The sequence below is a fragment of the Psychrobacter sp. M4 genome (assembly GCF_055699795.1).
Genome location: NZ_CM146740.1, coordinates 1,730,148 through 1,960,833, shown reverse-complemented (window position 1 = coordinate 1,960,833; position 230,686 = coordinate 1,730,148). Strand labels below are relative to the sequence as shown.

Sequence of the window (230,686 nt, the reverse complement as noted above, 5' to 3'; positions counted from 1 at the left end):
AATGCTAAGCCTATATCAACAATAAACGTTAATAAAAAAACAGTCATCAAGGAGTGATGAGATGAGCACCACGAACGACAATACCAGCTCGGCTAATAAACCCAATATTGCTTTTATTGGTCTTGGTAATATGGGCGCACCGATGGCAGAGAACTTGCTAAAAGCCGGTTATAAGCTATCGGTCTATGATTTATCAGCTGAGGCAACTAAACGTCTACAAGATGCTGGCGCAAGCGTCGCTGATAGTCCGCAATCTGCAGCGGCCAATGCACAAGTAGTTATCAGCATGTTACCTGCTGGCAAGCATGTCCATGCAGTCTATTTAGGTAGCGATGGTTCGGGTAACGACGAGTCAAAAGGTCTGCTATCAGCCCTACCCAAGGGCACGCTAGTCATTGATAGCAGTACCATTGCAGCAAGCGATGCTCGCATGGTTGCGGATGCTGCTGCCAAGCTTGATATAGAGTTTTTGGATGCACCAGTCTCAGGCGGTACCGGCGGTGCCATTGCAGGTAGCCTGACCTTTATTGTTGGCGGCAGCACAGCAGCTTTTGAAAAAGCTGAACCAATACTGGCGGTAATGGGTAAAAATATATTTCACGCCGGCGATCACGGCGCCGGACAAGTGGCGAAAATCTGCAACAATATGCTGCTTGGTATTTTGATGGCAGGAACGGCAGAGGCGATCAATTTAGGGGTCAAAAACGGCCTTGATCCCAAAGTGCTGTCCGATATTATGCTACAAAGCTCTGGTCGCAACTGGACGCTGGAGGTTTATAATCCCTATCCGCAAGTGATGGAGAATGTACCTTCGAGTAAAAACTATGAGGGTGGCTTTATGAGTAAGCTGATGCAAAAGGACCTTAATCTTGCTTTGCAAACTGCTAAAGACAGTCATGTCGAAACCCCAATGGGGAGCAAAGCTACTGAGCTTTATGAGGAGCATACTACAAAGCACGGCGATAAAGACTTTTCTAGCATTATGGCACGTCACGATAAATCAGTGCTTTCCTAATACTATCTGTGCTTCAACATCATTTATACAAGATGGTTTATAAAGAATGGTTTATAAATAGCAAGCTGCTTTAGCTTTGCAGCTCGTAAACCAGCGTTTGAATATCATGTGCCGCTGCTCGTAGCCGCGGTACATGGGTCAGTAGCTGATCTAAAGATACGCGTATGGTCGGCGCATGCACGTACAAAGACGCCAAATAACGCGACTGCTTATCCAGTACAGGTACCGATACTGCTACCATCTCAGAGATAAACTCCTCATTATCGACACCGATACCCGTTTTAGCGATCTTATCTAACTCTTTATTTAAAAGATCGATATCCACAAGCGTGTTTTTAGTAAATTTATCTAAGGGTAAGCTTTTGAGTATCTTTAAACGGCTTTGAGCAGATAATTGGCTCAAGTACAGTTTACCCGTTGCTGTACACCACATAGGTGATTTTGCGCCTACAGGTAAATAGATTTGTATAGGTAGGGTGGTTTTTACCCGATTGGTATAGATCATCTGGTTATGATAAGGCACGCCAAGTCCGCAGGTTTCCTTGATGTCATTGACCAGTCTTTGCAAAATCATCTGTCTTTCATTAAAGAACTGGCGCTGCTGCCAAAGCTCGACACTCAAATTACGTACACGTTTACCAGCGATAACACCGCCGCCTATGTCAATAGTAATAAATCCTTCATCGACTAAAGTTTGTAGTAATCGATGAATGGTAGGTTTAGGAATGTCTAGTTCTTGAGACAATTCCAGCGGAGACATAGGCTTGGAAGCATAAGAAACAGCCTCAATAATTTCTAGTACACGGGTAATCGAGGATACTTTGGGCATAAAAATAGCTTAATGATGAATAGGAATTCGTAATATCAATTACCACGAAAACAAAGAATGATAGTATCAGACACATGAGAGATAAATAAAATAAATTATAGAATAAAATGCTTAGTCAATGTTGTAAACTCATAAATCGATTTTTAGAACAGAGATTGTCACATCAATTCACAAAATACAACAAATGGTAGTAATAAGTCATATAATCATGCTTGAGTTACTCTGAAAAATACGACATCATAGATACACATTTTGAAATACTATTACACGTACCTTTCAAATGCAGATGTTCAATAGTACTTTTGCTTAACTATTTCAACAGTACTATAATGCTCCCGCTACTTTAAGAGTACAATGTGATCGTAGAGCAGTTATTCGCGATTTCATGTAGCAATTATTACAATATCTATGCAATCTTTACACAACGGCAAATAAAAACCCCGTATTTAGGGGTGACTTTTCAAGCCAAAATTGTTTTAATCTGCTCAACAAAACGATTGTTTAAAATAAAAGCTAAATAATCACTTTTTGTGGGCTAGTTATTTCATACTTTAGGAGAACAACTATGAAACTCATTAAATTAACTGCAATCTCTGCCGCTGTCCTAGCGTCAACTGCTGCTTTAGCAGCTGATCCTATCGTTGTCGTTGACAACGCTGATGCTATGGCTTATCAAGCGCAGCCTGTCGCTGTTGCACAGCCTGTTATGGCTGATCCAGTAGCCGTAGCTTATGAAGCTGAACCTGTAGCCTACGAAACAGAAGCCGCTCCTGTTAATAACAGTAATCGAGGTATCATTGGTAGCACTACTAATGCTATCAGTAACACGACTGGTGCTATCTTTGGTGGTACTAAGACGCTATTTAACACAGCTATCAACCCAGCCGCTGTTAGTGCTGAGATTGGTACATTAGGTTATGGTGCTAACGTTGCTTGGAGCATCAATGAAACGACTGAGCTACAAGCCGGTTGGGCAGGTGGTGATGTATCTGATTTGAAAGATAACTTTGATGTTGATGACATTGAATACGATATCGATGATGCAGATTTTAGTAACCCATATATCGGTGTACAACTACGTCCTGCTGCTAACTGGTTCACGGTTGGTGCTGGTATCATTGTACCTGATAACGATTTTGATGTAACTGCCAAGGCCGATGGTAATGTTTTCGAGATTGATGATATCAGCTACACTGCTGCTGATGTTGGTAACTTATCGGGAACTTTAGAACATCGTAATAAGCTAGCGCCTTATTTAACTGTTGGTTTCCGTCCTAATATCTCTAATAACTGGGGTGTGTTTGGTGAAATCGGTGCCGCTTATATGGGTAGAACCGATGCCACAGTAAACGCAGTTGGTGATGACAACGATTTTGTTGGATATATAGATGGAACAACTGATGTCGATAGAGCTAATAGTGATGTCACACGTCAAGAAGTTGCCCAACGTGCTGAACAAGAGCTTGAAGATAAAGATTGGTTAGAGTGGTTCCCAATTGTTAAAGTCGGTGCAACTTACCGCTTCTAATTAGTACTTATTAGCTAGTTTAAGATAAAAAGAAAAACGACCTTTGGGTCGTTTTTTTTTGTGCTTATTTTTGCTTTATACTTGTGATTGTATATTCCTTTAATAGACAACAACGGTTTGCTGGTAGGGCAAAAGAGCCACTTGATAGTAACGGTCAAGATCAAAACCAGTATTGGTATCAATCTCAATATCATCAATGATAATAGGGTTTCTGGCGTTAATAGTTGTGTCATAAAGGATAGAATCCATCGACGTTATTGTCTCTACCAATGCAGGCAAGATAGCAGCGTAATTCATACCAAGACCCTGCGCTAGAGTATATTGTTGTACTTTGATGACGCTTTCTTTGATTTGCCATAACCATCTAGCAACAATGCTTTGCTGCTCTATAGTCAGTTTTGTTAAGAGCTTAATCTCGTCAACATGATAAAAGCGCTTGGCCACGCGCCAGTTGATATCTTGAGTTTCGATGTCGATACCTGTTGCACGGCGCGCACTGGTAGTTACCGCTACTTTGTCAGCTGAATGACTAAAACAGGTATAATATCGGCTATGATTGAGCTGATACGGGAACTGCATGTCATCAAGGCTGTCTTTGATATTAAGGGCAAGCAGCTGCTGCTGTAATAATAGCCGCACGCCCGCACGCTGCCATTGACGTTTATTATGTATTGTTTCCAACGGCGGCAACTGCGCTGTCGCGCACCAGATTGTAGTGTCAAGCTGCGTATGCTGGATATGCTGTAAAGTTAAATTTTGCATAACGATGTCAATAGGAGCAGAAAATAGAAGATAAGGGCAGAGCAATAAGAGGTCAATAACTTAAGATATAAACCAGTTTAAACTAAAACCCCCAACAATAACAATATTGCTGGGGGTTTCATTATGTACATCTAAGTATTGTAGATATTAGTAAGACAATTCGGCGCGGCGGTTTTGGGCGTAAGCTTCTTCAGTAGTACCACTAACAGCAGGGCGCTCTTCGCCGTAACTGATCACTTGGATATTGTTTACATTAACGCCTTGAGCAGCAAGATAGTTACGTGCTGCTTGCGCACGGCGCTCACCTAAGGCGATGTTATATTCACGGCTACCGCGCTCATCAGTATGACCGGCAATCACTACGCCAGCTGCTGGGTTTGAATTTAACAGACTGGCATGCTGATTCAATAAACTGGCAGATTGTGAGGTAATCTCGCTGCTATCAAAAGGGAAATATACCACAGCTTGCAAACTCTCAGCGCCAGTAATGATGGCATTAGGATTGTCTACCACAACTGCACCTGTATAGCCTACTTGACCACCTGGAATCCCTAGCGGGGCGACAACGACTTCAGAGGTAGCGCGTTTAGTAGCACAACCTGTCGTGACTACCATAGCTGCTGATAATACGGCAAGCGCAGCTATTTTGGTAAAACGGCCATGGTTAACACTGTTAGATAAAGTAAGACTAGTTGACATAATAAACTCCTAAATTTTGTATTAGATTTTTTTAAACTGCTTATAGTAAATCCTAGGCAATTACCGACTATAGTAGAATGGATGTTACGTTATGTAAATAGCATTACTGTAAATGATGTCAAAGTCTATGCACTATTACAGTATGTATTTAGCAAACTGAAATTAGCTACAGTACTGTAGAGGAGAATAATTCTTGTTAAAAAACAAATAACTACCAGCGATGTTTGTCCCAGTTTTCAGGATTGGCCCAATAATCACTATTAAGCCAGTTCGGTAGTTGTTTGTAATCATATAAATTAAATTGCCATAGCGTGACCCGGGACGACAACTCCGTAGTAGTTTGAGCCAATATTTCATTGTCTACTAGACTCAGCGGCGTAAAACCATAAGCGCGCAAATCTAAAGCGTCATCAAGAGCAATGATTATGTGCGCGGCATATAAGTCGCGATAGCGCATTAGCAAAGGGATATATTGCCCAAGCAGATCTATAGATAGAGCAGGTAGCCAAAAGCATGCCAACTGATAGCGCTGCAGTTTTGGCTGCATAGCTAGCTTGTGTAGCGTAGACACAGTATTGTCTTTACTGCTGATTTTCAACGTCGGCTCTAACGCTGTCAGAGAGTGTTGATCTTGCAGCACCCATAATAAAGACGCATTTTTATTTTTTTTATTAGAGGCTTTTGATATCTCTATTGGGTCTGTCGACATAGACGTTGAATCAGTCTTGTTATCACTAAGTATAGGTAAAAGGGTGTCGATATAGTGGCATAGAATCTTTAGGGTAGCTGCAGTAGTATCAGTAGCGTTTGCCGATGAGTCAGTCATAAAATACAGCTCCTAATAAGTAAATATTCTGTCATTATAAAGTATAAGCCACCATATATAAGTAGAAATATAAGTAGGGAGTCAGACGATTGAACTTGAAATCTGCTAGTCTGTGCCAATGTATCTAAATAACATCTAATAATAGGAAGTCTTATGTCAAGCGCCGAAACCACTGCTCAAATTGTCGATCCTGAAATGGCGGATGTCCCGCTCCACGAGCCACAGGCTCCTACCAAAGTTAATCTAAAAGACTATAAAAAACCAAGCTTTGATGTGGATACGGTAGATCTAGATATAAAGCTCTTCGATGACCATGCGATTGTCGATAGCAAGCTTATTATGAATCGTCAGGCAGCAGGCGACTTGGTGTTATATGGTGAAGATGTTGAGCTGCTATCTATTACGCTTAATGATAAAGCGCTGAGTACTGAACAGTATGAGGTTGGTGATGGCAAACTCATTGTCTCTGCTGCGCCAGATGAGGTCACGCTTGAGTTGCAAGTGCGTATCCATCCGCAAACCAATACCGCACTTGAAGGCTTATATATAGCAGGCAGCGGTAAGGAAACCATGTTTGTTACTCAGTGCGAGCCTGAAGGTTTTCGTAAAATTACCTTTTATCCTGACCGACCTGATGTGTTGGCGGTATTTACGACGCGCTTAGAGGCTGATAAGCGTTTCCCGACGCTATTAGCCAATGGTAATTTAATTGAAGCAGGCGAGGTGGCAGATGAACCAGATCGTCATTATGCGATTTGGCACGATCCCACCAAAAAGCCTAGCTACTTGTTTGCTAGCGTCATCGCCGATCTAGATGTACTCACTGATCACTACACTACTAGTGAGGGTCGCAGGGTCACCCTTGAGCTGTACGCCAAAGCTGATGACATCGATAAATGTCATGTCGGCATGCAAGCGCTTAAAGATGCTATGAAGTGGGATGAGGTCAATTACGGCCGCGCTTATGATTTAGATCGCTATATGATTGTGGCTGTCAGCCAGTTTAATATGGGTGCTATGGAGAATAAAGGTCTTAATATCTTTAATACCGCTTGCGTATTATCCAGTCCCGAGACTACTACCGATACCCGTAGCTTCAATGTCAAAGCGGTCATCGCTCATGAGTATTTTCATAACTGGACCGGTAACCGCATCACTTGCCGTGATTGGTTTCAGCTGTGTTTGAAAGAAGGCTTTACCGTATTTCGCGATCAGTCGTTTTCCGCCGATCAGCAGTCAAGTGCGGTGCAGCGTATCGATGATGTGGCGATGTTACGCGCGCATCAGTTTAGCGAGGATGCAGGGCCACTTGCGCATCCGGTGCGTCCTGAGAGTTTTGTGGAGATCAATAATTTTTATACTACGACTATTTATGAAAAAGGCGCTGAGATCGTACGCATGATTGCCAATACGCTAGGGCCCAATGATTTTCGTAAAGGGACAGATGAATACTTTCGTCGTTATGATGGTCAGGCGGTCACCGTTGAGGATTTTTTGTCAGCGCTTAGTATTACTGACCGCAAAATTGAAGCGTTTATTGATTGGTATCGTCAGCCCGGTACGCCCGTCGTCTCTGGTCATCAAAATTATGATAGCGCAGCACAAACGCTGACCATTACTTTGAGTCAAAAGACTCGACATGTCGCTGGATTTGATGCACCAAAACCATTGCCGATTCCGGTAGCGACGGCGCTGTTCGATAAAGCATCAGGTGACATCGTTGCCGATCGTATGTTACTGCTAGAGCAAGCTGAGCAAACCTTTGTCTTTGAAGACATTGCAAGTGAGCCTGTCGTGTCTTTACTGCGTGATTTTAGTGCGCCGGTACAATTGAGCTATGATTATCAAGACGAAGATTTAGCGTTTTTGCTTGAGCACGAGACTAATGGCTTTAATCGCTGGCAGGTAACACAAATGCTGGTGAACCGTATTTTATTACAAGAACATGATGCAGCGGTATACTTGCAGGCTCTAGCACAAACGCTTCCTAAGCTTGCGGCTACTGATTCGATGCTAGCCGCGCGTCTATTAGATATCCCTTCACCGCAGGAGCTAGCCTCTGCTATTCATAAAGACTATGATCCAAAGCAGATTAAGGCAAAGCGCGAAGGGCTCTACAGCCAAGTTGCCAATACTTTAAAAGAGCAATGGTCAGCCCTATACGAGCAATTACCATTACAGGCGTATTCAGATACGCCTGCAGCAATGGGCGCGCGGGCACTGCGTAATGTCGTACTAGATATGGCACTAACGGCAAAAGTCACAGGCGCAGATTTGTGGGCGCAGCAGCAATACGATAATGCTAGCTGTATGACTGAACGCTTTGGCGCTCTCAAAGCCATGGTTAATCATCAAGTGGCTGAAGCGGATGAGTATTTAGCAGACTTCTATGAGCGCTTCCAAGACAATGATTTGGTCATTGATTTATGGTTTAGCGTGCAGGCATCTAGTAATTACGTAACTACTGATGACATCAAAGCGTTGCTTAGCCGTGATGATTTTGACTGGAACACACCAAACCGCATACGCTCAGTTATTAGCGCCTTTACTGCGCAGCCTACAGTGCTTTGGACAGCTGAGGGTTTGGATATTTATATTGAGGTCATTAAAAGGTTGGATGAGTCCAATCCTGTAGTCGCCTCGCGCCTCCTTCAAGTACTGGCGCGCTGGTATACACTAGTTCAGCCGCAGCGCGACATGGCGCATAATAAACTACTTGATCTGCAGAAAAAAGCCACTTCTAAGCACGTACTTGAGAGCTTGGATAGTGTGCTTGGCGCGGCATTATAATAAGTTTTGATAATGAAAGCTTCACTTTTAGTCAGCAACAACGAAAAGCCTATCTATAAAAGTGAACTGACCCCCTAAACTTGGACGGTTAATTAAAGAAAGGACTGAGTTCTGTACTTTACAGGACTCAGTCCTTTTAGTTTAAGTTGAATTCTCTCATGATTATAGTAGTGGATATACTCATGAATCTGTTGCTCTAAATCCTCAATGGTATTCGGTTTCTCAATATAAATCGTCTCACATTTGAGCGTACCAAAGAACCCTTCCATCAATGCATTGTCTAAGCAATTACCCTTACGGCTCATACTTTGATTAATATGATTCGCTCTAAGCGTACTTGCAAACGGTTTCATTTGATAGTGCCAGCCTTGATCTGAATGCAGGGTGAGCTCCTCTTTGCGCTTTGCAGGTATGTTTTTAACGGCACGCTCAAGCATCTGTTTGACTAAGTTATAGACGGGTCGTCTTGAAAGCTCGTAGCTGATGATCTCATTGTTGTAGCCATCGAGTATGGGTGATAGATACAACTTATCACTACCAACCTTAAATTCAGTGATGTCAGTAAACCATCTGCGATTAGGCGCACCTGCTCTGAACTTACGCTTGACCCTGTTCTTAGCTATAACGCCGCACTGTCCTTTGTAGGATCGATACCTTTGTCGTCTGATTCTGGCAGTCAGCTTAAGCTGTCCCATAAGCCTTGCAACCCGCTTATGGTTGACCTTTAGTCCTTCATTCTTAAGTGTCTGAGTGATTCGACGATAACCATATCGACCTTTATGCTGGTGGTAGATATCACGGATGCGCTGTTTCAAGGGAGCGTATTTGTCTTTATCCCAAAGACTCGCTCTATGATAGTAGAAACTACTCCTTGCAAGCTTTGCTATGGTGAGTAAGTCAGATAACACGTGCTGTTGTCTTAGTCCTTCGATGAGCCTTGCTTTTTGTCTGCTTGTTCCTCCGCTCTGAGCAAGGCATCGAGCTTTTTTAAATACGCATTCTCCGCTCGTAGATACTCGTTCTCACGTTTGAGCTCTGCTAGGGTCTTGTCCTCATCAGGTTTGTCTGTGATAGGAGAGGTCATAGGATTACTACCTTTATATTTAGAGGTGAGTCCAGACATACCGTAGTGTCGATAAGCGTTGTGCCAGTGGCTAATAAGCGCAGGTGAGCTGATAGTAAACCTAAGGGCAGTTTCAGACTGACTTAGTCCTTCTGATAACATCACAGCGAGCACTTTATACTTAAAGTCGCTACTGTATTTAGTCCTATCGACCTTAGGCTTGATAGCGTCTATGCCACCATGTTGATATTGCTCGACCCATTTGCTGACAAACCGCGGATTTACAGAAAACTTCTCACTGGTAGCATGTCCGCTATGTCCTTGCTTGTAGTATGCTATGACTTTGATCTTAAAGTCTAGATCGTAACGCATAAAATAACCCCCATAAATTGTGTCCAACTTATGGGGGGCAGTTCAAAGATAGGCTTTTTAGTGCTGGATATTATTTTATAAAGCTATATCAAAACAGGATTGCTGTTTTTGTTAGCGATTAGGCAACACATCTTTTATCATGTCACGCAGGTTATGCAGCGCAGTAACCGTGCTTTCCCAATCAAGGCAACCATCAGTAATGGATTTGCCATATTCAAGCTGGCTTAAATCAGCGGTAAGCTTTTGATTGCCGCCTTTTAGATGACTCTCAACCATCATACCAATGATAGATTTGTTACCGTTCTGAATTTGCTCAGCGACGTTATTGATAACCATCGGCTGCAAATAAGGATCTTTACCCGAGTTGGCATGGCTTGAGTCGATCATAATCTTAGTGCTGGTTTTACCTTGAGCAAGCTGGTTTTCAGCCTCGCTAACAGCTGTCTCATCATAGTTTGGTTTACCATTACCACCGCGCAGTACCACGTGTGCATAAGGGTTGCCTTTAGACTTGATAATAGAAACCTGCCCATCCGCTGATAGACCTAAGAAGCTATGACCTGCTTTGACCGCTTGCATAGCATTAACAGCAACCGTCATACCGCCATCCGTGCCGTTTTTAAAACCGACAGGACACGACAAACCTGAACTCATCTCTCTGTGAGTTTGGCTTTCAGTGGTACGCGCGCCAATAGCAGACCAGCTGATCAAGTCCTGCATATACTGCGGCGTATTGGGATCAAGAGCTTCGGTCGCACAAGGCAAACCTTTTTCGTTTAAATCAATCAATAGTTTACGCGCGGTACGTAGACCTTTTTCGATATCGAAGCTATCGTTCATATCAGGATCATTGATCATACCCTTCCAGCCCACAGTGGTACGCGGCTTTTCAAAATAAACTCGCATCACAATAAATATAGTGTCTTCAAGCTCTTTGGCTAATTTTGCCAAACGATCGGCATATTCATGTGCCGCTTTTATATCGTGAATAGAGCAGGGGCCAATAACGATAAACAAACGCTTGTCTTTACCATCCAAGATATCTTGAATAGTACGGCGACCGTTTGAGACCGTCTGATAAGCGGACTCTGAAAGTGGTAGCTCGGCTTTTAGTGCAGCTGGCGTGATTAAAGGGATAAATTTTTCAATATTCACATCATCAATGTCTGCATTGTAAGTAACTGTTGTAGTCATGATCGTATCGTCTAACTAATAAGTAGGAATACTTATTATGGAGCGAAAAGTGTCCGTTGACAAGGGCAGCCTTATAGTTAATTGATTGATAACAGAGATGGTAAAACCAAAAATTTGTTATACTTGCTTGTCATTTTGGTATACAAAGTGATTTTGTGATGATGATAACTTAGCTATTGGCTTTAGCGTCACGTATGATAGAGCCACAAATCTTTAAAATAATCCGGTAAAGTATGGGTTTTAAAGTTGCTGTTTTTTGAGTTTGGAATTACTAAGTTTTAAAGTCATTTTTTAAATCACTGTATAAAATATTAACATCAAAGCACTACTATTTTGTCATTATCGAGAGCTTGCTATGCCTGTTTCTACTGTGCCTTCTAAAGCTACTGAAGCGTCTACCAAGGTTTCTAACGGTTTAAAAGACAGTCATCAGTCACCAAAAAATACGCTGGTCATCGGTATCGTTGCCGGTGAAGTATCGGGCGATAGTTTGGGCGCTGACTTTATGGCTCAGATGAATAATTTGCGCGACGATATCGTTTGGGTAGGGGTGGGCGGTAGTCAAATGCAAGCGCAAGGTCTGCAGAGTATTTTTCCGCTGTCGCGCCTTGCCGTGATGGGTTTGGTTGAAGTGCTCTCCCAGCTTCCGGATCTGTTTAAAGCGCGACGAGAGTTATTAACTGCTTTTGCTGCGACCAATATTGATTGGTTCGTTGGTATTGATGCCCCTGATTTTAATCTACGTGTTGCCAAAAAGCTTAAACCTAAAGGTGTGTTTTGTGTCCAGTATGTCAGCCCCTCTATTTGGGCATGGCGCGAGTCACGTATTCACGGTATTAAAGCGGCGACCCATTTAGTATTGTGCCTGTTTCCCTTTGAGCTGCCGGTGTATGAGCGCCACGATCATCCAGCGATATGCGTGGGACATCCGCTACTGCATACCATGGATCAGACGCTAATAGAAACTCCGATCAATCAGCTGCGCAGTGAGTTGGTGTGGCATAACGACGGTTTACAGCAGTTTTTTATTGAACGCTTCGACAATGTAAGTCAGCTCATTTGTGTCATGCCAGGTTCACGGCGCGGGGAGATTACCGCGATTTTACCATTGATGCTTGACGGTATTCAAAGGTTATTATTATTAGATCCCAAGCTTTGTTTTATTATTCCGACAGTGGATCAAAACCATCAATATATCGTGCAAGACGTGATCGATCAGCGTACTGAACAGCTGCGTAGTGCTATTGCGGTGATTTATGATGAGAGTCAACCTGCCTTTAGCCAACAAGCGATGGCAGCCTCTGATATGGTGATGCTAGCTTCGGGCACAGCAACGCTTGAGGCGATGCTGCTTGAACGCCCCATGGTAATTGTTTATCAGCTCAATAAACTTACCTTTGAGCTTGCTAAGCGTCTGGTAAAGGTGCCTTACGTGGGGCTACCTAACATTTTGGCAGGTGATGCTATTGTGCCCGAGCTTATCCAAGAGCAGGCAACGGGCGATAATATTTGCCGTACTGTGCTGCGCGTATTGCAGCCGCGCGCTTATGCCGAACAATTGCAAGATTTAGTTACCACTAAGCAGATTTTACAACAGCAAAGCAATCATGACTCTGCCCACAGCGTCGTTGAGCAGTGGTATATGCAAACTAAAGGTTAGCTTTAACGATCATAAGAACCCCAATCATATGAATAATAGCTTTTTTGTAGATAGCACCTTTGAGAATCAAACCATCGAAATAAAAACTGATATTGAACATATCGATATTAAAGGTCAGTATATTAATTTAGCCGCGCCTATACGTTTATTTGGTCAATTAAATCTTGTCAAACTAGCTGCTGAGTATAAGACACTTGAACGCTCAATCATATCTCAAGATTCAAAAGCCCTAAAGCTACAAATAGGCGTTGATGAAGCAGGGCGCGGACCACTTTTGGGCAGCGTGAATGTGGCGGCGGCAATCTTACCGTCGTTATGGTCAGATCTTATTGAGAGGCAGCCGCTGCAAGAAACACCGCTATCGATATTGACAGATTCTAAGCAGTTAAGTGAAAAAAAACGTGAGATTTTATATCCGCTAATCCAGCAGCAGGCTATCGGATATATTATCGCTGATATTTCGCCAGCAGTCATTGACCAGATCAACATTTTACAAGCCACTATACTAGGTATGCGTTTATGCACCGAAGCATTATTAGAGGTTGTAGCGGATCAAACTGCGAAAGCAGCAGGATTGGCATCTGGTAGTCTGCAAGCTCAAATACTCTATGATGGTAATCGCTGTCCAGAGCTCAATTATCCAAAACTTGCTAAGATAGGCTTAGACAAAACGAGTCTTGACTGTCAAGCGTGGATAAAGGGAGACGCGCGTCATACCAGTATTGCGGCAGCTAGTATTTTAGCAAAAGTGAGCCGCGACCAAACTATGTATGTGCTTGATTCTAAGTATCCGCAATATGGTATCGCTCGGCACAAAGGCTATCCAACTCGTCTGCATAGGGAAGCTATCGATACTCATGGGGTGTTACCTGAACATCGGCGCAGCTTTGCTCCTATAAGACTGGCGCTTGAAAACAATAGTGATTTGAAAATAAGGCAAAACCCCTCAGCTCCCCCCAAAAAGAATGTATAAGAATTTATCTTTTAAAAAAATAGCCTAAGCAAAAAAATTAAGGAGAAATCAATTCTTAAATCAGTTTTAAACTATTACTAAAATTAATCTCAGAGCCTGTATTTTTTGGACCGTCCCCTATGGACGGTTTTTTTATGGCTACAAACGGTAATTTTTCTATCGTTTGGCATAATTATTGCTCATTTTGACTATGGTCGCCCAATATACTCACTTGACTACCCTAGGATAAATGATGACTTTTAATGCAGCAGAGAAAAGCATTGCTATTGCCCTTTTTTCAACACTGTTTTTAACAGCTTGCGGTGGCGGTGGTTCAGATGATAGCTCAAATAATGCAAGTCCACCCACTACTATCAAACCATCAGCAGCTGATGAACCAACCGAACCTGTCAATACACCTGAGCTAACAAAACCTACCGATACGGTTAAACCACCAACTCAGTCTTCAAACGCTACCGATAGCACAAAACCGCCTAAACCTACCGACTCATCTGATGTCAATAAACCTACCGACAATCCTGCAAACAGCGTAGCCATATTACCGACTGGAGCAGCTGAAATGACTATCACAGATGTCAAAAGTAAAAGCTATGACGTCTCAGCAAAAGTAGGGTCAAGTTTGCTTAGCTTACAAAGACAGAGCTGCGGACTTAGCGCAGTAACCGAAAACAAAGAGCTGACCAAAATTGCTACCCAACATGCACAGTACATACAGCACGTGTTTTCTAATAGTAGACCAACCACATTTAATGCCCATTATGAAAATAAAATTACAGACATCAAAGATTGGACTGGAAGTAATAATCCATTTTTTACGGGTGTTAGTTTTAAAGACCGCTTAGTTAAAGCAAATTATTCAAACCTAGCTTATGGCGTCGCTGAAAACATCTCACAAATTACCTATTTTAGCTCAGCAGGTAGAGTTACCTCCCCTGATTACGCAGCACAGGGCATGACAAAGTCTTTGTTAGCTGCTCCTTATCATATGCGTCTGCTCATGACCCCTAATCTTAGCCAGACAGGCTCAGGCATGGTGGCTTATACTCCGCATAATAAGGATGCCGATAAATCTCAGGGTTACGTCTTGGTGAATGCTTCTTCAGCCGATAAAAAGACAGTGGATAAAACCGTAAAAGGGCTATTTACTTATCCTTGTGCTGATGTGACCAATACCAATACTGCTTTATATAATGAATTTCCAAGCCCGGTCGCAGGAACAGGACGGGACTTGGGTATAGATCCTATTGGTCAGCCTATCTATATTAGTATGCCTACTGCCAAAAGTATTAAAGTCAGCAATGTTAGGTTTCGCGATGTCCAGCGCAATATAAACGTGCCTATTGATCTACTTGATTATAGTAATGATCCTTATAAAGGTACTGAGTATGAGCTGCCAAATAATGAGGCGTTTATTTTACCCCTTACCGATAGTTTAAAAAGCTGCGAGATAGGTCGCAAAAAAGGTCAGAACTGCGGTCTCTACGGCAATAGTGACTACCGCGTAAGCTTCGATGTGTTAGTAGACAATAAGACACTTGAGACCAAAGCATTTACCTTTAGCACTGGTGAGGTTAATTATTAAACTTACTCGCTACTTTTATCCATTCTTAAAATGAGGATGGTCTTAAAATGAAGAGTTCGGTTGCTGCAAAAAAGCTTCTTCTTCGTCAGTCGACTCTCGATCCAAGGCATCATTACGATGCGGATAGCGTCCAAATTGTTTGATAATATCTAAATGACGATGTTCAAAATCTAAGGTTTGAGCATCGTTTAACTGTTCAAACAAGGGTAGATAGCGCTCATGAATCATCAATGATTCAGAATGCATGAACGGCATGATGGTAAAGCGACGCCATTCCATTGGCAGATTGTCAAATTGGGGCTGTTTGATAGCTTCTTGTGCCAGCACCAGTGCCATACCATCTTGAGCGAAAGCTTGAGCTTGATCACGGCACAAGTTACGCGAGAATTGGTCCAAAACGATGATCTCAGCCAAGCGTCCTGCTGAGTTTACAACTGAATCGACAAAATCTGCCTGTCTGTCATTATAGCGCCAAACTACGCATTCGCCGCGCTTCGCTGCTCGCCATATCTTGCCAAACTTATCATAGATTTGCTGATCGAAGTTATCATTTTTTTCAAACCAATAGGGTTCATTATCTTTGTCGAACCAAAAGTCTAATACGGCGCGAGCATCAGGATGTAGTGCATCCAAATTAATATCTGTTGTCTCAAGCGGGTGTGCAGCACGAGTCTTTGAGCTACTGGTATAATCAGTTGAAAGTGACATAATGTATTCTAATTGTGATGAATTTAGCCTACTATAGCGTAATTATTTTGGTCTGTCATGACGCTATCAGTAGCTACTAGGTTATCTCTTATGAATTCGACAAAAACAGTATTATCTACTCCTTTATCTGCGCTCCCAACGCCTTATTATCTGCTCGATGAAGCCTCTATCGTCGCCAATATGCAGATTATTGAGCGTTTATGTCAATTATCTGGCGCTAAGGCTTTGCTTGCTCTTAAATGCTTTGCAACATGGGGCGTGTTTGAGGTCATGCAGCCCTTCTTACATGGCACCACCTCATCATCTTTGAATGAAGTACGTTTAGGCTACGAAACTTTTGGCAATAATAGTGCTGCCAACAACAAAGAAAAGAAAGAAACCCATGCTTATAGCGTGGCCTATAGTGCGGATGAGATAGACGAAGTATTAAACTATGCCGACAAGATTATTTTTAATTCTATCTCGCAGCTCACTGCCTTCAAAGATAAGGCACAAGCAAAAAATATCCCAGTAGGACTACGCCTGAACCCTAAGACCAGCAATTCATCGTTTATTATTGCTGATCCGGCGCGCCCTTTTAGCAGGCTTGGTGAACATGATAAAAATAAAATCGTCGCTGTATTGGATGATATTACTGGGGTAATGATTCATAACAATTGCGAAAATGATAGCTTTGAAGCGTTTAGCGAGAGCTTGGCCGACATCGAAGCAAGATTTGGTGACGTTTTAGCGAAGCTTGAGTGGGTAAGCTTGGGCGGTGGTATTCATTTCATAGCGTCTGATTATCCGCTAGAAAAGCTTGCAGACAGATTAAAAGGCTTTAGCGAAAAGTATGGCGTACAAGTCTATTTGGAACCAGGGGAGGCGAGCATTCATGGGTCAGGGTCACTGGTAACAACGGTGCTCGATACCATGCATAACGAAAAAAACCTAGCCGTCGTCGATGCGTCTATTGAGGCGCACATGCTAGATTTACTGATCTATCAAGAATCAGCATCCATTACTTCTATCAACGATAAATCAGTTGATATTGTGCCTGCTAATGCTGAGCAAAAAAATGACGCTCCTAACAATACGATTATTTATGGTCGTTCTTGTTTGGCGGGCGATATCTTCGGTGAATATGACTTGGTAGATGCTACCCAAAAACCGCTAGAAATAGGCGATAAAATAGCCTTTGGTAATGCCGCAGGTTACACCATGGTCAAGAAAAACTGGTTTAACGGTGTTGACATGCCAGCGATTGTTATTCGTCGTTTAGATGGTAGCATTGATATCCAGCGTAAGTTTGATTATCAAGACTACAAAGCAAGTTTGTCTTAATTTTTAATCATTAAATAGTGCTAAAAAGACTATAAAAATTGTTATAATTGCGCCGGGCAGAGTGGCTATTATTTAAGAGTAGCTATTATTCAAATAATAGTCTTTGCTCGACGGGTGCGTGGGTTTTCCTCGGTCTTCCTTTTTAATTCACGCATATCATTCACTCGTTTCTGTTTTGCATAGCCATTATCGATGGTATCAACAGAGACACAAAGGAGGATTGTTCATTGAACACAAACCAACAAGCTAAGCCTAGCAAAAAAGACGTACTCATCATCGGCGCAGGCGGTGTCGCTCAAGTGGTCGCGCATAAGTGTGCGATGCATAATGATGTGCTCGGCGAGATTCATATTGCCTCACGTACCGAGGATAAATGCGCTGCTATCGCTCAAAGTGTACAGGATAAAGACAGTTTTAAGATTCCTGCAACCTTGTATACCCATCAAGTCGATGCGATGGACAGTCAAGCGCTTATCAAACTTATCAACGATACGGGCATTAAAATCCTTATTAATGTCGGCTCATCTTTTATCAATATGAGTGTACTAGAAGCTTGTATTGAGACAGGTATAGCTTATATCGATACCGCCATTCATGAAGATCCACGCAAGATTTGTGAGACGCCGCCATGGTATGACAACTATGAATGGCAACGCAAACAGCGCTGTGCGGACCATAATGTCACAGCGATTTTGGGTGTAGGATTCGATCCCGGTGTGGTCAACGCTTATGCGCGTATCGGCTATGACATGATGGATAAAGGCACGGTGACCGATATTGACATTATTGATATTAATGCAGGCAGTCATGGCAAGTACTTCGCCACCAACTTCGACCCTGAGATTAATTTCCGTGAATTCACCGGTACGGTCTACTCTTGGCAAGATAGCCAGTGGCAATCTAACAAGATGTTTGAGGTCAAACGCAGCGATGATTTGCCAGTCGTTGGCATGCAAAACAGTTACTTAAGTGGTCATGACGAGATTCATTCGTTATCGGCCAATTTAGACGTGCCCAATATACGCTTTTGGATGGGCTTCGGTGAGCATTACATCAACGTCTTTACTGTACTACAGAGCTTAGGATTGTTATCTGAGCAGCCAGTCGTGACCGCCGAAGGGCAAGAGGTTATTCCTTTAAAAGTAGTCAAAGCGGTATTGCCAGACCCAAGTTCCCTTGCGCCAAACTATACAGGCAAGACCTGCATCGGTGATAAAGTCAAAGGACAAATAAACGGCGTTGATAGCGAGGTGTTTATCTATAATATCTCCGATCATAAGGATGCCTACAACGAGGTCGGTAATCAAGGTATCTCCTATACTGCAGGTGTACCGCCCGTTGCGGCTGCTATACTAGTCGCTACAGGTACATGGGATGCAGGCAAAATGGTGAATGTCGAAGAGCTTGATCCTAAACCCTTTATTAACTTACTAAATAACATTGGTTTGCCGACGCGTATTCAAGATGCAGATGGGGATAGAGCACTTGAGTTTGATATTTGATTTATTTTAATTACCCAAAAAGCTTATCTGTCATAGATAAGCTTTTTTTTTGCGTATGAAATTTTTACGTATAAATAAGGGAGTTATTGATTCATTTTCGATTCATCGGATTGATGGGTAAAAACACTAGTCATAACATCTCTAAAATGTCTGAACTATACTCAAAGAAAAAAGTTTGCTGTTTACACTCATATATGAATATTTTGATAAGTGTTACATGATAATCACATTAATATTTACATGCTGTTATATATTTTAAAAAGTGTGTTTAATAACCACTTGTCACAGATTGGAGCCATTCATCAGAATGTAGTCCCAATTGTAATCTCAAACTTAGTACTGATAATAAAGAGTGAGTCGTGCATATGGGAAGTTTTGGGCTACTTAATTGGACTATATTGATTGTGTATCTTATCGGTAATTTGCTAATGGGTTTGATGTTTAGCAAAAATGTTAACAGTGCTGAAGATTATTATCTAGGTAGTAAAAAAATTCCTTGGTGGGCTATTGGTTTTTCGATATTAGCGACCTACGTTAGTGCCATGTCGTTTTTGGGTGGACCTGCTTGGTCATACGCAAGTGGCCTTGGGGTCATGATGATTCACATCAACTACCCTATAGTGATATTTATAGTCATCACGCTATTCTTACCTTTTTTCTATAATAGTGGTGTCGCCTCCATTTATGACTATCAAGAGCAGCGTTTTGGTAAAAAAGCTCGTAGTGTAATGTCGATCATTTTTATGATGACCCAAACGTTATCCTCAGCAGCGGTACTGTATGCGACAGCACTAGTGCTCAGCTTTATTACCGGTATAGAGATCAATCTTGCCATTGTAGTCATTACCATCGTGGCGCTGGCTTATACCTTGATGGGAGGTATCAGCGCGGTCATATGGACTGATGTCATCCAGTCGGTTATTTTGATGATAGGGGCGGGCATCATCTTTTATTTCTTATTAACCGATCTACCGCAGCCATTGATGACGACTCTCTCAGAGCTAAAAGCTAATGGCAAGATGAACATCCTAGATTTTACTTTGGATTCTAAAGTAGAAGCTACCGTGTGGACCGGTGTGATAGCGATGGTGATGTTTCATACGACCGTTTATGGTGCCAATCAGATGGTGGTACAGCGCGCGCTTACTGCTAAAAGTATTGGTGATGCCAAAAAGTCCTTTTTATTCATGGGGTTTGCCGCCTTTTTCGTCTATTTTGTATTCTTATTATTAGGCGTGCTGTTTTATAGCTACTACAATGGTCAAGACTTCGACAATAACAATACTATTGTGTTGCAGTTTGCAGCAGATACGGGCCTGCCGGGTCTTTTAGGTATTATTACTGCGGCAGTATTAGCAGCGTCACTTTCGAGTCTTGATTCAGCGCTTAACTCTTTATCTACAGTAACTACGCTTGATTTTTATGAAAAGTACTTTAAAAAGAACGCGTCATCTACTCATTACTTAAAGGCATCGCGCTGGTTTACCGTGATATGGGCAGGTCTAATTATCATACCGGCTATTTTGTTCTCTCAAAGTGAGGGCTCGGTATTGGAGCTGCTAACCAAAGTAGGCTCTTATTTCGTTGGTGCTAAGCTTAGTATGTATCTGCTTGGATTCTACTCACAGCATACGACAGAGCGCGGATTATTAATCGGCGTTGCCGCAGGGTTTTTGGCAGTGTGGGTAGCCGCTACGCAAACCGATGTTGCCTGGCCTTGGTACTGCGCCATTGGCTTTATAGTGAACGTACCTATTTCTATCGGAGTGAGTTTGTTGTTAGACGGGCGTCAAAATGAGATCTCCGTCTACACTATTAAAGGTCAAAAACAGATGTATCGCGAACAGAATCTACCGGTCAAGCAGGATGGCTGGTATGTGATTCCTGGTAAAGTGGACACTGTTAGTTGGTTATTGGTTGTGTTCTTTATCGCAACTTTAGTGGCTTTATATGTGCTAACCGTCTTTATCTAAATAGTTATCCTTATCTGGATAAAAAGCTGAGTATCATGCTCAGTTTTTTTATGTCTACTCATTTAATTGTGTCCCTGAATCAGCCTTGTCTAACATTTAATAATCTAATATTTAAAAACAAACCTTAAACAATAACTCGCTTTTAATCAAAACCTGTAATTTATACTGACCTAATTTTATAGCCGTCATGCAAATATAGCGCTTATCCCTACTATCAAATTATTCAGCATATGACATAATCCTATTCTTAAATACAGCGTTAATTAAAGCGTCACTTAAATGACACCTAAAATCGTGCTCGCTTTGATATGCCAAGCTAAATACAGGGAGGAAAAATGGCCAATGAACCCAATGATAATGACCTAAATGAAGCAGGACAACCAAACCCTTCAACAATTGAGTCAAATCAAAGCACACGTACGCCGTTTGAGCGCAAACAGTTTGGCGGTACCGAACGTCAATCCAAACCTTTTGATGAAGACGTACCGATATCGCGCAACGATCTCCAAAAAGGGGCGCAAGAGCTCACAGAAAACAGCGTGCCTCATATTAATTGGAGCGTGCTCATTATCTCATCACTAGTGATTGTGGCCTTTTCGATATGGGCCATCTTTTTACCTACTGGTGCCAGTACTACGATGAAAACCGTTGTCGACTGGATTGCCACCAATCTTGGCTGGTATTACGTGATTACGATGGTGATTGTTATTGGTTTTGTGCTTTGGGTAGCGCTATCTAAAGCGGGGAGTATACGTCTTGGCCCTGACGATTCGCGTCCACAGTACAAGCTTGGGACTTGGGCGGCGATGCTCTTTGCTGCTGGGGTTGGCATCGATATGCTGTTCTTTTCTGTCACAGGTCCCGTGGTACAATATCTGACCCCGCCTTCTGGTGAGGGTTCAAGCGCCGCTGCCATGCAAGATGCTGTGGTCTGGACGATGTTTCATTATGGTATTGCAGGCTGGTCGATATATGCACTGCTTGGCATGGCTATGGGCTACTTTGCCTATCGTTGGGGGATGCCGTTATCGATTCGAGCGGCGCTTTATCCACTGCTAGGTAAGCGCGTCATGGGGCCTATCGGTCATGGTATCAGTACTATAGCGCTGGTTGGTACGGTGTTCGGTGTCGCAACGACCATGGGAATTGGCGTGGTACTGCTAAACGTCGGCTTCTCAAAGTTATTTGGTTTAGAAGAAGGATTGACGCTACAGATTGCGCTGGTGGTTGGCGCTGTTGTTTTGACAATTTTGGCAACCACCTCAGGGGTTGATCGCGGTATCCGCTGGATATCGGAGCTGAACCTATGGAGTGCGGTGGCGATGATGGCGTTTATCTTGATCGCAGGCGAGACCGCCTTTTTGTTAAATGCATTGGTTGAAAACTTGGGTCAATTCTTTGTTACTCTACCCGCACGGATGTTCAAAACTTTTGCTTATGTGCCAGGTAGTAGCGTTTGGATGGGCAGTTGGACGCTGTTCTTTTGGGCGTTTTGGTTGGCATGGGGACCGTTCGTTGGGGTGTTTTTGGCGCGAATATCACGCGGCCGTACTCTACGCGAGTTCGTTATTGCCGCCATTACCGTACCGGTATTGTGCGACTTTATTATCGTCTCTTTCTTTGGCAATTCAGCACTTTATGAGGTCTTACAAGGTAATACCGCTTTTGCTGAGCTTGCAGTTGAAAGCCCTGAACGTGGTTGGTATGCACTGCTTGAGTTATTCCCAGGCGCAACTATATTGATCGCTTTAGCTACACTTTCAGGATTTTTATTTTATATTACCAGTGCCAACTCAGGGGCGATGGTCATGTCAAACTTCTCGACCTCAATTCCTGATCCAAGCGAGGACGGTCCTAAGTGGCTACGTATCTTTTGGGCGCTACTGACAGCGATACTGACCATCTCCATGTTGATAGCGGGCGGTGTTATTACTATGGAGTATGCGACTCTTATCTTCGCTCTTCCTGTAACTATTATTGTTTATTTAGTGATGTTTTCTTTCTCCAAAGCCTTAAGAATTGAACGTGCTGAGAACGAAGGTAAAGTACTGCGCCGTCCTTCTATAACGCCAAGTGGCGGTCATCTACCTGAACGTTCATGGAAGCAGCGCTTGGGACAAATGCTCGCTTATCCCTCTAAGCGTGAAGCGGTACAATTTCTTGATCGTATCGTACGCCCAGCGCTCAATGACGTGGCTGGTGAGTTTGAACGCCAAGGTTACAAGATTGAGCGTGATAGTATTCCGCATATAGATAATGATATTGATATCGGCGGCCCTTTATTAAAAGTCGCCTCCGATGCGCAAAATAACTTTTATTATCAAGTTTCTATGGTTGAAACGCCGTCGCCTACCTTTAGTGGCAAAATGGCACCCGTCAGTGATGTTTACTACCGATTGGAGGTGACCACGCAAACAGGTTCTGGTGGCTATGATTTGATGGGACTCACTAAGCAGCAAGTCATTAACGATGTCCTTGAGCAATACGAAGCGTATTTAACCTTTATTAGCACGCCTGTAGACTCTGATGATAATCTGCATAGAGCGGAATTAGCGACAGGTAAGCGTTGAACGCTGATTAATAAATAAGCCAGATACTTAAAGTATTTGGCTTATTATTTATCATACTAGGTCAGCTAGTAGACTCAAAATTATAACTTTGAGAAAAAGTTATGAGTGGGTACTACTAAAGCTGCCGCTAGTACTGCTTTGATAATGCCACCAATAATAAAGGGGTACAACCCAAACTGTAATACCGTGCCTTTGGGTACAAAAAAGGAGAGATGGATAAGACCAAATACAAAGACAGCAGCAGTGGCTATCAGCGCCACTAAGGTGCTCATAACATAGCTTTTTAAAATGCCTTTATCACTGAAGTAACCTAAGATGGCGACAGAGGCGATAAATCCATATAGATAACCGCCAGTAGGACCAAAGAACGCAGCAAGTCCAGCTGAGCCCGTAGCAAAGACAGGTAGACCAATAGCACCTTGAAACAGATATAGAAGTACCGCTGCGATACCAGCTTTCCTGCCTAATGCTAATCCCACCACCGTAACAGCTAGGGTTTGTCCCGTAATGGGCACCGGATACATGGGGACAGAGATCTGCGCGAATATTGCAATCATTATCGATCCAAGAATAGCTTTTATAAAAAAAGTACTCTGCTCATGAGACATAAACCAGCGTTTCGTTGATGCTAATACGGTTGTCATAGCTACTCCTTGCTTATTAATATATAGTGTACAACTGTGTACCTGGATTTAAAGTATACTATTGCTCACTGAGTTTCAACTTTTATTTTACTGACAATAAATCAGCGCTTGGATAGTAGGTTTTATGGTAGATAAGGAAGTCACAATCTGGGTTTATAGCGATGCAGGCAGCAGTGAGCTCAGTGTCAAATCTGCTTTGGCAGCCGTGGCAAAAAAACTAAAAATAGATTCTATTGCCACTGTACAAACCATCTCTAGCGCAGACATTCTTGATAATAAGCTTAGTAATGAATCAAAAGGTAAAAATATCTTAATTATGCCAGGCGGCGCTGACCTACCTTATTGCCAAAAGCTCAATGGGCGAGGTAATGATATTATCCGCAAGTTTATTAGTAAAGGTAATATTTATATCGGTATTTGTGCCGGCGGTTATTATGGCGCACGTGAAATTCAATTCTCAGGGCAATCTTCAGAACAAGGCTATGAGATCAATGGCGATCGTGAGTTGGCCTTTTTTTCAGGAACCGCTATTGGCAGTATAAAAGCATTTACTAATGGGCAGCTGTATGATGAAAAAACGTCGTCCAAAGCTATGGTCACTCTAAACTATGCTAATGCTCAGCAAGACCACGTTTATTATCATGGCGGTGCGTATTTTTCAGCCGATGCAGATGCTAGTTTTGATATTGTAGCGACCTATATTGATGGCAAAAATGCTGTGGTTAGTGGCGATTTTGGAGCAGGAAAATATCTGCTTTCAGGTGTGCATTTTGAGCTGTGTCCGATTATCTATGAGAAATACGTAGTCGCTCAAGCCAGTAACGTTGATATAAAAAAAGAGAGGGATTTATTGTTAGCTATTAGTCACGAGCACTATGGCGCACTGATTTATAAAGAGATTGAGAAGATAATGGTAGAGATGTTTGTTTGAAGGAATAAACCTCTTGAATGAAATAAGTGAACCAAGTAAACAACGAGAAAAAATGCAAATTGTAAAAGTTACCATAGCAGACATAAGCCTAGTTGCCCCTTTATTCGATCAATACCGAGTATTTTATGACAAGCCTAGCGACTTAGATTTGGCGCACTCTTTTATAGAAGCACGAATTAAGCATAGGGAATCAGTTATATTTCTAGCCATAAACGCGGAAGGTGAAGCGGTTGGCTTTACCCAACTTTATCCAAACTTCTCCTCAGTGTCTGCAGTGCGAACTTGGATATTAAATGATTTGTATGTGATCGACAAATTACGCGGGCAAGGCACTAGTAAACAGTTACTTAATACGGCTCGAGATTATGCCATTAGCACTGGAGCTAAAGGCATAAGCTTAGAGACAGCGCCAGACAATATTGGCGCACAAAAACTGTATGAATCTTTAGGCTACAAGCGTGAGATGGATTACCATCACTATTCTTTAAGTTTGTAGATTAGGCTTGTTGAGGTTCTTTAGATATCTAACAACATGCAAGACAAGTAGTGGCTATAGTGCAAAAGTAGTTTTTAGTTATTAAGTAATAAATTTTAAATAAGGAGCCTACCTTGCCAGATGATCTAAATGCCATTACAGAGTATTTGCTGGAGCTTGATGCACTAAAGCTTGTCAATCGCCGTACTTACATCGACGGTGGATTGCGTGTTGAAAATTCAGCGGAGCATTCATGGCATTTAGCTATGGCTTGCTGGACAATTTCAAGAAGTTTTAATCTGGCTATCTCTGAAGAGAAGCTATTAAAGCTGGCACTAATCCATGACTTAGGTGAGATTGATGCGGGCGACACTTTTTTATATGACGTCAATAGAACCAGCGCTCACAACGCTGAGCGATAAGGGGTAAAGCGTTTAGAGAAACATAATGGCAATGCAGTTACTGAACTATCTAAACTTTGGGAAGAGCAAGAGACAGGTAATAGCTTAGAGACTAAGCTATTAAAAGTGGTCGATAGGTTATTACCATTTTTGCATAACATAAATAGTGAAGGCAAAACTTGGCGGGAGTCAAGCGTCAAGTACTCGCAAGTTGCCAGTGCTCATGCTTTTATCGCTGACGATTTCCCTGAGATTCACGCTTGGATGACCCATTATCTAAATGCAGCGTTAGAGGCAGGCTGGTTGCAGGATTGTTAATAAGTATTAATAGGGTGATACTATGAAATTTTTAGAGCTTAAAGTTCCGCCTGTGTTACAAGTTTTCGTTGTAGGTGCTGCGATGTATGGCGTCTCCAAATCACTTCCCGAATTACAGTTCTCTCTCCCTGGCTCAAAATGGCTAGGCGGTAGAGTACTTATCTTTAGAAATGCCGTGCAATATTTGACAGGTTTTATTAATGTTTAATGCAGTTACGTTAATAAGCGCTTACTTACGGATACATAGTGATTTGCTATAATAAGCGCTTCGCTGATTATTATGTTTGGTACCTTATTAGCCTAATCGCCTTGGTAATGTTATCTAGCAAAATAATACTCACAACTTGGGTCAACTTATTCTTATGCGTATTCGTAAACTCTTCAAATTTGAAAATGCTCATATTGTGCGCAACTGTAGCTCTGAGCGCTGCAAACATTCTATCCATGGGCACAGCTATCAGATCGAATTGATTTTAGAAGCTCACCGTCTCGACCATGGACAAATGGTTTATGATTTTGGTCTATTGAAGTCCTCTATCAAGGATATTATAGACAGCTTCGATCACGCCATTTGTTTTTGGAACCAAGACGATCCTGAATATATTGCTGCTTGCAAAAAGTTTAGCGCACGCTGGATAAGCTTGCCTGTATCGCCATCGGCAGAGCAGTTCTCGCGGGTGATATTTTTTTGGGCAAAAGAGATTCTAGCGCAGACGCAAATGCAAAATGGTGAAGCGGATGTCAGCGTTTACTCGGTTATTGCGCATGAGACAGCAACGGGTTATGCACAGTGTTTCGCCGATGATGTGGCAAACGAGCAGATGGGTAAGCTGACACTCAAAGACTTTGAATTTAGCGAGCAAGTGCGTAGTGAGTGGCATGATGCCGATATGTATGAGAAGCTAATTTGTGGTGAGCGTTTTGTCAATCCGTCAGTTACCATGCAGGTGCATTCAAAAGAGCAAGTTCATACAAAACAAGAGGCAGGTAAAGTCTGATGTCTAACGTTAACGATACCTCCATCAACAATAAACATTTTCAAATATTAACTCTGTATTCAGAGGCTCATACCGAACGTTTGGCTCAGCAGCTAGCCGCCTTGGTATCGTCAGGAAGTGTCTGGCTGTCAGGTGACTTGGGCGCTGGCAAAACGACTTTGACACGTTATTGGCTACAAGCCATCGGTCATAAAGGTGCAGTAAAAAGCCCAACTTATACTTTGATTGAACCTTATAGTATTGAGCAAGATAATAAGCCCAATAAGCTGGTCTATCATACGGATTTATACCGCATAGAAGATCCTGAGGAATTGTCGCTCATAGGTTTTGATGAGTACCTCGATGATCCAAATGCGCTGGTTATTATAGAGTGGCCAAGCCGAGCAGACAGTTATTTACCGCCGCCAACTTTATTTATTGATATCACCCAAGGCGTTGATGATTCACGCCAAGTAGAGCTGCAGCTCTCAAAAGTAGGCCAGGCTCAGGGTCTAGATTTATCGCTAATAAAAGTGTAGTTGCGACCCAAAAACTTACCTAGATTTTCTCTAACATATAGACTTGATCTACTATCTACAAAATATACAAGAGTATGCAACATATAAAACCCATTAATGTCAGATGATTATCTTAAGACTCGCATCAAAAAGTTATCGCCGCTGCTGATCAATCAATTAGCAGCAGGTGAGGTAGTGACGCGCCCTGCTGCAGTAGTGAAAGAATTGCTTGAGAACGCTATTGATGCTGGTGCTACCCGTGTTGAAGTGCGTATTACGCAAGGTGGTATGGGTATGATTGAAGTGACTGATAATGGTAGCGGTATTCATCCTGATGATATGGTAATGGCGATTACCCGCCATGCGACCAGCAAAGTTGCCGACGTGGCTAACTTGCATGGTATTGAAACTTTGGGGTTTCGCGGTGAAGCATTGGCTGCGACGGCTGCAGTCTCTCGGTTGACACTGACTAGCAGTCACGATGATAGCGGTATTGGTCGCCAGTTACAGGTTGCAGGCATTCTGGCTCAGACGCCGACTTTGGTGCCTGTCGTCCATAAGCGCGGAACAACGGTGACAGTAAAGGACTTATACTTCAACGTGCCAGCTCGACGCGGCAATCTTAAGTCTATTGCTACCGAATTCGGTCACATTGAAACTATCGTTTGTGAGGTCGCTTTAGCGCGCGCTGATGTAGCGCTAAGCCTTTATCATGATAATAAAAAGCGTTTATCTTTATCGGGTACGCTGACTCATGCTACTAATAACTTAAATACGGCCAGTAGTTTAGATGGTAGTGATAGTCATTTGCCACTTTTACCTTTGGCACGTCTTGAGCAGGCGCTAGGTGTAGTACTAAATGATCGCGCTATAGCGGTGACAGTAGATTTATCCAGCCTTTTGCAGCACTCTACCAAAGCTGCCACTGAACAAAGTCTAGGCAATAAAGCTAGTATTAGCGGTTGGCTGTGGCCAATAAATGATCAGCAAGACGCGCTACCAAAACTGCTTTATATTAATGGGCGTCTGATAAAAGAACCCATTGTTAGTAATCAGCTGCGCCAGCTGGCACAAAGCGCTAATTTTAAAGGTCTCGGTTACGCGTTGTACTTCAATCTACCTTCTCACTGGCTCAATATCAACGTCCATCCTACCAAACAGCGCATTAAGATTAGTCCGCTGAACAACATCATAGCGCATCTAAGTCATAGTATTCGCCTTAAACTTAAAGCGCTAGATAAGCCCGACTCTTCAAACAAAGAAGTCTTTGTGCCGCGAAAATTAAATCATAATATTAAAGTTGATGCTTCCAATAGTTTTTTGAAAACGTCGTCTTTATTGCCGCAAGTGCAAGCGCCAAAGCACGACTATCAATACTCGAAGACGATTACTCGGGAGGATTTAGAGCAGTCACTACAAGCTGATTTAAATTTTAGCGATAAGCAAGTAGCCACAAATAAAGGTAGTACTAATCGTACAGGTTTAACCAATACTATTGAGGCGTCTGAGACAGATGATCTTCTAGCTCTACCTTATTGTTTAGACGTTATTAGTCAGCTACCAGTCAGGAGTTTGCCTGAACATAGCCATTCTGAACATACCTCTTTTAAAAATAATTTGGCAAGCAACCAGTCCTCAAATAGCCACGAGTTAGGTGTAAGACCCGAAAGTGAGACGGACTCATTGCCATGGCTGTTGCTTTATTATGGAAATAAATTACTACTTGTGAGCGCAAAGGCTTGGCAGTTGAATCTAGACTCATTGTTTGAGTCAAATACCTTTAACAACGAAATACCAGCTGATGCCAGACAGTTTAATGAGCAGTTAAGTCGCTATGCCGCGCAGATGTCGACGCAGGATTTGCTAGCGTTCACAACTGATATTGGGGCGCTAGTAACTAAGCAAGCAATAGGGACTGTAGATACGCCAGCTTTAGTGGTATCAATATTGTCGTCTCAAACTAGCTAATCTATTTATATAATCTGCTAATTATATGACTTACCAAGGTAATCGTATGTCCTCTCATGTTTTATCAAAAAAATTGTCTCAAAAGCTGCCTGATAACAGTGTGGTATGCTTGATGGCGCCAACGGCCAGTGGTAAGACTGCACTTGCCTATGAGCTATATGATACGGGGCGCTATGAGCTGATATCAGTAGACTCGGCACTAATATACCGCGATATGAATATCGGGACAGCCAAACCGTCAGCTGCTGAGCTTGAGCGTTATCCCCATCATTTAGTTAATATTATTGATCCTACTCAAACTTATAGTGTAGCTCAGTTCGTCAACGACGTAGCCCTGCTCATCGATCGCTGTCACCAAAGCCATAAAATACCGTTACTGGTTGGCGGTACGATGATGTATTACATGGCGCTACTCGATGGATTATCCCCTGTTCCTGATAGTGATGAGAGCGTACGTAAACAAGTAGAGCAGTGGCGACAAAACGACGGTATTGAAGCGTTGTACCAGTATCTAGCCGGAGTTGATCCTATTAGTCATAAACGTCTAAAGCCTACTGACACTCAGCGTATCACGCGTGCTATTGAAGTTTATTTGCAAACTAAAATACCGATAAGTGATTGGCAACAGCAACCTAAGCAAGCTTTAGCTAACAATCCAGACCAGCAGTGGCATGCACTGGCAGTGATACCTGAGCGCACTTGGCTGCATAAGCGTATTGCTCAGCGTTTGGATATCATGTGGGAGGAGGGGCTGGTTACAGAGGTTATTTATTTACTCAATAACTATGCTTTAACGCCTAGTATGCCATCAATGCGCTGCGTCGGTTATCGGCAAGTATTAGAGTATTTGGTGCAAACCAATCATCCTGTTTTCGATCAACCGCATCTGGATAAAGAACTATTTTATAATACTTTTGATTGTGCTAATCCAGAGGTAACGAGTAGTATGGCTTGTCAAGAAATGCAAAACAAAGCTTTATATGCCACAAGACAACTTGCAAAAAGACAGTACACTTGGCTACGTAAATTAGTTCAATTACAAAATCTAAATAGCGACCCCGCTGAAGATGAAAAGAGTAACAAAATTGTAATATCATCATTGACAACAATGAGGCAAGCTGGTAATTATCTGCGCTAACGTTCAGGTAATAAGAGATAACAAAGGTATGGCAAGCTATTGTTCAATAATAAATGGTAATAATATCTAAGCTACAAGCAAAATAACTGTTATAATTTAATATCAATTTTGATACTAAATGGTAAGAAAGCAAACATCGGTTATCTTTGTTACTATTAGGTAGTATTTATTAAAAGCACTGTACAAACAAGTAGTTACTGAAATATTTACAAGAAAACCGTACTTTTTCAGAGTCACATAACTCAAGAAACCATCAGTGCTTATTTAAATACATTTTATGAATAAAATTTATTATTGTATCTTTTTTTAACCATTATAATTAAATAAGCACTTATAATAACTAACATTCAAAATATAATAATTAGGAGAGTTTTTATGTCAAAGGGACAAACATTACAAGATCCGTTCTTAAACTCACTGCGCAAAGATCGCATTCCTGTTTCTATTTTTTTGGTCAACGGTATCAAACTCCAAGGCCAGATTGAGTCATTTGATCAATATGTTGTTTTACTTAAAAATACAGTCAGTCAGATGGTTTATAAACATGCTATCTCAACAGTAGTACCAGCGCGCAATCCACGGGGTACGACAACTACAGCAGCTTCAGGCAGCGCTATACAGAACCCAGGGGCAGCTGGTTATCAAGGCGCAAACCCTAGTTTTGAGCGCGGTAGTAATACGGGTAGTGGCTTTGAAGAACGCGGTTTTGCCTCCAATCGTAGCGGTTTCAATCGTGGCGGTTTTGGTCAGGGTCAAGACCGGGGTTTTGAGCGTGGAAGCTTAGGTCAGGATCGTGGTTTTGAGCGTGGAGGCTTAGGTCAAGATCGTGGTCTTGAGACCCCAGCAGAGAATGACGTATCCAGTGCCAAATCAGATGAAGACTTTGGTAATGACGACAACAGCTAATTAAGACGGTTATAAAAGCTAATTATCTACGTATTTGCCAACGAAAAGACCTGCTTTTAAGTGGGTTTTTTTTGTATAAGTTAAGAAGATTTTGCTATGTTTTTATCAACATTGTTTTTAGCTGCATTTCTAATATTGATCACAATATAGTAAAATACGCCATTGTTAAATTACTAGTAACGGGTTAGACCATGAATAACTGCGCAAGCAAGCAAACTTACGATCAACATATAAGCCATGCTATCGATGCTATTAATACTGAAAAGGCGGCATTAGCACTGCTAACCGAACAAATAGATGATCGATTTGCTAAGGCTTGCGATATTATTTTGGCGTGTAAGGGACGAGTGGTCGTGACAGGTATGGGTAAGTCAGGGCTGATCGGTCGTAAGATAGCAGCTACTTTTGCCTCCACTGGCACCCCTGCATTTTTTATGCATCCAGGAGAGGCAGGTCATGGTGATCTAGGCATGTTAGTCAAAGGTGATGTGCTGCTAGCTATTTCAAACTCTGGCGAATCAGATGAGATTAAGACTCTCTTGCCAGTAGTAAAGCGGTTAGGCATTCCGCTGATTAGCATCAGTCGTGACCAACGCGGCATGTTGCCTCGCGCCGCCGATATCATACTGACACTAGGTAAGTCAAAGGAGGCTTGTCCATTGAACCTTGCCCCCACCTCTAGTACTACCGCTACTTTAGCGCTGGGGGATGCATTAGCCGTTGCCTTGGTACATGCTCGTAATTTTACCTCAGAAGATTTTGCTTTATCCCATCCTGCCGGCGCGCTTGGTCGTCAGCTACTAACGCGGGTTGAGGATCTTATGCATAGCGAATCTGAGAGCTTGCCTATTATTGATCAACGAGCGCCGCTACAAGAGGCCCTATTTATTATGTCTGCGGGACGATTGGGTATGACGGTGGTGGTTGACGATGAACAAAAGGTTGTAGGAGTGTTTACTGATGGCGACTTACGCCGTGGGTTAGAAAGAGGAATCGATCTTGCAACACCCATGCATGAGGTAATGACCAGCAACCCACGTCAAGTCAGCAAAACCATGCGTGCCTCAGATGCCCTTAGCGTCATGAATGAAAATGCGATCAGTCAGTTATTGGTAATAGACGAACAAGAGCGCTTAGATGCTATCATTACGGTACATGACTTGCTGCAAGCAGGCGTAAAATAAACACTTAACTTTACGTTATACGCGCTTCATGCTTTAATAAAAGACTTTATAAGAGATACATTATGCAAGACTTAATCAAAAAAGCTGGTCAAGTTAAAATGCTTATTTTAGATGTTGATGGTATTTTATCCAACGGTCAGATTATCTATGATGCTACTGGTACTGAGACCAAAGCCTTTTCAGTACAAGACGGTATAGGGATTAAGTCCTTGGCGCGTTATGGTATCCTGACGGCTATTATTACTGGCCGTAGTAGTCCTATGGTGGACAAACGTGCGGTTGAGATAGGCATTGATTATGTCGTACAAGGCCGTGATGATAAGTTGATCGCTTTAAATGAGCTGCTGTTAACACTTGATCCAAAGCTAAATATCAGCGCGGCTGACTGTGCTTATATGGGTGATGATCTACCGGATATTAAGGCCATGCAAACGGTTGGTTTTGCTGCTACTGTACCCAACGCTCATACAGAGGTTATCAATCGCAGTGATATGGTGACGACTCGTAGCGGGGGCATGGGCGCGGTACGTGAGGTATGTGATCTTATCTTAAAAGGTCACGGTCATTATCAGGATTTTATTGCTCGCTATACGCTTGATGAATCATCTCAGGATAACTTGTCGTGAATACTCGGATACTAATCGTCTTGGCTTTAATTATTGCCGGTATTGCAGGGTGGTTCTTTCAGCAACAAGGTAAGATATCGCCACCTGTCAATATAGAGGCTTCAGAAGTTGATTACGAGGCTACAGATATTCAGGCGGTACAGACCAATGAGCAAGGTGAAACAGAGTACGAGCTTAACGCCGAATCACTAACTCATAATCCTGAAACCAATCTAGATGAGATGTCTGGTATTACTATGAACTGGGAGCCATCCGCTGAGCTGCGTTATCGAATCCAAGCTGGTAGTGCTACCATTAATCAGCAGACGGGCGAGCTGAGCTTATCAGGAGGTTTTACTCTTGTTAGCGAGGATACCGTGGACGCAGAGGAGAGCGGTACAAATAGTACTAGTAATTCAGATAAAGAACCTATTCAAGTGACTGGTCAGACCTTAAAGGGTAACACTAAATCTAGACAAGTCTATAGTGATGAAGCTGTCAAGGTGGTACAAGGTATGAACCGTTTTGAGGCCTCAAACATGATAGCCAATCTTGAAACGGGGGAATATGAGTTTGGGCAAGTTGCCGTTTCATTCACACCAGCTGAGCGTCAAGATCAAGCTTTGTTTTAATCTTTTGTGTGGATACTACCTGATAGTTTAAAAGTTTGTGGTACCTATTAATAATCAACTATAAAAAGAGTAACGGCGTATGAAATCTAAATTGTTGTCTGCCAAGCATTTTAAAGCGCAGCGCTACCTAAGTAAACGGCGTGCGTTACCGATCGCTGTGCTATTCATGCTGCCTTTATATAGCCAAGCATTACCCTCAGATGCCAATCAAGAGATCAAACTTTTAGCAGATAAGGCTACCTATAGCGAGCGTACTGGGGTTACCAGTTACTCCGGCAATGTCATTATTACGCAGGGTACGCTCAAGCTTACCGCTGATAATATAACCGTTAATTTGTCACCGCAGCGCAGTATTAATTCTGCTGTTGCAACAGGACGTCCTGCGACTATGCAGCAAGTGGTTACTCAAGAAAAAGGCTTAGCGAAAGGACAAGCTAACGAGATTGAGTACAACGCAGTAAATGGCATTATTACGCTAAAAGGTAATGCTAAATTGACCCAAAATGGCGCTAGCTTTGCTGGTAATGTCATACGTTATAGTCTAAAGGCAGGTGATGTTGAGGCAACTGCGGGAAGCAGCCAGCGGGTTGAGCTGATACTGCCGCCTAGCAGTAATACCAATCAAAGTGGTATACGCTAACTGAGCGTTTATTTATCTAAGTTCTAAATGTGTCAAGATTCATCAAACTTGTCTTTAAAGCTGGTACCTGTCTTCATGTTATATAATAGTCTGAGTAAGTTATGAGCGAGTATAGAAACACTGATCAGCGGTCGCCAGTGAGCCCTGCTGTGCGCCTAGTTATGCAAAATCTAGGTAAACGTTATGGCAAGCGCTGGGTAGTAAAAGATGTCTCATTTTCTGTTGAGCAAGGTCAAGTCGTAGGCTTATTAGGACCTAACGGCGCTGGTAAAACAACCAGTTTTTACATGGTAGTTGGTCTGGTTAATATGGATAAAGGCCGGGTTACTTTAGGTAAAATGGACTTATCAAAATATGCTATGCATGAGCGTGCCCGCGCTGGTATCGGATATTTGCCGCAAGAAGCGTCTATCTTTCGTAAGCTATCCATTGAAGATAATATTTTAGCTATTTTACAAACCCGTAAAGAATTAACGAGCACTGAACAAGGCCAGGAGCTTGAAAAACTGATCGGTGAGTTCCATCTAGAACATGTGCGAAAATCGCTAGGCATGAGTGTCTCAGGCGGCGAGCGTCGCCGCTGTGAGATTGCACGCGCTTTAGCGGCTGATCCTAAGTTTATATTGTTAGACGAGCCTTTTGCTGGCGTAGATCCTATCTCGGTAAGCGATATAAAAGAGGTCATTATGACCCTCAAGAATCGTGGTATCGGAGTGTTAATTACTGATCATAACGTTCGAGATACGCTAGCCATTTGCGAGAAAGCTTATATCGTCTCAGAGGGCGCTATTATCGCTGATGGCACGGCACAAGATATTCTAAACAATGATTTAGTAAAATCTGTCTATTTGGGTAAGGATTTTCAAGCTTAAACACCTTCTTATAGCTCTATTCTTATCTGTATCAATCAAAACAACTGGTTTAACAAAATACTTTACCTATCCTAATCATTTTATGAGCTGACCGTGTCAACGGTAGCTCGTTATTCTTTGTAACTCTAATTATTTTTTCTTTATCTGCTACTCAAAGAAGGCCTATACACGATGGCAAAAAATAAAAGCAGCTATGTCTGCCAGCACTGCGCTGCTCACTTTGGTAAATGGTCGGGACAATGTTCTGATTGTGGCGAATGGAATAGCTTGGTTGAAGCTCCTAATGTCAGCATGCCCCATCATAATAAAAGCACCTCTAAGCCCACAGCCAATCGCGGCGGTACACCGCGCAGCGTAAGCGCTAATGCACCAGCCGGGAACTATTCAGGGACACATAGTGCAGTTATGCCGCTAAATGCGGTCAGTGTGACTTTAGATGCGCGTATGCCAACCGGAATCAGCGAGTTTGATCGCGTGTTGGGCGGCGGTTTGGTAGCAGGTTCTGTAGTGCTTATCGGCGGCGATCCAGGTATTGGTAAGTCCACTATTCTTTTGCAAACAGCGACCAATATGGCGCGCGCAGATTCGCTAGCAGGCAGCGCGCTATATGTGACAGGTGAGGAGTCGCTCGCGCAAGTAGCGATGCGTGCCAAACGCTTAGATTTACCCGCTGATCGCTTGCGAGTACTGGCCGAAACCAATGTTGAAACTATTTGCGCCGCCCTTACTCAAGAGCAGCCAGCTATAGCGATCATTGACTCTATCCAAACTATTTATACCGATGCCATAAATTCAGCACCGGGCGGGGTCAGTCAAATTCGCGAGTCGGCTGCTATTTTAACCCGCTATGCCAAACAGACAGGTACCGCGCTATTTTTAGTGGGTCATGTGACCAAAGAAGGTACATTGGCAGGTCCAAGAGTACTTGAGCATATGGTTGATACCGTGCTCTACTTTGAGGGTCAGTCTGACTCGCGCTTTCGTATGATTCGCGCGGTAAAAAACCGTTTTGGCGCGGTCAATGAGCTAGGTATCTTTGGTATGACAGATATGGGTCTTAAAGAAGTTGCCAATCCCTCAGCTATTTTTTTGAGCCGCTATGATAAGCCCGTTGCCGGTTCAGTAGTTATGGTCAGCCGAGAAGGCACACGTCCACTTCTGGTTGAAGTACAAGCGCTCGTAGATGATTCTCAAGGGCAGCCAAGGCGGATGGCCTTAGGGCTTGATTTTCAGCGATTATCGATGCTGCTAGCCGTTATGCATCGGCATGGCGGCATCCATACTAGCGGGCAGGATGTTTATGTCAATGTGGTGGGCGGCGTAAAAGTAATAGAGACAGGTTCTGATCTGGCAGTGCTACTGGCCTGCGCCTCTAGTATCAAAGAAAAAGCGCTGCCTTCATCATTAGCTGTGTTTGGTGAAGTAGGGTTGTCAGGGGAGATACGTCCTGTCCCTAACGGGCAAGAGCGGCTAAAAGAGGCTATGAAGCATGGATTTACTCATGCCATCATCCCCAAAGCGAACGCTCCTGCTAGTACCTCAGCACAGTTTAAAGGTATTAGCGTAATAGCTGTAGAGCGCCTAGACGATGCCATCGAAAAAGCATTTGAGATATAGTTTTAAATACTTACTAAAATAGATATTCACTAAAAAAGGTGCCAAACTTATATGAGTCTGACACCTTTTTATATTGAAGCTATCATGTTTAACACTGAGAATATTATTTTTAATGCAGCGTCTAGAATTATGGCCCTGAAACACGTTCAATAGAAACGTTACCAACGCCTTTGTTAGTAATACCTAACTGTTTGGCAGCGCCATAGGATAAGTCTAATACTCGGTTGCCATGAAAGGGGCCACGATCATTGACTTTTACCACCACACTTTTACCATTGGTTTTATTGGTGACTTTTACATAACAATTCAGTGGCAATGAGCGATGAGCAGCGGTTAGAGCGTTCATGTCAAAAGTATCACCGCTAGCGGTCTTGCGGCCATGAAATTTACGACCATACCACGAAGCCAAACCACTCTGTTTAAACTTACTAACAGAATTAGAGGCGACTGCTGTTAGACGTTCTAACACATCTTCATCGTTAGTCACTTCGCTGCTATCATCGGTACTCGTAAGCAACGAGCTATTTAATGCTAATGATGTAGGTTGGCGGGCAGATTTGACTAAGTTTGAAGCGTTGTCGTGTTGTCGGGTAAGCTCACCAAGTACACGATCAATATGGGAGGCATTATCTTGGGAGAAAGTAGTAAGAGAGGTTTGAGCATCGACTGCATTTGCTTGAGTTGCTACTGTAGAACCAGCAAACACACACATTGACAGAGTAAGTAAACCAGATAAACGCTTATTCATAAATACCTCTATAGCTTATATTAAAACCTAGTCACAAGTCTTTGTTTACATGCATGCCAGTCAATTCATATTTAAGTTTAAACTAGTTACTATTATCAAAGGACTATATAATATTAGAAAGGTAGTACAGGACTTAAAATATAATTGATTTCTCATTTAATAATTAATACGCATAAAATAGTAGTTTGCCATCTAAAAGGTTGACTACTGAAAAACAAGCTACAAATATTAAAGCCGTCTTTTAATTAAACCTATAAAATCTTAAACGCCTACTATACGGATTAGCTACAACTAAAATATAACCAAGTGAAAAGTTTATTAGTAGCTCTGTACACTTTGTGTATCAAAAACCAGTAGAAAGTAGAGTAGCGCAAAATTTTATAAAAAACAAGTCCTAAAATATGAGCGTAATAGTTAACAATAGTTGCTAGTATAATAAGTTAATTAAGAAAGTATCTACATATTATAGTAACAATAACAACAGTTTAGAAAGATAAACATAGCCTTTCATTGTTTTCGCAGTAATACTGGTGAGGTAAAAAGATAAAAATTATTTTTGTATTTTTATTAAATTTACGGTAAAAATAATAGAATCTCTCTATATATTCGATATACCAAATATATAAATTTACTGGAAAATATAGCGAAAAACTTATACACCATTAAAACAATTTAATCTAGAAATTTTTAACGTAAGAGTATTAAAGTATTTTTTATCAGAGTAATACGCTTATTTATTTTTTATAGTTTTTCTCTAAATATAGTTTATCTTTTATAAAAACGCTACAGGATTAATAGTATGAATTTTGGTCACGCTAAAACTACGTAGATACAGTAGATGAGCGTAGGTACAGTAGATAAGCAAAAACCATACCAGTAATGTCCTAATACTAATTTGTAGCCTAAGTTTGACATCAGCTATAGTAGGCTATGGCTTGACCATAAACGAGCGACAAGACCGCACGTCTATGCGTTTACTTTATGCGTATGAATAGACATTAAAAGTCCAAATCCTGCCATTAACGTTACAATGGCAGTACCGCCGTAACTGATGAAAGGCAAAGGGACACCGACGACAGGCAGAATACCACCTACCATACCGACGTTGACAAAGATGTATACAAAGAACGACATAGCTATAGCGCCTGCTAATAAACGACTATAAATGTCAGGATTAGTGAAGGCAATATATAGTGCTCGGACTAATAGACAAGCATATATTGACATGAGAAGTATTACCCCGAGTAAACCAAACTCCTCTGAAAAAGCAGCAATGATAAAGTCAGTATGACCTTCAGGCAAAAAATGTAGATGGGATTGGGTACCATCAAGATAGCCTTTACCCGATAAACCACCAGAACCAATCGCTGTTTTGGACTGGATAATGTTCCAGCCTGCTCCTTGAGCATCGCCTTCAGGGTTGAAAAGCGTTAGTACCCTTGTCCTTTGATAGTCATGTAATAAAAAATGCCAAGCAAAGGTCACAAAAGGTACTGCTAAAGCTATGGCACCGAAGATCATCCACCATGATAATCCAGCTAAAAACAATACGAAGAGCCCACTGGCAGCTACAAGTAGAGACGTACCAAGATCCGGCTCTTTAGCAATTAATAATACTGGTACTACGATAATACCTAGTGTTATTAATACACTTGAAAATGAAGGGGGCAGATCACGTTTAGATAAAAACCAGGCGCACATCATGGGCATGCCAAGCTTCATAAACTCCGATGGTTGCACACTACCAAATCCTGGTAAATTGATCCAGCGCTGCGCGCCCATGCGTACTTCGCCAATAATATCGACTAGTACCAATAGTATTAATCCCAACACATAAAATACAGGGGTAAACGTACGATATATATTAGGCGGTACTTGCGCCATAATAAACATGGCAGTAAAGGCGACCCCATAACTAACTACTTGCCGCACAACCATGCTAACGTCTTGGGTTGAAGCACTATATAAAATCGTCAAACCAATGCAACAGATAGTTAATAGAAGGACAGTCAACCAAGGGTCTATATGAATACGCTGCCATAGTGTGCGTTCATACTGCTGACTGAAATGATGACTTTGACGAGAGAATCGGTACTGAGGATTAAAAGACATAGGCGATGGGACTATAATAGGATACTGTAATCAAACATGAAAAAGTTCAAGCAAAATACCGTTGATCATTAATAAAATTAAAAACTATATAAGGTTTGCTATAGAAAAACTAAGTATCATTAAATAGTCTTAGAACATTGATGAATTGAACTAATTAAGATACAATAATACAACTAAAATTCAATAAAAAGAAACAAATTGATGTAATAGTAATAATGTAACTCTATAATTGAATACAGTGATGATAAATGTTAATAATAAAATTATCAGTCGATACAGGTAGTAATAGTTTAGCTTGACTACCTAAAATTTGGTAGTATCGTTAAATATTTTTAGTGGTAATAATACCTATGGCTCATGTAAACAATAGAAGTCAAAGCTTTCAACATAGTTTATCCATTGAACAAGATAATACATCCAGCCACCAAAAAAACTATTGCCATTCTACAATGTTATCGTACTATATGATATCAATGATAAAACCTACATTTGCTCTTGTTATTTTTGCCAGTACTAGCGCCAGCTATGCCGCCATTTTGAATGATAGTAGCGAGAGACGTATTCAAGTTCGTCATAGCAATGCCTACATCAGCCCTTCTATCAGAACAAATGACAATAGCAGTAATAGTTTGGGCGGTGATAGTATACAAGGTTTAATCGAACAAAAGCAGCGCGAGTACAATTTTGATGCCAAACTATCGATAGAAGAGAATAAAAGCGTTAGCGTGCGTCGCCCAAATCAAAATACTCCTTCCTATAATAGTCCTACTTACTCCTCTAGATATAGTACAGTCGATAACACCTATAATCAGTTTGCGAATATGGACTTTAATTCGTGGGCCAACAGCAGCAGTTACCGAGCACAAGAGATTGCTAATTATCAACGTTACTTGAACTCACAAGTTGGTGTTCAAAACGTTCCACCACTCGAAGAGCTTTTGTCTACCGCCCGTAGCTGGAATCAATGTGGCTATGAGCCCTATCAGTTACCACCGCAGGAGCTATGGTCAAATATCGTCCCTACTTTACGACTTTATAGCCAGTTAAAGAGTCAAGGTATCTTGCCTGCAAGCAGCCAAATACGCTCTGTATATCGTAGTCCTAGCCTTAATGCCTGTGCGGGGGGTGCAAGAAACAGTAAGCATATGACCGCCAGTGCTATAGATATCTGGGTCCCAGAGTATAGTAATAATTTATGGATGCTCAGTAATCTACAAGATAGTCTGTGCCAGTTTTGGCAGTATCAAGGTCAATCTTATAATTTTGGATTGGGGCTGTATTCAACGGGAGCTATACATTTAGATACGCAAGGTTACCGCAAATGGGGCTTTAACCACGCTAGCAGTAGCTCATCTTGTCGTTACTGATATCAAATTTAGGGTTAGAGCTAAAGTTGTACTGAATAAAAGATAAAAAATAAAATGGTAATATTACATACAAATAGATTTACAAAGGATTTTGGTTTGATAATAGTGTGTATAAGTTTAAGTCTCACCATATGACTGCTCGAAGGTTAAAACTCACTTTAATGATGCCACTAATATTCCTTGTATATCTTGTCTCTTTTTTAAGTATCAGCGCTTGTAGTTCTGAAAATTCTACGTCAGTAGCGACAGATACAGCGTCCCCATCTGCTAAGCAGGAAGCTGATGACATTGAATGCAATATCAAAAACACCTACGCAAGATTGGCAGCTGAGCGTAAAGATATTTGTCCTAAACTTGTGCAAAAAGATATTGGCAGTAGTACCATTAAACGTAAGAATGAGGTCATGGTTGATAATTACTGCGATTATTTTTTATATCCCGACGCCGGACAACAGATCACTGTCGATCTCGATAGCTCTCAAATAGAAGCTTTATTAATTGTCCCTACTATCCATAACTTTGCTAACGGTAAATACCGAGTTGCCTCTTATGATAAGCACGTGATTCGCTTGACCTATGATGGCGTCGCGTATAAACCTAAGCGTTTAAACTACGACGTGTCAATAACAATCATAGATTAAACGTCGATTATAAAAAGCTAGTTAGCCTTAGAAGCTGGTGTTTGCCAAGGGTTGTCTTGCCCAACGGTTACAATCAAAAACTTATCTGGATCAAGCGTATCGCGCAGCGTTTGGTTGACCGCAGGTAAAGACACATCGTCGATACGGCTCATATAATTGGTTAAATAGTCATCTGGTAATTTATAAAAATTCATCATTCCAAGTAGACCATTGATGCCAGCATTGCTAGCGAAACTCATTGGAAAACTATTCTTCATGTTGTCAGTCGTAAGCGCCATCTCATCTTTAGTGATGCCGTTATCTAAAGTATCGTCAATTACAGCCAAACTTGCATCGATAGCCATACGAGCTTTATCATTACGTGTTGAGAAGCCGATTTGATAAGGGCCTCGGGTGAGCATTGGATTCATTGCACCTGAGATGCCGTAAGTGTAACCTAGATTTTGTCGAATTTCAGTCATCAAGCGAGCATTGAAATCTCCGCCTGCCAATACCTCGTTACCAACAGCAAAGTTGGTTTGCTGTTGCTGCTCTTTGGGATCGGTAGCTCGCTTACTACCCAGTTGTCCCATCAAGACTGTGGTTTGCGTACTTGGAAAAGGGATATGAATATGCTCGGTTTGGGTAAGCGGTTTGGGCTCAGGTAAAGTAGCTGCAGCAGAGCCTTTAGGTAAATCGCTAGTGATGCCCTCAGCCAGCGCTTTTGCTTGCGCTAAAGTCAGATTACCTGTCATTGCAAGGGTGGCATTGTCTGCGACTAGGTAGCGCTTTTGAAAAGCAGTTAAGTCTTTTTGCTCAATACTGGGGACGCTCTCAAGCGTACCTGAAGAGGGGTGTGCATAAGGGTGAGAGCCGTATAAAGCTTTATCAAAAGCGAGACTGGCAAGGCTACTTGGGTCCTGCTTTTGCTGCTGTAAGCCCACCAATAGACGCGCTTTATTACGGGCAAGAATTTGAGGATCAAAGGTAGCTTCAGTGAGCATCTGCGTCATTAGATCAATAGCAGGTAGCAGATGCTCATCATCAGATAAACTACGCAGAGAGACGATAAACATATCTTTATAGGCGCTGCTATTAAGATTAATTCCCAAGGTCTCCACCGCACGAGTAAAGTCGTCTTCAGCTAAGCTTTCAGTGCCTTGGGTAAGCATGGTGGCGGTCATACTGGCGATACCAAAACCTTGCGTACGTATGTTGCCATCGCGGGCGCTACCAGCATTAAAACGCAGATCAATATCGACAATAGGCAGGGTGCTCGCTTGCACAAAAGACACTGGCACACCAGCTGCAGTGGTAAAATGTTCAATAGTAGGTACTGTCACCTTCAAGGGTTTGGCATTATCGATGCTAGTTAGCTTTGATAATGCTTTGATTGGAGCACTAGTATCGATAGCCGCTGTAGAGTCACGGTAGTCCTCCGCGCCCGCCAATTCTGCATAAACAGGGGAGACAAGTACTGCCAACCCTAATAGTACGCCAACTCTTAGATTAATTGTTGATTTTTTAGGAGTCATATGTTTCTTCTTAACGTAAATGGTCTTTGACAAAAGAATCGGTTATTTTAAAAACTTAGCTTACAAATATAGTTAACACACTTTAAAATAGGTACAGTGCGGCTGATATTAATTTCCCTTGCGTGCTGTGCCTACGCAGACAGAGGCTGCGCGAAATTAATATTAGCCGCACACGACATAGAGTGTGCCAGTTTTATTCAGGATTAACTATAACTCTATTTTAAATGCTATATAGTCTACCAAAAGTTGGCTATTAAGGCCTCTCTTCAGAGTTTACTGTAGTATCAGCTTCAGACTTATCTTTGGGCGGTACGATATACATAGCAGTTAGATTATCTTTTACCAAATATTTTTTGCTTGCGTTTTGAATGTCAGCCGCGCTTATGTCATCAAGCTTGGATGGCAAGGCTGCTAGCAATCTATCATCAAGGCCGATAGATTGTAGGGAGCCAATAATGCGAGCCTGACCTGCCATACTGTCTTGAGCGTAGACTAGACCTGTCACGGTGTTGGTTTTGGCACGGCTGATTTCATCGGGATTGATAGGTTCAGCTGCTAGCTTGTCAATCTCAGCTATAATCGCTTGCTGCGCGGCCGCCAAGCTTACGCCTTCACGCGGGGTTGCCTGAATTAAGAACAGCCCATCGCCGCGATCTAGCAGGTCATAAGAGGTGCCAACAGCGGTCAGTAAACCTTGCTCGCGTACCAGTCTGCGCTCTAGGCGCGCGGATAAGCCCCCATCTAAGACATCTTGGGCCAGCGATAAGGCATAAGCTTGATTTTCATTGCTATCGGCAACCGTCAGTAAGCTTGGCACATTATATCCCATCAGCAGTACGGGCACCTCTACTGCTTGCTCTGACTCAACTTGCTGATAACCGCGAAACCCTGCTTGATTGACGGCAGGCCGTTTGGGCAAGGTAGTGCTAGGCTTTAGATCGCCAAAGTAGCGTTTAACTTGTGCCAAGGCTTCTTGTGGTTCAACGTCACCGACAATAACAAGCGTTGCGTTGTTGGGTGCATACCAAGTCCTATACCAGTCCTTTAATTCCTCTAATTCGATAGACTCAAGCTCCTGCATAGGGCCTATAACTGATTCGCCTTTGGGGCTATCGGGCAAAGCTAATAGCCGAAACGACTCATAAGCTTTTGCTAATGGATTATCATCAGTGCGTTGACGACGCTCCTCCATAACCACTTGATGTTCTTTGGCAAATTCTGACTCATCGAATATCAAATTGGTCATGCGATCCGCTTCAAGCTCAAGCGCCAATGCCAGACGATTGGCAGGGAATAGCTCATAATAACCGGTATAATCGTAACTGGTAAAAGCATTATTGACGCCACCAAATTTAGCAATCAAGCGCTCATAATCATCGCTTGAGACGTTAGTGGTACCTTTAAACATCATATGCTCAAGCAGGTGCGAGATACCGCCTTTGTTCACAGGTTCATCCGCTGAGCCAACACGATACCAAATCTGAGTCATGACGACTGGCGCTCGGTGGTCTTCTTTGACGATAATTTTCAGACCATTTTGCAACTGATATTCATGACGATTTGATAAATCTATCGCTAGCGTCGATGATTCATTGTCTGAATCTGAGGGTTTTACGATTGACGCTATATTAGAAGAGGTAATAGCAGGTGCGGTTTGGTTTGTAGGCGTACTTTGACAAGCGGCAAGAGTAGCTGCCAAAGCGACGGCGCATGCTATACGTAGTATCGGTTGTTTTAGATAGTATGACGAGCTAGCTGGTATAGCAATGGCAGGCAAGGATAAAAACGAAGGCATAGACTTTCTACTTATAAGATAGGGAGTGATAGATAATAGCGCGTGTTAGATTGATTTGTGTCCACCAACGATGACACTAGCGGTTGGCTTAAATTCTTGCGTCGTACTACAGCCTACGCTTGCTAACGCTAGTATGGCTATAGCCATAATGATTCCGATGCTCCAGGCAAAGGAAAGCGTAGAGGCGTTTGTTATAGATGCTTTGTTGACACAAGTTGATGGTATTGATGACATAAACATTCCTAATTTATAGTAATGAGCGCAGTTATTTGAACCATAACTATTATAAAATATCTTTTATATCGGAAATCAGTACAGCCGTTGGTTCAAGCGCCTGCAAAGTAGCGCAGCCTCCCACTGAAAATGACAAAATCCCTAAAACAAAAAATAATTTTAGCACTTTGGCTTTTTGGGAGATAAATGAGTGCTTAAAGCTTAACTGATTGCTCAGTTCGCTACTGCTTGATGGACTCTTTGGCTTTATTGAACTCATATTATTTAGTAGATTCAATAGTACTTGAGATGGCATGGTTATTCCTAGATAGTGACTAAAAAATGCAAATAGTCAAATAATTGCTTAAAGCAGACAAGCATCGGTAAGTATGAATAAGCAGTAGCTAAATTTGCGCCTAGCAGAGTCAGTTTTTTGTGTCTAAATCTTAAGCTTAACTTTCTTGCAGCTTGGCCATGCTTTACTATTTCCTATTATAGACAACACTGAGCAGTAGCTGAACTATGCTAAACTAACCTATTATTTATATTTCATTCTAATATTTTCTTTGATTCTAATAATAGTGGAGCATGATTACTATATAACTATGTAGTCGACTCTGACTCTAATCTTGATAATTTTTGGGGCAAACGTATGAACAATCCAAACAATGCCAACCGCGTCGTCATCAATCTTGATGGTAGCCTTGATGACTTAGATGACGATGATATTACCTTACCCAGTCTACCAGTGCAATCAGTCACTATCGCTGATGAGCCTGAGGCTAAACCTGACTCTAGTGTCAAGCTTGCTGATGAGCATACCGCTTTAGGCGCGCCAATTGTAACGCCTGAGACGCAAAAAACATCAACAGTACCTATTAGTGATCATAACGTAAAACCAGCTTCTACGCTTGTGCCTACTATGCCTTTGCAAGAGCAGTTGGGCAAGAGTAGCGGTGCTAAAAGTGCAGAGCTACCTAAGGATTTAGATCAGCAAGATCAGGATTTAGAACCAAAAGGTCGCCAAAAAGGCAGTTGGTTCAACCGCATGAAGAGCGGACTGAGTAAATCACGAAAAAACCTAGCTGAGGGCATGGTAAGCATCCTTATCGGTGGTAAAGAGATCGACGATGAGTTATTAGAAGAGGTTGAAGATCAATTATTGGTGGCTGACATCGGCGTCAATGCGACCAATCGTATCATCAAAAGTTTGACTGAACAGACGGCGCGCGGTGATCTTATTTATGCTCATGCACTATACAAAGCGCTACAAAGTGAGCTGGTAGATATTTTGACCCCAAAAGTTGCACCACTGGTAATCGATACCAGCAAAAAGCCGTTTGTAATTTTAGTCGTTGGGGTCAATGGCGTCGGCAAAACAACTACCATTGGTAAGCTTGCCAAACGTCTACAAGGGGAAGGCAAGTCAGTCATGTTAGCAGCTGGCGATACGTTTCGCGCCGCTGCCACCGAACAGCTACAAATTTGGGGTGAGCGCAATAACATACCCGTTGTTGCCCAAGGACATGGCTCAGATAGTGCTTCGGTGATCTTTGATGCCATGCAGTCAGCTAAAGCCAAAAATATCGATGTATTGATCGCTGATACCGCAGGACGCTTGCAGAATAAAGCCTATCTTATGGCAGAGCTTGAAAAGGTGGTGCGCGTGATGCGTAAGGCTGACCCAAGTGCGCCCCATGAAGGTATGATTGTGCTTGATGCTGGCACCGGCCAAAATGCGATAAATCAGGTTGAGCTGTTTAACAAAGTGGTACCCTTAACCGGTATTACGATCACTAAACTCGATGGTACGGCAAAGGGTGGGGTAGTCTTTAATATTGCTGAAACCACTGATGTACCTATTCGCTATATCGGCGTTGGCGAGACGATTGATGATTTGCGTGCCTTTAGTCCCAAGCAGTTTGTGGCGGCATTGTTTGAGACTGATGATAAAGAATAGGGTTTTGTACATTTGACACATTCTTATTTGAAACTAAGGAGTAATAATGATGCTAGTGACCATGACGAACTTACAAACTTACATCTTAGTTTTGATGGCTAAGCAAACCGATACTGGTAACACTATTGAAGATGAGCCCAAGCTTGCTGAGGTAAGTTGGCTATCTAAAGATCAATGGTGGACGGACTCAAAATCATTTGCCAAGCTTAAAAAACGTTATAAATTAGATAATAGTGATTTTAAATTTATTGACAAAAATAGCCTAAGCATAAATGACCCTGCTCAGGCTGTATTAATAGAGACGATCAATCAGATCAATGAGTACGCGCAAGAGCAGCGCAAAGATTTTGACTTGCCGTTAGATTTATCACTAGGAACTGAGTTTCAGCAAAAGGTATGGCGAGCATTGCAAGATATCAACCACGGCGAGACGATAAGCTATGCTGATTTAGCTCGCCGCATCGACAATCCTAAAGGCTTTCGCGCGGTAGCGAACGCTAATGGTAAAAACCCATTTAGCCTCATTATTCCTTGCCACCGTGTAATCGCTAGTGATGGTAAGCTTGGCGGTTATACTGGCGGGCTTGATAAAAAAGAGTACTTGTTAGCGCTTGAAGGGGGTAAATGTAGGGTATGAAGGTAGTGTCTAGTTATATAAAAAAGCCAAACGCTACAATTAACGTTTGGCTTTTTTGCAGTTAAATTTAATTAAAGACCGAGCTACTCCTCGAGCTGAGCTATAACTTCATCCGAAAAATGTACATTGCTATAAACCTCTTGTACGTCATCTATATCCTCTAACATATCGATCATTTTCATCACTTTTTGGGCATCATCAATATTATTAATCTCAGCGATAGTGGAGGGCGCCATAGTGACCTCAGCGTTGTCAGAGCTCAAACCCGCTTTATTTAAAGCATCTTGAACTTGACCAAAATTATCCACCTCAGTAATCACAACTAGCGTCTCGCCATCGTTTTCAATGTCTACAGCGCCAGCATCCAATGCTGCCAGCATAACCTCATCTTCTAAGCTGACATCGTTGAAGCTGATCTCGCCGCGTTTATTAAAGAGATAGGCGACTGATCCTGATGTCCCTAAATTACCATCATGTTTGGTAAAAGCGTGACGTACCTCACTGACGGTACGATTGACATTATCAGTCATTGTCTGGACCAATACGGCGACACCGCCAATACCATAGCCTTCATAGCTGATCTCTTCCATATTGTCATTGTCACCGCCACCAGCCCCGCGATCGACTGCCCGATTAATCGTGTCTTTAGTCATGTTGACTGACAAGGCCTTTTCGATAGCTGCACGCAGACGCGGATTCTTATCGGGATCAGGATCTCCTTGCTTGGTTGCTGAGACGATCTCACGGATAATTTTAGTGAATACCTTGCCTTTTACGGCATCTTGACGGGCTTTACGATGTTTAATATTGGCCCATTTTGAATGACCTGCCATATTATATCCTTAGCAATTTATATGTTGTTAGAAGTCTTTTTTTGCTACACTGTGGCAACTACTATGTCATGATAACCGTTTTGAGTGGACCACATTATAAACCACCTTTATATATTTTGACTAATCAATCCTATTTACACCACTTTAGATTGTAGGGCGCTACCAAGCTCTTGATTTTGTGAAGCCACTGATTCTATGAAGCAACCAACTACTGAAGCTATTACTCACCTACGTAACCGCATTCATGTCATTATTGAAGGCACAGACACGCGCTTAGGTAAGCTCTTTGATATTGTATTATTGATTGCAATCTTGACCAGCGTGGCCGTTGTAATGCTTGATAGCGTGCTCTATATGCGCTTGCAATATGGCACTTTGTTTTTTTATGCTGAGTGGTTTTTTACTCTTTTATTTACTATCGAGTACGCTTTAAGACTATTTTCAGCGCCCAATCGTCTACGTTACGCTTTTAGTTTTTTTGGTATAGTCGACTTACTATCCGTATTGCCAAGCTATATAAGTTTGTTCTTCGGCGGGGTACAGTATCTACTGGTGATACGTATTCTACGTATCTTGCGTGTGTTTCGTGTACTCAAGCTCAAAGCCTACATGCAGCAAGCGGGTTTTTTGGCCTCTGCGCTTAAAACCAGTCAACAAAAAATTACTGTCTTCTTCTTATCGCTGGTGCTACTAGTCACTATTTTTGGTTCGATTATTTATGTAGTTGAAGGACCAGAGAACGGTTTTACTAGCATTCCGGTGTCTATTTATTGGGCGGTAGTAACAGTAACTACAACCGGTTATGGCGATATGTCACCAAAAACGCCAATCGGACAAGCGATTGCATCCATGGTGATGATAACGGGTTACTCCATTATTGCGGTGCCAACAGGTATTTTTACTGCTGAGCTTGCGCGTAACATGCGCCCGCAACTAAACCCTATAGCCTGTCCCAACTGCGGTAAATTTGGCCACGCTGTCGGGGCGACGTTCTGTGATCGCTGTGGACATGCTCTACATATATAGTAATTTTTTAATGTTTTGATACGGTTATATACTCATCAACCAGTGGCGACAAATCTATCTCAACGCCTAGATTTACCAAATTCCAATACTGTCCTGATACGGTACGATCGAGCATCATCGTGGTGGCAGAGGGCTGAAACTGTCCAAAATATTTTAACGAGGTGCGCATCTGTGCGATGGCTTCATGGTGCACCTGACTACTAGCAAAGTCAAAATCACCTTCGTGATATGGAGAAACCGATAAGGGTTTTAGGCCAATCTCTAACCATTTCTCATAAAACTCTCCAGGTACCTGTTTATCGTCTTCACGGCGAATGTCGAGGGCAATTAAGTCTTGCTCAAGCGCAGTTACGTCACTCTTTAGCGCGTGCTGAGCAAACCTACGAAACAACTGCACTTCGCTATCGCTATAACTACGAATACCGCCAAAATCATAGGCAACTACGCTACCATCAGTGCGAAAGGCAAAGTTACCGGGGTGCGGATCACAATGCATACGGTATAAGCCAAACAGCTGACCTGCGGTGAAATGAAACAGGCGCTCAGCAATTTTTTGCTTAACCTCATTGTCCCAAGTAGCAGCAACGGTTAAGGTTTCCCCCATCTCCTCAGTCAAAGTCAAGACGCGTTTGGAGGTATGACTACCAATAACTTTAGGGATGATAAGGCCTTCATCGTTAGCATGAAATGACCCAAATACTCTTAGGTTATTGGCCTCTTTAATATAATCAAGCTCATCTTGTAAGCTTTGACGAATCTCATTAAATAGCTTGTCCTGCAGCTCACGACTCATATTGAGTACACCAGCAATTTTGAGTGCCATCCGAACTTGTTTTAAATCGCTATCACAGTTTTCATCGACATCAGGGTATTGCACTTTCACTACTACTTTTTGACCAGAGGGTAGCGTGGCTTTGTGCACCTGTCCGATGGAAGCGGCAGCAAACGGTGTTTCCTCAAATGCTGTAAATAGCTCTTCAATCGGTGCTTTGAGTTCACGCTCCACTTGCGTTTTTATCTGCGAGTAGGGCATCGGCGGCGCATCTTTTTGTAGCTTCTCAAGTGCGGCTGCGACCTCTGGCGGAAACACATCTTTGTACTGTGAGGCGATTTGTCCCACTTTCATAACCGCGCCTTTCATCTCACCAAGTGTTTCAGCGATTTGCACCCCAACGTCTTGCATCATCTCTGAGCGTGCTTGCAAACGTTTTTCCTCGTCACTAGAGAGATGCTTTAGTGAATTTTTAGCAGCTTTGCCTGCGATGCTTGCAGTCATACCAGCAAGTTTCATAAAGCGTTTTCCGGACGATTTTGCCATTCATATCACCGTAGATCGAATTGGTTTTTAGCTGCTATTTTAACTAAACACTATTTTAGTTAAAATACGACTATTTAACCAGCTTAAGTTAACAATATTGAACGATACATTCTATTGGTTTTTTAGGTTCATTTGGTACTTATTAACCAACCAGTAATCAAGTGCCATCTGATACCCTAAATGACCCAAACCAGATATCACGCCAACTGCTACATCGCTTAGATAAGAGTGTTGCCGAAAGGTTTCGCGAGCATGGACATTTGATAAATGCACTTCAATAAAGGGCTTTTGGGTCGCCAGCAAGGCGTCGCGTAAGGCTACTGAGGTATGAGTAAAAGCTGCTGGATTAATAATAATAGCATCTACTTGTGATTGAGCATCAGCCAGTAGACCATAATATTGAATGCTATCAATTAGCGAGCCTTCATGATTAGATTGTACGCAGATAAGCTCAATATCATAGTTGGCAGCGCGTTCTTTTAAACGTGCCTCTATATCGTCCAGTGTCGTATAACCATAAATATTAGGCTCGCGCTTTCCTAAAAGGTTAAGATTTACACCATTGATTAATAATAGCTTGTGGGTTAGCAAAGCAGACGTTCTTGAAGCTTTGTTCTCTGCGCTAGTATCGTTTCTTGTGTTATCTTTGCCCATATCGTTAAATATTATGGGCTCTGATGATGACTGAGAAGATAGTCTCATAAGTTTCCTAGTAATGTCAGGGCGGTACTTTACCTAAAAGTAATATGTTTAAATCTTAATAAATTGGCTTCATGCGCCTCTTTATAAGCATAGTAAAACTGTATCATAACTTTTTTTTAGAAGCGTAGTAAAAAATTACATAGAAAAGCTCTTTAAATAGTAAAAATCATGTCAAATAACTTTATGTTACTAAAAACCCGTGCTATGATATTTTTAAGTAGAGACTATTGCAACCTTATTGCTATGGCAAATAAATCTTTTTTCGCTAAGATCAATGATTTAAATGCTAACTTTAAAATCTTAGACCTTACTTATATGCAATGTTGTCAAGGAAGCTGGGTCTAAGCGTACTTTCTAGGAAGAATATTATGTCAGATCGTGAGCAAGGTATTGTTAAGTGGTTTAATGACTCAAAGGGCTTTGGTTTCATTCAACGTAATAGTGGCGAAGATATCTTTGTCCACTTCCGTGCGATTCAAGGCGATGGGTATCGATCTTTAAAAGATGGAGAAAAAGTTGAATTCAGCGTAGTTGAAGGTCAAAAAGGTTTACAAGCTGAAGAAGTTAGAAAGGTAGAAGAGTAATAAAACCATTTACTATCATTATGATAATCTAGCTACTGCTAACTATTGATATATTTTAAGCCAAGCTTATCTAAGGTAACCCGCGTTAGATTTATCGCAACGTTTTGGGTAAACCAAGGATAAGCTTGGCTTTTTGCTTTAAAAACTATAATTTAAAGAACATAATTTAAAGCCTAAAAATTTAAAAGTTTTGTTATATCTTATAGTTATTAGTATTTATCTCTTCTACTTGTATATATTACTTTTATGTACCAATTTGTGTAATCATCAAACCCATTAAAATAAGCTAATACTTTATAACTAGCCAATCTACAAGGATAATTTTTTGAGTAACTTTACCATATTCGCTGACTTGCCCCTCTCAAAACCCACGTTGCAGGCTATTAGTGATCTAGGTTTTACTGAACTAACCCCTATTCAAGCGCAAATATTACCGTATACCCTTGCCAATCAAGATGCTATCGGACAAGCTCAAACAGGTACTGGGAAGACTGCGACTTTTTTAATTACTATTATGGAGGCTCTACTTAAACGACCTTTTGATGCTGATGAAGAGCGCTATTTGAGCGAGCCTCGCGCTGTAGTCATGGCGCCAACCCGCGAGCTTGCTCAGCAGATCTTTGATGATTGTATAGCACTGACTAAGTATACTTCATTGCATAGTGTCTGCATTATGGGTGGTACTAGTTATGATACTCAGCTGCATGAGCTTGAACGTCACTATGTCGATATTTTGATTGCCACACCGGGACGTTTAATTGATCTTATGCAAAAGGGTAAAGTTTATCTCGATCGGGTGGAGGTGTTAGTACTCGATGAAGCAGATCGTATGCTTGATATGGGTTTTATCCCTGATATCAAACGCCTAGTGGGACGTATGCCGCCCAATACTGATCGCCAAAGTTTATTGTTTTCTGCCACTTTTAATCAAGATGTTATGAATCTAGCTTACCGCTGGCTGCATGAGCCGCAGTTTGTTGAGATTGAACCTGAACACAAGACCAGCGATTTGGTGGATCAGCATTTTTACCTGCTGACAGAGGAGCAAAAACTAGCAGCGCTTAAGCGTATCATTGCTGATACTGAAGCTGAAAAGGTGATCGTCTTTGCCAATCGTAAAGATCAGGTTAAACGCCTTTATCATAAGCTGCGTCAAAACCACAAGGTCGTTATGTTGTCGGGTGATGTGATTCAGCAAAAACGTGAAAAATACTTGCAACGTTTTAAAGACGGTCAAGCTTCAGTATTGGTGGCAACTGACGTCGCAGGCCGCGGTATTCACGTTGATGATGTCAGCCATGTGGTCAATTATACTTTGCCTGATCAGCCCGATGACTATGTGCATCGTATTGGTCGCACGGGACGGGCCGGACAAACTGGCATTAGTATCAGCTTTGTGAGCGAAGATGATGCGTTTAATATACCGGCATTAGAGAAACACTTGGATACTAAATTTAGTCTTGAGCAGTGGCAGGAGTAGAGGTTAAATCAAATAGACCTAGATCGTAAAAGAATGAGCCATAAGCTATTTGTAATGTTATAGGTAATATTTAGGACTCTTTACACTGCTGCTATATCGTTAGCGCTGGCTTATGACTAAGCGCTATTTTTAATAGGCCTTATTGAGCTTCATCAGACATCGTCGCCATATCATGTCCGAGGTGTTCACTCGTTTCAGCTGGCATTGCAGTATGACTACTATGATCCATCTGGGCATCGCCATTATGATCACTATGCATATTAGCCATAACTATAGGGACGGCAATAACGGCCAGCCCTGATATCATCATGATAGCACCATTCATCTGTCGTAGACGCAAACGCCCAATCTGATTGCGAAGCCAGCTTACAGTATTATGGGTGGCAACCAACATCGGGATAGTGCCTAAACCGAAAACGAACATCAGCGCAGCACCACTTAAAGGATCATGGGCAACAATAGCAATGAGCAGCGCGCCATAAACCAAGCCGCAGGGTAAAAACCCCCACAATAGACCTGCCGCTAATGCACGCGGATAAGTATTTAGGGGAAATACTTTTTTGCGCAGGGGCGCCAAAGCTTGCCAAAAGCGCATACCTACACGTTCAAGCTTATTCAAAAAAGGTAGTCCCAGCATGGCCATACCGACAAACACCAGTACTAAGCCTAGCAATATACGCGGCAGACTATTGCCTACCATAAAGGGCGCTAACACCGTGGTGCCGATTAGACCTGCAATTAATCCTAGCGAAGCGTAGCTGAGTAGACGACCAACATGATAAGTTGCAATCAGGCCACGACGTTTGGCAGGACTGACGTCTTGCATAGACAAACCAAAGGCTGCAACTAAGCCGCCACACATACCTAAGCAGTGCGGTGAACCAAAAAAACCCATTAATAATGCGGCAACGAGTAAGGCTACGGTCATAGAAAAAGAGCTCCTAATAATCTGTAAAATTCGCTAGCGCTTATTATCATCTCTACGGCTTACTTTCTGATCTTCATCTCTTCTAATGTCATCTATCGATGCATCATCTGTTATTGCTTGGTCAGTAGCTATCTTATCAGCCTCAATATCAGAGTTTGCGTGCTCATGAGCTTGCAGTACCTGCCGACGCTCTTGTCTGTCATCTAAGATAATGCGCTGGGAGGCGTTGTCTAAGTCTTCAAACTGATTAGATTTGACAGCGTAACGCACCGCCCATATAGCCACCACAAACAGCATCAAACTTAATGGAATGAGTAAAAATATACTGAGCATGGCAGACCTCTGTACTAACGTTTCTTAAGAGTATTATACGCTCATTATGAGGACAATAAATGACCTCTATAGGTGAAAGTGTGTGGCTTTACTATCATAAATTTAACCAAACAAATCAGAGATAGGCAAACGGTAGCATATGTAGTTAGATGATGTTTTCTAATTAGAGGAGGTGTTAATGGCCTTGCCCCGCGGCGTTAGCAACTGCTCGGTGCTCATATCTTCTGCCCGGCGACAGTCTTTTTGTGGACGTAGTACATCACGCAGATACGCGGCTATCTCATATACCGCTCGCCTTGAATGGATTAAGTTTTGTGCAGGCTCTGTCCAATCCCTATTGACTGGCAAAGGCGCCCTAATAGGGGTGCTGTTAATGCCGTTTAAAGCAAATTGGCGCCGAGCACGTGCCATATGGTAGCCGTCTGTAATCAGATAAACATGGGACAAAGCCACCCGTTTGGCGGTAAATCGTGCATTCTCACAAGTGTTCATACTAGCGTTTTCGCTAATAGGTTCATCGATACCATGTTCAATAAGCCACTGACCAAGCCAAGGTGCTTCAGCACCGCTTAAGATAATGGGTAGAGGATGATCATGATAAGCTGTTGCCGCAGTACGAATGCGCTTGAGGCTATAGTCGTTGAGAATAATGTGGTTATTATTATCATTGGTCAGGCCGCCGCCAAGTACCACATATGCAGATGGTGGCAAACTCACAGCATCCTCTGGTAGTACGGGTAGGGGCAAATGCTGCATAATGTAGATGACACTACGAGAAAAGAGCGGCGTAAATAGACTTAAGAGAACTAAAATAACGACTGTTGCGCCGAGTAAAAAGGTAATATTAATAATACGAAATACTTTAAGGGTACGCTCAGCTGAACGCAAATAGTACTTCCATAAGCGTTTTGACCACAGCTGCTTCGATAACCGCCGTTTAGACTTCATACTCGCCGTGTCCGATCTTACCACTAGCATTCACCCAAACAGGCTCTCGTACTAAGGTGATAGCAAATTTTTCATAAATACAGCTTATAATATAATCTTGCGCCGCTGCTACGTCAGCTTGAGTTGCCAGATAAGGACGATGATTAGTCAGTACCAGAGCTTGCTTTTGATGAGTAATGATAGGCTCGACCCCGCCGCCTTTTAGTCCGGCTTGCTCTATCAGCCAGCCTGCCGCCACTTTAACCGTTGACTCCGGCATAGGGTAGCCAACGATATTAGGATAGCTGGCTTGCAATAATATAAACTGGTTTCGACTGATAATAGGATTTTGAAAAAAGCTACCGCAATTAGGCAGCCTTTTGGGATCAGGAAGCTTTTGCTGACGGATATCAATAATTGCTTGCATCACATCAGCAGGCGTAATTTGTGTGCGTTCTTGCTGCTTAGCATAAGTATGAGCTACCGTTTGTACATCGCCGTAACTGGCTAAAACATGGGTTGCATCGGTATGTAGACGCAAACCTACGCGGCTAATAAGCCAAGTATTGGGCGTACGCTTAAAAATACTATCTCGATAGCCAAACTGACAATCAGCAGCATCTAAATGGTGCCAAGTCTGACTGGGCAGGTGATAAGCGCGAACATACTGCAAACGATCCTCTAGTTGTACTCCATAAGCGCCAATATTTTGTACGGGAGCCGCTCCCGTCAATCCTGGAATTAGTGCTAAGTTCTCGAGGCCATACCAGCCTTGATCGACCGTATATACCACTAAATCATGCCAATCTTCACCTGCCATAACTTCGATATCAACATAATCTGGTGTCTGTGCAGTGACAGTAATGCCGAGCATTTTTGGCCGTAGTACCGTAGCATGTAGCTGGTCTGGCAGCAGTACATTACTACCACCTGATAAAACAAATAACGGCTGCGACTCCTGCGTAGTTGCCATAAAAGCCTCAAGCTGTGCTTCATTGGTTAAAGTAACTACGCTATCAGCTGTACAAGCAAGCGCCATAGTGTTGGCGGCAGATAAATTGTGTGAGTGCTGATATTGAGTACCACAAGTAGAGGATAACGCTGCAGTCATAAGACAACCTTTAAAATAATAAATACTATCAAAACTAATCTTTAGTATTTAATTGGTTTTCCAGCTTTCAATCCAAGCTTGTGCGCTTGATTCAATGCGCTTGATGACCTCTTCAAAATCATCTTCATCCCCTTGATACGGATCTGGTACATCATCACCGCCGTAGGTTGGATCTTCTTCACTAAATAATGCCAGCGCAGCTAGGCTCTGATCTGAGTCAGTAATACTATCTTTTATGCGCTGTAGATCTGCTAGGTTTTGCGTGTCCATTGCCAGTATCAGATCAAAATTACGAAAATCATCGGCGTTCACTTGGCGGGCAACCAACTTACTAATGTTATAGCCATGAGATTTGGCATGACGCTGCGAGCGCTTATCGGGAGTATTACCTATATTCCAATCGCCAGTGCCTGCAGAATCTATCTTAATATCAAGACCAGCAATGGCAGCTTGTTGACGAAAAATCTCCTCAGCAGTCGGTGATCTGCAAATATTGCCTAAACATACTATTAATACAGAGGAGGGAGTAGAATCTTTAATCAGCATAATATGACCTTTTTATGACCACTTATTATAAAACAGATGCTATAAATTATCGCCTCGTTAGGGCAGTTTATAAGCACATGACAAGGTAAATTAATCAGCGTCCAGCCTAACCGTTAATACGATAAATGGCAAGAGCGAGCGTATGTAAGCAAATGAGTAGCAATCAATAGAATCAGTAATGATTCGTGACTATATTTAGTTCAAAATAATTTAGTTCAAAGTAAAGTTGATACGCTGATATCGCAATTGTATCGATTTTAAAGTAGACTGATTATAACTATCTAGTCTTGATTGTCTTTGAAACGTTGTAAATCGCGGCGCTGTTTCTTATTGGGTTTGTTGTCGGGACGCGCCAGATTAGCCAATTTGCGCTGCTCTGCATAGTAAGCCCGGCGACTCAGGCTCTCCTTAGTTTCTGAGTACAAGACTTGCGCTGCTGTTGCATTGCCACGCTGGGCGGTTAATGATTCTACAATGACAGTCTTTTCAGTCATCGCCGTCGCAGAACCCTGACGAATTTGTAGCTCGTCCCCCACAGTAACCTCTTTACTGGTCTTTACACGGCTACCAGCATAGTGCACACGGCCACTCTCTATAGCTTCTTTAGCAAGGGTACGCGTTCGATAGAATCGCGCCGCCCACAGCCATTTATCGATACGCATACGCTCAGCATCAGGTTGACTGTGGCTCGGCTGGTTATGGTTCTTATTGTGTTTGCTCATTAAAACCTCTTTGATTAATCTTCAAAAATACTTTAACAACAATGAGATAACACATAAATGGTGATTTATTTGCCAATTAAAAGCCAATCATTCCAAAAACAACTACTTTAAAAATAGCTGATAACCGATATTGTCATTAAGCATGGTGCACTCATAACCGATATCAAGCAGAGCATCTTGCAATAAACGTGAATTATTCTCAGAGGCTTGCAGGCCAACAAGCACACGACCTTCAGCGGCGCCGTGGTTGCGATAATGGAATAAAGTGATATTAAAATCATTGCCCAGTTTTTCTAAAAAGGTTAAAAGCGCACCAGGGCGCTCAGGAAAAGCTACTTTTAATAGTTGTTCGTTTTTGACATTTGCATGCCCGCCAATCAGATGCCGGATATGAGATTTAGCAATATCATCATCAGTTAAATCATAAGCCACGTAGCCATCACTCTGTAGCTGTTTGCTGATGGTTTGCCGCTCTTTATCGCCTTCTTTTAGACCAATGCCTACAAATATAGAAGCAGGTTCCATAGAGTCCGGCGATAATTGATTATCCGCCCGGTAGTTAAATTCAGTGATATTGCGGCCATGCAAACTACGGCAAAAGTTTAAAAATGCGCCGGTTTGCTCAGGAATAGTGACGGCAAAGATAGCTTCTTTTTTCTCACCAATCTCAGTTCGCTCAGCGATATAACGCAGACGATCAAAGTTCATGTTAGCGCCGCAGATAATACCCACGCAGTTTTTGCCTTGTAAGTTATTAGCATCGATATACTTTTTCATGCCAGCAACCGATAGCGCGCCTGCAGGCTCAACGATGCTACGGTTTTCTTCAAAGATATCCTTCACTGCAGCGCAGACCTCATCATTAGTACAAGTGACTACCTCAGGCTCAACCACAGGACCTGAACCGTCACTCTTTTGGGTGCGTACCACCTCAAACGGCAGCTCACCTATCTGCGCTACAGCGACCCCATCAACGAACAGGCCGACTTGCTCAAGTTTGACGCGCTCGCCAGCTGCAAGCGCCGCTTTTAGGCAAGCTGATTCTACTGGCTCTACCGCAATGACTTTGATATGCGGGGCGACTTCTCCTAAAAAGGCAGCAATGCCTGAGATCAGACCGCCACCGCCTACCGCTACAAACACGTAATCTACGCTGCGCCACTGCTGGCTGATTTCAAGCCCAATAGTGCCCTGACCAGCGATAACCAGCTCGTCGTCATAGGGCGGTATAAAGGTCAAGCCTTCACGCGCGGCGCGATCAATGGCGTAGCGATTAGCCTCATCGAAGCTGTCACCATACAAGTCAACATTACCACCAAGCGCTTTGACCGCATTAACTTTGATGTCAGGCGTAGTGGTCGGCATGACAATAATGTTGTTCAGCATCAATTCACGAGCAGAGTAGGCAACGCCTTGAGCATGATTACCCGCTGAGGCGCAAATAACGCCGCGCGCCTTTTGCTCAGTACTTAATTGGCTGATACGGTTATAAGCGCCACGCAGTTTAAAGGAAAAAACCGGTTGTAAGTCTTCGCGTTTTAGACGGATGTCATTAGCAAAACGCTGGGTCAGCTTGGGTGCAGGCTCAAGTGGGGTTTGGATGGCAACGTCATAAACGGTGGCTTGCAAAATGGCGCGTACCCAATGTGACAGCATAATGACTCCTAAATAAGGTAAAAAAAGAAATAGATTAGACTATGCTGTTTTTGTTCATCGTGCAAGATACAATTGCATTTTTTGCACTATTTTCGGCATTATTGAGTTGACATCAGTTATAATAACCGCGCATTTTATCCTTATCTTGTCAAAATCAACTCTGCCGAGGACTTACTATGAGCGATCAGCACGCCCAAAAGCAAGCCGCTGCCAAAGCAGCGCTCCAGTACATTGAAGACGATATGATACTTGGAGTAGGGACGGGCAGTACCGTCAATTGTTTGATTGAGCTACTGCCTAAATTTCGTCTTGCTGGCGCGGTTGCCAGCTCGCAAGTGACCGAAGATAAGCTCAAGGCTTTGGGGATTGATATTGTCGATCTTAATTTTGCAGGTACGCTAGATATCTATATTGATGGCGCGGATGAAGTCAATCAGCATCTACAGCTGATCAAAGGCGGCGGCGGCGCGTTAACTCGTGAAAAAATCGTTGCAGCGGCGTCCAATACTTTTATCTGTATGGTTGATGCTAGCAAAAGCGTAGAGATATTAGGCCGCAATTTTCCTGTACCGATCGAGGTGCTACCACAAGCGCGATCTTATGTGGCACGGCAATTAGCGCAGCTGGGAGGAGAGCCTATATACCGTGAAGGCTTTGTGACCGATTATGGCAACGTGATCCTAGATACTTATGATTTGGATGTCAGTAATCCTATCGCACTTGAAAAAGAGCTTAATAATATCGTTGGGGTCGTATGCAATGGTATTTTTGCCGCCAATCAAGCCGATATTTTATTAAAGGCAGGACATGATGGAGTTGAGACTCTAAAGCGTTAGCGTCTGAATGAGAAGTAGGGTGCCTGAAACGCACCCTAAAGACTTTTTACAAACCTCTAAATCTATAGTTAGACTTTACGCTGATAATTTAATTTTATCTTTTAGTAAAAACTCCATCAGTGCTTTTTGTGCATGTAAGCGGTTTTCAGCTTCATCCCAAACTACGGAACGCGGATCATCAAGCATATCATAAGAGATCTCTTCACCGCGATGAGCCGGCAGGCAGTGCATAAAAACAACTTCAGGATCCGCTCTATCAAGCAATGAAGGCGTGACCTGATAAGGCGCAAAGCGGCGCGCGCGGGTGTTTTGTTCAGACTCTTGTCCCATACTTGCCCAAACATCGGTGACAATTAAGCTGGCATCTTTAGCCGCGTCGACGACATTTTCGACCAAACTGACACAGTGCGAGAAACGCTCTAATAGTTTGGGATCAGGCTCAAAACCATAAGGAGCAGCGACCCGCAGCTCAAAACCAAACTGGTTGGCTGCCTGCATAAAGGAGGCGCACATATTATTGCCGTCGCCGACCCAAGTGACGATTTTATTTTCAATACTACCGCGATGCTCATAGAAGGTTTGCATGTCAGCGAGCAGCTGGCAGGGATGAAAGTCATCGGTTAGAGCATTAATGATAGGGACGCTTGAATACTGGGCAAAGGTCTCAACTTTTTCGTGCTCAAAGGTACGAATCATAATGATATCGACCATGCTGGAGATGACGCGAGCTGAATCCTCTAATGGCTCACCGCGCCCAAGCTGGGTATCACTGGGCGATAAAAAGATAGCACTACCGCCAAACTGCCCCATACCAGTCTCAAAAGAGATGCGTGTACGGGTAGATGATTTTTCAAAAATCATGCCTAGTGTACGCCCTATAAAAGGCTGATAAACCTCGCCGGCATGCTGCATCCGGCGTAGCTCGCTTGCACGTTTAATAAGATTCTCTAGCTCTAGCTTGGTTAAATCAGATAAGGTCAAAAAATGGCGCACACTCATAGCAATCCTAGCGTTTGAATACGGTCAATAAAACAGTGAAATAATGGCAAACTTTTAGTATAGCGTAATTACCTTTAATGTAAACGCCAAATTACAGGAGTGCTCCTCATCTATTAGGCATAGTAGAAGGTTTAAGCAAGCACTCGTAGCGGACGAGCACTCAAGCGGCATAATAGCTCATAACCAATGGTACCGGCATAAGCTGCCACCTCATCTACATGCGGCACCGTGCCCCATAGCATCACTTCACTATCAAGTGCGATATCTTCAGGGACGCCGCTGAGATCAATGACTAGCATATCCATCGCCACGCGTCCGCGAATAGGACAGTGGTAATTTTGCTCGTCGCGGCTATCTACGACGCTAACATAAGCCTCGTCACTGACGACGCGGGGATAACCGTCACCATAGCCAATACTAACCAGTGCCACTTTGGTGTCTTGTAGCGCTGTCCAGCGGCTGCCATAACCCACCGCATCACCAGCTTTTATAGTTTGTAGCGCCATAATTTGCGCGCTAAAGTCCATGGCAGAGCGTAGATTTAATTCATCAGCGCGTTTATGATTCACAGGCGAGCTGCCATAAAGCATAATGCCGGGACGCACCCAATCATAAGCGTGTTCTGGAAAGTTTATAATGGCAGCTGAGTTACATAAAGAACCTTTGATGTCAGAGCTTACATGCTCCCGTAAGTACTCTAGCATACTACTAAAGCGCTGGATTTGGACTGTATTTAGAGGATGATTGCGGTCATCGGCATTGGCAAAATGGGTGGTCAAAACAAGCTGGTAACCTGCATCATACAGAAGCTTTGCAGCTTGAATAACACTCTCATCATCAAAACCTAAGCGGTTCATACCAGTATTGTATTTTAGCCATACCGTACGCGCCGGGCTAGTAGCGTCAGGTACATTGGCCAGCGCCCAGTCCAGCTGCGGGGTATGATGGATTACGCAGCTACAATCATAATCGATAGCCTGTTGCCACTCGCTGGCATTAAACACTCCCTCAATTAATCCTAGAGTTTTATTCCAACCAAGATTGCGTGCCTCCAAAGCTTCGGTAAAACTAGCAACGCCAATACCATCAGCTTGTTTTAACGCTGGCAGAACGGCTTTAATACCATGCCCATAAGCATTGGCTTTTACCATTGCTAATACTTTGGCATGCGGCGTACGTTTTTTGACCTGCATAAGATTGTGAGTGAGTGCAGCAGGTTTAATAGTGACAGTGGCTTTACGCATAGAAGCTTCTTAATTGGTAATAAAATAGTTAACGGTAGATAATTATTTCTATGAAGAAAAATTTAAGATAAAATAATGAATGGCGGCAAACTATTATTTATCTATTCATCATCAAAAGTAACCCCTTGATAGTATTCAGGCGTTAAATTGGTAAAGCGGGTGAATTGACCCTCAAAAGCCAGTCGGATCGTACCAATAGGACCGTTACGCTGCTTCCCAATAATCACCTCAGCCACGCCTTTATGGTCTGAATTCTCGTTATAAACTTCATCACGGTAGATAAACATAATCAAATCGGCATCCTGCTCAATAGCGCCTGACTCGCGCAAGTCAGACATAATAGGGCGCTTATTAGGCCGATTCTCAAGGCTTCGGTTTAGCTGCGATAAAGCGATAACCGGACATTCAAGCTCACGTGCCAAAGCTTTTAAACTTCGGGAGATCTCAGATATCTCTCCAACACGGTTGCCGTCAAGGTTAGGAACTTTCATTAATTGCAAGTAATCAACGATGATCGCGCCAAGTTTACCATCGTGATTTTTGGCGATACGGCGACAGCGTGAGCGCAGCTCTGATGGCGGCAGCGCCGTGCTATCATCAATATACAGATGTTTGGATTGTAGATGCTGAATGGCATTCATCATTTTTGCCCACTCATCTTCATTCATCTGTCCTGAGCGCAAGTGAGTCTGATTAATCGCGCCCCATGAGGACAGCAGACGCATGACGATAGATTCCGCTGGCATCTCCATCGAGAAAACAACTACTGGCAAGTCCTCATTAAATAACACGCCTTCTGCTAAATTCATCGCAAAAGTGGTCTTGCCCATAGAGGGCCGCGCCGCAACGATGACCAAATCCCCTGCTTGTAACCCCTGAGTCTTATTATTGAGCTCAGCGAAAGGGGTTTGCAGGCCAATCATGCCATCAGGATTGGATTTAAGCTCTTGGATCTTATCTATCACATTGGTCAATACCGAAGTAATACCAACAGGGCCACGCTGCTCAGCGCGCTTATTATGCTGCTCGTTGATGCTAAATATTTTGGCCTCAACGTTGTCTAAGATGTCGCTTACGGTCTGGTCTTTTGGATTATAAGCCAATGTCAGCATATCATTGCCAGTGGTAATGAGCTGGCGCAAAGTTGACAACTCACGGACGCGCTGAGCATAGGCGGTTAAGTTAAATAACGTAGCTGGGCTTTGGCTTAGAATATCCGCCAAATAACTATCACCGCCTGCGCTTTTGAGCAGCTTTTGCGCTTCAAGCCAATCGTGAACCATAACCGTATCGTAAGGCTCATTTACCGCGGCTAAATGGGCAATAGCGGCGAAGATATGCTGATGGCGTCCAGCGTAAAAATCATCTTTGGTGACGATATCGGCAATCTTGTCATAAGCCTCCTCAATACTCATCAAAGAAGCCAGCAGCGCCTTTTCAATATCAATATTGTGCGGTGGCTGTTGATTGAGTAAGTTATCGGTTTTGTCAGTATCTGCCATGAGTGCCTAGTTTTTTGTCCAAAAGCTAAAGTTTAAAATCAATATCTCAGTTGCCACTCGCTACCATAAAGACACTTAAACATGCCTTAATTGTGAGGGGATTGATGCTACAATCAAAAGCGAAAGTTTAACACATTATGTGCTTTTTTAGACTGGATTCGATGACTACCTGTGCATTTATCGGTCTTGGTATAAACAAAAGTATTAGATCAAGTAAGCTATCGAAAAATTATAATTCAATTAAAAAATTAATAAAGACTGCTACTTAAAATAATACAAGGATGATAATAATATGCAAAGATTACCCCTTTTAATAACTACAGGTGAGCCTGCTGGCATCGGTATGGATATAGTGTTACTGCTGGCAAGCGCGGGCAAATTGCAAGATTTCAAACGTCCTGTTTGGGTGACAGCCGAGAGCGAAGCCATGCAGAAGCGAGCAGATAAGCTAGTCGCTACTGGAGTAATGTCGTCTTCCCCTGCATGGCAAACGATTACAATAGTGCCTGATGATAATGATAGTTTTGTAGAACAGCTTTCGCATTATCTTCTCGATAATGACGATACCGATCACTACCAAACTAGCTCTGATACCTTTATTTTGTTAGATATTCCTTGCGGTGCGCCAGTAACTGCTGGTCAAATTGACATCAATAATGCCGTAATGGTAGCGCAGCAACTACAGATAGCTCATCAGTTGGCAATAAACAAAAAGGTTGCGGCTATTGTCACCGGACCTTTGCAAAAATCAGCCCTTATTGATGCCAACATAAAGCTATTGGATGGCAGCAAGTTTAGCGGTCATACTGAATTTTTTATGCAGCAAAGTGACCGCGACAAAGTAGTGATGATGCTAGCCAACCAAGCTATGAAGGTCGCTTTGGTGACCACTCATTTGGCGCTCAAAGACGTGCCTGCTGCTATCACTCAAAAAAATGTGCGGCAAACGGTACAAATTGTCTTGGATGATATGCACGAAAAATTTGGTTTAACGAGGCCGCGTGTCTTGGTATGTGGTCTTAATCCGCATGCTGGTGAAGGCGGGCATTTAGGAGTAGAGGAGATTGAAGTTATTAATCCTGTATTACAAGAATTTATCGCTGCAGGGGTCGATATCTCAGAGGCGATGCCTGCCGATACACTATTTACTCCTAGGCACCTAAATACCTGCGATGCGGTAATTGCTATGTATCACGATCAAGGATTACCGGTACTCAAATCGCATGGTTTTGGCGATACGGTAAATCTAACCTTAGGACTGCCTTATATTCGCACCTCTGTTGATCATGGTACAGCGCTTGATTTGGCAGGTCATGGCAGCGCTAGTGCGACCAGTCTTTATCAAGCGTTAGTCATGGCAAACGAGATGGCGGACAAAGCGCTGAGTGTTTAGCCAATGAATGCATAATGAGGCTATCGCTAAACTACACCTATTATAAGCTGTGTTATAATTTGCACCAATAACAAAACATTAGAAGTCAAAACTAAAGGCAGTGAAAATAATAAAGTAACTTACTCTTGCTACTCTTATTTGCATTTTATACCATTTTTTATTTTAATTAACTAAGAATTACTTATGTCAAAAAGCTCTTTTAACGCCCAAGCTCTGACGGCCAGTCTGCAATCTGTCAAACATCAACCGCGTAAACGCTTCGGTCAAAACTTCTTGCATGACGACAGTATCATTCGTCAGATAGTCGATAGTATTCATTTAGAACGTGATGATAACTTGGTAGAGATTGGCCCTGGTATGGGCGCGCTTACAGAGCCTTTGCTAGCCGAAGTAGAGGCGATGACGGTAATTGAGCTGGATCGCGATTTAGCAGATAGTCTACGTATTCGTATCGGCGCCAATAGCCATCCTAACTTTACGATTATCAAAGCCAACGCAATGGATATCGATTATCGTGACCTCTATAGCGCGGAGCGTGGCAAGCTACGCGTAGTCGGCAACCTACCTTACAATATATCAACGCCGATACTTTTTCATCTGCTAAGCTTTGCTGACGTCATTCAAGATATGCATTTTATGCTACAAAAAGAAGTTGTAGAGCGCATCACAGCTGATGTCGGTAGTAAAACTTACGGCCGTCTGTCGGTTATCATACAGTATCATTGCGAGACCGATTATCTATTAACGGTACCGCGCGGTGCCTTTAACCCGCCGCCGAAAGTGACCAGTGCTGTTTTTCGTTTGACGCCATATGTTGATAAACCAATCATAGCAGACGATGAGCCCTATTTTGCCATCGTGGTACGGGAGACGTTTAATCATCGCCGCAAAACCCTACGCGCTATCTTTAAAAAGTCAACGCTATTGCCAACCTTGAGTGAGGATGATTTTGCAGTTTGTAACATAGACCCGCAAGCTCGTCCAGAAACTTTGAGTGTCAGCGATTTTGTCGCCTTAAGTAATCAGGCTAAGCGTTTAGAGGTCTAAGCTATTTTCTATTAGTAAGCATTTATAACTATTTATATTAACCACTTCATGAAATAATTTTTGAGGAACTATGAGTTTTCGTCATCAATACGTCATCGGTGACCTGCAAGGTTGCCATGCTGCTTTTCAACAATTGCTTAAAACCCTAGATTTTGATTCTACTCAAGACAAACTGTGGTTTGCCGGAGACTTGGTTGCGCGCGGAGAAGATTCATTAAATACTCTGCGTGATGTCAAAGCACTGTGTGAACAAGGTGCCGCGGCAACGGTTTTGGGTAATCACGATCTTAATTTATTGGCAGTATGGCGCGGGGCTACTAAAATCAGGAAAAAAGATAAGACCGCGCCGATTTTTGCTGCAGAGGATAAGGAAGAGCTACTCGAATGGTTACGACAACAACCCATTTTAGCTTATCCTGATGAACATACGGTTTTGGTACATGCAGGCATTCCACCGCACTGGTCGATCGATGCTGCTGCTCAGTATGCTCAGCAATTAGAAACCCAGTTGAAGGGTAGTTTGTACCAGCTTGATCGGGTCTTACCGCATCTATATAGTAAAAAGGCTGATGATTGGCATAAAGGTATCAATGGTTTTACTAAAATACGCGCCATTGCAAACTATTTCACGCGTATGCGGCTTTGTAAACAAGATGGCACATTAGAATTCAGTTTTACCTCAAGTCTTGATGATGCGATGCCAGATGATTTTCTACCTTGGTTTGAATGGCAAGTACCGCGTGAGCGTAAGATATTGTTTGGCCATTGGGCGGCTTTAAAAGGTAAGGTTAATCTACCCCATGCACGCGCGCTCGATGGGGGCTGCGTCTGGGGCAATTATTTATTGGCTTATCGGCTGGGTGATGGCGAGGTCATGACCTCAAGTGCGCATTGTGCTACGCCTTAGATTTGATTCTCAATATTTACGGTAGTTTAGGGGGTTTATTAGGTTTGGGTAGTGGGTTTTTCGCCTCTATATCCGCTTTGCCGGCGGAATTTGTATCGTTATCAACCTTGTTAGCAGTAGAAGTGTCGTTTTCTGCTAATATTTTAGCGACCTTATCGTATTGAATGTCTTGAGTATGTGAAGCGTTGTTAAAGTTTTTATTTTTCGATTTGCTTTCTAAGTTATGGTCGGTATGAACAACTTTCTTCGGCGCAGTTTTTCGAGTCGCACGTTTTTCTTGACTACTTGTGCCTTCACTGGTCTCAAAGTTAGAAGAGTCATGATTTTGTTTATTGTCATAGTGAATATCAGTGCTCGCTTCCTTACGCTTCGCGTGTGCTTGTTTTGATTCTAATGATATTTTGACATCTGCTAGTCGCCGCACCACGTAATTGTTGGGTAGCAGCTCGCTACCTTTTTGTGCTGAGTAGTCTTCAAAAATCATATGGCCTTGACTATCGATGCGAGCATATTTCATCGGTTTTTCCCGCGGCCAAAAAAAATCAGAGGGATGACTAATAATATGGCTAAAAATAAGCCTAGTCAGTCGACCCCATTCAAAGAACCGCACTTCTTTGGAGCGCAAAGCTACGAATAAGGCCAGTGAAAAGCTAACCATCAAGTTAACCATACCAATCAGTGCTACACCAAGAATAGAGACTAAAACCAGACTCCAACTGATCTCCAGTGCTGGCAGATTAAACAGTCCATGAGCTAGGTTTGCTGAGGCAAAAGCGATGTGACGAATATCTAGGGGTAGTCCAAATATATAACCGACAGTAGCCGTGCTACCCAAAAATACTCCAAATAAGAAGTTGCCCATAATAGCGCCAAGGTTGGCTTCAATGAAGCCGCCTAGTTTTAATAGCCATGCCTTTGGCAACAAGTAATTGAGTAGCTTATGACGACAAATACGCGCGCCAATATGATTATAAACCGCCAAATTATCGTAATAACCAGCGATAAGACCAGCCAAAAACAGATACACGCCAGCGATAGCAGCATGAGGCAAAGCAAGCGAGCGAAAAGGGTCGAGGTCATGTAATAGGCTTGCCGCTTTAGCAGCATCAACCATGTGCGTACCGGTGTATTGTAGCCAAATAAAGGAGATAAATAGCGCAACTGGAATGGCTACCATGACATTACCTACGATAGCGATAAATTGGGTACGTAAAATATCCACCACTAGCTCTGATAACTTGGTTAATTGATGTGATTTTTTGCCATGCCCCTCTGATATCGTTGAGGCAATGGCGGCTGCGGTCATGGCTGGCTGTTTGGTCGCTACTGTACCGCGAATGATATGAATAAATACAAAACCCAATCCATAGATCATACTGTTTACAAAGGCTTTGCCCATGGGCGCCAAAGCTAAATGGTAAGCGGATACCTTGAGAGTCGCCATAAAGGCAATGACAAACCCACCGATAGAAGCCTTTTTAAACATTTTCAAATAGCCGTCTTTGTCGGTGCTGATGTAGTGTGCGCCGACACGTCCTGCGTTTTCAGTTACTTTGCGTGAGAGGAGCTTGGTATTGATATCGATTAAATAACCGATGCTATAGCGATGACTGGCGGTAGTGATCAAAGCTTGTGTCAGCTCAATAATGGCATAATCACGCTTTTGATTATCATCAGCAACCAGCTCAGTTAAGACGCGCATACGCTGCAAGCTTTGATCGAGGCGCAGCATCATGTTAGTCAAACGAATAGAGATACCGGTTTTATAAATACGCTTGCGCACAGTAGCTACGATGTTTTCACACTGATCAAGCATGACTAACAGTGGTGCTGGATTTACCTCAAAATCAGGCGTAACATCGGTTAACATATCAAGCTCATGGGCTTGTCGGTACTGATTAACGAACAAAACCGCTTCTTGATTTTGAGCGACAAACGACGCTGAATAGTTCAGTATTTGCGGATAAGATTCTATCAAGTCGGGATGTAGTCCAATGCCACTGATCCGATAAGATAAGATGACAATAGCGTTTAATATATTGTTCTTCGCTGTCGCTACCAAATCCAAGCGGTTATCCGTTACTTTCAACAAACCAACTAAGGTTACCCAGTTATCTTTGCTAATCATTGCCAGCCAGCGCTCATCTTGCGGTTGATCAAACAAACAGCTGACCAGCTCAATCATTGAATCTTCTTGGGGTAATAAAGGTAGGAATCGATGACCAATTAAGCGGCGTAGGCCACTAAAAAAACCTTCATCTGACATGATTCCGGTATCAGTATAAAGTACGATTTGGCGAGATTGCGTGATAAGTTTTAATATAAAGTGAGCAAGTCCCTGACCATACTCAGGATACTGACGTAATAGATTGATAAGCTCTTGTATCTTATTATTAGCAAGGTTAGGTGCGTTGTCTGTTACCCGCAGCTCATTAATCAAGCGCTTGAGTACTGAAGAATCCGGTACATCGCTCAAGGCGGTAATCTGCTGTAAAATGCGTTTTATGTCTGACACATCGTACCCTTTATGGTAGTTATACTGATCTGATAATAATAACGGTTGAGTGGTACTATGGTGTTAATGCTGCTATTATTTTAACGGTGCTACTGTTTGAGTTATATTAATCATAATGCAAGATAAATGGTTGATTATTTTGTTAGCAGTTATTTTAAAATAAAGCTTGCAAGCAAAAATAGCTCAGGCAAAAAAAGAACAGCCTTGAGACTGTTCTTTTTATCATGTTTTACAAATATTGAAATTTAGTGATGAGCGTTTAGCTCACATCTACATTGAAATAATCAAGATCAAAGTTCATCATAGGATCGCTACCAGCTTTAACCATCTGCGCGTGAGCATCAATACGCGGTAGGATACGACCAACGAAGTAGTCAGCAAGTTTGGCTTTGTTGGTATAAAAATCACCTTCTTTACCATCAGCAGCTTCTACCATCATGGCAAACATATACGAGTAGCACAAATAGCCAACCGCGTGCATATAGTCAACCGCGCAGCCATTGATCTCACTTTTACGTTTCTCAATATTAGCCAGAACAGTATCTGTTAATTCTTCAACTGTAGCAGCTGCGTCAAGGGTTGCTTGCTTAATACCATGATCCGCTTGCATGCTACCAATGAAATTGCGAATCTCATCTAAAAAGTTAGCGATGTACTTGCCGTTATTGCGGGCAACTTTACGGCCTAATAAGTCAAGGGCTTGAATACCGTTGGCTCCTTCATAAATCTGACCAATACGGGTGTCACGAACGATCTGCTCCATACCCCATTCACGTACGTAACCATGACCGCCGAATACTTGCTGACAATCAATAGTTGCCTCAAGCGCTTTGTCAGTCAAAAATGCTTTAGCAATTGGGGTCAATAGAGCGACGCGAGCAGCAGCAATTTGTGCCGCTTCAGGATCAGTGCTGAATTTTTCTATATCAAGTTGCTGGGCAACATACATCGCAAAGCAGCGTGATGCCTCAGAATTGGCTTTCGCATTCAACAGCATACGGCGAACATCAGCATGATGAATGATAGCATCAGCTGGTTTTTCTGGACTTTGCAGCTGGGTATCACTACGACCTTGGGTACGATCAAGCGCATATAGCGCCGCGTTTTGATAAGCAAGCTCGCTACCACCAAGACCTTGGAGGCCCATAGTGACACGCTCGTAGTTCATCATAATAAACATAGATGACAGGCCTGTGTTTTCAGCGCCTATCATCCAGCCTTTAGCATCATCAAAGTTCATAACACAAGTAGCTGACGCTTTAATACCCATTTTGTGTTCAATAGAGCCGACGGCTAAACTATTGCGCGCGCCAATACTACCATCTTCATTGATCAAAAATTTGGGTACCACAAACAATGAAATACCTTTGGAGCCCGCTGGTGCGTCTGGAGTTTTGGCAAGTACCAGATGAACAATGTTCTCAGTTAAGTCATGTTCGCCGCCAGTAATAAAAATTTTGGTGCCGGAGATATTGTAGCTGCCATCATCGTTTGGTACTGCCTTAGTTTTGATAATACCTAAATCAGTACCGGCATGGGGTTCGGTCAAACACATAGTACCTGACCAGTCGCCTGCATACATCTTTTCTAGATAGGTTTGCTTAATCTCTTCTGAGGCAGCAGCATTTAGACATAAAGTAGCGCCAACGGTAAGGTTTGGGTAGAGGGCAAAGGATTGGTTGGTAGTAAAGATCATCTCCTCGGTCAGCATGGTCACCATCTTTGGAAAGCCTTGACCACCATACTCAGGGTTGCCACCAAGACCCACCCAGCCGGATTCTGCGTACTGCTGATAGGCGTCTTTAAAGCCTTCGGGCGTGGTAACTACTCCATCACCGTGGAAAGTTGCGCCTTCTTCATCACCGCTACGGTTGATGGGCAATAAAACATTTTTGGACAGCTTTGCCATCTCTTCTAATATCATATCGACGGTTTCCATATCGACATGAGATAGATTTTCATTGTTTTGCCAAAATTCATCGGCATTAAAAACGTCTTTTAAGATAAAACGCATATCATTGAGAGGAGCATTGTAGACAGACATAGACATTCCTTTGATTTAGATAGGGTTTATACAAAACTTTTGGCTTATTGTTTCTACGCTAAGTTGCATTTATTTAGCACGACCGGATTTGGCACAATTGAAGAAGATTAGGCATTATAGCTGATTATTGAGGTACGTTCAGTCTTGAAAGTTTAGCAAATTAGTACTCAAGCTTGTGTGTTTCTTCGTGAATTGTGCGTACACAAAAGGTTGATGGGAGCGCTTGAATACTGAAATTAAAATCAGCGACATCTTTAAGTATGTCGCCGATGGTAAAGATTTTATACTACCAATGCCAATGACTGGATTATAATTTATGCTTTAAAAAAAACCGCAGCATCTCTTTTGAAGCATCAGGTCCTTTAGGATCTGTATAAGACCCGGCGCTACTGCCACCGGCCCAGCTATGTCCAGCACCATGAATCTTCCAATACTCTAACTGACTAACTCCTTTACTATTTCGAATCTCCAGCTGAGTACTACGACGGTTTTGCTCGGAGTCTGGCTTGTGCTGCTGGGTGCTTAGATCTGTTTGCTGCGTTTGTAAGCGCTCTTTTGCCTGCTCAAAGACCTGGCTGCCATTACGAATACTCACCGTATGATCTTGATCACCATGAAACACAATCGTTGGTACAAACTTACTGCTTTTTGTGGATTTTGCAGCTGCGCCGCCTTGACGCATAGCCATCATTGCAGAGGGCAAATCAGTGGCACTGCGATAAGCCAATCCTGAATGCACGCCAACTGCGGCATATAGATCCGGATAAGCCTCCGCCATAATTACTGCCATAGCAGCCCCCGCTGAAAGACCTGCAATATAGACCCGTGAGGCGTCCACAGCGTAGTCTTTAATAATAGAGCGGGTCATCTCTGCAAGCCATGCAGGCTCACCTTGACCTTGCTGTTGATCGCTAGGTTGAAACCAGTTCCAACAGCGATTTTGATTAGCAGAAGCGGGCTGTGAGGGATAAACGATCAAGCATTGCTGCTCTTCTGCAAGCTCGTTCATACGCGTACCTGTAGCAAAATCTTCTGGCGATTGCGTGCAGCCATGTAGCATAACTATCAGCGGCAATTGCGCGCCTTTCTCTAATGCCTGCTCGTAGTTTGAAGGAATATACAACCGGTAGTTATGACTACCTTGAGAGGACTTAATGTTACCTTTGAGAAACTGTGCATTCTCGGGAATAGATGGCTCGCTATGCGTATTAAGTCCGCCACTGAGTCCATCTATATTCAGAGCTGATGGTAAGTCCAGCTTAAAATTTTTCATTTTATCCGTAAATTCTTGCAATTTATGAGGCAGTTTGCTTGATAGATTATCGGTGCTGGTAGTCTTTTCCGTTCTTGCAGAGTTATCTGTTTTGCTTGAGTTGTTTTGTATCGTTTGGGTGGTAGGCGTCACATCCTTCATAGTGTTGCTATCAGTACGATCGTTTGATGTAGCGCCACTCAGATTATTTTGAATGACGCTAGTAGCCTCTTTTAAGCGCCCTGATTTCATCAGCTCCATTGCTTCTTTGAGATGCGCTGGTGTCGTGCTAAATTTTGGAAGATTCATGGGTTATGTCCTGTAGTGTGTTTATCTAAGTAGTTTATGTATTTAAGTAATAGATATAAGTTTAAAAAGTAGTAAGCGCGAACATTTAGACCATTTTGTTAACCAGTACCGCTTTTATCTCTGGGCTGGCTTGCAATACGCCCAATACCGTAATGCTCTCAATAGTAGCTTCCACAAGCTCTGGGGTTACATCAGCGGCGATGGTAGCCAGACCTACTACTTGAATGTGTAGTTTCTCATTGCGCTTTTGCACAGCTTCAAGATCTGCGCGGGTATAGTGACGCAGTCCTAACTCTAAGGTTTTACGAGCAACAGTTTGACTGACCACATCAGCATGAATGGTTAGCTGATTGCGTATTGCTGTGCGGATAAAATCAGTGCGGTTAGAATAAAAACCTTCTTGTACCATCAAATCGATCTGTCCCAGATCTACGTAGCCCAAATTAATAGTGACCTTTTCTGTCTCACCAGCTCTGGTGCGAATAGGCGTTATATTATTACTTGCCATCATATTCTCCTTTTAATAAAAGCGGCTAACAGGACTATAGTACTCCATTTGTAATCCAATTGGAATCCATATGGAGTATAATTTGTATATTTTACTAAAATAAGTTATAGAACCTTTTCAACTGTGATTAAATTAAATCAAAAAAAACAGCGACACACTTAAGTATGTCGCTGCTAGTTGTAGCTGTAGCATAGTTAGATGACCAGCCCATCAAAAAGCTAAACGCTAGAGCAAGTCTTTAAATAGTTAATTAAAAAGCAAATTGTTCAATATTCATAGTCATGTAGGGCTCAACGCCTGTATTAATACGCTGGGCATGAGTGGCCGTACGCGGTAATAACTTGGCAAAGTAGAACTGGGCGGTTTTGACTTTAGCATCGTAAAAGGCTTTCTCACTATTGCCGTTAGAGATCTCAGTCTGAGCAATAAGTGCCATACGTGCCCATAGATAAGCCAAAGTGACGTAGCCACTAAAATACATATAGTCGACAGCAGCGCCGCCTACCGCTTCAGGGTTATCAGTAGCTTGTTTGCCAATATCAGTAGTTAACTCATTCCACTCGTCTACTAGTTTGAGTAGCGGCCCAGTAAAAGCTTGCATCTCATTATTGTCTTGGTTCTCTTTACAGAAATCTTGGATAACCTTAGTAAAGTTAGCTAGCAGCTTGCCTTTTGAGCCTAGTACTTTACGGCCAATTAAGTCAAGCGCTTGAATCTGCGTGGTGCCTTCATAAATACAAGAGATGGTAGTATCACGCACGTTTTGCTCTAAACCATACTCTGTACAAAAACCGCTACCACCTAGGGCTTGGACACCGTGATGAGCAGCTTCGAGCCCAGTTTCAGTTAAGAATGCTTTACCGATAGGGGTTAGCAGTGACAACATTTGATCCGCATATTCGCGCGACTCTCCCTCACCTTTAGCGACAATATCTGCAAACTGTGACATATAACCGATCAACGCACGGCCACCTTCAGCAAACGCTTTAGTCGTAAGTAACATATCACGAACCGCGGGATGGACAATGATAGGGTCGGCAGGTTTTTCAGGAAATTTGGCACCATCTAAAGAGCGAAAAGCTAGACGCTCTTTTGCAAAATCTAAAGCACCTTGAAAAGCGAACTGAGCTGCAGTAACCCCTTGAATAGCCGTACCAATACGGGCTACGTTCATAAAGGTAAACATGGTGTTTAGACCACGGTTTTCTTCACCGATCAAAAACCCTGTCGCGCCGTCATAGTTAATCACGCAAGTGGCTGAAGCTTTAATGCCCATTTTGTGTTCAATGGAACCACAGGAGACAGCGTTACGCTCTCCTAAACTGCCATCGTCATTAACCATAAATTTAGGTACGACAAATAACGACAAGCCTTTGGTTCCTGCCGGCGCGTCTGGCAGGCGGGCCAAAACAATATGGATAATATTCTCAGACATGTCGTGCTCGCCTGCTGAGATCCAGATTTTGTTACCTTTAATACTATAGGTACCATCGTCTTGCGGCTCTGCTTTGCTGCGAACCAAGTTTAGGTCTGAGCCGCATTGAGGTTCGGTCAAACACATGACACCTGTCCATACCCCTGCGACTAAATTGGGCAAGTATTTTTGTTTTTGCTCATCAGTACCGTGATGCTCAAGGGTGGATACGCACCCCTCAGATAAGCCAGGATACATACCAAATGACCAGTTAGCTGTGCCCATGAACTCAGAGATAGCTGAGTTTAATGACATCGGCATATTTTGACCACCAAACTCTTCTTCAGCAGTTAGTGAGGTAAACCCAAGCTCACAATACTGTTTGTAAGCCTCTTTAAAGCCTTTAGGAGTGGTGACTACGCCATCATTGAAATGACAGCCTTCAGCATCACCACTCATATTTAATGGTGATAACTCGTTTTCAGCAAAACTTGCTGCTGTCTCTAAATAACTATCGACAATATCTGCTTCAATATGTGCATAATCAGCTATATTTTGATAATGTTTGGTGCTGCCTAAAAGCTCATGCATGACGAATTTCATATCACGAATTGGGGCTTTATACTGCATAAATTCCTATCCTTTAATTATAAATGTTTTTGTAAAATCACTATGGAAAGATAGGCGTTCAGGGGAAATTATACAAGTTTGGTCATAATACTGCTTAGTCATGAACCTGTCTTGCGTCAGCTTTTGAATAAATTCTAATAAACAATAGTTAGTTATATATGCTTATCGAATAAAGCTATTGAGTGAGTATTTTGGTAGCTTTGTCAGCAGATACTGGCCGATTGAACCAATAACCTTGACCGTATTGACAGCCCATTTGTAGCAGTAGATCACGCTGCTCCTCAGTCTCAATACCTTCAGCCACACCTACCATATTTAAAGCAACTGACAAATCCAGAATAGTTTTTACAATGGCACGCTGGGTGGGGTTACTGGTGATATCGGAGATAAAACTTTTATCAATTTTGATAAAGTCAAAAGGATATTCTTGTAAGTAACTTAAAGAGGCATAACCGGTACCAAAATCGTCAAGTGCTAAGGAAACCCCTAGCTCTTTTAACGACACTATTTGCTGCTTTACGCTAGCATGACGTAGCATCAATGAAGACTCTGTGACTTCGATATTGAGCTTGTGAGGCTCAATATCATATTGATCAAATAGCTGACTTACAAAGCTTAAAAAGTTGGGATGACTAAACTCAGCTGCATCAGCATTAACACAGACATACTGAGAAAATCCAAGTTGTCGCCAATGCAGCAGCTGTTTGGCAATTTGAATCGCCATTTGACAAAAAAGATCAAAGGACAGTTTATACTTAATAATAGCGTCCATAAAATACTTAGGATCTAATAGACCGCGAGTAGGGTGACGCCAGCGTACTAGCGCCTCAAACCCGACAACGTCCCCGGTCTCTAAAGCTACTTTAGATTGATAATAAGGTTCAAACTGATGGGTTTTTATTGCTTCTCGCAGCTCAGACTCTAGCTGTAAATTGTCCAATGTAATGTTATTTAAATCGTCACTATACCAGCAGATATCGTCACCGCCTTGTTGCTTGACGTAGTGCAGCGCTTTTTCAGCTTTGTTTAATAGATGATTGAGTTGTTTGCCGTTTGTGGGATAATAACTAACGCCGACGGAGATATGCAAAAATACACTATGGGTATCTACGGTAAAAGGTAGCTCACACATTTGCATCAAACTATCGAGTTGGTGACGAACCAAATGGGCATCACAAAATTCAAACAAAAGAGCAAAATCATCACCGCCAAAATGTGAAAAGCACTGAAGGTTTTTAAGATCTAAAGTATCCACTCGTTCGACGAACTCTTTGATAAGAGTATCGACTTTGTCTTGTCCAAAGTTACTAATAAGAATACGGTAACGGTCTATATTGGCTCGAATGATCACGACTTCTTGGAAGCTTTCCATAATCAGATCGCTACTTTGGCTCAAAAACACTTTACGGTTGGGTAAGCCTGTTAATTGATCGTAATTTAAAAGATTGGTCACTCGCTGTCGGTCTTTGGTCGCTGATGAGATATCACAAATTATGCCAATATAGAACGTCTCGTTATCCACACTTATTCTTTGAAAAGTAACTTTACAGTTGATTATCTGAGCATAACGACTAGTCATAGCAAAATTATTTTCATAAAAGCCATCGTCGTCTAGATGCTTAGAGATATCTTGTAAAATAGTACGTTCGTCTTCTAATAGGAACTCAGCTGCATATATTCCTAGTGGGCGACCGATTAAAAACTTCTTGTCATAACCAATCATGGTCTCATAGGCGGAGTTGACCGATATATAATGTAGGTTTGCATCTAAAATAAATATAGCATCTTCCAGCTGCTCATAAATATGAACAAGTAGCTGCTGTTTAACATCGTTTGAAAGGGCTAGAGAGGTAATCATAATTTGTGCTCATAGGCATTTAAAGTAAGTAATAAGTGCATCACACTTAAAAATGACTGCAAGTTAAAATGGTTATACCAGTCACTTTAATTTTTAACTATTCGTTATAGTAATAATGAATGATTATCAATATTAATAAGTAATATTTATGTATTTAAATCATTTTTCATAGGGTTATCAAAGACATCACCCATCGCCTAAAGCGTATAGAGTTGCAAGCGCTACCACTGGCGCAGTCTCGGTACGCAGTACTCTGTTGCCAATTTGCCAAGCTAGAAAACCATAGTTTTCAGCCAATTGACGCTCATCATGACTTAATCCGCCCTCAGGGCCGATCAATAACTCAATGTAGGGGTTATCTTGTGCCAATACTTCGGTTAGCATCTTAGGTCTAATAGGCTGGTCAGCAGCAGGAACACTCATTTGTATGCGTAAATCTGCTTGCATATTTAATATCTGATAGTAAGGATCAAAACTCAGCGGTGCCACGATAGAGCTAATGGCTTTGTTAAGCTCTATAGACTCAGATACTTCCTGCTGTAACCAAGCTTCAATAGATAGAGGTGAGAGAATAAGCGGCGGCCTATTTAATCCACATTGTTCACAAGCACTAAGCGCTACTTGTTGCCAATGGAGTAGTTTTTTATCGATTTGCGCAGGTTTAAGATTGACCTCACCATGGTGGCTGCTGAGTAATTGAATAGCCGTTACGCCAAGTTCGGTCGCCTTTTGAATCGCATAATCCATGCGCTCGCCGCGACTCATCACTAAACCAATCTTTGTTCTAATAGAAGGGGTACGATCGTCACTGTCATGAGCTAGTAGAACTGCTGTAGCATGTTTTTTACCAATAGTTTGTAGCTGTACTTGATATTCACCACCAAAGCCATCGAATAGGAGACCATAATCACCGATGTTTGCGCGAAGTACGCGGCACCAGTGATGAGCGATACTAGTCGTCAGATCAATACTGCTACCAATAGATAGTTTGTGCAAAGCGAGACGTTCGAGCGCATCGTCATTACTGTCAATTTGACTATTTACAGCGTAAAAAAAACGTCTCACTATTTGTTATTCCTATCGTTACTAGCAAACTTTAATATAAAACAACCAATTGTTTGGTCAATTACATAATTGCGTGCATTGTAACGCATATTGGCTAGGAAACAAAAGTAAGGTGGCCTTAAATAACATTATGAAACGAAGTTTTAAAAGTATTGCAAATTAAGGTATTAAGAAAAACTGCATGAGATATCTAAAAAAACTGGTGCTCCTAAGAACACCAGTTAATTAAATAGTGAGAGTATTGTATATAAGTAACGATCTAAACCGTTTCAGCAGCCAATCCCAATGATTGAACCAATCGTTTATTAGGCTCAACCTTATTCATGCTATAAAAGTGCATGGCAGGCACGCCCTCACTGATTAAGCGCTCGCAAAGGCGATGCACCACCTCGAAGCCAAAATCGCGAATGGCACGGCGATCATCACCAAAGTCTGCTAACTGCTTACGTACATAGCGAGGGATGTCAGCACCGCAGCTATCAGCAAAGCGCACTAGATTGCTAGAATTAGTGATCGGCATAATACCAGCTACTAATGGCTGCGCTGTGGTATCTATACCGCGCTGCTCTAAGGTATCCCGCAGATATAAATAGCTGTCCGCGTTATAAAAGAACTGCGTAATTGACGCATTCGCGCCCGCTTGATATTTGTTAACTAAGTTGTCGACATCAAATTGGAAGCTACGTGCTTGTGGATGCATCTCAGGATAAGCGGCAACTTCGATGTGAAAATGATCTCCTGAGTGCTCGCGAATAAACTTAACCAAATCAAGTGCAAATGGTAGCTCGCCCATGCCAACTTGCCCTGAGGGCAAATCGCCACGTAGCGCTACTAAGCGATTGATTCCCAAGTTTTTGTAGAGCTCTAACAATTCAGCAATCTTACTTTTATCGTCGCCAATACAAGAAATATGCGGGGCAATCGGCGTATCGCTGCGCTCCAGCAACGCCTGTACGATACTTAAGGTGCGATCCCGGGTTGAGCCGCCCGCACCATAGGTTACCGAAAAATACGTGGGCGCTAGTTTGTTCAGCTCATCAAAAGTGCTTAGTAGCTTCTCGTGCCCCAGCTCTGTTTTAGCAGGAAAGAATTCAAAAGAAACAGCAGGCTTATTCATAGTTGCGCCCCTTGTTATTAGTACTTGTACTCATCAGGCTTAAACGGCCCCTCAACAGGTACCCCTAAATACTCAGCTTGTTTTTCAGTCAGCTTAGTGAGCGTACCGTTAAACCCAGCTACCATTGCCGCTGCGACTTCTTCATCAAGCTTCTTCGGTAATACTCTGACATACAAGTTATCAAAACGATCATCAACAGGAAGATCGGCGAACTTCTCTTCAAACAAATACATCTGCGCCAAGACTTGGTTAGCAAACGAGCCGTCCATGACGCGTGAGGGATGACCGGTGGCATTACCTAGGTTTACCAAACGACCTTCAGCTAGCAAGATCAGATAGTCGTTGTCATCATCTGAGCGGAAAATCTGATGCACTTGTGGTTTGATCTCAACCCAGCGCCAGTTATCACGCATAAATTGAGTATCAATTTCAGTATCAAAGTGACCGATATTACAGACCACTGCGCCCGGCTTTAATGCCGCTAACATATGCTTATCACAAACGTGATAGTTGCCTGTTGTAGTGACAATCATGTCCGTATCTTCAAGCAGGCGAGTATTGATATTATCCGCGCCGCCCGTGTTGTCGCCATTAATGTAGGGAGATAAGACTTCATAACCATCCATACAAGCCTGCATAGCGCAAATTGGGTCGACTTCTGAGATACGTACGATCATGCCTTCTTGACGTAAGCTTTGGGCGGAACCTTTACCGACATCGCCATAACCAATGACTAAAGCGCGGCGACCGGCAAGGAACATATCGGTAGCGCGTTTGATAGCATCGTTCAAGCTATGACGACAGCCGTATTTGTTATCGTTTTTGGACTTGGTGACTGCATCGTTGACATTGATAGCCGGCACCTTTAGCGTACCTTTTTTAAGCATATCGATTAAACGATGCACGCCCGTAGTGGTCTCTTCTGAGACACCATGAATGTTATCGAGCATTTGCGGATATTCATTATGAATAAGCGCGGTTAAATCACCGCCATCATCTAAGATTAAATTGGCGTCCCAAAGCTCGCCGGACTCTTCGCCGCCAACATGGACTTGTTGACGCAGGCACCACTCGTACTCCACTTCGGTTTCGCCCTTCCAAGCATAGACTGGCGTACCTGCTGCCGCTATAGCCGCCGCTGCATGATCTTGGGTCGAGAAGATATTGCATGAAGTCCAGCGCACTTCAGCACCAAGCGCGATTAGCGTCTCGATAAGGACGGCGGTTTGAATGGTCATGTGAATACAGCCGACGATTTTAGCGCCTTTAAGCGGTTGATCCGCTTGGTAGCGACGACGCAGACCCATAAGGGCTGGCATCTCAGCTTCGGCAAGGGTGATCTCGCGGCGACCGTAATCAGCGAGACTGATATCAGCAACTTTATAGTCGGTGAAAGTGGGGTCGATGGTATGGACAGATGGTATATTAGACACTGCGTCCATCATATGCTCCTATTATTAATAGATTTATGATAAAAATAAAACGCAGGTGCCGTTGTTCATGCTTTTGATTAAAAGCTACCGAGCCTAACACGGCTTAATAAAAGCTGTGGTGCAACACCTCTCGGAGTGGGTTATTGTAAAGGATGAGACATGACTTGTCATCTATTAGTACACTGCAAATAAAGAAACTATAAAGTCAATTAAAATTAGAACCAGTTATAAGTTAATGAGGTAAAAAAGTTGATGCCATCCTGATTATAGCGCGTACCAAAACTCTCGTTAGTCGTATAATCTTCGTTAGTTAGGTTTTCAACTCGGCTGGTTACGGTTAGGTTTGGATTAACATAATAATTGCCACTAATATTGAAAAGCAGATAGTCATCCATAAAGGTACTGTTATCTGCAGAGTTATAAGTCTTGCCAACATATTCTGCCTCAGCACGAATATCAAAATCAATGGCCTGATAACCAATGTATGCCAGTCCAGTGTGCTTAGGGCGATAGACCAGTTGCCTACCTTTATTTGCTCCGGACCGCTCTTCGGCATCAGTCCGAGTATACTGACCACCGAACAAGATATTGTTAAGTTGCCAATCTGAGGTGAAGCTATAACCTAGTAATCGCGCGGAATCAATGTTGACGGCTTGGTATTTTTCAGTTGCTGGATCATAAGCATTATTAATGAGATTATTGACATGACTATTAAAACCAGTGAGACGAGTCGTTTGTAGGGTACTATTTGATTCTATAAATACCTCTAAGTTTTTACTCTCCTCAACCTCTAAATCTTCGTTTGGAATATAAAATGAGCTCTCAACATATAAATCGTTCAAAGAAGGCGCTCTATAACCACTAGCAAAACTGGTACCAAGACGTATATTAGGTGCCAGCTTTACAGCGTAGCCAAGGCTATAAACAGTTTCACTATCAAATTGAGAGTTATCATCGAGGCGAACGTTGGCTTGGACGTCGTAAGCTTCTTTATTGAGCTGATAACCTAAAAAGCCACTTTTAATAGTACGATCATTTATTTTATAACTGTCAATACCGTTTTCAGGCGTATTATCATTGATATCAACTTCTTGCTTGAGCCATTCTGCGCCAGCTTGTAGTTGTCCTGTAGGCAGTCGATAAATGCTTAACAGGTTGACTTGTCTTTGCTTGGTTTCAAATTTATCACCAACCTTATTATCAAGATTATCTAAGCTTTCGCCTCCAGATAAACGTAAAGTTAAATTATCTTTTTCATATTGTGAAAAAGCAGTTACTGCGCCATTTTTTTGATCAATCTCTGCGTTAGGCTCATTAGTATAAGCGTCAAATTCAGTGGTTGATTTTGCAAAAAGACCAGTTACACCAACGTTGATATTTTCCGTTAAAGGCATACTTGTATTTAGCGCAAAATTATTACTCTTAAAACCATCGTCATCTTTGTTATTGCCAGTTTGATTCTCAATAGCGCTAATTCCGTCAGTTTGATTGCGGCTAGCAGATAAGCTCAGCTTAGCGCCTTTAGGGTTAACAAACTGCGCAGTGGCACCGTAAAGATAATGATCGTGCGTACCGACACCACCGGTCACAGAAAAGTTGATTTGGTCAACGTCCGTCCCTTTGGTAAAAATCTGAATGACACCCCCCATCGCATCGGAACCATAAATACTAGAGCCAGATGCACCGTATAAGATCTCAATGCGTTCAATTTGGTCGGCTGGTAGCATAGCTAGAGCAGGTTGACCTGTTGACATTGAACCGTAGCGGACTCCATCAATCAATAGCAGCACCCGTTTGCTATCATAACCACGTATGTAGAAATTACTGTTGCTACCTAAATCGCCATCTTGTTTGATACTAAAACCAGGCTGATGCCTAAGCGCTTCTAGTACCGTTTGACCCTGATAACGTTTTAATGCCTCACTATCAATCACTCTGGTCTGAGCGATAGTATTGCTAATCTTGGTCGGTGTACGCGTTGCGGTGACGACGATTTCATCAAGCTCAGTCTGCGGCAGCTCACGCCCATCAATAGAGCTGATATTAGGTACTGCTGCTAGTGCTGTATTAATAGACATTACGCCAAGTGAGCTTAAGATACACCAGCGCAGATAGGCGCTTGTGGTTGAACGTGATAAAATCATAGCCGATTCCAAGTAAAAAGTATAAAAACTATCAAGCGCTTTAAATAGTACTTATTATCTATAAAACCTTTCTCTTTATAAACACTTTTAACCTAACGTTTCCTCACGATAAGCTGAATGGTTCTCATGATGTCATGTTATTAGCTACTTTGATGTCAATCCAACGACATCTAATACCTGTTTTGTACCTCAATTTGTCTATTATAGAACGATGTTAAAGTAACCAAAGATTTTTCGCGATAAAAGCAAATAATCAAAGACACTATAGCTGATAATAATTGCTATTATAGCGGCAGATTTTTTTAATTCTCATCTGTGTTATCTACCACCTTAAGAGGTTTGTTTTGTCTATCAAGCGTCATTATCTGCATCCGGCCATCACATCATCAATCAAAATGTCAACACCACCACCGACGTTACCACTGTCATTAAAAGCACTGTTAATAGTGTTGACAATGCTGCTTACCCTATTATTTGGTCTACTGTCTTCGAGTAGCTCGTTTGCAGCTGAGAGCGGCTTACTGGGTATTGACGGTGGTAGCGAGGAGAGTACGAGTAACACTTTACCAGATGCTTTTGGCCGCGATACGCCGCGTCAAACCGTGCAAAGGTTTATTAGTGCCCTTGGAGAAAATGATTATCTATTAGCCAGTAACTATCTAAACCTATCTAAATCTGATAATCCAACCACTATTGTTCGTCAGTTTAAACAAGCACTTGATACCGGCGGGCGCTTCCAGCCCGACTTGCAAATCAGTAATGTTCCTGAAGGTAACTTGACAGATCAGCTGCCGCCTAACCAAGAAAGAGTTGGCAGTATCAGCATTGATGATAAGAATGTACCTCTTATACTAGAGCGGGTGGTGTCTGATAGAGGTGAGCAGTATTGGCAGTTTTCTAGTGAAACAATCGACTCGATACCGGATGTCATAGAGAACACTAACCCCACCTTAGTAGCGCGTTATACTGTAGAGTCTCTAGAAGACAAAAGTATATTCGGTTATCAGCTCTCAGATTTGGTTGCCGCGGTAGTACTGATTGTTAGTAGTTTTGTACTAACTTATTTATTCGTCTGGCTTTGCTATCATCTTTTAAGAATTGTTTATCCACGTGTACGCGGTGTACCGCTGCCTTTGCCCAATAAGGTAGTTGTACCACTGACTCTAGTTATTATGTCAGTGTTTTTGACAGAGATTATGGTATATGCAGGCGTGTCCGTAACCCTACGTGAACCGATCAATCGTTTTACCCAGATCGCTTCATGGGTTGCGATAACATGGCTACTCATGCGTATGGTTGATGCGGTGTCGACGCGCGCAGTCAACTTAAGTTATAAAAAGAATTATATTGAGCGCGTTTCTATCTTAGGGTTACTACGAAAAGTAGTCAAAGCGCTACTGATAATATTTGCCGTAATTGTAATCTTTGGTAATTTAGGTTTTGATTTAACGACAGGTATTGCAGCACTAGGGGTAGGTGGTTTAGCGTTAGCACTTGGTGCGCAAAAAACGATTGAGAACTTGGTAGGTAGTGTAGTGGTAGTTGCAGATACACCAGTGCGCATAGGAGACTATTGTAAGTTTGGTGATCAAGAAGGGACCGTCATTGACATTGGTATTCGCTCATCACGAGTACGTACCTTGAACCGCACCATTGTCACTGTGCCTAATGGTGGTTTCTCATCCATGCATATTGAGAACTTTACCTCGCGTGATATGTTTCATTTTTTGCACAGTTTATATATAAAACGCAGCGCTGATATCGAAGAGATATTTAGAATGGTAAAAGATTTGGATAAGCTTTTAAATGAGCATGAGCTGACCAATCAGGAGTGGAATCAGGCCAATATCTTAGAGCTGCGCCAAGATTGTTATGTGATTCAGCTACGTGCCTATGTTAACTGTGTTGATGTGATAGAGTTTTATGGCAAACAAGACACGCTGCTGGTTGATATATTAACAAAAGTAAAAAAGTACAAGGTCGAACATGCGCTGCCCACTCAGCAATTGATTGTCAATCAGGGCGAGCTTGAACATGAACTGGACAACATCAGTGAAGGTGAAGGTAGTGATTTTAATGATAGTGAAGTGATTGATAATGACAACGACGAACAAAACAATGAGAGTATTGAGTTAAACAAAAATGTCGATGTTACTGATACTATTGAAGAAGATAAAGAGTCAGATTTTAAAGACAAAAAAGCTAAATTAAGCTTGAAGAAAAATCATAAGAAAAGAAGCCGTGCTTTAGCAAGACGAAAGTTTAAACGCGCTACCAAAGGTTTTGGTCTTTCGATATGGAACCCGCCTTGGGACCATTTTCCAAAAAGGTAATTATGATTTTGGGACTTTAAAAGCCTTAAAAGTTGCCAGTGCAGCCTGTAAAGTTTAATCATCGTTATGACTATCTATTTAACCACTCACCATCTCTAAGTTTTTCGAAAGCTTAGAGATGGTTTTTTTAGCACCTGTAAGTTTTTTATTAGCTTATAAACTAAGCTTTAGCGTTGCTCCATTTTGAGCACGCGAACAACAAGCCATCATACGTGTATTTGCTGCACGTTCTGCACGGGTCAACACCGCATCGCGATGCTCAATATTGCCATCAGCGACCAGAACTTCACAGCTGCCGCATAGCCCCTCGCGGCAATCGCTGGCAATATCAATACCGGCAGATTCAAGAGCGTCGAGTAAAGTTTGTGTATGATTTACCGTAAGCTGCAATCCTGAATCCATTAGCTCCACATCAAACGCTTGCTCTTTTTCTGGATCTAATAACGTATCTGTACCCGAAAAGTACTCGTAAAATAAGCTATCCTCAGGCAAATCTTCGGTCAACATAACTAGCTCTTCTATCATTCGCTCTGGACCGCAGGCATATATTTGCGCGTCTTGAGGTAGGTTCTCAATCAAATGGGCTAAATCAGCGCGTTGTCCTGTACTCTTTACATACAAGGTAAATTGCTCTTGATGATCAGTCTCTAAGCGCTTGACAAAAGCCATTTTAGAGAAAGCTTTGCCAGCATAGTGGATATGATAAGGTTTACCTATATCCTTTAAATAATCAGCCATAGCAAGAATGGGAGTAATGCCGATACCCCCTGCAATAAGCATATAGTGAGCAGCTGTTTTATCTAAATGAAAGCGATTGCTGGGACCACGCAGTTTAAGCGTCATACCTTCACGCAGATGATCATGAAAATATTGTGAACCGCCTTTACCGTTTTTCTCTTTTAAGATCGCTAGTTTATAATGGCTGGTATTATCATTAGTATGGTCACTACTATTATGGTCACTACTAGTGCGACTAGTACTGCTTTTACCGCATAATGAATATTTGCGATTAAAGCCACCACTGACAATCTCAACATGAGCACCTGCACTCCAATTTGGTAATGCTCTACCACGCGCATCAGATAATACTACACTCAAAATATTATCGGCTTCTTTCTCAATAGCAACGACTTTAACGCGTCTGGCTACATCCTGGGTTTGCGGGGCACCGACTGCAAAGTGCACAACTTGCTCTTTAATCTGACTATTTGTACGTTCTGGGTTCTGAGCAGGATCCCATTCTACCCAAACCGCTTCTGGTCCGCGAAATGAAGTACTGGGAGTATAAATAAAGTCTTGTTCTGCTAACTGCAAATGCGGAATACGGCGCGAGATCTCCTCCAAAAAAATACGCATCTCCATTCTGGCTATGTTTTTCCCCATGCACTGATGCGCCCCATAACCAAAAGTTAAATGCTCAGCGGTATTATCGCGATAAATATCAAAATCATCGCCGTTTTCAAAATGACGTTCATCACGATTACCAGAAGCTTGCACGATAAGTAGTTTTGCTCCTTTAGGTAATTGCACACCGTTCAGCGTCGTTGGCGCTGTAGTTTCACGCCGCCATGCTACGATTGATCCTGCATAGCGTAAACACTCTTCAACTGCATTAGGAATAAGACTAGGATCAGCGCAAATATCTTCCCACGCTTCACGGTGGGTTAACAAAGTGCGAAACATATTAGCAGAGGCCAGCGAAGTGGTTTCATGAGCGGCAACGATAATTGCCATCATCATCGAATGTACATAGCTATCTGGCACTACATCCGGTAGTTCCTTGTTTTTCCTAATCGTGTGGTGCATCCAACCTTTACCGTTAGGTTCAGCGCGCATTTTTTCAATAATTTTGCTAGCGTATTGCCAAAACTGGCCGACATCATGAGCAATATCGATTTGCTGCTCTTTAATTGGCTTGCCCCAAGTATTTATAGAATGCGCCACTGAAAACGTACGTAGTTTGGCAATCTCATCTTCAGGCACCCCTAAAAAGTGCAGCGCTACTAATAAAGGCACTTCGTAAAGTAGACCCTCGATCAAATCAACACGTCCTGAGTCAATAAACTGATCAACTTTTTCTTGGGTCAAACGGCGGATCATGGCTTCTTTACCTGCTAAATTCTCGGGCAAAAAATGATCCATTAGTACTCGGCGCCGCTCCATATGGGCAGGCTCATCTTCGTTGACTAGGGTACGATCCATACCATAATCATAGCCTTTTAATACTTGTATCGCCTCAGGAGTTGCTGGCGTGATTTTCTCTAGTACGTTGCGAGCAGAAAACAAAATAGGATCACGAAAGACAGTTTTGATATCATCGTAACGACTCACGATCCAGTAACCCATCTCTTCACTATAAAAAACCGGCAGATTGTCTCTTGACCATCTTAAGGCTGAGGCAGGGTCAAGCTGATAAGAAGTATCAAAGGCATTAAAATGCTTTGGATCAAATGATCCATTGTCATTTGTAATGGGACACTTAAAAGCTTGACCACTAAATGGACATTGTGAGGTGTCATCCATAACATATCTCCTATGAGAGCAGTTGAATTCGCTATAGCTAATATCTTATATAATACTACTCAAAAATTGTAGCAAAGGTCAAAATCTATACAAAAAAAGCGAGCGTAGCAACAGTTATACTGGCACAGCTACCTTATTACGCTGTAGACCATAATACGCCCATAATAATAAACTTGCCGCGCTACGGTGTGGTGACCACTGCTCGGTAAGTAGGTGCAACTGTTTTGGGGTGGGGCGCTCATCAAGTCGCAGCACATTCATCGCTGCAACTTTAAGCGCTAAATCATCAACAGCGAGTACATCAGCGCGTCCTAAAGAAAACAGTAAATACATCTCAGCGGTCCAGCGTCCAATTCCGGTCACGACAGTCAGCTCTTTGATCACTTGCTCATCGGTCATGGTTTCTAAAGCCATAAAGTCTATATCGTGAGCCGCTAATGAGCGAACATAACGAAGCTTTTGCTTCGATAACCCTTGCGTACGTAGATGCTCATCGCTCACCTCAATGATGGCTTGCGGCGATGTTAAACCTGCATTTTGTAAGCGCTGCCAAATACTAGCCGCTGCTGCAACAGAGAGTTGTTGTCCTACGATCGCGCGCATTAACTGCTCAAAACCGCCCGTATTTCGTCTTAGGCTTGGCACGCCAACTTGCTCATAGACAGGCGCAAACTTAGGTTCAATTGCAGTGAGCGCGTTGATGTGCTGCTCTAAATCGTCTTGATCTTTTATGGTTTGGATAGTCATAGTGACCCTTATGTCAGCTATAAAAAAGACTGCGCTTGGCAGTCTTTTTATGTTTAATAAGAAGCTTACTCGCCGTCCATTTTAGGTCTTTTTAACAGAACCAACACCGCACCATTACCGCCATCTTTGGGCGGCGCTGAGCAAAAAGCCAATACTTCTGGTAGCTGACGCAACCAGCCATTAATACAGGTCTTCAATATAGCCTCACTACCTTTACCATGGACGATTTTGACCATCGTTTCATTGTTTTGCTTAGCTTGGCTTAGCAGCTGCATCACTGCGGTACGCGCCTCTTCAATGGTACTGCCATGAATATCGACCGCGTCATACCAGCGCAGCTTGCCTTGCTTTAATTGAGTGAATATTTTGTTTTGTAGCGTTGGCTGCTTATAAGACAAATAAGCTTCGCTAGCGACTGGGTTGAGTAGCGCTTGCATATCTGATAAGCCTGCCCCCAAATCTACACCATCGCCGCCCTGAGCAGCTGCACGTTTGGATAGGGTAGTTGCATCAGGTTTGGCCGCTTTTAAAGACCCATCGGTGTCGGCAGGCGAGCGCACGTTCTTATCTTCGAGCGGATTGACACCATGCATGGCTTGCATAAATAACACTTTATCGTCATCGATGTGCTCGCTATCTAACTGCTTGACGGTCTTGTTGACCTGCTTTTGAGTAGGTAGGGATACCGGTTCCGTTGGCTTCTGGTTTTCGCCATCAGGAGCGTTGGTATCGCGGCCTTTACTAAGCTGGCCTTTAAGCTCTTTGAGCTGGTCTTGCATTTCTTTAGAAAATAGAGAATTTGACATAGTAATTAGTGTATCTTTTTGATTGATAATGGATTAGTTTTTAACGATTTAGGCCGTAGCCCATAAGCTATCAGCATTATGGACAACACTTTACGCTTGTGTATTGACGCTCGCAAGTAAGGATTGTAACGCCTGCCCAGGATGATCGGTTTTCATAAACTGCTCGCCAATCAAGAAATGCGAGATATTATGATCCAGCATCAAACGTATGTCGGCGATGCTATGAATACCGCTTTCGGTAACTACTAGCGGTCTTGATAAAATATCATTAGCATTGGCTCTTAGAGCATCATCAACAGCCAGTTCTTGTAACAAAGCATTTTTTAGCTTCAAGGTATTTTGTAAATCAACTTTAAAAGTATTAAGATCACGGTTATTGATACCGTAAATATTATGAGCTGAGCGGGGTAGTTTAAGCGCGCGTTCAAGCTCTTGTTCGGTGTGAATCTCTATCAATACATCCATACCAAGATGGGCACTAAGCGCATGTAGCTCATGCACCCTAGTATCATCAAGGCAGGCCATAATGAGTAGTATACAGTCTGCACCTAGCAAATAAGACTGATAAATTTGATAAGGATCAATCATAAAATCTTTACGTAGTACTGGTAAACTTGAGGCATTATACGCTTGCAGCAGGTACTTATCATCACCTTGAAAGTAATCACGATCCGTGAGTACCGATAGACAGCTAGCTCCCGCTTGCTCATATTGCTGAGCAAATAAGGCGGGCGAGAAATTATGATTGATAATACCTTTAGAGGGTGAGGCTTTTTTGATCTCGGCAATAATACCGATACCGCTTTTTTTAGTATTGGCGGCTCGTAGCGCTTTAGCAAAACCGCGCCTTGGCTGGTTGTCAGCCTCCGCTTGCGCTTGTAGGCTCTCAAGCGAATGCTCACTACGCGCGGCTGCGACTTCTTCATGTTTGGTAGCAATAATACGCTGCAACACGGAAGGTATGTCAGCATGGCTTTTTATATCTGTACTTTTTATATTTGTATTGGGGCTTGTCGTCATGAAAGTGTCCAAATGGCAGTCCATTTAAATGGGTTGTTTATATCGTTTTTTTTAAAGGCTAAGCATCCGCTGCCAGCTTTTGCGTATACTCAGCCAAAGATTCAAGTTTGCTCAAAGCAATGCCTTCTTGAATGACTTTTTGGGCGCGACTAACCCCATTAGGGTAGTTGCTAGCAAGCCCTGCTGTATATATCGCCGCGCCTGCATTAAGCGCGATCATATCACGGGCTTTGAGTACCGCACGGTCAAAGGTTTCCTCTCCTGATAAGGCGGCGCGTATAAGCGCTAAGCTTTGCTCTGGCGAGTCTACATCAAGACCGATCAAGGTTTGCGAGTCGATACCAGCATCTTCTGGCATCAATTCATAAACAGATATCTCGCCGTCCTTTAGTTCAGCGACGGTGGTTGAGGTGGCAAGGCTGATCTCATCGAGTCCGTCTCTTGCGCCGACGACCATTACGTGATTGGCACCTAAGTTTTTCATCACTTTGGCTATCGGCTCACACAGCTGCGCGGTAAACACGCCGATGACTAAATTAGGCACGCCAGCTGGGTTAGTCAAAGGCCCTAAGATATTAAAAATAGTACGCGCTTTAAGCTCACGGCGTACCGGATTGGCATAACGCATGGCACTGTGATGATTAGGCGCAAATAAAAAGCCGATGCCTTGGTTTTCAATACATTCTTTTGCTTGATTAGATGTGAGTGCTAGACTGATACCAGCTTGCTCAAGCAAATCTGAGCTACCAGAACTAGTAGATACCCCGCGGTTGCCATGTTTTGCTACTTGCGCGCCAGCAGCAGCAGCCACTAGAGCTGAGGCAGTGGAGACGTTAAATAAATTAGCGCCATCACCGCCGGTACCGACGATATCGACTAGGTAGTTGCAGCCTTTTGGTTCAATATTATCTGCCAAATCACGCATAGCTTTCGCTGCTGCGGTAATCTCGTCAATAGATTCACCTTTCATGCGCAGACCCGCCAATATCGCGCCCATCATGGCACTGCTACAGCGACCTTGCATAATAATGAGCATGACTTGATGCATCTCATCAAAGGTTAAGTCAATACGTTGGAAAATTCGATCTAAAGCAGTAGCCAGTAGCTTATGAATATGCTCATCTGAGAGCTTTTCAATATCTTCAGCAGTGCTGGCAGCTAATAAGGTTGACGTATTGGCACCTTGTACACGGTTAGTCATTATGATCTCGCCCATTATTGTCTTTTAAGTTTTACTATTGAATTAATTTTAGACTAAAAATCAACTTATTAGCCTACTTGCGGCAACTCGTCGGTATTTAATACTGCCAGATTATGAGCTTTTAAGAAATTATTCAGTAGCTGATAACCTGCTTCACTCAAGATAGATTCAGGATGAAATTGTACCCCTTCTATCGCAAAAGTTTCATGACGAAAGCCCATGATCTCCTCAATACTACCGTCAGAATTTTGTGTCCATGCTGTGACTTCTAAGCAGTCAGGTAGGCTGTTTTTGTCAACGACTAAGGAATGATAGCGCGTAGCTTGAGTAGGGTTAGGCAGATCGGTAAATACGCCTTGATTATTATGCTGAACGGCAGATAAACGGCCATGCATAACCTCGCCAGCTTTGACAACTTGACCACCAAAGGCTTGTCCGATCGCTTGATGACCCAAACAAATGCCTAATATTGGAATGACGCCTTTGAAGGTATCAATAACCTCAAGCGAAATACCAGCGCGGTCCGGATCACAAGGCCCTGGGCCAATGACGATGATATCAGGAGCTAGAATTTTAATCTGCTCAATAGTGGCCTGATCATTACGCCAGACGGTGATGTCCTGCTGCAACTCACCAAAGTACTGTACAATGTTATAGGTAAAGCTGTCGTAATTATCGATCATTAGAATCATTGTGGTTTCAACTTTTTATCGTAATGTTTTATAAATCTTTAGCGGCTACGGCTGTTTTTAGCACGATTGCTTTTATTAAAGCTTGATATCTTACCATTATTTCGTTATCTATCAAACGCAGCACGGTTTATCTACAACTAGCTTAACTATTTATTTCGATCCATGAAAATCTGGGGTTAAACGATTACAAACTTATAGTAAGATTAGTTTTCTTTATAATGCACCATGTTGAGGCATGATAAAAATAATGCACTTATATGATGAATAAAGGGATCTATAATAAACTAATATTATACACTTATCGACAGTGTCTATCAGCTATGCTAAGTAATTTTTATTACTACATCCCTTAACAATAAAGGCTTTAACAGGTTTTTTATAGTTATAAACCAGTAAACCTACAGTGGTTTGGCATAACGTTTGCACTAGCTGATTAGTCCTAAATTACGTTTATAAATAATATATAGGTTGACGAGAGTTTTATAACAGTTAACTATTATGGGTCAGATATTGCTAAAATAGCCCCAATATTTAAATCAGTAGTACTATAAACAGCAGTACTAAAAGTGTAATGGCAACTATAAATTACAACAGTAGCAACCACAACGGAGATATTCATGTCGAATAAATTACTGGACCTTATCAAATCATCTGATGCCAAATGGGTTGATTTTCGCTTTACCGATACTCGCGGTAAAGAGCAACACATTAGCTTTCCGGCATCCACTATTGACGAAGAGGTGATGGAAGATGGCAAAATGTTTGACGGCTCATCCATTGCAGGCTGGAAAGGCATTGAAGCCTCTGATATGATCTTGCGTCCTGATCCAGAAACCGCCTTCTTAGACCCTTTCTTTGATGCAGTCACTGTCGTTGTTACCTGCGATATCATTGAACCATCTACGTTACAAGGCTACGATCGCGATCCACGCTCTATCGCTCGCCGTGCTGAGGAGTACCTAAAATCAACAGGTATTGGTGATACGGCTTATTTTGGTCCTGAGCCTGAATTTTTCATCTTTGATGATGTGAAATGGTCGATTGAGATGTCAGGAGTCAGCCACAAAATCACTGCCGAAGAAGCCGCGTGGTCAACCAACGAGAGTTATGAGTGGGGCAACATGGGCCATCGTCCACGTGTTAAAGGCGCTTATTTTCCAGTACCACCGATTGATAGCTCGCAAGATATGCGTTCAGTTATGTGTGAGCGTCTAGAAGAAATTATTGGCGAGGGCTGTATTGAGGTGCATCATCATGAAGTTGCGCCGTGCCAGTCGGAGATTGGGGTTGCCTTTAATACTTTAGTACGTAAAGCAGATGAAGTACAGCAGCTAAAATACGTTGTACATAACGTCGCCCATCAATTTGGTAAAACTGCGACCTTTATGCCAAAGCCTATCGTTGGTGATAACGGTTCAGGTATGCATGTACACATGTCTATCTCAAAAGACGGCGTCAATACCTTTTCAGGTGATGAGTATGCAGGCTTGTCTGAGACCGCACTATATTTCATTGGTGGTATCATCAAACATGCGCGCGCGTTGAATGCCATTACCAATCCTTCAACCAACAGTTACAGACGCTTAGTTCCGCATTATGAAGCGCCAATTAAGCTTGCTTATTCAGCTTCTAACCGCTCAGCGTCTATTCGTATTCCGCATGTTAGCAGTCCAAAAGCGGTTCGTGTTGAAGCGCGATTCCCTGATCCTGCGGCTAACCCTTATCTGACTTTTGCTGCACTATTAATGGCAGGTCTTGATGGCATTCAAAACAAGATGCATCCAGGTGAAGCTGCTGACAAAAACTTATATGACTTGCCACCAGAAGAAGAAGCTCAAATTCCAACCGTCGCTGAAAACTTGGAAATTGCTTTGCAAGCACTGCGAGACGATCATGAATTCTTGCTAAAGGGTGATGTGTTCACTAAAGAGATGTTAGAGGCATTTATTACGCTAAAAGAAGAAGAAGTACAGCGTGTTAATGTCACTGTACATCCTGTGGAGTTTGACTTGTACTATAGCTGCTAGTTTTTTATTAAACAGTTTGCTTATTAAACAACAAGTTAGCATCGTTCAAAATTCAAAACCAGTTAAGTGAGTCTTAGCTGGTTTTTTAGTCTTTGCGTTTTAAGTAATTGTGATAAAATGTTGACTAATAATAAATAATTAAGTTGACTGACTATGATCTCATCAATAAAAACGATTCGTTTAGATAAAGTTAATAACAAGCTAGTAGGGCTGTTGACTGGTCTGACTATAACCATAGCTAGTTTTTATGCACCTATGCTAAAGGCAGCGTCAATCTATAAAGTGGTTGATGAGCAAACTGGTCAAGTCACCTTTACCGACCGTCCACAAAGCTATGAGCAAGAGGCCGATAAGCAAGTGGTTCAAACCAATATTATGACAGGAAGTAACTCTATTGGTTCGAGTAATAATACCAGTAATCAATCTAGTAATGATCAACAAACCAACGTAAAAGCTACTACTGACAGCACTGAGAAAAACGGCCAAGTCAGCTATCAACTAACTATACTTGAACCAAGTGACTCGCGCGCCTATCACCGCCCTGCTCAAAGCATTGATGTTAATTTGCAACTACAGCCGGAACTGCAAGCGGGTGATAGTGTTAGTATTTATCTCAACGGCAATGAGATTGCCCGAGGGTTAAGTGCTTCTATTGCGACTGTAGATCTAGTTCCCGGGCAATATACCATTCAGGCAATAGTCAAAGATGAGAAAGGACAAGCTGTGCAGCAAGTCCAGCGCAAGGTATTTGTGATTCAGAACACTGTGTCAATGCGAAATAAAAGAAAAGCGGCTGCGCAGCTGCAAGCTTATCAAAACCTGCCATGGCATCAAAAGGTATTACTAAAACTGCGTCAAAATGATATAGCTAAGCCATAAAAACCCTATATAAGAAGAAAACCCACGATTTTTTGATCATGGGTTTTCCTTTGTCAATTAGAGACCATCATTGATTAAAGATTGTTAAAATGGATCGAGGTAGGAGGTTTAGTTACCGCCTGTGGTCATTTTGATAAGTGTCCGATCCTTTTTCACATAATGGTGATAGAGAGCCGCTAATATATGACCAACTACTAGCATCCAAGCCAACCATTTACCAAATACTTGCTTATGAAGAAAATCTAGCGGCGCTTCAAATTCCTCATAAGTGATACCCATGCCATCGCGAATGACAGACTGAAATAGAGTAGTAGATTCAAATTTTGGAATTACAAAGAGACTGAAAAATTCAGTATCCACACTAGCACCAAGATAACCTGTCAATGGCATAATAATTAGTACAGCATACAAAGCAATATGTCCGGCATGCGCTGCTAAATGCTCCATTTTAGTACCTGGTTCTTCATCAGGCTGAATGTTTCTCAAACGCCAAATGATACGCAGTATCACTAATACGCCTACTGATACCCCAAAAGATAAATGTAGCTGCAATGCTGTCCAATTAATTGGAGTATCATCTACTGTGAACCAGTGGCGAAAATAAACGCTGGCATAAGCCCCTAAAAACAATAACGCTACCCCCCAATATAACCACTTCGCTATAGTACCGTAGTTTGCACGGGTGTTCTTTAAACTCATTAAACCTCTCCAAAACTAATATAGGACCTAATCGATAGATAAATTACGAATGCCTAATAAAATTTCGGCAATATTATAGCATGTCTAATCTATAAGGGGTTTTGGTGAAGAAATATTTAACTATAAAATCTATTCTTATTAGCGATAAACTTATCTCAGTTTTTTATTTCAAAGTCTTAAGTAAAGACAAGTTAGTCTAGAGGTACCTATTTACAAGCGCTTGTCGTAGGCTTTTAGATTGGACATCCTAAACGCTATCGTCAATGGCACAGCGAAAACCAATATGGCGATGCCCACGTCCTGGGGCATTAGAGAAACCATTACGGTGGGTAGCAGTTAACGTGTCGGCGTCAGCATCGTAAATATAATCGCCGCCTCTAGTAACGCGCTCGCCCGTATGTTCAAATACCTCGCGTCCATCATCGGCATCATAAGGGTAGGGACGCTTGAGACTCGACGTCCACTCAGCCAGTGAGCCACTCATATCAAGCACGCTATAGGGAGAGGCTCCGTCTGATCGATTACCGACCGCGCTGGTTACCCCAGTACGTCCTGAGGTAAAAGCGCGGCTAGCATCGGGCGCAGTATTACCCCAAGGATACAGACGAGCGTCACGGCCACGGGCAGCAGCCTCCCATTCAGCCTCAGTAGGCAAGCGCGCGCCGCGCCACCTGCAGTAAGCTTGCGCTCCCGCCCAGGTGCTTTCGGTCACAGGATGATCTTCATAACCTTGACTAACGGTGAACGCACCATCGTGATAGCCGATACGAGCTTGCGGATCATCAAGGGCGATGATCGGATACAAACCACTACTGCGGTCTTCCTCCATCAGCAAAATAACGCTATCTGTAGGTAAATCTGCCCGCGTGGCCCTGCCAGCAGCAAAGGGTTTGGATACGTCTATATCTAGCGCATTTAGGTACTCACTAAAAGCGGCGTTAGTGACTTCGGTGCGATCTATTTTAAATGCAGGTAGTTGGACTGCATGCTCAGGCTGCTCATCTCTTGGCCCGTCGTCTCTACCAAGGGTATAAGTGTCCGCTGGGATAGCAATCATCTCATCCATAGCATAGGTGGATTGCGGGGCAAGTTCAGGCGTAAAGGGCGTGCTTTTAACTTGGTCAAAGGTGGGCGGCTGAGCACTGATTTCATTTGACAGGTTAGCTTGAGCCGAGCTATCAGGGGCGGTGCAAGCGCTAAGACTTATAAAAGCAATAAGCGAGAGTTTGCTGAGCGTTACAGGTTTATATCTCATTTTCTACTCCTAAATAAACGCTAACAGAGGCCCTAATAAGGCCACGGCTATATTTAGCATAGAATAAAATAGCTGAAATAAAAACACTAAAACAAAAATAATAAACTTGTTGATAGAAGAGTAAGTTTTACTAGGTTACTGTAGTGGTTAGAAAAGTCTGATCTTAATAGATCTGTATTTAGATCAGAATGAACATAACCAAAAGGCTGAACCAATAACTGCCAATTCAGCCTTTTTTTAAGCCAAGAAAAACCATTCAATCAGCCTTCGGATAAACCATATTCTCAGGTAATAGCAGGTTATCTAAAGTCGCTTTATCCATTAGTTTTTCTGCCAAAATAATATCATACACACTACCGCCAGTTTCTTGCGCTTTTTTTGCCACATAACTTGAGGACTCATAACCCAAATGCGGATTTAACGCTGTCACCAGACCAATATTGTTAAGAACTTGACCATTGCAGTAATCATCATTCATCTTGATACCATCGATACAGCGGGTGGCAAATATCTCACAAATATTGGTAAGCATGTTTATGCCAGTAAATAAATTAAAGGCGATCACCGGCTCAAACACATTAAGTTGCAGCTGTCCACTCTCAGCAGCCATGATAATGGTATGGTCGATACCCATAACATGAAAGCAAGCTTGGTTCACAACCTCTGGAATAACAGGATTCACTTTACCGGGCATAATGGAGCTACCCGGCTGCATCTCTGGCAAACAGTACTGAGCTAGACCTGCACGCGGGCCAGAGGATTCCAAGCGCAGATCATGAGCGATTTTGGATAAGCGCGCCGCTAGTAAACGCAAGTTACCAGACAAAACTACATAAGCACTGGTATCTTGGGAGGATTGAACCAAGTCCTCCGCGATGTAATAAGGTCTGCCAGTAAGCTTGTGTAAAGTTTGCGCGCAGAGCTGTGAATAGCCCGCTGGCGCATTCAAACCGGTACCAATCGCTGTACCTCCCATATTAATTTCATAAAATAGGTCGCGAGTAGCTTCGATACGATCCATCTCTTTTTTTATCATCGTCGCAAAGGCGTTGAATTCTTGCCCTGCGGTCATAGGCACCGCGTCTTGTAGATGAGTACGTCCCATTTTTAATTGATCAGCCAGCTCAATACTTTTATTGATAAAACTTTTATGTAGAATCTGCATTTTACTTAGCAGTAGAGCGCAGTACTCATCTAAGGCGACCTTCAATGCGGTTGGATAGGTATCATTGGTAGACTGTGATAGGTTGACATGATTGTTTGGATGCAGCTGCTCATAGTCACCTTTCTCATAGCCTAGAATCTCTAACGCTCGATTGGCAATGACCTCATTGACATTCATATTAGTTGAAGTACCAGCGCCGCCTTGAAACATATCGAGGATAAATTGCTCATGATGTTTGTCAGCGATTAATTCATCACAGGCAGCCACAATGACCCCTTTGATAGAGTCACTTAGCACACCCAGTTTATTATTGGTAATGGCTGCTGCTTTTTTAACGGTCGCAAACGCTCGAATAAAAGTAGAAAATTGACATAAGCGTACGCCGCTTACCGTAAAGTTCTCAGAAGCACGCAAGGTTTGGATGCCATAGTAAGCATCTATAGGAACATCTCGATAGCCAATCAAGTCATGTTCTTGACGAGGAGCGTTTTGTGGGTTATTGACGGTAGTCATGGCCAAAATCCTTTTATAAGACCTTGATTAAATACAATACATATACGCTGTAGTTTTTATAAAAAAAATGGTTAGTCATTACACCACAATCAATAACTAATGCGATATAGTTATAGTATATGCTGTTAACACTAGGCTTAATAGCATTTATAACCATATTTGGAGCGTTACAAAAGCAGTCAGATGATTGATTTATAGTGATGGCGTTGTATGATTTATCATATTTGTTTGTGCGATCTCGATAAGTAAAGCCTCAACCAAACCATAAGGAATACAAAATGTGGAACGAACGCTACAGCACAGTAGAATATATTTTTGGTACCGAGCCTAATGACTTTTTGAAAGAACAGTATCAGCATATACCCGTAGGCGGCCGTGTATTATGCTTGGCCGAAGGGGAGGGCAGGAACGCGGTATTTTTAGCTGAGCAAGGTTATGATGTGACGGCGATGGATTTATCTGAGGTGGGATTAAATAAAGCAGTGAAACTTGCTGGTGAGAGAGGTGTCAAGATTAAAACTCAAGTGGCAGATTTAGCGGACTATCAATTTGGTGCGCAAAAGTGGGACGCTATCATCTCTATTTGGGCGCATATGCCTGAAACTGTTCGTCAGTACGTTCATGCGCAGATTGGCCTAGCACTAAAACCAAATAGCGTATTTATTGTCGAGGCTTATACCGAACAGCAGCTTGCAATGGACGCTGTTGGCGGGCCACCTGCTACGCAAAAACAGCGCTTTAATTCACTAGTAAATTTGCGAGCAGAGCTATCCGAGCTTGAGGAGATTATTGGTGTTGAAAAACAACGTATGATTTCGGAGGGTACAGATCATCAAGGACTTAGCGCTGTGGTGCAGTTTGTTGGTCGTAAAAATTAAAATTTATAAAATTGTATTCGATGAACAGCTAAGCTTATAAAACTTAAAGAGCAAAGACAACCTAAGCTACCTTTGCTTTTTTATTCATTTAAGCCTAAGCACTTTGTGTTTAAGTAAAAAAAAAGCCAATCATTCAAACGACTGGCTCTTCAATTATTGTTGATTAACAATCCTAGCTTATTATATCAGTGCGGTGTTCTACAGCTGACAATTAACACTATATTCTTGACCATTTGCCATACGTACACTCATGATGCCGTAATCTGCTTTGGTTTGCCACTCATAGCTCATTTTAGGATCAGTCGTATTGGCGTAACGAGCGCCAGAACCTGATACCACTTGGGTAAGGATCATTTGCTGATTATTTAAACCAATTTTAGGAAGCGTAACATTCAAATCAGCAGCACTACCGTCAGGTGCATATCTAGCGGTAACTTTACCATTGTCGTTACAAGTAAAGTTACTAACCTGTTGATTAGTAGCCATCTGATTGCTGTTATTGTTGTTCATAAATGGATTGTTTGCACAAGCTGCTAGTAGTAAAAAAACAGGTGCAGTTGCTAATAATTTTTTCATAATGTTCCTCAATTATTTTTAATAAATAGATGGTTTGAAGCTTAAAAGCGTATCTTACAAGGATAACTATAAATCATCGTTGTAGATTAACATTAGTTTAGTAGCTAAAATGTTTCAAGGTATTATTTATAAACTGTATTATTTAGACAGCTTTTTAATAACTTTTAATCTGTTTAGTTGACGATTTTGACTTGAGTAGGAGATTTAGGGATATGCTTGTTTAAAACGAACACCAATACTGCGCCTAAAATTACCGTACTTGCTATGATAAAACGTAGTGTCAGCGCTTCAGATAAAAATAGCACGCCTGCAATAGCGGCCAATATTGGCACGCAAAATTGTACCACTGCAGCTTGAGTACTTTTTAGGAGCGGCATGGCGACGTACCAAATACTATAGCCGATGCCAGAGGTGATTGCGCCTGACACGCCAGCTAGTAGTATACCTTGTATATTGATATCTGCTAAGTAAGTTATTCCTGCTAGCAAAAGTAAGGGGAGAGCGACTAGGCTTCTGATGAAATTAAAACCTGTAGCTCGTAGCGGCGATACACAAGCTTTGCCGCGCACACTATAAATACCCCAAGCAATGCCACTTGTCATCATGATTATTGCTCCGAATAACGAGGGCACTGTCGCCGAAGGCAGCATCAGATAAATAAAACCTGCAAAGGCTACAACAAGAGCGGCCCATTGTATTAAGCTTAATTGCTCTTTTTGATAAATACCCCAACCAATCATTGTAAACTGTACCGCTGCGAACAGGATAAGTGCGCCTGTTCCGGTATCCAGCTCGACATAGGCAAGCGAGAAGCAAAGCGCATAAGCCACCAAGCTGAAACTACTAAGCCAACTGCCTTTATCACTTAAAATCTGCTCATTTGAAATTCGTTTGCTTAAGACAACAGGGACATCAGCATTGTTATTATTTTCGTCATCTTTGTTTTGGTTTTTTATGCGCTGTTCATGCAGAAACATAATAATAACTAAGCAGATAGCACCGCCAAGTAGACGAATGATAGTAAAATTCCAAGGATCAATATAGTTCTCGGACAATGCCATTCTACAAAGTAGGGAATTAGCGGCAAAGGCTATAAGAGCAATAATCGTGTAGATAGAGGCTTTCAAAAGTTATTCCTAGTAAGGCTTTAGCAATCGGTAGTACGATAGATAATAGCAGCTATATAATATAACTAAATAGCCTAAGCAAAGATATTATTCAATTTAGTGATTCTAGAATTTCAATTACTTGCCAGACTCTCTCTTGTCTAGTACCACCAATCTGCTTAAATTTTTTATTATGAACACTTAATTGACTCTCAAAATACGCACTTATCTCCCCACGTTGGTGCGGGCTATCCCGCAAGTCATCAGCAACCCATGGAATATCAACTTCGGTGAGTAAGATCAAATCATAATGATGCGCCAGCGCCGCTTCTTTTAAAGTATTAGGACAATCACCGTAATACCAGTTGGCATAAACCATCAACTCAAACAGGCTGGTATCACAGAATAGATATTTTTGTTGGTTAGAGTTTTGCAAGACTTGTGCTGTCTGTTTGGCTAAACGGTTTTCAAGCTTTATTTGACCTTCAGCAATAGGCAGTAAATCCTCCCATGTACAGGTTAGTTGCTTGTTATCCCACTTGGCTTGCAAATAAGTACGCATGTATTCTGGTACCCACAAACTGTCAAAATGTGCGGCCAAATCACGGCATAAAGTAGTTTTGCCTGTACTTTCTGCTCCTAGAATCGCAACTTTAAAAACGGATTTAGGCGTATGCTGCGTCAAATTGAATGCGGTAGCGTCGTTGCCATTCATAATAAGCCCATATTGCGATAAGAGTGAACACAACGTACTGTAGTGCAGTGAAGGTAAAACCTTTATAAAAATATAACGGTACTGAGATCGCATCAGCAACTATCCAAAGCAGCCAGTGTTCTATCTTGCGGCTTGCCATCAACCACATGGCTATCAAAAACAGCGCAGTAGTTAGCATATCGGTATAATCGACCCAAGTAAACAAATGCAGCCCAAGCACTACGCCATCAAAGCTAAAGTTATTGTTGATAACTGGACGGAAATAGTAAACCAAGGCTACAAAACCAACAGTAGCGATAGACAACAACGCCATCACTGGTATATCGTTTGCTGAGATGTGCTCAATACTAATCTCATCTTGCAGGCTAGTTTCGTTACTACTATCTTGCCCTTTATGTTTGTTTTTTGACCAATTAAACCAGCCATATAAACCCATCGCTGTATAATAAGCATTGATAAACATATCGCCAAACAGCTGCCACTTCCATAATAGATAAACGAAGATCGCTGTACTCACCAGTCCCACAGGGAATACCAGCACACTAAGCTTGCGGGCAAGCAATACACTGGCCACACCAAATATCACGGCAATAAGTTCAAGTCCGATAAATAGCATAGAGTAATCGGCATATTGTCCAAATAGCCAGTTAAAAGTCTCTGTCATTAGTATTCCTAACTGTTATTTTCGACGGTAACTAAAGAGGTTAAATTTTACTGATTATAGCGCAGGTAACATAAAAATAGTTTAGTCTCTATCAGTCAGTGACTCAGAGCGAATTATTTGTAACAAACTATTAGAAAAATAATAATATTCAGGCATAATAAAGGCATTGGTTTTAAGTTTACAGATATTCACTGAATTTAGATCCCTATTTAATTCTTATCCATCCTCCCTTATGCTTATTCATAAGCGCAACAGTAGTAGACAAGGAAGCTTATCATGACGACTTGTATTACCGGCACTGGCCTGTATATTCCCCCTTATAGTATTAGTAACGAAGAGCTGGTTGAATCCTTTAACCAGTATGTTGACAATTACAATGAAAAGCATGCCGACGAGATAGCTGGCGGTACTATCCCTGCACTTGAGCATTCATCGGCTGAATTCATCGAAAAAGTCTCCGGTATCAAATCACGTTATGTGATGGAAAAAGACGGCATCTTAGATCCGGAGATTATGGCTCCCGTCATCGCTTATCGTAATTTGGGCGAGGAGCTATCCGTCATGGCGGAGATGGGAGCTGCAGCGCTTAAAGACGCTCTAAAAGATGCTGGACTTGAAGCTAATGATTTGGACGGTATTATCCTTGCTTGTTCAAATTTTCAGCGCACTTATCCTGCCGTCGCTATTGAGATTCAAAAAGAGATCGGTATGGTCGGCGGTTATGCTTATGATATGAACGTCGCTTGTAGCGCGGCGACTTTTGGGCTATCACAAGCACATGGCTCTATCGTAACTGGCCTTGCTAAGCGCATTGCTGTGGTTAACGTTGAGATTACCTCGGCGCATCTGAACTGGCGTAATCGTGATAGCCACTTTATCTTCGGTGACGTGGCGACTGCCTGTATCGTTGAAGAATTGGATGAACCTAAAGGTTACGAGATTATAAATTCTAAGCTCTTTACTGAATTCTCAACCAATATCAAAAACGAATACGGCTTTATGGATCGCTCAGAGTTTTTGGCAGCCAATACCAAAATGTATCCCGATATCAAAGAGCCAGTAACCGACAAGCTGTTTTTGCAAAATGGCCGTAAAGTCTTTCGTGAGGTCTGCCCTAAGGTGTCCGAAATCATTATTGAGCACTTAAAAGAAAATGATTTGGAGACGAGTGAGGTCAAAATGATGTGGCTCCACCAAGCCAATGCCAATATGCTTGATCTCATCTTGCGTACGGTAATGGGTAAAGAGGCAGACAAAGCTATTGTACCAAGCGTTATTGACGAGTTTGCCAATACCAGCTCATCGAGTCCGATGGTGGTTTTTCATCGCTACAAAGATCAGCTTGAATCAGGTGATTTAGGTGTGATTTGCTCATTTGGTGCTGGTTATTCAATTGGATCGGTGCTGGTACGTAAAGTTTAAAAGTATTTATAAGTAACCAGTTAATCAAAAACTCAGTTAATTCAAAAAATAGCTAAGAGCAATCTTGGCTATTTTTTATGGCTTTATAATAGAACTGACACTATAGTCGATGCACTTTAAAAAGAATATAGTGTTACTGGGATGAATTTTGCGCAGCCTCTGTGAAATTCATGTAAACAGCCAGCAAGGAAAATTTATACCAGTAGCACAGTTAAATCCATATAATAGTTTTATTTTCAATTAACTATACGGTTTAGTATTATCCGGCATCGTTAGACGATATAAGCGTTAAGTTTACCTAGCAGTTTTAATTTCCATGCGAAAATTTGCTATAATTGCGTTCTTATTTTCCTTATCTAGATAAAAGTCCTTTTATGAAAGAATCCTTGCGCTTGCGCTTAGACCAAATGGTAGACCGTTATGAAGAGGTCACCGCATTGCTATCCGATCCTGATGTCATTAGCGATAATAATAAATTCCGTGAACTATCAGTTGAACACAGTGACTTGATGGATATCACTACTTTATGGCAAAACTACGTACAGGCCGAAACCGACCAAGCCGATGCCGAGCTCATGTTAGAAGATGCGTCAGATCCTGAGATGAAAGAGATGATGCAAGACGAGATTGACAGTGCTCAAGCGGCCATTGGCAATATGGAAGAAGAGCTGAACGTCATGATGCTGCCCAAAGATCCCAACGACAAAGTGCCAGCATTTTTGGAGATCAGAGCGGGTACCGGCGGTGATGAAGCGGCGATATTTTCAGGTGATCTGTTTCGTATGTATCAAAAGTACGCGCAGAATCAAGGCTGGACGATAGAGGTATTATCAGCTAATGAAGGCGAACATGGCGGTTATAAAGAGATCATCAGCCGTATATCCGGCAATAGCGTTTATGGTCGTTTGAAGTTTGAATCAGGGGCGCACCGTGTCCAGCGTGTGCCCGAAACCGAAAGCCAAGGCCGCGTGCACACCTCAGCCTGTACCGTTGCCGTCATGCCTGAGGTTGAGATTGATGATACCGTTGATCTCAACCCTGCTGATATCAAAATGGATACCTTTCGCTCAAGTGGCGCGGGTGGTCAGCACGTCAACACTACCGATTCTGCGGTACGTTTGACCCACATTCCAACGGGGACAGTAGTCGAGTGTCAACAAGAGCGTAGCCAGCATAAAAACCGTGATAAAGCGATGAAAATGCTGATCTCCAAAATTCAGCAAGCCAAAGTACAAGCGCAAGTCGATGTGGCAGACTCTATCCGCCGTGACCTAGTCGGTAGTGGCGATCGCAGTGAGCGTATCCGCACTTATAATTTCCCGCAAGGGCGCATGACCGATCACCGTATTAATCTAACCCTTTATAAGCTTGATTCCATCATGGAAGGTGATTTAGATGAGCTGCTAGATGCCTTGTTGCGTGAGCATCAAGCGGATCTGATGGCGAGTATTGGTGGTGAGGCTTAAGTAGCTGAATTTTAGCGTAGGCTGGGTTTTTAACCCAGCACTATAATTTATAAAGCTTTATAGTCGAGTTAAAAACCAGCATACAACGAGAAATGCTATTAATAGAGACCGTATCTAATACAAAACACATGAATATCAATCAAACTCAACTATTTTGAGAATCTTATGTCTAAAAATAACCAAAACAATCAAGCTCAAGAAGAACAAGCACCCACTTTAGAAGAGGCCAATGAGCTTATTGCTCAGCTGCAAGCTAAACTTGACGACATCACCGCTTCGGGTAAACAGCCTTATCCTAATCAGTTTAAACGCACCGATTACGCGCAGGATCTACAAAGCGCTTTTGAAGGCGTCAGCAAACAAGAGATCGAAGAAAAGGCGGCGAATGGCAACAAGACGCAAGTCAATGTAGCAGGTCGCGTAATGCTGAATCGTGGTTCGTTTATTGTTATCCAAGACATGACGGGACGTATTCAGTTATATGTTGCTCGTAAAGAGCTGGACGCAGAGACGCTAGCTAGCATCAAATCACTGGACTTAGGCGATATCGTTGGGGTCTCTGGGTTTATAGGACGCTCTGGCAAAGGCGATCTATATGTGCATATCGAAGATTTTCAATTGCTTACGAAATCACTACGCCCAATGCCTAATAAGTTTCATGGTTTAGCAGACATCGAGGCACGCTATCGCAGTCGTCATCTAGATTTGATGACCAATGAGACCACACGCGATACTTTTGTGGTTCGCAGTCAAGTCATTAGCGGTATTCGCAAATTTATGCTGAATGAGCGTTTCATGGAAGTTGAAACGCCGATGATGCATCCGATACCAGGCGGGGCAGTAGCACGTCCGTTTGTCACCCATCATAACGCTTTAGATATGCCGCTATACTTACGTATTGCACCTGAATTATATCTTAAACGCTTAGTGATTGGCGGCTTTGAAAAGGTATTTGAGATTAACCGTAGTTTCCGTAATGAGGGCGTATCGACGCGGCATAATCCTGAATTTACCATGATTGAATTTTATCAAGCATACGCTGATTATCATGATTTGATGGATTTAACTGAGCGCTTATTCAACGAGTTGGCGCAAGATATATTAGGTACTACTGAGCTGACTTATCAAGGTGAAAACATCAGCCTAAAAGCGCCGTTTGAGCGTTTAACAATGAGTGACGCGATCGAGAAATATGCTGAAAACTTCGATATGGCGCGGATTGATGATCGTGATTACCTAGCTGATTATGTTGCTAATACGCTACACCAGCCTGTGAACGACGTCTTTGGTGTGGGTAAGCTTATAACTATTATTTTTGAAGAAACCGCTGAACACCAATTGCGTCAGCCTACCTTTATTACTGAATATCCAGCGGAGACGTCACCGCTTGCGCGCCGTAATGATGACAATCCTGAGATTACCGATCGCTTTGAGCTGTTTATTGGCGGTCGCGAGCTGGCCAATGGCTTTAGCGAACTCAACGATCCTGCCGATCAAGCAGAGCGCTTCCGTGGTCAAGTCGCTGAAAAAGACGCCGGGGATGTAGAAGCTATGCATTTTGACGAAGACTATATCGAAGCTTTGTCTTATGGCTTACCGCCTACAGCGGGTGAGGGCATTGGCATTGATCGTTTAGTGATGCTATTTACTGATTCGGCCAGTATTCGCGATGTGATTTTGTTCCCACATATGCGCCGCAAAATTGAAGACTAATGAATTGATTTTTAATGGTCACTAGTATCTTTTATCGAACGTATTTATAGTAGGATCATCGTTTGATTGGTAAGAAGCCAGCGCATGTGTCTGGCTTTTTGCTATAATAAGAACTTAAAAAGAGTCACTTAAAACTACTATCTTACAAACAATCATTTAAAATTAACGCTATAGAAATTATTATAATATAAGTCCTTTAATCACTTGGCAGAATGGATAGCTATGTCGCAGCAATACCAGGTCCTCGCGCGTAAATACCGTCCCAAAAATTTTCATGAACTGATTGGGCAGACGCATGTCTCTCAGGCGCTCATTAACGCGATTGACTATAATCGCTTGCATCATGCCTATTTGTTCACAGGTACGCGCGGCGTCGGCAAGACTACTATCGCGCGTATTTTAGCCAAATGCTTGAACTGTGATAGGGGCGTTACCAGCACGCCTTGCGGAGTTTGTGATAACTGTGTGGCGATTGATCAAGGACGATTTATTGATCTAATTGAGATCGACGCCGCCTCGCGCACCAAGGTCGAAGACACCCGCGAGCTCCTCGACAATGTGCCTTATGCACCAAGTCAGGGACGCTATAAAGTGTATCTGATTGATGAGGTACATATGCTGTCGACGCACAGCTTCAATGCACTACTCAAAACGCTAGAAGAGCCGCCCGAGCACGTCAAATTTTTGTTAGCAACTACTGATCCGCAAAAGCTGCCGATTACTATCATCTCACGCTGCTTGCAGTTTGTACTGCGCCCCTTGCCGCAAACCTTGCTCAGTGAGCATTTGTCCAGTATCTTAACTCAAGAACATGTTGACTATACGCAGCCAGCGATTTGGCAGCTGGCGAGCGCCGCTAAAGGTTCGGTACGTGATGCTTTATCTTTGACCGATCAGGCGATTGCTTTTGGTCAAGGAGCGCTTGATGATGTCACGGTTAACGACATGCTTGGCCTTATAGATGCGGCTGACTTGGTACGGCTAATTACTGATATTTATAACCATAATAAATCTGCGGTCGCTACTCATATCGAACAGATGCGCGCGCAAATGGTTGATGCGACCAGTATGTTTGATGGGCTTGCCGAGCTTTTGCATCAATTGGCATTGACCCAGCTACTACCTGAAGTTGCTTTAAACGTAAATGAAGCGCAAGCGCGGAACATTACTGCGCTGGCAGAGCATATCAGTCCTGATGTGTTGCAGCTTTATTATGAAATCGTAGTACAGGCGCGTGAAGGTATTAAGCTGGCTAGTACACCAATGCAAGCACTTGAGATGTGTATCTTGCGTTTATTAGCGTTTCGTCCACTGCCAATTGATGAGATATTAGATACTGATACCTCTAATAACTTAAAAACTACTACTTTTGATTCTACGACTCCTACAGAATCAGGACATGTTGCTACTATCCATGAGCCGCAGCCTTATAGCATTGATAGTCTTAGTAGTGCTGATGAACCTAATGATATTGATCAAAGTTTGATTGACAATACTTTGGCAGGTGATTACGAAGCAGGAGGAAGTAAGTCTTATTTTTTAGATAATAATGCTATAGAGCCTGAACCAATCGTTGAGCCTGAACCAATCGTTGAGCCTGAACCAATCGTTGAGCCTGAACCAATCGTTGAGCCTGAACCAATCGTTGAGCCTGAACCAATCGTTGAGCCTGAACCAATCGTTGAGCCTGAACCAATCGTTGAGCCTGAACCAATCGTTGAGCCTGAACCAATCGTTGAGCCTGAACCAATCGTTGAGCCTGAACCAATCGTTGAGCCTGAACCAATCGTTGAGCCTGAACCAATCGTTGAGCCTGAACCAATCGTTGAGCCGAGTGTAAATGATTCTCAGTTAGCTAACCATGCTCCAGCTGACTCTGTTGATGATCCGCGCGCATTACTACGTTGTCCGCCGACGGATCTAACAGGAGAATGGACACCGGAGAAATGGGACTATTGGCTTCAAACGGCACGTGAGACAAATAACCTAGCTTCAGATGAGCTAGCGCTGGCACGTCAAGGTATGATGACAGGGCAGTGCAATGGAGAAGCAGTATTTGTAACCGGCGTTGATAGTAAGCATTTGCAAGCAACCTTTCGAGAGTTAGCTACAAAGTTGCAACACCAGTTCCCGCAAGCACAGATCAGTTTGCAAGTAGATAGTAGCGTGATGCAACACGAGAATAAAACACCTGAACGTCGTCAAAGTCAGCGCATGATGCAAGCTACTTCGCTTGCTGAATCTATGCTACATGAATCTCCTGTCATGCAATATTTATCTAATCGTGGTGAAGGTAAAATGGGTAAAGTAAAATTATTTTTATAAAAACTATTAAACTTAGTTAAATAGTAATTGATAATCCATTTTGGCGAGTTATAAACGTAGTAAGGACCTAATTTTAAGAAAAACATAATAGGCGATAATTAAAGTATTGAAACTTATATCTTTGTTGGGAAAAGTTTACCGATAATAATAAGTAATGTTATGGAAATAATAATGAAATCAGCTATAATAGTTAAGTTATATTAAAAACTAAGGTATTGTTTAGGTGGAACTATGTTAGATAATTTACGCGGTATGGCCGTGTTCGCCAGTGTAGTCGGACACGGCTCTTTTAGTGGCTCAGCTCGTGAACTTGGTATTACTACAAGCGCGGTTAGTCAACAAATACGATCGCTAGAAAATGAGTTGGGCGTAGTGCTCTTGCACCGATCTACTCGTAAGCTGAGCTTGACGGAGGCTGGTGAAAGCTTTTATGAAGCAGCAAAAGATGTGGTTAGTGCTGCTGAGCAAGGTCGGATTAAAGTTAATCAGCTGCGTGATGAGTTAGCGGGTAGTTTGCGCATTGCAACTACTCCTGAGCTTGGTGTCAATCATATTTTGCCAGCCTTATCGACATGGATGGCCGCTCACGATGATTTAAATATTACCTTTTTGGCAGACAATCACTATGTTGATTTGATCGATGAGCGTATCGATATAGCTATTCGTATGAGTCCTACTATGGGCGACTCGACATTAAGTAACTATCCTCTGACTGATGTTCGTCAAGTCCTAGTTGCATCACCGCAATACCTGCGTCAACACAAAAAATTAGAGAGTCCAAAAGATCTCTCAGAGCATAAGCTCATTTGTATTGAGATTATGAAGGACGCCAGTCAAGTTGAAGTAACTCAAACTGAAACGGGCAAGAAATCACGTATAAAGATGAATTCACGTATCTATACCAACAATGTCTTTATGGCGACTACTCTAGCCAAAGAAGGTCATGGTTTGGTCAGAATAATGGAGATGGATATCAAAAAGGAGCTAGAGAGAGGGGAGTTAGTTGAAGTATTGACAGGCTACCAGCTACCAAGTTTTGTTTTGTATGCCGTTACCTTAAATCGAGAGCAGCAACCTGCAAAGATTACCCGCTGCTTAGAGGTATTAAAAAAATACTTTCATGCCAGCTAAATGATAAAGTAGTAGCGGCTACTTTGTAAAACAGATCATTTTTATAATAAATTTACATGAAGCATGTTAAAAAGCCTCTAAATATGAACTGCCCCCCATAAGTTGGACACAATTTATGGGGGTTATTTTATGCGTTACGATCTAGACTTTAAGATCAAAGTCATAGCATACTACAAGCAAGGACATAGCGGACATGCTACCAGTGAGAAGTTTTCTGTAAATCCGCGGTTTGTCAGCAAATGGGTCGAGCAATATCAACATGGTGGCATAGACGCTATCAAGCCTAAGGTCGATAGGACTAAATACAGTAGCGACTTTAAGTATAAAGTGCTCGCTGTGATGTTATCAGAAGGACTAAGTCAGTCTGAAACTGCCCTTAGGTTTACTATCAGCTCACCTGCGCTTATTAGCCACTGGCACAACGCTTATCGACACTACGGTATGTCTGGACTCACCTCTAAATATAAAGGTAGTAATCCTATGACCTCTCCTATCACAGACAAACCTGATGAGGACAAGACCCTAGCAGAGCTCAAACGTGAGAACGAGTATCTACGAGCGGAGAATGCGTATTTAAAAAAGCTCGATGCCTTGCTCAGAGCGGAGGAACAAGCAGACAAAAAGCAAGGCTCATCGAAGGACTAAGACAACAGCACGTGTTATCTGACTTACTCACCATAGCAAAGCTTGCAAGGAGTAGTTTCTACTATCATAGAGCGAGTCTTTGGGATAAAGACAAATACGCTCCCTTGAAACAGCGCATCCGTGATATCTACCACCAGCATAAAGGTCGATATGGCTATCGTCGAATCACTCAGACACTTAAGAATGAAGGACTAAAGGTCAACCATAAGCGGGTTGCAAGGCTTATGGGACAGCTTAAGCTGACTGCCAGAATCAGACGACAAAGGTATCGATCCTACAAAGGACAGTGCGGCGTTATAGCTAAGAACAGGGTCAAGCGTAAGTTCAGAGCAGGTGCGCCTAATCGCAGATGGTTTACTGACATCACTGAATTTAAGGTCGGCGGTGATAAGTTGTATCTATCACCCATACTCGATGGCTACAACAATGAGATCATCAGCTACGAGCTTTCAAGACGACCCGTCTATAACTTAGTCAAACAGATGCTTGAGCGTGCCGTTAAAAACATACCTGCAAAGCGCAAAGAGGAGCTCACCCTGCATTCAGATCAAGGCTGGCACTATCAAATGAAACCGTTTGCAAGTACGCTTAGAGCGAATCATATTAATCAAAGTATGAGCCGTAAGGGTAATTGCTTAGACAATGCATTGATGGAAGGGTTCTTTGGTACGCTCAAATGTGAGACGATTTATATTGAGAAACCGAATACCATTGAGGATTTAGAGCAACAGATTCATGAGTATATCCACTACTATAATCATGAGAGAATTCAACTTAAACTAAAAGGACTGAGTCCTGTAAAGTACAGAACTCAGTCCTTGATGTAAACTTAAACTGTCCAAGTTTAGGGGGTCAGTTCAATACGTTTAGAGGCTTTTTAACATGAATTTAAAGTAGTGGGTTTAACAAATCAACTAAACGTTCAACCACTTGTATGCTTTCTTCACGGCGTATATTTAGTGGCGGCAGTAGACGAATAACATGACTACCCGTAACATTGATAATTAACTTTTGCTCATCACGAGCTTTGTCAACGAGCGCGCTACAGTCCGTTGTTTCAGGAAGTACGATACCTATCATCGTACCTGCACCGCGACTACTAACTCCATATTGCTGTAATTCACTAACTAGACTGTCACGAATAAACTGACCTTCGCGTACAGCATTCTCCATAATGCCGCTATTGGTTAATACGTCATAAACGCTATGAACGACACGGCTTGCCAGCGGAGTACCACCATAAGTTGAACCATGACTACCAGCGCTAAATAGATCCTTTGCCCGGCCTCTAACCATGCAAGCGCCTACTGGGAAACCATTACCTAGTCCTTTGGCAGTAGTCAATACGTCAGGGCAAGCGTCGCTGTGCTGATAGGCAAAATATTTACCCGTACGGCCATTACCAGTCTGCACTTCATCAAGCATAAATAACCAATCATGAGCGTCGCATTCTGCCTGCAGTTCTTCCAAATATGTAAAGCCGTTATTAGCAGTATTGACTCCACCTTCACCCTGGATAGGCTCTACAAAGAGGGCACAAATATCATCATAGTCTTGAGCCACTTGTCTAATTGCCGCGATATCACCAAAAGGCACGCGGATAAAGTCATCATCAAGGGTAAAAAAACCTTCACGCGCTTTAGGATTAGCGGTTGCCGAGACTGATAATAAAGTACGGCCATGAAAGGACTGTTCCATTACAATAACTCTCGGTCTCTTAAAGCCTTTATTATAAGCGTATAATCGCGCTAATTTTAGTGCCGCTTCGTTGGCCTCGGCACCGCTATTGGCGAAAAATACGCTGTCCATCTGTGCTGCAGTACATAAGGCTTCGCCAGCTCGTTCCTGCCAGTCGATACCGAATAGATTGCTGGTATGTAGGAGTGTGGCAGCCTGCTGTTGTATGGCTTCGGTAACTTGCGGATGACAATGACCAAGACCACAAACTGCGATACCTGTAAGCGCATCTAAATAAGGGGTATCATCCTTGGTATACAGCCAGCTACCTGAGCCGTGAGTAAAGCTAATCGGTTGACGATTATAAGTGGGCATCAGGTAAGTCGCTGACATATAGGTATCCTTGGTTATTAAAACAGTAGGTTAGGTAGTAAATTATGCAGTATGATAAATGAAAATAAAGAGTTAAAACTCATCAGAGAAAGGAGTGGATTCAGCAGGTAGGCTATATTCTTCGCTCGCCCAAGCGCCTAAGTCGATAAGCTTACAGCGCTCACTACAAAATGGTTTAGATTTATTGTCTTGCCAAGCAGTTTGAGTGCCGCAGCGCGGACAAGGGTAAGTTTTGGGTAAAGAGTCTTGAGTAGATTGGGTCATAATAATAGTCAGGTTATCCTCGTTTTATTAGAATATAAAATTCATTATAATAGCATGCAGTGGTCAAAAAACAAAAAATGTATTGCTATAGAAAATCAATAAATAGCCTAAGTAAACATTTTCATTAAACAAAGATTGAGAGGTGTAGTGCAACATATATGACAAGCCCTGTGAATATCCTTTCCCATCGAAAACAACGCGCCTTTCGCCCAGAAAAACTTTCAGTACCACGAAACTTTTATGTTCCCGATGCTATCAAGGTATCAGCGACTGATAAAAATAAACGTTCTCTAATTTTGGAGATTGGAGCAGGGAAGGGCAAGCATGCGCTGAGCTTTGCCGACCAAAACCCCAATCAACAGCTAATAGCGATCGAACGGACTCGTAACAAGTTTGAAGCGTTTACAAAGTTGGCGATAAAGCAAAGACTCAATAATCTAATACCTATTCATGCTGATGCGTTAGCGTGGATAGTACATGCTGTTGCACCAAATAGCGTCGCCAAAATATACATACTCTATCCTAACCCTGAACAGCACAACCACAATCAACAGTGGCTTAATATGCCCTTCTTTGAGTTTTTATTATCACGGCTACAAGAGGGTGGAGAGATTATTCTAGCGACTAATATCGAAGCTTACATGGATAATGCAGAACAAGAAGCCAAAGAAACTTGGTGTTTACCAATATCTCGTCATCTAGTATCTATGCACAGTCAACGCACTCATTTTGAGATTAAGTATTTAGCACGCCAAGAGATTTGTTGGCAGCTAAATATGTATAAACCTGAAGGGTATCGGACAAGGTTTGATACTTGGCAAATGGAAGAAATAAAAGAATAAGTGAATAGCCTAAGCAGTGTAAAAACAACATCTTAAAAGAGTCATAACAAGGACATACAATTATAAAATAGCCTAAGCAAATAATAAATATACAAAAGTCGCTTCTAAAGAAGACGATTTCAAAAGTCAAATCTACAATTAATTCAAATCTAGAGTCAAAAATTAAGTTAGATCAAACCTTTTACTATAAATAAGGTTTGACTAATTTCTCCGAATTGGTATGAGCATCTATAACCGTTAAAAAAGTATAAGCCCCTATAAATTTGCGACTAATAAACATAAGCTCTTTTGGTGGCAAGTTAAACTCAAAAGACTGCATAGCACGTCTAGCACTGGCTGATATGCGTGAGTGTAGTTTACTATTGGCCCAAATATAACGCTGCTTTTCATCTAGACAGTTAGCTGGAATCTCCGAATTCATCTCAGGATTGCTAAAGGGTTCTGTAGCTAATAAAAATAATGAGGCGACATCAGACTTTACTTTATTACTCATAGTGTCAAAAAAATCATAGCCCGTCATTGCCGCTTCCATAGCTTGCTGGTCATGATAGTAGCCTGCACGCAGCAGACCATGAGCGATTGTCAATAAAGCATAATCAAACTGACGAATAGCACCGAAGTCTAAGAGTACTAGTTTATCGGGTTCATTTTCATCATTACCAATACGCACTAAGTAGTTGCCAAAATTGGGATCGGTCTGCATCTCACCCCATACAAAAATCTCTTGCATGATCAGCTCAATGGCTGCTTGCCCAATAGCATTACGACGTTCAGAAGAGAGTAGTTGTAATTTGTCTGATGTCACTGGTACACCAGATTCGTAGCTCATGCACAGTAAGCGTTTGCTAGAATAGTTACGGTTAATTTTAGGAACAGCGTAACGCGGATCGTCTTTCAATCGTCCATAAAAACGCTCTGTCGTTGCCGCTTCCACATCATAGTCAACTTCATTATGAAGAAGATCACGAATCTCCTCAAACCACTCATCAAGCGCTCGAGTTTGCGGTACAGCGTTGCTTACTTTTAACAAGCGTTTAAACAACGCTAGGTCTGAGTCAATAGCATCTGCCACGCCTGGATATTGAATTTTTAATACAATATCTTCACCAGTTTCTATTATTGTTGCACGGTGGACTTGCGCTAATGAAGCTGTGCCAATAGGTGTAGTATTGATTTCAAGCTCATCTAATTTATCACCTAAAATGCGGCGTAGTGTATCCTCTATCTTAGGCCAAGCAAGTGTTGCCGTGTCATCATTGAGCGTTTGGAGCGCGCGCGTAATCTCAGGCGGTAATACATGCTCGCCATACATCGCTAGCATTTGACCGATTTTCACCACTGAGCCTTTTAGTTTACCAAGCTCTTCTGCTACATAATTCGCTTGCGCCTCCATAAATGCCTGATTACGTTTGGAGCGTGCTTGCTTGTCCAAAAACATACCCGATACACTATTACCTGCCCAGCGACGACCAATATTCAAAGACGTTTTAGCAATAGATAATCGACGCTCAAACCCTGAGGTTTTAAGGTTATCAATTGATTGCCTGTTATTAGTAGGTCTAGACGGTTCATTTGCCATAAATACAACCATTTATCAAGTTAGTATTGATTTATAGATTTAAGATTAACAATACAAAGAAGGGTGCTAGTGATGTACAGAATTGTATCATATAACGTACTGTAAGCTTGCTAGTGATACAAGTGTTCAACAGGTTTGAGGGTAATAATGATGGAATCTAAATCAAAGATTCTCACCATCATTTCTCCTTAGGTTTGCCACGTTGTTTAAGAAGATTGCTCTGACTAACAACCGCGCTTAAATGATAGGTAGCGTATCAAGAAGGCTTACGAGTAATAGCATGATGTCCAATATCACGGCGATACTGTGCGCCTTCAAAACTAATCGCGCCAGTTACAGCGAGCGCTTCTTGCTGAGCATCTAGTATCGTATCAGCAAGTGCTGTTACGCATAATACGCGCCCACCATCAGTGACAATTTCTTTATCATTATCATTATCAGTAGCGCGCGCGGCATCTAGATTATCTGATTGCTTACCATTCGCAAACGCAGTACCTGCATGAAACACCTTTACTGTAGACTTATTATCGGGATCCAGCTCCGGTAGACCACTGATTGCATCCCCTTTAGATGACGTTTCAGGATAACCTTTAGAAGCAATAACGATACCTAGAGCAGGACGCTCATTCCATTTAGCTTGTTTTGGCAGCTCTCCTGCTAGCCCTTGGCTCACCAAATCTACCATGGATGATTGTAAGCGCATAAGGATAGGCTGAGTCTCTGGATCACCAAAACGACAATTGAACTCAATAACAAAGGGATTACCTGACTCATCGATCATCAAACCTGCATATAAAAAACCAGTATAAGGATGACCGGCAGCATTCATGCCATCTACCACTGGCTGAATGATTTGTGTTATTACCTTATCGTGGACCGCTGACGTGACGACAGGGGCAGGGGAATAAGCGCCCATACCGCCTGTATTAGGTCCCGTATCACCTTCAAAAGCACGTTTATGATCTTGACTGGTCGCCATTGGTAAAATATTTTTGCCATCTATCATACATATAAAACTGGCCTCCTCACCTTGCAGAAACTGCTCTATAACCACGCGGCTACCAGCATCCCCAAACTTATTATCTGCAAGCATATCATCAATGGCATTATGGGCGTCAGTTACGGTTTCGGCGACGATAACGCCTTTACCTGCAGCAAGCCCATCCGCTTTTATAACGATAGGCGCGCCTTGCTCACTGACATAGGCTTTGGCGCTTTTAGCGTCCGTAAAACCTTGATAGGCGGCGGTGGGAATATTGTGCTGCGCCATAAATTCTTTAGCAAAAGTCTTGGAGCCCTCAAGCCTAGCGCAATAAGCGCTTGGGCCCCATGCTGGAATACCAGCATCACGGCATGCATCGACAATACCTGCTACAAGAGGAGCTTCAGGACCAACAATGACCATGTCGATAGCTTTGTTTTTACAAAACTCTATAATCGTACTGTGATCTTTTGTATCATCGGCTAAAACAATATTTTGGCATTTCGGTTCAAGGGCGGTACCTGCGTTACCAGGAGCGATATAGACACGTTGTACGTTGTTATCCTTGGCACACTGCCAAGCCAGCGCATGCTCACGGCCACCTGAGCCAATTACCAAAATGTTCATCTTAGGTTTTGTCCTTAATAATAAAAAGTGTCAGTAGCAAGAGTATTAATAATAAGTAATACAACGCGGTTAAACATACTGTCGTATTCTAGCAAAAAAGTTGCAGCGATTGCCATGAGTATCCACATAGCAGAACGTAATAGCAACAAGAGCTCAAAAACGCCTACCTATTAGAGCCTATCTTAAAGATTTTACTGAGGTCAAATAACAATATAAATCAGCTAAAACCGACCTTTGAATAGACTGTGCTATTTGACATTGTTTCATAAACAAAGGTTATCGAGAGCCCTACCATGCATGAAATAGTTTTTTACACTTTAGCTATGTCAGTAGGTGCGTTACAATCTCAAGAGTATAGCAATCCTGATCTAACTAGCCAGCGCTATGCACGGTCTCATACTCGAATTTTGAGTGAGAAGTAAAAATTATCGTTAAGCAACAGCAAGTATCCAAACGTAAAAAACTTAAAACTAATATTAAATACACTATTAAAACTTATAAAAAAGGACACAAATTATGCCCAACTCTCTTAGCATTGCCCAAGAGCGTGTCGGTCAAATTAGTGATATTGCTACCAACTATGTGCAAAAGGACAAATCGCTACTAGATCATTTTATTAATAGTTATTATCGCTCACTACATCATGAAGCGGCGGATGCTCTGAGTGATGCTGATTTGGCAGGTATGGCGCTACATCACTTTACCTTGTTTAAGGCTTATGAGGGCACTAAACCACAAATCGCCATACTAAACCCAGCAGCTGAGGAGCAACATTTTCATAGCTCACATACCGTCATTCAGGTTGTGGCTTATGACCGTCCTTTTTTAGTAGATACTATTTTGATGACTCTTGAAGCAGAAGGCATTGATGTTCATCGTACTTATAATACGATCGTTAGTGTGGAGCGTGATGACGATGGTAACGTCTTACATGTTAAGTATGCCAATGAGAGCAACACCGACCAGATGTCTCTCATTCATTGCGAGATTGCTTATCAAGACGATGATACTTTAGCTTCTTTGCAGCAGTTATTATTAGATACCGTAGACACCTTAGATACTGTAGTCGGTGATTGGCAAGAGATGCAAACACGGCTAACAGAGATCAACGCTGAATTGACAGACAAATCATTACCTGAAACGTTCTATTCAAAACAAGAGATTCAGGCCTTTTTGGACTGGGTATCAGATAATAATTTTATCTTTTTAGGATTTCGTGAGTATCGTTTAGAAACTAAGGGTGATGATTTAGACTTGTTTGCTATTGGTAATAGTGGACTTGGCTTATTGCGCGGTTCAAGTGAGGACACGCTCTCAAAAAGCTTCAATGAGTTACCATCCAATCTTAAGCAGCTGTTGACTGAACCACGCGTCCTTATGTTATCAAAATCAAGCCGCGTGTCACCTATCCATCGTCCCGTATATATGGACTTTGTGGGCATTCATAAGTTTGATAAAAAGGGTCAGCTAGTTGGCGAGTATCGCTTCATTGGTTTGTTCACCTCACAAGCTTATCAGCTAAGCGTACAAGATATTCCTTTACTACGTGAAAAATCCAACCAAATCATGAAAATGGTAGATCTACCGCGCGATGGTCATGCCTATCAAAAAACCATACATATTATTGACAGTTTGCCGCGTGATGATTTATTTCAAGCCAATGTCGAAGAGCTGTATCCTATAGTAGCTGGTATCGCCCAGTTGCAGGATAAGAAAAAACTGCGGCTATTTAGCCGAGTGGATCATTATCAGCGCTTTGTATCTTGTCTGGTGTATATTCCTCGTGAAAAATTCAATACTGAGCTGCGCATCAAAGTACAAAACGTACTAAAAGAGGCTTATGGCGGAACCTCATCAGGGTTTATCACTGAATTTAATGAGTCAGAGCATGCCCGCGTCCATGTTCATGTGCGTACGGTCCCAGGCCAAGTCAATGATGTCGATACCAGCGATCTTGAAGCAGAGTTATCGGCACTGATGGAATCATGGAGCGACCACTATCAAAAAATGCTACTAGATAACGTGGGTGAACAGCAGACCAATGTCTTAACGCGGCAATTTCTATCTTATATTCCAGCCGCTTATCAAGAGCGTTTTGATACTCGTACCGCTGTTGAAGATACCAAAAAGCTTGCCAGCCTCGACGATACAAAGCCTATGATTTGGCACTTGTATCAATCAACAGGAGATGCCAGTAATCAGCTACATCTTAAGCTCTTTGGACGTCAACAGCCGGTAATACTGTCCAAAGTTCTGCCTATACTAGAGAACTTTGGAGTATCGGTCATCTCAGCGCAAACTTATGAATTTGATCTGCCAGAGCAGCCCATTTGGATGCAAGAGTATGAGCTGACCTTAGAGCATGTTGACAAAGTCGATATCCGGGTAGTAAGGACGCAGTTTGAAGATAGTCTCAAGCAGATCTGGGCTGGACGTGTTGAGAGTGATTTCTTTAATGAGCTAGTATTGATCACTGAGCTTGATACTTATGATGTCGTTGTACTACGTGCACTATCAAGCTATATGCGCCAAGCAAAAGCGCCATTCTCTAGCAGCTATATTCAACAAACCGTCGTAAAAAATAGTGATATCAGCGTGGCACTTAGCTATTTGTTTGATGCGCGTATGAATCCCAAGCATAGCGCAGAGGAGCGCGCCAGTAAAACCGCTCAATTCCAAGAGCAAATTAACGATGCACTGGTTAATGTCGATAGTTTGGATGAGGATCGTATCTTGCGTTGGTATTTGGATTTAATCAATGCCATGGTACGTACGAACTTTTATCAGACCGATGATGAAGGGGCACGCAAAGACCGGCTATCATTTAAGTTTTTGGCCGCAGATATTCCTAATCTACCCAAACCTAAGCCTATGTTTGAGATTTTCGTTTATTCACCGCGTGTAGAAGCGGTGCATCTGCGTGGCGGCAAAGTGGCTCGTGGTGGCCTGCGTTGGTCAGATCGTATGGAGGATTTCCGTACCGAGGTTTTAGGCCTAGTCAAAGCGCAAATGGTCAAAAACGCAGTTATTGTGCCCGTGGGCTCAAAAGGCGGTTTCATTGTTAAAACCAAAACTATGGCTGATGGCCGTGAAGCTTTTCAAGCTGAAGGTATTGCCTGCTATCAAGCCTTTTTGCGCGGTATGCTTGATATCACAGATAATATCGTTGATGGCGAGATAGTTCCGCCTGCCAATACGGTACGTCATGATGAAGACGATCCATATTTAGTAGTTGCAGCAGACAAGGGTACGGCAACTTTCTCCGATATTGCCAACGCCTTATCCAGTGAATATAACTTCTGGCTTGATGATGCTTTCGCCTCCGGCGGTTCGGTCGGTTATGATCATAAAGCGATGGGCATTACGGCGCGTGGCGGCTGGGAATCAGTCAAGCGTCATTTCCGTATGCGCGGTATGGACATCCAAAATCGCGACGACTTTACGGTCGTTGGTATTGGTGATATGAGTGGGGACGTCTTTGGTAATGGCATGCTACGCTCAACCCATACCAAGCTGGTCGCCGCTTTTAACCACTTACATATCTTTATCGATCCAAATCCAGATACAAAAAGCTCCTATGCTGAGCGCGAACGCTTATTTAATATGCCGCGCTCGACATGGGACGATTATGATAAATCGCTCATTAGCGAAGGTGGCGGTGTGTTCTCGCGTCAGGACAAAACCATCGCTATCAGTAATGAGATGAAAGAGATCTTCGCTATTGAAGCGGACAGTATGGCGCCAAACGATTTTATCAGTGCTTTACTGCGTGCTCCTGTGGATCTGATTTGGAACGGCGGTATTGGTACTTATGTGAAAAGCGCTAATGAGAGCCATGCTGATGTTGGTGATCGCGCCAACGATGCAGTGCGGGTCGATGGCGGCGAGCTGCGCGCGGCAGTTGTCGGTGAGGGTGGTAATCTAGGCTTTACCCAACAAGGGCGTATTGAATATGCGCAAACTGGCGGCCGTATCTACACTGATGCTATTGATAATTCAGGCGGCGTTAACTGCTCAGATCATGAAGTCAATATCAAGATTCTGTTAGGTAAAGTGGTTGAGCAAGGTGATATGACTCTCAAGCAGCGCAACGAGCTACTTGAGAGTATGACCTCTAGTGTTGCACAGTTGGTGCTACGCCAAAACTACCTACAGCCGCAAGCTATTGAGCTTAGCCATATGCGCGCTACGGCTAATTTAAGCGACCATCAACGCTTTATTCAACTGCTTGAGTCTGAGGGTCGTTTGGACCGCGCTATTGAATACTTGCCATCAGATGAGGAGATTAGCAAACGCCAAAAAGCGGGTACTGGTTTGACCAATCCTGAGCTGGCAGTGGTTCTAGCCTATGGCAAGATGTGGGTCTATGATAATTTGCTGTTATCTGACTTACCTGACGCGCCTTATTTTATCAATGAGCTGCGTAAATATTTCCCCGATGAGCTGGTTGCCCGCTTCTTTGATGAGATGACTGAGCATCGTCTAAACCGTGAAATTATCAGTACTTATCTGACCAATAGCGTCGTCAATCGTTTGGGGATTGAAGCTCTGTTCCGTCTTTTTGAGGAAACCGGACAGTCGCTTGCAACTATCATCCGAGCTTACGCCATTACTCGTGAAGTGTTTGAAGTCAAAGAGGTGTGGCAACTGCTTGAATCATTAGACAATAAAGTCGATGCCACCTTGTTATTAAAACTTGAGCTACGCTTACGTGACGCTATGGAAAGCGGAGTGGTTTGGTTTATCAACGCCTTTGGTCAAGATTTGCAAGTCGCCGATATGATTGAGCGCTTTGGTGGTAGTGTCGCGCAATTGATCAAATCTGGCGGCTTTATCGAACAGCAATTTTCGCAGTATTTGCAAGATGATACGGCAAGCCTGACTGCCGATGGTTTGTCTGACAACGATGCTGCGCTATTTGCTATTTTGCCTTACCATGTTGATGCCCTTGATGCCGCCTTGCTCGCTGAGAAGTATGAGCGTTCGGTCGACGACATTGCCACGCTTTATTTTGAAGCCTATCAAGTGCTACAATTTGATTGGATGATCGACAATATCGCCAGTCTACCGCAGCAGAACTATTGGGATCGCCGTGCCCGTCATGCGCTCGTCAATGAGCTGACACGTAGTTTGCGCCTGCTTATGAATGCGATATTATCAGAACCTAATGCCAAAGAGGCCTTTAACGAGTGGCAGTCGCGTCATGAATCGCAGCTTGAGTCAGTGAAGACAGAGATGAAAAAGCTTGATACTCTTTATGAGAATGATGATAGTGTGATCAGTCTATCTACGCTATCAGTATTGATGAGTGAACTGAGCAATCTTGTGACAAAATAGTTTGTGAAACAGTAGAGAGCTACTTTTAAGCTAATAAAAAACCGCCGCTAATCTATTAGCGGCGGTTTTTTATTAGCCCTTTGTTCTAGCCTGCGATTTTGTAACAGCCTTGCCCCGTAATCTCACTAAAGCCGCCCGAGATTTTTTTCACCTGAATTTGGGTCAAAATGCGCTCTTTTAATGCTTGCACATGAGAGATGACGCCAATGAGTTTGCCTTCTTGTTGCAAGCTGGTCAGCGTATCGAGGGCGATATCCAGCGACTCCTCATCAAGGGTGCCAAAACCTTCGTCCAAAAATAACGAATCAACACGAATATTATTGCTCGCCATTTGTGAGAGTCCTAGCGCGAGAGCTAGGCTAATAATAAAACCTTCACCGCCTGATAGGTTTTTAGTGCTGCGAATCTCGCCGCCTTGATAATTATCAATGACATTGAGCTCCAGCGCATTATTATCATCACGAATCAGCAGATAGCGGTCACTCATTTTATGCAATTGGGTATTAGCATGGCTGACCATAATGTCAAAGGTAAGGCCTTGGGCGAAGGTGCGATACTTTTTGCCACTACTCGAGCCTATGAGGTCATTGAGTTGTTGCCAGATTTGTAATTTGTCCTTTTGAGCATTGATAGCCTCAAGCTGCGCTAGCTGGTTTTGTTTTTTATCCTCATTATCTTTGAGCTGTTGACTGATTGCGCCGATAGACTCAATTAAATGTTTGCTTTTATCCAACGCTTGCGTCTGTTGTTCAATGAGTGTTTCTCTGTTATCAGTAGTCAGCGACTCGGCTTGTTTGTCTGCCAGTCCTTGCTGAGACTCTTTTAATAACGACTGTGCTTGCTTGAGTCTATAATCAATATTTTCATGCTGCTGCTTAAGCGAGCTGCGCTCGTCAATGGATAACCGCGCGGCAATAAAATCTGCCTCATCGGTAAATTCGGAGACGGCAAGTGCTGATTTAAAGGCGCTCTCTTGGGCGTCAAGGGCAGTAGTCGCGGTAGCCAGTTGGTCGGTAAGCTGCTGCTGTTTTTCTTTTAATTGTATCAGCGTGTGCTCGGCATTATCCCATTGCCTTTGTGCTGAGGCTTGCATGGAACTGACTTCTGCAACTCGGTCACGTAAGCGCTGCTCTTCTTCATCAGGGTTTTTATCAACAAAAATTGCTTGTCTATCAGCTTTTAATTGTGCAAGCGCTTTGGTTTTCTCACTAATAGTTTCAGTCAGCGCCTCCAGTTCATTATTTTCTTTATCGAGCTGGGCTTGCTTGGTATCAATTTGGGTGCCTAAGGTGCTAAGCGTAGTTAGCAAGTTTTGCCGCTCATCTTTATAGGTATTAAACTGCTTTCTTAACTGCACCAATTCACTACGCCGCTGTCGAAGAGTGTGAATATGGCTGTCAAAGTCAGCTCCACTTAGGACAATTTGAGTATCTATACTGTCTAGCAAAGGCTGTAATATTGAGCACTCTGCCACTGAACTTGTCACTGCATTAGATTTAGATTTGCCAGCGAGATATTTACTTAATAATACTAATATAGCGTTGCTAAGGATTTTTAATTCAGAAAAATTAGCGCTCACCTTTTTATCGATACTGTCTATCGCTGACGCGCCAATCCTAATATCAGTCTCAATCGTGCTTATCTCACTTGCCAGCTTGTACTGGGTCTTCTCCAAAGACTCCAACGTTTTGCTGATTTTAGTACCTTCATCACCAAGCGCTTCATATTGGGTTAAGGTAGCTTTTAGCGCTTCTTTGTGCGCGGTAAGTTGGTTTCTGCTGGTACTTAGCAGCGTTAAGGCGTCCTTTATGAGATTAAAATCAGCCGATTCTGCATTGGCCATGTCCTTGCTACTCTGTATGAGTGGAGCAATGGTTTTACTAATAATATCAGTATATGTTTTATCCAAAAGCGTCTGTATGAGCTGACTGCTATCCGCGCTCAAGGTTTTTATCTGGGTGTTGAGCCCGCTTTGCTGCTCTTCTAGCTGTGCAAGCTGGTTTTGTTTGGTGGCGTAATCGACACGATGTTTGGATAAGGTTTGCTCTAAATCATGAATCAAGGTATCAAGCTTGGCCATTTGCTCTTGTGTTTGCGCAACTTCGAATTGGTCATTGTCTAAGATAGGATGATGCACAGCGTAAGGATGCTCAAGCGCGCCGCAAAGCGGGCAGGGGTCACCGTCTTTGAGCTTAGCAATATAATGCTCTAAGCTTGCTACTTGTTGTAATGAGTCGAGCAATTTTTGTTTGTCTTGGCGTCTGTCTTTGGCATCTAAAAGGGCAGACTCACTCTCAGTAATTTTGCTGGACATTATCGCTAAATCATTATCAATAATGGTCAGGTTAGCCATCATCTTACTACTTTGCGTAGCAAACTCATCAAGACGCTGTACTTTAAAGCTCACTTGTTCAATCTGAGTGCTGATACGGTCAATCTGCTCTTGTTCACCGCGCATATCTGCCAAAGACTGATATTGCGTGAGGGCTGCCTGCTTTTTTTGCACAGCGGTTAACTCATCACAGCTCTTAGTAATCAAGGCTTTATTAGCGCTTTGCTGCTCATAATAATTATCAAGGTCGGCTTGATATTGGCTGCTTTGGTTATCATGGTTACTCTTATCGTTTGCCAATAGGGCATTGTCTTGCAACAGTGCTTTTAAACGGCTGCAATGGTTATCAAAGTTGGCGGTATCCGTATCGATGTCGTTTAGCTCGTTTGCCGCTGCAAGATGTTTCTCTACACTTGCCAGCGCAGCCTTATTTTGGGTTAAGCTGTCTTTATGACTCTCGATATCGTCGCGCAAACGCTGGGTATTAGCGCTCAGGGTTTGTTGTCTTTGACGCTGATCGTCTAAAATATGGATTTGCTGATTGATATTGCTATCGAGCTTGCGGGCTTGGGCTATTTTGGGCAAGGCGGTTTGCAGTTCATCGTGAGTGTTCTGCACACGCTCATTGGCCGCTTTTAAAGTATGAGCTGCTTGTTCTAGGCGTTCTTGCTGCTCAGGTAATTGCTGGTTCAGCGCCTGCTGCTCATTTTGCAAACGCTTGACGGTTTCACGGTTGTAGGTAAGCTGGCTGTATTGACTGTCAATCTCCAGCGCTTTATTAGCAGCTTTGAGACGCTTAGCATCAGGGATAAAGTCTTGCTGCGCTTGCTTGGCGTACTCAAGATCATGCTGATAAGTGCGTAATTTATCCTTTAATTCTGTAACGCTATCAAGCCATTTGATTTGCTCGCCCAAAGTATTAATAATCTGTTGCTGCTCATTTTGCGTGCTTTGATACGAGGCTAAAGTAGCGTTGAGCTCATTTTCTTTGTCGCTATCTAGTAGCATTAAGCCGTCTAAGCCGTATTGTAATTTACTAAGCACCTCCTCTTCGGTGCGCTTTTTATCAAAAACATGAGCTGAGATAGTGGCATAAATATCAGTGCCCGTTATTTTCTCCAAAATATCGGCGCGCTCATCAGCCTTGGCCTTTAAAAAGGCGGAAAAACTACCCTGCGCCAGTAAAATCGAGCGGGTGAACTGCTGAAAGTCCATCCGCGTCAGCTGGGTGATCTTATCTTTGGTGCGTGAGAGCTTACTCTCTAAAATCTCATCATCTTTTTCGGTATTAGCTAGGTTTATTTTGGCAACTTCATGGGTGGCATCTTGCAAATTGCCATCAGACTTATTATAAGCGCGGCGCTGACCCCAACGGCAGCGATAGTGGAGGCCGTTTAAATCAATGACCACCTCGGCAAAACACTCCGCCGTTTGCCGCGTCATGACTTCATTGCTGGTTTTGCTAATGCTATTGATACGCGGCGTCTCGCCATATAACGCCAAGCAAATGGCATCCAAAATCGTGGTCTTGCCCGCGCCAGTTTGCCCTGTTATGGCGAAAATACCTTCGTTGATAAAAGCAGGGTCGGCAAAGTCAATATGCCATTCGCCTTTTAAAGAGTTGAGGTTTTTGAGTCGGAGTTCGATTAGGCGCATGGTTTGGTCTTTATAATTTTAGATTCTGAATTTGAAAGAGAGATTGTTGATGTTTTATAGATAAGTTAGGCTGAAATTTCTAATCATAATTTTCTAGAATGAATCAATTATTCCGCCAATTTATCATCATGATGCAAATCATAAAGTATTTGCTGATAGGCGTCACGTAAGGCCTCTTTTTGGGTTTCGGCAACTTCATGCACATTTAAACAGCGTTCAAACACATCCATCTCATTTAAATCTTGTAGGGTCTCATCGCTTTGCTCTTGATTCAGCACTTTGTTATAGGTGCGTGTGTTTTTAATTTTTAAAACCTCGCAGTGTAGACCTTCTACCATGGCAGCCACTTTTTCACGCAGTTCACTGACAATCTCATTGCCTGTGTAAATAATCTCCAGCCAAATGGATTCTTTATCGTCAATGGCTTTAACGGTGGTAGTAATAGTAGCTAAATCACCTGAGATTTGTGCCAATTTTTGGAAGCAAGGTATGGGTAGGGAAGCGATTTGCATTTGCCGCGCTTGATCATAGTGAAACGGTTCTTCATTAATCTCATCTTTTGGTTCAATCTGTTTTTCTTTATCATCGCTATTCTTTGTCTCTTTATAAATCGTGTCACCATTTGTAAGATCATCATTGGCGCTATGCTTTAACGAGTCATTGACATCATCAAAGCCAAATAAATCATCCATAAAATCAGTAGTTTGATTCACAGCTTTTTTAACGGTCTTTGCTACTAATTTAGGCGCTATCGTTTCGGTAACCTCTAGACTTAAAACTTTATTGATCACCTCGGGTACTGATTTGGGTACTGAGTTGTCATTGATCATTTGACCTGAGATTTTGCCAAATTGTACCAACAATACTTGCTTTTGCTGCTTTGCTTCACCAAAGCCCATAGCAATAGGCGATCCTGAATAGCGAATATGCTCTTGACCGCCAACACGCTGCGGCACGTGCAAATGGCCAAGCGCCACGTAATCAAAGCGCGCATCAAACATCTCGGCAGAGACTTTGCCCAAGGAGCCGACATAAAGGTCACGCACACCGTCATCGTCAGTGGTTTTGCCGCCCGCTGCAAATAAATGCCCTGTAGCGATAATAGGAATATAGCGCTGATGGGTTTTGCAAAGCGATTCTTGATAGTTTTTGGCAATCGTGGCGACTTCATCGTAATGGGCGCGAATACCTTTGATGACATTGGCATCTTTGCTATCCGCAGACTCGCCAGCGCTGCTACTGCGCACATCGCGGTCACGCAAATAAGGCACAGCGGCGATAATGCAGTGCGGCATACCATCGGTACCGTCTAACACCAAGACTTCATCGCCTACATCGTCACAAGCAGTACCGATGACGTGAACGTTTAAGAATTTAAGTACCTGACTGGGCGCATCCAAAAAAGTCGGGGAGTCATGATTGCCTGCGACGATGACGATATGCTCGCAGCAAGACGTTGAGACTTTGCCTAAAAACTCATAATACAAAGCCTGAGCGCGGTTACTTGGGGTCATGGTATCAAAGATGTCACCGGCGACAATAAGCACGTCTACCTTTTGCGCGCTAATGGTGTCCTCTAACCAGTTTAAAAACGCGTCAAACTCTTCGTAACGCATGCGCCCGTAAAGACGTCGTCCCAAATGCCAATCGGAGGTGTGCAAAATAGTTAGAGGTTTGATAGGCATAGATTGGGAAACAATGGCGTTAGGCATAATAGGCTTGCTGACAATAGATAGAAAGCCTTTATTCTAACAAGAATTGGTAGGATTTGCTGAATTGGAATTTATACAATCAAAAACCCTTGCCAGTATTGCTAGCAAGGGTTGTACATTATTTAACTATGAAATACTTAACTACCAAATCTAACTTATTGTTAATTAGGCTGAGATTTCTGCATTTGATAGAGTAGCTACCATCGACAGCGCATGCGCCTGCTGCTGAGCCGGATGATCAGATAGCGCATCTTTAGGCGTTGCAGCACTGCCGCCGCGCAGCCAATTACTTTGGGTATCGCTACTGTCTTTATTATGCGTGTTGTACCAAGCCAAATCATCATGCAGCGCGACCACATCACCCATAATGAGCAGTGCAGGCGTGGGCAGTTGCGCTTTTTCTTGCTTATCTGTAATATCAGCTAGCGTGCCCGTTAACACCTGCTGATTAGGCATACTGGCGTTAGAGATGATAGCGATAGGCGTATTAGGCAAGCGTCCCGCTTCAATTAAACCTTCGGTTAGACGTGCTAGCGAATGCAGGCCCATATAAAATACCACGGTCTCATCGGTATCGAGCAAGTTTTCAAACTTCTCATTGGGAGCGCCGGCTTTTAAAAATCCGGTGACAAAACGCACCGACTGCGCATGGTCACGATGGGTTAATGGAATACCTGCATAGCTGGCAGCAGCATTAGCAGCGGTAATGCCCGGCACTACTTGATAAGGAATGCTATGCGCCCGTAAGCTCTCAACCTCTTCACCGCCGCGTCCAAAGATAAACGGGTCGCCGCCTTTTAGACGTACCACGCGGCGCCCTTTTTTGGCCTCGTTAATCAACAGCTCATTGATGCCAAGCTGCGCTACAGCGTGATTGCTGCGTTTTTTACCGACATATACTTTATCGGCGTCTCGGCGACACAAGTCGAGTACTTGCGGCGAGACCAGCGCGTCATAAAATACGATATCGGCTTGCTGCATCAGCCTGAGCGCTTTAAAAGTCAATAGCTCAGGATCACCAGGACCGGCACCCACGATATAGACTTCACCAACAGGCTGCTTAGGTTCTGCTATTTTAAAATTATGGTTGTTGATGTCGTAGGTTTCACTATCTACTGATAATACTGGCGCCGCTGCTGATACAGATTGAGTTTCTAAAGTGTTATGATTCTTCTTAGTAGAATTAACTGGATTAGTCTTTAAAGCCGTGTCTTTTACGAGCTGAGCGGCGGTACTGTCCAAGTCCGCTTGCAGCTGCGCGGCGGCCTCATTCTCGTTACCGGCAAACATCAGCTCGCTGACTTTTCCTTCAAAGGCGCGCTCCCAAAACTGCCGACGCCCCGTAAGCGTTGGGATTTTAGTTTTTACTTCTGTGCGAAACTCGCCTGCCAGTTTGGCCAATTTACCATAACCTTGCGGGATAAGCGTCTCAAGTCTTGCCCGAAGCAAACGTGCCAGCACTGGAGCTTTACCGTTCGATGAGATGCCAATCACTATGGGGTTGCGGTCAACGATAGCAGGGAAAATAAAGTCGCATAAATGCGGGGTGTCAACGACGTTGACCGGAATATTAAGCTCGGTGGCATCGGTATGAATTTGATGATTCAGCGCTTCATCATCGGTGCCCGCGATAATCACCCGCGCGCCTGCCATATAGGCTTTATTATAATTCTCAAAAATAAGCTCATGCTTTTTAGCATTATTATTAGAATTTTCTAGCAGCGCTTGCAGCTCATCACAGATATCTGGGGCAACCACAGTAATACTTGCGCCGGCGCGGCTGAGCAGATCAGCTTTACGTAGCGCCACATCGCCGCCACCAACGATAAGTACTTTGCGGCCTTCTAGTTTGAAAAACAGCGGAAAGGTATTCATAGCGTTATGAGTCATTAATTTAAAATATACTGTTATTATGAAACATCACGCGCGTGGTCTCACGTTGTGAATTGGCATTAGCTTATTCGTTTTTGTCATGTCAAATAAGGTTTTTAATGAGAAAGGGAATAGTCACGAGTAATCTAACATAGCCTAACATTAAATCTTGATTAACCATGCTAATATATTTCGATTGATTGACTACAAACCTTATAACTAAAACTCAAAAGGATAAAAAATGAAATTACAAGACAGAGTAGCCATCATATTCGGCGGCACCTCCGGGCTCGGAGAAGCTACCGCAAAAGCTTACGCAGACGAGGGCGCAAAAGTAGTCGTGACAGGTCGCGATGAAAAAGACGGCAATCGCATCGTCAAAGACATTAAAGACAATAATCAAGAAGCAATTTTTGTCAAAGCCGATGTTTCTAAAGGCTCTGAGATTCAGGCAGTAGTGGATAAAACACTAGAAACCTACGGTCAAATTGACATCTTATACAACGGCGCAGGTATTCATGACGGTTATGACAATGCGGTTGAATTAGAAGAAGACTTTTACGACAAACTAATGGCTATCAATGTCAAAGCGCCTTATCTGGCCTCAAAAGCGGTGATTCCGCATTTTATTAAGCAAGGCAAAGGGGCCATTATCAATGTTGGCTCGCAAGCGACACAAATGGCGGGGCCGGGCGGTTCCGCTTATGTGACTTCCAAACACGCAGTATTAGGATTTACCAAGCAGTTGGCTTTTGATTTTGGTAGTCAAGGTGTTAAAGTAAATATTTTATCGCCAGGTTTTATCCAAACCCCCATGACAGAGGGTATTGACGATGATCGTTTAAACCGGATTCCTGCCCAGCGTGCTGGCAAGCCTGAAGAAATTGCGGCGCTGGCAGTATTTTTAGCCTCGGATGATTCAAACTACATGCATGGTGCTAACGTCTTGATGGATGGTGGCTGGGTGCTGGGTCGTAAATAGCTCATAGCCATAAATAACCGCAAAATTATTTAATGATTTTACTTTTATAAAAAAAGCCCTCTCATTTTGAGAGGGCTTTTTTAATGCTATTTATAACTTTTTGTAGGCTGGGTTTTTAACCCTGAGAAGCGTCAAAAAATTGTACTGCAATTTTAGCTTTGCAAAATAAAAATGCTGGGCTAAAGCCACAAAGAGTAAAAAGTTTAACATTTATAGCTGCGTATGCAGTCCACACTCACGGCTTTCTTCAACCTTGGTCGGATCAAAGTAGTCATGCTCGTTAGGCAGGTTATGCTCATCTAAGTACGCATCCAAATCCGCGTCATTTTTCTCAAACAAAGGCGCGACTTTTAATACGCCATCTTTTGATAAGCTAAGCACATCAAGACCTTGGCGGAATTCAGTTTGATCTTTGCGAATAGCATTGAACCAGACGTCAGGCTTGAGCTCATCAAGCGCACGGCGGAAGGGCTCAAGCTTAACTTGTTCAGTAAACTTATCATGTTGCGGATTATCAATGCCTGGAATACCATTCATAGTGGCATCACGATGGGCAGCGGTTTGCTTAGGAATATAAGTGATGACATTTAGGTCCAAGTCATTAATCAGCTTATTAGCAAAGCGATAAGTGGCATCGGTGTTGTAGCCAGAATCGACCCATAATACGGTAATATCAGGTTTTTGTTTAGCAACTAAATGCAAGATAGCCGACTCGTACGGACGAAAATTGGTAGTGATAATAGGGTTTTTGGCTTGGCTCAGCGCCCATTCAACGATCTCTTCAGGTGATTTGCCGTCTAACTCTTTATTGGCTTGGTCGATATCTAAATTAGGATGTAATTGGCTCATCGTTTTGTCCTTAATGGAAGTTAAAGTAGTAGTAGGCTGGGTTAAAAACCCAGCCTACAAAAGAAGGTTCAATATTTGAAATAGATTACGGTTATAAAAATTTAAAAAGGATAATAAAAACTAAGCCCCAAAAAGCCCAGCGAACATCGGTAAGTCTGCTGCTCGGCGGCCATCATAACTACTGGCAAGCGCGGTAAAGGCCTGTTCAATATCAAATTTAGAGTCTGGATGGACGTCATGTTCGCTAAGTACAAAACTATCAACACCAACACGCAGCAGATAAGCGATTTGATCACGGCCAAACTCGCCAGCCACGCGAATCTCATCTTGATAACCCAATTGACGTAGGGTTTGTACGAAGCTAAACCCGCGTCCATCAGCAAACTTAGGAAAATGGATGACGATCAGCGCTTGTTTTAATAACAGCTCACTAAGTGCGGTTAGCACATCCGTATCCGTATCGGCGGTAATCCACACGCCATGATGGCTACTATGCTGCTCAATCAGCTCATAGACCTCTTTTATGAGACCACCAGCAAGCACGCCTTTACTATCAAGCAAATCGGCGAGCGGTACTAGCACCTCAGGTTTTTCTTGTTTATGCAGCAGCTCAAGTAAGGTGATCTCGCTCAAAGCGATACTATCGGGTAGATTATCGGTACACAGCGCCTGCCACGTATCTTTAGCGCTCACATCCACACCCTTACTATCTAAAATGTGATGATTAGCCATAGACCTTCTCCTTGAAGGGGTCAATACCGACGCGTTCAACCAATTCGCCAAAGCTCTCAACGTCATTCTCAGTGGTCGCGCGCAGATCAACATAGACATCGACGATTTGTTGAATAGTTTCAGCAACGGCTTCGGTTGGGACAGAGCGGCCGAGTATTTTGCCAAGTTTAGCATCGTTACTTGAATTGCCACCAAGGCTGATTTGATACCAGTTCTCGCCCTTTTTATCGACGCCAAGGATTCCGATATCACCGGTGTGATGATGGGCGCAGGCATTGATACAGCCTGACATATTGAGGCGAATATCACCCAAATCGTAGAGATAATCGAGATCGCTAAATTGCTTCTCAATCTGCTCAGCGATGTTGTGCGTGGTGGCATTGGCAAGCGAGCAATAATCCCAGCCGGGGCAGACAATCATGTCAGTGAGCGTATTAATGTTAGCGCGTGCCAAATGCAGCTCTGATAACTGCTGCCATAGCTCATACAATTTATTGACCTCGACATCCGCGAAGACTAGGTTTTGCTGATAAGTTCCGCGTAGCTCGCCAAAGCTATACTTATCTGCAAGATCAGCCAAAGCGTCCATCTGCGAGTCAGTGACATCACCGGAGGGCACATATTTACCATCGACGAGACCGGCTTTTAAAGAGATGACCACCGCACGGTAGCCCGCAATTTTATGCGCCACGGTGTTTTGCTGATACCAATTGGCAAAGTCTTTATTGTCCGCAAGCTGTTTTTGCAGCTCTGATTGAACTTGTAGCGCGTCGAACGCTTTGTAATCAGGTTCGCTAAAATAACTGGTAGCGGTGGCAAAATTGTCATCTGTTAAGGTTAGCGGTCCATCTTTCGTGTGTGCTTCCCACTCGGCATCAACGAGCTTGGCAAATTCACGCCCGCCTAAAGTATCAACCAAGATTTTGATCCGTGATTTATATTTACTACCTTTATCACGGCGTCCATGCAGGTTATACACACGCAAAATAGCATCTAAATAACTCAGCAGATGCTGGCGTGGCAGAAACTCATTAATGACTTTACCCAGCACCGGAATACGGCCGAGACCGCCGCCCACTAACACCTCAAAACCAATTTCGCCCTCGTCATTTTTCTTTAAATGTAGGCCAATATCGTGCACTCGTGTGGCCGCGCGATCATTTTCAGTACCGATAACCGCAATCTTAAATTTGCGCGGCAAAAAGGCAAATTCAGGATGAAAGGTTGACCACTGACGGATAATCTCACAATAAGGACGCGGATCGGCAATCTCGTCCGTATGGATACCGGCATAAGGGTCGGTGGTGGTATTGCGAATACAGTTACCTGAAGTTTGAATGGCGTGCATCTGTACTGATGCCAGCTCCGCTAAGATATCAGGTACATCTTCAAGCTTGGGCCAATTAAGCTGAATATTAGTGCGTGTGGTAAAGTGCCCGTAACCTTTATCGTATTTACGGGTAATCTCGGCCAATTTACGCAATTGATAGCTGGCAAGTAAGCCATAAGGAATGGCGATACGTAGCATCGGCGCGTAGCGCTGAATGTAGAGACCGTTTTGCAGTCGTAGCGGCAGATACTGCTCCTCGGGCAACTCGCCTGCCAAAAAGCGCTCAGTCTGGTCGCGAAATTGGGCGACCCGTTCTTCTACCAGCGTTTGATCGGCGTAATTATATTGGTACATGACGTCATCTCAATAGTGATTTGCGTGTGTAATATAAACGTGCTTTAAAGCAAAGTTAACATTCGTAAAAATGAGCTTAAAGCAGTATAGGCTGACATCATATAACTCTACGCTTATAAATATAAATTCCTATAAGTCATATCCATATCCAAACACAGCATAAATTTTCATAACAAAAATTGGTTAGCCTAGGCATATTCAATTTATCAGCTGTGTTAAGGTTTAAAAACATGACATCTTCAATGCCTAATCAAAACTCCTCAAAACTTGTCCCACCGCACGGTAGTGAAACATTAAAGCCTTTATTATTGAAAGGTGAAGCGCGCAAAGAAGCACTTAAACTTGCCAGCACGCTACCTACTATTACCCTAAGCTCACGCGAACGCGGTGATTTAATTATGCTTGGTATTGGCGGTTTCACACCACTGGACGGCTTTATGAACAAAGCTGATTGGCAAGGCGTGGTCGATGAGATGCGTCTTAAATCTGGTGATAACGCGGGTCTTTTTTGGCCGATCCCTATTACTTTATCCGCACCAAGAAAGCTCACCGATACTCTAAATCAAGGCGATAAAGTGGCTCTAATTGCCGAAGATGGTGAAGTGATGGGTATCATTACCGTCGAGGAGACTTATGACATCGATAAAGATCACGAGTGTCAGCAAGTCTTTACTACCACTGATCCTGAGCATCCGGGCGTGCAGCAAGTACTGCGTCAAGGCGAGGTCAATGTCGCAGGTAGTATAGAGGTGCTTAGCGAAGGCGAGTTTCCAGAGCTATATCCTGAGATTTACAAAACGCCTAGCGAAACCCGCGAGATGTTCAAAGACAAAGGCTGGAAAACGGTAGCCGCCTTCCAAACCCGTAACCCCATGCACCGCTCGCATGAGTATCTAGCCAAGATTGCCATTGAGATCTGTGATGGCGTACTCATTCACTCTTTACTTGGTGCATTAAAGCCGGGCGATATCCCTGCTGAAGTACGCCAAGAAGCGATCAAAACCTTGATCGACAATTATTTTAGACAAGACACTGTTATCCAAGCCGGTTATCCGCTAGATATGCGTTATGCCGGTCCGCGTGAAGCATTATTGCATGCCGTCTTTCGCCAAAATTACGGCTGTAGTCATCTGATCGTTGGTCGTGATCACGCTGGCGTCGGCGATTATTATGGTGCATTTGATGCGCAAACGATCTTTGACTATGTCGGTAAGGACGATCTTATTACCCAGCCGCTAAAAATTGGCTGGACGTTTTGGTGTAATGCTTGTAACGCGATGGCCTCTGACAAAACGTGCCCGCATGATGCCAAGGATCATGTCAAAGTATCGGGCACCAAGCTGCGTAAGGCTTTATCAGAGGACGAAGAAGTGCCAGAGAACTTTAGTCGCCCTGAAGTACTGGCCATTTTGCGTGAATACTACGCTGGTATCGCAAAAGAGGAACGTGCTGAGATCAAACTAACGGGCGCATCTGCAGTATAAAACATATTCGCTCTTAGTAAATGAAAAAGGTATCAGACTTCTGATACCTTTTTTTATAGGTTACGGCTTTTGAACTATCGTAGGGTACGTATCATGCATCCTTTAAATTTGCAGCTTTTGTATGCATAAAGAGCACCTTATTTAGAGGTTTGAGATACCTTAAAACCATATGACTTTAGTGGAGCTCTAAAGTGCTCTCAAGCTTTTGATACGTGCCTACAATCGAGCCGCCGCCCGAACAAAAATAGTTCAAGGTGTATTTATCCTGACTATCGATAACTAGCTTGTCATTACCAAACTCATCTTTTTTAAACTGAAAAAAAGCCATGTTTTCACTCCCTGTCGTTTGAAAAACAACCCCGTGCGCTTGGTCTTGACCCATTAAGGTGGCGCTGCCATCAAAGCTGCAAGTAGGGTTTTTAATATCACTGCGAGCGCGCACCTTTATATTGATTTTATCTTTATCATTGTCATCGGCTCGTACCATTACGGCCACCCAGTCATAGCCCTGCGCGCGCTTGGCGTAACCCTCAGAGACATAGTCGCCTATAACCGCCTGCACGCTAGGCGTTATCGTTTTTGGATGTATAAGTAGGTTACCTGTCTTTGTAGTATCTGCAGTATGGTTAGTCGTAGTAGGGGACAGATGACTACAGCCTGCCACACCAGCAAGGAACAAAGCGCTAAAAGCAGATAAGGTGACAGCAGATAGTAAACGTTGCAGTAATGAAGTCATGTATAGCCTTTATAAATTATAGAGCGCTCAGGTAACAAAGGGCAAATAAGAGGTAGGAGCGTCTTTGTTCAATTGTTAGTAGCCTTAAAGTAAGTAGAGTAACTAATAATGATGCTTATGCCAAGTTAATCAGTCGATAAGCAAATTTGTCACTAAGCGTTCATTGTACAAACTGCTAGCATACGCTCATTCCTCACAGATTTTTTGTCGCTATAAACCATAAACCGCGACAGATCTCACTTATAGAGAACGCCATGCCAGCTATTATCTGCCTAATATCTCAAAGCAAATTGTTGTACTTAAATTCGCGTCCATTACTGCTAGGAGGCGCCTTGAGCGCTTTGATGCTCAGCACTGGCTGTAGTCCTACCAAAGCGGATAATCAACCTGCCACCCAAGCAAACAATGAGGAGCAAGACATTAATCTGCTTAACGTCTCTTATGACGTCTCGCGTGATTTTTATAAAGAATACAACGCGTTATTTAAAGACGCTCATCAGAAGCAGTATTCAGATAGCAAGGTTAAAATTAACCAGTCCCATGGCGGCTCAAGTAAGCAAGCGCTGTCCATTGCCAATGGTCTACAAGCGGATGTAGCGACGTTAAACCAAGAAAGCGATATGAACCTGCTTGTTGAAAAGGGTTTGGTTGCAAGCGATTGGCAGCAAACGCTACCTGATAATGCTATTCCTTATACCAGTACCATGGTGCTGCTCGTGCGCGCAGGTAATCCTAAGAATATTCAAGACTGGCAAGATTTGGCGCGTACTGACGTCAAAATTGTCATGCCAAACCCCAAAACTAGCGGCACGGCGCGCTATGCGTTTTTAGGCGCCTACGGTTACGGTCTGCATCAGTTTGGGGAAACTACTAAGGCCGCTACACAAACCGATGGTTTTATAAAAAAGCTACTGGCCAACGTGGTCACTTATGACAACGGCGCACGGGCGGCGACGACCAGCTTTACCCAGCGCGGGCTAGGGGATGTGCTTATCACTACTGAAAACGAGGCGCATTTAGTGGCCCAAAAGCATGCCAAAGGGCAAGTTGAGCTCATTTATCCAAGCTACTCTATCGCTGTTAATAATCCTGTCGCTGTGGTCACAGCAGTCACGGATAAAAAGGGCAGTACTAAAGCGGCAAGTACTTACTTAAAAGGGCTATGGAGCAAGCCTGCGCAAGAGCTGATCGCTCAGATGTATCTGCGTCCTAGCGACAAGACTATTTTAGCGGCGCACCAAAATACACTACCTATCATTGACACTTTTGAGCCAACAGCGGTATTTGGATCATGGGACAATATTATGGACGATTTTTTTGTGGATGGCGGACGTTTTGATCAATTAGCCCAAGTGCAGCCAAAATAAAGAGAGGTCGATTAAAATCGTTCTTTATTCCATTTTGGCAAAAACATACGCATATTCATCATTAAAGATAATAAGCTGTCACTGTTAGCATACGCTCATACCTAATAAATTACTTTGAGATACTTATGACTACTTACACTACAAAGTTGAATTACTTTTATAAAAACAAAACTAAAAACATTCTTGGCGCTGCCGGTATTGCTCTAACGCTGGGTTTGGTAGGCTGTAGTAATAATGAGCCAGCTGAGACTACCACAAATGCTGACGGTACAGAATCAACGAGCGCAGGACAGAATATTGAGCTGTTAAATGTCTCGTACGATGTGGCACGCGACTTTTACAAAGACTATAACCCTATGTTCGTTGAGCAGTACCAAAGCGAGAACCCAGGTGCCAATATTACCATTCAGCAGTCGCATGGCGGCTCAAGCAAACAAGCTTTATCAGTGGCTAATGGTTTGCAAGCCGATGTGGCGACCATGAACCAAGGCTCAGACATTGAGCTGCTTGAAAAAGAGGGTCTAGTTGCAGCTGACTGGGAGGAGCAGTTCCCAGACAATGCGGTGCCTTTTACCAGCACTATCGTCTTTTTGGTACGTAAAGACAATCCAAAAAACATTAACGACTGGGAAGATTTGACCAAAGACGGTGTTGAGATTGTTATGGCCAATCCAAAGGTTACCGGTAATGGTCGCTACGCCTTTTTGGGCGCTTATGGTTACGGGCTACATGCCTTTGACAATAATGAAGACGAGGCAAAAAACTACGTACGCGACATGCTCAAAAACGTCAAAGTCTATGAGAACGGCGGGCGCGCGGCAACCACTACCTTTGTCCAACGCGGCATCGGTGATGTGCTGGTGACCTTTGAGAATGAAGCCAACCTTGCCGCTACCCAATTTGGACAAGGCCAAGTTGATATTGTTTATCCTGATTACTCTATTAAGTCTGAAAGCCCTGTCGCTGTAGTTACCAGCGTTACCGATAAAAAAGGCACGACGGATGCAGCCAAAGCCTATCTTGATTATTTATGGAGCGAGCCTGCGCAGCAATTAGCCGCTGACTTATATCTGCGCCCAAGCGTACAAAGCGTGCTTGATAAAAACGGTGATAAATTACCACCAGTTGAAACCTTCCGTCCCAACGATACTTTTGGGTCGTGGGATGAGATCATGGGTACGTTCTTTAGTGACAATGGGGTCTTTGATCAATTAGCGGTAAACGCACCGCAGTAGCGTTATCGACATTTTACAACAAGAGTCACCTTTAAAGGACATGGTTATCTACGCTATGTCCTTTATATCTTAAGCTGACCACAAGATGGTAAAGATAGACCATAAGATAAGCGATAAATAGGATATTACTATGAGTAAAGCCCCTGCAAATACGAGGCCTACTAGTAACAAGGGTTGGCTGACCCGCTTGCGCCAGCGCAATGTACTGCCGGGGTTTGGGCTCAGTATGGGGATCACTGTTTTTAGCTTGTCGCTACTGGTAGTGCTGCCGTTTGCAATGATGGCTTATACCACAACCCAGATGGGCTGGTCAGGGTTTTGGGAGACCATATCCCAGCCGCAAGTGACAGCGGCGATTAAGCTGAGCTTGTGGATGTCGTTTCTTGCCATGCTGACCAATATGGTATTTGGTACGCTAGTCGCTTGGGTGCTGGTGCGTTATGAGTTTTGGGGTAAATCCTTGATTAACGCCTTGGTTGATTTGCCATTTGCGCTACCAACGGCGGTGACCGGCATCTCGCTTGCCACGCTTTATGCGCCTAATGGTCTTATTGGACAGTGGTTTGACAAGATTGGTATTCAAGTGGCGTTTACACCGATAGGGATTTGGCTGGCTTTAGTGGTGGTCAGCTTTCCCTTTATCGTGCGTGCCGTACAGCCAGTACTGGCTGAGTTATCGGTTGAATTTGAAGAGGCGTCGGCAGTACTGGGTGCTACTCGTTTAACGACTTTTCGTAAAGTCATTTTACCGGAGCTGCTGCCAGCGTTATTTATGGGCGCAGGCATGATGTTCGCTCGCGCAACGGGCGAATATGGCTCAGTCATTTTTATCGCCGGTAATATTCCGATGCAGTCTGAGATTCTGCCGATTATTATCATTAGTAAACTTGAGCAGTTTGATATCCAAGGGGCTTCGGCGGTGGCTTTGTTTATGCTGATGATCTCGTTTGTTATTTTATTAAGTATCAACATTGTGCAGTGGAAACTGTCGCGCCGCGTAGGAGCACGCTGATATGCAAATAGCCAATAGCTACGACTACCAAAGTAATCCTGCAACTAAAGATTCGCCTTGGGTTAGGCGCATTTTTATCGGTATTGCTGTTTTATTTATGGTCATTATGCTGGTGATTCCGCTGCTTGCTGTCTTTTATGAGGCGCTCAAAAATGGTTGGGAGTTATATATTGCCGCTCTCGTGGAACCAGAGGCGCTGCAAGCGATCAAGCTGACTTTATTGACAGCCGCTATCGTACTACCGATCAATATGGTGATGGGCATTGCGATCGCTTGGCTGGTGACCCGTTATCAATTTCGTGGTAAGCAGCTGGTGACCACTTTGCTCGATTTGCCATTTTCAGTATCGCCGGTGGTTGCAGGTCTCATGTTTATCCTGCTCTTCGGTCTTAACTCTCCAGTTGGCGGCTGGCTTGAGGGTCTTGGATTTCAGGTGATCTTTGCGGTGCCAGGTATTGTGCTTGCAACGTTGTTTGTCACTTTTCCTTTTGTCGCGCGCGAGCTAATACCGCTCATGCAGACCCAAGGCGACTCTGAGGAGCAAGCGGCGCTGACGCTTGGTGCGAGCGGTTGGCAGACTTTTTGGCACATTACCTTACCCAATATTAAATGGGCGCTACTCTACGGACTTATTTTGACCAATGCGCGTGCGATGGGCGAGTTCGGCGCGGTAAGCGTGGTATCAGGTCATATACGCGGTGAAACCAATACCATGCCGCTACTCGTTGAGATTGCTTATAATGAGTATAATTTTACCGCCGCTTTTGCTTTATCAAGTCTGCTTGCGGCACTAGCTTTGATAACCTTATTAGTACAGCAAGTGATGACTAAATTGCAGGAGCGCAAATTCGCTAAATCAGAGCGTCTAGTGGCCGCGCCTGATCTGCCAGTTAGTGCTAATGCGACTGTAGATGATGACGTCGCCGTAAAAGATATTTCTAGATGAGTTAGTAGATACTAAACCCTGCTAAATGGGTTAACTAATGATTAAATACCATAAGCAGTAGACAAAAACATCAGAAGATAAGAGATATAAAATGAGTATTGAGATTAGAGGTATCAATAAAACCTTTGGCAGTTTTACAGCTTTAGATGACATCAATATTACCGTGCCGACCGGTAAGCTTACCACCTTGCTTGGTCCCTCAGGCTGCGGTAAAACCACGTTGCTGCGTATTATTGCCGGTCTTGAGTACGCAGACTCAGGGCAAATCTTATTTGATGATTTGGATGTGACCAATACACCGGTGCAAAAGCGCCGAATTGGATTTATGTTTCAGCATTACGCGCTGTTTCGCCACAAAAACATCGCTGATAATATCGCTTTTGGACTGACGCTGCTTCCCAAAGATGAGCGCCCAAGCAAGACACAAATCCAGCAGCGGGTTAACGAGTTATTGGAGCTTGTCCAATTGCCCCAACTGGCCAACGCTTATCCGCACCAATTATCAGGCGGTCAGCGCCAAAGGATTGCCTTAGCGCGTGCCTTAGCCGTCAAACCTAAATTACTGTTATTAGACGAGCCTTTTGGCGCTCTTGATGCCAAAGTGCGTAAGGAGCTGCGTGAGTGGCTGAAAAATATTCACCACGAGCTTGGTATCACTAGTATCATGGTGACGCATGATCAAGAAGAGGCGCGTGCGGTATCTGATGAGATTGTGGTCATGAATCATGGCCATGTTGAACAAGTAGGTACGCCAGAGACACTCATACATAGTCCTGCTAGTGCTTTTGTCAGTGACTTCTTAGACTTAGCATAAGCGCTACTAAGTCATAGTTCAGATTAGCGATAGCAAACCTCATAGCAAGTGCCCATGAAAAAGCGCCCATAAAAAAAGACCTTATCATATAGGTCTTTTTTGTCGTAAATAGAACATATAAGAATCCACCTAATAAACTATTCAATCACATATGGGCTCATCTCTGACTGTTCAGGTTGTTCAGATAACGTCTGATAAGTCGTCTCCAAAATACTACGACACCATTCTGGTAGGTCTTTTTCTACTTCATACCACATCCAAGTCCCTTCGCGTGAACAATTGAGAATCCCTAGTTTTTTTAGATGATTCAGATGGCGCGATACCGTAGGCTGCGGCTGATCAAGCAAGTCCACTAGCTCGCCAACACAGCGCGACTGTTTATTAAACAATATCTGAAACAACTTTAGACGTGTTGGGTCAGACAGCACTTTGAATAAATCGATAGGCTGGAGCGTAATATTATTATCAGGCATAAAATCTTCCTATATGTATTAGTAAGCTTAGTTAAGAGTGTTAATCAATGTATTAGAAAAGTCTTAAATAGTTTACAAAGTAGATAATTCATAAGCCAATCATACTGAGCCTTTCATTAATAAAATCACAAAGCTATCAAAATTTTTACTAAATAATAACATTAGTTATTGTAAATTATCTTAATTACCTCTGAAATATTAATTTCTATACTTATGATTTTAATATAAACTGTTTACATTTGTATTTTATAATTAACTTAAATATACAATAAGTAACATTTAAGTAACTGAAAGTCATATTAACACAATATTCATATTAAGTTGTAAAATATACAGCAATATTTTTACCGTTCGTCGGTATTTTACCACCGATAGTCCAGATTATATCAATGTATACGTATGTATAAATATATTTTCTTATAGTATAAATTTGTATGAATTATAATTGTAACTCAAGGGTGATTTTGTCTTTCAAAAAGTTAGTAGCATACAAATAGTAGTTAAAAAGTCGCAAAAGTTATTGTAAATGGTAATAATTCTCGTTATTATAAAGAACATCGAATAACAGCTACGATTGGAGCGACCCTATGTACGTTTGTATTTGCAATGACGTTAAAGAAAAGCAAATTAAAGCAGCTATTGCATCAGGCATTGATACTCTTGAGGGCTTAAAAGACACCCTTGATGTAGCAACCTGCTGCGGCTGCTGCGAACCTATGGTTAACGATTATCTTGATGAACACAACGCAAAAGTTGACGCGTTAGCTTATGCAGTAGCTATATAAACGTTCAAAGTAGATTTGCAAGTTACATGCCAAAAATTGAATAAAGACATTTTTGTAGTGATCAGGGTCTATAAGTGATGACATAGCTCTCAGTTATATCGTCGCTATATCTATTCGCTCATCATCCAAGATGTACATTATATCGTCCTAAATAACTCTTTTTTCAACCTAAACTCTTGTTTTAAATGACTAAATTTTTAGAGGTAGCGCCTAAATAGTTATGCGTAAGCATTTAGCTGATTCCTATTCTCAATTGACATCTTATTCTTAGTTCATAACGTTACATCCTGTAGAGTAGCTATATGCTACTATATTTATCCAACTGTATAAGAAAGTTGACTGTACTTGTATTTACCAGTCAGTTGATATTGGTAGTGTTTTCAAAGCATATTTATGAAGAATAGGAGTACACGCTATGATAGGTAGCCAAAAAGTCATTGATTATCTAAATTTTTTATTGGGCGGGGAGCTTGCGGCACGCGACCAGTACTTTATTCACTCTGAGATGTATGCCGAATGGCATTATGGCAAGTTATATGATCGTATTCATCACGAGATGACGGATGAGACGATGCATGCTCAAGCTATTATTCGCCGTATTTTGATGCTTAGTGGTACGCCTAAGATGAGTGTTGATAATATTCGGATTGGTAGTAACGTCCCTGAGATGCTACAGTTTGATCTTGATCTTGAGTATCAGGTACAAGAGCATCTAAAAAACGGTATCGCTTTGTGTGAAGAGGAGCGTGATTATGTAACGCGCGAGATGTTGGTCGAGCAGCTCAAAGACACTGAAGAAGATCATGCGCACTGGCTTGAGCAACAACTACGCCTGATCGATATGGTCGGTCTGCCCAATTATCTACAAAGTCAAATCGCTGAGGTGTCACCGGATCTAATTGGTGGTTCATACTAATAAATTAAGCCGATATTGATTTTAGAATAATAGATGCAGGAGAGAGATTATGAGAGGCGATAAAGAAGTAATTCGCGCTTTGAATAAAGTACTTGGGCAGTCATTGATTGCGATCAATCAGTACTTTTTGCATGCTCGTATAGCGCGTCACTGGGGACTTGAAGCATTAAACGACAATTGTTATAAGCAGTCTATTGCTGAGATGAGATGGTCGGATGATTTGATTGCGCGTATTTTATTGCTAGGTGGTCTGCCTAATTTGCAAGATTATGGCAAGATGTTTATTGCAGAAGACGTAGCAGAGATGATTGATTGTAATCTACGTTTAGAAAGACAAAAGTTTGATATCATCACCGATGCTATTACCTTGTGTGAGGAGCATCGGGATTATGTCTCCCGTCAGCTGTTAACGACTCTCAAAGATGGCAACGAAGAGTATGATGACTGGCTAGAGACGCAAGAAGATCTGATTAAAGATGTGGGGATAGAGCGCTATATTCAATCGCAAATGCATGAAGATAAGACAATTTAGTATGACTAAGACGATCAGAGCTTGCTCTGATTCATTTAATAAAGAAGCCAGTACCATTCATAGTGAGGGTACTGGCTTTTTGCTGCCAAGCTTTTTCTAGTTAAGCTGATTATAATCAAACTAAGCTAGTACAAAAATAAGCTAGTACAATCCGCGACCATCCTCAGGTTTAAGGCGCAAAAAATGTAGTCCTGAGAGAATAGTTAGGATACCAAGTAACCAATACGTAGTTTGAAAAGCCATAAGCATATCAAGCTCTAGGCGTTCGCGTAATAAGTTTAATACCGCGGCGCCCAAAGCAATACCAAAACCAATAGCTAGTTGTTGATTGACCGCCATAAGACTATTGCCACTACTAGTCTCTGTACCTTCTAAATCACCAATGGTAAGCGTATTCATAGCACTAAACTGAATGGAGTTACAAGCACCCATAACCACCAAAACTGGAATGAACCACATCCAATAGGAGGGATCGTTGAACTGAGCTAAAACAATAATCAATATACCTAGCAACGCTGTATTATAAACCAGTACCTTACGGTAGCTAAAACGCTGAATAATCTTACTGACTAAAGGTTTAATACCCATAGCGCCCACAGCAATAGGTGCAAGCAGCCAACCTGCCTGCGAGGGCGAGTATTCAAACACGACTTGTAGCAATAACGGTAATAAAAAGGGTACTGCGCTAATGCCTAAGCGCGTAAATAAATTACCAACAAGGCCAATACGAAAGGTGCGCGTGTTAAATAAAGTCAGCGGAAATAGGGGCGCTTGTCGGCGTTTGGCATGCCAAACATAAGCGCCAATGAGTACAGATCCAGCTAGGGCCAGCAAAAGACCATAGAGTCCGCGTCCAGTTTGTGAGCCGAACTCAACTGCCAAAGTAAAGCCGCAAGCTGCTGCTGCAAATAGAAAAAAACCTGTCCAGTCTAAACGTTTGGCGTCCTCAAATAGGGCAGGTACCAGCTTTTTACCCAGTACAAAGCCGAGCAGTCCCATCGGAATGTTAATCAAAAATATCCAGTGCCAACTGAAATACTGCACAATGTAGCCGCCAAGCACTGGGCCTACTAGGGGTGCAATCAGCGCTGGTATCACCGCAAAGTTCATGACCGTTAATAGCTTGTTACGCGGATAGGATTTAACTAGTATGAGGCGCGCAACTGGAGTCATCATCGCCCCGCCAATGCCTTGCACGATACGCGCGGCTATCAGTAAATCTAGAGTCGGGGAGGCGGCGCATAAGAGTGAGCCGATGGTAAATATAATAATAGCGCTTAAAAATACGCGCCGCGTCCCATACTTGTCCGCCAAAAAGCCACTAACGGGAATAAAAATGGCCAAAGTTAAGGCATAACTGATAACTGCCCACTGCATCTTCAGCGGTGATTCCCCAAGAGCTGCCGCCATTTGTGGTAAAGAGGTGTTCAAGATAGTGGCGTCTAAGATTTGCATGAACAGTGCCACTGCCAATACATAAGGCAGGTATTTCTCTTGCGTGGGGGTTAGCGTTACCATATGGACATCACCATATATCTTCTCGTTATAAGTATAGTTTTATAAAAATTATCAAATTGCGCGTAGTATATGAATAAAGATGCGATAATTAAAGATGAGCAAAGTAACTAGATGAAAGGTAGCTAGGTAAAAAATAGGTAAAAGATAGCCGGATAATAAGTGCCTATTTTTTGTGATTTTTTTGCAGTACTGGTTTGCCGTATCTGCTTTTAAAAACTGCGCTCCTAACTCAAAGATAACGACCCCAATTAAAGATGAAAATTTGGTGAATAGGCAAATATTCGTTATAGTAAATCAGAAAAACGGCTTTAAAATAAAAACATAAAATCAGAGGATACCTTATGAGTAACACTAATACTAATTCAAATCATGATCATTATGTGCCACCCAAAGTCTGGAGCCAAGACAAAGATAACGGTGGTAAATTTGCTAATATTAATCGCCCAACGGCGGGCGCACGCCATGAGCAGACCTTACCAGTCGGAGAGGCGCCCTTACAGTTGTATTCACTAAATACGCCGAACGGTGTTAAAGTCAACATTTTACTTGAAGAGTTGGTAGATCTTGGGATAAAAGGCGCAGAATACGATGCTTATAAAATTGATATCTCAGAGGGTGATCAATTCGGCTCGGACTTTGTAGCGATCAATCCTAATTCTAAAATACCTGCGCTGGTTGATCTTTCAGTTATTGAGGACGGCGCGCCTATTAATGTTTTTGAGTCGGGCGCTATTTTATTATATTTAGCCGAAAAGTTTGGGAAGTTTGTACCTATGGATCAGGGCCGTGCACGGACTGACTGCTTATCTTGGGTCATGTGGCAGATGGGTAGCGCGCCTTTTTTGGGTGGCGGCTTTGGACATTTTTATGCTTATGCGCCGCAGCCGATGGAATATCCAATCAATCGCTATACGATGGAGACTAAGCGGCAACTCGATGTATTAGACGCCCATTTAGAGGGACGCAAATACATATGCGGCAATGATGACAATGATTATAATATTGCTGATATGATTATTTGGGCTTGGTATGGTCAGCTGGTGCTAGGTAAGCTTTATGACGCCGCTGAATTTTTGCAGGTAGATGATTATGTCCACGTAAAACGCTGGGCACAAAAGATTGCTGAGCGTCCGGCAGTCAAAAGAGCGGTCGATCTGCCATTGCAGCCCATCACCTAAAATTATGTCTTTTTAAAAAATAACTTCAGCTTACAGCCCCTGAGTTTAGATAAACTTATTAACAAAAATTTGCTTACTATTTACTTTACATAATGATACATTGTCACAACAGATAAAAAATTAAATAGGTTAAGCTACTGAATAGCTTATTTTTTTAATATTCAACGTTTGTATCCTTTTATTGATAAGTGAGAGTTATGAAGGATTTATGTTACAAGCTTGAAGCGGCGCTTAAAAGTTCTTGCAACTATAGATTGCTAAGCACAAATCGAGTACGGTCATTATTAATAACTACCAGTACCGCTTTGCTTAGCACACTAGGTTATGCAGGTGAAGAACTGGTTCATCAAGATTGGCAAGTAGCTTGTGATAATACTCGTACCTGCCGTCTGGCAGGTTATCAGGCTGAAAACAACAGCGACTTTCCAGTCTCTGTCATGCTGGTTCGCCGTGCAGGTAGTGAGGCTGAGGTGGCTGGTAAAGTCAAACTTGGTGGTGGTAAAGAGAGCTCATCAAAAGCATTACTACAACTGGGCAATCGTCATCGCATGTCTTTATTTATCGACGATAAAGACTTGGGGGAGATCAAACCTTTCTCAACAGTAGCAGGTGATGCCGAGCTGACCTCTGCTCAAGTCAACGCCTTACTTGAAGCCTTAACCAAATCTAGCAAAATTGAGCTGGTACTACGTAACTCACGCTGGCAATTGTCTGATAAAGGTGCAACGGCGGTTATGGTCAAAGCTGATGAGGTGCAGGGGCGAGTAGGAACCTCATCAGCTTTGGTTGGTATTGAAGGGGCTACCAAATCCAACAGCAATGTATTGGCCCCTATGCCTGCACCGCAGCTACGTCTGGTCGTACCCGACCCTAAAATGGCTGCCAATACTAAAAAATTCACTATGAAGGCTTCACAGCTCTCAGCTCTAGTAAAAGGTACTATAAAGGATGTCGATACCAGCTGTCCTAATTTGAGCAATAAAACGCCTTGGCGCATCAGTCGTCTCAGTGACAGCCAGTTGCTGATACAGCACAACTGCTGGAGTGGTGCCTACAATGTAGGTAACGGCATCTGGGTTATTAACGACAACAAACCTTATAATCCGGTACTTGTAACCACCAATGCGACCCATTATGACAGCGGTAAGATAAGCTCCATACAAAAAGGACGCGGTATTGGCGATTGTTTAAATAAAACGGACTGGATATGGACAGGTAAGCGCTTTGAGAAAAGTCATCAAAGCAGTACAGGGATGTGCCGTATGATTGAGGCGGGCGGTGCTTGGCAACTGCCAACTTATGTCTCTGAGGTTAATGCGCCTCAATAGCGCCCTAGTAATTAAGTACATGGTTTGCGTGTAAGTATGCACTCTTGTGCAGCATACTAAACCTTTTATGATAGATTAAAAAATAAGTAGGGATAGCGCTTTAGCTGTGCTATACTACGTCGCCACGCAAGCTTAAGCTTACGTGTATTATGAGATTGATAACATCGCCTGCGATTTTGGGCCTGGGATGGCCAAAAGTAATTGTTGCCGATGATTTTGTGTACTTAAATAACGATCTATTAAACACTCTGTTATTTTTGACTCATATCTTATCTACTAGCCTATAGATTGGCTTAAATTGGGTGTTATTTGCCTTTATCTGCTTTGGACAAAGTAGTGATAAAGTTGGAGTAACAGACAAAGATAAGACACTCGGCACTACCACCAAAATACGTCAGACAGCACGTTAAGCCTTTTATTGAATTGATATGCCTTTAGCAGATCAGTTCACCGTTATCGATATTTCGGTAATGGCTTTATAATGAGCTTATGTGATGAACGGTTATCAGTGGTAGGCATCAAGCCTGTTGAATTTGCAACGGCTTTACTACCAAGGATACTCATGACTGACATCTTATCTGCAATGCTAGACTCTGAAACTACCTCTACTGCTGAAAATACCAATACTGAAACACAAACTAACGATATTAGTTTTAAAGACCTCAATATTGCCAAACCTATTCTTAGCGCCCTTGAGCGCAGTGGTTATACCAGCCCAACACCTATTCAAGCCCAAGCGATTCCTTTTGCTCTAGAAGGTCGTGACCTTTTACTATCAGCGCAAACGGGTAGCGGTAAAACCGCCGCTTTCGTAATTCCACTGCTTGATCGTTTAAGCCGTGCCACCACCTTTGACAAGCTAACCAAAGCCTTAATCTTAACACCAACCCGCGAGCTTGCTCAGCAAGTCCATGATAGCGTGCGCACTTATTCCAAAGACATGCGCGGTCTATTTTGTGTGCCTTTAGTTGGCGGCGCGCCTTATAATGGTCAGATCACAGCGCTCAGAAAAGGCGTGCAAGTCATCGTCGCCACCCCTGGTCGTCTGCTTGATCATATTAAAGCGGGCCGTGTTGATTTATCACACCTTGAAGTATTGATACTTGATGAAGCGGATCGTATGCTCGATATGGGTTTTGCTGATGATATCAATGATATCTTAAAAGCGGCGCCTACCGATCGTCAGACCATTATGTGTTCGGCGACTTGGGATGGCCCAGTTGGCAAAATCGCAGCTACTTTTACCAAAAATCCTGAGCGCGTCGCTATTAAGGTAGAGTCTGCGCACATCGATGAAAAAGTATATTACTGTGATGACTTTAATCATAAAAACAAGATTTTAGACAAGATCGTTTGTCAGCCAGATATGGAACAAGTCATTATCTTTGCTGCAACCAAGCGCAGCACTGAAAAGCTTGCCAAACAGCTGGCCGATGATGGTCATAAAGCCAGCTTTTTGCATGGCGATCTGCCGCAAAGCAAGCGTAACCGTATCGTACAAGACTTGCGTAATGGTAAATGCAAAATCTTAGTGGCAACTGACGTCGCTGCTCGTGGTTTAGATGTGCCAGCAATATCGCACGTCATCAACTATGACTTGCCGCGTCAAACCGAAGATTATGTACACCGTATTGGTCGCTGTGGCCGTGCTGGTCGTACTGGGGTTGCTATCAGCTTATGCAGCATGGATGATCGTCCGCAGCTAAACGCAATCAACCGTTATCTTAATCGCAAGATGGACGTAGAAGTTATTGAAGGCTTGGAGCCGAAAAAGACTTATGTTCCTAGTGATGATAAAGGTAAAGGCCGCGGCCGGGGTCGTGGACGCTCAAATAGTGGTGGTCAAGGACGCGGTCGTTCAAGTGGCGGTTATGCTGGTAAGTCGAGCAGTCAAGGCCGTGGTCGCTCAAGTGACAATACTGCGACTACTCAGCGCGCCAGCAACGACAGCGGCTATCAAGGACAAGGTGCTGGCAAGTCGCGCGACTCATCAGGCAAACCAAATGATCGCTTTGGCGGTAAGCCTTATCAAGGCAAGCGCAGTGGTCCTAGCCGCGGTGATGGTACTAGCGCGCCGCGTGGTGATCGTGCTGCAACCGGACGTGGTCGTCCAAGCGGTAGCCAAGGTCGTCCAGCCAATCGCTCAGGCGCTCAAGGTCGTCCAAATGGCAACCGTGGTAAGAACTCGTAATAAACCATCATTTGATATATTAAGTTAAATCTCTATTGAGGTTTACAGATAGTTTAAAAAAAGCCAGATACTTGTTATCTGGCTTTTTTGTGCTTCATACCTTAATTTAATGAACGCTTCTATAGTTGTTGTAGGCTGATGCTAAAATCACCTCAAACGTTGTTATAAACCTAGCTAAGGTCTAGACATTATCTTCGGTTTACGCCTAGTTTGATGCAATTTTAGCTATCAGCAGTCCTAATATCTGAATGTTCAACAGATCCTAATAACCTGACAAGCTGAATCTAATTTTTTAGCTTTAATAAAGCTGTGCTTGCACCTAAGTTTAGCTGTGTCTATACTGCAAGTTTTTTTGCCACTCACCTTGGAGCTATTTGATGCCCGCTATCTCTGACTTAAAAATAGACAGCCTACCGCTAGCTTTTGGCATCATTATGGCGATTATTGGTATAGTATTTTATACCCAAGGATTACCGGGCAAATTTTGGCGACGCTTTTATGCGGTACTGCCGGGTATCGTTCTATGCTGTTTTATACCCGCGACGCTCAATAGTTTAGGGGTCTTCGCAGACGGCATTGGTTCGCAAATCTACGGCTTTACCGCTACCTATCTGTTGCCAGCAAGTTTGCTACTCATGACCTTATCTATGGATGTACCTAAGATTTTGGGCTTAGGCTGGAAAGCGATTGCGATGTTTTTTGCGGCCAGTATCGCGATTGTGATTAGTGGGCCGATCAGTTTGGGACTGGCTAAATGGGTAGCGCCTGAGATGTTCGTTGATGATACGCTATGGCGTGGATTCTCAGCGGTAGCGGGCAGCTGGATTGGCGGCGCGGCAAATCAGGCGGCAATGAAGGAGCTGTTTGGGGTTAGTGATGACTTATTTGGCATGATGATACTGGTTGATACCACCAATGCTTCACTGTGGTTACTAGCGATACTTATCATGGCCAAACACAGCGATAAAATTGATAAATTGCTAAAAGCTGATAGCAGCAGTATCGACAGGGTAGTTGCTGCCGTCGAGAGCTACGAGCGCGATCATGCTCGTCCTGCAACTTTAAATGATTTGATGGTGATGTTTGGACTGTGCTTTGCCATGGTTGGGGTGGCGCATTTTGTCGGAGGACAGATTGCAGATTTTTTTGCGCCATATAGCTGGGCGGTACAGTATAGTTTTGCTAGCGCGTTTTTTTGGATGGTGGTCATTATTACCTTGATAGGGGTTATCTTCTCTTTTACCAAAATTCGTAGGCTTGATCATGTTGGCGCCTCCAAAATCGGTACGGTGTTTATCTTTGTACTGATCGCCGCTATTGGTATGCAGATCAATTTGGCGGGTATCGTCTCACAGTGGCGCTTGCTGCTTATCGGTTTGGTGTGGATGATTATCCATGTCATTATGATTTTTATTTTTGCTAGAGTCATTCGCGCGCCGTTTTTCTTTTTGGCGGTGGGTTCTAATGCCAATACCGGCGGTGCTTCCTCAGCACCTATTGTGGCAACCGCTTTTCATCCGTCATTGGCGCCCGTTGGGGTGTTTTTAGGCATTATGGGCTATGCGGTAGGTACGTTTGGTGGTTATATCAGCACGCAGATGATGCGCTTGATGGTAGGGTAAAATCTTAAATATTTTCACTAAAAAAAAGCCCATCCTTGGGCTTTTACAACATTCTATTAAAGCTTTATCCTTTAGGCTTTTACTATATTTTATTATTAATGTTATTTATTATTATAGTTATTTGAGAAGATCTGAGCCTATTAATCTAATACTCATGACCCCATAAAAACTGATAAGATAATCATTATTGTCCAAAATACTAACAGCCGTTTTAAAAAATATTCTGTATACATAGAACACCTCTTATTTTTATTTAGTTAATTCAGCACAGCTTATAGGATTCCATTTTATTGATTTTGCTCCGTATCCTTATAAACTGCAAATTGCAATTTTCGTAATACTGTATTTCGTCTTTTTCTGTTTTCTCTAAACTTTTTTGATAAACATAATCAGCTAAAAAAACCAAACCATTCTTCATTAGTTTTAAATCATAAGTCGACAAATCTGTATCTTGATCTATATCAAGTAGCGTAACCTTTGAGAATAGAGTGAATAATTCCAAACTGAGATTTTCATATTGCTGCTTTTAGCGTTTTCTATCAACATAATTTGCAAGCCACTACTAACCAAATTTAGCTCGTAATCTGATAAATTTAGACTCATATCCATATTGTCTTCCCATCGTTATGTAAAATTTATTACTTTTTTGTCACTGCAACTATCTCAATCGGTATCGCGAATGACCATTGCATGCCGCTTGTGCAGTAGAAATAGCCTTCTTTATATGACGTAATAAAAAACGTAAAATCATTGCCGACCAAATCTTGTATAGCTTCTTCATCACTATTGTCAGAAACAGCACACCACACAGGCTTATTTTCTCGTTCCAACACGATACGAGTCAAATGACTACCTGTTAGTTTATTGCTCATCACAGTGACTCCAACTATGCGCTGCTACACGCTTAACTTAGTATGGTAAGCTATTGATTATCATCAATAATTAAAATTAAAATATATTTTAATTATATACTTACTATCGTAAGGGATATACTTAATATTTAGCAAGACAAATATTAGTTTATGGGCTAGTACTAAAAAACTGTAAGCAGTAGAAACAGCTTTTATCCTATTCTAAAACTAATACTAATAAATAACCGTTTATTTAAGGAGTGGTTCTATAAGTCAGAATCATACAATTAAGCAGACAGGACAAATTAATTTTTATGGATGTTAACTAAAAGTTAATAGGTAGCCACATGTTTATACTTAACTCTATTTAAACTTCGTATAAGATTACAAAAAGGCTCTGTATATAATTTTAAGGATGAAGTTTATGGACGCGCTTAGTACTCTATTACAGCAGACGCAGTACTTGACTAAAACTCAGTTTTTTACTTTAAAAACTGCAGGGAACTGGGCTTACTCAATAACCAATAAAAATATGATGTATTTTTATCTGGTTCAGTCTGGCAGCTTTTGTATTAAAATAGGAGATGTGTTGCGAGTAGCGTATGCTGGTGACATTATTATGATTCCAAATGCTAATAAACATATTTGTCATGCGCACGGTCATCATGGAGACAATGCCAAATCGCTGGATAAAAATATATCCAATTATGATCAAGGTACTATCAATTTCACTAAAAGCAGTGTGTTGGATGCACAATTGATACTGATTGAATGCCAATATGACGAGGATCTGTTTCGACCGCTAATATTAGCGTTACCACTTATATTACCTGAACACGAAGATATGGATATAAGTCAGTTTCAAGCGATTGGTAGAGCGGTTAGTTTTATGGCACTAGAATTTGAGTTTAATCGTCTGGGTAGGCTTGCGATGATTAATGAATGGGCAAGTATCGTGATGATTGAGTGCTTGCGTACCTATATCGAAGGCTTGCCTGAAACGGCAGATAACTGGCTAACAGTAATGATAGATCCACATTTATCTAAAGCGCTAAGGGTAATGCATGAATCGCCAAATATTAGTTGGACGACTCGTGATCTTGCTAAAGAGGCTGGAATGTCGCGCTCAGGGTTTACTCAGCGTTTCAAAGACATTGTTGGTATACCGCCACTGACTTATTTGACCGATTACCGCTTACGTATTGCTGCCCGCCGTCTACGCTTGCAACGAAGCAGTATTGCTCAGATTGGCGAGATGGTCGGCTACTCGTCACACTCAACTTTTAGTCAAGCTTTTAAGCGAGTTTATGAGATGTCGCCGAGCGAATATCGCAAGCAACAAAAAGATAGAAATTAAAAAATGGTTTAAGGATTTCAACGGCTACTAATGAACGTTGCCCTTCGATGGCCGTTTTGTTATCTAAGAGAGTAAAGTTATCCTTTTGTCTATCTATGCAAGAATACGTAAGCCTGCCGTTAGTTCTTATTTGGACATGTTAGACTGTTTTGCCCTGTCAAAAATATTCAGCTAAGCATACTCAAACTATACCTCAAAGCGTAAAACAGGGATGATAAGTATAAACAGGAACGGCTACTTTATGACCAACAACTTAACCAAAGCTCATTACAATAATGACCACAAAGCCAGTAATCTAAAAATTCCCCACCACACTGATTATCATCTCCAAAGCAATGTGCAACATGGTATTGCTCAAAACGGTATTCAAGTCAGAGGCGCGCGCGTTCATAACCTAAAGAACATCGATGTTGATTTGCCGCGTAATGCGCTGGTGGTATTTACAGGGATATCAGGCTCAGGGAAGTCATCGCTGGCTTTTGGTACGCTCTTTGCTGAGTCACAGCGGCGCTATCTAGATTCAGTAGCTCCTTATGCCCGGCGCCTAATTGACCAAGTGGATGAGCCTGATGTCGATGCTATAGAAGGATTGCCGCCAGCGGTCGCCTTGCAGCAGCAACGCGGCACGCCTTCGGTACGCTCATCGGTGGCGAGTGTTACTACTATCTCTAATGGTTTGCGTATGCTCTATTCGCGGGCAGGGGACTATCCAGATGGGCAAGAGATGCTCTATGCCGATGCGTTCTCACCCAATACACCAGAGGGCGCTTGCCCAACCTGTTCAGGTATTGGACGGGTATTTGAGGTAACCGAGAATTTGATGGTTCCTGATGCAACCAAAAGCATTCGCGAGCGCGCTATTGCTTCGTGGCCAGGCGCTTGGCAAGGGCAAAACTTAAGTCGTATCTTAACCACTTTAGGTTATGATATCGATGTTCCGTGGCATAAATTGCCCAAAAAGTCTCGCGATTGGATTTTATATACTGACGAGACGCCAACGGTACCGGTTTATCCTGAATACAATGTAGAACAAGTGCGAGCGGCTATTAAAAAGGACGAAAAGCCCAATTATATGGGCACTTATATCAGCGCCAAGAACTTTATTTTGCAATCATTTACAACCACTCAAAGCCCGCGAGTTAAAAAACGGGTCTCGCAGTTTATGCAAATATCCAAGTGTCCTGAATGTCATGGTAAGAAGCTCAAAAAAGAGTCGCTAGCGGTTAAATTTGCAGGTCTTGATATTGGCGAGCTGTCACAATTAACGTTAACAGAGCTTGCCTCCAAGCTACAAGGTAGCGCCCACGCCCGCTTAAATAGCCCAAACTATAAGCACAATCCTGAAAAAGCCATTGTAGCGCAGCGCATTACTAGCGATATTCTCGCACGGGTTGAAGCATTGACGAGACTAGGATTAGGCTATCTATCACTTGAGCGTACCACGCCGACTTTGTCGCCAGGGGAGCTGCAGCGTTTGCGTCTGGCAACCCAAATCCGCTCGCAACTATTCGGCGTGGTCTATGTCCTTGATGAGCCGTCGGCGGGGCTACATCCGGCTGATACGCAAGCGCTGCTCGGTGCTTTGGATGAGCTGATAGCCGCTGGCAATTCGGTGTTTGTGGTCGAGCATGATGTGAGCGTCATCCGTCACGCCGATTGGGTGGTCGATGTCGGACCCAAGGCTGGCGTGCATGGCGGCGAGATTGTTTATAGCGGACCTGTAGCGGGTTTACGCGGCGTTAGCGAGTCATCAACCGCGCAATATCTATTTACTGATAACGACAGCGCAAACCAGCAAAACTTAAGACAACCTACTGCTTGGCTTAAGCTTACTGAGGTAGAGCGTAATAATATACAAGGTTTAGAGGTTGAGTTTCCGCTCAGGGTACTAACTAGTGTTACTGGGGTATCGGGTTCAGGCAAATCAAGTTTAGTCAGCCAAGCAGTAGTCGAATTAGTCAATGAAGCATTGGGGAAAAAGACAGTTGCCCAAGCACCAACCGATGAAGCCGATTTGCTGGAGCAAGAGTTTGAAGCACCAACAGGCGGGCGCATTGTCTCTGGCATGGATAAAGTAAGCCGGCTTGTGAACATTAACCAAAAAGCCATTGGCCGTACACCGCGCTCAAACCTTGCTACTTATACCGGATTGTTTGATTATGTGCGTAAATTATTTGCTGCCACTAAGCTTGCAAAAGCGCGCGGTTATGATGCTGGCCGCTTCTCATTTAATACGCCAAAGGGACGTTGTCCCAATTGTGAAGGTTTAGGGTTTGTTAGCGTTGAGCTTTTATTTTTACCTAGTGTTTACGCACCCTGCCAAGTCTGTCATGGACAGCGCTATAACGATGAGACGCTTGAAGTCACTTATCGAGATCAAAATATTGCTGAAGTGCTAGATTTAACCGTTGAAAAAGCTCATGATTTTTTCGCCGATGACGCGCCTATTTTGCGTGCGTTAAATGCTTTATTGCAAGTGGGTCTTGGTTATCTGCGTTTAGGTCAACCAGCTACGGAGCTATCAGGCGGGGAGGCGCAGCGTATTAAGCTTGCCACCGAGCTACAACGCGTTCAGCGCGGCGATACGCTCTATATTCTTGATGAACCGACCACTGGTTTGCACCCAGCTGATGTCTCTATGCTCATGGCACAGTTAAATGGGCTGGTTGATGCGGGTAACACCGTTATTATGGTGGAGCACGATATGCAAGTGGCGAGCAATAGTGACTGGATTATCGATATGGGGCCAGGAGCTGGGGACGCAGGCGGACAGATTGTCACTCAAGGGGTGTCAGCTACAGTAGCACAGTCAAAGACTAGCCGAACCGCACCTTTTTTATTGGCGTAACTAAAGGATATTCTTGAATCTTCTACGTTCTATTTAGATGTTTTTAACTAACTATAATTTTTGTCTAACTATAATATAATGGCAAAACATAACGAAGCGCTAGCTTCTGTAGCGTCTTAACCATTCACGCGTCCTAACGATTCAATAATAAGAGAGAAAACATGAATATCCAAGAAGCCAAAAATCTTGTGCAAGAGTGGCGTCAAGCGCTTTTTGTTCCTGATGCTAATATACAAGAGGTGATGGCAAAATACTGGCCTGCCGAGGCAAGTTTTAAGATCGCTTATCCTTTTAATCATCAAGATCGTGATGGGGCGATTCAGAACTATTTTGTACCATTATTCAACAGCTTTACCGATATTGCGCGCCGCGAGGACATCATGGTTACAGGCGAGGACAAAGGCGCGATATGGGTGGGCATTAACGGCCACTATGAGATGAGCTTTTATGAGCCGTGGCTCGATATTCCGGCGACAGGCAGGCGCGCAACCTTGCGCTTTGGAGAGGTTTACCGCGTTGATGAGTCAGGACTGACTGAGGCGCAAATCTTGATCGATATTCCTATGCTCATGGCGCAGGCTGGAGTCAATCCCTTGCCAGAAAGTTTGGGTAGTGAGCTTGCTGTACCCAGTCCAGCTACGCAAGATGGTATGCTATACGATTCGCAATCACCGGAGGCGACAAAGACCTCACTAACGCTGGTCAACGATATGTTATCAGGGCTGATGGAGTTTGATGGTAAAACCTTGGAGTCGATGGCAATTGAGCGTTTTTGGCACCCCAACATGAACTGGTATGGCCCTTTTGGTATTGGCACCACTCGCGGCACTGCCGGATTCCAGCATGGTCATCAGCATGATTTTGTCATGGCTTTTCCTGATCGTGACGTGGTCACCGATGTGCGCTTCGCTGAGGGCAACTATGTAGTGTCCAGTGGCATGCCCTCCATGCGCGCGACCCATACAGGCGGCAACTGGTTAGGGTTGCCTGCGACCAATAAAGAGCTTACCATGAATGTCATGGACTGGTGGCGCCGCGAGGGCGACCTGCTAGTAGAGAATTGGGTGCTGATTGATCTATTAGATATCTATAATCAGCTAGGCGTGGATATGCTCGAGCGCATGCGCAAACTGCAACAGGGTAGCGCGAAAGCTTCTAGTAAAAATAAGGGCTAAAGCTCACTAAAAACTAACGTGCCACGGTTAACGCTTCATCTACCATCTGCTTAAAAAAGGTATTTAGATCTACTCCCGTCGCTTTGATCATAGTAGGGATAACGCTTTTGGGCGCAAAAGAGCAGTACAAGCCCGCCTCCAAAAACCAAGGCTTACCCTCGGCATCAATGCGAAAATCGAACAGACTGTAATGACGACAGCCCAGCGCTCTATGACTTAGCTTTGCCGCCTCCCAAACCCGAGCAACGTCTGGATCGTCAGCATGTACTAGCCATGTTTGCGTAGGATCTTTGCCAGCAAACGCTAGATTGCCTTGCTCGTCCTCTGCCAGCTTGCTAGAGTAGGCGCGAATAGGATGCATTTGCGCGTCCATACGGTACTCCTCAAGTGGCAGACAAACCAGTTTCCCTTGCCGCTCAATAATGCCGCAGCGCACCTCTCGGCCAAGCTCGATAAAGCGCTCAACCAATACCTCGTCTGAATCAGCAAACGCTGTCTTTAGCGCTGATGCATAGTCCGCTTCGCTATTGACTAATGTCACTCCTAAAGAGTTGTCGCTTTGGGTGGGTTTTACTACTACCGGAGGCTTAAAACTTGGCTTATCGCCTAGGCGTAGTAGCTCACTTTCAGGTACGGCTACCCCTGCTGCTGCCACAACTGCTTTGGTTTTGGCTTTATTGGCGGTAAGCGCTGTTAGCTCCGGCGTATTGCCTATATAAGGAATACCTAGCAGAACAAGCAGGGCGCGATAGTCGCTCATACCCGACACACAAAACATCTGCGGCAAGGCCACATCGATCTGCTGGCGCGATAAAAACTGTACTGCTTCGGCGAAATCAAGGGTCTTAGCAGCAGCAATATCAGCATCAGATAGCGAGGCGGGGAATCGCCACTTTTTATCAGGCGTGACATAGGCAATTAAAAAACTATAGCGCGCAGGATCTGCTACAGCGTGGATACAGCTATCGGCATAAAAGCGTGATAGATCGCAATAAAACTGATCAGTAGGAGAGCCAACTAAGTGCAGGATACAGCGCTTTGACATAATAAATTATTCCTTTTGATTAGCTACCTGTCGAATAGTTACCGTCATAATTAGATATTTTTAGTAATTAGCTACTACTAAAAGCTGTCAGTAAAAATTGGCGAACAACCAACAATTCTTAGCCAGCGAGCACATAGGCACCCGCTGGCTTTTTTTAAAATATCGATATCAGCTTGGAGCGTTTATTTTGGTAGGTTTAGCTCAAAGCCTTCAAGTGACGTAAGCTTCTTATCCGCTGCACTAAAATCTTGCTGATCGGTAAAATTACCTGGAGTAACGACCGTATAGATTCCTGCCTGTTTTGCCGCTTGTAGGGATGGTGAGCTGTCTTCAACAGCAATCACTTCGCTGGCATCGACTGATAAGCGTTTTAAAGCGCTCAGATAAACGTCTGGCGCAGGTTTGCTTGCATCGGCGTCATCTCTTGTGAGGACTGCGCTAAATTTATCTAGCGGTAGATCATCACCTGCCGCCTTGGCAATAGCATCGATATTGTCTTGATAAGTTGAGGTGACTAAGGCCAGTTTTATGCCTTGCTGTAAAGCTTGGTCAATTAATTCGGCGACACCAGGGCGCAAAGTGATGCCTTCATTAACGATCTCTTGGCAAGCCAGCTCGGTTTTACGCGCATGAATACGCTCAATGTCGTCTTGGCTAAGGTTAGCCTCTTTTTCTTTATTTAGACGGGTCAAACGCTTAACGCCGCCAGAGTCTGTAAGCAGGTCGCGATAAGTGTCTTTGTCCCAGTGCCAATCAAGCCCGGCTTCTTTTAGAGCTTGATTGTAAGCGCGGCGCTGAATGTCAGAGGTTTCGGCCAGTACGCCGATTGAGCCAATAAATAGGGCAGTAGGTTTCATAAGGCATCTTCCATAAATAGTTATTATTAGGGTCTTAGATATAGGTTGCGACTTAAGTTGTCATTTAAGGTGCGATTACGGTCAACGTCCATCCCTATATACCGTGCCAGCATTGCTACTTATATTCAAGTAAGTAAACGTAAGACTGTATAGTATTGTGTTCATGCTTATAATTGTTGCCTATGACCTATACTCAGTCCCAATAATCATTAGGGCAGGCGGGCAATTCTACTAAAGTACGGCGCAGCGCGTCTGCCCACTGACGGCTGATATCGAGAAAATACTCATCGTCTGCTTTGATACGTCGACCTTTAGGCAAAGTTAAACTGTCGTTTTGATAAATCATAAAATCGATCGGCATGCCGACAGATAAGTTTGAGTGAATGGTGGAGTCAAAAGACAGCATTAGCGCTTGGGCGGCATGATTGACATCGGTATCGTATTCAACCGATCGATCAAGAATAGGCTTGCCGTACTTACTTTCGCCCAGCTGAAAGAATGGCGTGTCACGTGTGGCTCTGATGCAGTTGCCTTCAGGGTAAATCATATATAGCTCGGGCGCTTGGCCTTTTATTTGACCCCCTAATAAGAACGAGCTGGTAAAGGTACCGCTATTATTATCATTAGCGATCATTTGCGCGTGTGCCATAACTTCACGCATACAAGCGCCTACCATCTGCGCGCCATCAAACAACGTCGCTACGGTATTGAGATTACTCTCGCTACGCTGATTGATATCGTTTTGTAATTTGTTAAATACCGCTTGCGAGGTGGCAAGGCTACCAGCGGTCTGCAAGACCATGAAGCGTTCGCCCTCAACACCGTATTGATAGAGCTTTCTAAACGTTGAGATGTGATCAACGCCTGCATTGGTGCGGGTATCGCTTGCAAAAATCATCCCTTTTTCTAGGCGAATAGCAGCGCAGTAAGTCATAAATTATCCTTGGTAAATTATTATTCGTAAATAGTCAGCTCATAAAAATTAAAGCTATGATAAGCGCGTCACCAAAACTTGACTGTAAAGATTCTCGTAGCCGCCGCCCATGCGTACGCCGCGTACTGGCGCGGTATCTGAGTAGTCGCGGCCAATAGCCACGTAGACGTGCGCGCTTGGCTGAAACATCTGATTGGAGATATCAAAGGTGTACCAGTAACCATCCAGCCAAATCTCAGCCCATGCATGACTTGCCATATGGTTTTCAGTATCATCATATAGGTAGCCTGAGACGTAACGCGCGGGGATTTGCTGGTCACGGCATAGACTGACAAACACATGGGTATGGTCTTGACAGACTCCAGAACCCATCTCAAAGGCCTCGCTCGCCGTGGTGCCTACGTGAGTGGTATCTTTAACAAAGGGCATTTTCATAATCAGCGCGCCTGCCAGCTCTTTTAAACTATCAAGAGTAGGTTTTTTTAGATAAGGCTTAGCAAAGTCGCGCATATTTTGTGAGCACTGGGTTAAAGGGCTTTGTACGGTAAATAGTAAATAGGGGACCTGACCGGTGTCCTCTAAGCGCTCGGTATCGGTGTTGATCTCCACGATACCTGAAGCCTGCATTTGTAGATTATCGTGTGCTTCGTTGCGACTTAGCGTCAGCCAGTCGTTACCAAAGCCATCTTTTTGCGCTGTGGCAACTTTAGGTAAAAGCACATTCCACTGATGAATAACTTGGTGCGGCAGCTGCATGGGCGTCATACGAATGTACTGTACGCTGCGCTGGGCCAGATCGCCATAATAATAATTGGTTTGATGACTGATTTGTAGTTTCATAATGCTGTCCTTATAAAATAGTCCTAAACGCCTTGCTGCAAGATAATACTAAACTCACGGCTAATTAGCTTAAAGTCGCTAAACTGCTTGGATTTGATCATCTGATTGGTAAGACGGGTCAGCTCGCGCCAGCGGGTGTTCTCAGGCAATTGATTGATCCAGTGTTTAAACGCTAAGCTGATCTGTGTGGTGTCCTCATTCAATAATACGGCGCGCTCAAGTTGCTCAAAATAGCGGCCTAATTGCCAAAAACAGGTTACCGTAGGGTGCTCTTGCTTCATCGCTGCATTACAAGCGTATAGCTGTAGCGTTGCCGCGCGGTAAGTCCCAGCGCTCGATAAGCGTTTGATAAGGTTATATAGCTCAGCGGTGTCTTTACCGATAACGCCTTTGGCATCTTGCACATTGGTCTCAATAGAGGTGACCACGCTTGGAATTTTACTTTGCTCCAAATCGCTTAGTATTTGAGCTTTCATTACCTTAAGCGAGCTATCTGCATCAGCGTTAAAGCCCAGACGGTTAATAAGATGCTGCACCTGCGTCTTTTTAATATCGCCTTTGATGAGCTGCTTTATGATGTGGTCATAGTAGTAGAGGCGCTCGCTGTACCTACCTAACCAAATCAGATGGCTACCTGTAGATAACAGTAGGATCATTGGTGCATCGTCAAGGTCCTCATCATAGCCGGCTTCGATAGGCTGCACACGGTTGTAGTAGCTGGCATGTCCAGCAATACTGACATCTTGATTGTTGGCTGTCAGCGCTTTAGTAGCTGTGGAGGAACTACTATTATCTAAGATACTGTCGTCAACCACCCAAGTATCTTTGATACCGCCGCCTTGTGAGGAGTTGACGACTAAAGAGTCCTCAACCATCGCTACCCGAGTGAGGCCGCCTGGGACGATATCTACTGAACCATCACCGTGACTGAGGATAAAGGGACGCAAATCAATATGACGCGGCGCGATACCATCGCTGACAGCAGTAGGGTTGGTGGAGAGTGAAATGGTGGGCTGGGCAATAAAGCCTGCTGGGTTCTCAAGCAAACGTTTGCGGTAGTCGCTAATCTCCTGCTTGGTGGACGTCGGCCCGATCAGCATACCGTAGCCGCCTGAGCCCTGCGTCTCTTTTACCACCAGCTGATCTAAATTATCGAGCACATAAGATAATTCATCAGGTTTACGGCACTGATAGGTTTCAATATTGGGCAAGATTGGCTTTTCATTTAGATAAAACTTAATCATATCGGGGACAAACGGATACAAGCTTTTATCATCAGCGACACCAGTGCCGGGTGCATTAACGATCACGACGTTGCCGGCCCGGTAAGCACTCATAAGCCCTGACACCCCCAAAATAGAGTTTGCTCGAAAGGCTAGGGGGTCAATAAAAGGGTCGTCAATACGCCGATAAATAATATCAACTTGCACCTTACCGCGAATGCCCTGCATATAGACTTTACTGTCCTCAACCACCAGATCGTAGCCGTGTACTAGCGGCACATTCATCTCATGCGCCAAAAAAGCATGCTCATAATAAGCGCTATTAAAGCGTCCAGGAGTCAAAATCACGATTTGTGGATCGTATTTACTCATGGAGCTAGCAAGGCATTTTTTGAGACGCTGAGGATAGTCGCTGACATCCAATACCGGAGTATGCGCGAACAAATCGGATAATAAGGTTTCTGATATACTGCGGCTCTCAAGCATGTAGGAGACGCCAGAGGGAGTACGCAGATTATCTTCTAATACACAAAACTGACCACTCTCATCGCGAATCAGATCGATACCGCTGATGTGCGAATAGATCGGTTTATCCAGCTCAATACCCATCATCCACGGCTCATAACAGCCGCTAGCGTAGACGTAGCTATCGGGGACAATGCCTTCTTTCATAATGGCTTGATCGTGATAGATATCATGCAAAAAGGCATTGAGCGCCGTGATACGCTGCTGACAGCCTTTTTCCACCTGTTGCCATTCGCTTGCGGCGATGATACGCGGGATAATATCAAACGGGATCATGCGCTCGATGTTTTTGGCGTCGCTATAAACGGTAAATGTGACGCCTTTTCGGTAAAATATGTTTTCAGCTTGCTCATTTAAGTGATTAAGATTATCAATGCTGATCTCATCAAGCCAATCACCAACTGCCTTAGCCACAGGACGATACTGCTCTGTGTCGGCTTTTAGCTCATCGAAACATTGCCGCTTTTTTTTAGAGGTTTTTTTGGTATTTTCTGTAGTGTTTTCAGCAGTCGCCTCGTTAGCATTAGCATTTGTAGCCTGATTTTGGCTCTGGTCTTGAGTATCGCTTGCTGTTTGGCCTTGATTTTGACTCTGGCTCTGAGATTGGGTGCTTTCTTTAGTCATAGATACCTCACGCGTCCTTGGTAAAGTTGGGGATAGTGGTAACCAGTAAAGTTATATTTATCCTGTGTGGCGTTGTGCTATGTTGTGCAATACGCTCAAGATGCCTCCTGCATCTTATAACGACTATACCGCGTCTGGATGGTAATGCACAATAAGTGTTTGATGTTTCTTAGGTCTATTTTTCTATTATGAACTTAAGTCTAATGCCGCTATAGTATTGGAACTATTATAAAAAAAGGCATGCTTTGGTAGCTTGTTAATATATGAATAAAGGACGAATAAATGAAGGTCGCTGACAATATGAAAGACAACTATACGGAAGAGAATCATGCAAAAATAGAGATATACAAGCTGGCAGGTGGCGCGTCTGATATCCGCGTACACATTGAAAACGACAGTGTCTGGCTAAACCGCCAGCAACTCTCGACGCTGTTTGATCGCGATGTCAAAACCATAGGCAAACACGTTAATAATGTCTTTAAAGAAGGTGAGTTGGATAAAGACGCAACTGTCGCAAATTTTGCGACAGTTCAAACAGAAGGCGATAGAAAGGTTGAGCGTCAAGTTGAGTACTACAACCTTGATGTCATCATCTCAGTAGGCTACCGGGTAAAATCAAAGCGTGGTACCCAGTTTCGTATTTGGGCGACCCAGCGTCTGCGTGAATACCTAATACAAGGCTATACCTTAGATCAACAGCGTTTTGAGAAAAACTCAAACGAGCTACAGCAAGCGCTGAACTTGATTAAAAAAACCGCGCAAAGTCCTGAATTAAAGACCGATGAAGGGCGCGGTCTCGTTGAGATTATCAGCCGCTACACCCAAACCTTTTTGTGGTTGCAGCGCTATGATGAGGGTCTGCTTGATGATCCAGCAGGGCAAGACGGCGGAGTATTACCCAGCACTATGGAGGCGATGACGGCTCTCAATAATTTAAAAGCCCAGCTTATAGTAAGGGGTGAAGCAACCGAGCTGTTTGCCAAGCCGCGCGGTGACGGGCTGGACAGTGTCTTAGGTAATTTGCAGCAAACGGTATTTGGCGAGCCTGCTTATCCAACGATTGAGAGTAAAGCGGCGCACCTATTATATTTTATGGTCAAAAATCATCCCTTTACTGATGGCAATAAACGCAGCGGCGCTTTTTTATTCGTCGATTTTTTACATCGTAATCAGCGTTTGCTTAACGCGCAAGGTGATATGGTGATTAATAATACCGGTCTTGCTGCGCTAACTTTGTTGGTTGCCGAATCCGATCCCAATCAAAAAGAGACGCTGATTAAACTGATTATGAACATGTTGTCGTTAGAAGGATAGGCGATGATTTTAAGTATAAATAAAAGTGCAAATAAACTAAGCGTGCAGCCTGTTAAGCTAGCAGCTACCTTGGCAGCGATACTAGCAGGTGTTAGCGTAACCGCATGTAGCGATAAGCCAGTAGCTCAGCACCTGCCAGCGAATAGCAAAGTTATTGCGCTGGGCGATTCGCTCACTTATGGCTATGGCGCTAGTCCCAACGAGGCTTATCCAGCACTGCTTGCTAGTATGACCGGCTGGCGGGTGCTCAACGCTGGCGTCAACGGTAATACCTCAGCGGACGTGCTGGCGCGCACCGATACTGTGGTGGCACAAAACCCTGATCTGGTGTTGCTTGGCGTGGGCGGCAACGACGTATTGCGCCAGATTAGTCCCGTGACGACGTCGGCTAATATTACCGCGACCATCGGTAAGTTCAAAGCTGCCAATATTCCGGTGGTACTGATTGCTGAGCCCTATTTTAGTAGCAGTATTTTATTTGGTAAGGCCAGCGACAACCCTATTTATAAAGATATCGCCAAGCGTGAAAAGGTAGCTTTATACCCTAAGCGCTGGTCGGAGGTGATCTCCAATGACCGTTTAAAGTCGGATCAGATCCATCCCAATGCGGCAGGCTATCGCTACTTTGCAGAAGGCTTATATGCTTACTTAAAAGAGGAAGGGTGGGTGCGTTGATAGAGGCGTCAAAATATTAATATTTTCCAAAATCTAAACTAATATTGGTAGAATGATCGATACCTCAATATCAACCTTCAAAAGATTGCTAACTAATATTAAGAATTCTTTATGTCAATTGTTTTAAACCGTACCAATCAAGCTGTCAATAATTACGTCACTAAAATAGCCCAGCGTGTCAAAGACGGTCATACCTCCGAGCATACCTTTCGTGGGGATCTCGAAATCCTAATCAATGCGCTCGTGCCAGCGGTCAACGTCACCAATGAGCCAAGCCAAATCACCGACTGCGGCAACCCCGACTTTTTAATCAGCGCCAAGGACATTCCTATTGGCTTTATCGAGGCCAAAGACGTCGGCAAGGATTTGGGCGCACGCCAGTACAAAGAGCAGTTCGATCGCTACAAGGCAGCGCTGGATAATCTGATAATCACCGACTATCTCACCTTTGAGTTTTATGTCACAGGCGAGCGCATTCATGAGGTCTGCGTGGGTACGCTTGAGGCGGGCAAGATCGTCCCTCAAGAGGAGAACTTCGGGCGATTAGCTGAGTTATTAAAAGACTTCTGTATCTACGTTGGGCAAACCATCAAGTCCGCTCAGCGCCTCGCGGTACTTATGGCGGGCAAGGCCAGACTCCTTGAAAATACTCTATATAAAGCGCTGACTAGCGATGAAGAGTCCAATGCCAATACTGATTTGCGCGAGCAGTTCAACACCTTTAAGACCGTGCTCATTCATGATTTGACCCCAACCGACTTCGCTGATATCTACGCGCAGACCCTCGCTTATGGTATGTTTGCCGCGCGCTTGCATGATGACACGCTCGATACCTTTAGCCGTCAAGAGGCCGCCGAGCGTATCCCAAAGACCAATCCGTTTTTGCGCAGGCTATTCTCTCATGTCGCAGGCGTCGATATTGATGACCGTATCAAGACCACGGTTGACAACTTAGCCGAGGTATTTCGCGCGACTGATGTCGCCGCTATTCTCAAAAACTTTGGCAAAACCACGCAAACTCAAGACCCGATCATTCACTTTTACGAGACATTCCTCGCGGAATACAATCCCAAATTGCGTAAGCAGCGCGGGGTTTGGTACACGCCTGAGCCTGTCGTCCAGTTCATCGTGCGTGCGGTCGATGATATCCTCAAATCCGAGTTTGATCTGCCAGACGGCATCGCTGACACCAGTAAGATTGAGATCGAAACGCAGACGCAAACGCCCGATAGCCGTACCAAGACGGGTTATAAGATGGTCAAAGAGCTGGTACACAAGGTACAGATACTCGACCCTGCGACAGGGACAGGCACGTTCCTCGCGGCGATCATTCAGCATATCTTTCACAGTCAGTTTGAGAATATGGGCGGTATTTGGAGCAGTTATGTTGAGCAAGACCTACTGCCGCGCTTACATGGCTTTGAGCTACTGATGGCAAGCTATGCAATGGCGCATCTCAAGCTCGATATGTTACTCACGGACACAGGCTACGAGCCGATCAACCCCAAACGCTTGCAGGTCTATCTCACCAATTCGCTAGAGGAGCATAACCCAGATACGGGTACGCTATTTGCCGGCTGGCTGTCTGCTGAGGCCAATGAAGCCAATGCGATCAAACGTGACGCGCCTGTGATGGTGGTGATTGGTAATCCGCCGTATGCGGTGAGTAGTACCAATAAAGGGGAGTGGATAGAAGGTTTAATGAATGACTACAAGAAAGACTTAAACGAGCGCAACATTCAGCCGTTATCCGATGACTATATTAAGTTTATTCGTTATGGTCAGCATTATATTGAGAAAAATGGGGAAGGTATTCTAGCTTTTATCACTAATAGTAGTTTTGTTGATGGAATCATACATCGTCAAATGCGTAAGAGCCTGCTTGAAACATTTGACAAAGTTTACATTCTTGATTTACACGGTAACTCTAGAAGACAGGAAACAACGTCTAGTGGTAGTACAGATGAAAATGTCTTTGATATTATGCAAGGTGTGTCCATTAATATATTTGTTAAAACAAGACAGAAAAAGGAAAGTGAATTAGGGAGGGTTTATCATTATGACTTATATGGACGACGTAATGACAAATATCTCTTTTTGAAAAAAAATAAATTATCTAATATTGACTTTGTTGAGTTAAAAACCGAAAAACCGAATTACTTTATGGTACAAAAAGACTTTAAGTCTCAAAATAATTATGAGAAAGGCTTTTCATTGACTACATTGTTTCCAATTAATAACGTTGGAATAGTAACAGCTAGAGATAATTTTACTCTCCATGACAATAAAGAAAACTTATTAGCTACATTAAGTAAATTTAAAGAGTTAAACGAGCAAGAAGCTAGACAACATTTCAATCTAGGAAAGGATTCGCGGGACTGGAAAGTAGATTATGCGAAGAAAGATGTTCTTTGTGACGGTGTATACATAAAAGTTTCATACCGTCCTTTTGATGAAAAATGGACATTTTATACTGGCAATTCTAAAGGGTTTCACTGTTATCCACGGGACTCGATTATGAAAAACTTTCTAAAAAACGATAATTTAGGATTAATTGCTTCAAGGCAATGTTCAGATAATTGGAAATATGTTTTTATTACGAAATTGATAGGAGATAAAAACTATATAGGTACTGCTGGGAAATTCGGTGCAGGAAATGTGTTCCCATTGTATTTATACCTATACCCAGAAGAAGACGCGCAAACTGAGCTATTAGAAGAAAAAGGTAAAAACAATCCATCCCGTAAACCAAACCTCGACCCTGAAATCGTTGCCGATATTGCCAAAGCGATTAAGTTAACTTTTACCGCTGAAAAGGAAGATCAGGGCGCTGATTCAAAAACCACGTTTGCGCCAATAGATATTCTTGATTATATCTACGCTGTTTTGCATAGCCCGACGTATCGTGAGACTTATAAAGAGTTCTTAAAGATAGACTTCCCGCGTGTGCCATATCCCAGCGATGCCGACACTTTTTGGCAACTCGTCGCACTCGGTGGTGAGCTGCGCCAAATTCACTTATTAGAATCCGCACAATTATCCGAGCAGCGTAAAGCGCTAGGACTTGGCTATCCACAGCAAGGGGACAATAGCGTCACCCGCAAGATGACCAAGACCAGTATTGGTTTTGAACCTGATGAAAGCGATAATACTATTGGTAAGGTTTGGATCAACGATAGCCAGTACTTTAGCAATGTACCGCTAATCGCATGGGAGTTCTATATCGGTGGCTACCAACCTGCGCAAAAATGGCTCAAAGATCGCCGCGAGCGTACCCTTGATCATAACGACGTTGGACACTATATGAATATCATCGCCGCTTTGAGTCTCACCGATACGATTATGCAGCAGATTGACGCAATAGATATGCTTTAATGAACAAAAGATATTTTTATGGGACAAAACCATGTTTGAGATAATAAAAGACTGGCGCAACCAGCGCATACTTGATAATAGCGAATTCACGCAAGCCGACTGGCAGCAAGCGGCAGGGCGCATTGTGATACTAGATAGGCTTGGTGAGGATGAGCTAAATCGTCTGTTTGAGCTGGCAACTTTGTTTTTGGATGATAAATCAATCACCGGCGCGCAAGGCTTTGAGATTACCGATAAGGTAAGGCTATCTATTGCTTTGCAGGCCTGCTTGCCGATCCTAAATCTAGGACTGGAGTGGTACAAAGGCTGGTCATCAATCATTATTTATCCGGGGTCTTACAAAAGCGACACCAAGACAATGGATGAGTTTGGCATTGTCCATGAAGGTCAGCAGCACCGTAGCGGGGAGGCATGGCAGCGCGGGCCTGTAGTACTGTCATGGAAGGATGCCAAGCACTCAGGTGAGCGCGACGGTCATAACGTGGTCATTCACGAGTTTGTGCACAAGCTGGATATGTTAAACGGCCGCGCTAATGGCTTTCCGCCCCTGCAGCCAGATATGGACCCGACGCGCTGGACTGAAATTATGAGCCGCGACTTTGAAGATTTTCAAAAGCACCGCAAATCAGGCCTTGATCGTTATGGCGCGACCAATCCAGCGGAATTTTTTGCGGTATTGAGCGAGGTGTTTTTTGAAACCCCGCAAAAGCTGATTGATGCTTATCCTGACATTTACGAGATTATGGTGAAGTTCTTTCGGCAAGATCCATTATAATGATTTTTTATTAAAAAACCTTTATAACCAATAGCTTACTTGAGGTTTAGAAGGTTTTTGTAGGACAGGTTAGCTAAAACCATAGCCTATACCAAATGTTTATAATAATGAATATATCTAAAGGCAGTAAAAGAAAAGAGTAGTGTGCTAATATTTTAATATATAAATCAACACTTTACGTCGTCCATTGCTCATTCACAATAGCCACCAAATAACGCTGGCCTTGATATTCATCAAACACCAAGCGCATGATGCGCCAATCCATTCCAGAATACTCCTCTGTGCCTTTATAATAAAACTCAACAAAATCAGAATCTTGATAGATTTTATCTATATTATTGATCATGTTGCCGCTGTGTTTAAATTCATTAACGCTAGGCGTAGATTCATTAAATTTACTAGCATCCACCCAAGTGTCGAGATATTGTGGCAGCGATATAATTAAAGGCTCACCAGTACCATCCAAAGCACCCCAAGTGAAGCGTATTTTGGAGTCATTCAGATATTGTGTGTATTGCTCACGGCTAAACACTTTATCAGTCTCAGGGCGCACATAGGTATACATTGAGAAGCTTACACCGCGTGTCGGATGGATGTCATTAGTGATGCGAGCGTAGTCGTTGTTTGCGAGTGCACGCTGGATACGTAACGCTTGTTGTCTGAGAGTTTGTTGACTAATATCTGCGACAAATGATGTCGATGAGTTGCTATTGGATTGATTAGAAACAGTTGCATTCGATTCAGCAGAAGATTGGCAACCGGTGGTAACTAACATTGAAACAAGGCACACAGGGGCCAATAGTTTACAAAGATAAGACTTAGAAATATTAAAACAAGATGACAGCACCATAAAATATCCTCATCGTAGCTTACTGCTTGAATAAAAGTAGAGTTAGACCCATATAAATACTAAACAATTATGCAGTAAAATGATAGTTTATATTTGTTTTAATGAATTTAATACTAGGACTGTCTAGTTCATGGAGGACACCATGCAAAAAACGATATTTTCTATGATAGTGCCAATAGTAGGTTTTTTCGCTGTGACCGCTAGTGCTGAGTTAACAGAGCCATTAACGAAGGTTTCAGCTATAAAAGTTGATACTATTGCCAAGATGTACCAGCAAGATGTGAATAATCAAGGTCAAGATTATCCGGTTGTGCTGCAACAATATGGTAGTCCAGAGCTACAAGCGGCCATGCAGCTTGAGCAAGATTACTTTGATAAAGAGCAAATGTCGTGTCATATTGGTTATGATGTGTTGTGGAGCTCGCAAGATCCTGACTATGAACAAGACAAGCAGTTTTCGGTGACCTCAAAAGGATTGGTTCAAGTCAGCTTAGCGCAAGGCAATGATGTTTATTATGAGTTGTCGTGTGATAGGACTGACGATAAAGCAGTTTGCCAAGTGACAGATGTGATATTGGACGAAGATGGCACATCTTTGCAAGAGCATTTACTCAAGAATTGTCGTTAGCTGCAATCTGAAATATCGACACCGTTATTGATATTGAGGATATCTAAGTATTGAACAAATACTTGTAAAGATGAATGAGAAAATTTGCAAACCATACTAGATAAATATCACACGCTAGACTCTTAAGACCGTTGGTTTGTTTTCGCATAATGTATATTATGTTAAATGATGGCTGTGTGGTGTTGAGTTCATGATATCTGTTTAATGCCTTCTAGCTCAATAGCAACACATAGTCTACAACTTATTATTCGGTTCTTACTTTGACCTACTTCACTATCTATTATAGTTAAACAGTTCTTACGATCTGCCTGGGGTTTTTGTACGCCTAAATATTTTTGGACTATAGTGTATTTTTGATTTAGCTCAATGTACTTATTAATACCAATAATGCGTTCAAATCTTGCCAGTACACCAACTTGCTATTCGGTGATTCCCACATGCTTTGTATTGAAGTATTATCAAAGCAATTGTCATGTTCTGATCTTTATCTTTAGCCTCTAAAATTATTGACCCCTATAGTCAAATCTATATAAACAAACTTGATATATTTTAGTTAGGCAGCCTGACGATAGAAACTCACCCACATCTGCATCCGTAATCTAGAGCTCAAAGGAACTACTAAAAACTGACTTATTCCATCTATTATCATTTGTCATAACGTTTCTTATAAAGATAAAGATTAGTTCCTCATACAGACATTCAGCTACTAGTATAGCTGAATGTCTAAATTAGTTAACCCTACACTTCTTCAACCTTCCTAAGTTGATTAGAGTAAAGTAATGTATTTAGGTATCTGAATGTACTTCTCTAGCAATCATCCCGTATTTCGCAAACCTGCTGCTAAAGCATTGATACTGCGTACTAAAGTATCTTCAACAGCAAGATCACCGTCATTACCAGTAGCATCTTTTTGTCTGGCACGTTTTAACAGCTCGATTTGTATATAGTTAATTGGATCTAAATAAGCATCTCGCCATTCAAGGGAAGCGGCAAGATTCTGCTGATGCGCCAATAATGAGGTCTGATTAAGCAGGGAGTTTAAACCTGAATAAGTCAGCTCATGCTCGTCAGTCACCGCTTTCATAATCTGTTCACGTAAAGTCTCATCGTCACATAATTGGCTATAGGCATGAGCAATACTCATATCAGACTTAGTAAACGCCATTTCAATATTGCTAATAAACACGTTAAAAAATGGCCAGTAGTCAATCATTTCCTTCATTAATGCTTCATCATCGATGACGCTATGCAGTGCACTGCCAACGCCATACCAAGCTGGCAGTGTAAAGCGCGCTAATGACCAACCAAATACCCAAGGAATGGCACGCAAAGTGGTTTTACTTGGTAGGCCTTTATTACGGTGCGACGGACGTGAACCAATATTTAATAAAGATATTTCTGCCACTGGCGTCGCTTGTGAGTAGAATTGATAAAAGCCTTCGGTATGGTCAGTCAGCTGACGATAATGCTGTTCACCCGCGTCTGCTAAACGCGCAAAGAGTGCTTCGTAATGTGGCAACTCAGGCGGTTGTATTACAAATTTTGAGGAGCAAGCTTTGAGCGTGCCAGTGATACCCATGGTCAGCTCAAATACCGCAGTATCAGTGTTGGCATATTTGGCATAAAGAACTTCGCCTTGTTCGGTCACTTTGATTTGCCCATGCAGTGTACCGGCAGGTTGCGCCGCAATTGCTTTATGGGTTGAGCCTCCACCACGACTGACTGAGCCACCACGGCCATGAAACAAGCGGGTTTTGATACCATATTCCTCAGCGATACGGTTAATGGTTTGCTGCGCGCTATACAGCTGCCATGCAGAGGTGATAATACCGCCATCTTTTGATGAATCTGAATAACCCAGCATGATTTCTTGCGTGTTATCTAAGTGTTGCAGCAACCCTCGATAAAGCGGATTATCCAAGACGGCAGGTAAAATCTTATCGATATTTTTAAGGTCTTCGATGGTTTCAAACAAGGGTGCGACGGGTAAGTCAGCGGACAGTTGCCCTTCGTCATTCACTGTACATAAGCCTGCAAAGCGCATGAGTAGTAACACTTCTAATAATTGACTGGCGTTATTGGTCATTGATATGACGTAACTGCCGAAAGTATCTTGCCCGACCAGTTTACGTAAGGTTGCCACAGAGTTCATCAAAGCCAATTGTTCGCGTGTTTTATCACTCAAGTTATCGGTATAAATGAGCGGTGTACCGGGCTTTTCAAGTAAGCGCGTTAGCCATTCTTGGCGCTCAGTTTCAGTGAGCATTTGATAATCTGGCAGATTAGAGGCATTGGCAAAAATATCGGCTATCACCTCGCTATGATAAGAGGACTCTTGACGAATATCGAGCGCTGCCAAATGAAAACCACAGGTTTTGACCAAACGAATCATATCAAGTAATAAGCCTTCGCCATGTGCCGTATCGTGAGTATTGACACTTTTCCGAATGATGCGTAAATCTTCTAACAATTCTTGCGGATTGGTGTAAGCATCTTTTTCAGCCTCGCTATCACTACCTTTGCTTTGAATATGGCTATTAGTCGATTTTATTTTGGCAAGAATAATCGATAACAGTCTTCGGTACGGCTCATTGTTGTAATCGTCAGTATTGTAATCAAAGACTCGTCTGTCGAGCTCACGATAACTTTCAATTTTTGTATACACGTCAGGTTCGATAGCGACAATTGTATCGCTGTGAATCAGTTCACGACGCAATTTTTTGATCAACACTTGATAGTGACGCAAGACGGTATTGGCATGCATCAATACGGCCATTTCTGTGGTGTCATGAGTGACAAAGGGATTGCCATCTCTGTCACCACCGATCCAAGAACCAAAGCTCATGAACGCCGGTAAGGGATAGTCTGTTAGCTCAGGATAGATATCAACAATGGCGTCTTTAATATTACGGTAAACTTTGGGAATGGCGCTGAATAAACTGGCATTGAAATAATGCAGGCCATTATTGATCTCGTCATAGACTAAAGGTTTACGCGTCCGTACTTCATCAGATGACCATAATAAATCAATGGTTTGCGCCGTTTGTTCTTTCGCTTGCTCATAGGCGAAACTGTTTTCAGGAAGATTATTCAAAGCATCGCTATGCTTGAATAAACTCTGCAATAGATTCATCGTCGTACGGCGACGCGCTTCAGTCGGATGGGCGGTGAATACTGGGATAAATTTTAGTTGCTCAATCAGCTCTTGCATTTGGGCGGGTTCAATATTGCGCTCACGACATTCAAGCAGCGTACGCCGAAACGAGCCTTCCCAGCTATGTTCCGATTGCATACGCAAGGCTTGACGTTGTTCTCGTAAGTAATTTTCTTCACTGAGATTGGCTAAGAAGAAATAGATAGAAAAACTGCGGATGACATTTTTTAAGGTTTGGTTGTCTAACGAGGCAATAAAGTCGATGAGTTGTTGCTGGTTCGCTGCGTTAGGCGCCCGGCGTTGCTGGATAAAACCTTGGCGTAGGGTTTCAATCGTGTTGAGTGTTTGTTCGCCCGTTTGCCGAGAAATCGCCTCTCCTAGAAATGAGCCTAATAAGCTGATGCGTTCACGTAGTACGTCGTTATCAATAGTCATCCTTGATCTCCTGATCAAATTCATTCAAATATAGTCGTGCGGTCTTAAATGTAGGTTTTCTATGGTGTAAGCCATTTAACCTGTTTATGTGGATCTCGAAGCTCTCGCTTCTCATCAGCCAAGACGTTGTCAGCTTTATGTATTAATCATTTATTTTTTGGTGATACTGGGTCAGCCATTCCTGTAATGGTATATCTGTCTATCCCTAGTCAGCCAACAATATTATGAGTTTCATTATTACGATTGATGACTAAACTAACGGCTTCAAGTTTAATTATCCAGTTTTACTAAACAGTCAGAATTAATATCAGCAATCGTTTTGGCGCCAGTCAAGGTCATCGCGACGCGCATTTCTTTATCTAGCAGTTCTAGCAAATTGCTTACCCCTGCACCGCCATTCGCTGCTAAAGCATAGATAAAGGCGCGCCCTAGCATGCAAATATCAGCGCCCAAAGCCAACATACGCACAATATCTAAGCCATTACGTATACCAGAGTCGGCTAAAATTTTAATCTCTCCTTTAACTGCATCGGCAATAGGAGGCAGAGCACGTGCACTGGATAAAACACCGTCCAGCTGTCGCCCACCATGATTGGATACGACTATACCGTCTGCCCCAAAACGCACCGCATCTTTGGCATCTTCTGGGTCCAAAATACCTTTGATGACCATAGGTCCATCCCAGTACTCACGAATCCAATCTAAATCTTTCCAAGAAATAGAGGGATCAAAGTTATCACCTAGCCAGCCTATATAATCCTCTAGCCCTGTTGACTTACCTAAATAAGTAGAGATATTGCCCAGATCGTGCGGACGGCCATTTAGTCCTACATCCCATGCCCATTGCGGATGCGTCACAGACTGGAAGTAACGGCGCATAGCGGCATTTTTACCGCTCATGCCAGAGTGCATATCTCGGTAGCGTGCGCCTGGTACCGGCATATCCACCGTAAAAACCAAGGTCGAGCACCCCGCCGCTTTCGCACGCTCTAAGGCGTTTTTCATAAAGCCTCGGTCTTTTAATACATAAAGCTGAAACCACATTGGACGGATGATTTTAGGCGCCACTTCTTCAATCGGACAAACCGAAACCGTCGACATGGTAAACGGAATGCCTTTTTGATCGGCTGCCATAGCGGCTTGTACCTCGCCGCGACGTGCATACATACCTGTGAGACCGACTGGTGACAATGCGACAGGCATGGATAGGGTTTCGTTAAATAATTGCGTCTCGAGACTGAGCTGTGACATATCACTTAGTACACGTTGCCTAAGAGCAATTTTTGATAAATCTTCAACATTACGCTTTAAGGTATATTCCTCATAAGCACCGCCATCTATATAATGAAATAGAAATGGTGGCAGTCTGCGCTTGGCAGCAGCCCTGTAATCGTTTGGAGATGAAATAATCATATGCTTACCCTTTTTATGCTGTTAGATATCTATATAATATTTTTGAATGCATTATTGTGTATAGCTTAGTGCTAAACGATCTACTTCGTGATCTAGCTATCACAAACAGCATGAGCAGTGACGTTTATTTTTTGATGTTTTACCAATGCCAGGATTAAAGGTATTGGTTGGGTCTAAACTTTTATAGAAGTTCTGCAAATCAGGTTCTGCTTCATATAAGTGTCCGACATTATGTTCAGCAGGATATTTTGCGCCGCGTTGATTCAACAGCTCTAGCATCATCGTTTTCACATATTGAGCATCACTACCCTTTTTCAAAATATAGTCTTGATGAAACACATAACAAAAGAAGTGTCCGTAATATAACTTCATTTCTAAATGCTGTGTAATTGCTTCAGGTAGGGTTTCAAGCCACTCTAATTCATTACGTGGTATAGCAATATCGAGCGCTAATATCTCGCCTACTTCTTTTTCATGGATGACCTCATATCTTAATGCTGCACCGGCGGCTGCGAAACGGTTCAAAAAAGCACTTTCTGACTCTTCTTTACTACATTCAAAATAGCTACCGGTTTTTGATGCCGCAAAAAACGACTGCAAAAATTCTTGAGCTTCCACTATCCCGTCATCACTCATTTTTATTATGAGATGATGCTCGTACTTATCACGGTACGCTAGCATGCGCTCAGGTAAATGTTTTGGAAATAAGTTAGCTATAAACTGCATGACTTTATCGGTGAAATGCTTTGGCATCCACGACCACTTATGAAATTTAGCGTCAATAGCGCCTTTGATAGAGAATAACCTTGGTAAGGCATCTGTGCCGAGATGCTTGATACTTAAAAAAGTGTCTTTACCGTATTTAGCGGATACATCAAATATATCGCGATGCATATATTCGCCAACTTCGGGGGTATTTTTGAAAGTTGATAATATCTGCCTTCTTAACTGGGCAAGCTCACTGACACTATTACTGCCTATATAGAAAGCTTTCTCTTTTGTAGCGGTTGGATAAGTATCTAGGCGTACTGCAAATACCGCCAACTTGCCTGCACAGCCACTGGCTTCATACAGTCGGCGCTTATCAGCATTAAAGCGGCTTGGCGTACTTGCATCAATATCTTTTACTCTGGCGATATATTCTTTGTCTGATGCCATCTTGCCACTGTCAGGTAGCTTCCTCTTATCAAAATCACCATTTTGCAATCTCGTCAGTATTTCTTCCGGGGTATCCCCTAGCCCTATATCTAAGTGATTGACCAACACCAACTGACCTTGTGTGTTAATCTGCGCAAACAAAGCCAACTCAGTGTAAGCAGGGCCTCTTTTTACCAAGGACCCTCCCGAGTTATTCGAAATCCCACCAATAATAGACGCCCCTAAAGTCGAGGAACCAATCACCGAATGCGGCGCTCTATTCACCGCTTTCAGCTGACTTTGTAGTTGGTGTAGAGTCGCCCCAGCCAAACTGATTACTTGCTCATTATCATTTATCAAATACAATTGGTCTATTGCCAGCGTATTAATAACCACCACAGGTCTATCGTAGTCATTACCGCTTGGCGTTGAGCCCTCGGTTAGGCCTGTTTTTGCCGCTTGCATGATAATAATGCAGTTACCCTCAACGCACACTTCTAGGCAACGCCAAATTTCCAGCAAGGTTTGCGGAAACAAAACCGCTAAAGCGTTACCGCCACCAGAGCGCCATCCCATTCTATAGTATTCGTTTTTCTCTGGATCAGCCTGGACATTGCGAGTGCCCAGTACGTCTGTGAGCTTATCCAGGACTTGATCAGGACTGAATATCCCCTGAGAAGGAATGTTTGCTGAAGAGATACGATCCTCCTTATCTCGTGACGGTGTGTCATTCATGATATTAGAGGACCTTGGTAACTAAAAATATAAATGGCGGCCATAACGATGATGCCACTGAACAACACATAATAGATGGTTGGTAAGATGGTGCGTCTCAGCGTCGCGCCCTCCATCCCAAGCAGCCCAACGGTTGCTGATGCGGCCACCACATTGTGAATGGCAATCATGTTACCCGCCGCGGCGCCAACCGCTTGTGCTGCGATGATGAGTGAGGGCGAGATGTGCAAGCTCATGGCCGCTTCATACTGGAACTGACTGAACATCATGTTTGACACGGTATTCGAGCCTGCGATAAACGCACCTAGGGCACCGATGGTTGAGCTGATCAGCGGAAAGGCGCTGCCAAACGTGCCTGCAAACAACTCAGCACTGGCAACTGGCATACTTGCGACATCGGATAGATTGACCCCAGAGTTGATAAAAATCCGAACCATAGGGATGGTAAAAATAAGCACAAACCCAGCGCTTAAGACGGTTTTGCTTGATTCGCTCAAAGCATCACCCAGCGCACGCGTTGGATTTTTAGTTTGTACAAAAGCCGCGATTAAGGCGCTGATTAACAACAGGCCGCCGGGCAAGTATAAAGGGCTAAAACCTGCACTGATATCGGCCTCGCCCAAAATCGTATTAAAATCTAGCGTGGCGCTGCTGAGCAAGTCCTTAAAGCCAGCAAACATTCTCGAACACACCAGTAGCAGCGCCACTAGTAAGTAAGGAAACCATGCCATCAGCGTAGACATAGTCTTGCCTGCTGGGGTGGCCACATCTTCTTTGCTGACCACCAGTTTACCCATCCAATCGCTTGGCCAGCTGCTTTTGGCTTCAAAGTCCCACGTGGTCTTTGGTACCAAAAATCCTTTTTTAGCCGCCTGAATGACAATCGCCACACTGACCAGTCCACCAATCAACGATGGAAATTCAGGACCCAAGAAAATACCCGTTAAAGTGTAAGGTACAGTGAAGGCCAACCCTGCAAAGATGGCAAAGGGCCAAATGGCTAAGCCTTCTTTCCAGCTTTTATTTTTACCAAAAAAGCGGGTGAGCATCATCACCATCAGCAGCGGCATAAACGTCCCAATCACACCGTGAATGATCGCCACTTGGGTGGTAATCAGTTGTAGAAATTCTTCCCATTGCATGCCTTCTTGCGCCAGCAGCGCACTGATGGCCACGGTATCTAGACCCTTATTCACCCCAATAACAATCGGCGTACCGACCGCCCCGAACGATACGGGCGTGCTTTGGATCATCATCCCCATAAGCACCGCACCCAATGCAGGAAACCCTATCGCGACCAGCAGCGGTGCCGCAATTGCAGCTGGTGTGCCAAAGCCCGATGCACCTTCCAAAAACGTACCAAAACACCATGCAATGATGATGGCTTGCACTCGGCGGTCAGGCGATACGTTGATAAAACCTGCGCGAATCACTGCAATAGCGCCCGTGTGTTTTAGAGTATTTAATAAGAACAGGGCACCAAATACGATCCACAATACCGATATCGTAATCACGGTCCCTTGAAGAATAGAGGACGACACGCGGTTAAACGTCATGTCCCAAATAAAAAGTGCGAGCGCGGCAGTCACCGCCAAAATGATCGGCATGGTTTTTTTGGCCGACCATTGTAGACCAATAAGAAATACGCCACTGAGTATGATTGGCAATAGGGCAAGTAGCCCATAGACAGTCTGATTCAAAATTCCCTCTCCCTGTTATCGTCTGTGCATCCTTGAACACCACTCTTAAACGCCGCCCTTAAACACAGTCCTTACATACAGCCACTCAATCGCTCAGATTAACAGCCTCATTGTGCTTAGGGTAGAATTCACACACTCTAACTTTACGCTTTACAAGTGCAAAGATAAACAGCATGATCAGACAAGGTTATTTTCCTTTTTTGCTATAATACGAAATATATTACCCTAATTAGAGAATCGGTATGATCAAAGCTGACGACATGGTTTTGTTTGTTTTGGTGGTCGATGAAGGCTCTTTTTCCAAAGTTGCTGACAAACTGGCGCTGACCAATTCTGTAGTGAGCAAACGTATCGCGCGCCTAGAAGCCAACTTAAATGCACAATTGCTCTACCGAACCACCCGAAAACTCAGCTTGACCGATGCCGGCCGAACGCTGTATCAAAAAGCCAAATTGGCTCAGCTTGCCTTTCAAGAAGCGGAAAATGCTGTCATCGGCTATGGCGAAAACATGAAAGGCTATATCCGCGTCACCGCCCCTGTGGTCTCTTCTGACTTACTACTCAGCACGGCTATCGCTGAATTTTGTAAAAAATATCCTGAGATAACCGTAGAGCTATACATCACCAACCGTTTGATTGATTTGGTCGAAGATGGCTTTGATTTGGCCATCCGAACGGCGGAGCTTGAAGACTCCTCCTTGATTGTCAAACGCCTGATAGACAGTCAATGGGTGATTTGCGCCTCCCAAAATTACCTCAACAAATATGGTACGCCGCAAACCCCCGCCCAACTGCAAAATCATGATTGCCTGATTTATAAATTTGACAATACCAGCAGCGACTTGTGGCCATTATTTGAAGACGGCGCGGAGCTGCTGTTGCCTGTATATGGGCGCTTTTATAGCAATCATTTAAGCGCCATCAAGCACGCCGCGCTTAGTGATTTGGGCATTGCCTTTTTGCCGCAAGCCTTGGTCTATAACGCGTTACAAGAGCAGCGCCTCACGCAGATTTTGCAGCCCTTTACCCGTAAGCGCATGGGCATGTACGCGGTGTATCCCAAATCAAAACAGCCTGATCAAAAGCTCAAATTATTGGTTGCTTATTTGCAAGACGCGCTAAAAGACAAAGAAGCCTACTACTGCTAAAGCACTAGTTTTATAAGCGGCCTCACACCCAACTGTTTTATCAGATATAAAAAAGCCACCTGTTTGGGTGGCTGATTTAATATTTTTCTGTGACATTCCAGATAGCGATACTGAGCTATGCTGAAGAAACCGTACAACTAAACTTGGTAAACTAAGCACAATAACAGGAGTTTACCATGACCAAGAAATTAAGAACTTACAGTGACGAATTTAAAGCCGAAGCCGTCAAGAAGATAGCGGATAACAACGGCAATATTTCAGCGACCGCAAAGCAACTTGGCATCGCCATGCAAACGCTATCCAACTGGCAGAACAAAGCCAATCAAGGCAAGCTTGTCGGCACAAAGCAATATGATCCTGACCTTATGAGTGCTCTTCAAGAAATAAAGCAGCTTAAGCGTCAGCTCAAAGTGGCTGAAGAGGAGCGCGAGATTTTAAAAAAGGCGACGGCGTACTTTGCCAATGAGGAACGTTAAGAAACAGTCTAGTAGACTGTTTTAGTGACGCAAGACGTAGGGCTATGCCCGCAGTGACAGTTAGTGAAGTACGCCTTTATCAAAGACAACCAGAAGATATTTAGCATCACCACTATGTGCCGTGTGTTAAGGGTTAAGCCCTCAAGCTATTACGACTGGATTAGTCGTGACATCAGTGACCAACAGATACACCGCAACCAGTCTGAATTACTGGTTAAAGCGGCTCACAGTGAAACGAAAGAATGTTATGGCGTAGATCGACTGCATGCTCATCTAAGCGAGCAAGGCCACAACATTAGCCTGTATATGGTAAGAAGCATCAAAGAGCAACACGGCATTAAATGCCGTCGTCACAAGCGCTTTAAGGTCACCACTGACTCTAATCATAACAAACTGGTCTATCCAAACGTGCTCGATCAGCAGTTTGATGCCAAGTGTCCTAATCAGGCGTGGGTCAGTGACATCACCTATATCTGGACAAATGAAGGCTGGCTGTACTTGGCAGGCGTTAAAGATTTATATACCAAAGAGTTGGTCGGCTATGCTATCAACAAACGCATGACTGCTGACTTGGTTTGCCGTGCACTTAATATGGCAATCAAAAACAAACGACCTAATAAAGGATTAATTGTGCACTCAGACAGAGGCAGCCAGTATTGCAGCCATGCCTACCACAAAATCATCAAGCAGCATCAATTTACAGGCTCAATGAGTGCTAAAGGTAATTGTTTCGACAATGCACCGATAGAAAGCTTCTGGGGCACTTTAAAGAACGAGCTGGTATATCATCAGGATTATAAGACTAGATTTGCAGCGATCAACGATATTATTAGATACATCGAGCTGTACTACAATCAGACTAGAATTCAAAAGGGCTTGGGCTATAAGTCGCCAAGACAGGTGTGGTTTGATTATTATCGTCAGGCTGCGTAATCAAAATCTCCCAAGTTTGGGTCTACGGGATTGACGGCAGGGGTCACTACTTATAAATAGCTAATAACCGTTGTGGAATTATGAAGTTCTCCATTAACATACTCCCAATCCTCTTTGGAGGCGTCTGGATTATACGCTGTTCTAACATCTAAATTCCCTTAATTATCATAGTCTAACAGTATTAAAAGACATCTCCCATTTGCTAGATAGATAGTTAGATTCAACAGTTCAACCTCTTTTTCTGCGAGCTCATTTTCTATTGTTATCTTCCCTCTACAATAAGCGTTTGACTTGGCTTATCAATCATACGTAACTGGTTTATTTCCCTTGCCTTCTTTACCTGAATATCCAGAAATAGTTACTGATACCAGATACCATCTCCGCCTTTTCTAGCCATTGCTGCATTGTCAGCTTTACAGTAATCGCATACATTAATAAATGAGGATTATCGTACTCAGTCTAAGTTGAATATTAAGGTTCATGAACCATTTATTTTTATATTGACTATAGGTCATTGTTTTTACTAGATAATTATCTATTTTAACTCGCGAACCCAACTTTAGGTAGCCATAAGTTAAATAAGATATTTTATACAGGTATAAAAAAAGGGATAAATCAATATCCCTTTTTATCTCTTATCTAATTAGTACCTACCAGCTATAGCCAAAGCCTACGCCACCAGAGGTTTCATCTTTGGTAAAAGCGCCACCTATACTAACGCTAGTATTGGGGTTTATTACGCGCTGATAGCCTACCGAAACGGCTTGCTCAGAACCTTGGAACCCTGCGCCGACGCCAACACGATTTTCACCTTGTAACCCTGAGGTACTAGTCGCCATGTTTAGCATAGCGGCACTCATCGCCCCTTGACGATCAAAACGCTCATCGACATCATGAAAACGTCTGTCAGTCTCATATTCATAATCACGGAAGGTATTAGTCAAAGTTGCTATACCCGTATCGGTATAGGCATTAGCAGCTTCGACAACGCGCGATTCTGCCGTTTGTAATTGACGGACGTTTACCGCATCATGATCAGCTGTGCCCTCAGCCACGTTGATAATTTGGCGCTGGCTGTCAGCAGAACCTACTGATACCGTATTATCGCGATCCGATGAGCTAGAATTATTACCCAATACCACGGCATTGTCGGCTGAGGTATTGACGTTGTTACCTAGCACAAAAGTGTTGTCGCCAGACACCGTATTGTCATTACCAATGCTGTAGCTGTTATCGCCGCTTACGATACTGGGATCACCAATCGCACCAGAATTATTCCCCGTGACTTTATTGCCCGTACCGATACTGATAGCTTGTACACCGCTTGCCTCTGCACCCTCACCGATGACAATGGATTGCTCACCTTCACCTTGTAGATCTGCATTATTATCTATAGCATTTGCCTCTACCGACCTTATACTTGCATTGTCGGCAGTTGCAAACTCTGCAAACGTAAACCTACTGATTTCATTATCAATAGGTGCAGGTTCAATAGATGCAGGCTGAATCATAGCTGACTGTGGGGTAACTAAAAAGTTTCTTTGTATCACTAGTATTTGATCATCGACGTAACGTTTATTGGCGGCATCATAAGCGTTTTGCGGATCAGCAACGTTAGTGATACGTTTCTCGCGACCTCTGCGGCCAACTGAAACAGTGTTGACCTCATCAGCAAGAGAATCGTGACCGATGGCTGTCGCGCGGGCGGCTGTCGCTCGGCTACTGCTGCCAAATACGTTACTAAAACTACCTGAGGCCTTATTGTTATAACCCACTGCACTACTACCGCCACCTGATGCAATGTTATTGAATCCTAGCGCACTGCTATAGCCGCTTGATGCAACATTACCACGACCCATTGCACTACTAAAATGACCGGATGCTTCATTATTATAGCCTACGGCACTACTAACATTACCTGAGGCAGTATTGCTACGACCTAGCGCGCTGCTATTTATTCCTGATGCTTCATTACTAATACCTATGGCACTGCTGTTCCTACCTCGTGCTACATTGCTCACACCTATTGCACTGCTGTTATTACCCTCTATAAAGTTATGATTACCAATCGCAGTACTATCAGTACCTCTTGCTGCATTTCCAGCACCCACTGCACTACTATTATCAGCTGCTGCATTATTGCTATAACCTACCGTAGTCGTATAATTACCTTCTGCATAATTATAACTACCTACTGCACTACTATTGCTCGATGCCGTATTGCCATAACCTACCGCACTACTCTCAGCACCCTCTGCATGATTGTCACCACCGACAGCACTGCTAAAAAGGCCCCTTGCGCTATTACCATTACCCAATACACTACTGTTTTCACCTGATGCCGTATTGCCATAACCTACCGCGCTACTATTGGCGCTCTCAGCCTTGTTTTCGACTCCAAGCGCGCTACTGTTTTTCTCTAAAGCCTGATTGTGAGCACCCAGCGCACTGCTATTATAATAGCCACTTGCTGTATTGTTATACCCAACGGCAGTACTGTTCTCACCTGATGTGGTATTACTTGCTCCCACTGCACTATTGTATTCACCCAACGCTTCATTACTAAACCCTAAGGCATTACTATAATTACCTTCTGCTGCATTGTAAGCGCCCACCGCACTACTAACATGACCCAAAGCTTTATTATAAGTACCTATTGCACTACTATCGTTACCTGAAGCATTATTTTCATTACCTACCGCATTACTACTCTCACCTCTTGCTTCATTGATGTAGCCTACGGCACTACTGTTTCCCCCTGATGCGGTATTTTCGTTACCCATTGCACTACTATGATAACCTGATGTAGCATTACCACGGCCTAGGGCACTACTCCAACCGCCCTGTGCAGTATTACTAACACCTACCGCAGTGCTAACATCACCTGATGCTGTATTACTACGACCTAAAGCACTGCTATCAACGCCTAGTGCCTTATTGCTAACACCTACCGCAGTGCTAACATCACCTGATGCTTCATTAGAGGTACCTAGCGCACTACTAAATTTACCTGACGCCTCATTTTTATACCCTACGGCGTTGCTATAATCTCCCAATGCTGTATTAAGACGACCTAACGCACTACTTCCAATACCTGTGGACTGATTATTAGTACCCATCGCACTACTATTCTCACCTGAGGCTTCATTGCTATAACCTACCGAACTGCTGTTTTCGCCCGATGCCGTACTCTCGTTACCTGATGCACTGCTGTACATACCTGATGCTTCATTGCCACGACCTACGGCATTGCTAAAAAAACCCGACGCTCTATTACCAGCACCCATCGCAACACTGTATTCTTCTACTGCCGCATTGCCATTACCTATTGCAACGGTCCCCCAAGTTTGCGCATTATTGTTACTACCTACAGCACTACTTTCATGACCGGATGCCTTATTATTATGACCTAGAGCACTGCTACCATCGTGCAATGCTTGATTTTTACTACCGACCGCACTACTAAATCTACCCTCTGCCCTATTATCAAAACCGACTTCAGTACTGAATGAGGGAAATGGATTTTCATCTAGGTCCACATCACTACTGTTTTTATTCAAATTAATGTAACTAGGATCCGTATTATCGAATCCAGTATCTGCCCAAGCAGTAACGCTACTGATAGCTGCCATACTGAGCACCAGAGCTTTTAGGGTAAGTGTTTGATAATTAGAAGAATGTTTAAATGAATTAATAGATGGACTAGTCGTTTGACCGATACTGCCAGTAACACTACTGGTTTTACCCGCACTTTTCGCCTTCTCAGAGACAACGACAATACATCCTAGTGATTGATTCCAAACTTTTTTAAATATTTTGTTCATAGCTTGCTCCTTCGCTTTGAGAAATAATCTTAGATAATTATTCATTAAAGCGAATGTATTTACAAGCCTGCAAAACCACAGTAACACCTGTTACTTTTCTGTATTGTATTATTTTTCCGACAAAAGTTTTTTATAGTAGAATAATTGATTTATCTTATTAACAATTTTTAGTTGATGATTATTAGGGAATTTTAATATAAATAAAAAGCTTGTTTATTTAAATAGTTATCTAATTGTTAGATATATAAAAAATTATTATTCTCCAATACTAAAAATATTAAATTATAATATTTATATTTTACCAATTTTTATCGGTAATCCTACTATTTATAAAGGTAGTATTATTTTTTTTAAACCATTTTTCTTAATGTAAACAAATAATTGTTTAACAAAATTAATTGCAAAATTTACAATTTATTTGTAACTTATGAAAATCAGTTGTTAATTTCGCGATACAAGGTACTTTGCGCCTCCTCTTTAAAATCTTCAAGACTAATAGCAGGATTTACACTTGTCTTGTCATCAGAATAATCACTACTATCTGACTCCCTTTTTGCGTTGAGCGGCTCAGTCTTAGGGGTAAGCTTGTGGGTACTGGCTGCCTTTTTTGGTTTCTTCTCTAAGCTTACAATTGTAGGAGTTTTGGTTGCCTCTAAGCTTGTTATTGGCTCTGATTCTACTACGGGTACTGCTGCGGTTTGAGTCTCTGACTGACTATTGCTTATATTGGCAGGGGCTGGCAAGTTAGTAGTTGCTAATGGTTGATTAAGAACAACAGCTGAATCTTCAGTGGTATTGCTCGATGTCGTTACCTTATTGCTAACATACATTGCCATGAATACAAGGGCGCTGATGAGTATTAGTGACACACAAATCAGACTGATAATTAGTAGCTTGATACCTTTATTTTTCTTGATTTGCTCTTCACTTATAGTTTCTTTTTCTAGGCTTAACTCGGGGTTTATCGTATTTGGTATAGATATCTCAGCATCCCTACTAACCACTTCGGCGGTTATTTGCTTCGAGTTATCTTCTATATTAAGTAACCTGGTTTGGGCAGCGACTTTATCAACATTGCTATCAATATAAGCAGTCGACTCAAGATTATCAGAAAGGGATGATGTCTCTAAACTCAAAGACTCATAAGAGAGGGTCTCTTCACTCTTTGGTGAATGTTTTATGTGCTTATTTTTTTTATTGGCCTGACTGTCTATATTCTGAACACGATTGATAAAACGTTCATAAATATCGTTGTTACGCGCAGCTTTTTTGGCTGGTGTCGGCGTAGAATATACCTGATCAATAATATTACCAGCGTCGTTATTATCCAAATCGTTCATAGAATACCAAGCCAGTTCTCACTGTTAATATCAAGCAATGGTTAAATTTGCTAAGATACTTGTTTTTATAAGTTTTGCTATAGATTGCTTATACAACACCAATAAAAAAGCAAGAAACATGCCAGTCAATCAAGCGTCTTTTTTGCTTTGAACACAGATAAAATAGACGTTTTAAAGTTATTATTGGGCATTTAAAAAGGACTTTAGACTGTTGGTTTAATAATACAGGTTTAACAGTATGGATCTAAAACAACTCAATGCTTTCGTTGCTGTCGCTGATCTGCAAAGCTTTAGCGCTGCTGCAAAAACGACCGGCTTATCACAGCCTAGTCTAAGTCGTCTACTCAAACAGCTAGAGATAGACATGGGAGTTGAGCTGATCGATCGTTATCATCGTCCCTTGCAGTTAACTGATGCCGGATTGTTTTTTTATGATAAGGTGCGTGCTGTACTAACAGAGCTTGATACGATCACCAATATGACCAAGCGCTTATCTGCGCCAAGTCAGGCTTTGAATATTGGTTTTGTGCCCTCAGTGTTGTACGGACTATTGCCTGAGATCATTGCAGATTTCAAACATAACAATGTCAACCCTGATACGAATGGCAACACTGATATTGAAGTGAACCTCAAAGACATCAGCTCCTACCAGCAAGTTGAGGCCCTCAAAAACGGCGAAATCGATGTAGGCTTTGGTCGATTTGCCCATCAAGACCCTTGGATACAGCAGATTTTGTTGCGTCATGAGCGTTACGTAGTCGCTCTTCCCAAAGCGCATCCTCTAGCGCAGATAAAAGAGCAACGCCTGATTGACCTGGCCAGCAATCGTCTGATTTTATATCATCAAACTCATCTGTCTGTATCAGCTACTACCTCTACTACTAAACCTGTTACCGAACCTTTACTTTATTTGTTTGCGCAGTACGGTGTCACGCCGCTTATGACCACTAAAGTCAGTGATCTACAAGTAGCGCTTAGTTTAGTTGCCGCAGGAGAAGGCATAACCTTAGTACCTGCCAGCCTACGTACAGTACGCACCGAGCAGATCAGCTATCAGCGGCTCATCCATGAAAATGTCACCTCCCCTATTTATTTGCATACTCTAAAAGACTTTGTGCATCCTAAAATTCCAAATCTACTGGACGCTGTTTATCGAGTATATGAGCAGCGCGGTATCACTTATCGCCGTCAGCAGTTTATCTAGCTTTGATTACTTATTAACTTAAATAGCAAGAATAATTATTATCACACTCTATATTAGGTATGCTAAAGTCAGCATTATCGTTTCACATAGTGATTTGTCTATGCTTGCAGGTAGCTCATCACAAGGTAGTGAGAGCTTTTTAAATATATTTTGAGGTGCTTATGACCACACAACAAATAAATAACCCCGATACCACTATAGCGGCTCAGGACGAAGGCTTTAGCTGGCGTATTTTCGGACCAGGCATCTTGATGGCGACTGCAGCTATTGGCGGCTCGCATTTGGTATCCTCTACCCAAGCAGGCGCTATCTACGGCTGGCAACTGGCGATTATGATTATTCTTGCCAACGTCTTCAAATATCCATTTTTTCGCTTTGGTACCGACTACGTCTATGACACTGGTGAGAGTTTGATTGCCGGCTATGCTAAACGCTCAAAAGCTTATCTATGGATTTATTTTATCTTGTCCATCTTATCAGCGGTTATTAGTACGGGGGCGGTCACCTTACTTGCAGCAGTTATTTTAGGCTTTATGCTGCCAGCCTCCCTAGGGTTATCGAGTATTACCTTAGCGATTATCATCGTTGCGGTTTGTTGGTTTTTTCTGATTGCTGGTCACTATAAGCTGCTTGATGGGGTGACGAAGTGGATTATGATCGCTTTGGTCGCTACCACTGTTTTGGCCGTGATGATCGCAGCGGGCAAGCCATCGGCGATAACTGCTGATTTTGTCGCCACCTCTCCTTGGAACCTAGCTACTTTAGGCTTCATCGTCGCACTTATGGGCTGGATGCCAGCGCCGCTTGAGTTCGCTGCGATTACCTCAATGTGGACCTCAGCCAAAAGAAAAGCGGATCGCACCAACTACCGTCAAGGGATGATTGATTTTAATGTGGGTTTTTTGGTATCAGCTATCTTGGCGCTGTTTTTTTTAGCATTAGGCGTTTTTGTGCAGTATGGTACGGGTCAAGAGATTCAGATTGCAGGTGCCGCTTACGTCGATCAGTTAATTAATATGTATACTGCCACGATTGGTGAGTGGTCGCGCCTGCTTGTTGCTTTCGTCGCTTTTATGTGTATGTTTGGCACTACCATCACTTGCGCGGATGGTTATGGCCGTGCCAATGCTGAGTGCTGGCGTTTAATCAAAGGTGAGGACGAGATTAATAACAAGCAGGTTGCCTTTTGGACCACCTATGCTATCGGTGGTGGTTTAGCGATTATCGCCTTCTTTACCGGTCAGCTCGGCGCGATGCTCAAGTTCGCTATGATATCGGCCTTTATCTCTGCTCCTATCTTTGGCTGGCTCAATTATTCATTGGTCAAAAGTCATAAAAAGATGTCGGCTGGCATGAATGCTTATTCAATTGCCGGTTTAGTGTTCTTAGGCGGTTTTACGCTGCTATTTCTAGCCAATCTCGCTGGTTTGTTTGGTTAGGTTTTAGTAGCCAGTTTAGCTAATTTATATAGCTCCAAAACCCTTTTGACCTAGTCAAAAGGGTTTTTGCTTTTATACCTTGATAAAAAATATAACTATAAAAATGAATATAAATGTAACAATATATTAATGCTGTCTGTGTTGTAGTTAAGGATATTTTTAAGGTTGCAAATAATATAGATAGCAAAGAACTGTATTATGGATAATAGTATTCATAATTTAAATATAGTTAGAAAAATTAAAAAGTTTATATCGTAATTTTTAATAACCAAAAATAATAACCCCTTCCAAATTAAGGTAATTGCGTATACTCTAAAGCGATACAGTTTTTAGCACTATCTAATAGCTTTATTTACCCTCCACGCAAGGATACTCGTATGAGCTCAGCTAGCGCGCGCTTTCGCAGTGCACTCAAACAAAAAAACGATAACAACCAACCGCTACAAATCGTCGGCACTATCAATGCCTATACCGCGATGATGGCCACCCAAGTCGGCCACCAAGCGCTATACCTCTCTGGTGGCGGCGTGGCTAATGCTTCATTTGGTCTACCAGATTTAGGTATGACCAGCCTTGATAATGTATTAGAAGATGCACGGCGTATTACCGACGCTGTTGATACGCCTTTACTTGTCGACATTGATACAGGCTTTGGCGGCGCATTTAATATCGCCCAAACCATCAAAAAGATGGAAAAAGCGGGCGTGGCTGCGGTGCATATCGAAGATCAAATTGCGCAAAAGCGCTGTGGTCATCGGCCTAATAAAGAAATCGTTAGTATCTCAGAGATGGTGGATCGTCTGAAAGCGGCGCTTGATGCCAAAACTGACGACGACTTTGTCATTATGGCGCGCACCGATGCGTTATCTGTTGAAGGACTTGATGCGGCAGTTGAGCGCGCGGTAGCGTTTCAAGAGGCGGGCGCAGATATGATTTTCGCTGAAGCCTTGACCGATATTGAGATGTACCGTAAATTTACTGACGTACTTGATATTCCTGTGCTCGCCAATATGACTGAATTTGGCCAGACGGATCTTTATACCACCGAGCAATTATATGGTGTTGGCGTCGATATGGTGCTGTATCCGCTATCTGCGTTTCGAGCGATGAATAAAGCGGCCCTCAATGTTTATCAACATCTTTTAGATGATGGCACCCAAGAAAATGTCGTTGATACTATGCAAACTCGTATGGAGCTCTATGATTTTTTAAACTATCATGAGTTTGAGCAGACGCTGGACAAGCTATTTGCAGATAACAAGTAAGGTATAAGCTTGTTTTCTTATTAAGAACTTTTAACAGTTAACCCCGTTCAACCCAAGCAATTTGTAAACAACAAAGCTACCAACAAAAGGAATTTAATCATGGCAGCAAAAAAAGAGTTATCAGGCGCAGGTCTTCGCGGTCAAGTCGCTGGTAAAACAGCATTGTCTACGGTCGGAAAATCAGGCTCAGGCTTGACTTACCGCGGTTACGATGTATCAGAGCTTGCAGACAAATGCATATTTGAAGAAGTGGCCTATCTGCTGCTTTATGGCAATTTGCCAACGCAAAGCGAGCTTGATGACTATCAAGCCAAACTCAAAAAACTGCGCGGTCTGCCGCAAGCGCTTAAAGATGTACTCGAGCGCATTCCAAGCGACGCGCATCCTATGGATGTTTTGCGTACGGGCTGCTCAATGCTCGGCAACCTTGAGATGGAAACTGACTTCGATCAACAAAACGACAAAACCGATCGCATGCTGGCAGTATTCCCCTCGATCATCAACTATTGGTACCGCTTTACCCATGATAATGAGCGCATCGAAACCGAAACCGATGACGACACTATTGGTGGTCATTTCTTGCACTTGCTCAAAGGCGAGAAGCCAAACGAGCTACATACCAAAGTGATGAACGTCTCGCTTATTTTGTACGCTGAGCACGAATTTAACGCCTCAACCTTTACTGCCCGCGTTTGTGCCTCGACCCTATCTGATATTCACTCTTGTATTACTGGTGCTATCGGCTCACTGCGTGGCCATTTGCACGGCGGTGCTAATGAGGCAGCAATGGATATGATCGAAAACTTTAGCTCACCTGATGAAGCTGAAAAAGAGATGATGGCCATGCTTGAGCGTAAAGATAAGATCATGGGCTTTGGTCATGCCATCTATAGCGAATCTGATCCACGTAACGTAGTTATCAAAGGTTGGGCTGAGAAACTAGCTGAAGATGTTGGTGATACAGTGCTATACCCGGTATCGGTACGTGCAGAAGAAGTCATGTGGCGCGAGAAGAAACTGTTCTGTAACGCGGACTTTTTCCATGCCTCAGCCTATCACTTTATGGGTATTCCAACCAAGCTGTTCACGCCGATCTTTGTCTGCTCACGTCTAACCGGCTGGGCCGCTCACGTCTTTGAGCAGCGCGCGAATAACCGTATTATTCGTCCAAGTGCCGAATATACTGGTGAAGAGCTGCGTCCGGTGCCAGATATCAGCGCGCGTTAATTCGTTTCTAATGTGAAAGAGTTGTAGGGTGGGTTAGAAGCGTAACCCACCGCTCTAATTAAATGATCAATTGGTGGGTTACATTTTATTAGCGCTTTTCGAAAAAGCTTTATAAAACTAACCCACCCTACAATTCTATCGTTTTTTGATTTATGTAGGGTGTGTTCCACGTACCCATTACTCGTTAAAACCGGAGTTCTTGGCCCGTTATGTTTATATTAAGATCAGGTTTATTTAGCAAAACCTATTACCAATAATAAGTTTTGTTAAATAAATCCTCTTTGCACCTCTAATTTACCTCATTTATACCCCACCATTTATAAAGGAAAGCACGCCATGAGCGACGATAGCAAGCAGCCTTTAACGCAAGTTAATCCGCAAACCATGAATGAGCAGTATAAAAAGCCGCTCCCTAATACCGATTTGCATTATTTCGATGTCCGTCAAGCGGTCAATGATATTGAGCCAGGCGCTTATGCTAAATTGCCTTTTAGCTCCAAGGTTTTGTGCGAAAACCTAGTGCGTCGTTGCCCGCCAGAGGATCTAACTGACGCGCTCAAGCAGCATATTTACCGCAAGCAAAATCTTGATTTTCCGTGGTATCCAGCGCGCGTCGTCTGTCATGACATCTTGGGTCAGACCGCCTTTGTTGATTTAGCAGGTTTGCGTGACGCTATTGCTGCTGAAGGTGGTGACCCGTCCAAAGTCAATCCTATTGTACCGACGCAGCTCATTGTCGATCACTCACTAGCCGTTGAGCATGCAGGCTTTGAAGAAGATGCCTTTGAGAAAAACCGCGCCATTGAAGAGCGCCGTAACGAAGATCGCTTCCACTTTATCAATTGGTGCCAGTATGCCTTTGATAACGTCAACGTCGTACCGCCCGGCAACGGTATCATGCACCAAATCAACCTAGAAAAAATGTCGCCAGTAGTACAAGTCGTTGCTGATCAAGACGGTGATGCGGTAGCCTTCCCTGATACTTTAGTCGGAACCGATAGCCATACGCCAATGGTCGACGCGCTAGGTGTCATCTCAATCGGTGTAGGCGGTTTGGAGGCTGAAAGCGTCATGCTGGGTAATCCATCGTACATGCGTCTGCCAAACATCGTCGGCGTTGAGCTGACGGGCAGATTGCAAGAAGGCATTACTGGTACCGATTTAGTGCTAGCGATGACGGAATTCTTGCGTGAGGAAGGTGTGGTCTCTGCCTATCTTGAATTCTTTGGTGACGGCGCGCGCAATCTAACCGTTGGCGACCGCGCTTCTATCTCCAATATGACCCCTGAATATGGCGCAACTGCGGCAATGTTCTCCATCGATGAGCAAACCATCGACTATCTGCGTCTAACAGGTCGTACCGAACAGCAAATCGCAACCGTTGAAGCTTATGCCAAGCAAACGGGACTTTGGGCAGATGGTATGGTCGATGCTGAGTATGATCGAGTGTTGCACTTTGATCTATCCAAAGTGGTGCGTAATATCGCGGGGCCTTCACGTCCCCATGCACGCGTATCAACGACTGATTTGGTAAAAGAAGGTATCGCTCACGGCGAAGGTGACAAATTACCTGAACCAAAAGACGGTCTTATGCCTGATGGCGCGGTTATTATCGCTGCAATTACTAGCTGTACCAATACCTCAAACCCGCGCAATATGGTTGCTGCCGGTATCGTCGCCCGTAACGCTGCCCAAAAAGGCCTTGTGCGTAAGCCTTGGGTCAAGTCCTCACTCGCTCCCGGCTCAAAAGCGGTTAAGCTTTATCTAGAAGAAGCTGAATTATTACCTGAGCTGCAAAAACTTGGCTTTGATGTCGTCGCCTTTGCCTGCACCACTTGTAACGGTATGAGCGGCGCGCTGGACCCTGATATCGAAAAAGAAATTATCGATCGTGACCTGTTTAGTACTGCGGTGCTATCGGGCAACCGTAACTTTGATGGACGTATTCATCCCTATGCCAAGCAAGCCTTTTTGGCATCCCCGCCACTGGTTGTTGCCTACGCTATCGCCGGTAATATCCGTTTTGATATCGAAAAAGACTCGCTGGGCAAAGACCAAAACGGCAATGATGTTTATCTTAAAGACATCTGGTTTGATGATGCTGAAGTTGACGCTATCGTCGCCGAGTCGGTTAAACCTGAGCAGTATAATGAAGTGTATATCCCGATGTTTGATGAGGCCAAAGCGCAGGCGGGTCGTAACGAAGCCTCGGTCATCGATCCACAGTATGATTGGCGCGAGATGAGTACTTATATCCGCCGTCCGCCGTATTGGGAAGGCAAAATGGCGGCAATGAATAAGCTCAAAGGCATGCGTCCACTCGCCGTACTTGGTGACAATATCACGACTGACCATATGTCACCGTCTAATGCGATCATGGGTGAATCCGCTGCTGGCGAATATCTCGATACCATGGGTCTGCCCGCTGAGGACTATAACTCCTATGCCACGCATCGCGGCGACCATTTAACCGCGCAGCGTGCCACCTTTGCCAATCCAAAGTTGCTTAACGAGATGGTACGTGACGAGAAAGGCGACGTCATTCAAGGCTCACTGGCTCGTGTGGAGCCTGAAGGTCAAGTGATGCGCATGTGGGAGGCGATTGAAACCTATATGAATCGTGATCAGCCGCTGATTATTATCGCAGGCGACGGCTATGGTCAAGGCTCAAGTCGTGATTGGGCGGCAAAAGGCGTGCGTTTGGCTGGCGTGGAAGTCGTCGTCGCTGAGGACTTTGAGCGTATTCACCGTCAGAACTTAGTCGGTATGGGCGCCCTTCCCGTCCAGTTTAAAGAAGGTACCAACCGCGAAACGCTAAATATCGATGGTACTGAGGTGTTTGATCTCGAAGGTGAAGTTTCCGCTGGTGGCGAGATGACGCTGGTCATTCATCGTCAAGATGGTAGCGTCGATAAAACGCCAGTTATCTGCCGCTTAGATACCGCTGATGAGGTAAAAATGTATAACTCTGGCGGTATGCTCCAGCGCTTTGCTAAAGAGTTTATCGACGGTACGTTAGATATCGCTTAGCCTCTAAAGGCTAACAAGCAGTAAATGAGCCGATGTTATATAGAGATATGGCATCGGTTTTTCTATACAACCAATAAAACAACAGACAAATCATAAATATATAAAGGACGCCCAATAATGACCCAACCAAATTCAAAACCAAAATTCGCCCCACAAATCTCCGTCCCCGCCACCTACATGCGCGGCGGCACCTCAAAAGGTACGTTTTTCAAATTATCCGATTTACCTGAGCGTTGCCAAGTTGCTGGCAAGGCTCGTGATAATTTTTTACTGCGCGTCATTGGTAGCCCCGATCCTTATGGTAAGCAAATCGATGGTTTAGGTAATGGCAGCTCGAGCACCTCAAAGACGGTGATTTTGTCTGAAGCATCACGTGCAGACCACGACGTTAATTACCTGTTTGGACAAGTTAATATCGCCAAACCTCTGATAGATTGGGCAGGTAACTGCGGTAACTTGACTGCTGCGGTTGGGGCTTGTGCTATTAATATGGGTTTGGTTGCTGCCGATAAAGTAAATGCTAGTGCTGAGCATGGTATTTGTGAAGTGCATATATGGCAAGAAAACATCAGTAAAACCATCATTGCCCATGTTCCAGTTTATAAAGATGAGCAAGGTAAAGTGCAAGTTCAAGAAACGGGTGATTTTGAATTGGACGGTGTCACCTTCCCGGCCGCTGAAGTTAAAATTGAATTTATCGACCCGGTTGATTCCTCAAGCGATATGTTCCCAACCAATAACTTAGTTGATGATTTTGATGTCTCCGGTTGCGGTTTGGATAAAGACAGCGTCAAAGCGACTTTTATTAGCGCGGGCATTCCAACTATTTTTATGAAAGCGGAAGACTTAGGTTTTAACGGTACAGAGCTACAAGGCGACGTTAATAGCAATGACGAATTATTAGCTAAGTTAGAGGCAATCCGCGCACGTGGCGGCGTCGCTATGGGACTGTTTAAAGATGAGAGTGAGGCACAAAGCAGCCAACATATTCCCAAAATAGCTTGGGTGGCTCCGGCGCAAAGTTATACCGCGTCCAGTGGTAAAGACGTTAGTGCGGATGACATTGATTTAGTGGTACGCGCGATGAGTATGGGACAATTACATCATGCCATGATGGGTACGGCCGCAGTTGCCATTGCAGCAGCAGCAACCACACAAGGAACATTGGTCAACGAAGCCGCTGGGGGCAGCGAGCTGTCCGAGGTGCGCTTTGGTCATCCTTCAGGAACGCTCTTGGTCGGCGGCAGAACTGAACAAGTGGGTGGGCGCTGGCAAGCTAAAAAAGTCTCGATGAGCCGCTCAGCGCGTCGTATAATGGTCGGCGAAGTGTTTGTTCCAGCGGATGCTTTTTAAGCACCGCCTTTTAGATATTGGGAACACGATGTTTACTCGAAAAATTGATGAGCATATCGCTTTAGCTTTGGTGCAACCTAGCTTTGCGAAAGCTTAAAGACTTAGCGCGGTATTTACCTTGGGTTGCTAATGCCAAGGACGAAGATTTCTTCTTAATTTTTATTAACAAATCTTTGCATGATTATGCTGATGGTAAGTCTTTGACCTGCGCCATTATTTATGAACGGCAAATAGTTGGAAATATTAGTTTTAATCAGATTGACTATAAATTAAGTAAAGCCAGTATAGGGTATTGGTTAAGCCAAGCGTACCGCGGCCGAGGCATCATTACTAAATGTGTGGCACACTTAATTAAAATAGGCTTTGATGAATTAAAATTAAATAAGGTTGAAATCAGGGTAGCGACTGATAACGCTTCTAGTCGCGCGGTACCTGAGCGTTTAGGTTTTAAACTAGAAGGTATTATTACTCAAGCTGAGAATGTAAATGGTATAATCGTTGACCATGCTGTATATGGCTACCCTGTCAATCTAGTATAAATCCGTTAATCTATAATAAGCCCCTTTTATTATGACCACTCCCCCGCGCCGTGTGATGTTAGACAAGAAGCCGCCCGTCGAGAAAAAAGAGCGGCGAGCCCTACTTTGGGATATTCTCAAAAAGCTTGCCGTATTTGCCTCGCCTTACAAAACGTTAATTATTGCTACCTTAGTTTTGACCGCGCTGGGTTCCTTCACCGCGCAGGTCAATGCCTTTGTACTGCGCTACGCCGTCGATACACTGACCGAAATTGCAACCCTTGCCGAACCTTGGGAAGCGGGCGTGCGCATGCTGATGATTATTAGCGCCATTTTACTGACCAAAGAGATATTGTCGATATTTATCTCTTTTGGTCAGCGCTTTTTTGGTGAGAAGATTCGTATTAATCTCTCGCGTGATTTGTCGCAGCGCATTATTGAGCGTATTTTGACTTATCGTATGGCGTTTTACACCAGTAGTGAAAACGATAGTGGTAAATTGCAAACCCGTATTGATATGGGTGTGAGCAGTTTGACTAGCCTTGTGCAAAACTTCTTTATCGATATGCTGCCGCTGTTTGCTAGCGCCATTGTTTCCTTAATTATTATGTTTTCGACCAACTTTTGGATTGGTCTGGTCGGTCTTATTATTATTCCGATTTACTTCTTTATCAGTCAAAAGCAGGCGCTGCGTTTGCAGGGTTTTCGGCGGCAGATGCGCGGTTTTCGCGAGGCCAAAAGTGGCCTAGTGATCTCCCTTATTAATTCAATCAGCGTGGTCAAATCCTTTGTTCGTGAACCGATTGAGGCGCAAAAGCACCTAAAAATTCAAAAAGAGATGACCGACAACCAGCTGCGTATTCGCAGCATTGGTTTTGTTTATGACGCGGTTAAGACTTTCATTGAACAAATCGGCGTAGTGGTTATTATTCTTTTAACCTCTTATTTTGTATTAAATGGACAGATGACTATCGGGATGATTTTATTTCACGTTATGCTGTTTCAAAACGTCGCCGCGCCTATTCGTCAATTGCACCGTATTTATGATCAGATTAATAATGCCTTGACCTATGCCGAAGGCTTCTTTGAGATTTTAGAAGACGATAAACAGGTTGAGAATATCGACGGCATGAGTAGTGAAAATCTTCAAGGTCATATCGAGCTGAAAAACGTTGATTTTACTTATCCCAATGGCACGCAGGCGCTCAAAGATGTCAGCTTTACCATTAAACCCAATCGTATCACTGCTCTGGTGGGCCTCTCCGGCGCAGGCAAAAGTACCATTATTAACCTGCTGGTGAAATTTTATGAGCCAGACGCCGGTCAAATATGCTTGGATGGGCACGATCTCAAAGACTGTAATACTCATGATCTGCGTCAACGTATTGGCCTTGTGCTACAAAGCAACCATATTTTCTCAGGGACCATTAGTGAAAATATCCGTTATGGAAATATGAATGCTAGTGAGGAAGATATCATCGTGGCCGCCAAAAAAGCCTCTATTCATGAGCAAATCATGGGCTTGAGCGATGGTTATGAGAGTACGGCAAAATCCTTGTCAGGTGGTCAGCAGCAGCGTATTGCGCTGGCAAGAATGTTTCTAAAAGATCCGCCGATTGTGTTTTTGGATGAACCTACAGCAAGCCTTGATGCTATAGCCAGTCAACAGGTCAAAAAAAGCTTAGATTTGATCAAAGAAAATCGCACCGTCATCATTGTCTCGCATAATATTGCGCAAATTATTGACGCTGATGATTTAGTAGTGATAGAAAACGGTCAAGTGGTCGAGACGGGTACCCATGAAGAATTGTATGACGAAGGCGGTAAATACTACGAGATATTCACCGCTATGTCAGATAGTTTAAATTTAGATAAGATCAGTCAGACGATTAATGGTTGATAAATTTTTATTAGTACTTATTAAATAAGAGTAAACTATTAAATAGGTCTATGGATAAATTCTACATATATTATTTTGTATGTATTTATTGTCTATAGTATCAATACCTTGATTGATGGTTGCTAATCCAATCAAGGGGAGTAGAATACCCTCACACTTATAGTAAGGACGAGACGCAAATGATCAACATTCCAGCACCTACCTTTTCAGTACCTACTTCTATACCTATGCTGTCAGCACCTGCATTGCAGCTGCAACAAAAAGCTTTAACCATGTGTTTAGCGATTCCACAAGTTATGGCCACACGTATTTGGAAGATTGCCAGCTCTCCTATGAATTCTGATAGCCAGCATCAAGAGATACATACCATGATTGCAGAAAAGCAAATGGCGTTTATGCAGTCTATGGGTGATATCAACTCGCAAATCCTAGCTTCACAAATCACTTTAGGCAAGCAGTGGATGAGCGACTTGCAGCGTTTGGCATTGGGTAATCATAATGCTTTCAATAACTTTGGCATGCACATTGACGAAGAAGCTACCAAGATTATGGATAAAGGTATTAGCCCTTATGCCAAGACGGTAGAAGATAATAAAACGCGCCTATCGCATTAATCAGGTCACTACTGTTTAGTAGAATATATCTGGTAGCATCAGTAGGATCAGGGTTAAGAAAGATGTCTTTCTTAACCCTGTTTTGTTTCTTTAAAAAATAGGCAACTGCTATAATTAAAACTATCGAAAATTAAAAATATTAAAACATCGTTTAAAGCGCTAAGAAACCGTAACTATGACCAATGAATTTTCCATAAAAAAGTTTGACGACTTAACCTCAGTTGATGTCTATCATATCTTAAGAGCGCGCGCGCAAGTGTTTGTAGTTGAGCAAAACTGTCCTTATCAAGATATGGACGAGTTAGACTTCGACTGTCTGCATCTAATTGCTCACCAAAACGAGATGCTCGTTGGCTACTGCCGTATTATCCCGCCAGAATTTAACACCCTAAAATCGCTATCAAGCCCAGCCAATCAGATGTCAGCCATTGGTCGTGTGCTGGTATTAGCACCGTATCGCGGTAGTGGTCTTGCCCGGCAAATCATGGTACAGGCTATCAATTACTGCCGCAAACACTACGGTAAAAAAAGGCCTATTGTTATCTCGGCGCAAACTTATTTGCTTAGCTTTTATGAGTCGTTAGGGTTTGTCGTAGAGGGCGGGCGTTATCTCGAGGATGGCATTGAACACGTCACTATGGTATTACCGCCTGTCAAAAAGGTTAAAGTAAAAAAAGAGAACTCAAAGAGTACAGTAGGCACTATTCTCACCTTTTTACTGCTGATATTAGGGCTTATGTTTATCGCTGGCCTGATTTATTTGATGACCTGATTTGATCGCTCAATTTGACGATTTGGTACGTAATGCTTGCACATTTCAATAGATTCTTAACATAATTCAGTTTGGTGCTTCTATAGCGATATGCTACTTTTAATGAATAGCTACATCAATGATAACTATTCATTATTGATGACCTATGTAATCCAAGGATAGGGAGATCATTATGTCTAAAATAGAGAAAAACACCGTAGAGAGTAACGTCCGTCCAGAATATGACGATGAGATTCAAAAAATTGCTGATTATGTGCTCAATTATTCTATAGATGACGACTCACCCAATAGCGATGACGCGTGGAATACGGCGCGCTACTGTTTAATGGATACTTTAGGCTGCGGCCTGCTTGCCCTGCGCTTCCCTGAATGTACCAAGCATCTAGGCCCTAATTGCGCCGATCAAATTACCCCCAACGGCGCACGGGTGCCTGGCACCTCTTACCGACTCGACCCGATCAAAGCCGCTTTTGATATTGGCTGTATTGTGCGCTGGCTTGATTATAACGATACGTGGCTAGCGGCTGAATGGGGGCACCCTTCAGACAATCTAGGCGGTATCTTGGCAGTCGCTGATTATATTAGCCAGCAAAATATCAGCAAAGGTCACGCGCCCTTAACGATGCGAAAAGTGCTTGAGGCCATGATTATGGCGCACGAGATTCAAGGCGTTATGGCACTGGACAACTCCTTTAACCGCGTCGGACTGGATCATGTGTTCTTAGTCAAGTTGGCCTCAACTGCTGTCGTTGCTAAATTATATGATCTACCGCGTGAGCGTATTATGGCGGCAATATCCCAAGCACTGGTTGATGGTCAAGCGCTGCGAACTTATCGCCATGCGCCCAATGCCGGTAGCCGCAAATCATGGGCGGCAGGCGACGCTACTAGCCGGGGCGTGCGTTTGGTTGATATCTCGCGCCGCGGTGAGATGGGTATTCCAGGCGCTCTATCAGCGCCGCAGTGGGGGTTTTACGACGTTTTATTTAGCCATACTAATAAGGATTTGGCGACCAAACCTATCGATGAGCGCCGCTTTAGCTTCCAGCGTGATTTTGGTAGCTATGTGATGGAAAACATTTTATTTAAACTAAGCTTTCCTGCGGAGTTTCATGCGCAAACCGCGTGTGAGGCGGCAGTAATTTTGCATCCGCGTGTTGAAGATAGAATTGATGATATCGAGAAGATTGTACTCACTACCCATGACTCAGCGATTCGCATTATCTCCAAAGAAGGCCCTCTTGCCAACCCTGCTGACCGTGACCACTGTCTGCAATATATGGTTGCTGTGCCGCTACTAACGGGCGATTTGATGGCGGAGAATTATGAAGATGATTATCACGAGCAACATCATATACTGATTGATGGTCTGCGCCGTAAAATGGTGGTCGAAGAAGACCCAGAGTATTCAAAAGACTATCATGACCCTGATAAGCGCTCCATTGCTAATGCCATCCAAATTTTCTTTAAAGATGGCAGTAGTACCGACAAGGTCGCTATCGAATATCCTATTGGTCATAAGCGTCGCCGTGATGAGGGTATTCCAGTGCTAGAGGCTAAGTTTCAGGCAAGCCTTGCCACACGTTTTATCGATAGCCGCTGCAAACAGATTGTCGAGCTTTGCAACAATCAGGCGCAGCTAGAACAAACGCCAGTTAATGAGTTCATGGATATGTTCGTTACTAATTGATGTTTTATCAGCTAAAGATTTATAAATCAAAAGGACCGCTTATGATTTAATCATGAGCGGTCCTTTTTTAGTTCTGATCCCTTGGGTTACCAAGGTATCGACTCCCCTGCCCAATCTATAAAACTCCCTGTTTGCTCAGCACTCATACCCGATAGCACATCTAGCAGTGCCTCTGCGCTATAGGCGGGCGAGAACAGATGACCTTCGGCAACATTAGCCTGAAACGGTGCCGATAATTGCGTATTGACCGTACCGGGCTGCATCACTACGACACAGACATCTTTTAAGGAGCGACCCCACTCGATGCTTAAGTTTTTCATGCCCATATTGAGTGCTGATTTACTCATCCTATAGCTATACCAGCCGCCAAGCTCATTGTCGCTAATACTCCCAACCCGGGCTGATATCGTTGCAAAGATCGCGGGGTTGTCATTATTGCGCTCAGATTTTGCCAATAAAGGTTTGATATGTTTAGCGATGAGCATGCTGGCTAAAGCATTGATTTGCATGTTTTGTAAAAAGAAATCGGTCTCGACTTGACGCAGGGCTTTTTCTGGCTGCGAGTGCTCGGTATGGAGCAGGCCTACGCAGTTGATCGCCCAGTCGATGCAGCTCGTGTGCGACTTAATCTCATCTATCGCCTCTTTAATGCTATCTTCATCACTGACATCCATCTTTAACCAGTATAAATCATCGGCTTCTATATCAGGTACGTTTTTGTGATAAGTGGCGAACACGCGTATCTTTGTTTGATCAGCAGTTTGCTCATTAGCAGTGGCAGCTGTTAAGTGCTCAACCATAGCTTTACCAATACCACCAGTACCGCCTACTATTAGATAGGTTTTATTATTCATTTTAGTATCCTTCTATTATTATCCATTTAATCATTCTGGCTGATTTTCTTATCTTTTACTATGCGCAAATCGTATTGGTTATAGATAAAAAGTAAAACATAACTACTATTTAGGTATGACCATTTACCTAAAATACTGCACTCATTTATTCCTCTTTTTTGAGAGCTTATGCCTTATACTAAAGTTTATACGCTACAATAATCGTTTTTTGGCAACAATTGTTTTTTAGCCTTTAAATCAATAACAACATTAACGTCTCTATTTGGATGTCATCGACACATGCTATCACCCCAAGACCAATTAACTGAGCTGGTACGTACCCTTGAGACTCGGCAACATGTTTTTGCAACCGATCCTTTATTAATAACTGAAAAGCTGCAAAATGAGGAGGGCAAGCCGATCCAAAAGCTGCATCGGCGCGCCTCGCGTATCGATAGCAATGGCAACCTTACGCGCGTACTGGGTAAGATTGATGGCCGTATCAAAGGCATTATGACGCTTATGAGCGTGGTTTGGTGTGTGTCAGGGTTTTTGGGATTATTTACTTTACTACAAGCCAACGTGGTCAATTTTTTCTACGTTTTGGTCTGCTTGCTAGGTTTTCATACCATCATGCTGGTAGGCTGGCTGGTATTAACGCTGATGAAGCAATCTAAGCAGTCCTCAAACTGGTTTGCCAATCTTGTCAGTCCTAGTTACTTAATACGTGGTAAAGACGATGTGACCCAAGCGGCGGTAAGCTTATACGAGCAGCAACTGCAGCACAGCGGTATGCGCTGGTATCTAGGCAGATTTAGTCATCAGCTGTGGCTTGCGACCTTAACAGGGATGCTGCTGGCGATTATATTTTTACTCATTGTGCGTCAATATAGCTTTAGCTGGGAATCAACGCTGCTGTCTGATCAGACGCTGATTACCCTCACTCAAGTGCTAGGCTGGCTGCCAAGTATGGTTGGTTTTAGCGTTCCTGATAGTGCGGCTATTGTCCAAAGCCGATTGGTGACTGACGCCCTGCCCTTATCGATCGCCCGGCAATGGGCGAGCCTGTTAATAGGTAGTTTACTCATGTACGGCATCGTGCCGCGAGCAATAGCATGGGTATTTTGTGCGCTGATGTTTCGTCGTAAAAAGATGCGCCTTGACACTAAACTACCTTACTATCAAAAGATTATTAATTTTTGGCAAAGACAAGTTATCGATGCTGATGATTTTAAGCAGACCCCTGCCCCCGTTGTGCCAAAAGCGACCGTTAGCTCTGGCAATAAGTTGGTGGCTCTACTTGAGTACCCCTCTAAGCAAGATAATTGGTGGCAGGCAGGTCTTAATCATGATCACGCCAAAACAGTAGCAAGTACGGTAGAAAATTTTGGTATTGTTGATGATCGTGAGGATATGGCACGTCTGACCACTTATCTGGATACCCATCCGGTACAAGTGATTTTAGGTATTCACAGTCAAGCGCTGCCCGATCGTGGCACGCTGCGTAAGCTTGATCAAATCGCCGGTCACGCCAAACATGGGTTAGCGGTACAGCTACTAGGTAGCGAGAATACGGATGTTGATTATAAAACCGCGCGTTATCAGCAGTGGCAAACAGCGCTCGCAACTAGGCAAATTGGATTGGTAGATAGTCATGAACCTTCGCCCGCTTCGAATGTCAATAAATAGGTAGGATGCTATGGCTAAAAGTTGTGATAATTTGGATCAATTAAGCTAAAGATGCTGCTTAGCCCATCAAGTGTGACCTAATATTAACTATACAAGCTTGTGTAGACCAAGTAAGGTCGTTTAGTTACAATAGTTTTTCGATCTTAAATTAATAGCATTAAAATAAGTATCTTTGACTTTTGCAAAATTAATAGAAAAGTTGGCAAAGATAAGGATAATAAACAATGAGAGATGACAAAAAAAGAACCTTAGAAGATTATCGTACGTTAACTAAAGATGGCGAGGTGTCTGTACATCTTACTCAAGATCAAAAGGCTATGATTCTAAAAACTTATGATTACGGTCTCAACAAGCTTACCGATATCGATGAGATGTTGTTGAGTGCGGTCATTCGTCAGATGAAAGCGGCTATTGATCAGGACAATTAAAAAGTAGCGTGCTATACAGCAATTATATAATAACTCTTACTATAAAAACGATAAGACCGCATTATGAACCATGATCATAACAATATCAATCGTCAGCCTAAAGGTCTTTTTGCGGATAAGGCTTATGAGACGTCGCCTACGTCTGATGATCCTATTATTAGCGATTCTACCGTAGATGATCATTCGTCTGTCTTGCACCCTTCTTCGTCTACATCTGCTAGTCAAACTACTTTCAAAACCACAGTTGCCAGCGACGAGCCGTTAAAACTGGCCGTCGTTGGTCATACCAATACTGGCAAAACCTCTATTTTGCGCACCCTACTGCGAGACGTTTATTTTGGTGAGGTCAAAAACGAAGCGGCCACTACTCGCCATGTGGAGCGTGCGCAACTGACGGATAGTCAAACTGGTGAAGTATTGGTGATGCTATATGATACCCCAGGACTTGAAGATGCCTCAGGTTTGATGGACTGGCTGGAGGACAACACCGCCAGTCGCCGTGATGGCATTGAGCGTTTGCAGCAGTTTTTGGCAGCGGATATTGCCTCAGGCGCTGCGACTGATTATGACGATTATAGCCAAGAAGCCAAGGTAATCCGGCAGCTGCTGGCAAGTGATATGGCTATTTATGTGGTTGATGCGCGTGAGCCAGTACTTGGGAAATATAAAGACGAATTGGCTATTTTGTCGTGGGCCGCTATTCCGGTAATGCCAGTATTTAACTTTACCGACAGCCAAGATGCTAATATTGACGCGTGGCAAACTATGCTGGCACGGCGTAATCTGCATATCTCTACGCGCTTTGATTCAGTAGCATTTGAGTTTGAAGATGAGATGCGGCTTTGGCAAAATCTAGCTACTATGCTCACCCACTCTGAGATGCTAGATCAGCTTATGCAGCGCCGGACTGAAGACTGGGCGCGTCTGTATGACGAGGCGAACATCATTATCGCTGATTTTTTGCTCAATGTTGCCGCTTTTGTGCGCGAGATTAATGACGATGATGATCCGATGCCCGTACTTGCGCAAATGAGGGAGGCGGTACGTCAAAGCGAGCGAGCTATGCAGCATAAACTATTAAATTTATATAAATTTTATGACAATGCGGTAGCCGCAACGCCGCTTGAGCTGCAAGCGTATCAGCAAGATCCTTTTGATCCTGAACTATTAAAGAGCTACGGTATTCGTACCACCTCCGGCGCGGCAGCGGGCGCATTACTGGGCTTGGGCATCGATGCAGCTGCACTGGGAACGACTATGGGACTGGGCGCCGCTATTGGCGGTATCGCTGGCGGACTGTTATCGAATACTAGTAGCATTGCAGATAAACTTAGCGGGGTTAAGCGTCTCTATATTGATCCTGCGACACTGACTTTGCTGGCGACACGTGCTATAGATTTATTGATGGCGCTTCGTCATCGCGGACATGCGGCGACCGATGCCACTCAGCTGCTTTATCAGGGCGAACAAACGGTTCAGCAAGATGATCCCGATAATGCTATGAATGATGGAACAGAAGATGAAACAGTAATAACGCCGTGGCCCTCGCACAAATTGCCGAGCGAGCTTAAAAGAGCACGCGGCAAACCGCAGTGGTCGTCTCTTAGTAGTGGTAACGCTGAACGCGCGCAAAGTTTACGCCTAGATGAGGCATGGTCGCTGTCAAGTAAATTGCAGCGTGAATAATATTGAACCCGAACAAATAATTTTTATAAGTACGCGTAGGGTGCACTCTACTCAGTATGAATCACCGCCTACACAAGAACATTTAAATAGTTAAGAGTCGCATTTAAGCTAATAACCCACTCAAAGCCTCAACACCGCGTACATCAGTTTGTTGTAAATAAATCGGATACACCGGATATTTTTTGAAGTTTTGTTCAATATCCCTCATCAATTGCTGCTGTCTATCGGCACGTTGCTGCCAAAAAGTATCCGTTTGCGTTGGAGTAATGAGTTGGTTAACGATGATCGCAGCTGGTGTAAGGTCACTTGCCTCTAACTGTTCAATAGCGCGTCTAGTCTCTGCCATTGGCAGTACATCAGCTGTCATGACTAATATAATCGCGGTCCGCTTGCGGTCATGCAGTAGTAGCCCTGCTTGACGAAACAGCTGTTTGCGTTTTTCTAACACTGATACCGCCTGCTCCCAGCGATCTGGTTTGTGTTTAGCAAATGGGTTCGCTACGTTGTTTTTACTGCTCATATCCTCTTTACTACTATCTAAACGAGTAGCGACCGAGCGCAATTTAGCTTGTCGTCTTTGCTGAGCAAGAAGCCCATCCGTCCAGGCTCCCATCATCTCCGGCAATACTAGCAAACGCAGCGTATGTCCAGTAGGCGCGGTATCAAAAATAATATGCTCATAACCGGCATCTGTCGCCGAGACTAAATGCTGGCACATAGATTCGAGCATGGCAGCTTCCTGAGCGCCCGGAGCGGACTTCGATAAGCGCAGGTGCTCACGAATTTTGGGCATCATATCTGGATTGGCGTAAGCGCTAATAGTGCGCTCAACTTGCGCAAAATGCGCGTCAACAATAACATCAGGATTCAATTCGAGCGCATCAAGATAAGGGGTTATAGCGGTTCTTTCATTGCTAAGTCTGACATTTAGCACATCGCCTAAGCTATGGGCAGGATCGGTTGAAATAATTAACGTTTTTTTGTTCTCACCAGCGAAGCGGCTGGCAAGTGCTGCTGCGGTCGTTGTTTTACCTACCCCGCCCTTACCGCCGACAAATATAATAGGCTGGCTTGCCAACTGAGTGACTAATACAGTTAACGGTTGTAGTGCCATGCTATCTACTCCACTCATTTATTAGCAGCAACCAATATGATCAAAGGGGCATCTATCCATACCCATTCTTGTATGCCATTCGTGAAAGTTTTCTAAAAATAAGGGCTGCAGCTCCAGTGTATAAAAGCTGGCAGGATTGTCGATACCCAAACTCTCAGCAAACATCATTAGCATAAAGAAATCTTCTTCATCACGAGCAGCACGCGCCATAGTTTGCCGGTATGGTGCATGGTAGAACTCATTAAGTCCAGATAAAAATCGTTGCCATAACGGCTGATTTATTGGTGTATTGTTCATGGTTTAACCTTAATTTTAAGATTTCAACTATTAGATAATATCATTAAGTGCTAATTTGCGCTGCGCTAACGTCACTCCTCATCCTAAAATACTCTACAACATAAAAAACGCCAGCAATTGCCAGCGTTCTTTTTGATTTTGCTTTAATCTACTTCATTAGCTCTAACTTTTACCTTTATGCTCTGACCATTCACGGCGTAGCACTGAAAAACTCTCAAAAGTTACCAAGATTGCCGCAATCAAAATGATAAGATCCATGATAATAAGCAACCAATTGCCGTCGTTAAAAAAGCTGACCAGCTGAATCAATAGTGCAAATACGGTCATCACCAGCAAGAAAGATAATGGTGCCAAGGTATACCAAACCGGTTTGCCTTTACGTAATAAAATCACCGTTACAATCATAAGGGTTAACGCTGCCATCAACTGATTCGTCGTGCCAAATAATGGCCATATAATCATGCCGCCCTCACCACTAATACCGCCAGCACCGAACGCTAACAACAGACAGCTTCCGACAGCCAGTAGTGTTGCAACGACATTTTTATTTAATATCGGCAGGTTATAAAACTCCCCAAATTCTTGGAAGATATAACGCTGCAGGCGTACCCCGGTGTCCATAGTAGTGCCTGCAAATAGCGCTGCCATGACTGTAAGCATAGTTTGTGACAATACTAAGTCGATACCAACGCCCGCGTTTAATATGGCCGCCCCGCCATCAATAAAAGCGCCGATAGAACCATCACCGAATTTTTGGTAGACCGCTTGCCAATCACCTAAAGTGGCAAAACCTGCCGTTGCAGCAAGCATAGCTCCTAATGCCAGCATGCCTTCACCCAAAGCACCGAAGTACCCCACAAAACGCACATCTTCTTCTTTATCAATTTGTTTCGATGTCGTGCCTGTCGCTACAAGTCCATGAAAGCCCGAGATAGCGCCGCAAGCAATCGTCACAAACAACAGCGGTAAAATTGACGGGGTGCCAATAGGTAGATCCGTATTAATAGCTGGCGCGACAATAGTAGGGGTTGAGATAAAGACGGCTGCGTACAACAAAATCAGACCAATAAATAACTGCAAACCATTGATATAGTCACGCGGCTGCAAAAGCATCCATACAGGTAATAAAGAGGCCACTGCCGCGTATGAGAATAAAATAATAATCCATACGGCGTTATCAGGTAGTCCTAAGAAAGTTTCAGGCAGGACTACTGGAAACATGGGACCGAGGTAAATAAGACCGTATAACGCGGTTACCCCGATAATGGATACCCAAATCAGATTCATATTATAACGATAAATACACTGCCCGATAATAAAGGCAACTACCAGCGCTCCCCATACAGGTAGTACCGCTGATGGGGTTTTGATCAGCATATTAGCAATAGCAACCCCAAATACGGCGTTGACCATAAGGAGTAATAAAAAGATAACGACCATCATTAAACTACGCACACGCGTACCCATGACAGTACCTGCAATAGAACCTATGGATTGACCTCGATTGCGCATACTTGCCCATATCGCCGACATATCATGGACGCCTGCCATAAATATTGTACCAAAGACTATCCAAAGTACAGCAGGTACCCAGCCCCAAATAACAGCGATGGCAGGACCAATAATAGGCGCCGCCCCTGCTACAGAGGTAAAATGATGTCCCCATAGGACGTATTTATTAGTAGGAACGTAATCCACTCCATCCTTCATCGTGTGTGCTGGCGTGGGGCGACTATTGTCTAGTGCTAAAATTTTGGTTGCGATAAATTTTGAATAAAAAAGATAACCGCAAACCATTGCGGCAACACCAAGTAATAATACAATGGCACTATTCATCTAATCTCTCCTTAGATAAATCAAGGATGGTCAAATACATATCCTTAATTAAGGTGTAATAGTATCAAACAAATTTTTTAACAAAATACTAGAGGCTTATCAAAAACTATCAACTGCCAACCTACAGTTGCAAAGTCCAAGTGTAGCTTATGTAACATAATATGTAACGTTTAATATCTGTTAACTCATAAAGCCAAGATGAAATAAATCTAATCTAATCAAAAATTTGTGTCGTTGAATAACTGTGTTTTAGCAGCAAAATTTAGTTATACTGACTCCTAAAAATCAAGAAGCTAATATATAAGATATAAAGGGGCCATAATGGCAAAGTATTTTGGGTTTATACCCTCAGATAAGCTCAGTGAGATGATTGACGAAGCTGAACATATCATTACCTCAAACCAGCAAGTGGATTATTATCCTTATCGCAACAAGCTTACCCAACAAATTGCTCGGGAACTGATTGATAACTTATTAGTAGGTTTGATTGATGTGATTCCAAACTCTGAGCGTCAAGCAGCCATGCGTAAAATCGTAAGTACGGTTGAGCGTACGACAGAGACGCTACTAAGCGTACTACTAGGTAAAGATAAAAACGAAGACATTATGCCAAGCTTTAATTTCTTGAAAAACGAGTCGATGTTTATAGATAATGAGGGCAAGCGCCGAGTCGGCTTCAAACTATCTGATAGCGCAGATCAAACCATTACTGAAGGCTATGCAGCAGTGACTCCTGATGATGTGGATAAAGCTAAATTTAAAGCCGCGCTTGAGACTATGAATGAAGAAGCGCTAACCCATTTTATTACTCATTTTACCGAGACTCTTAAGCTTGGTATGATTAAACGTAGCTCTATCCCTGTAGCTAAAGCAGGTATCGACAAAGGCATGAGCATGGCGCTCAATAAACTACTGCCTCAGCTACCTGATGCTGGTCTTAACCGTCTAGCTAGCTTTTATCGTCCTTTTTTTATAGAAAAATCAGAATCATAAAATGGGTATTACTATAGAACACTAATTTTGTGCCCAATACCATATGATGTTAGGCAAATTTACTAAAATTTGCTAGAATAAGCAGCACTTTTTATCCAAGGCGCATCTCATGACTCAAATCAGTAATCAAGAAATAGAACAAACCTTACGCAATTCAGAGTGCCTTATTAGCAGCATTGAAGTAGCCGCCGCTTATGAGCGTCTCGCTGCCCAATTGAATCTTCATTATGCCGGCCTTAATCCAATCGTTATGGTCGTTATGAACGGTGGCCTGATCCCAGCCGGACAGCTGCTTACTCACCTAACCTTTTACCACCGTATGCACTACATTCATGCTACTCGCTATCGTGATAATGAAGGTACTAGTGAGCTTGATTGGAAGTTTAAACCTGATGTTAGCCTTGAAGGCGAGCATGTCTTACTTATTGACGATATCTTTGATGAAGGTATTACCCTAAAAGCCATCGTAGAAGAATTGGGTAAAGAAAATCCTGCCTCTATTGATTGCTGCGTGCTGCTCAATAAAGAGCATGACCGTAAAATAGATAACTTTGAAGTAGATTTTGTCGGTATCAATGTTGCCGATCGTTATGTGTACGGCTGCGGCATGGACTTTCATGGTTACTTGCGTCACCTGCCTGGCATCTATGCGATTAAAGAAGATAAATTATAAGTTTTAAACATTTTATTGATATTAAAAAAGCATCCGATTTGGGTGCTTTTTTTGGACTAGAGATTAAACTATTTTTTGTCTTATTCATTTACTCAAATTAGAAAATTGCAGTGCTAGACCTGTATAGCGCTGCGTTGGTGTTTGAACCGCCTTCTCTAAAGTAGGTTTGGTACTGTATATGGTTACTTGCTCTTTAGCGCGAGTTACTGCGGTATAGATAAGTTCTTTGCTCAATAATTTTGCATGAGTACTATCAAAAGTAATAGCCACATGATCAAACTCAGATCCTTGTGATTTGTGAATAGTCATTGCATATGCTGTAGCAATCATTTCCTCGTTTAGCAAATTAATGGCTATCCCCTGCTTTTTATTTTCAAAAAATACTTCCATTTGGTTTCTATCATCACCAATTTGTAAGCAAAACCCAATATCACCATTGAATAGTCCTAGCTCATAATTGTTTTGTAGAACCATGACTGGACGACCATGAAACCAAGTATTCTGACCCAGCGGTAATTTTAACTCGGTGAGATGCCATTGCGTGAGATAGTTATTAATATAACGATCACCCCATTCACCATTGTGACCAGCGCACAGGATTCTAAACTCATTAAAAGTTTTCATTAATGAGGTAATTATATTCTTTGTTGGTTCTGGCACGGATTTTTCTATTGGATTTTCTAATAGTTTTTTGATTTCAGATAGATAATTATCGTACTTTATTACTGTATTTGGTGTTGTTTTATTTTTACTTAGGCTATTTTTATTATCTATAGATGTTGCTGTTCGCGACACATTGAGATTCTGAAAACTTAGCGCCTTATCTTGCTCCAACAACTGCCAAATAGTAGCAATATTAGTCTCCGCTTTATTAATTTGATATGCAAGCTTACCAATACCAGAGTCTGCACTAAAACGGCGGCTCTCTGTTAACTGCACATGGATAGATTGCAATAATGGAATACGGCACAAATCGGACAATACTGCTCCTGCATCAACCGCTGCCAATTGATTAGCATCTCCTAGCAATATAAGTCTAGCGCTTGGCTTTACCGCACTCACAAGATAATTGGCCAATTCAACCCCTAGCATAGAGGCCTCATCAACGATGATAATATCTTCACCTAGTGGATTGTTAGCATCGTAACGCGGCCTACCCGTTCTTCCAATGCCTAACAAGCGATGAATGGTTTTGGCTTCTTGCAATTGTATATCTACATTTGCTAAATTTAGAGCCGCTTGTAGAGACTCTTGCATGCGTTGTGCTGCCTTACCAGTTGGCGCTACTAATGCTAGACTAGCACTGTCTGTGCTGAATTTAACGTTTTCATGCTCATCAGTCCTACCCTCTGTCACTTGTTGTAGCGCGATTACTAATTGAGCGACGGTATAGGTTTTACCTGTGCCTGGGCCACCAGTAATGATACTAAAGGCGTTATTATTGGCCACATCAATGGCGGTCACCTGCTTCTCGTGTAGACCTTTAGGTACTGATATCTGCAGAGGCGTTACTTTCTGTTGTAAAATATTGTTGACGTGCTTGACTAAGTTAAATTCTGCTTGCCAAGAGCGATGTAGCCAAAATGTGAGTGATGTTATTGAATTATCAGCTTGATCTTCAGGACTTTGCATTTGATAGATTATTGGCTGATTATTTTTACTTAGGCTATTTTTATTATCAACAATACCAACATTAACATCAGTAAATAAAGCATGATCATTTACCGAATTAATGAAAGACGTCAAGTCAGTATTTTTTAGTAATTGGTATAGTGCTACAACCGTATCTAAACGTTTGACCAATCTCTCTTTTTCATAATTGCTAAGCGCTAACTGCTCCCATAACGATTCTCGCTTGCTAAATAAGGTATTTAGCGACCCAAATAACAAAGGTTCATCTATTGACTCTTCTTCTAAAAAATTATCTTCTGCTTGCATCTGTATTGGAGTATCAATAAGAGTAAGGATCGGCGCTGCTAGTATCTCAAGCAGTTGCTGTTGCCAAGCATATAGTGTAACTCTCTCATCATTGACTCGACCTTGTAAAGGTGCTTCATGCTCCGCTATCTCAATAGTTAATACTGTATGTCCTTCTTCCAAATGAGTAGCTAACAAAGTAAATATAGCAATAAATAAGCCGTTTTCTTTATCCGTATTAGCTGTTGTAGCGCTCGCGTCATACGCTTGATGTGTTTGCTGACGGCGTAACAAAATATAATCGCTGATGGTGCTAGCCCAGCTTTCTTGTGAGCTAATTGCTGCCCTACTCTGGTTATTATTCATAGTATGCTTATCTCTTTTATCAAGTGTTTATCGGATTAAAAACTGTAAAAGTCATGGTTCATGTGCTTCGTTATTCATAATTGATTAATTGGGAATACCAAACAACGAATCTAAGCCCTTGATAAAATCAATAGGAATATCCCAAGTGACTAATCCATAACGCTCATTGTGCACCCAGTTGTTATTATTAGAATTATCCTCACTTTGTGGAATAGCTGATTTAGAAGATGAGTCATAAACTCCCCGTAAAAAGACATATTCAACTGCTCCTAGATACTTATCTTCATTACCTTCATAATCACTAACCCTTATAGCAAGGAATCGATGTAGTGCCACTTGATAAATTGCTGCTTGTAGCCAATATCCGGCCTTGGACATAGCTTGCTTGAGTGTATTTTGGTTATAATTACTTAGGCTATTTCCTAAAAAGTTACTCTTATAATCGACAACATAATACTTGCCAGCATGCTCATAGACCAAATCAATCTCGCCGCGCAAGTAACGATACAAATGTGCTTTATTCTGCGGGACGAGGTTGATATGTTTGTCTTTATCATCGGGAAGATACTGCTCAAAGAGTCTATTAATATCCTGTGCCTTAAAGGTCTCTGACAAACCCATGTTAAATTCTAACTCAGCGAATCGTCTATTTTTATCAATAGACTTCAAAGGCTGGTTGGAGGCTAATAGCGGCGTAGCTAATACCTCATCAATCCAAGTCATTAAGTCTTCATGCGCGGTCACATCTATCGTGTCCAAATCCAGCGGACGACTCTCCTGTTTTTGTTTGGCTTGCAATATACGACTTTGTTGCTCAGCGCTACTATAGATTAGTGGCAACTGATAGCTACTAATAGCTTTGTCGATGACTTGCGACCATTTAGAGTTATTATTGAAGTCTATTTTTTCAAATATCTCATGCAAAAACGTACCAGCGTTGGCCCCTTTGATAAAGCTAAAGCGAATATCATCCTCTGACTTGAGACTTAATTCACCTAAAGATTCAAGAGAATCATTGCTATTGGATAATGGTTCAACTGTTACTGAAGACTCTGTCATATCAATATCTATGGCATCATCAATACGCTCATCGACCACAGCCATCGCTTGTGTCGATTCATCAAGCTGACGGGCTAAAGCGGTAAAACTGGTCTTGGCCCAACCATAAAAGTAATGGGTCTTCATGATTTCTGAAAAAGCAGCATATTCAATAGTCTCTGTCATAGGTTTGACAGTGGCAAGCTTGGTATTATTATTTAAGCCTGTTGAATTGACATAATTATCATCATAGAACGCATTGACATTATGCCCTCTGAGCATACCTATGGTGCCTTTGAGCCTATCCGGTAATTCAAACTTTGCTTCTGCGGACTCAAACCAGTAAAACACTGGTTTACGATTCATATCTCTTGTACTACTCGGATCTTTCAGTACGACATAAAGTTGCTCACTGGCCCGAGTAAAGGCGACATAACCAAGCCTGCGTAGCTCATCGAAGTCCTCTTGAGTCTCAATATCTGTAAAGTGACCCTCTGTAGTAGCAGAGTCCTGCACAGCAGAGAAGCGGCGCTGATTACCTATCGCTTGTTGTCTTAAACTTGCAGAGGTTTGGCTAGCATTATACAAATACAGCCCGTACTTCTCTTTATTGCCCGACCTCCTACTGGCGTCGCCCATACCGAGCACATAGACAATGGGGAACTCAAGCCCTTTTGACTTGTGAATAGTCATCAGCTGCACGCCAGACTCTGTAGGTAACGGGTATTGCTTAGCCCAATCGCTATTGGGCGCCGCCTCTATGTTTTGTCTAAACCACGCCAATAGCTCATGCTCACCCATGCCGATACCGTACTGCGCCAAGACGTCCATTACGTGACGCAAGTCCATGATATGACGGTCGCCATCTTTGTGAGCGGCTAAGGCTTGCCAAACGCCTTGCGATTGAATGGGGCTTTTATCCAATAAATAATGTAGCGCCGACAAAATACCAAAATGCTGCCAACGCTGCGCGCCCTCTTTTATATAGGTAATAAAATCTTGATAACTTTTTTTATTATTAGTCGTTTGGTTATTAAATACTTTGTCACTACTTTCTTCAATCCCTGACTCGTAGTCAGTCATCATAGCTTTGACGTCTTTGATACTCAGACCATATAGATGACTGGTCAGCACCCGATTAACGATGTCATGTCGATAAGGGTATATCATCGCGCTAAGTAGCGCCGCCACGTCCTCGGCCATGATGGTCTCAAAGATACTGACGTCACTAGTGGTCAAGGTTGGCACTTTGAGCTTAACCAACTCGTCTTCTACCCGTTTTAAATCTTTTTTGGCCCGTGCCAGTACACCGATATCACTAGGCTGAATCGGCTTGCCATCCAAGGTTTGCGCACTGCTGAGTAAAGCGGCAATATGCCGCGCTGTGATCTCGAACTCATCGTACTCAAGCTCAGCATCTTTACCGTCAGGTAGATGCAATAAGCTAACAGGCTGGTTTGATAACACCTGTGTCACTAAAGCGCTCGATTGAGATTCTAAATCATTAAACCAAGACAGCTGGTTTTGTGGTTTGGCAGCCTTGATATGCTGATAATAAATGCCGCTACCCAACTGCGCTAACTTATTTTCAGTAGTCATTGCCATTGGCATACCAAACCAGCAATTCAGAGCATGAATCACACTGGCATTTGAGCGGCGGTTAACATCCAGCGTCCAAAGGCTGCTTTTGTCAAACTGAGCTTTCATATAATTGTAGTTAGACACATCACCACCACGAAAACCATAAATAGCTTGCTTAGGGTCACCAACCAATAGTAAAAACTCATGACTGGACTTTTTGGAAGCTGACGGTTTATCGTTATCAGAATTTTTGTTCTTTTTCTTGGACAGATAAATACTCTCAATCATAATAGCTTGCTCGCCATTGATGTCTTGCGACTCATCAATCAAAGCGACTGGATAATGGTGACGAATGTAACGCGCCAGCTTTTGCCCTTGCCTGCCCGTCAACGCTTGGTTTAAACGCACCATTTGTAGACTATAAGTCGTTTCACCGCGCTCCTCTAAAATAACCGGCAATCTGTCACGTACCGCAAGTACAATTTGGCGGTTAAGATTAGCTAAGACCTTGTTTATATACTCATCGAGCCTTTCGCTTTCTTCAATATACCGTTTAAAGTCACGAACCACTTGTAACTCATTAAATATTAAGTTAATTCTTTCACCATCTTTGGGCTTATAAAACTGCTTGCCTATGTCATCAGTTTTCTGAAAAGCTTCAATTAGCTTCCCAGTATGAGTTTTTGAGTCCGATATAAATTTGTAGGCAGTTGAACCAGCATCTTTTAATATTTGAATTATTTTTGGCCAAGAGTCTCTGTTGTTTTGCAACTGCCCTTTGGGAACTTCATAATATTCACCTTCAAGCTTAAAAAAATCGTCAAGCTCATTACTGCGCTCAACAATACTACTTATAAGCCGCTCATAATTCTCAAAAGAAAAATCATCTACCACAACCTCATCAATAGGCGCAGAGATAAAATTAAGCGAGCGCATCACAAACTTTTTATGATCGCTGACGGCAGTCAGCTTGCCTTGCTGCTCTAGTAGCGCATACAGTTTAGGCTGCTCATAATATAACCTACTTTGAAACTGACGCAGCTCATCATGAATAATACTGTCAGTGACCTGCTCAATGGCGCTATCTTCTATAATCCCCATGCCTTGCTGATGACCGGTCTCACTACTGTACTCCTTCAACCATTTTTGCGCCAAGCTATCGAGCGTACCGACAAATAATCTATCGAGCGTCGTTAATACTAGTGCCGTGCGGCGAGTAGCCTCAGCCATCGAATAGGTCTGCACATGATCCAGCAAATAACCCACCAAATGCAGGTTAATGGGATCTTGCATGATGTCGTCTAAGCGCGCATATTTAGCCTGTTCTACTAACCATTTTTCACGATCTTTTTTGACCTGTATACGCTTTTTTGCAGCGGCTTTTTTATCATAGGCAAGGTCTTGGTTACTGTTTTGATTAAGGCTTTGATCAAAGGTGTCAGCATCGGTCTCAGTAGCTAAGTCGCTGCCTTCTTGCTTTTTGCCATTATTATCAGGTGTTATCTGCAAAATGGTGGGATATAAATCATTCTTATTATCAAGATTAGTGCTTAGGCTATTTAGCCACTGTAATAACTGATAAAAATCAACCAAGCGGTCATGAATACGCTGACGCATCTCAGCTGCAGCGGCTCGGGTAAAGGTAGTGGCGATGATTTGCTCTGGCGCCCGCCGTGCTTCAATCAGTAGACGCAGCACAATGCCTGTTAGCGTCCACGTTTTACCGGTACCGGCTGAGGCTTCAATAAGATGCCGACCACTCAGAGCAACCTCGACTGCTGGCACTGCATCTGCCCTACTCTCACTACTATCCTTGCCTTCAGAAATATTGGCAGAGGCAGCAGATAATTTAGAGGCTTCATCTAAGTCACCATCGACTAAGCTTGGTGGTGTAAAGATATCAGTGGTGTCGATAAAGTCGGTCATATAGGCGTACACTTTTAATTTTTATTTATCCGATTAAGAAATCAGAAACAGGCTATTACAGTTATCAACCATCTAAACTCTGTAGGGCGTTAAACATCGGTTCATACAGCGGTGGCGCTAAAGTCGCTAGCGCCATAGATAAAGCTTTAAACGCATCTTGATCACGTAGTACGTATTGCCAAATAGCATGCTGCGAGCAAGTATCGTATACCGTATCTGCCTGGTAGCTCGGTCTTAACCAGTCTGAGAAATCGGCGCGTTTTGGCCAATAGCTGCCCTCACCACTCTCTTCAGCTTTGAGATACTTTTCAAGATAGCTGAGCGCGTATTCTGGCAGTAAGGTAATAGGTACTTGACCTGCAAGCTTACCAAAAATGGCCCATTTAATAAGCTCAATTACAGCGTCTTCATAAACCATTGGCCTGAGCTTAAAGGCGGTCGCATTCTCATAGGCTTTAACTTGCGAGCTGGATTTATTAAAGCGCCAAATACTCATCCCATCATCGAGCGCTACTTGCTCAGCAGTAGTACGTCTGGCCACTTGCCAATACAGATGCGACAACCAAAACTTAAGTAAATGCTTAGGGCTGGCGGAGTTGGGTAAAATATTTAACCACTGCTTGGGTGATTTATCGCTATAGGCTAGCGCTGGGTGTTCTTGAGAGCGCTTATTAGGGGCATTTATTGGCCCTGATATTGGTAGTGAGATCGGTACTGAGCCTTTTATCTTAATATGTTTGGGCAATAGGGTAAGTAGTGGTTCGCTATCAGTATGATTCAGCACAGTCGCCAGCTCTATCTGCACCGGATGCTCAGTAGTTGGCGTAAGTAGTTGCAAGCTTGTAATAATATCTTCTCTATCCTCATTAGGCGCTTTAAACTCATCAAAGCCATTAGCTACGAGCTGCTCTTTGAACTCCATACACTGCTGCTGCAATTTTTGTTGTTGATTAGGCAAGGTAGTTTGACGAGCCACACCTGCTGGCATGATTTTTTGATATAGCAAGGTTTGACTGACCATCTGCGCCGTAGCACTGTCCTCCTGCTCATTGGCCGTACCGTTCACCATGTTATTAATCAAATACTCTTTAATCTTGTAGGTATTTAAGTTATCTAAAAACAGTGGCTCTTGGGGCGTCATCGCCTTCTCGCCTTGCATCACATGCACCTTTTGGGTACGTAAAAAAGCTTTGGCAGGATGGCGTACTTGATAGGTCAGCACCCCTTCGATATCTATCTCACCAATATTAAACACGGTATCAAACAGAGCTTGAGTAAGCGCTTCATTTATCTCGCTAGCATTAACATCAGAATCAGCACTCAAAGAAGCGCCTAGCCCTAACATATCCACTAATGCTGCCAAGTTTTTATTGAAAGCTTGATTAAAAGTTTGCTGGCCCACCTGTGCCAGCCGCCCTAGGTTCTGACTAAGCAGCTGAGCTATTGACTCATACTGTGATTTTGTCGGTAAGCTTACCAGTTGGTCCTGCGCGCTAAAGCCTCTGTTCTTTAAGTTCTTAAACACAGCTTGCCATAGCGGCGCCGGTGGAAACTGCTTTTTTTGCGCAAGCTTAGCTTTACGCATGGCTTTGTTCAATATAGCGTCTAGCTCATTGGCAGTATCAGTAATATTAGCAGCGCTACTGTTTTGAGTATTTTTTTCAGTTGCTTGTTCAGTCTCTTGTTCAAAGACATCAGCGTCTTCGATGTTTGTTTCGAACAAACTCTCATGAAAAGGTAGTGCAGGATGTTCAGTCACCAGCCACTGCTTAATTAGTTTTGGCAGATAGCGCTTGAGATTCTCGGTGGTGGGATTAATATGCTCAGGCAAAGTCTCCAATGTGTCTGTCTGTAATGTATACAGGCCATCTAGTGAACTTATCTGCCACTGCACCTCACCTTGCAAAAACTGTAGCAGCTCACTTACCGGATTAGCGGGTAGATGTTCATGAGTATCCGTCAGACTTTGACCGTTATAGAATATCCAACAAGCACTACGCGCGCATAGCATTGCATCCAAAAATGCGCCATTATCATCATCTTCACTGACCCTATCACCACGGCGGCTAATAGTGGCTTTCATCAAATCATAGCGGTTATCACGGTCACGGGCTGGGAACTCAGAGAGGTCCATATTAAGCATGACCACCAGCTCGAAGGGTACGTTACGCAGCGCCCCAAAGCGACCAAAAGTAATTACGCCAGTAGGCTCAGCACTAACCTGCTGACTCTCAAGCTCGGCCTCGATACTGTCTAACATAAAGCTTAGTTTGAGCGGCAACTGCTCAACCCCTGCCAGCTTTTGTTCTACCTCTTTATTATCGTTATCGCTGCTGGCGTACTGTCGATAGTAGCGGTTGGCGCGTAAGCTAGATTTAAAACCGTTCATCGCATTATAGATAGCGCGCATAGTACGGGTCTGATCCACATCACCAAAATAGCGATGAATCACTTGACTCTCAATCTGATCCAGCCAGTCCTCCGCTTTCATCTTTTGGGTATGGTCATCACGTCTCTCAGCCAGACCACTATAAATGCGGCAAAGAGCTTCCACAATCATCGCATCATTTAGGCTCACTTGTGGTAATGGTAGGCTCATCTCTGGCATTGCTGTACTTGGCCAAGCATCATCAGCCAAAGGATATAAGCAATCACTTACACTTGCCTCTGGCATCACCAAACCCAAGGTCAATCTATCTAAAGCTTGAGCAAAGCTAAAACGGTAATCAAAGTCGTTACTATCTAGCGTCTGTTTAAGATGCCCCTCATCAAAACCGCGAATAAAGCCTGCCTCCACTAATAAATCACAGCCCCGGCTCATTTGCTCATGAGTCAGTCCAAAGCTCTCAAACAAAGGCGGTAGCATTAGCCAATCCAAGACTTCAGCTGCCTCAAAGCGGGCACTATGACTGCCTAATAGCTTATAAAAACCAATAATCGCTTCCCATAACTGACGAATATCGGCATCAACGACACCTGTCACTTTTGCAGGCAAAGTCAAACCGTCTTGTCCTTTACCACCAACAAAAATAGAACTAATAAGTGCATGATGACGCTCGACATCGGGCATCAATACGACAATTTCTGAGATATGGCGTTTTTTCTCGTCAGATTTGACTGGTTCATTTAGCCAGCGCCCAATCATAATACGTAGCACTTCAAGTTGGCGTTGCAGGCTATGACAAGAATGAATGCTTAGGCTATTATCTTCAGAAGACATGGCCCAAAAACGCTCTTTCTCAAAGTGTTTATTCGCCAGCGTCTCATCGTCATACCACGGCGTGTCTTGCCCATCTTGATCAAAGTCCAGCTCTATTTGCGCACTCACGGCTTGCGAAACTTTTACAGCAGTGGCTTGCTGAGTAGATTGCTCATCAAGCATCAATACATCATTTTGCAAGCGCTTTAGTAAACTTGGACTGTTCTGAGTGTCTTGAGAGCTGTCGAATTTATTAAGACTATTTAGGTCGTTAAGACTATCAAGGTTATCAGTATCATAAATGCTGTCATTAAATTTATCTTGCCACTCTACCAGTGCGTCAAAGTGTTGCTCATTCCCCGATAAGTTGGCGAGCATAGCAAAGGTATCGCGCGACTGCTTACCTAGACGCGATAGCAAGCTATGTCCATAATCCCGTAAAAACACACTCTCAGGATTGATAATTTGCTGGCGCTGTAGCCATGCCTTGTCAACAATATCAGCCCAAAACAGCTTAGAGGGATTGTAGTGCAGCAGGGTGATATCCATGTATTTGGATAAGCGCTGCAAAAAATCAAGCTCGGTCTGCGGCAGCTGCTGAATGGTGAAAATACGCAAAACTTTAGGCAACTGCGCGCGTGCGTTTGCTTTATTACTCTCAAGGGCTGACCAAAACACCTCTTCAAGCGCTGTTCGGTGCAGGTGTACACCAGCAAACAGCTGCGACCACAAAAAGCGCTGAGCAACCTCAAGCTCAATATAATGTTCAACCAGCCACTCTGGTGTGGCGCGTGCATACTTATCAAAGCGCAGTGACAAAGCATCTTTATCGGCTATTAGTTTATCCACATCAAGCGGTTTATTATGCGACCACAGTGCTAGCCAATCCTCACGATGAGTTAAATAACGGCTAAACACCCGCGCCAAATCGCTTGCCAGCTGCCAAATACGCGCATCTTGTTGAGCCCTATCTTGTATATCGTCTAGCTGAACCTCTGCTTGCGGCTCATCAATCAAAGACGCCAGTAGTGGATTCACCGGATGTTTTTCATCTGCAACAATTAACTTTTGATAATAGGTCAAGTATCCAAACAAGCGCCACTGCATCACTGTGGGTGACAACACTGCAACCTCAGGTACATTCAGAGTTGTCGCTTCAGGATTTTGCGCCAATAAAGAAGCGTTGTGGCAGCTTAACACCTCCTGCATCAATGTCCACTGATACTGCCCCCAAAAGGTCGTGGTCACCAAGGTGCTAATACCGGCGCGACTGGCAATCGTTTTGTCCAGCCAATCACCGAGTACCATTGAGGGTACAATAACGATAAATTCTGCAAAGATAGGTTGGTTTTTGGACTGATAAGCTTTTAATAACTCATCAACCAAGCGTTCGGTACGGTGCGACTGTATAATGGTAAACATAGACAATAATCTGATTAGAACAATGAAGTAAGCGTTATATGAGGCCAGTAAATCTCACAGCAAGAGCTTGTTTGTACGGTTAAGAATGAGGCGGCTACTAATTATAGTTGTGCAGTCGTGCTTACTTTTCATTTCTGCTAAGATAGCTTGCAACATTGTATATAATAAAACACTAGTCAATAGTTGATAATAAGCTCTATAATGTCGTAGTGTGCCATTAATAATTTTTATTTGCCAGTCTATGCGTATAACCGTCAATGACTTACGACAAATAGTGTCGTTTAGATAATTGAAGCTTTTGTAAACTATTTAGTCCTTGTTTTTATTACCCTGTTATAAGACCTTATTATTATGTCACTGCGTCCGATTGATGCCATTTTTGTTCATCCAGAAAGACGGCTTTACGTCATATATTTTCGTGGCAAGCTGTGGCAATTACCGCGTATGAAAATCGATGCTGCTGCTTGGCAACGCCGGCAACCTTATGATGGTGATACTAGTGCGTTATACCTACGTCGCAACCAAAGTATTGCTGACCCTGAGCTGGCTTTGCAGCTACGAACTTTGCACCTCCCTACTGCCGTTCAAGGTAGCACCTTACCCAGATTTGAAGCATGGTGGGAGGCTAATGGGTTTAAATGGCTCAAAGATTTACTCAACGATGGCGTATCACCTCTAGCCGCTCACCCAGTCCATACGCAGAGGTCAGCGATAAGCGCATCGACAGACGCTAGCAGCCAATCATCCCTAATGACCAGCTCTCCTAACCAGCAGCCTGACAACAGTAACGATGAAAGCGCAGATGGACCTCGTCATGATAGTGAGCGCATATTGAACAATAAAGAACCTACGAATGCCAACACCGTAGCAACCGATATCTTCGCTGAAATGTTAGCAGAATTGAGCAACGAGGTGCTAGATGACCGCCGCTGAGGCAACTTATCATTTAGAACTTTAAAATAATATAAACCATAAATTTAAAACTAAGCCACGAGATATGAAAGATTTTAAGCTAATTTTTGCAGGACTCATTTTATTATTAATTGTTTTTATCGGTATTTTTCTATGGTTATGGCACAACAATAGCAAAACATTAAACCCTCTACCCATTATGAGTAACGAGAATGTCGACACTAGCACCGCTGTAGGAGCAAACGAAGAAGATGAGGGTGATACCACTGTTAATATATTAAATATAAGAGCAGAAGAGACATTACAGCTTGCTTTGGACGACATCATTGTAAAATTTGAATCACGCTATCCTAGAGTACAGATATTAACAAATTATGTACCAGCCAACTCATTACTTACCCTACCTGATACCAATATCCCTAAAAATAGTGTATCAGTAAACAATAAGTCTGCAAACGACACTTTGCCCTCTATTGCCAGCACTGATATTATTATCGCAGATAACGATCTGAGTCAAAACCAGTTAGCACCCTTACAAACACTATTCAATGACAAACAAAGCAAACTCAATCAAAGTCAAATAAATGCTAGTGAGACCATAGCAGAAAATGAAGAGGATACAGCTAAAAACATCAACGACATGGCAAGTCGTGATAATAATGAAGCTCGTAATTTAACCTTATTTGGCTATGCCCTAAAGGATGAGCAAGTTGTTGACGGCGTTATTTTAACCAACAATCCTGTCGCGCTTACCTTTCGCAATTTTATACTCTCAAGTGATGGACAAGATATCTTGAAAAGGCATGACTATCGTAATATTGGTGGCTATAAAAACAACATGGATGATTTATTTAATGGTGCATCCAACCCTAGTACTAGTAAAGCGGATCAGGAAATAGAAATGACTAATATTCTTAGCAATAGTGAATAGTTAATACTTGCTTTAAGCTGATTGCTTTTTTGAATAATTCTTTTTACAATAGCACTCCCAACGCGCCTATAGCTCAACAGGATAGAGCAGTTGCCTCCTAAGCGACCGATCCGAGTTCGAGTCTTGGTGGGCGCACCAATCATTGTATTTATACATAACCTCGCATTACTCAAACATCTTCAAGCTATTTATATACTTAGTTTACGTCTTTCTTAAGTATTTGTTTGGGGCTTTTACTCCAGATCACTCCACGTTACTGCAACCCACAGATCTAACATTACGTTGGTATCAAAAAACAGCTTCAACGCTCCGTCGGGTTTGGCAGGCAACCCAATATTGGTTAGCTTATTGATGAGCAGGTTGCCGAAGGTGATGTCCTTTTCTATCCTAATCTCGGCTCATGGCGTAAGTGTTAAACTCGCCATTGTCCGCTTCTGGCAATCGCGAAATACCATATAAATATGTAAGGCTAGGAATCTAAGGGCTACTGCGAGAGATCAGGAATCTGCGCAAAGTTTTGATCCGAAAGCCTACACTGCCGTAGAAGCTGCACTGCAACTACGCAATAGCATAGCGAACAACTAAGAATACGTGCGTATCCGGTGTTCTTTTCAGCACATGATCCGGCGCCAGTGCTATTTCGAACTCTTGGTTTGCACCTTGGAAAAGCATTGGAAGATCGCCCATATTCGGCATGCTCGACAGCAATTCTTTTTCCTCGATTGCATAAAGCTCCACTCCGCTGACGCGGATATTTTTATCTTGTACCAAGTACGGAAAATGTTCCCGCTTGACCATTGCTCGGAACATTTCGTCGCCAGCTAAAAAATGGTGCCACTCGGTCGGGAAGTCTTGGTTCAGGCTAAAAAGTTGTACCTGGCCGAACCCTTCGGCCTCTTCGACGAGTGTACGCAAATTATTGAGAGCTGCTCGACGACGTGAGTCTCCACCCTGACGCGCTGTATAGCGGAGATGGAGGATCACGTCGGAGATAGTGTCGTAATCGAACTGACGAAACTCGTTAGGCAACTCCAGATTCCATGTACTGATAACACCTTGCCCTTCAAAAGGAAGGAATCTTTCGTCGCGAAGATTAGTCTCGAACAAGCCGCTGTCATTCTGGGCATTGCTGGTGACGATGGACTGTACCTTATCTGAATAATGCCTAAATCGGTCATCCGCTGTTGGCGACAAGCGGATGCTACTTCTGCTTAATGACAATGTGCAGTTGACAGCGGTGTAAGGCCCCGTGACTGCCGGAATCGAGAGGCTTACATTCTTGATACGACGCATGAAGTGACCAGGTACATCCAGATCAAACAGCCATTCTGGCATGCTAATTTCGCATTTCCCAGTTGCTTTTAAGCTCAACAAGGCGAGTGGGTCAAGCCGACGCAACGAGACATGTTTGGTCATCTCCAGTTCGCGCTCGTTGGCGGTATGGAAAGCCTGATCCATTTGGTGCAGCTGCAGCATGAGATGCTCTCCGGCGAGCAACCCTGCCTTGTCCTGTTCCCAATTACCCGACTCAATGAAGCTTGTGGTCTCGGGTAAGTCGAGCTCGAACTGGAAGGCATCTTCGGCCTGTGTAGCTGCATCATACGCAAGCATGTAAGCCTGCCGATGCAACCGCGTCATTTGTTGGGCCATCCAGTTATACAGCCCGACCTTAGTGAACTTCCCCTTTACAAAGTTATACTGTTCTTCGGTCTGTTCAACGTTCTTTTCGTAGATCTCCAGATCGCGTTGGGCGATTTCCTCTCGCAGCTTGGCAGCTTCAATTTGTTGTTTAATTTGATTTAGTTCTTGCTGTGCTGTGTCGCGTTGGAACACCCATTCATCGGAACGGCGTTGGTTGCTCGCTTCCAGACCTACCGAAGAAGAAACGGCGTCCAAAACGCCAGCCAGAGCTGAAGTCC

At 43.1% G+C, this 230,686-nt stretch carries 171 protein-coding genes, 1 tRNA gene and 5 pseudogenes (1 of these 177 running past the window's edge); 92 read left to right on the top strand and 85 right to left on the bottom strand.

The window, feature by feature from the left end; genetic code table 11:
* Positions 1-61 precede the first annotated feature (61 nt).
* Positions 62-1,015 (top strand): 3-hydroxyisobutyrate dehydrogenase, encoded by a 954-nt coding sequence (gene mmsB / locus ACR63N_RS07980; RefSeq protein WP_367110048.1) that lies wholly within the window; start codon positions 62-64, stop codon positions 1,013-1,015.
* Between the two features lie 70 nt (positions 1,016-1,085).
* Here mmsB and ACR63N_RS07975 read toward each other — a convergent pair whose 3' ends face one another.
* A complete protein-coding gene (locus ACR63N_RS07975) occupies positions 1,086-1,844 on the bottom strand; it encodes an IclR family transcriptional regulator (protein ID WP_367110047.1) in 759 nt (252 codons plus the stop codon).
* 565 nt (positions 1,845-2,409) lie between these two features.
* Between ACR63N_RS07975 and ACR63N_RS07970 the strand changes: the two genes are divergently transcribed.
* Positions 2,410-3,372, top strand: a complete 963-nt coding sequence (locus ACR63N_RS07970; protein ID WP_367110046.1) for a hypothetical protein — start codon at positions 2,410-2,412, stop codon at positions 3,370-3,372.
* 99 nt (positions 3,373-3,471) lie between these two features.
* On the opposite strand, the gene ACR63N_RS07965 is transcribed toward ACR63N_RS07970, so the two are convergent.
* The 3 genes from ACR63N_RS07965 to ACR63N_RS07955 all read right to left on the bottom strand — a co-directional run bounded on the left by ACR63N_RS07965 (position 3,472) and on the right by ACR63N_RS07955 (position 5,659).
* Positions 3,472-4,134 (bottom strand): 4'-phosphopantetheinyl transferase family protein, encoded by a 663-nt coding sequence (locus ACR63N_RS07965; protein WP_367110045.1) that lies wholly within the window; start codon positions 4,132-4,134, stop codon positions 3,472-3,474.
* Between the two features lie 147 nt (positions 4,135-4,281).
* Positions 4,282-4,833, bottom strand: a complete 552-nt coding sequence (pal, locus tag ACR63N_RS07960) for a peptidoglycan-associated lipoprotein Pal (protein ID WP_472781817.1) — start codon at positions 4,831-4,833, stop codon at positions 4,282-4,284.
* A 211-nt stretch (positions 4,834-5,044) separates the two neighbouring features.
* Positions 5,045-5,659, bottom strand: coding sequence for a DUF6231 family protein (locus ACR63N_RS07955; protein WP_367110044.1), 615 nt, complete (start codon positions 5,657-5,659; stop codon positions 5,045-5,047).
* 195 nt (positions 5,660-5,854) lie between these two features.
* On the opposite strand from ACR63N_RS07955, the gene pepN reads away from it, so the two are divergent.
* Entirely contained in the window at positions 5,855-8,449 is a 2,595-nt protein-coding gene (pepN, locus tag ACR63N_RS07950) for an aminopeptidase N (RefSeq protein ID WP_472782727.1), read from the top strand.
* Positions 8,450-8,541: 92 nt separating this feature from the next.
* On the opposite strand, the pseudogene ACR63N_RS07945 reads toward pepN, so the two are convergent.
* The 3 genes and pseudogenes from ACR63N_RS07945 to ACR63N_RS07935 form a co-directional block, all read right to left on the bottom strand.
* A pseudogene (locus ACR63N_RS07945) lies at positions 8,542-9,384 on the bottom strand (IS3 family transposase); the annotation flags it as partial.
* Positions 9,369-9,884, bottom strand: coding sequence for a transposase (locus ACR63N_RS07940; RefSeq protein ID WP_367105913.1), 516 nt, complete (start codon positions 9,882-9,884; stop codon positions 9,369-9,371). The pseudogene ACR63N_RS07945 and the gene ACR63N_RS07940, both read right to left, overlap by 16 nt.
* A gap of 111 nt (positions 9,885-9,995) precedes the next feature.
* The gene (locus ACR63N_RS07935) at positions 9,996-11,078 is read right to left on the bottom strand and encodes a 3-deoxy-7-phosphoheptulonate synthase (protein WP_367104383.1); all 1,083 of its coding nucleotides are present in this window, start codon (positions 11,076-11,078) and stop codon (positions 9,996-9,998) included.
* A 355-nt stretch (positions 11,079-11,433) separates the two neighbouring features.
* Here ACR63N_RS07935 and lpxB point away from each other — a divergent pair, with 355 nt between their 5' ends.
* The 3 genes from lpxB to ACR63N_RS07920 all read left to right on the top strand — a co-directional run bounded on the left by lpxB (position 11,434) and on the right by ACR63N_RS07920 (position 15,293).
* Entirely contained in the window at positions 11,434-12,738 is a 1,305-nt protein-coding gene (gene lpxB / locus ACR63N_RS07930) for a lipid-A-disaccharide synthase (RefSeq protein WP_472781816.1), read from the top strand.
* 28 nt (positions 12,739-12,766) lie between these two features.
* On the top strand, positions 12,767-13,711 hold the full coding sequence (locus tag ACR63N_RS07925) for a ribonuclease HII (RefSeq protein WP_367110042.1): 945 nt from the start codon (positions 12,767-12,769) through the stop codon (positions 13,709-13,711).
* Positions 13,712-13,940: 229 nt separating this feature from the next.
* Positions 13,941-15,293, top strand: coding sequence for a CAP domain-containing protein (locus ACR63N_RS07920; protein ID WP_367106954.1), 1,353 nt, complete (start codon positions 13,941-13,943; stop codon positions 15,291-15,293).
* A gap of 42 nt (positions 15,294-15,335) precedes the next feature.
* On the opposite strand, the gene ACR63N_RS07915 is transcribed toward ACR63N_RS07920, so the two are convergent.
* Positions 15,336-16,001 (bottom strand): DUF924 family protein, encoded by a 666-nt coding sequence (locus tag ACR63N_RS07915; RefSeq protein ID WP_472781815.1) that lies wholly within the window; start codon positions 15,999-16,001, stop codon positions 15,336-15,338.
* A 90-nt stretch (positions 16,002-16,091) separates the two neighbouring features.
* On the opposite strand from ACR63N_RS07915, the gene ACR63N_RS07910 reads away from it, so the two are divergent.
* The 4 genes from ACR63N_RS07910 (at position 16,092) to betT (ending at position 23,369) form a co-directional block, all read left to right on the top strand.
* On the top strand, positions 16,092-17,324 hold the full coding sequence (locus ACR63N_RS07910; RefSeq protein WP_367111530.1) for a carboxynorspermidine decarboxylase: 1,233 nt from the start codon (positions 16,092-16,094) through the stop codon (positions 17,322-17,324).
* A gap of 227 nt (positions 17,325-17,551) precedes the next feature.
* Complete coding sequence (locus tag ACR63N_RS07905) at positions 17,552-18,826, top strand: saccharopine dehydrogenase family protein (RefSeq protein ID WP_472781814.1); 1,275 nt, start codon at positions 17,552-17,554, stop codon at positions 18,824-18,826.
* A gap of 365 nt (positions 18,827-19,191) precedes the next feature.
* Positions 19,192-20,799 (top strand): sodium:solute symporter family transporter, encoded by a 1,608-nt coding sequence (locus ACR63N_RS07900; protein ID WP_367107013.1) that lies wholly within the window; start codon positions 19,192-19,194, stop codon positions 20,797-20,799.
* Positions 20,800-21,134: 335 nt separating this feature from the next.
* Positions 21,135-23,369, top strand: coding sequence for a choline BCCT transporter BetT (betT, locus tag ACR63N_RS07895; protein WP_367106958.1), 2,235 nt, complete (start codon positions 21,135-21,137; stop codon positions 23,367-23,369).
* Positions 23,370-23,449: 80 nt separating this feature from the next.
* Here betT and ACR63N_RS07890 read toward each other — a convergent pair whose 3' ends face one another.
* Positions 23,450-24,013, bottom strand: a complete 564-nt coding sequence (locus ACR63N_RS07890; protein ID WP_472781813.1) for a biotin transporter BioY — start codon at positions 24,011-24,013, stop codon at positions 23,450-23,452.
* Between the two features lie 124 nt (positions 24,014-24,137).
* On the opposite strand from ACR63N_RS07890, the gene ACR63N_RS07885 reads away from it, so the two are divergent.
* From ACR63N_RS07885 to radA, 15 genes and pseudogenes are all read left to right on the top strand, one after another.
* Positions 24,138-24,944, top strand: coding sequence for a BPL-N domain-containing protein (locus ACR63N_RS07885; RefSeq protein ID WP_367110038.1), 807 nt, complete (start codon positions 24,138-24,140; stop codon positions 24,942-24,944).
* 52 nt (positions 24,945-24,996) lie between these two features.
* A complete protein-coding gene (locus ACR63N_RS07880; protein WP_367106961.1) occupies positions 24,997-25,440 on the top strand; it encodes a GNAT family N-acetyltransferase in 444 nt (147 codons plus the stop codon).
* Between the two features lie 113 nt (positions 25,441-25,553).
* A pseudogene (locus tag ACR63N_RS07875) lies at positions 25,554-26,138 on the top strand (HD domain-containing protein).
* 22 nt (positions 26,139-26,160) lie between these two features.
* A complete protein-coding gene (locus ACR63N_RS07870) occupies positions 26,161-26,346 on the top strand; it encodes a hypothetical protein (protein WP_367111532.1) in 186 nt (61 codons plus the stop codon).
* 154 nt (positions 26,347-26,500) lie between these two features.
* Positions 26,501-27,136, top strand: a complete 636-nt coding sequence (locus tag ACR63N_RS07865) for a 6-pyruvoyl trahydropterin synthase family protein (RefSeq protein WP_367106964.1) — start codon at positions 26,501-26,503, stop codon at positions 27,134-27,136.
* Positions 27,136-27,654, top strand: a complete 519-nt coding sequence (gene tsaE, locus ACR63N_RS07860) for a tRNA (adenosine(37)-N6)-threonylcarbamoyltransferase complex ATPase subunit type 1 TsaE (RefSeq protein WP_367106965.1) — start codon at positions 27,136-27,138, stop codon at positions 27,652-27,654. Before ACR63N_RS07865 ends, tsaE begins: the two co-directional genes overlap by 1 nt.
* 96 nt (positions 27,655-27,750) lie before the next feature.
* Positions 27,751-29,601, top strand: coding sequence for a DNA mismatch repair endonuclease MutL (mutL, locus tag ACR63N_RS07855; protein ID WP_472781812.1), 1,851 nt, complete (start codon positions 27,751-27,753; stop codon positions 29,599-29,601).
* 25 nt (positions 29,602-29,626) lie between these two features.
* A complete protein-coding gene (gene miaA / locus ACR63N_RS07850; RefSeq protein WP_472781811.1) occupies positions 29,627-30,739 on the top strand; it encodes a tRNA (adenosine(37)-N6)-dimethylallyltransferase MiaA in 1,113 nt (370 codons plus the stop codon).
* 375 nt (positions 30,740-31,114) lie between these two features.
* Entirely contained in the window at positions 31,115-31,645 is a 531-nt protein-coding gene (hfq, locus tag ACR63N_RS07845) for an RNA chaperone Hfq (RefSeq protein ID WP_367109499.1), read from the top strand.
* Positions 31,646-31,836: 191 nt separating this feature from the next.
* Positions 31,837-32,829, top strand: a complete 993-nt coding sequence (locus tag ACR63N_RS07840) for a KpsF/GutQ family sugar-phosphate isomerase (RefSeq protein ID WP_367106969.1) — start codon at positions 31,837-31,839, stop codon at positions 32,827-32,829.
* 62 nt (positions 32,830-32,891) lie between these two features.
* On the top strand, positions 32,892-33,455 hold the full coding sequence (locus ACR63N_RS07835; RefSeq protein WP_367104403.1) for a KdsC family phosphatase: 564 nt from the start codon (positions 32,892-32,894) through the stop codon (positions 33,453-33,455).
* Complete coding sequence (lptC, locus tag ACR63N_RS07830; RefSeq protein WP_472781810.1) at positions 33,452-34,066, top strand: LPS export ABC transporter periplasmic protein LptC; 615 nt, start codon at positions 33,452-33,454, stop codon at positions 34,064-34,066. The genes ACR63N_RS07835 and lptC overlap by 4 nt, the downstream gene beginning before the upstream one ends.
* Positions 34,067-34,232: 166 nt before the next feature.
* On the top strand, positions 34,233-34,706 hold the full coding sequence (gene lptA / locus ACR63N_RS07825; protein WP_367104472.1) for a lipopolysaccharide transport periplasmic protein LptA: 474 nt from the start codon (positions 34,233-34,235) through the stop codon (positions 34,704-34,706).
* A gap of 101 nt (positions 34,707-34,807) precedes the next feature.
* Complete coding sequence (lptB, locus tag ACR63N_RS07820; protein ID WP_472781809.1) at positions 34,808-35,578, top strand: LPS export ABC transporter ATP-binding protein; 771 nt, start codon at positions 34,808-34,810, stop codon at positions 35,576-35,578.
* A 171-nt stretch (positions 35,579-35,749) separates the two neighbouring features.
* Positions 35,750-37,195, top strand: coding sequence for a DNA repair protein RadA (gene radA, locus ACR63N_RS07815; RefSeq protein ID WP_367106970.1), 1,446 nt, complete (start codon positions 35,750-35,752; stop codon positions 37,193-37,195).
* 127 nt (positions 37,196-37,322) lie between these two features.
* On the opposite strand, the gene ACR63N_RS07810 is transcribed toward radA, so the two are convergent.
* Both ACR63N_RS07810 and rodA read right to left on the bottom strand, forming a co-directional pair.
* The gene (locus ACR63N_RS07810) at positions 37,323-37,943 is read right to left on the bottom strand and encodes a septal ring lytic transglycosylase RlpA family protein (RefSeq protein ID WP_472781808.1); all 621 of its coding nucleotides are present in this window, start codon (positions 37,941-37,943) and stop codon (positions 37,323-37,325) included.
* A gap of 966 nt (positions 37,944-38,909) precedes the next feature.
* Positions 38,910-40,055, bottom strand: a complete 1,146-nt coding sequence (gene rodA / locus ACR63N_RS07805; RefSeq protein WP_367104406.1) for a rod shape-determining protein RodA — start codon at positions 40,053-40,055, stop codon at positions 38,910-38,912.
* Between the two features lie 473 nt (positions 40,056-40,528).
* Here rodA and ACR63N_RS07800 point away from each other — a divergent pair, with 473 nt between their 5' ends.
* Both ACR63N_RS07800 and ACR63N_RS07795 read left to right on the top strand, forming a co-directional pair.
* On the top strand, positions 40,529-41,422 hold the full coding sequence (locus ACR63N_RS07800; protein ID WP_367106972.1) for a D-Ala-D-Ala carboxypeptidase family metallohydrolase: 894 nt from the start codon (positions 40,529-40,531) through the stop codon (positions 41,420-41,422).
* A gap of 131 nt (positions 41,423-41,553) precedes the next feature.
* Positions 41,554-42,063, top strand: coding sequence for a hypothetical protein (locus ACR63N_RS07795; protein WP_367104408.1), 510 nt, complete (start codon positions 41,554-41,556; stop codon positions 42,061-42,063).
* Positions 42,064-42,080: 17 nt separating this feature from the next.
* On the opposite strand, the gene ACR63N_RS07790 is transcribed toward ACR63N_RS07795, so the two are convergent.
* The 4 genes from ACR63N_RS07790 to ACR63N_RS07775 all read right to left on the bottom strand — a co-directional run bounded on the left by ACR63N_RS07790 (position 42,081) and on the right by ACR63N_RS07775 (position 45,901).
* A complete protein-coding gene (locus tag ACR63N_RS07790; RefSeq protein WP_472781807.1) occupies positions 42,081-43,577 on the bottom strand; it encodes a M16 family metallopeptidase in 1,497 nt (498 codons plus the stop codon).
* A 253-nt stretch (positions 43,578-43,830) separates the two neighbouring features.
* On the bottom strand, positions 43,831-45,372 hold the full coding sequence (locus ACR63N_RS07785; protein ID WP_472781806.1) for a M16 family metallopeptidase: 1,542 nt from the start codon (positions 45,370-45,372) through the stop codon (positions 43,831-43,833).
* A 45-nt stretch (positions 45,373-45,417) separates the two neighbouring features.
* The gene (locus ACR63N_RS07780) at positions 45,418-45,606 is read right to left on the bottom strand and encodes a hypothetical protein (protein ID WP_367109503.1); all 189 of its coding nucleotides are present in this window, start codon (positions 45,604-45,606) and stop codon (positions 45,418-45,420) included.
* Between the two features lie 49 nt (positions 45,607-45,655).
* The gene (locus ACR63N_RS07775) at positions 45,656-45,901 is read right to left on the bottom strand and encodes a hypothetical protein (protein ID WP_367106975.1); all 246 of its coding nucleotides are present in this window, start codon (positions 45,899-45,901) and stop codon (positions 45,656-45,658) included.
* A gap of 336 nt (positions 45,902-46,237) precedes the next feature.
* Here ACR63N_RS07775 and ftsY point away from each other — a divergent pair, with 336 nt between their 5' ends.
* Entirely contained in the window at positions 46,238-47,545 is a 1,308-nt protein-coding gene (gene ftsY / locus ACR63N_RS07770; RefSeq protein WP_367104412.1) for a signal recognition particle-docking protein FtsY, read from the top strand.
* A gap of 46 nt (positions 47,546-47,591) precedes the next feature.
* On the top strand, positions 47,592-48,182 hold the full coding sequence (locus tag ACR63N_RS07765; RefSeq protein ID WP_472781805.1) for a methylated-DNA--[protein]-cysteine S-methyltransferase: 591 nt from the start codon (positions 47,592-47,594) through the stop codon (positions 48,180-48,182).
* Between the two features lie 83 nt (positions 48,183-48,265).
* Here the strand turns inward: ACR63N_RS07765 and ACR63N_RS07760 are convergent, their stop codons facing one another.
* Positions 48,266-49,015: a YebC/PmpR family DNA-binding transcriptional regulator gene (locus ACR63N_RS07760; protein ID WP_472781804.1), complete on the bottom strand. Its 750-nt coding sequence runs from the start codon at positions 49,013-49,015 to the stop codon at positions 48,266-48,268.
* 195 nt (positions 49,016-49,210) lie between these two features.
* Between ACR63N_RS07760 and ACR63N_RS07755 the strand changes: the two genes are divergently transcribed.
* Positions 49,211-50,041 carry an ion transporter gene (locus ACR63N_RS07755; RefSeq protein ID WP_367104414.1) on the top strand — a complete coding sequence of 277 codons (831 nt, stop codon included), beginning with the start codon at positions 49,211-49,213 and terminating at the stop codon, positions 50,039-50,041.
* Between the two features lie 7 nt (positions 50,042-50,048).
* Here ACR63N_RS07755 and ACR63N_RS07750 read toward each other — a convergent pair whose 3' ends face one another.
* Positions 50,049-51,359 carry an ABC1 kinase family protein gene (locus ACR63N_RS07750; protein WP_367110030.1) on the bottom strand — a complete coding sequence of 437 codons (1,311 nt, stop codon included), beginning with the start codon at positions 51,357-51,359 and terminating at the stop codon, positions 50,049-50,051.
* A gap of 111 nt (positions 51,360-51,470) precedes the next feature.
* Positions 51,471-52,061, bottom strand: a complete 591-nt coding sequence (gene aroQ / locus ACR63N_RS07745) for a type II 3-dehydroquinate dehydratase (RefSeq protein ID WP_472781803.1) — start codon at positions 52,059-52,061, stop codon at positions 51,471-51,473.
* Between the two features lie 368 nt (positions 52,062-52,429).
* Between aroQ and ACR63N_RS07740 the strand changes: the two genes are divergently transcribed.
* Positions 52,430-52,645, top strand: coding sequence for a cold-shock protein (locus tag ACR63N_RS07740; protein ID WP_367104416.1), 216 nt, complete (start codon positions 52,430-52,432; stop codon positions 52,643-52,645).
* A 325-nt stretch (positions 52,646-52,970) separates the two neighbouring features.
* Positions 52,971-54,125: a DEAD/DEAH box helicase gene (locus tag ACR63N_RS07735; RefSeq protein WP_367104417.1), complete on the top strand. Its 1,155-nt coding sequence runs from the start codon at positions 52,971-52,973 to the stop codon at positions 54,123-54,125.
* A 139-nt stretch (positions 54,126-54,264) separates the two neighbouring features.
* Here the strand turns inward: ACR63N_RS07735 and ACR63N_RS07730 are convergent, their stop codons facing one another.
* The 7 genes from ACR63N_RS07730 to ilvA all read right to left on the bottom strand — a co-directional run bounded on the left by ACR63N_RS07730 (position 54,265) and on the right by ilvA (position 60,348).
* Positions 54,265-55,053, bottom strand: coding sequence for a sulfite exporter TauE/SafE family protein (locus tag ACR63N_RS07730; protein WP_472781802.1), 789 nt, complete (start codon positions 55,051-55,053; stop codon positions 54,265-54,267).
* Between the two features lie 33 nt (positions 55,054-55,086).
* Positions 55,087-55,386: a cbb3-type cytochrome oxidase assembly protein CcoS gene (ccoS, locus tag ACR63N_RS07725; protein WP_367104419.1), complete on the bottom strand. Its 300-nt coding sequence runs from the start codon at positions 55,384-55,386 to the stop codon at positions 55,087-55,089.
* Between the two features lie 159 nt (positions 55,387-55,545).
* Entirely contained in the window at positions 55,546-56,334 is a 789-nt protein-coding gene (locus ACR63N_RS07720; RefSeq protein WP_472781801.1) for a YdcF family protein, read from the bottom strand.
* Positions 56,324-57,424 carry a UDP-N-acetylmuramate dehydrogenase gene (gene murB / locus ACR63N_RS07715; RefSeq protein ID WP_367104421.1) on the bottom strand — a complete coding sequence of 367 codons (1,101 nt, stop codon included), beginning with the start codon at positions 57,422-57,424 and terminating at the stop codon, positions 56,324-56,326. Before murB ends, ACR63N_RS07720 begins: the two co-directional genes overlap by 11 nt.
* 48 nt (positions 57,425-57,472) lie before the next feature.
* Positions 57,473-57,970 (bottom strand): low molecular weight protein-tyrosine-phosphatase, encoded by a 498-nt coding sequence (locus tag ACR63N_RS07710; protein WP_367104422.1) that lies wholly within the window; start codon positions 57,968-57,970, stop codon positions 57,473-57,475.
* Positions 57,971-58,251: 281 nt separating this feature from the next.
* Complete coding sequence (locus ACR63N_RS07705) at positions 58,252-58,692, bottom strand: RNA-binding S4 domain-containing protein (protein ID WP_472781800.1); 441 nt, start codon at positions 58,690-58,692, stop codon at positions 58,252-58,254.
* 102 nt (positions 58,693-58,794) lie between these two features.
* Positions 58,795-60,348 (bottom strand): threonine ammonia-lyase, biosynthetic, encoded by a 1,554-nt coding sequence (gene ilvA / locus ACR63N_RS07700; protein ID WP_367104424.1) that lies wholly within the window; start codon positions 60,346-60,348, stop codon positions 58,795-58,797.
* Between the two features lie 176 nt (positions 60,349-60,524).
* Between ilvA and rpiA the strand changes: the two genes are divergently transcribed.
* Positions 60,525-61,184, top strand: coding sequence for a ribose-5-phosphate isomerase RpiA (rpiA, locus tag ACR63N_RS07695; RefSeq protein WP_367106979.1), 660 nt, complete (start codon positions 60,525-60,527; stop codon positions 61,182-61,184).
* A gap of 75 nt (positions 61,185-61,259) precedes the next feature.
* On the opposite strand, the gene argF is transcribed toward rpiA, so the two are convergent.
* The 3 genes from argF to dnaB form a co-directional block, all read right to left on the bottom strand.
* Positions 61,260-62,183, bottom strand: a complete 924-nt coding sequence (argF, locus tag ACR63N_RS07690) for an ornithine carbamoyltransferase (protein ID WP_367106980.1) — start codon at positions 62,181-62,183, stop codon at positions 61,260-61,262.
* Between the two features lie 131 nt (positions 62,184-62,314).
* Positions 62,315-63,427, bottom strand: coding sequence for an alanine racemase (alr, locus tag ACR63N_RS07685; RefSeq protein WP_367106981.1), 1,113 nt, complete (start codon positions 63,425-63,427; stop codon positions 62,315-62,317).
* A gap of 101 nt (positions 63,428-63,528) precedes the next feature.
* Entirely contained in the window at positions 63,529-64,929 is a 1,401-nt protein-coding gene (gene dnaB / locus ACR63N_RS07680) for a replicative DNA helicase (protein ID WP_367106982.1), read from the bottom strand.
* A gap of 292 nt (positions 64,930-65,221) precedes the next feature.
* Between dnaB and pdxA the strand changes: the two genes are divergently transcribed.
* The 3 genes from pdxA to ACR63N_RS07665 all read left to right on the top strand — a co-directional run bounded on the left by pdxA (position 65,222) and on the right by ACR63N_RS07665 (position 68,276).
* Positions 65,222-66,322 (top strand): 4-hydroxythreonine-4-phosphate dehydrogenase PdxA, encoded by a 1,101-nt coding sequence (gene pdxA / locus ACR63N_RS07675; RefSeq protein ID WP_367106983.1) that lies wholly within the window; start codon positions 65,222-65,224, stop codon positions 66,320-66,322.
* A 183-nt stretch (positions 66,323-66,505) separates the two neighbouring features.
* A complete protein-coding gene (gene rsmA, locus ACR63N_RS07670; RefSeq protein ID WP_367106984.1) occupies positions 66,506-67,369 on the top strand; it encodes a 16S rRNA (adenine(1518)-N(6)/adenine(1519)-N(6))-dimethyltransferase RsmA in 864 nt (287 codons plus the stop codon).
* A gap of 70 nt (positions 67,370-67,439) precedes the next feature.
* Positions 67,440-68,276, top strand: coding sequence for a symmetrical bis(5'-nucleosyl)-tetraphosphatase (locus ACR63N_RS07665; RefSeq protein WP_367104431.1), 837 nt, complete (start codon positions 67,440-67,442; stop codon positions 68,274-68,276).
* A 16-nt stretch (positions 68,277-68,292) separates the two neighbouring features.
* Here the strand turns inward: ACR63N_RS07665 and ACR63N_RS07660 are convergent, their stop codons facing one another.
* The 10 genes from ACR63N_RS07660 to ACR63N_RS07615 form a co-directional block, all read right to left on the bottom strand.
* Complete coding sequence (locus tag ACR63N_RS07660; protein WP_472781799.1) at positions 68,293-70,791, bottom strand: site-specific recombinase; 2,499 nt, start codon at positions 70,789-70,791, stop codon at positions 68,293-68,295.
* A gap of 259 nt (positions 70,792-71,050) precedes the next feature.
* Positions 71,051-72,835 carry an acyl-CoA dehydrogenase C-terminal domain-containing protein gene (locus ACR63N_RS07655; RefSeq protein ID WP_367106987.1) on the bottom strand — a complete coding sequence of 595 codons (1,785 nt, stop codon included), beginning with the start codon at positions 72,833-72,835 and terminating at the stop codon, positions 71,051-71,053.
* Between the two features lie 307 nt (positions 72,836-73,142).
* Positions 73,143-74,396, bottom strand: a complete 1,254-nt coding sequence (locus tag ACR63N_RS07650; RefSeq protein WP_367106988.1) for an extracellular catalytic domain type 1 short-chain-length polyhydroxyalkanoate depolymerase — start codon at positions 74,394-74,396, stop codon at positions 73,143-73,145.
* Between the two features lie 85 nt (positions 74,397-74,481).
* On the bottom strand, positions 74,482-74,904 hold the full coding sequence (locus tag ACR63N_RS07645) for a hypothetical protein (protein WP_367104435.1): 423 nt from the start codon (positions 74,902-74,904) through the stop codon (positions 74,482-74,484).
* A gap of 250 nt (positions 74,905-75,154) precedes the next feature.
* Positions 75,155-76,948 carry an acyl-CoA dehydrogenase C-terminal domain-containing protein gene (locus ACR63N_RS07640; protein ID WP_367104436.1) on the bottom strand — a complete coding sequence of 598 codons (1,794 nt, stop codon included), beginning with the start codon at positions 76,946-76,948 and terminating at the stop codon, positions 75,155-75,157.
* Between the two features lie 175 nt (positions 76,949-77,123).
* The gene (locus ACR63N_RS07635; protein ID WP_472781798.1) at positions 77,124-78,806 is read right to left on the bottom strand and encodes a putative bifunctional diguanylate cyclase/phosphodiesterase; all 1,683 of its coding nucleotides are present in this window, start codon (positions 78,804-78,806) and stop codon (positions 77,124-77,126) included.
* A 186-nt stretch (positions 78,807-78,992) separates the two neighbouring features.
* Positions 78,993-79,871, bottom strand: a complete 879-nt coding sequence (locus tag ACR63N_RS07630) for a 16S rRNA (uracil(1498)-N(3))-methyltransferase (RefSeq protein WP_367104438.1) — start codon at positions 79,869-79,871, stop codon at positions 78,993-78,995.
* Between the two features lie 259 nt (positions 79,872-80,130).
* A complete protein-coding gene (locus ACR63N_RS07625) occupies positions 80,131-80,988 on the bottom strand; it encodes a methylenetetrahydrofolate reductase (protein WP_367104439.1) in 858 nt (285 codons plus the stop codon).
* A 17-nt stretch (positions 80,989-81,005) separates the two neighbouring features.
* Positions 81,006-82,430, bottom strand: a complete 1,425-nt coding sequence (ahcY, locus tag ACR63N_RS07620) for an adenosylhomocysteinase (RefSeq protein WP_472782726.1) — start codon at positions 82,428-82,430, stop codon at positions 81,006-81,008.
* Between the two features lie 206 nt (positions 82,431-82,636).
* The gene (locus tag ACR63N_RS07615; protein WP_472781797.1) at positions 82,637-84,565 is read right to left on the bottom strand and encodes a TonB-dependent receptor plug domain-containing protein; all 1,929 of its coding nucleotides are present in this window, start codon (positions 84,563-84,565) and stop codon (positions 82,637-82,639) included.
* Between the two features lie 344 nt (positions 84,566-84,909).
* Between ACR63N_RS07615 and ACR63N_RS07610 the strand changes: the two genes are divergently transcribed.
* The gene (locus ACR63N_RS07610; RefSeq protein ID WP_472781796.1) at positions 84,910-86,898 is read left to right on the top strand and encodes a mechanosensitive ion channel family protein; all 1,989 of its coding nucleotides are present in this window, start codon (positions 84,910-84,912) and stop codon (positions 86,896-86,898) included.
* Positions 86,899-87,051: 153 nt separating this feature from the next.
* Here the strand turns inward: ACR63N_RS07610 and ACR63N_RS07605 are convergent, their stop codons facing one another.
* From ACR63N_RS07605 to ACR63N_RS07580, 6 genes are all read right to left on the bottom strand, one after another.
* Positions 87,052-89,421: a cytochrome P450 gene (locus ACR63N_RS07605; protein ID WP_472781795.1), complete on the bottom strand. Its 2,370-nt coding sequence runs from the start codon at positions 89,419-89,421 to the stop codon at positions 87,052-87,054.
* A gap of 114 nt (positions 89,422-89,535) precedes the next feature.
* Positions 89,536-90,168 (bottom strand): DNA-3-methyladenine glycosylase family protein, encoded by a 633-nt coding sequence (locus ACR63N_RS07600; protein WP_367110015.1) that lies wholly within the window; start codon positions 90,166-90,168, stop codon positions 89,536-89,538.
* Between the two features lie 65 nt (positions 90,169-90,233).
* The gene (locus ACR63N_RS07595; RefSeq protein ID WP_472781794.1) at positions 90,234-90,974 is read right to left on the bottom strand and encodes a Smr/MutS family protein; all 741 of its coding nucleotides are present in this window, start codon (positions 90,972-90,974) and stop codon (positions 90,234-90,236) included.
* A 90-nt stretch (positions 90,975-91,064) separates the two neighbouring features.
* On the bottom strand, positions 91,065-91,994 hold the full coding sequence (trpC, locus tag ACR63N_RS07590; RefSeq protein WP_367110013.1) for an indole-3-glycerol phosphate synthase TrpC: 930 nt from the start codon (positions 91,992-91,994) through the stop codon (positions 91,065-91,067).
* Between the two features lie 58 nt (positions 91,995-92,052).
* Entirely contained in the window at positions 92,053-93,042 is a 990-nt protein-coding gene (gene trpD, locus ACR63N_RS07585; RefSeq protein WP_472782725.1) for an anthranilate phosphoribosyltransferase, read from the bottom strand.
* A 221-nt stretch (positions 93,043-93,263) separates the two neighbouring features.
* Positions 93,264-93,887, bottom strand: a complete 624-nt coding sequence (locus ACR63N_RS07580; RefSeq protein WP_367104448.1) for an aminodeoxychorismate/anthranilate synthase component II — start codon at positions 93,885-93,887, stop codon at positions 93,264-93,266.
* Positions 93,888-94,498: 611 nt separating this feature from the next.
* Here ACR63N_RS07580 and glnA point away from each other — a divergent pair.
* Positions 94,499-95,914, top strand: a complete 1,416-nt coding sequence (gene glnA, locus ACR63N_RS07575; protein WP_472782724.1) for a type I glutamate--ammonia ligase — start codon at positions 94,499-94,501, stop codon at positions 95,912-95,914.
* Between the two features lie 153 nt (positions 95,915-96,067).
* Complete coding sequence (locus ACR63N_RS07570) at positions 96,068-96,793, top strand: DUF4124 domain-containing protein (RefSeq protein ID WP_472781793.1); 726 nt, start codon at positions 96,068-96,070, stop codon at positions 96,791-96,793.
* Between the two features lie 108 nt (positions 96,794-96,901).
* Here the strand turns inward: ACR63N_RS07570 and ACR63N_RS07565 are convergent, their stop codons facing one another.
* The 3 genes from ACR63N_RS07565 to ACR63N_RS07555 all read right to left on the bottom strand — a co-directional run bounded on the left by ACR63N_RS07565 (position 96,902) and on the right by ACR63N_RS07555 (position 100,425).
* Positions 96,902-97,492, bottom strand: coding sequence for a cytochrome b (locus tag ACR63N_RS07565; RefSeq protein ID WP_472781792.1), 591 nt, complete (start codon positions 97,490-97,492; stop codon positions 96,902-96,904).
* Between the two features lie 247 nt (positions 97,493-97,739).
* On the bottom strand, positions 97,740-98,747 hold the full coding sequence (locus ACR63N_RS07560) for a formylglycine-generating enzyme family protein (RefSeq protein ID WP_472781791.1): 1,008 nt from the start codon (positions 98,745-98,747) through the stop codon (positions 97,740-97,742).
* A 256-nt stretch (positions 98,748-99,003) separates the two neighbouring features.
* Entirely contained in the window at positions 99,004-100,425 is a 1,422-nt protein-coding gene (locus tag ACR63N_RS07555) for an aspartate ammonia-lyase (protein ID WP_367104453.1), read from the bottom strand.
* A gap of 278 nt (positions 100,426-100,703) precedes the next feature.
* Here ACR63N_RS07555 and ACR63N_RS07550 point away from each other — a divergent pair, with 278 nt between their 5' ends.
* Positions 100,704-101,303 carry a class I SAM-dependent methyltransferase gene (locus tag ACR63N_RS07550; RefSeq protein WP_472781790.1) on the top strand — a complete coding sequence of 200 codons (600 nt, stop codon included), beginning with the start codon at positions 100,704-100,706 and terminating at the stop codon, positions 101,301-101,303.
* A gap of 198 nt (positions 101,304-101,501) precedes the next feature.
* On the opposite strand, the gene ACR63N_RS07545 is transcribed toward ACR63N_RS07550, so the two are convergent.
* The 4 genes from ACR63N_RS07545 to pnuC form a co-directional block, all read right to left on the bottom strand.
* On the bottom strand, positions 101,502-101,879 hold the full coding sequence (locus ACR63N_RS07545) for an MliC family protein (RefSeq protein WP_367106997.1): 378 nt from the start codon (positions 101,877-101,879) through the stop codon (positions 101,502-101,504).
* A gap of 173 nt (positions 101,880-102,052) precedes the next feature.
* A complete protein-coding gene (locus tag ACR63N_RS07540; RefSeq protein WP_472781789.1) occupies positions 102,053-103,006 on the bottom strand; it encodes a DMT family transporter in 954 nt (317 codons plus the stop codon).
* A gap of 91 nt (positions 103,007-103,097) precedes the next feature.
* Positions 103,098-103,700: an AAA family ATPase gene (locus ACR63N_RS07535; protein ID WP_472781788.1), complete on the bottom strand. Its 603-nt coding sequence runs from the start codon at positions 103,698-103,700 to the stop codon at positions 103,098-103,100.
* Complete coding sequence (pnuC, locus tag ACR63N_RS07530) at positions 103,651-104,364, bottom strand: nicotinamide riboside transporter PnuC (protein WP_367107000.1); 714 nt, start codon at positions 104,362-104,364, stop codon at positions 103,651-103,653. Before pnuC ends, ACR63N_RS07535 begins: the two co-directional genes overlap by 50 nt.
* Before the next feature lie 276 nt (positions 104,365-104,640).
* On the opposite strand from pnuC, the gene ACR63N_RS07525 reads away from it, so the two are divergent.
* The 7 genes and pseudogenes from ACR63N_RS07525 to ACR63N_RS07495 all read left to right on the top strand — a co-directional run.
* Positions 104,641-105,786: a beta-ketoacyl-ACP synthase III gene (locus ACR63N_RS07525; protein ID WP_367107001.1), complete on the top strand. Its 1,146-nt coding sequence runs from the start codon at positions 104,641-104,643 to the stop codon at positions 105,784-105,786.
* Between the two features lie 374 nt (positions 105,787-106,160).
* Positions 106,161-107,252, top strand: coding sequence for a peptide chain release factor 1 (prfA, locus tag ACR63N_RS07520; protein ID WP_472781787.1), 1,092 nt, complete (start codon positions 106,161-106,163; stop codon positions 107,250-107,252).
* Between the two features lie 165 nt (positions 107,253-107,417).
* Positions 107,418-108,965, top strand: a complete 1,548-nt coding sequence (lysS, locus tag ACR63N_RS07515) for a lysine--tRNA ligase (RefSeq protein ID WP_472781786.1) — start codon at positions 107,418-107,420, stop codon at positions 108,963-108,965.
* A gap of 222 nt (positions 108,966-109,187) precedes the next feature.
* A complete protein-coding gene (dnaX, locus tag ACR63N_RS07510; RefSeq protein ID WP_472781785.1) occupies positions 109,188-111,290 on the top strand; it encodes a DNA polymerase III subunit gamma/tau in 2,103 nt (700 codons plus the stop codon).
* A gap of 231 nt (positions 111,291-111,521) precedes the next feature.
* Positions 111,522-112,421 (top strand): LysR family transcriptional regulator, encoded by a 900-nt coding sequence (locus ACR63N_RS07505; protein ID WP_367105835.1) that lies wholly within the window; start codon positions 111,522-111,524, stop codon positions 112,419-112,421.
* Between the two features lie 129 nt (positions 112,422-112,550).
* A complete protein-coding gene (locus ACR63N_RS07500) occupies positions 112,551-113,066 on the top strand; it encodes a transposase (protein ID WP_367105913.1) in 516 nt (171 codons plus the stop codon).
* A pseudogene (locus tag ACR63N_RS07495) lies at positions 113,051-113,893 on the top strand (IS3 family transposase); the annotation flags it as partial. The gene ACR63N_RS07500 and the pseudogene ACR63N_RS07495, both read left to right, overlap by 16 nt.
* A 61-nt stretch (positions 113,894-113,954) precedes the next feature.
* On the opposite strand, the gene ACR63N_RS07490 reads toward ACR63N_RS07495, so the two are convergent.
* Both ACR63N_RS07490 and ACR63N_RS07485 read right to left on the bottom strand, forming a co-directional pair.
* Positions 113,955-115,136, bottom strand: a complete 1,182-nt coding sequence (locus ACR63N_RS07490; RefSeq protein WP_367111906.1) for an aspartate aminotransferase family protein — start codon at positions 115,134-115,136, stop codon at positions 113,955-113,957.
* Positions 115,137-115,208: 72 nt separating this feature from the next.
* A complete protein-coding gene (locus tag ACR63N_RS07485) occupies positions 115,209-115,400 on the bottom strand; it encodes a DNA gyrase inhibitor YacG (RefSeq protein WP_367105837.1) in 192 nt (63 codons plus the stop codon).
* Between the two features lie 158 nt (positions 115,401-115,558).
* On the opposite strand from ACR63N_RS07485, the gene ACR63N_RS07480 reads away from it, so the two are divergent.
* Positions 115,559-116,242: a DUF938 domain-containing protein gene (locus ACR63N_RS07480; RefSeq protein ID WP_472781784.1), complete on the top strand. Its 684-nt coding sequence runs from the start codon at positions 115,559-115,561 to the stop codon at positions 116,240-116,242.
* A gap of 184 nt (positions 116,243-116,426) precedes the next feature.
* Here ACR63N_RS07480 and ACR63N_RS07475 read toward each other — a convergent pair whose 3' ends face one another.
* On the bottom strand, positions 116,427-117,821 hold the full coding sequence (locus tag ACR63N_RS07475; RefSeq protein WP_472781783.1) for an ABC1 kinase family protein: 1,395 nt from the start codon (positions 117,819-117,821) through the stop codon (positions 116,427-116,429).
* A gap of 256 nt (positions 117,822-118,077) precedes the next feature.
* Entirely contained in the window at positions 118,078-119,430 is a 1,353-nt protein-coding gene (purD, locus tag ACR63N_RS07470) for a phosphoribosylamine--glycine ligase (protein ID WP_472781782.1), read from the bottom strand.
* A 516-nt stretch (positions 119,431-119,946) separates the two neighbouring features.
* Between purD and ACR63N_RS07465 the strand changes: the two genes are divergently transcribed.
* On the top strand, positions 119,947-124,767 hold the full coding sequence (locus tag ACR63N_RS07465; RefSeq protein WP_367107004.1) for an NAD-glutamate dehydrogenase: 4,821 nt from the start codon (positions 119,947-119,949) through the stop codon (positions 124,765-124,767).
* Between the two features lie 85 nt (positions 124,768-124,852).
* On the opposite strand, the gene ACR63N_RS07460 is transcribed toward ACR63N_RS07465, so the two are convergent.
* The 3 genes from ACR63N_RS07460 to cobA form a co-directional block, all read right to left on the bottom strand.
* Positions 124,853-128,755 (bottom strand): AAA family ATPase, encoded by a 3,903-nt coding sequence (locus ACR63N_RS07460; RefSeq protein ID WP_472781781.1) that lies wholly within the window; start codon positions 128,753-128,755, stop codon positions 124,853-124,855.
* A gap of 107 nt (positions 128,756-128,862) precedes the next feature.
* Positions 128,863-130,467 (bottom strand): exonuclease SbcCD subunit D C-terminal domain-containing protein, encoded by a 1,605-nt coding sequence (locus tag ACR63N_RS07455; protein ID WP_472781780.1) that lies wholly within the window; start codon positions 130,465-130,467, stop codon positions 128,863-128,865.
* Between the two features lie 165 nt (positions 130,468-130,632).
* Positions 130,633-132,342: a uroporphyrinogen-III C-methyltransferase gene (gene cobA, locus ACR63N_RS07450; protein WP_472781779.1), complete on the bottom strand. Its 1,710-nt coding sequence runs from the start codon at positions 132,340-132,342 to the stop codon at positions 130,633-130,635.
* A 238-nt stretch (positions 132,343-132,580) separates the two neighbouring features.
* Between cobA and ACR63N_RS07445 the strand changes: the two genes are divergently transcribed.
* Positions 132,581-133,321: an SDR family NAD(P)-dependent oxidoreductase gene (locus tag ACR63N_RS07445; RefSeq protein ID WP_472781778.1), complete on the top strand. Its 741-nt coding sequence runs from the start codon at positions 132,581-132,583 to the stop codon at positions 133,319-133,321.
* Between the two features lie 210 nt (positions 133,322-133,531).
* Here ACR63N_RS07445 and ACR63N_RS07440 read toward each other — a convergent pair whose 3' ends face one another.
* The 3 genes from ACR63N_RS07440 to ACR63N_RS07430 all read right to left on the bottom strand — a co-directional run bounded on the left by ACR63N_RS07440 (position 133,532) and on the right by ACR63N_RS07430 (position 136,586).
* Positions 133,532-134,170, bottom strand: a complete 639-nt coding sequence (locus ACR63N_RS07440; protein WP_472781777.1) for a phosphoadenosine phosphosulfate reductase domain-containing protein — start codon at positions 134,168-134,170, stop codon at positions 133,532-133,534.
* A 120-nt stretch (positions 134,171-134,290) separates the two neighbouring features.
* On the bottom strand, positions 134,291-134,902 hold the full coding sequence (locus tag ACR63N_RS07435; protein WP_472781776.1) for a DUF934 domain-containing protein: 612 nt from the start codon (positions 134,900-134,902) through the stop codon (positions 134,291-134,293).
* Positions 134,895-136,586: a nitrite/sulfite reductase gene (locus tag ACR63N_RS07430; RefSeq protein WP_367108706.1), complete on the bottom strand. Its 1,692-nt coding sequence runs from the start codon at positions 136,584-136,586 to the stop codon at positions 134,895-134,897. The genes ACR63N_RS07435 and ACR63N_RS07430 overlap by 8 nt, the downstream gene beginning before the upstream one ends.
* 230 nt (positions 136,587-136,816) lie before the next feature.
* Between ACR63N_RS07430 and sat the strand changes: the two genes are divergently transcribed.
* Positions 136,817-138,070 carry a sulfate adenylyltransferase gene (sat, locus tag ACR63N_RS07425; protein WP_367105849.1) on the top strand — a complete coding sequence of 418 codons (1,254 nt, stop codon included), beginning with the start codon at positions 136,817-136,819 and terminating at the stop codon, positions 138,068-138,070.
* Positions 138,071-138,245: 175 nt separating this feature from the next.
* On the opposite strand, the gene ACR63N_RS07420 is transcribed toward sat, so the two are convergent.
* A complete protein-coding gene (locus ACR63N_RS07420) occupies positions 138,246-138,806 on the bottom strand; it encodes a hypothetical protein (protein ID WP_472781775.1) in 561 nt (186 codons plus the stop codon).
* A gap of 254 nt (positions 138,807-139,060) precedes the next feature.
* Between ACR63N_RS07420 and ACR63N_RS07415 the strand changes: the two genes are divergently transcribed.
* The 5 genes and pseudogenes from ACR63N_RS07415 to ACR63N_RS07395 all read left to right on the top strand — a co-directional run.
* On the top strand, positions 139,061-140,173 hold the full coding sequence (locus ACR63N_RS07415; RefSeq protein ID WP_472781774.1) for a sulfate ABC transporter substrate-binding protein: 1,113 nt from the start codon (positions 139,061-139,063) through the stop codon (positions 140,171-140,173).
* A gap of 125 nt (positions 140,174-140,298) precedes the next feature.
* A complete protein-coding gene (locus ACR63N_RS07410; protein ID WP_472781773.1) occupies positions 140,299-141,408 on the top strand; it encodes a sulfate ABC transporter substrate-binding protein in 1,110 nt (369 codons plus the stop codon).
* Positions 141,409-141,538: 130 nt separating this feature from the next.
* On the top strand, positions 141,539-142,420 hold the full coding sequence (gene cysT / locus ACR63N_RS07405) for a sulfate ABC transporter permease subunit CysT (protein WP_367105853.1): 882 nt from the start codon (positions 141,539-141,541) through the stop codon (positions 142,418-142,420).
* Position 142,421: 1 nt separating this feature from the next.
* Positions 142,422-143,366: a sulfate ABC transporter permease subunit CysW gene (gene cysW / locus ACR63N_RS07400; protein ID WP_367105854.1), complete on the top strand. Its 945-nt coding sequence runs from the start codon at positions 142,422-142,424 to the stop codon at positions 143,364-143,366.
* A gap of 91 nt (positions 143,367-143,457) precedes the next feature.
* Positions 143,458-144,177 (top strand): annotated as a pseudogene (locus ACR63N_RS07395) (sulfate/molybdate ABC transporter ATP-binding protein); the annotation flags it as partial.
* 140 nt (positions 144,178-144,317) lie between these two features.
* On the opposite strand, the gene ACR63N_RS07390 reads toward ACR63N_RS07395, so the two are convergent.
* A complete protein-coding gene (locus tag ACR63N_RS07390; protein WP_367105856.1) occupies positions 144,318-144,653 on the bottom strand; it encodes an ArsR/SmtB family transcription factor in 336 nt (111 codons plus the stop codon).
* A 587-nt stretch (positions 144,654-145,240) separates the two neighbouring features.
* Between ACR63N_RS07390 and ACR63N_RS07385 the strand changes: the two genes are divergently transcribed.
* The 3 genes from ACR63N_RS07385 (at position 145,241) to bfr (ACR63N_RS07375) (ending at position 146,886) form a co-directional block, all read left to right on the top strand.
* Positions 145,241-145,438, top strand: a complete 198-nt coding sequence (locus ACR63N_RS07385) for a (2Fe-2S)-binding protein (protein WP_367103150.1) — start codon at positions 145,241-145,243, stop codon at positions 145,436-145,438.
* Between the two features lie 415 nt (positions 145,439-145,853).
* Positions 145,854-146,354: a bacterioferritin gene (bfr, locus tag ACR63N_RS07380; protein WP_367103151.1), complete on the top strand. Its 501-nt coding sequence runs from the start codon at positions 145,854-145,856 to the stop codon at positions 146,352-146,354.
* A 49-nt stretch (positions 146,355-146,403) separates the two neighbouring features.
* A complete protein-coding gene (bfr, locus tag ACR63N_RS07375) occupies positions 146,404-146,886 on the top strand; it encodes a bacterioferritin (RefSeq protein WP_367103152.1) in 483 nt (160 codons plus the stop codon).
* A 141-nt stretch (positions 146,887-147,027) separates the two neighbouring features.
* Here bfr (ACR63N_RS07375) and ACR63N_RS07370 read toward each other — a convergent pair whose 3' ends face one another.
* Positions 147,028-148,404, bottom strand: a complete 1,377-nt coding sequence (locus tag ACR63N_RS07370) for a DHA2 family efflux MFS transporter permease subunit (protein ID WP_367111917.1) — start codon at positions 148,402-148,404, stop codon at positions 147,028-147,030.
* 341 nt (positions 148,405-148,745) lie between these two features.
* Here ACR63N_RS07370 and yghU point away from each other — a divergent pair, with 341 nt between their 5' ends.
* The 4 genes from yghU (at position 148,746) to ACR63N_RS07350 (ending at position 154,723) form a co-directional block, all read left to right on the top strand.
* A complete protein-coding gene (gene yghU, locus ACR63N_RS07365) occupies positions 148,746-149,582 on the top strand; it encodes a glutathione-dependent disulfide-bond oxidoreductase (RefSeq protein WP_472781772.1) in 837 nt (278 codons plus the stop codon).
* 197 nt (positions 149,583-149,779) lie between these two features.
* Entirely contained in the window at positions 149,780-150,910 is a 1,131-nt protein-coding gene (locus tag ACR63N_RS07360; protein ID WP_472781771.1) for a DUF1176 domain-containing protein, read from the top strand.
* 562 nt (positions 150,911-151,472) lie between these two features.
* The gene (gene csdA, locus ACR63N_RS07355; protein WP_367103156.1) at positions 151,473-153,101 is read left to right on the top strand and encodes a DEAD/DEAH box helicase CsdA; all 1,629 of its coding nucleotides are present in this window, start codon (positions 151,473-151,475) and stop codon (positions 153,099-153,101) included.
* A gap of 377 nt (positions 153,102-153,478) precedes the next feature.
* On the top strand, positions 153,479-154,723 hold the full coding sequence (locus ACR63N_RS07350) for a DUF819 family protein (RefSeq protein WP_367103157.1): 1,245 nt from the start codon (positions 153,479-153,481) through the stop codon (positions 154,721-154,723).
* 638 nt (positions 154,724-155,361) lie between these two features.
* On the opposite strand, the gene ACR63N_RS07345 is transcribed toward ACR63N_RS07350, so the two are convergent.
* A complete protein-coding gene (locus tag ACR63N_RS07345) occupies positions 155,362-155,595 on the bottom strand; it encodes a hypothetical protein (RefSeq protein WP_472781770.1) in 234 nt (77 codons plus the stop codon).
* A 403-nt stretch (positions 155,596-155,998) separates the two neighbouring features.
* On the opposite strand from ACR63N_RS07345, the gene ACR63N_RS07340 reads away from it, so the two are divergent.
* The 3 genes from ACR63N_RS07340 to ACR63N_RS07330 all read left to right on the top strand — a co-directional run bounded on the left by ACR63N_RS07340 (position 155,999) and on the right by ACR63N_RS07330 (position 160,954).
* Complete coding sequence (locus ACR63N_RS07340; protein ID WP_367103160.1) at positions 155,999-156,931, top strand: helix-turn-helix transcriptional regulator; 933 nt, start codon at positions 155,999-156,001, stop codon at positions 156,929-156,931.
* Positions 156,932-157,172: 241 nt separating this feature from the next.
* Positions 157,173-159,779, top strand: coding sequence for an excinuclease ABC subunit UvrA (locus ACR63N_RS07335; RefSeq protein WP_472781769.1), 2,607 nt, complete (start codon positions 157,173-157,175; stop codon positions 159,777-159,779).
* 161 nt (positions 159,780-159,940) lie between these two features.
* A complete protein-coding gene (locus ACR63N_RS07330) occupies positions 159,941-160,954 on the top strand; it encodes a nuclear transport factor 2 family protein (RefSeq protein ID WP_367108716.1) in 1,014 nt (337 codons plus the stop codon).
* A 13-nt stretch (positions 160,955-160,967) separates the two neighbouring features.
* On the opposite strand, the gene ACR63N_RS07325 is transcribed toward ACR63N_RS07330, so the two are convergent.
* The 5 genes from ACR63N_RS07325 to ACR63N_RS07305 form a co-directional block, all read right to left on the bottom strand.
* Positions 160,968-161,999 (bottom strand): D-alanine--D-alanine ligase family protein, encoded by a 1,032-nt coding sequence (locus ACR63N_RS07325; RefSeq protein ID WP_367110899.1) that lies wholly within the window; start codon positions 161,997-161,999, stop codon positions 160,968-160,970.
* A 182-nt stretch (positions 162,000-162,181) separates the two neighbouring features.
* Positions 162,182-162,856, bottom strand: a complete 675-nt coding sequence (locus tag ACR63N_RS07320; RefSeq protein ID WP_367103164.1) for an HAD family hydrolase — start codon at positions 162,854-162,856, stop codon at positions 162,182-162,184.
* A 193-nt stretch (positions 162,857-163,049) separates the two neighbouring features.
* Positions 163,050-163,790 (bottom strand): proteasome-type protease, encoded by a 741-nt coding sequence (locus ACR63N_RS07315; RefSeq protein WP_367108718.1) that lies wholly within the window; start codon positions 163,788-163,790, stop codon positions 163,050-163,052.
* A gap of 54 nt (positions 163,791-163,844) precedes the next feature.
* Positions 163,845-164,630, bottom strand: a complete 786-nt coding sequence (locus ACR63N_RS07310) for a transglutaminase family protein (RefSeq protein ID WP_367103166.1) — start codon at positions 164,628-164,630, stop codon at positions 163,845-163,847.
* Between the two features lie 23 nt (positions 164,631-164,653).
* Positions 164,654-167,002: a circularly permuted type 2 ATP-grasp protein gene (locus ACR63N_RS07305; RefSeq protein ID WP_367107410.1), complete on the bottom strand. Its 2,349-nt coding sequence runs from the start codon at positions 167,000-167,002 to the stop codon at positions 164,654-164,656.
* 282 nt (positions 167,003-167,284) lie between these two features.
* Between ACR63N_RS07305 and rhuM the strand changes: the two genes are divergently transcribed.
* The 4 genes from rhuM (at position 167,285) to ACR63N_RS07285 (ending at position 173,141) form a co-directional block, all read left to right on the top strand.
* A complete protein-coding gene (rhuM, locus tag ACR63N_RS07300) occupies positions 167,285-168,316 on the top strand; it encodes a RhuM family protein (RefSeq protein ID WP_367103168.1) in 1,032 nt (343 codons plus the stop codon).
* A gap of 3 nt (positions 168,317-168,319) precedes the next feature.
* The gene (locus ACR63N_RS07295; RefSeq protein WP_367103169.1) at positions 168,320-168,991 is read left to right on the top strand and encodes a GDSL-type esterase/lipase family protein; all 672 of its coding nucleotides are present in this window, start codon (positions 168,320-168,322) and stop codon (positions 168,989-168,991) included.
* Positions 168,992-169,102: 111 nt separating this feature from the next.
* The gene (locus ACR63N_RS07290) at positions 169,103-172,366 is read left to right on the top strand and encodes a type ISP restriction/modification enzyme (protein ID WP_472781768.1); all 3,264 of its coding nucleotides are present in this window, start codon (positions 169,103-169,105) and stop codon (positions 172,364-172,366) included.
* Positions 172,367-172,397: 31 nt separating this feature from the next.
* Positions 172,398-173,141 (top strand): M90 family metallopeptidase, encoded by a 744-nt coding sequence (locus ACR63N_RS07285; protein WP_472781767.1) that lies wholly within the window; start codon positions 172,398-172,400, stop codon positions 173,139-173,141.
* A 175-nt stretch (positions 173,142-173,316) separates the two neighbouring features.
* On the opposite strand, the gene ACR63N_RS07280 is transcribed toward ACR63N_RS07285, so the two are convergent.
* Entirely contained in the window at positions 173,317-173,916 is a 600-nt protein-coding gene (locus tag ACR63N_RS07280) for a hypothetical protein (protein WP_367107413.1), read from the bottom strand.
* 217 nt (positions 173,917-174,133) lie between these two features.
* On the opposite strand from ACR63N_RS07280, the gene ACR63N_RS07275 reads away from it, so the two are divergent.
* Positions 174,134-174,619: a hypothetical protein gene (locus ACR63N_RS07275; RefSeq protein ID WP_367107414.1), complete on the top strand. Its 486-nt coding sequence runs from the start codon at positions 174,134-174,136 to the stop codon at positions 174,617-174,619.
* Between the two features lie 814 nt (positions 174,620-175,433).
* Here ACR63N_RS07275 and ppc read toward each other — a convergent pair.
* From ppc to ACR63N_RS07255, 4 genes are all read right to left on the bottom strand, one after another.
* Positions 175,434-178,208, bottom strand: a complete 2,775-nt coding sequence (gene ppc / locus ACR63N_RS07270; protein WP_201574755.1) for a phosphoenolpyruvate carboxylase — start codon at positions 178,206-178,208, stop codon at positions 175,434-175,436.
* A gap of 270 nt (positions 178,209-178,478) precedes the next feature.
* Entirely contained in the window at positions 178,479-179,621 is a 1,143-nt protein-coding gene (gene lldD, locus ACR63N_RS07265) for an FMN-dependent L-lactate dehydrogenase LldD (RefSeq protein WP_472782694.1), read from the bottom strand.
* Between the two features lie 99 nt (positions 179,622-179,720).
* A complete protein-coding gene (gene dld / locus ACR63N_RS07260) occupies positions 179,721-181,493 on the bottom strand; it encodes a D-lactate dehydrogenase (RefSeq protein ID WP_472782693.1) in 1,773 nt (590 codons plus the stop codon).
* On the bottom strand, positions 181,490-183,193 hold the full coding sequence (locus ACR63N_RS07255) for an L-lactate permease (RefSeq protein WP_472782692.1): 1,704 nt from the start codon (positions 183,191-183,193) through the stop codon (positions 181,490-181,492). Before ACR63N_RS07255 ends, dld begins: the two co-directional genes overlap by 4 nt.
* 242 nt (positions 183,194-183,435) lie before the next feature.
* Here ACR63N_RS07255 and ACR63N_RS07250 point away from each other — a divergent pair, with 242 nt between their 5' ends.
* Positions 183,436-184,341, top strand: coding sequence for a LysR family transcriptional regulator (locus tag ACR63N_RS07250; RefSeq protein WP_472782691.1), 906 nt, complete (start codon positions 183,436-183,438; stop codon positions 184,339-184,341).
* A 176-nt stretch (positions 184,342-184,517) separates the two neighbouring features.
* Positions 184,518-185,750: pseudogene (locus tag ACR63N_RS07245) on the top strand (IS3 family transposase).
* Positions 185,751-186,400: 650 nt separating this feature from the next.
* Here the strand turns inward: ACR63N_RS07245 and ACR63N_RS07240 are convergent.
* Together ACR63N_RS07240 and ACR63N_RS07235 are read right to left on the bottom strand one after the other, a co-directional pair.
* On the bottom strand, positions 186,401-189,574 hold the full coding sequence (locus ACR63N_RS07240) for an ESPR-type extended signal peptide-containing protein (protein ID WP_472782690.1): 3,174 nt from the start codon (positions 189,572-189,574) through the stop codon (positions 186,401-186,403).
* 434 nt (positions 189,575-190,008) lie between these two features.
* Positions 190,009-190,914, bottom strand: a complete 906-nt coding sequence (locus ACR63N_RS07235) for a hypothetical protein (RefSeq protein ID WP_472782689.1) — start codon at positions 190,912-190,914, stop codon at positions 190,009-190,011.
* A gap of 238 nt (positions 190,915-191,152) precedes the next feature.
* On the opposite strand from ACR63N_RS07235, the gene ACR63N_RS07230 reads away from it, so the two are divergent.
* The 11 genes from ACR63N_RS07230 to ACR63N_RS07180 all read left to right on the top strand — a co-directional run bounded on the left by ACR63N_RS07230 (position 191,153) and on the right by ACR63N_RS07180 (position 205,926).
* Positions 191,153-192,118, top strand: coding sequence for a LysR family transcriptional regulator (locus ACR63N_RS07230; RefSeq protein WP_367108726.1), 966 nt, complete (start codon positions 191,153-191,155; stop codon positions 192,116-192,118).
* A 161-nt stretch (positions 192,119-192,279) separates the two neighbouring features.
* The gene (locus tag ACR63N_RS07225; protein ID WP_367107416.1) at positions 192,280-193,557 is read left to right on the top strand and encodes an NRAMP family divalent metal transporter; all 1,278 of its coding nucleotides are present in this window, start codon (positions 192,280-192,282) and stop codon (positions 193,555-193,557) included.
* A gap of 377 nt (positions 193,558-193,934) precedes the next feature.
* On the top strand, positions 193,935-194,822 hold the full coding sequence (gene prpB / locus ACR63N_RS07220; RefSeq protein WP_367107422.1) for a methylisocitrate lyase: 888 nt from the start codon (positions 193,935-193,937) through the stop codon (positions 194,820-194,822).
* Positions 194,823-194,921: 99 nt separating this feature from the next.
* Positions 194,922-196,049: a bifunctional 2-methylcitrate synthase/citrate synthase gene (prpC, locus tag ACR63N_RS07215; protein WP_367103179.1), complete on the top strand. Its 1,128-nt coding sequence runs from the start codon at positions 194,922-194,924 to the stop codon at positions 196,047-196,049.
* Positions 196,050-196,433: 384 nt separating this feature from the next.
* On the top strand, positions 196,434-199,079 hold the full coding sequence (gene acnD, locus ACR63N_RS07210) for a Fe/S-dependent 2-methylisocitrate dehydratase AcnD (protein ID WP_472782723.1): 2,646 nt from the start codon (positions 196,434-196,436) through the stop codon (positions 199,077-199,079).
* 117 nt (positions 199,080-199,196) lie between these two features.
* Positions 199,197-200,432 carry a 2-methylaconitate cis-trans isomerase PrpF gene (prpF, locus tag ACR63N_RS07205; RefSeq protein WP_472782688.1) on the top strand — a complete coding sequence of 412 codons (1,236 nt, stop codon included), beginning with the start codon at positions 199,197-199,199 and terminating at the stop codon, positions 200,430-200,432.
* Between the two features lie 83 nt (positions 200,433-200,515).
* Positions 200,516-200,971 carry a GNAT family N-acetyltransferase gene (locus ACR63N_RS07200; RefSeq protein ID WP_472782687.1) on the top strand — a complete coding sequence of 152 codons (456 nt, stop codon included), beginning with the start codon at positions 200,516-200,518 and terminating at the stop codon, positions 200,969-200,971.
* A 55-nt stretch (positions 200,972-201,026) separates the two neighbouring features.
* Positions 201,027-202,850 carry an ABC transporter ATP-binding protein gene (locus ACR63N_RS07195; protein WP_367110329.1) on the top strand — a complete coding sequence of 608 codons (1,824 nt, stop codon included), beginning with the start codon at positions 201,027-201,029 and terminating at the stop codon, positions 202,848-202,850.
* Positions 202,851-203,029: 179 nt separating this feature from the next.
* Positions 203,030-203,464, top strand: coding sequence for a hypothetical protein (locus ACR63N_RS07190; RefSeq protein ID WP_367107427.1), 435 nt, complete (start codon positions 203,030-203,032; stop codon positions 203,462-203,464).
* Between the two features lie 175 nt (positions 203,465-203,639).
* Positions 203,640-204,236 (top strand): GNAT family N-acetyltransferase, encoded by a 597-nt coding sequence (locus ACR63N_RS07185; protein WP_367103183.1) that lies wholly within the window; start codon positions 203,640-203,642, stop codon positions 204,234-204,236.
* A gap of 172 nt (positions 204,237-204,408) precedes the next feature.
* Positions 204,409-205,926, top strand: coding sequence for a bifunctional 2-methylcitrate dehydratase/aconitate hydratase (locus ACR63N_RS07180; protein ID WP_472782686.1), 1,518 nt, complete (start codon positions 204,409-204,411; stop codon positions 205,924-205,926).
* An 86-nt stretch (positions 205,927-206,012) separates the two neighbouring features.
* Here ACR63N_RS07180 and ACR63N_RS07175 read toward each other — a convergent pair whose 3' ends face one another.
* A complete protein-coding gene (locus tag ACR63N_RS07175) occupies positions 206,013-206,780 on the bottom strand; it encodes an SDR family oxidoreductase (RefSeq protein ID WP_367107429.1) in 768 nt (255 codons plus the stop codon).
* Positions 206,781-207,059: 279 nt separating this feature from the next.
* Between ACR63N_RS07175 and ACR63N_RS07170 the strand changes: the two genes are divergently transcribed.
* The 3 genes from ACR63N_RS07170 to ACR63N_RS07160 all read left to right on the top strand — a co-directional run bounded on the left by ACR63N_RS07170 (position 207,060) and on the right by ACR63N_RS07160 (position 210,562).
* The gene (locus ACR63N_RS07170; RefSeq protein WP_472782685.1) at positions 207,060-208,448 is read left to right on the top strand and encodes a DUF2868 domain-containing protein; all 1,389 of its coding nucleotides are present in this window, start codon (positions 207,060-207,062) and stop codon (positions 208,446-208,448) included.
* 224 nt (positions 208,449-208,672) lie between these two features.
* The gene (locus ACR63N_RS07165; RefSeq protein WP_367103187.1) at positions 208,673-208,876 is read left to right on the top strand and encodes a hypothetical protein; all 204 of its coding nucleotides are present in this window, start codon (positions 208,673-208,675) and stop codon (positions 208,874-208,876) included.
* Positions 208,877-208,939: 63 nt separating this feature from the next.
* Positions 208,940-210,562: a DUF3482 domain-containing protein gene (locus tag ACR63N_RS07160; protein WP_367103188.1), complete on the top strand. Its 1,623-nt coding sequence runs from the start codon at positions 208,940-208,942 to the stop codon at positions 210,560-210,562.
* A gap of 103 nt (positions 210,563-210,665) precedes the next feature.
* Here ACR63N_RS07160 and ACR63N_RS07155 read toward each other — a convergent pair whose 3' ends face one another.
* From ACR63N_RS07155 to ACR63N_RS07145, 3 genes are all read right to left on the bottom strand, one after another.
* Positions 210,666-211,676 (bottom strand): ArsA family ATPase, encoded by a 1,011-nt coding sequence (locus tag ACR63N_RS07155; protein WP_367103189.1) that lies wholly within the window; start codon positions 211,674-211,676, stop codon positions 210,666-210,668.
* Between the two features lie 21 nt (positions 211,677-211,697).
* Positions 211,698-211,973, bottom strand: coding sequence for a cory-CC-star protein (locus ACR63N_RS07150; protein ID WP_367103190.1), 276 nt, complete (start codon positions 211,971-211,973; stop codon positions 211,698-211,700).
* Positions 211,974-212,135: 162 nt separating this feature from the next.
* The gene (locus tag ACR63N_RS07145) at positions 212,136-213,809 is read right to left on the bottom strand and encodes a carbon starvation CstA family protein (RefSeq protein WP_367103191.1); all 1,674 of its coding nucleotides are present in this window, start codon (positions 213,807-213,809) and stop codon (positions 212,136-212,138) included.
* A gap of 321 nt (positions 213,810-214,130) precedes the next feature.
* Between ACR63N_RS07145 and ACR63N_RS07140 the strand changes: the two genes are divergently transcribed.
* Both ACR63N_RS07140 and ACR63N_RS07135 read left to right on the top strand, forming a co-directional pair.
* On the top strand, positions 214,131-214,802 hold the full coding sequence (locus tag ACR63N_RS07140; RefSeq protein WP_367103192.1) for a hypothetical protein: 672 nt from the start codon (positions 214,131-214,133) through the stop codon (positions 214,800-214,802).
* Positions 214,803-214,911: 109 nt separating this feature from the next.
* Positions 214,912-215,475 (top strand): hypoxanthine-guanine phosphoribosyltransferase, encoded by a 564-nt coding sequence (locus ACR63N_RS07135; RefSeq protein WP_472782684.1) that lies wholly within the window; start codon positions 214,912-214,914, stop codon positions 215,473-215,475.
* Positions 215,476-215,559: 84 nt separating this feature from the next.
* Here the strand turns inward: ACR63N_RS07135 and recD are convergent, their stop codons facing one another.
* From recD to ACR63N_RS07120, 3 genes are all read right to left on the bottom strand, one after another.
* Positions 215,560-217,758: an exodeoxyribonuclease V subunit alpha gene (gene recD, locus ACR63N_RS07130; protein ID WP_472782683.1), complete on the bottom strand. Its 2,199-nt coding sequence runs from the start codon at positions 217,756-217,758 to the stop codon at positions 215,560-215,562.
* 84 nt (positions 217,759-217,842) lie between these two features.
* Complete coding sequence (locus ACR63N_RS07125) at positions 217,843-222,303, bottom strand: UvrD-helicase domain-containing protein (protein WP_472782682.1); 4,461 nt, start codon at positions 222,301-222,303, stop codon at positions 217,843-217,845.
* 64 nt (positions 222,304-222,367) lie between these two features.
* Entirely contained in the window at positions 222,368-226,924 is a 4,557-nt protein-coding gene (locus ACR63N_RS07120) for an exodeoxyribonuclease V subunit gamma (RefSeq protein WP_472782681.1), read from the bottom strand.
* A gap of 351 nt (positions 226,925-227,275) precedes the next feature.
* On the opposite strand from ACR63N_RS07120, the gene ACR63N_RS07115 reads away from it, so the two are divergent.
* From ACR63N_RS07115 to ACR63N_RS07105, 3 genes are all read left to right on the top strand, one after another.
* On the top strand, positions 227,276-227,857 hold the full coding sequence (locus ACR63N_RS07115) for a hypothetical protein (RefSeq protein WP_472782680.1): 582 nt from the start codon (positions 227,276-227,278) through the stop codon (positions 227,855-227,857).
* A 64-nt stretch (positions 227,858-227,921) separates the two neighbouring features.
* The gene (locus tag ACR63N_RS07110; RefSeq protein WP_472782679.1) at positions 227,922-228,767 is read left to right on the top strand and encodes a hypothetical protein; all 846 of its coding nucleotides are present in this window, start codon (positions 227,922-227,924) and stop codon (positions 228,765-228,767) included.
* 62 nt (positions 228,768-228,829) lie between these two features.
* A tRNA-Arg gene (locus ACR63N_RS07105) sits at positions 228,830-228,905 on the top strand.
* A 420-nt stretch (positions 228,906-229,325) separates the two neighbouring features.
* On the opposite strand, the gene ACR63N_RS07100 is transcribed toward ACR63N_RS07105, so the two are convergent.
* On the bottom strand, positions 229,326-230,686 hold the 3' portion of the coding sequence (locus ACR63N_RS07100; RefSeq protein WP_472782678.1) for a Tc toxin subunit A-related protein. It continues 7,390 nt past the right edge of the window; only the last 1,361 of its 8,751 coding nucleotides appear in the window; its start codon lies beyond the right edge, outside the window — the gene reads right to left on this strand; its stop codon occupies positions 229,326-229,328.

What these genes read in the sequence shown, in the direction of transcription:
- ACR63N_RS07385 (WP_367103150.1), top strand. Translation starts at nt 145,241, where the DNA reads ATGTACGTTTGTATTTGCAATGACGTTAAAGAAAAGCAAATTAAAGCA.
- ACR63N_RS07485 (WP_367105837.1), bottom strand. Translation starts at nt 115,400, where the DNA reads ATGACCCAATCTACTCAAGACTCTTTACCCAAAACTTACCCTTGTCCG.
- ACR63N_RS07435 (WP_472781776.1), bottom strand. Translation starts at nt 134,902, where the DNA reads ATGGCTAATCATCACATTTTAGATAGTAAGGGTGTGGATGTGAGCGCT.
- ACR63N_RS07250 (WP_472782691.1), top strand. Translation starts at nt 183,436, where the DNA reads ATGATCAAAGCTGACGACATGGTTTTGTTTGTTTTGGTGGTCGATGAA.
- ACR63N_RS07645 (WP_367104435.1), bottom strand. Translation starts at nt 74,904, where the DNA reads ATGGCAAGTAATAATATAACGCCTATTCGCACCAGAGCTGGTGAGACA.
- ACR63N_RS07910 (WP_367111530.1), top strand. Translation starts at nt 16,092, where the DNA reads ATGAATTCGACAAAAACAGTATTATCTACTCCTTTATCTGCGCTCCCA.
- ACR63N_RS07240 (WP_472782690.1), bottom strand. Translation starts at nt 189,574, where the DNA reads ATGAACAAAATATTTAAAAAAGTTTGGAATCAATCACTAGGATGTATT.
- ACR63N_RS07135 (WP_472782684.1), top strand. Translation starts at nt 214,912, where the DNA reads ATGACTCAAATCAGTAATCAAGAAATAGAACAAACCTTACGCAATTCA.
- pal (WP_472781817.1), bottom strand. Translation starts at nt 4,833, where the DNA reads ATGTCAACTAGTCTTACTTTATCTAACAGTGTTAACCATGGCCGTTTT.
- ACR63N_RS07455 (WP_472781780.1), bottom strand. Translation starts at nt 130,467, where the DNA reads ATGCCTAACGCCATTGTTTCCCAATCTATGCCTATCAAACCTCTAACT.
- ACR63N_RS07780 (WP_367109503.1), bottom strand. Translation starts at nt 45,606, where the DNA reads ATGTCATCAATACCATCAACTTGTGTCAACAAAGCATCTATAACAAAC.
- ACR63N_RS07710 (WP_367104422.1), bottom strand. Translation starts at nt 57,970, where the DNA reads ATGCTGATTAAAGATTCTACTCCCTCCTCTGTATTAATAGTATGTTTA.
- aroQ (WP_472781803.1), bottom strand. Translation starts at nt 52,061, where the DNA reads ATGAGACTATCTTCTCAGTCATCATCAGAGCCCATAATATTTAACGAT.
- ACR63N_RS07310 (WP_367103166.1), bottom strand. Translation starts at nt 164,630, where the DNA reads ATGAAACTACAAATCAGTCATCAAACCAATTATTATTATGGCGATCTG.
- ACR63N_RS07915 (WP_472781815.1), bottom strand. Translation starts at nt 16,001, where the DNA reads ATGTCACTTTCAACTGATTATACCAGTAGCTCAAAGACTCGTGCTGCA.
- ACR63N_RS07760 (WP_472781804.1), bottom strand. Translation starts at nt 49,015, where the DNA reads ATGGCAGGTCATTCAAAATGGGCCAATATTAAACATCGTAAAGCCCGT.
- ACR63N_RS07635 (WP_472781798.1), bottom strand. Translation starts at nt 78,806, where the DNA reads ATGATTACCTCTCTAGCCCTTTCAAACGATGTTAAACAGCAGCTACTT.
- ACR63N_RS07975 (WP_367110047.1), bottom strand. Translation starts at nt 1,844, where the DNA reads ATGCCCAAAGTATCCTCGATTACCCGTGTACTAGAAATTATTGAGGCT.
- ACR63N_RS07440 (WP_472781777.1), bottom strand. Translation starts at nt 134,170, where the DNA reads ATGAGCCAATTACATCCTAATTTAGATATCGACCAAGCCAATAAAGAG.
- ACR63N_RS07390 (WP_367105856.1), bottom strand. Translation starts at nt 144,653, where the DNA reads ATGCCTGATAATAATATTACGCTCCAGCCTATCGATTTATTCAAAGTG.
- ACR63N_RS07720 (WP_472781801.1), bottom strand. Translation starts at nt 56,334, where the DNA reads ATGAAGTCTAAACGGCGGTTATCGAAGCAGCTGTGGTCAAAACGCTTA.
- ACR63N_RS07185 (WP_367103183.1), top strand. Translation starts at nt 203,640, where the DNA reads ATGACCAATGAATTTTCCATAAAAAAGTTTGACGACTTAACCTCAGTT.
- tsaE (WP_367106965.1), top strand. Translation starts at nt 27,136, where the DNA reads ATGTCTAACGTTAACGATACCTCCATCAACAATAAACATTTTCAAATA.
- prfA (WP_472781787.1), top strand. Translation starts at nt 106,161, where the DNA reads ATGAAAGAATCCTTGCGCTTGCGCTTAGACCAAATGGTAGACCGTTAT.
- cysT (WP_367105853.1), top strand. Translation starts at nt 141,539, where the DNA reads ATGAGTAAAGCCCCTGCAAATACGAGGCCTACTAGTAACAAGGGTTGG.
- ACR63N_RS07465 (WP_367107004.1), top strand. Translation starts at nt 119,947, where the DNA reads ATGCCCAACTCTCTTAGCATTGCCCAAGAGCGTGTCGGTCAAATTAGT.
- ACR63N_RS07885 (WP_367110038.1), top strand. Translation starts at nt 24,138, where the DNA reads ATGGTAGATAAGGAAGTCACAATCTGGGTTTATAGCGATGCAGGCAGC.
- ACR63N_RS07315 (WP_367108718.1), bottom strand. Translation starts at nt 163,790, where the DNA reads ATGACTTACTGCGCTGCTATTCGCCTAGAAAAAGGGATGATTTTTGCA.
- sat (WP_367105849.1), top strand. Translation starts at nt 136,817, where the DNA reads ATGACATCTTCAATGCCTAATCAAAACTCCTCAAAACTTGTCCCACCG.
- rhuM (WP_367103168.1), top strand. Translation starts at nt 167,285, where the DNA reads ATGAAGGTCGCTGACAATATGAAAGACAACTATACGGAAGAGAATCAT.
- ACR63N_RS07665 (WP_367104431.1), top strand. Translation starts at nt 67,440, where the DNA reads ATGAGTTTTCGTCATCAATACGTCATCGGTGACCTGCAAGGTTGCCAT.
- ACR63N_RS07280 (WP_367107413.1), bottom strand. Translation starts at nt 173,916, where the DNA reads ATGTTAGTTACCACCGGTTGCCAATCTTCTGCTGAATCGAATGCAACT.
- recD (WP_472782683.1), bottom strand. Translation starts at nt 217,758, where the DNA reads ATGAATAATAACCAGAGTAGGGCAGCAATTAGCTCACAAGAAAGCTGG.
- ACR63N_RS07195 (WP_367110329.1), top strand. Translation starts at nt 201,027, where the DNA reads ATGTTAGACAAGAAGCCGCCCGTCGAGAAAAAAGAGCGGCGAGCCCTA.
- ACR63N_RS07330 (WP_367108716.1), top strand. Translation starts at nt 159,941, where the DNA reads ATGAATATCCAAGAAGCCAAAAATCTTGTGCAAGAGTGGCGTCAAGCG.
- hfq (WP_367109499.1), top strand. Translation starts at nt 31,115, where the DNA reads ATGTCAAAGGGACAAACATTACAAGATCCGTTCTTAAACTCACTGCGC.
- ACR63N_RS07835 (WP_367104403.1), top strand. Translation starts at nt 32,892, where the DNA reads ATGCAAGACTTAATCAAAAAAGCTGGTCAAGTTAAAATGCTTATTTTA.
- acnD (WP_472782723.1), top strand. Translation starts at nt 196,434, where the DNA reads ATGAATGAGCAGTATAAAAAGCCGCTCCCTAATACCGATTTGCATTAT.
- ACR63N_RS07730 (WP_472781802.1), bottom strand. Translation starts at nt 55,053, where the DNA reads ATGACCGTAGCCTTACTCGTTGCCGCATTATTAATGGGTTTTTTTGGT.
- ACR63N_RS07570 (WP_472781793.1), top strand. Translation starts at nt 96,068, where the DNA reads ATGATCTCATCAATAAAAACGATTCGTTTAGATAAAGTTAATAACAAG.
- ACR63N_RS07325 (WP_367110899.1), bottom strand. Translation starts at nt 161,999, where the DNA reads ATGTCAAAGCGCTGTATCCTGCACTTAGTTGGCTCTCCTACTGATCAG.
- rpiA (WP_367106979.1), top strand. Translation starts at nt 60,525, where the DNA reads ATGAGCGATCAGCACGCCCAAAAGCAAGCCGCTGCCAAAGCAGCGCTC.
- ACR63N_RS07335 (WP_472781769.1), top strand. Translation starts at nt 157,173, where the DNA reads ATGACCAACAACTTAACCAAAGCTCATTACAATAATGACCACAAAGCC.
- dld (WP_472782693.1), bottom strand. Translation starts at nt 181,493, where the DNA reads ATGAATGACACACCGTCACGAGATAAGGAGGATCGTATCTCTTCAGCA.
- ACR63N_RS07965 (WP_367110045.1), bottom strand. Translation starts at nt 4,134, where the DNA reads ATGCAAAATTTAACTTTACAGCATATCCAGCATACGCAGCTTGACACT.
- ACR63N_RS07920 (WP_367106954.1), top strand. Translation starts at nt 13,941, where the DNA reads ATGATGACTTTTAATGCAGCAGAGAAAAGCATTGCTATTGCCCTTTTT.
- ACR63N_RS07475 (WP_472781783.1), bottom strand. Translation starts at nt 117,821, where the DNA reads ATGGCAAATGAACCGTCTAGACCTACTAATAACAGGCAATCAATTGAT.
- ACR63N_RS07795 (WP_367104408.1), top strand. Translation starts at nt 41,554, where the DNA reads ATGACTGCTCGAAGGTTAAAACTCACTTTAATGATGCCACTAATATTC.
- ACR63N_RS07180 (WP_472782686.1), top strand. Translation starts at nt 204,409, where the DNA reads ATGTCTAAAATAGAGAAAAACACCGTAGAGAGTAACGTCCGTCCAGAA.
- ACR63N_RS07705 (WP_472781800.1), bottom strand. Translation starts at nt 58,692, where the DNA reads ATGAGCAAACACAATAAGAACCATAACCAGCCGAGCCACAGTCAACCT.
- ACR63N_RS07890 (WP_472781813.1), bottom strand. Translation starts at nt 24,013, where the DNA reads ATGACAACCGTATTAGCATCAACGAAACGCTGGTTTATGTCTCATGAG.
- ACR63N_RS07650 (WP_367106988.1), bottom strand. Translation starts at nt 74,396, where the DNA reads ATGAATCTTCCAAAATTTAGCACGACACCAGCGCATCTCAAAGAAGCA.
- ACR63N_RS07810 (WP_472781808.1), bottom strand. Translation starts at nt 37,943, where the DNA reads ATGAATAAGCGTTTATCTGGTTTACTTACTCTGTCAATGTGTGTGTTT.
- ACR63N_RS07525 (WP_367107001.1), top strand. Translation starts at nt 104,641, where the DNA reads ATGACGACTTGTATTACCGGCACTGGCCTGTATATTCCCCCTTATAGT.
- ppc (WP_201574755.1), bottom strand. Translation starts at nt 178,208, where the DNA reads ATGACTATTGATAACGACGTACTACGTGAACGCATCAGCTTATTAGGC.
- lysS (WP_472781786.1), top strand. Translation starts at nt 107,418, where the DNA reads ATGTCTAAAAATAACCAAAACAATCAAGCTCAAGAAGAACAAGCACCC.
- ACR63N_RS07935 (WP_367104383.1), bottom strand. Translation starts at nt 11,078, where the DNA reads ATGACTACAACAGTTACTTACAATGCAGACATTGATGATGTGAATATT.
- rodA (WP_367104406.1), bottom strand. Translation starts at nt 40,055, where the DNA reads ATGTCTTTTAATCCTCAGTACCGATTCTCTCGTCAAAGTCATCATTTC.
- ACR63N_RS07560 (WP_472781791.1), bottom strand. Translation starts at nt 98,747, where the DNA reads ATGAGATATAAACCTGTAACGCTCAGCAAACTCTCGCTTATTGCTTTT.
- ACR63N_RS07165 (WP_367103187.1), top strand. Translation starts at nt 208,673, where the DNA reads ATGAGAGATGACAAAAAAAGAACCTTAGAAGATTATCGTACGTTAACT.
- ACR63N_RS07120 (WP_472782681.1), bottom strand. Translation starts at nt 226,924, where the DNA reads ATGTTTACCATTATACAGTCGCACCGTACCGAACGCTTGGTTGATGAG.
- ACR63N_RS07410 (WP_472781773.1), top strand. Translation starts at nt 140,299, where the DNA reads ATGACTACTTACACTACAAAGTTGAATTACTTTTATAAAAACAAAACT.
- ACR63N_RS07150 (WP_367103190.1), bottom strand. Translation starts at nt 211,973, where the DNA reads ATGAACAATACACCAATAAATCAGCCGTTATGGCAACGATTTTTATCT.
- ACR63N_RS07350 (WP_367103157.1), top strand. Translation starts at nt 153,479, where the DNA reads ATGCCCGCTATCTCTGACTTAAAAATAGACAGCCTACCGCTAGCTTTT.
- ACR63N_RS07940 (WP_367105913.1), bottom strand. Translation starts at nt 9,884, where the DNA reads ATGCGTTACGATCTAGACTTTAAGATCAAAGTCATAGCATACTACAAG.
- ACR63N_RS07360 (WP_472781771.1), top strand. Translation starts at nt 149,780, where the DNA reads ATGAAGGATTTATGTTACAAGCTTGAAGCGGCGCTTAAAAGTTCTTGC.
- ACR63N_RS07625 (WP_367104439.1), bottom strand. Translation starts at nt 80,988, where the DNA reads ATGAATAAGCCTGCTGTTTCTTTTGAATTCTTTCCTGCTAAAACAGAG.
- ACR63N_RS07555 (WP_367104453.1), bottom strand. Translation starts at nt 100,425, where the DNA reads ATGACTACCGTCAATAACCCACAAAACGCTCCTCGTCAAGAACATGAC.
- ACR63N_RS07970 (WP_367110046.1), top strand. Translation starts at nt 2,410, where the DNA reads ATGAAACTCATTAAATTAACTGCAATCTCTGCCGCTGTCCTAGCGTCA.
- ACR63N_RS07880 (WP_367106961.1), top strand. Translation starts at nt 24,997, where the DNA reads ATGCAAATTGTAAAAGTTACCATAGCAGACATAAGCCTAGTTGCCCCT.
- rsmA (WP_367106984.1), top strand. Translation starts at nt 66,506, where the DNA reads ATGTCAAAAAGCTCTTTTAACGCCCAAGCTCTGACGGCCAGTCTGCAA.
- ahcY (WP_472782726.1), bottom strand. Translation starts at nt 82,430, where the DNA reads ATGGACGCAGTGTCTAATATACCATCTGTCCATACCATCGACCCCACT.
- ACR63N_RS07955 (WP_367110044.1), bottom strand. Translation starts at nt 5,659, where the DNA reads ATGACTGACTCATCGGCAAACGCTACTGATACTACTGCAGCTACCCTA.
- trpC (WP_367110013.1), bottom strand. Translation starts at nt 91,994, where the DNA reads ATGACGACAAGCCCCAATACAAATATAAAAAGTACAGATATAAAAAGC.
- ACR63N_RS07230 (WP_367108726.1), top strand. Translation starts at nt 191,153, where the DNA reads ATGGATCTAAAACAACTCAATGCTTTCGTTGCTGTCGCTGATCTGCAA.
- ACR63N_RS07600 (WP_367110015.1), bottom strand. Translation starts at nt 90,168, where the DNA reads ATGACTATCCAAACCATAAAAGATCAAGACGATTTAGAGCAGCACATC.
- ACR63N_RS07755 (WP_367104414.1), top strand. Translation starts at nt 49,211, where the DNA reads ATGAAGCAACCAACTACTGAAGCTATTACTCACCTACGTAACCGCATT.
- ACR63N_RS07655 (WP_367106987.1), bottom strand. Translation starts at nt 72,835, where the DNA reads ATGTCTGTCTACAATGCTCCTCTCAATGATATGCGTTTTATCTTAAAA.
- ACR63N_RS07370 (WP_367111917.1), bottom strand. Translation starts at nt 148,404, where the DNA reads ATGGTAACGCTAACCCCCACGCAAGAGAAATACCTGCCTTATGTATTG.
- bfr (WP_367103151.1), top strand. Translation starts at nt 145,854, where the DNA reads ATGATAGGTAGCCAAAAAGTCATTGATTATCTAAATTTTTTATTGGGC.
- mmsB (WP_367110048.1), top strand. Translation starts at nt 62, where the DNA reads ATGAGCACCACGAACGACAATACCAGCTCGGCTAATAAACCCAATATT.
- ACR63N_RS07545 (WP_367106997.1), bottom strand. Translation starts at nt 101,879, where the DNA reads ATGAAAAAATTATTAGCAACTGCACCTGTTTTTTTACTACTAGCAGCT.
- ACR63N_RS07605 (WP_472781795.1), bottom strand. Translation starts at nt 89,421, where the DNA reads ATGGATGACACCTCACAATGTCCATTTAGTGGTCAAGCTTTTAAGTGT.
- ACR63N_RS07775 (WP_367106975.1), bottom strand. Translation starts at nt 45,901, where the DNA reads ATGCCATCTCAAGTACTATTGAATCTACTAAATAATATGAGTTCAATA.
- prpF (WP_472782688.1), top strand. Translation starts at nt 199,197, where the DNA reads ATGACCCAACCAAATTCAAAACCAAAATTCGCCCCACAAATCTCCGTC.
- csdA (WP_367103156.1), top strand. Translation starts at nt 151,473, where the DNA reads ATGACTGACATCTTATCTGCAATGCTAGACTCTGAAACTACCTCTACT.
- ACR63N_RS07155 (WP_367103189.1), bottom strand. Translation starts at nt 211,676, where the DNA reads ATGGCACTACAACCGTTAACTGTATTAGTCACTCAGTTGGCAAGCCAG.
- ACR63N_RS07285 (WP_472781767.1), top strand. Translation starts at nt 172,398, where the DNA reads ATGTTTGAGATAATAAAAGACTGGCGCAACCAGCGCATACTTGATAAT.
- lpxB (WP_472781816.1), top strand. Translation starts at nt 11,434, where the DNA reads ATGCCTGTTTCTACTGTGCCTTCTAAAGCTACTGAAGCGTCTACCAAG.
- betT (WP_367106958.1), top strand. Translation starts at nt 21,135, where the DNA reads ATGGCCAATGAACCCAATGATAATGACCTAAATGAAGCAGGACAACCA.
- dnaX (WP_472781785.1), top strand. Translation starts at nt 109,188, where the DNA reads ATGTCGCAGCAATACCAGGTCCTCGCGCGTAAATACCGTCCCAAAAAT.
- ACR63N_RS07790 (WP_472781807.1), bottom strand. Translation starts at nt 43,577, where the DNA reads ATGACTCCTAAAAAATCAACAATTAATCTAAGAGTTGGCGTACTATTA.
- ACR63N_RS07345 (WP_472781770.1), bottom strand. Translation starts at nt 155,595, where the DNA reads ATGAGCAATAAACTAACAGGTAGTCATTTGACTCGTATCGTGTTGGAA.
- ACR63N_RS07420 (WP_472781775.1), bottom strand. Translation starts at nt 138,806, where the DNA reads ATGACTTCATTACTGCAACGTTTACTATCTGCTGTCACCTTATCTGCT.
- ACR63N_RS07925 (WP_367110042.1), top strand. Translation starts at nt 12,767, where the DNA reads ATGAATAATAGCTTTTTTGTAGATAGCACCTTTGAGAATCAAACCATC.
- argF (WP_367106980.1), bottom strand. Translation starts at nt 62,183, where the DNA reads ATGAGTGTGCGCCATTTTTTGACCTTATCTGATTTAACCAAGCTAGAG.
- ACR63N_RS07490 (WP_367111906.1), bottom strand. Translation starts at nt 115,136, where the DNA reads ATGTCAGCGACTTACCTGATGCCCACTTATAATCGTCAACCGATTAGC.
- ACR63N_RS07535 (WP_472781788.1), bottom strand. Translation starts at nt 103,700, where the DNA reads ATGAATGGCAACGACGCTACCGCATTCAATTTGACGCAGCATACGCCT.
- ACR63N_RS07460 (WP_472781781.1), bottom strand. Translation starts at nt 128,755, where the DNA reads ATGCGCCTAATCGAACTCCGACTCAAAAACCTCAACTCTTTAAAAGGC.
- ACR63N_RS07505 (WP_367105835.1), top strand. Translation starts at nt 111,522, where the DNA reads ATGTTAGATAATTTACGCGGTATGGCCGTGTTCGCCAGTGTAGTCGGA.
- ACR63N_RS07900 (WP_367107013.1), top strand. Translation starts at nt 19,192, where the DNA reads ATGGGAAGTTTTGGGCTACTTAATTGGACTATATTGATTGTGTATCTT.
- ACR63N_RS07275 (WP_367107414.1), top strand. Translation starts at nt 174,134, where the DNA reads ATGCAAAAAACGATATTTTCTATGATAGTGCCAATAGTAGGTTTTTTC.
- ACR63N_RS07225 (WP_367107416.1), top strand. Translation starts at nt 192,280, where the DNA reads ATGACCACACAACAAATAAATAACCCCGATACCACTATAGCGGCTCAG.
- prpC (WP_367103179.1), top strand. Translation starts at nt 194,922, where the DNA reads ATGGCAGCAAAAAAAGAGTTATCAGGCGCAGGTCTTCGCGGTCAAGTC.
- ACR63N_RS07110 (WP_472782679.1), top strand. Translation starts at nt 227,922, where the DNA reads ATGAAAGATTTTAAGCTAATTTTTGCAGGACTCATTTTATTATTAATT.
- ACR63N_RS07565 (WP_472781792.1), bottom strand. Translation starts at nt 97,492, where the DNA reads ATGAGTTTAAAGAACACCCGTGCAAACTACGGTACTATAGCGAAGTGG.
- purD (WP_472781782.1), bottom strand. Translation starts at nt 119,430, where the DNA reads ATGAACATTTTGGTAATTGGCTCAGGTGGCCGTGAGCATGCGCTGGCT.
- ACR63N_RS07125 (WP_472782682.1), bottom strand. Translation starts at nt 222,303, where the DNA reads ATGACCGACTTTATCGACACCACTGATATCTTTACACCACCAAGCTTA.
- ftsY (WP_367104412.1), top strand. Translation starts at nt 46,238, where the DNA reads ATGAACAATCCAAACAATGCCAACCGCGTCGTCATCAATCTTGATGGT.
- miaA (WP_472781811.1), top strand. Translation starts at nt 29,627, where the DNA reads ATGACTTACCAAGGTAATCGTATGTCCTCTCATGTTTTATCAAAAAAA.
- ACR63N_RS07170 (WP_472782685.1), top strand. Translation starts at nt 207,060, where the DNA reads ATGCTATCACCCCAAGACCAATTAACTGAGCTGGTACGTACCCTTGAG.
- ACR63N_RS07430 (WP_367108706.1), bottom strand. Translation starts at nt 136,586, where the DNA reads ATGTACCAATATAATTACGCCGATCAAACGCTGGTAGAAGAACGGGTC.
- yghU (WP_472781772.1), top strand. Translation starts at nt 148,746, where the DNA reads ATGAGTAACACTAATACTAATTCAAATCATGATCATTATGTGCCACCC.
- ACR63N_RS07305 (WP_367107410.1), bottom strand. Translation starts at nt 167,002, where the DNA reads ATGACTAAAGAAAGCACCCAATCTCAGAGCCAGAGTCAAAATCAAGGC.
- ccoS (WP_367104419.1), bottom strand. Translation starts at nt 55,386, where the DNA reads ATGCTCAGTATATTTTTACTCATTCCATTAAGTTTGATGCTGTTTGTG.
- ACR63N_RS07580 (WP_367104448.1), bottom strand. Translation starts at nt 93,887, where the DNA reads ATGATTCTAATGATCGATAATTACGACAGCTTTACCTATAACATTGTA.
- ACR63N_RS07615 (WP_472781797.1), bottom strand. Translation starts at nt 84,565, where the DNA reads ATGATTTTATCACGTTCAACCACAAGCGCCTATCTGCGCTGGTGTATC.
- ACR63N_RS07550 (WP_472781790.1), top strand. Translation starts at nt 100,704, where the DNA reads ATGTGGAACGAACGCTACAGCACAGTAGAATATATTTTTGGTACCGAG.
- ACR63N_RS07750 (WP_367110030.1), bottom strand. Translation starts at nt 51,359, where the DNA reads ATGGCAAAATCGTCCGGAAAACGCTTTATGAAACTTGCTGGTATGACT.
- ACR63N_RS07445 (WP_472781778.1), top strand. Translation starts at nt 132,581, where the DNA reads ATGAAATTACAAGACAGAGTAGCCATCATATTCGGCGGCACCTCCGGG.
- ACR63N_RS07500 (WP_367105913.1), top strand. Translation starts at nt 112,551, where the DNA reads ATGCGTTACGATCTAGACTTTAAGATCAAAGTCATAGCATACTACAAG.
- ACR63N_RS07640 (WP_367104436.1), bottom strand. Translation starts at nt 76,948, where the DNA reads ATGCAGTATAAAGCCCCAATTCGTGATATGAAATTCGTCATGCATGAG.
- ACR63N_RS07115 (WP_472782680.1), top strand. Translation starts at nt 227,276, where the DNA reads ATGTCACTGCGTCCGATTGATGCCATTTTTGTTCATCCAGAAAGACGG.
- ACR63N_RS07290 (WP_472781768.1), top strand. Translation starts at nt 169,103, where the DNA reads ATGTCAATTGTTTTAAACCGTACCAATCAAGCTGTCAATAATTACGTC.
- ACR63N_RS07865 (WP_367106964.1), top strand. Translation starts at nt 26,501, where the DNA reads ATGCGTATTCGTAAACTCTTCAAATTTGAAAATGCTCATATTGTGCGC.
- lldD (WP_472782694.1), bottom strand. Translation starts at nt 179,621, where the DNA reads ATGATTATTTCATCTCCAAACGATTACAGGGCTGCTGCCAAGCGCAGA.
- cobA (WP_472781779.1), bottom strand. Translation starts at nt 132,342, where the DNA reads ATGAATACCTTTCCGCTGTTTTTCAAACTAGAAGGCCGCAAAGTACTT.
- ACR63N_RS07175 (WP_367107429.1), bottom strand. Translation starts at nt 206,780, where the DNA reads ATGAATAATAAAACCTATCTAATAGTAGGCGGTACTGGTGGTATTGGT.
- prpB (WP_367107422.1), top strand. Translation starts at nt 193,935, where the DNA reads ATGAGCTCAGCTAGCGCGCGCTTTCGCAGTGCACTCAAACAAAAAAAC.
- ACR63N_RS07765 (WP_472781805.1), top strand. Translation starts at nt 47,592, where the DNA reads ATGATGCTAGTGACCATGACGAACTTACAAACTTACATCTTAGTTTTG.
- radA (WP_367106970.1), top strand. Translation starts at nt 35,750, where the DNA reads ATGGCAAAAAATAAAAGCAGCTATGTCTGCCAGCACTGCGCTGCTCAC.
- ACR63N_RS07320 (WP_367103164.1), bottom strand. Translation starts at nt 162,856, where the DNA reads ATGAAACCTACTGCCCTATTTATTGGCTCAATCGGCGTACTGGCCGAA.
- pepN (WP_472782727.1), top strand. Translation starts at nt 5,855, where the DNA reads ATGGCGGATGTCCCGCTCCACGAGCCACAGGCTCCTACCAAAGTTAAT.
- ACR63N_RS07870 (WP_367111532.1), top strand. Translation starts at nt 26,161, where the DNA reads ATGAAATTTTTAGAGCTTAAAGTTCCGCCTGTGTTACAAGTTTTCGTT.
- ACR63N_RS07480 (WP_472781784.1), top strand. Translation starts at nt 115,559, where the DNA reads ATGACAAGCCCTGTGAATATCCTTTCCCATCGAAAACAACGCGCCTTT.
- ACR63N_RS07840 (WP_367106969.1), top strand. Translation starts at nt 31,837, where the DNA reads ATGAATAACTGCGCAAGCAAGCAAACTTACGATCAACATATAAGCCAT.
- lptB (WP_472781809.1), top strand. Translation starts at nt 34,808, where the DNA reads ATGAGCGAGTATAGAAACACTGATCAGCGGTCGCCAGTGAGCCCTGCT.
- ilvA (WP_367104424.1), bottom strand. Translation starts at nt 60,348, where the DNA reads ATGCTGTCACATTGGGTACGCGCCATTTTGCAAGCCACCGTTTATGAC.
- ACR63N_RS07415 (WP_472781774.1), top strand. Translation starts at nt 139,061, where the DNA reads ATGCCAGCTATTATCTGCCTAATATCTCAAAGCAAATTGTTGTACTTA.
- cysW (WP_367105854.1), top strand. Translation starts at nt 142,422, where the DNA reads ATGCAAATAGCCAATAGCTACGACTACCAAAGTAATCCTGCAACTAAA.
- ACR63N_RS07160 (WP_367103188.1), top strand. Translation starts at nt 208,940, where the DNA reads ATGAACCATGATCATAACAATATCAATCGTCAGCCTAAAGGTCTTTTT.
- pnuC (WP_367107000.1), bottom strand. Translation starts at nt 104,364, where the DNA reads ATGACAGAGACTTTTAACTGGCTATTTGGACAATATGCCGATTACTCT.
- ACR63N_RS07785 (WP_472781806.1), bottom strand. Translation starts at nt 45,372, where the DNA reads ATGCCTTCGTTTTTATCCTTGCCTGCCATTGCTATACCAGCTAGCTCG.
- ACR63N_RS07235 (WP_472782689.1), bottom strand. Translation starts at nt 190,914, where the DNA reads ATGAACGATTTGGATAATAACGACGCTGGTAATATTATTGATCAGGTA.
- ACR63N_RS07595 (WP_472781794.1), bottom strand. Translation starts at nt 90,974, where the DNA reads ATGTCAAATTCTCTATTTTCTAAAGAAATGCAAGACCAGCTCAAAGAG.
- bfr (WP_367103152.1), top strand. Translation starts at nt 146,404, where the DNA reads ATGAGAGGCGATAAAGAAGTAATTCGCGCTTTGAATAAAGTACTTGGG.
- trpD (WP_472782725.1), bottom strand. Translation starts at nt 93,042, where the DNA reads ATGCATCAAGTCATGCTCATTATTATGCAAGGTCGCTGTAGCAGTGCC.
- murB (WP_367104421.1), bottom strand. Translation starts at nt 57,424, where the DNA reads ATGACTGCAGCGTTATCCTCTACTTGTGGTACTCAATATCAGCACTCA.
- ACR63N_RS07190 (WP_367107427.1), top strand. Translation starts at nt 203,030, where the DNA reads ATGATCAACATTCCAGCACCTACCTTTTCAGTACCTACTTCTATACCT.
- mutL (WP_472781812.1), top strand. Translation starts at nt 27,751, where the DNA reads ATGTCAGATGATTATCTTAAGACTCGCATCAAAAAGTTATCGCCGCTG.
- ACR63N_RS07740 (WP_367104416.1), top strand. Translation starts at nt 52,430, where the DNA reads ATGTCAGATCGTGAGCAAGGTATTGTTAAGTGGTTTAATGACTCAAAG.
- pdxA (WP_367106983.1), top strand. Translation starts at nt 65,222, where the DNA reads ATGCAAAGATTACCCCTTTTAATAACTACAGGTGAGCCTGCTGGCATC.
- ACR63N_RS07145 (WP_367103191.1), bottom strand. Translation starts at nt 213,809, where the DNA reads ATGAATAGTGCCATTGTATTATTACTTGGTGTTGCCGCAATGGTTTGC.
- ACR63N_RS07340 (WP_367103160.1), top strand. Translation starts at nt 155,999, where the DNA reads ATGGACGCGCTTAGTACTCTATTACAGCAGACGCAGTACTTGACTAAA.
- ACR63N_RS07140 (WP_367103192.1), top strand. Translation starts at nt 214,131, where the DNA reads ATGGCAAAGTATTTTGGGTTTATACCCTCAGATAAGCTCAGTGAGATG.
- ACR63N_RS07800 (WP_367106972.1), top strand. Translation starts at nt 40,529, where the DNA reads ATGATAAAACCTACATTTGCTCTTGTTATTTTTGCCAGTACTAGCGCC.
- alr (WP_367106981.1), bottom strand. Translation starts at nt 63,427, where the DNA reads ATGCGTAAAGCCACTGTCACTATTAAACCTGCTGCACTCACTCACAAT.
- ACR63N_RS07295 (WP_367103169.1), top strand. Translation starts at nt 168,320, where the DNA reads ATGATTTTAAGTATAAATAAAAGTGCAAATAAACTAAGCGTGCAGCCT.
- lptA (WP_367104472.1), top strand. Translation starts at nt 34,233, where the DNA reads ATGCTGCCTTTATATAGCCAAGCATTACCCTCAGATGCCAATCAAGAG.
- dnaB (WP_367106982.1), bottom strand. Translation starts at nt 64,929, where the DNA reads ATGGCAGATACTGACAAAACCGATAACTTACTCAATCAACAGCCACCG.